Here is a 230,686-nt window from a genome sequence, read left to right as displayed (position 1 = left end):
CCACTTGCTCTGGATGTAGATGCCAACGCCGAAGATGGATCCGGCATATACCAGCGTCTGGCTCACATACCACAGCACGCTGTCGCTCACATCGAAGTTGTTCAGAAAGAAACTCAGGAAGGCCATCACCACACCGCTCAGCAGCAGCGCGATGGCCGACCCATACTGTATCCACTCTTTCGTGTTCCTTTGCATATCTATTGTGCATTAATAGTTTGCATCAATCGTGATGCCCGTTGTCGTTATCTTCACCTGGTTCACTTTTTGCCCGTCCATCTCCAGTTGCTCCCTGACCTTCGAGCGCCAATATATCGGGTCATTGTCCAGCAGCATATCGGCGATGCCGCAGCCCCCTGCAGGCCACTCCTTCAGTTCTCCTTGGCGTAGCACCAATATCATAGCCTGGTTCTGCCGCAAGGTGTCGCCCACCGTGAGTCCCTGCACTATCTTTCCGCCGGCATCCCTCACCACTTTGACCTCCGGTTCAAAGGCCGTCATCTGTATTCCTTTCATTGTCAGTGCTTGATTTTAGTATCTTCATAATCAGCCTTGTTTAGACGCTGGGCAAAGCTCGTCGGAGGCGTTGTCGGGCCGTTGGGGGCCGTGTGCGTGTGCCGGTTGAAAGTATCTATCACCGCGTTCAGCTTAGCCGTCAGTGTCTCGATGTTGACCACCCCCCCCAGCTTACCACCGTTGATGACCACCTGCTCGGCACTGTCCACGGCCAGCACCACCAGCTGGGAGAGGTCGCCCGAGAGGCTGCCCATAATCACCGCCGTGCCCACCTTCGGAACCACCAGCAACTCACCGCTGCTGGCTATCTCTGAGGCTCTCAGACGCACGTCAGGCACCGTGATGCCGCCAATCTTCACCTCACACATCGCTCCCGCCACTTTTGTTACGATGCCCTGCATGATACAGGGGCTCGTGTTCCCTCCGGTGTGTCGCAGCAACTCTGCCAGTTCTCTGTATTTGTCCATAATGATGAATTAACTAAGTCTGAAACCAAGTTCTATCTTGCGTTTGCCCCCATCCCTCGAGAACGTGGTGGTCACGCTCCTTACGAAGTATGTCCCGTCCTTCTGGGGATAGTCCGCGTCGTGCAACGTGGCCGAATCCCCGGGCATACACTCCGGGATGAGCCAAGTCGTGATGCTCCCGTCATAGCCGTCGAAGCTCCGCCGCTTCACCTCCAGCTCCCCGCGGGCCTTCATGCCCGCCTCGTCGTTCGTCGCGCTTCTCACTTCCACCTTCTCGCCACCCGTCGATCCCGTCTCTATCTCCTTCACCGTCCCGTCCGGCATCAGTGCCTTCACCACCACGCGCACCTTTTTGTCCTCGGCTTTCCGGTAGGTCAGGTCGGCCTCTTCCACGTTCAGCGCAAAGTCATACAGCCGCTCCTGTCCGGTCATCTCGCCAGGAGGATGCACGTGCAGCACCCCGTCCTTCAGATAGATGTCCGCCCCACATTCCTCCTGCACCTTCTTCAGCACGTCATAGCCCGTGGCATCGTGTACGACAAACTTCCCGTAGGTCCATTGGTATGAGCAGCTCACCCTGTAGTTGTTACCAGTGCCCTGGATCACCTTTTTCAGGAGTGCCTCCAGCGTCACTTTCTTCAGCACCTCGTTCGGCAAGTCTTTACGGAATGTAAACAGATCATCCTCGCACGTCAGTTTGATGTTGCCTCCGTCGGTCGATATCCGTTGCAGCCATCCCGAGAACTCCTCCTTCAGTCCTTCCTCCTCATAACCGATTTTGATGCTAACGGCATCGCCACGCCTGATTTTGCTTTCCACATCCAGTGCCACATTATACTCGGCAGCCGGAAGCGTTATCTCAGCCGTGTCAGCCAGCAGCTCCACGCTCTTGTGGATCTCCACGGCATCCAGCATGCCAACCTTGTAGCCGCCTATTGCAATATCGTAGCCCATTGTGTACATAGCGTAACCAAATTATGAATTATGAATTATGAATTATGAATTGAACTACCTCCGCAAGTCTTCTCGGTTCAGCAGCAACTTGTAGATATCGTCGCTGTAGGCCTTCAGTGTGTAGTTCTGGTTTGCCGCCCCGCTGGTGAACGGTATGTCCCAGCTCTCTATCACGATTCTCGATATACCGAAGAGCTCCAGCAGGGGGCACAGGGCTGTCATCTTTGCCGCCTCGCAGTGTCGACGCAGCTTTGCCACGTCTGCCGTGGGATATCTCCCATCGGTACCCATCAGTATTCCCTCAATGGTTATCGAATAGTCGTCCTGCGCCCAACGCTCCTTGATGCTTCCCCTTACCTTGCCCTTGTTCACCTGACGCCGCTTGATGATGTGCTGGCCCTGCAGACTGATCATTGGCTCGGTCGGCAGCAGCCAGTCCTCTGCACCGCTCTCTTCCAATCGCAGACGTAGGGGCAGTTGCATCGGCACGCCAAGGGCATTCGTGCGCACCACGTCCTCCAGTTCCTCGTCCGACATACCCCTGACCTCATCATAGTCTTCCGGGGTGACCTGCGCCTGGACGGAATGGCGGAACAGCCAGTAGGGAGGCACCTTGCCACCCATCACGCGCAGCGCCATGTTCTCCAGTATGAATCTTGTCGCCGTACTCATCGGTCTGCACTGGTTGCGATGGCCAAGGCCCGGTTCATGCTCTCGAGGATAACCCGCTCCAGCTCTGCCGTGTCTGTCTTGTCCGTCATGGTTACATACAGGTTCTCAAAGAACTTACCGATGCTCAGGTTGACAGAGGTGTTGCGCGTGCCGCCGGTAGCTATCTCCTCAGCGCTCTTCCTCCCTCCACCGGAACGCCCGCCGCCGGTCCTTCCACCCTTGGCACCTCCGGTTGCAGACCCAAAGATCACCTCCCGTGCGCTGCCCTTTTGCTTCGGGTGGGCAATCTTATTGTCTTTCTTTGTTGTTGATGTAGAGGATGCACGGTCCTTGGCGCTTTCCTTGGCATAGTTCCTGCTAAAGTCCGATCGCACACCCGTGACGAGGTCCCTGGTCTGACGTGCGGCATTGAGAGCACTCCCGGCACCCGACAGCTTCTTATAGCCCTCCAATGCAGATGACGCAGCTCCCTTGAAGTCCCCGTTGAAGAGCCGTTTCAGGGCTTCTCCAAGTTTACCGATGCCGGACAGCATCTCGTTGAACCGGTTGATGATGTAGGTCTTGATGATGTTGCCGAAGCCAATGATCGTGCCGCCTAATGTGGCGAAAAAGGCACGGAAACCAGCAAACTTATTCCAGCAATATATGACCACAGCGGCCAGGGCAGCCAATGCCGTGATAATGATTCCTATTGGATTTGCTGTCATGACAACATTGAGTAACTGTTGTGCAGCTGCCCATCCTTTAGTAACTACAGCCACAGCTTTCGCTCCTACGGCATACAAAGTTAAACCGATGGCATGCGCTTTGAAGGCAATCGTTGAAACAGTAATGACTGCAGCAAGATATGCAAGTTCTGTCCTGAATTTTACAAGAAAAGCTACTCCGGCAATCATCTTGTCGAACAATCCTACCACGATATCACCAACAACTGGAATGACGGCGTTAGCAATGTCTAACATACGAGAAATAGGAGCTTGGATTTTACCATAGATATCAACAGCCTTGCTGGTAATGGTATCCAGCATAGTGCTGAATTTACCGGTGACTGTCTGAGACTGTTTCTCCATCATTTTATAGAACTTACCACCCTCACCGGTCGCATGCTCCATAGCTTGAGTTATATTCTCATAGGTAATCTTCCCTTGAGACATCATCTGCTTCAGTTCACCAATACTCTTTCCCGTCATTTCTGAGAGGTCTTGTAATGGACTCCATCCGGCGTTTATGAATTGTCTTAAATCATCACCCGCCAAACGTCCTGATGCTGCAACCTGCCCAAGTACCAATGAGAGTCCATTCAAGTATTCCTTATTTCCACCAGATATATCTCCGAGTTGTTTCAATAAAGGCAACACTTTTCCTGTTTCAACTCCAAAGTTCAGCATGGTTCTGGCGTTATTAACCAGATCCATTTTTTCAAATGGTGAGTCATTGGCAAATTTGGTCATATCCGCAAGCATCGCCTTTGCCTTGCTCTCACTTCCGACCAGCGTCGTGAAAGCCACCGAGGTCTGCTCGGCTTCAGCTCCAATCTTTGTAATCGCCCCGATGGCAGCGGCCGCCATCGTGTAGGGATTCATCAGGAACTCCATGCCGGGGACGGACATCAGCGAACTCTTGAAATTAGAGAACGAGAAAGCCTCACGAAGGCGCGTACTGACGCGACGGGCCTTGTTGGAAATCTCATCCAACTGCTCTGAGGTCCTGCGGGCAACGGTGACAACGTTGTCAGCGTCAGCCTGCAGCTTGATCAGGAATTTCAGAACACTATCCATTGCTTGCTCGTTTCTCTATTTCTCGTATTTCTTTCAGGTAGGCGTATGTCCATGCCCATTTCTCATCGGGCAATGTCTCGGGGTCAACGTGGAGATAGTACCGCATCACGGTGTCCATGAAGAGGATAGCCACTTGCTCGTCTTCCCCAAAATCATCTATACCGGCACCCTCTACAATTTTTTTATCTCGGCCTCCTTCACCTTCAGCACCTCGTCCATGCGGTTGCTGACAGCCATGAACAGCTCGTCGTCGGTCTTGATCTCCTCATCGCCGGCCACCCACAGCTGGTTCAGCAGCGTCTCGGTCAGCTTGATGGGGTCTTTCACCACGCTGGCATAGCTCAGGTCCTTGCGTGTCGGCTTGTGCAGGATGCAGCTCTTGCCATCCACCGATATTTCAAACAGGTCACCATGCTGTGCCTTCCATTCTTTCAGTTGCTCTTCTGTATAGTTCATTGTTTACCTTTTTATAGTGTTTTTATTCTGCCCCAAATGATGGCCCCTCAGATAATCTGTCCCTCCAACAGGGATAGGGCCGGGGGCGCTCCGTTGACCGACATGTCATGGCGGTCTGTCAATATGCCGTCACCCTCTCTTCTTGTCCATGAAGATAAAGGGCAGGGCCTTCTCCTGGAACTTGTCGCCTTGCTTCCACTCGGTGTTGTCCTCCGTGATCTCGCAGCCGACAAGAATATCCGTCACCAGCGCGTCACCTTTCGACGGGTTACCGTAGCTCACCACCAGGTCGAACCTCGAGTCCAGCACGTCTCCGCCACTGGCTGTGCGCAGTGCCTCGTACTCGCTCTGCAGCAGTGTCACCTCGCCGCTGTAGTCCTTGTTGCCGTGCTGGATGCCGTGGGGCTTGTTGCCCTTGGCATAGAGCAGTTCCTTCTCCTGCTTACTGTTGTATTTGATGCCGCGCATGCCGGTCACCGGCCGCCCGGCAACAACAACATTCACATCGGCCCATTCATATTCTTTCGTATTGAACATAGTAATCCATTTTTACTCGTTTACTTTTTGCCTCCCCATCCCTCGCGGGGAGGGATGAGAAGTTTTTTAGCTTGTTGTCAGCTGGAACCCGAGGTTCACGTTCACGTAGCGTGCATAGCCGAAGGGCCTCACCTTCAGCGTCACTGCCACCTTCGAGGTCGACACCACGTTCTGCTTCTCGTCAATATAGCATACGCAGCCCTCACCGTCGCTCGTCGCGCTCAGCTCACCGGCAGCGGTCATATTCGTGTCGATGGCGTTCGTCACGCTCTGTTGCCAGCTCTTCACCACGCCCGCCTGCAGCGTGCCGTCGTCGTTCACCTCCAGCTCGTCCAGCAGCAGGCCCAGCATTGTGTCGTAGGCGATGCGGTAGGCCTTGTCCACCGTCCGGCGTGCCGTCAGGTGCGCATAGTCGTCCGTCGCCTTGCAGGCCATGCGGTCATCGGTGAAGTAGTAGCCGGTCCGGCCAACATGCTTGCGCGGTGTGATATAGCCCTTGTCATAGAGGTCTGCCACTGCACTGCCGGCCTCTTCCACCTTCTGTGTACCGATGTACATCACCAGTGGCGCCAGCTCGCCGTCCTTCACCCGGCCGATGTTGCGCTGCACTCCGGTGGTGGCCAGCCGTCCGGCCAGCGTGCCCACACAGGCACCCTCGCTGCCGCTTACCGTGTCGCCCACCAGCACGGCCACCCTGTTGGAAGTACCATCACCAATCTGCTTCACGGCATCCTGCTCGAAGTGTCGGCCCTCCAGCACGATGAACAAGGGTGCATAAAGCTCCGTCGTGGCCCATTCGGCCAAAGCCTGGGCTTTGGGGATAGCTGTCAGCACGTCAGGATCGAGCCCTTCGGTCACGTCCCCCGTCGTCAGACCCTCGCAGGCCACGAACAGTCCCCGCAGTGCGCCGTTCTGTCCCGTGATGAGTGCTTTCACGCTCCCCGTGTCCTTGTCCAGCATCGCCGTCATCGTGGTGGTCTTGTCCAAGCCGTAGATGATGAGCTTCGTGCCGTCTTCGGCCTCGGCATAGAAGTCAGTCACGTGTTTTGTCAGCCGTGGGTTGTTCTCTGCTGTAACACCCAATGCTGTCAGTTCCTCCACGTTGCGCAGCGTGTAGGCCTTGCCCAGCTCAAACGTGGCAGCCACGGCCGTCGCACCGCACACCAGGGCAAACAGTCCGTCGGGGCTGTCCCCGACGGTGCCAAGCTGCCCGTTCAGATATTGTATCTTGACTCTTGGAATTTCCATAATTATCAATTATAAATTATGAATTGTGAATTATGAATTATGCAGCAGTGTCCTCCACAATCAGCGCCACACCCTTCTTGTCATAGCGACGCTTCTCGCCACCGGCACGGAGCAGGAACGAGTAGATGTCGCCGTAGTAGAGCGGGTTGTCCAAAGAGTCGAACATCTTCACCTCGCCGATGGCACGGCTCACGCAGCTCTGTTGCCAAGCCAGTCCGGCGGCCAGCTCGGAGGCTGCGTCCTCGTCGGTCCACTTGACCACCACCTTGCCGGCAGTCGTGCGCAGCACCTTGGAGCGCTGCATCACCTCGAAGCCGTAGAGCATGCCAATCACACCGCGCTGAGCGTCAGCCGAAGCGAGGAACGCGCTCAGCTCCTTGTCCGTCAGGTCTTCAAGCAAGTCGGTATACATGATGGCGTCCAGCAGCAGGTAGCGACCCGTGGCAGGTACGTCGTCCATATTGAACTGGGTACCGATGGCGAGCACATCTTTTTTGGTAATCTTCTTGCGGTTGCCAATGGCGGTGGCTGAAGTGTGAGCCACACGAGCACCTCCACTTGTTGTAAATGTTTTTGCGCCCGTACCCCAGCGATAGAGCAGATTATGGCAAGCCTCATTCTGCAGCTGGTTGCGGTCGTTGTAGAGCACGCTCTGGCGCTTGTCATAGCTCAGTTCCACCATATCGATGTTCGGAATGTGGATGGGGTTCGTGGTCAACTCGTCCATGCTGTATTCCAGATCTTCGTCGTTTTGTTGGTTCACTACGGCCGGAAAGATGGAGCGGTTTGTCTCCACACCGCTCGGTGCGCCGGCATTGGGCACATGTACCTTCTTGTTGTCTACAAAGGCTGAGTCGTCAACCGACTTGGTTGCGAAAGAATTGTTCGGGAAGAAGTTCTCCTGAATGGTTGTCAGCCAGATTTCTTTGTTTAAAGCCATATCAATCTTGAATTGTGAATTGTGAAACGTAGTTCGGCGTCAGCTAATTTTGAAACATAGTTCGAGTTAGCCAATTTTGAATTTTGAATTGTGAATTTTGAATTAGTCCAAGTATTCCACCCCGAACTTCTCCTTGAACTTGTTGGCGAAGAGTGTGGGGTCATGAGCCTTCAGGTCCGCCAGTCGGCCGGCCTTGTCCAGCTCGTCCCAGCTCCTGGATGCCAGGTCGCCGGCACCCTCGCCGCCCAGGTTGATGAAGTCGGTCGCACGCTTGCGGTTGGCGGGCTTCATGCCCTCCAGCACGGCGGTTGTCGTTGCGCGGTCCTGGGCCATGAGCTTCTCAAACTGCGGGCGCTGCTCCTTGGTGATCTTGCCGTCCGTCACGGCCTTGTCGAGCAGTGCGGCCACCTCGCCCTTCTCTTTCTCTTCCAACCGGGCCTTCATCGCCTTGTTGGCGGCTTCCAGGGCATCAGCCTTCGTGGCTTTGTTCTCCAGTTCCTTGATGTGCGCCAGCATGGCGCCCTCATCCGCCTTGTCCTTGAACGAGGGGATGGTCTTGAGTTCGTCTATCAATGCCATTTCTCTTGTCTTTTGTGGCTGCAGCTGCAGCCGGTTATTGAAATATTGGTAAATCTCCTCTGTAGTGGCCGGCTGCCGTACCGGACCGTCCGGCAGTTCATAGATGCCGTCGGCCAGCTTCATGTTCACTGCATCGCTTGCGCTTATCCAGTGGTCCTGCTCATCGAAGTAGCGGGCAGCAACCTCCTCAGCGGTCATGCCACAGCGGGCTGCAATCATGCCAGCAAGGTCTGCTTCCAGCGTCTCGATCATCTGGGCCGTGCGGCGCAAGGCAGAGGCTGTGCCGTAGCTGCCGCCGCTCACGCTGTGCAGCATCAGCTTGGCGTAAGGACTCATATAAAGGGGCTTTCCGCAAAGGGCGATGATGCCGGCAATCGAGGCAGCTACGCCGTCCACGTAGATGGTAATGTCGGCCTGTGATGTCCGCAGCGCGTTATAGATGGCAATGCCCGAGAACACGTCCCCACCGTTGCTGTTGATACGCACGTCTATCTTCCTGTACTGTGCCGCCAGCGCCATGAGCTCGCTCACCACACGGCCGCTTTCCACCTTTTCACCGTCACCTACATCACCGTAGAGCAGGATGGCCACCTCGCCTTCACCGGGTATGATATTAAAGAACTTTGTTTCCATTCGGTTTACTTTTGAAGCGATGCCGAGCACTGCCGGACATTACTTTTTTGCTGCAAATATCGTATGTTTTCGCCGACCATCAAAATCGCGAATCTACCGTATACACGGCTAAGGTGACCATAACATCAGCTGCGCATATCATAGAATCATGGTTTGAATAATCCCCCGAAATATTAGATATTTGCAGTGATTTTCAAGCACAATTATGGTAAAAAACAATATCGACAAAAAGGAAATTGCCCGTTCGCTCTATCTCAACGGCAACTACACCTACGAGGAGATTGCCGACAAGATAGGCACCACACGCCAGTCTGTATCCCGCTGGGTGCGTGAGGGCAACTGGGACAGTCTCAAGGCATCCGTGATGATCACACCCGAGCAAATCATTGCGCAGATCAACCGCCAGCTGCTCGAGATCAACACGGCCATCAATTCCCGCGAGGAGGGACAGCGCTTCGCCACCGCCAAGGAGGCCGACGCACTCGCCAAGCTCGCCGGTGCGGTCAAGAAGCTCGAGACCGACATCGGCGTGCCCGACTGTGTCTCCGTGGCCATGCGTTTCCTCTCCTGGCTCCGCCCGCTCGACATTGATGCCGCCAAGCAGTTCGGCGGCTTGTTCGATGCCTTCATCAAGGACATGTCAACCCGCAAACGTTAACCCATGGTACAGAAACAGACCGCCAGACAAGCCCTCGAACGCTGGGAGGATTTCCATAAAGGGCTCATGCACGACATTTTGGTCGATGACAGCCTCACCCAGCGTGACATCGAGCGACGCCGCAAGGAGCTCGAGGCAGACCCCATTGCATGGATACAGTACTTCTTCCCGGCTTACGCCAAGTATGAGTTCGCACCGTTCCACAAACGCGCCATCCGTCGCGTCATAGCCAACGATGAATGGTATGAGGTGCTCTCATGGAGCCGCGAGCTCGCCAAGTCCACCGTGGCCATGTTCATCCTCATGTATCTGGCACTCACCGGCCGCAAGCACTTCATCGTCATCGCCAGCGCCACCGTCGATGCAGCAAAGCGTCTGCTGGCACCTTACCGCATCAACTTCGAGTCCAATCCCCGCATCGCCCAGTTCTACGGCGACCAGATGACCATAGGCCTTTGGACAGACACGGAGTTCTCCGCCCGCTGCGGGGCCAAGTTCATTGCCCTGGGCGCGGGCTCCGCACCGCGTGGCATGCGCAACGAGGCCATACGCCCCGACGTGCTATATTTCGACGACTACGACACCGATGAGGACTGCCGCAATCCCGTCACCCTCGACAAGAAGTGGGACTGGGCGGAACAGGCGCTCTATCCCACGCGCTCCATCTCAGAGCCTACGCTGGTGCTATGGTGCGGCAACATCATCGCCAGGGACTGCTGCATCGTCCGCGCAGGCAAGATGGCCAACAGCTGGGACGTGGTCAACATCCGCGACAAGCAGGGGCGCAGCACATGGCCCGAGAAGAACACCGAGGAGATGATCGACCGCACCCTCTCTAAGATTACCGAGAAAGCCAAGCAGGGAGAATACTTCAACAATCCCGTGTCTGAGGGCAAGATTTTCAAGAACCTGCCATTCGGAAAGGTGCCCGCGCTCTCCAAGTTCAAGTTCCTCATCGGCTATGGAGACCCCGCCTATTCCGACAGCCGCAAGAAGGCTTCCTCCACCAAGGCACTGTGGCTCATCGGCAGGTACCGCGGTGTATATTACGTCATCAAGGGCTTTCTCGCCCGTGAGACCAACGCCAACTTCATCGGATGGTATTTCGACCTGGAGCATTTTGTCGGCGGCAAGACCAATGTCTACTGGTATATGGAGAACAACAAGCTCCAGGACCCGTTCTTCAACCAGGTCTTCAAGCCGCTCCTGCGCGAGGAGTGCAAGAAGCGTGGCAAACAGCTGTTCATCCGAGGCGACGAGCGTCGAAAGACCGACAAGGCCACGCGCATCGAGGCACACCTGGAACCCATCGACCGCAACTGCCAGTGGATATTCAACGAGGACGAGAAAGACAACCCGATGATGCTGGAGCTCATCACGCAGTTCAAGCTCTTCGAGCTCACGCTGCCTTATCCTGCCGACGGCCCCGACGCCGTCGAGGGCGCCATCACCCTCACCGACGAGAAGACGGCCGACCTCGAGCCCACTTTCACCATGAGCTATGCGCAGCTCAACGAGGACAATCCTTACCGAATGTAACCAAGCCCGGTGCCTCCATGGGCTCCCCTCCCACTGGAGGGGCAGGGGGGGAGGCTTTAATATGGACAATTTCATTCAACTTACCGACTACGATGCCAGCATCCACCGCGAAATCCTCGATGCCCTGCTGCGTTCTGGAACCGCCGACTACGACCCGCAGATCATCGAGATATGCGAGGACAGGGCCATATCCGAGATGAAAGGTTATCTCTCCAAGACCTATGACTGTGCGGCAATATTTTCGGCCACTGGCGATGACCGCCACCCGCTCATCCTCATGTTCGCGCTCGACATCGCCATCTATCACATCTTCTGCCAGCACAATCCCTACAAGATCTCGCAGATCCGGCAGGACCGCTACGAGCGTGCCGTCAACTGGCTCAAGGGGGTGATGAAAGGCGATGTCACCATAGAGGGAGCCCCAAGGCTCGACGAGGACATCCAGCAGCAGAACAGTCCGTGGCAGGTCGTCTCAGACGATGTTCGGCCGGTATTATTATAACGTTCAAACACTATTCAAATGGCAAGAAAAAACAGGGGCAAGTCCCCCGAAACAGGCAGAATCCGGCAAGGCGGCATGCTCCAGCCAGCGGCAGCGCGCATTCCCGACGTCGTGCTCCAGATGCCGGAGATATTCTTTTTCGACATGGGGGCCTACCAGCGTGCTGTTACTGCTGCCTCCAGCATCGACTTCTCCAACCGAGTCCGCCTCTACGACATGTATGAGAGCGCACGCCTGGATCTCCACCTGTCAGGTATCATTGACAAGCGCCTCCGCGGCGTCACCAAGATTCCAATCGAGTTCCGGAAGGGCGGGAAGACCGACGAGGCTATCTCCGCACAACTACGGTCGCCGTGGTTCAAGCAACTCCGCAAGGACCTCATCATGTCCCAGTTCTGGGGCTTCTCGCTGATGCAGTTCTATACTGACGATGACGGCAATATCCGCTACGACCTCATCGACCGCAAGCATTATGACCCCATCCACCGCAAACTGCTCCGGTTCCAGGGCGACATCGACGGCATTTCCATCGACGAGTTCCCAAATACGCTCTTTGTAGGGCGTGAGCGTGATCTGGGTATCTTTGCCGAGATTCTTCCTGCCGTGCTCTACAAGCGTGGTGACATGGCCGACTGGGCACGCTACTGCAACGTCTTCGGCATGCCCATCCGTGAGTACACCTACGATGCCGGAGACGAGGAGGCACGACGCAGACTCATAGCCGAGGCGCGACGCCAGGGCACCAATGCCGTCTACATCCATCCCAAGGACTCAGAGCTCCGTCTGCTGGAGGCGTCCAACAAATCAGGCACCTCGGAGCTCTACAAGACCTTTGCCGAGTATTTCGATGCCAAGATGTCCATCCGTGTCCTGGGCAATACGCTCACCACCGAGACCAAGGACACCGGCACCCAGGCACTCGGCACAGTCCACAAGCAGGAGGAGGACTCCATGCACGATGATGACCGCGACTTCATTCTCGACATCCTGAATTACGATATGCGGCCGGTCTTCGCGTCTCTCGGCTTCAACGTCGAAGGTGGGGAGTTCGTCTATGCCCATAAGGACAAGATATCCCCCTCCCAGCAGATATACATCGTGCAGAAACTCTCCTCTATGGGGCTCCCCATCGACGACGACTATCTCTACGAGACTTTCGGCGTGGCCAAGCCCAAGGACTATGAGCAGCAGAAAGCCGAAAAGGCCGCCCAGCGCGAGGCTCTCCGCCGGCAGCTCAACCACGATGATTCTCAAGCCACCGCCAATGCTGATGGAGGCAAAGGGCCTGGTACGCCGCCAAATCATGGCGGCCCCTCCGCCCGTCTGTCCCGTTTTTTCGGCCTCGCCCCGTCACCCCACGGGGCACCATCCGAATAGTAGACGCCCTCTATTACGGCTCGTCCTGCTCATGCCACACCCACTTCCATGACATCGGAACGTCCATCAAGTTCTCAGAGGATGTTATGGCGGGGTTCCTCCGCAAGGTCTACGATGGCTTCGACACATCCGACGACATAGAGCCTACGGCATGGCGTGAGGTGCTGCGCTCCATCAACGAGGCAACGGTCACCGGCCTGTCCCGGTCTTCCTACACTTCGCATGAGGACGAGTTCCTCCATGCCATACGCCATTCCAACGAGGTCTTCTCTGCATTCAAGGTCCACGACATGGGGCAGCAGATGGCGGCACGGCTCATTGGGGCCGACGGCAAGCTCAAGCCCTTTGCACAGTGGGCGGAGGAGGTCAAGCCCATAGCCTCACACCATGTCGGGGCATGGCTTCAAACAGAGTACGACACGGCGGTCATCCGTGCCCATAATGCCGCCGACTGGAAGCGTTTCGAGCGAGACAGCGACATCTATCCCAACCTCCGGTGGATGCCCACACAATCACCCAATCCCGAGGGCTCACATCAGCGCTATTGGCAGCAGAAGCTAACCCTCCCCGTGGGACATCCGTTCTGGAATGAGCATCATCCCGGAGACCGGTGGAGCTGTAAGTGCACCCTCGAACAGACTGACGACCCTGCCACCCTGGAACTCATCGACCAGCTGCCTGATGAGCGACCACAGCGAGGACTGGAGAACAACATGGGCAAGGACGGCCACACCTTCTCGCAAAACCATCCTTACTTCCCCGACAGCTGTGCCCAATGCTCATTCTATAAGCCTGGGCTCAAGAACCGCCTTGCATCTATCTTCAGGAATCGTAAGAAGGATTGCTACAATTGTCCATACATCGACAAAAAAATGAAAGAGGCTGCTGATACTGTTAGAAAAGCAATGGATGTTGTGCCGCCTGATGTAGAGAAATATATAGAAAGCCATCATGGCATGGTATTGTGCAGTCCAAGTCATGGAGCAAATGAAATTGATGAGAACAAACGTTTGGCTGCATTTGTTGCAGATAAGTTGGGCAGTAAAGTTTATCTGTTGCCAAGACTTGATCCAAAGAACAAAAAGGAAGCTGCCTTACGTCATATATTGCTCCCATCAGGTGTATTTGAAAACAAAAATCCGGATTTCTATATAGGAGGATTGTTTTTTGACGGAAAGAGTATGATGAAGGTAAGGAAAACCAATGACAGGAAGAAACATCATAATGACATTCTAAACCGTATCAAATCTGCAAAAGAGCAGGCTGATAATATCATCATTGAAATTCCTTCTTTCATCACACGCAGAACGATAGCAAAGACTGTCAATGGGTATTTGTCCCAATCAAAGACAAAGCGTATAATTATTGTAAAGCATGGCAATAAGTGCTACGTATACCAATAAAAAACGGGGCGAAAAGCCCCGAGTGGAGGTTAGAGCCATGCCGAAGCGTTGACTCATACCGATGCAAATATAATATATTTTCCTCACACTCCAAACATTTTAACGAAAAATAATGCTCTATGGACGCAAAACAGATTGAGGCAAAGATTATCAGGGCAAAGACCGTCATCGAAGCAGAGGTACGCGACCGTCTTCCGCGCAAGGTCGGAACCGAGGCCGTGAAGTTCGTCAAACAGAACTTCCGCGACTCGGCTTTCCATGATGGAGGGTTGCATGAGTGGCCACGTGCCAGGCGTCAGGACGACCCCTACAACAAAGACCGGAAATACAAGGCGTTGCTCTCGCGCAGGATGCACCTCTCCCGTAGCACGGATTTTCGCTCCGGTGTCGCCGAGGTCACCATCTTCAATCCCGTGCCCTACGCCGCCATCCACAACGAGGGAGGAACCATTACCTCGCATCCCACCATCACGCCCAGGATGCGCAAGATGGCGTGGGCAAAGGTCTATGCCATCGCCGGTGTCAAGAAAGGTAAGGGGGAAAAGAAAGGCAAGCTGCCAAAACAGATTCCGGCAGAGGCATTGAAGTGGAAGGCACTCGCACTCACCAAAAAGACCAAGCTCACGGTCAAGGCCACCATTCCCAAACGGCAGTTCATGGGCAACTCGGCAGAACTAAGTGCAAAGGTAAGGGAACTCATTAACCAGTCCATCCAAAATGTAAGGCAACGGCTAAGCCGGTTCACATAGTACACTTTAAGCCCGTGCCTCTGTGGGCTCCCCTCGACCTGGAGGGGCAGGGGGAGGATTTATTCATGGAACAGTTACTTCTCGACATCATCAATCTCATATCACAACAGATGCCGCAAATCCGGACCATCGACGAGGACTACGGCCAGCTGGAGTTCATCGACCAGGAAGACCGCGACACCTATCCGCTTGTTTTCCCAGCTGTCCTCATCGACGCACCGACCACCGATTGGACCGACATCGGCGACCTCGCCCAGCAGGGTACCTGCCAGCTCCGCGTCCGGCTGATCATCGACTGCTACGATGACACCCATGCCCGTAGTATGACCACCGAGCGTATCAAACAGAGAAATAAAGTGAGAGCGCAGCTACACACACTGCTGCAGGGGTATCGGCCGGACGGTCAGAAGGCGCTCATCCGCACACAGTCAAGGTTCTTCACCGTCAACCACGGCATCAAGGTTTACGAGGCTACATATACCTGCGCCCTTACCGAAGCCGTCACGGAAAGAGAGACAGTTGCCCGTCCAAAGGTTTCTTTGGCCGTCGCTGGCGGGATCGGAAGCCGCTGAAGCGCGGACGGCTCAACGTGCTGCCGTCCACCTCCATGCCGTTCTGGATACACTGCCGGATAATCTGCAGCACACGGCCCTCACTAAGGAAAAACTCCTCTGTCGACAATTTGGTAATGGTGTCATCATACCGAAGCCTTTTCACCTCGGTCCAATAGTAGAAACGCTCGAACAACTTGCGGTCGCGCTCTTCTATCAGATGCTTGTCTCGTCCTTTTCCCATTATAGCTGCAAATATAGCGAAAACTTGTTATATAGCAGTCGTTTACGCTATCTTTTTCATTGTTTCACATAAAAAGTCGCCCCACTGTGTGTCCGAACACAGCGGGGCGACCCGTTCACATACCATTCAGCACTCAATTGGCCTCTGCCTTGGGCTCGACGAAGAACGTCTCGTCCTGCACCACCTGGATGCCACACTTAGACATGGCCTCGCTCATCGTGGCCGTCCGGCCGTTGCCCTGATCAAACACCGTCACCTCCTCGAGATCTCGGTCAGCGAGCAGCTTGTCCTTGGCCACCTCCTCGGTCGTGCGCACATAGCCCGACGGCAGGAACGTCTTCACCAGCTCAAGGGCACTCGCCCAGGTGAAGCCTTTCAGTGTCTTTAGCTTCGGGTTTCCAGTCCTGAACCCGATGGTGCCGTGAGCCATCTCTAGGCTCTTCTTCTTGGCAAAGAGCTCCGCCTGGTTCTCCGTGGCAAATGCCTGCAGGGTGTCGAACGCCTGCTCACGCTCCTCGGAGAGGGTGGCTATCTTCTCGGCGTACTTCTCGCGGTATTTGGCGCACTGCAGTTCAATGTCCGCATTGATTTTCTGCAACTGCGCGTCGCTCTTGGCGTAGGTTGCAAACGCTTCATCGGCGGCTTCTCTGCTCACGCCGGTGGTGATCACTTTCTTCTTTCTTGTTGCCATTGTCTTTTCTTTTTTATGGGTTTATAACTTATGCTCTATCACATCTATAACCTTGGTTTCTGATACGGAAGCAATCTGATAGTCTATCATGGTGCCGTCCATAATCGTTCGGATAGTGTCCTTGCAATTGTCGAAAGAGGAAGCCAGGACCAGATAATAAACCTGTGTATGCTTTTCCCTCTCCGTTTTCTCATCGAAGGTGATAAACTGCAGTGCGGCTTTGTAGTATCTGTCGCATGTTTCTTGCTCGTTGAAAAACACCTCATGAAATTTCATAGGGTTGATATTCACAACTTGAATTTCACCAGATACATAGCTACCCAGGAATTCCGTAGCCTTTTTTTCTGCCTCTCCGAATGAAAAGGCTTCGACCACATAACTCTCGGTTACCTTCTTTTCATATCCGTCCTCATGCACTTTGTCATAGCGTAGCTTGACTTCAAACCAGTCACTTGTTTTTGTTCTTGTTGTCATATTCAACTATTTTGATGATTACTAAAAACTAACTTTCGGCGATATTGCTCATCGGAAATACGATTGCGACTCCCTTCCCGGGGCGGATCTCTCCGCTTCTCCCCTCCCTCGGGAGGGGTCGGGGGTGGGCTTTCAATCCTCCCTTGCGCTTGATTGCCCGCAGCTTCACGGCGAGGCTTTCGAGTTCCTCTGCTCCGATTTTCCTGAAGGGCATTCCGGCAAGACGCGGGTTTCGGCAGAAGTCATCCACCCGTGCCCAGTCCGTGGTGTCTACGCCGAGCTGCTGCATCAGTTTCAGGCACTCGCTGCGCCTCCGCCTGAGTTCCTTCCGGACGGCCTCCATGCTCTCATCGTACCCAGCCACACGCTCCATGTCGTTGCACATCGTGTCATACTCCCGGAGGGTGGTTTCGTGCAGGTGCGTAGTCCGGCCGTTGGTGTACTGATATACCAGCGTTTCCTTGTCTGCGCCCGGCAGCCGCTTTAATAAAGCGTAGAAACGCGCGTAGCTCCTCTCCGTTCCCATAGTTTCTCCTCCTTCCAGTCTTTGTAGTTCTGCCGGGCGTGGGCCACCGCCTCAGACAACGTCTCGTTCAGGTCGCACACCGCAAGCAGCGGCACGCCGTTCATGCTCACATACAGCTCGCCATTGTATTCCATCACCTGCACGCGTTCGCGCGCCTCGGCGTCAAGCTGGGCCTGACGCTCTGCCTCAATCCGCTCGGCACGCTGCTCGTGCCACACCTGTAATCGCTTCTTGATTTCTTCTAAAAAATTGCTCATAATAGCTATATTTTAAAATTAGTATTTAGAAAATAAATTCAGTTGGTCGCCTTTTTGTCGCACAATCTCTATCCAAAACTCATCAGAATCTTCAATGTCGTGCAGCGTTTCAGAATCCAGTGCCCCAAATACGAACCCACATTCACCTATCATATACTTTGCCGGAGCTTCTATCAATTTTGCCCGGACATGTAAATGAGGACGGCGGGGTTCTTCCGGTTTGCCGGTAATGACCGCGGGCTTTCCGCATGTGCAGTCTTCAAGGAAACTCGTCACCTGATAAAGGCGCCCCTTATAACACTCATCGTGTCCAACCCATCGTACATTGAATTTGTCACCTATTTGTATCATTTACCTGCCCTCCATTGAATGTTTACCGCGGCGTCGAGGCTGCCACTGCCCGGCTGATCTCCATCTGTAGCCTCAGCAGCCACGTCGGCTTGTCGTTCGGTATCACCGAATAGTATTTCAACTGTCCCATATCATAGTGTCCAATTATGAATTATGAATTGTGAATTATGAATTACCAGAAGGTCTCCATTCGATGCTCACGAGGGCATCCACCGTTCCGCTGCCCTGGCACACCGGGCACGGACTCTTGTAAGCCTCCCTGAACTCATCTTCCAACCAGAAATATCCGTTCCCCTGGCAATACGGGCATCTATGACCCTTACTCTCTATTTTTTCAATCATCCGGCCCCCTGGTGTCAATATGCCGGGAGTGACCTCGATCATTTTCTTTTCCTTGCTCATACTATTATGATTATGAATTCTCATGAAACTCCTTGGCTTTCTCCGGCCAGATGTCATAATATCCCAGCCGTCCGATAAACCTCCCTTTTGTTGTGGCTCTATACCCACTCACCTCAATCTTCAGTGCCGCATCATACATCGCGCTTACGGCAGCGCCGCCCATCGGAAGGCTCCCGCTCGCATGGCTGATGAAGATGAGCAGCTTGTCCTCAAACTCCTTACTGAAATTCTTGTACTCACGGGCTGTCATGTATGTGTACTGGAAGCTGTCTATCACAACGATATTCGGACTCTTACGGCGGTGTAGACGCTCCCTAAGGCTCTCGATGTCCTCACACACAAACTGCAGCCGACGACCTACGCTCTTCATGCCGTAACGTTTCAGGTTCTGCTGCACCGTCAGGCTCGTGCCTTCCTCCAAGGAGTCCATGAGTACACGGTCCCACTGGCACAGCTCCTTAATAAGCTGCATCGCAAAACTCGTCTTGCCGTTTCCCGACTTGCCCCAGATAAACCACACGCCCTTGCGCTCCGGATGACCGATGAAGTCCTCCCACCGACCGGACATCGGGAAGGTGCGGTATTTCTTCTCCAGGATATCATTCACTGTCATTGCCCTATCCATCACAGTCCTTTCTTTTCTCGTCTCACAGACTTCTTCACTCTCCTCAGGTCGCACTCGCACTCCGACGCTTCCTTCACCACCTTGTCTATCTTCCTCCGGTCGGTCAGACCGTTGGCGGTGCAGATGGCATACACGTCCGTCGCATCCGTAGGCTCCAGCTCGAAGTATTTGCGCCCGATACGGCTGTAAAACTCCTTGTACCCGGCTTTCTCATAGCGTAGCCCATTATTGATACGGCGCTTGATGTAGTCGGTCGACAGGAATACGATGCCGCAGTGGTCCTCGAGATTATTGTACAGGCTGATGAAGTAGTGGAACACGGCCTCGGTCAGCTTGTCGGCCTCGTCGAAGATGATTACCGGGGCATCCATCTGTTGCAGGTTTGCCAATATCACGTTCCACAGTTGGCGGATATTGTACCCTGCCGAATGGATGCCGATTCTCGTGGCCACCTCTCTCACGAAGTCGCTCTTCTTCATGTCTTCCGAGCACGACACATAGAACACCTCTTTGTGCTCTCCTGCAAACAGCTTGGCGGTCGTGGTCTTGCCGCACCCGGCTTCGCCGACCACCCATGTAGTGTTGCACTCCTCCTTTGCATCCTTCAGGGCAACGTTGATTTCCACGAAAGCGGAGGTCTCCACGATCTTCCAACCGTCCGAAGGGGTGGCAAAGCTCACCTGGGCAGCGATGTTGCGCCACATCTCTTCACTGATGTTCTCGTATTTTCCGTTGAGGATGGTCGACAACGTTCCGGCACTGATACCCTTCAGGCTCGCTGCCGCCTTGTTCTGGCTTGGATAGCGCTCCACATACTGCCTCAGCGCCTCCCTGATCTCGTCTTTCTCTTTCGTTTCCATATAATTGTAATTTTGAATTATGAATTGTGAATTGTGAATTGTGAATTGTGAATTGCTACTCTCTCCGGTCCCGTACACCGCCATACCATGGCGGTCCCAATTATGAATTTTGAATTGTGAATTTTGAATTATCAAAACTTCCCGTTCGCCCGTCTGGCAATCTCCCGTTTGTCCTTTATTTCGTCCCATGTCTGCAGCGATATGGCTTTGGTGTGCTCACCGAGGGTCTGTGGCTCCACAGGGGCTGCATAGCGCCGTGTGCGACGTTCTATCTCCATCTGCTGCTCCTTGGTCAGACCCTTGGGCATCGGGCTCCGCAGCCCATGCTGCTCAGGTGCCACGCCGTGCTCATACTCTATCTCCTTGGCCTTGGCAAGCCGATCCAGACGGTCACGGTAAGCTGCCTCCTGCTCATGCCGGATGAAGGCTGCCTCGCCCTCCGTCTGGTCCTGCAATGCACGGTGTATCTTCATGTAGGGACCGGCCTCGGCCGAGAAACGCAGATCTCCGGCTTTGTCCATGCTGTAAAGCCGCACGTGCAGCATGTCGAAGGGGTCATACTCCACGATGAATTTACGCAGAGTGTTCCGTTGCCTCCACTTGTGGTCGGGCAGGCCGTCAGCGCCATATACCTCGTAGGTGTATTTTCGCTTGTCCACCGTGATGGTGATGCCGCTCGCAGTGAACACCGACGGCTTCTTCGTCCGCACCCAGAACAGGTCTATCATGTCGCGCGGGGTGATGGCCGGGGTGTCAGGGTTCTCCGTCGTGTCATACATCTCCTGGCGGCTGATGTTGGTCCCGGGTCTGATGGCGGCGTTCCACTCCTTCCGCGCCTCGGCATACATGGCGGCCATCTCCCCGTATGTAGGAAGATTTTTCGCATTGGCCTCAATAAATTCGATGTCGGGGGCAGACGTGTCCAGCTTCGCCGTCACGTTCTGGCCGGTAAACATCCATAGCTTGTGCAGGTAGTTCTTCTGGAACTGGCCGAAAAGCTGCTCGATGGTCTTCGAGGCTCCGTTGTACGGGGCGGTGGTGCGGTGTACACGGCATATCTTGTCCAGCAGACCGGTGGAGTTGGCTTTCTTGTGGCCGCCCTGGTTGTCATGAACTATCTCGTAGGGCTTGTGCCCGCTCACCTGGATGGCCATACGGTAGGCATTGTATTGTGCCACGTAGTCCTCGGTGTCACTGATATGGTAGCCGAGCATCACCTCCGTGGCGGCGTCGATCACCTCATACACAGAGGTCGTGCGCATCTTTCCCCGTTCGTCCCGATAGTATAGGTTCAGCTTCGTGCCGTCACCATACCACAGGGCGTCCCGCACCGTTGGAAGCTCCGTCACGTGACGGCGGTTGAAGAGCTCCCTTGAACGCTGCTCGCCCAGCACGGTATCCGCCCAAAGGGGGTACACCTCCGGACTGTTGAGCCAGTTCAGCAGGCTCTGTACGGTTTTAATGGGCTTCCACCCCTGAGCCAATGCGCGTTCGTTGTATGCCTTCAATATCTGGGCATTGGTGTACACGGGCACCTTGCTGCGCTTCAGGGCAATCAGCAGTCGCAGACCCTCATCGGTCACCTTCAGCGTGTTCTTGTTGCCAAGCTTGCCGCTCAGCAGACAACTGTAGCCATTGCGCTTATACTCGTTCACCTTGGCCTTCAAACGGCTCAGGCTGCCGGGCAGCGTATGGCCGAACACCTCACGCAGCTCCTCACTCTCGGCGAACACGACACCCCAGATGTTGCAGCGCCCATTGTTCAGGGCACGGGCAAGGCCCTGTTTCTTGCTGTACGACCTCACAAGCGTGTTCAGCACCTTGGCGTTTAGTATATACTCGGCTTTCTTCTTCTCCGAAAGAGGCGTTTGAACACCGTTCAAACTGTATTCGAAAGTCTCAAAATACTCCTCGGCTTTCTCGTCCTGCTCCACCTTACTCTCCAGTATTTTCTTGCGCATCATCTTCTCGGGCTCCCCATATTTTTCTACAAAACGTTGTTTATACTTCTCCGGCATCGAGGAATACACATACAGCGCAATATTGCCTTCTCCGCCACCACGGTTGGCGCATTCTATATTCTTACGCTTGACGTTCTGACGGAGTGTACCTTCCTTGATGACCGGGTCATCGCCGGAAGTGAGCTCCTCGAATGTCGCACAAAGCTGGTTCCTGTAGTATTCCATTGAATATGTTCTCTAAGTTTGTTATCTTTGCAAAAAAATGCAATGAAAACTTGTTATATCGATTTCACTTGTACTATTGAAAGAGAGGCCGACGCTACACGCGAATTTGCGCGCTCGTTCTTTCATCGAGCTCACCTGAGATGTACCACCTCACGCTCTTATCCCGAGTCACGATGGTGCACCCCCGCAATAGGAGCTCCGTACCATGTGTGGCTGAAAGTGTCCGTTCCAGCAACGCTGAAACTGACCGACAGGGAGATACTTCGTATTGTCCGAGAGTTTCGGCGGGAGTTAGAGCATGGCCGCTTTGTATCAGTCGGTAGTTTTTCCATAGACTATCAGCCGTGGAGCTGAGGTCATCCATATCCACAACCTGCAGCATGAGCAACTCGTCCTCGCACCGGCAAATCTCGGAATAGAGGTCAAGGAGGCGTTCCAAAAGGAACGACTGTCTCTTTGCCATGTTATGATTATCTGTTTTTCTCATCATCGTGTTCTTTTTCCATTTTCTTACTTGTGGTTCTGTCCATTGCGTCTTCGTTGCAACGGTCAAAGGCTCATGGCCATCAGCTCCACCTCTCTCTGCAGACGCATGAACTCCGGGATGTTCATGTCCTTCTCCTCACGCTTAACCTCGCCGTCCACCAGTACCCGTATGTAGCCGTCTAAGAGGTCAGCCACCAGCTTCACCCTGCTCCCAAAGGTCTGCGTCATTGTCCGATCGCTTTCCTCGTGGGTTGTCTCAACCTCTTCGGGCTTCCAGCTCGGCACGCCACCAAGCTGGGTCAGTGCCGTGTGCCGGATCTTCCGGGCAAGGTCCGTGTCGCTCTTGAAGTTGAGCGCCTTCCATACCATCACATGGGTGCAGTCGAACACCTGCTCCAGGTGCTTCTGCCCTTTCTTTCCTACATAAATCTTCTTTTCCATAAATTATCTATACCTATATAATTTGCTAAAGTCACCCATTTTTCGTATCTTTGGGCGCTGTTAATAACTTTAATACGCTGCAAAGATAGTGATAATTTTCAACCACTCAAACTTTTTGGGTGATAATTTTCAATTTATGTGCAAAATTCTAACAAGGATAGAGGAGATATCCAAGCACGAGGGGATAACTATCGGTGCTTTGGAGAAAAAGATTGGTGCGAGCAAAGGGGTCTTATCACGCGCTATATCGAAGGGTACAGACATTCAGGCAAAGTGGATAGAATTGTTGGTTGAAAATTATCCCAACTATTCAACAGAATGGCTCCTCACGGGAAAGGGTTCCATGCTCAAATCCCCCCGCGAGGAAGAGCGGCAGGTGGAGGTTAAGCCCATACACCAGCCGCGAAGCACAGAAAAGAAAGAGGAAACGCAAGTAGTCTATCTATACGACTTCGAGGCATCTGCAGGCCTCAAGACCCTGTTCAACAACAGCCGGCAGAACATCATCGACACCATCAAGATACCCAACCTGCCCAAATGCGATGGGGCAATCCACATCGTCGGTGACTCTATGTACCCCTTGCTCAAGTCGGGCGACATCATCCTTTACAAGCAGGTGTCTGCCGACATACAGAACATCCTCTACGGCGAGATGTACCTGCTCTCCTACGTTGTCGACGGCGAGGACTACATCGTTGTCAAGTACATCCGCAAGTCCGAGCAGGGCGAGCCTTTCGTCTCGCTTTGCTCCGAGAACCCTTTGCATTCTCCGCGCGACATCGACTTCAGTCGCGTCAGCGCACTCGCGCTCGTCAAGGCCTCTGTGCGCATTAATTGTATGATATAATATATTTCAGATATGATGGAACAAAAAAAGTGGAGCGAGATGACTCCAAAAGAAAAGGGAAAAGGATGTTGTGGCCTTATTGTTTTAGCATTTGTCGTTTTCATGGTGGTGAGTTACATATTGGTAACATGTGTAGGGTCTCCACAACCAAAAGAACAAGAACCTGAGGAGCAGCCAAAAGAAGTTGTATATAACTCAGAGTGGGATGGCTCAGTAAGGCAAGTAAAACAATTCTTGAAAGAGAATTTAAACGATCCTGATAGCTATGACCCTATAGAATGGAGTCCGGTTAGTCAAAACCCGCATACTAAGTGGTTTCTGGTTCGTCATAAGTATCGTGCTGCCAATGGCTTCGGTGCAAAAATGATTTATAACCAGCAGTTCACGCTCGATAGTTTAGGGAATGTGATTAATGTGTCTGATTGGGGAGAATAATCATAATGTTCTGAGATGTGATAGGGGAACCTAATTACAAAATAGTTGATGCTACACAAATAACATTTTGTTTATCATATTTCACTCACCTAAATTTTATGTAAATGAAACAATTCAATTATGATCTCATTAAAGAGAAAATCAGTACGAAGTACAATGACATGAAAGGTATTGCTGCCATCGACGGCCACCTGAATGACTATTTATGGAGAATGTGTGAAGATTTTGGCATAGAACTTCAAAATAGGTTCTTGGTTGGCATAGAACTTAAAGATGGGGAAACAATAGGGCAACTTCCATTAACTGTAATTGTATATCTGGTAGAGATTTCAACGGATGAAACAACGTATGAACAAGTGGCACAAAGGTTAGAGGCCCAAGAGAAAGTTGAGATTCATAAGAAATCATTCAACATTTCATATCAAGACCTCGGGAAATACATTAAGCGTTTGAATATAGGTGTTTTGGGTGAGATAGCAAACCATATTAAAGACGCAGAATTCATCGACGATTAATTTTGTTTATTGAAGACGCAATTCCGCTTCGGCCACAACGGCTTCTATTAAGCACATGTTATCATCAAGAGCATCTGCGCACTTCTCACGCGGATGCTCTTTTAGGCATTTTTCCGCATAGTCTCGCATTGCTCTTAAGCGATTTAAAGTACCTTCCTTGCCCATTGTAAATTCCCACTTGCTAATCAAAGCTGTAACGCCTGTCTGTTCCATAACTAATCTCCTATATATTATCTCAGTTTGCATATACGCAACAAATATACGCTTTATTTTCTTAACCGCCAATACGAAACGCACCTAATTTGCCGAGGGCAATAGCCCGAAACCCCGATAAACACGGAAAAGTTGGTGAAATATGGGGGTGCCAATATGCTAAAAAATGAATTATCCCCCCTCGAAAACGGCAGAAAAGACCGATTAACCTACTTTTTTATGCAAGAATGGCCATCGAAAGCACGCGAAACAACGCTATTTTGTCACGCCAAATGTAACTCCTTACAGCCTCATTTCGTTTTTTAATGTCACCCCAAATGTCACTCCAAGTGTCACCCCAAACGCTAAAAATGGGTATAATCCGCCTTAAAAACATGGTCAAAAATTGCTTATTTGAACACCCTTTTGAACACTGTTCAAACCGTTCAAGTAACCCATAACCGTCATAATATAGTGTGGCATGTATAGTACACCAACATGCCCCACTCATAGCTACCCGAAAAATCCCCAGAATGCCAATAAACACACCGTATTGCGCTGTTACCGATAAAGTTTGAACAGTCATGAAACGAAAAAAACGGCTCAAAAAGCCTAATTTTGCTTCTCAAACCGCCTTCTTTCACCCTCCGATGTAACATTCTCTTGAACATCTTCAAACGTTTGCCGTTCAAATGTTACATCAATGTTATGTAAACGTGCTTAATTATCCATTTCGTTTTTCGCCCCCGTCACCCTTCAAACCTTTTGTAACCTATTGATATTTAACATATAACCTATTCCTGCGCACTTCCTCCTCTCAATCTCATTTCGTTTTATCCCCCTAAATTCTCCCGCCCCCATGGTAAAAATGCTCTCTGGTCATCACGTTGAAATGATGCCAATAACGGTCTATCATCTCATTGGGCCTATAGTCGTTGTGGTGCCATGTCGAGAGAATGAACTTGGCCCGAGTCCTTGACAGGGCCCTGAAAAGCTCTTCTTCGTCGTGCGCCGTCCACCCATTATAATAGTCCACATACCGGCCATAGTAAGGCGGGTCACAATAAATCAAGTCGCCATCCCCGGCCCGTTCTATCGTCTCCAAGAAAGAATCCTGCCTAAATTCCCACTCGCTTCTGCGAATTACACGGGCTACATGATCCACCTGGTTGCATATTTTGGTGATGTAAGCAGCCGCAAACCGCCCGGGCTTCTTGCAGAAAGGGATGTTCCATTCACCACGCCGATTGAAGCGCATCATCCCGTTGAACCCCGCACGCGAAAGAAAGATGAAGTCGTAAGGACTGTGCTCGGCATTAAATCGGTCGCGCACCAGCCGATAGTGTGCATAGCCATTCTCATCGGCCTGCCGGAGCAGCCGCCCCTCCCGCTCAAGGTAACTGCGCATCGAGCAGGCCGTAATCTCTCCGCGTTGTACCGCCTGATAAAACCGAATGACATGGGGATTGGTGTCGCCAACAACGTGTGCTCCATGGAGGGGCGCGTTGAAACCCACGACCCCCGTACCCAGAAAGGGCTCTACCCAGCGGGCATCCGGCGGGGTGCCCGAGGCCAATATCACATCGTTAATCCAAGGCACGAGCTTGGTCTTGATACCTTGCGACTTTATCGGTGGAACAATCGTCGGCATGCTATTTCCCCCATTTGGTTAGAATCCGACGCTCTGCATCCAAATAGTTTTTATAGGTCTCGAGATTGTGATAACGGGGCTTTCCGATGCCGGCTTTCGCAGCATCGGCCGCATTGAAGAAGTTCATCCAATAATGGTCGAACACCTCTTCGCCCAGCCCGGCAAAGGGGCTCGTGCCCTCCACAAGCCTGTCTATCTCGACAACACCGCCGATATTTCTCGTGTTTTCACTGCCCGTTCTGTCGCTGGCAATCTTCCATTTGGGCTGGACAAAGAAGACAAACTGCTCGATAACCGACTTGATCCGGTCCAGTTCGTCAAGCTGATACACCGTCCTTTCACCTTGAAGGCTGGGGCTCTGCCGGTAGAGCATGCCTATCACGAGGTGGCACTGATAGTCCTTGTAAGGATAATCAGTATTCTTCTTGACCCCTCGATTTCTGAAATAGCCCCAATAGGAGCCCAGCGTCAGCCCGTTCACCCGATTGTTGTCACCATAATAACTCGACTTGAAGTCTACGGCAAAGAGGTGCCCGTCCTCGTCCTTGAAAGTAAGGTCAGGGTAGAAATTCTGTGCCGAGGGCAGCTCCAGCACAAGCCCATAACGCCCGGCAAAGGCCTCGAGCCTCGGGATAAGGATGAGTTCGAGTATCTTCGAGACCACCTTTGTATCGTTTGTCATGGTGTATATGTTCCGGCCCACGTCTATGAATCCCTTGACTATCCATTCGCTGTCCTCGGTTTCGAGCACAGCCCTATAGGTCTTCACCTCCTCCGTGAGCAGCCTCAAAAAAGTGGTTTTGTCCATATCTGTCTGATTGTTCGCATGCGCCAGACTTCGCCATCGGGCGTCTTCACGGCAAAGGTAACACTTTGTCTGCACATACAACTACGATTGAAACGATTTTTTAGGGCATTTTTTCCATGCAATTCCCGCCGTTTTTCATCTTTTCATCGTAACTTTGCAATCAGCTCACGGCTGGTTCAGCCCTGTACAAACAGACACAACAGACCCAACAAATGAAAGTATTTCAAAGCAGCATTTTCCGTGCGCTCTGCGCCATTGCCACCGGCGCACTGCTGGTCAAGTACCGCGAAGAGACCGTCACGTGGATGACGATTACCATCGGCACCGTGTTTTTCATCTCGGGTGTCATCAGTTGCGTGGCCTGGTTCTCGGCCCGGCGCAAGAGCCCCGACGTGGAAATCTACGACGCCCAGGGCCGTCCGCTCGCCGCCCCCGCGCCGTCGTTCCCCATCGTGGGCATGGGCAGCATCATCCTGGGCGGCATGCTGGCGCTGGCCCCCAACACGTTTGTCAACGGACTGGTGTACGTGCTGGCCGCCATCTTGATTCTGGGCGCGCTCAACCTCTTCTTCAATCTGGCCACGGCCACCAAGTTTGCCCACATCGGCTGCGCCTGGTGGGTGCTGCCCGCCGTGATACTGCTCGTAGGGCTTGTGGCCGTTGTCAAGCCCAGCGCCATCGCCTCCATGCCGCTCCTGGTTATCGGATGGGGCATGATGGTCTACGGTGTTGTGGAGCTGACGAACGCCATCAAGCTGCGCCAGTGCCGCAACAGCTACGAGAAAGCACACAGCGGACCTACCATCGAAGTGGAGGCCACGACGACCGATGTGGCCGACGAACAGTAGGGACCAGCCCCGTGCGCATCCGCCCGAAACAGCCCAAGGCAGAGCCACGGCCGAGGAAGCAGCGGGCCATCACGGGGAAAACGCCAAATCATTACACCGCAATGGCCGAATGATTACGGTGCAGACGCAACGCGACAACGGCGTAAAGGCATTGCCTTTACGCCGTTGTCGTTTTGCCACGAAGCCGCCATTGCGGAGCCACGGGCCGTTTACTCGTCTACGGGCACCAGTCCCTCGATGTATTTGCAGAGGATGCCGATACCCTTAACGTTCTCTCCTCCCTGCGGGATGATGAGGTCGGCATGCCGCTTGGTGGGCTCGATGAACTGCTCGTGCATGGGCTTGAGCACCTTGAGATACCGGTCGACCACCATCGAGACGGTGCGGCCGCGGTCGATGGTGTCGCGCTGAATGTTGCGGATGAGCCGCTCGTCGGGGTCGGCATCGACGAAAATCTTCAGGTCCATCATGTCGCGCAGCTTCTTGTTGAGCAGGGCCATGATGCCCTCTATGATGATGACGGGCTTGGGTTCCACGTGCACAGTCTCGGGCAAACGGTTGCACAGCAGGTAGCTGTAGGTGGGCTGCTCCACGGCACGACCCTCTCGCAGGTCGCTGATTTGCCGGATGAGCAACTTCCAGTCGAACGCGTCGGGGTGGTCGAAGTTGATGGCACGCCGCTCGTCCTCGGTCATGGCGGTGGTGTCGTTGTAGTAGGAATCCTGTGGAACCACGGCCACATAGTGGGGCGGCAGGGCCTGCACAATCTTCTTGACCACGGTGGTCTTGCCGGAACCCGTGCCGCCGGCAATGCCGATTATCGTTATCTTGTCCATATTTTAAGGAGTAAAGGAGACAGGAGTTAGAGGAGTGATGGGGTTAAAGGAGTTGTGGAGTGAAAGCAAACGCCATTGCACAGCAGACCGTCAGAGCAGCCCGATGTCCTGAAACATGCGGCGGTAGTACTCGGCTTTCTGCTCCACGCGCATGGGATAGGCGCGCGACGAGCTGGGCTCGCGGTAGAGACCGATGGCCCGGTTCTCGAACGAGAAGTCTACGTGGCCGCCCATTTTGAGGTGGCGCGCGTCGATGCCGTAGTGGGTGGTGAAGATGCTCGTGGCCAGTTGGCCGGCCGCCAGCACCGCGCGGCACCGGGGCAGGGCCCGCAGCATGCCGTCGAGGTCGGCCTGTTCCACCACCTCCAGGTCCTTGTCGGAGGCCGTGCCCGTGGTGCGGCGTATGCGCAGACAGGTGTCGAAGATGGCTATGCCGCACTCGGCCAGAAAGGCTTGCAGCTCGGCCAGCCGGTAGGTTTTGCGGGCCGAATCCACGAAATGCATCTTGTCGCCAAAGAAGCAAAGGCCGACGATGCGCCACATGTCGTTGGTGAAATTGGGATAGTACCAGTCCATGCACCAGCGTCTGGGAGCCGGCGGAAAGGTGCCGAGCATGAGCAACCGGGCCGTGGACGGAAGGAAAGGCGTGAAAGGATGCGTCTCCACCGGGGCCTCGCCGGATATGGACGAGGGCTCGGTGACGGGGAGCTCGGGCGTTGTCCGTGTCATGTGAAACCGGCCGTTACTTCTCTTTCACCAGATACACGCACACGGGCAGATGGTCGGAATAACCGTCGAGCCACTTGCCGCCGGCCGTGGTACGCTTTACCGAGCCCTTGTATTGCCCCTCGGTCTGGAAGAGATAGGGCATGCGCTGAATCTCGTTTTTCCAGTATTTCAGCGTCGAGTAGTCCTTGGAACCCTTGGCATTGAGCAGGTTGGGCGTCATCACAATCTGGTCGAAGAGGTTCCACGAGCCTTGGTACATCAGAGTTCCGGTGCCTTGCTTGGCCAGCACGTTGTACCAGGGGTTGTACATGTCGCCGGGCCCCACGAGGGCTATTTCCTCTTTGGCCGAGAGAATCTCATGCATGCTCTTGTTGGTGGGGTCGTCGTTCATGTCGCCCATGACGAACACCTTGCATCCGCTGTCGGCGCGCAGCAGCGAGTCTTTCACGGCACGGGCCTGGGCGGCACCCACCTCACGATAGTACGATCCGCTGAAACGGCTGGGCAGATGGCACACGATGAAGGCCACATGCTCGCCCGCCAGCTCGCCGCTCACGGTGAGGAAGCCGCGCGTGGCAAAGCCGCTGTCCTGCTTTTCGGTGGGCACATAGGGCACGAGCTTCACGTCGCGCAGCCGGAAGAGGGCGGGGTTGTAGAGCAGGGCACAGTCTATGCCGCGGCGGTCGGGGCCCTCGATGTGGCAGAACCGGTAGTTGCGGGCCTGCAGTTCGGGCTGGGCGCACAGGTCGGCGAGCACCTTGGCGTTCTCCACCTCGGCCAGTCCGATGACGGCGCAACCCACGCCGGGCAGCGTCGAGGTGCCCATGTCGCTCAGCGCGCGGGCCATGTTGTGCAGCTTATGGCTGTATTTCAGTCCGTCCCATCGGTAGGGGCCGGAGGGCAGGAAGTCGTAGTCGCGCTTGCCTTCGTCGTGGCAAGTGTCGAAGAGATTCTCCTGATTGTAGAAGCCCACGGCGTAGACATTGAAGCGGCGCTGGGCCGAAACCGGGAGCATGGCCAGCAAGAGCAAGGCCAGGAATGCAAAGTTGATTTTAGGGTTCATGGCTTATATTTTGTGCAAATATCGCAATTAAATTCGAGATAAAGGCCTTATCGCCTGAATTTTTCGGGAAAAAGGGGCATGGAAGTAGGATATATTTCGCTAACTTTGCAAAAATATATCACTATCAATAACAACTTCAGTCAACTATGCAGACAAAGCTTATCTTGGCCCTGACGGCCTTAGGCTATGCTTCGGTGGCGTTCGCCCAAAGCGACTCGACCAATGTAGGCGAGGCCGCCTTCACGTTCACAGAGGCACAGCTGGGCGAAGACGACAACATGGAGCAGAGCATCAGCATCGTCAACTCCAATTCGAGCGTCTACAGTTCCAGGGTGGGATTCCTCTTCTCGCCCGTCAGGTTCCGCTACCGTGCCCTCAATCAGAAGTACAACGACATCTATATCAACGGCGCTCCGGTGAACGACATGGAGACGGGACAGTTCCGCTACTCGCTCGTGGGCGGCCTGAACCAGCAGACGCGCAACATGGAATCGGCCCTGCCTTTCGAGGCCAACAACTTCGCTGCAACGGGTCTCGGCGGCTCCAACAACTACGATTTCCGCCCTGCAAGCATGGCCGCCGGCCAGCGCATCACGCTCTCGGCCGCCAACCGCAACTATACCATGCGCGGCATGTACACCTACAACAGCGGGCTGAACAGCCGTGGATGGGCCCTCTCGGCCAACGTCACCTACCGATGGGCCAACCGCGGATACGTTCCGGGCACGTTCTACAACGCCCTCTCCTACTTCCTCGGCGTGCAGAAACTGCTGGGCAACCGCCACTCGCTCTCGTTCTCCACCTGGGGCAACCCCACGGAGCGCGCCACGCAGGGAGCCTCGACCGACGAGATGTACTGGCTGGCCAACGACTACCAGTACAATCCCTACTGGGGCTATCAGAACGGCAAACGCCGCAACAGCCGCGTGGTGAACGACTTCGCCCCCTCGGCCGTCTTCACCTGGGACTGGGCCATCAACGACAACAACAAGCTCACCACGTCGCTCTTTGGCAAGTACAGCTGGTACTCAAGTACCAAGCTCAACTACAACGGGACCGACAATCCGCACCCCGACTACTGGAAGCGGCTGCCGTCGAGCTACTACGACGTGTGGGGTTCCAACGCCATGAACTCGCTCCAGGGCTACCAGGACTTCCTCACGGCACGCGACTATCTGATGGGAAGCGAGGCTGCACGGCAGATCAACTTCGACCGTCTGGTCTACGCCAACCGGCAGGCCACGGCGCAGGGAGCCGATGCCATGTACTTCATTCAGGCCAAGCACAACAACGTGCTCAACCTGACGCTGGCCTCGACGCTCACCTCACGCATGACGGCCAAGAGCGTGTGGAACAACGGTTTCTTCCTGGCCCGCAACGATGCCAGCCACTATCAGACCATGTCGGACATGCTGGGGGCCGGCAGCTACCACAACATCAACTACTATGCACTGGGCACTTATGCCGCCGGGTCGGACAAACTGCAGTATGATCTGAACCGCCCGAACGCCGGGGTGGGCAAGGGCGACAAGTTCGGCTACGACTATCACATCTTTATAAACCGCGCCCAACTGTGGACCAACTACGCCGAAACCTTCGGCAGCGTGCACTATACAGTGGCTGCTCGGCTGGGCTATCAGTCGATGCAGCGCGACGGCAAGATGCGCAATGGCCTCTTTGCCGAGAACTCGTTTGGCAAGAGCCGCACGGCCGAGTTCGTGGAGGGCGGCTTCAAGGCCGGGGCCAACTTCAACCTGGGACGCGGCAACACGCTCACCCTGGGCATGGGCTACGAGAGCCACGCCCCCTCAGCCGCCACGGCATTCACGGCTCCCGAGATGAACAACGACTTTGTGGGCAACCTGCACAACGAGCACATCTTCTCCAGTGAAGTGGGCTATCAGTATCTGGGTAGCTGGCTGCATGCCAACCTCAGCGCCTATTACAACCACATTACACACGTGACGGAGTGGACGTGCTTCTACTTCGACGACATCAACAGCTTCTCCTACAACTCGCTGTCGGGGCTGCGCAAGGAGTACTACGGACTGGAGGGCGGCCTCGATTTCAAGCTGGCTTCGTTCCTGAACCTGCGTCTCATCGGCACGCTGAGCGAGGCCAAGAACATCAGTAATGCCCATGTTCGCTACATCAACTCCACGCAGGGCGTGTACAACGACGACGTAGCCCTGGTGAAAGGCATGCGTGAAAGCAGCACGCCGCTCACGGCCACGGCTATCGTGCTGAGCTATCACAAGGGCGGATGGTTCGTCGATCTGAACGGCAACTGGTACGACCGCATCTACCTGGGCTACTCGCCCTACTACCGTTACCAGAGTGCCCTGCAGCGCATTGGCAGCACCGACGGCAACGGCAACCTGCTCGTGTCGCCCCAGGACAAGGGCCGAGGCGGCTGGATGCTGGACGGCTCCATCGGCAAGAGCATCTATCTGAAGCATGGAAGCCTGTCCATCAACCTCATGGTGAGCAACATTCTGAACAATCAACGGATAGTAACCAGCGGCTACGAACAGAGCCGTTCGGACTACACCTCGTCGGGAAACAGCCGCATGTACCGGTTCTCCAAGAATCCGAAGAAGTATTATGCCCTCGGTGCCAACGGCATGCTGAACATCGCTTACAAATTCTAAACCGCAACAAGACAATGAAGACATTCCATCATATCATGGTGCTGGCCCTGGTCTGCTGCGTGGCCACGGGCTGCATGGACGGCGACTGGGACGCACAGCAACCGACAGCCGAGCAGGCCGGCGTGGGCAACAAGGACATCGACGAAAGCAACATCATCACCATTGCCGAGCTCAAAGACCGCTACAAGACGGCCATCACCACCGACTATCGCGACGGCAAGGCCTATGCTCAAGTCGCTGAAGACACGAAGATCAAGGCCGTGGTGACGGGCAATGACATCCAGGGAAACCTCTACAATGAGCTGGCCGTGGCCGACGCTACGGGCGGCATCGTCATAGCTGTAGCCGAGGGAGGTCTCTTCGGCACACTGCCGGTGGGGGCCGAAATCATCATTGACCTCAAGGGACTTTACGTGGGCAACTACGGTTTGCAGGCCGAAATAGGCACGCCCTACACCAATGCCAGCGGAGCAACCTACGTGAGCCGCATGAGCCGCGCGCTGTGGAACCAGCACTTCCGCCTCACGGGCAAGACGCAAACTATGGAGCCTGTCGCCTTCGACAAGAACTGGAAACCGGCCAATGACGGGCTGACCTACGGCGGCCGACTGGTGAAACTCACCAACGTGTCACTGAAAGGGGCAGACGGCAAGGCCACCTACGCCACACCCGGAGGCGGTGGCGGCTCGAAAAGCGTCTACTTCAACGAGTTGGGCAACAGCGTCATGCTCTATACAAGCAACTATGCCGACTTTGCCGCCAACCCTCTGCCCACCGGCAAAATCAACGTAACGGGCATCATGAAACGGTACAACAGAACCTGGGAAATCATCATCCGCACGCTGGATGACGTGGAAGAAGTAAAATAATAAAACGAAGATACGATGAAAAAATTGATTCAGTACGCATGCGCGCTGGCCCTGGCGGTCATGACGCTGGGCAGTTGCGAGGACGTCCCCATGCCCTACAACGGCAACTACAACGGCAACGGCACAACCCCCGAAACCACAACCGACCCCATCGGCGAGGGTACACTGGCGTCGCCCTACAACGTGGCCAAGGCCCTGCAAATCATCAAGGCTGGAACCTACACCTCGGCGAAGGTGTATCTGAAAGGCATCGTCGCCAAAATGGGCGAGGTTAGCACACAATACGGAAACGCCACCTACTTCCTGGCCGACACCAAGGGCGGAACCACACAACTGGAAGTTTATCGCGGCTATGCCCTGAACGGGGCGAAATTTGCCACGGGCAACGAGATTGCCGTGGGCGACACACTGGTGGTCTATGGCGTGCTCACCATGTACAACGCCACGCCCGAGGTGACCCAGGGCAGCCAGATTGTCTCCATCAACGGCAAGGGAAACAACAGCGGCGGCGGCGGAACGGGCGGCACCGCAGCGCCCGCCGGCGAGGGTACCGAGGCCTCACCCTACAACGTGGCTAAGGCCCAACAACTCATCACCGCCGGCACTTACACCAGCGACAACGTGTATGTGGCCGGCACTGTAGTGGGTACTCCCGAGATCAGTACCGAGTATGGCAACGCCACCTACTATATATCCGACGACGGTACCGAGGCCGGAAAGCTCGAGGTTTACCGTGGCTACGCACTGGGTGGAGAGAAGTTTACGGCCACCGATCAGCTGAAAAACGGTGACAAAGTGGTGGTGCTGGGAGCACTAATCAACTATAACGGTACCCACGAGATTGCCAAACAGAACAAGATTGTGGAGCTGAACGGCAAGAAAGCATCCTCTACAGGCGATACCCCGAACCCGCCCACGGGCGGCACAGTCGTCACCATCGACGGAACGACAGTGACCGCTACGGCCCCGAATGTGACAGCCGGCAGCACCACTGTAACCATTGATCTGAACACGCTGGGGCTGGCCAATGCGGCCGATGTGGGCACCGTGACCCTCCCGGATGGCTCCACACTGACCTTCGCTGCCGGAACAAACACCGCCGCCCCGAAGTTCTACACAGCCACTAAAGGCGTGCGCGTATATGCCAACAACACCATCACGTTTGCCTGCAAGGCCAAGATTGCCAAGATTGTCTTTACCTGCGACACCTACAACGGCACCAATTATGTGGGCAATGACACGGGAACGGTGAAATTCGACGGCACGAATGCCACCTATACCAACACTTTCTCGACAGACAAGGGCGGTGTGCAGCTGCGCGTTCAGACCATCACCATCACCTACGCTCAGTAGCAGAACGCACGACTTGAAGCAACAGAACGCACGATTTGAAGCAACAAAGTGCATGCCTTAAAGTAATAGAGCAAACGCCTTGAAACAAGGCAAATACTCATAGAAATATTTGGCGGGCTGCAGAATTCTTTGTAATTTTGTGCCCGCTTATTATTATACGAGCTTCCAACGTACACATTACAAACATCAATAGAGCATTAAAATGAAAAAAGGTATTCATCCCGACAACTATCGCCCCGTCGTATTCAAAGATATGTCCAACGGTGATATGTTCCTGACGCAGTCCACATGCAAGAGCAACGAGACTGTAGAGTTTGAAGGAGAAACTTATCCTGTGGTCAAGATTGAAATCTCCAGCACCTCGCATCCGTTCTATACGGGCAAGAGTAAGCTGGTTGATACAGCCGGTCGCGTAGACCGCTTCATGAACCGTTACGGTAAGTTGAAGAAGTAATACTCGACATACATTCCACTGTATATACGAATTACAGAGTGCGGTCGGACGTAGTTGCATATACGTCCTGTCGCACTTTTTTTATCCCCTGCACGCAAGATGAAGAAGTTTTCCTTGCTCATAGCCCTGCCCGCAGGGCTTCTGCTGGCCTCGGCATGTGGCGGAGAAGGAGGAGTTGACGAGGAACCCACAACCCCCGTAACGCCAACAACTCCCACGACACCGTCGGCACAAGCCAACGCCAATGCCAATCCGGCCACGCCGTCAGAATACCGACGGCTGGAGATGCCGGCCTTGCACCGTGGCTCCGACACCGTCCTCGTTCACAAGACAGCCGACGGCATGGTGAACTACATCACGGAATGGGACTTCCAGAAGCGTGCCCAGCGGTGGAGTTGCTACATCCTTACCCAAGACCTGCTCCAACAGAACACCCAGCGTTACACGAGCGACGACAACCAATATCCGCAGGATCCGCTCATCGACACCTCCCTGCAGTGGAGCGAAGACCCTTACTACAGCAACGGGCAACGGTTCGACCACGGCCACATCTGCCCCTCAGCCGACAGGCTGAACTCCTCGGAGGCCAACTACCAAACGTTCTTCCTGACCAACATGCAGCCGCAATTCAATGCCTTCAACGCCGGTCTCTGGGCCAGGATGGAGGCCAAAGTGCGCGCCATGGCCAAGACTTGCGACACGCTCTACGTCTGCAAGGGAGGAACGATAGACGGAGGAACGTTCGGTGGATACAACAAGGTGTACCACACACTGGCCAACGGACTGCTCGTGCCACGCTATTTCTTCATGACCCTGCTGCGGGTGAACGGCGGCAATTATTCGGCCGTGGCCCTGTGGACCGACCAGATTACCAACAGCAAGGACAGCGGAAGCAGCCTGTCACGGTATGCCATTTCAATAGACGAACTGGAGGAACGAACGGGTATCGACTTCTTCTGCAACCTGCCCGACGCCACAGAAGACACGGTGGAGAAGACTTTCTACTCCACCGTTTCATGGGGACTGAACTAAGCACAGTCCCTAAAATTTCTCACGATACTTGGCTTCTTCCTTGTCCTTGAGCATGCCCAGGTAGCTCTCATAGCGCGAGAGGGCGATGTGATGGTTCTCCACAGCCTGGAGCACGGCGCAGCCAGGCTCGTGGGTATGCGTGCAATTGCTGAAACGGCACTCCTGTGAAAACTGGAATATCTCCTTGAAATAACTCGTGATTTCTTCCGGCTCCATGTCGAAAGTACCGAATCCTTTGATACCCGGCGTGTCGATAAGATAGCCGCCACCCGGCACATCGAGCATCTCGGAAAAGGTTGTAGTGTGCATGCCCGCGTCGTGGGCCTCGCTGATTTCGGCCACGCGGGCATGTGCATCGGGTATCAGGAGGTTGAGCAAAGTGGACTTGCCCACCCCAGAATTGCCGCTGAGCAGTGTCACCTTGTCGCGCAGCAGCGGGCACAATTCCCCCACCCCGCTGCCGTCGGCCGCACAAATCACGCGACATTCATAGCCTATTGCCTCGTAGAGGCCGACCATCATCGACTGGCAGCGAAGCTCTTCTTCGTTCAGCAAATCGTTCTTGTTGAATATCAATACCACCGGCACCCGATAGGCTTCGGCCGATGCCAGGAAGCGATCTACAAAGGTTGTGGAGGTCTGCGGATGGCTCACGGTGACCAGAAGAAAGGCCTGATCCACGTTGGCCGCCAGGATATGGCTCTGCTTGGAGAGGTTCTGCGACTTGCGGATAATGTAGTTCCGCCGGTCTTCTATCTCGGTGATAAAGGCCGTTCCCTCCTCGTTGGCCACTATCTTTACTCGGTCGCCCACAGCCACGGGATTGGTGCTGCGGATGCCCTTGAGCCGGAAATTGCCCTTGATCTTGCTCTCGACCATCCGCCCCCCGTCGGTCTTCACCGTGTACCAATAGCCTGTATTCTTGACAACAATCCCTTTCATCTGTCCATAGATGGCCGGGAGTTAAAGGAGTTAAGGAGTTAGGGAGTTAAGACACATGGCCCTTTGCGGTGAGCAATACTTATGTCTTAACTCCCTAACTCCTTAACTCCCTAACTCCTCCATCACACTATACGGTCATGATTTCTTTCTGCTTGTTGGCCAGTATGCCGTCAATCTCCTTGATATACTTGTCGTGCAGTTTCTGCAAGTCGGCCTCGGCATCCTTCTCCAAGTCCTCCGACAAGCCGTCCTTGACGGCTTTCTTCAGCTTGTCCTTGAAGTCGGCGCGGATGTTGCGCACCTGCACCTTGGTAGCTTCTCCCGTCTTGTTACACTGTTTCACCAGTTCCTTGCGCCGCTCCTCAGTGGGCTGCGGCAGGTGGAGAATCACCATCTCGCCATTGTTTTCCGGCGTAACACCCACCTCGCTGTCCATGATACCTTTCTCAATGTCACGAATCTGCTTGCGGTCCCAGGGCCGGATGGTGATGGTACGGGCGTCGGGCACAGCCAGGTTGGCCACCTGATTCAGAGGCACCATCTGCCCATAGGCGTTCACGCGAACGCCGTCAAGGATGGCCACATTGGCGCGGCCGGCGCGGATGCGCGCCAGCTCTTCCTCCAGATAGTCGGAAGCCTTTCTCATCTTGTCCTCGGCATCCTTCAGGGTTTTCTTTACGTCTATCATATCTTTTTCTTTTGTTAAATTTACGGTGTACAAATATAGAGATTTATTTAGAAACGTGCAAGCACTGCGTTGGCTTTTTCCTTCAGCCGGCATAAATTTCTGCAGCCATCAGCCGCATGGCCTCTTCGAGACAACGGGCGTCGGTCTCGTCGAACGCACAGGGCGTCCGACTGTCGATGTCGAGCACCCCGACGGGCTCGCCCCCCGGCCGGAACACAGGCACCACAATCTCCGAACGCGACAAGCTGCTACAGGCAATGTGGCCGGGAAACAGCTCCACGTCGGGCACCACGAGCGTGCGCCGCTCGGCAAAGGCCGTGCCGCACACCCCTCGCCCCACGGGAATGGCATAGCATGCCGGCGGCCCTTGGAACGGGCCAAGGCGCAGGGGCTGCCCCGATTCCTGCTGCATGTAGAAACCCGTCCAGAAGAAACGGTCGGACGCCTGGTGGATGGCGGCCGCCACATTGGCCAGCACACTGGTCTCGTTGGTCTCTCCTCGCACGAGTTCGGCCAGCTGCTTCAGCAGCAAGGCATAGGCACCCGCCTTGTCGGTCATGCTTCGTCTCCTTTCCGCCGGGCCTGTTCCTCGGCAATCCAGTTGGTCAGCCCCACGAACTCGGCTATGGAGAGTTGCTCCGGCCTACGCGTCATCATGTCGCGGGCAAAGAAGTCGGGGCCGGGCATCGACGCCTTGGAGAAGAGCTGACGCAGCGACACCCGCAGCATCTTGCGCCGCTGGTTGAACACGGTTTTCACCACCCGCCTGAACAGCGTCTCGTCGCATCCCAGCGACGTGACGGCGTTGCGCGTCATGCGAATGACGGCGCTCTTCACCTTGGGAGGCGGGTTGAACACGTCCTCGTCCACGGTGAACAGATACTCCACATCGTACCAAGCCTGGACGAGCACACTCAAAATGCCATACGCCTTGGTGCCCGGAGCAGAAGCCATGCGCTGTGCCACCTCCCGCTGAATCATGCCCGTGCAGCAAGGAATAAGGTCTTTGTTGTCGAGCATCTTGAAGAATATCTGCGAGGAAATGTCGTAGGGATAGTTGCCGGTGAGCACAAACGGCTGTCCGTCGAAAAGGCGGCCGAGGTCCATACGCAGGAAATCCTCACCGATAATGCGGTCTCGCAGCTGGGGGTAGGCCTCGTGCAGATACCTCACGCTCTCGCTGTCGATCTCCACCGCCCGCACTTCCCGCGGCTTCTGCACCAGGTATTGCGTGAGCACGCCCATGCCCGGCCCGATCTCAAGAACGGGAATACCGGGGCAGGCGTCCACCGTGTCGGCAATGCGCCGGGCTATGTTCAAATCGGTCAGGAAGTGCTGACCCAGATTCTTCTTCGGCTTGACTTGCTTCATTTTGTTTGGATAAGTGCCGAGGCTGCGGAGTGCAGCCGCTACGTAGGCGCAAAAATACGAAAAATAAATCACAACCCACGTTTCGCGGCTCATATTTCTACCCTGCCGCGCCAAAAGGCCCCGGCGACCGGCCCATGCGTCCATGGCCGGCCTCCGGACGCGCAGGGGCAGGGCCGCCAACCCGGGGCATGGTGGGGGCCAAAGCCGCACGGCCCGGGGATGCCGGGCTGCCCGCAGTACCATTGCGCCGCAAACGCGTGGCCTTTGCGCCGTAATCGCATCGCGTTTACGGCGCAATCGGGGGCCCATTACAGTGCAAACGCAAGGCCATCAGGGCGTTGCCGCACGGTGCTTGCGGCCGACACTCCGCTTCGGCCGCAAGCAACCAAGCCCCGAGCAGCCGCCCGACCTGCATCCGTACCCGCCCGCACACAACGCAAACAGCGGGAACCGGCGTTGGCCGATTCCCGCTGTCTATATGAAATAAACTACTTTTTTTACTTGAAAGTGACCGTTACTTGCGGCCTTCCACCATCTTGTCCATGATGAGAGCCAGTGCAGAAGCACCGATGAAAGCAACAATCGTAACTGTGATAAACGAAATCATACTCATAATCTTTTTCCTTTCCTTAATTTATTCTTCTTTGTTATCCTTAAAGGCACCGCCCGATGCGGTTGCCATCGTCTGAAAATATCTTTTTCCTTTCGACGTTGCAAAGGTACGAAGAAATACTGTGCACGCAAACAATTATGGCTTCCAACTCTGCTTTTACCCCGTTTTATTGACTAAAATCAAACGGTTTGACCCATGTCAAGCCGTTTGGCGGGAAAACAAAAGCATGTAAAAATCGGGCAATTCCTTTGCCGTTCGCCCGATTTCCACTATCTTTGTCTCTCGAATGGAGACGAAAAAGACCATCAACAACCTGCTGAAGATAGCCCTGTCCCTGCTTCTGGGCGGCGCCATCCTCTACTGGATGTACCGCGGCTTCGACTTCCGGCGCATCGAGCACGTGCTACGCCACGAGATGAACTGGGCGTGGATGCTGCTCTCTTTCCCTTTCGGCATCCTGGCCCAGGCCTTTCGGGGCTGGCGGTGGCGGCAGACGCTGGAGCCCGTGGGCGAGCATCCGCGCGCGTCGACGGCGGTCTACTCCGTCTTTCTCTCCTACGCCACAAGCCTTGTGGTGCCGCGTGTGGGCGAGTTTGCACGTTGCGGCGTGCTGCGTCGGTGGGACGGCGTGTCGTTTCCCAAGGCCCTGGGCACGGTGGTCACCGAGCGGGCCATCGACTCCCTGCTCGTGATGGCCATCATCGGGCTCACGTTTCTGTCACAGTTTGCCGTGTTCGACAAGTTCTTCCAGACCACCGGCACGCGCGTAGACCAGATTCTGGCCGGCTTCTCCTCGGCCGGATGGCTGGTCACGGGCATCTGCGGCGTGGCTGTGCTGGTGCTGGTTTATTTCCTGTTGCGCCGCATGTCTATATATAATAAGGTGAAAGACATGTTCCGTGGTCTGCTCCAAGGCGTCGTCTCGGTGAGGCACATCAGCAACGTGCCCCTCTTTGTGTTCTTCACCCTGGCCATCTGGGGCTGCTACTTCATGCACTACTATCTCACCTTCTTCTGCTTCGAGGCCACGGCTCACCTCGGCTTTGCCTGTGCCGTGGTGACTTTCATCGTGGGCTCCATTGCCGTGGTAGTGCCCACGCCCAACGGGGCGGGGCCCTGGCATTTCGCCGTCAAGACCATGCTCATGCTCTATGGCGTGGCCTCCACCGACGCCCTTTTCTTCGTGCTCATCGTGCACAGCATACAGACGCTGCTCGTCGTTCTGCTGGGTGTCTACGCCTGGCTGGCCCTGTCGTTCAGCAGGAAACGGGTGCGGCCTCTCCCATCAGCGAGAACCAACAACAGATCATCCTTTAACTTTTAAATTGAACCGAATATGAGTGCAATCAGCAATCTGAAGCCGGAAGCCATCTGGCGCAACTTCGATGCCCTGACCCAGATTCCCCGTCCGTCGGGCCACATGGAAAAGGTGCAGCAGTTTCTACTCGACTTTGCCCGGCAAGCGGGGGTGGAAGCCTTCGTCGACCCTGCCGGAAACGTCGTGATGCGCAAGCCCGCCACCCCGGGATACGAGAACCGCAAGACGGTGCTGCTGCAGGCTCACATGGACATGGTGCCGCAGAAATCGCCCGAGAGTACCCACAATTTCGAGACCGACCCCATCGAAACCTACGTCGAAGACGGGTGGGTGCACGCCAAAGGCACCACGCTCGGCTCTGACGACGGCATCGGCGTGGCCGCCATCATGGGCATCATGGAGGCCAAGGACCTGAAGCACGGGCCCGTGGAGGGACTCATCACCCGCGACGAAGAGACCGGCATGTACGGGGCCAACGAGCTGCCCGAGGGTGAGCTCAACGGCGACATCCTGATAAACCTCGACTCCGAGACCTGGGGCAAGTTTGTCATTGGCTCGGCCGGCGGACTGGACGTAACGGCCACACTGGGCTACCAAGAGGTGGACAACGACCAGGAGACTGCCGTCAAGGTGACGCTCAAGGGGCTGCGCGGCGGCCACTCGGGGCTGGAAATCAACGAGGGCCGCGCCAATGCCAACAAGGAAATGGTGCGTCTCGTGCGCAAGGCCATCGCCACACTGGGTGCGAGACTGGCCTCATGGGAGGGCGGCAACATGCGCAACGCCATCCCGTTCAAGGCCGAGGTGGTGCTGGCCCTGCCCCAAGCCAGCGTCGAGGGACTGAAGAAGCTGGTCGAAGCACAGCGGCAGGCCATCGAGGACGAGTATAAAACCATCGAGTCGGGCGTGGAATTCTTCTGCGAACCGGCCGAGAAACCCGCCACTCTGCTGCCCGCAGAGATTCAGGACAACCTTGTGGATGCCATCTATGCCTGCCACAACGGCGTGGTGCGCATGATTCCCGTCTACCCCGACGTGGTGGAAACGTCGAGCAATCTGGCCATCATCAACATCGGCGGAGGCCAGGCTGCCATCAAGATTCTGGCCCGCTCCAGCCGCGAGGACATGAAAGAGGTGGTGGCCACCCAGCTGGAAAGCTGCTTCAGCATGGCCGGCATGAAGGTGGAATTCAGCGGCAGTTATGGCGGCTGGGACCCCAACCCGGACAGCGAAATCCTGAAAATGCTCCAGAAGATCTACCGCGAGCAGACCGGCCAGGAGGCCCTCGTGCAGGTGGATCACGCCGGTCTGGAGTGCTCCATCATCCTCGACAAGTATCCCCATCTCGACGTGGTGAGCCTCGGGCCCACGCTTCGCAGTCCGCACACCACGAGCGAACGCTTTGAGATTGCCACGGCCGAGCCTTTCTGGCGGCTGCTCACCCAGGCCCTCGAAGAGGTGCCCGAGAAGTAAACCGACACGGTAATCCGCCCCCGTCGGGCGGTTTGTGTCAAAACGGCAACCGTGATTTTAAATGTAGGGACGCACCTTGTGTGCGTCCCTACATGACTTTATTTTCAGACACACAGGGCGCATATCCATACGGTTTGGCCACAAATCCGGGATTTGATGCGCCTGTTTTTCGTGTGGTTTGTCTGCGTCCGAACCCTGCGCCGACACGGCCCACGCACCTCTGTAGCGGCCCGCCAATATGCTTTTTTACGTTAAAATGCTTGCCGAAAAGGAATTTTAGCCGTATATTTGCATACTATTCAAGACTTACGGCGGCCGCCGGCCGCCTCCCAATAGGTTTTTCAGAAGATTCCAATGGCTCGGCAACCACTTATGAACGCATTATCCAACCATTCCCTGCGCCGCGGCGTCATCGTTCCATTACTTGCTTTTACGTTGCTTGGCGGCGGTGCATACGGCTACGCCGGCAGCCCGTCGGCAGACATATTCGGCCTTTTCCATTCCAAGAAAAAGAAAGCAGCCCCCCCTCCGGCCTCCCCCTACAAACAGCTTACAGGGCGCGACTCCGTGGCCATGGCGGGAGTTATGAACGTGATTCAGAAAGGAGACACCTTCTTTCTGGAGCTTCCCGTGAAGTACATGGGCCGGCCGTTCCTGGTCAGCAACAAGCTGCAGCGCGTACCCAAAGAGCTCAACGAGGCAGGGGTGAACAAGGGCATCAACTACGAGAACCAGCTGATTCGCTTCGAGTGGGACAAGGCCGGCAAGCGCATCCTGCTGCGTCAGCAACGGATTACACCCGAAGCCCCCGACGGGTCGGCCGTGCTCCAGTCGGTAAGAGACAACTATATCGACCCGCTGATTGCCTCGCTGAAAGTCGAGCAGACGGCCCCCGACTCGTCTACGGTCATCATTAAGGTCAACAATCTGTTCAACGGGCAGCGCAATTGCCTGAACGACGTGTTCAATCTCATCAACATCGGCACCTCGCCCGACAGTGAGCTCTCGCGCATTCTCTCGGTGAAAGCGTTCGACAACAGCGTGGTGGCCACGTCGGAACTCACCACCGTGGTGCACGAGGACAAGTCGAAGGTCAACGTGTCGGTCGTGGTGTCGTCGTCAATCACCCTGCTTCCCGAGCAGGAGATGGCGCGGCGGCAGGAAGACTGGCGCGTGGGCTACTTCACGACAACGCGCACCCAGTTCGACGATCGCCAGCAACAGGTGAAGAAAACCAACTACATCACCCGATGGCGGCTGGAGCCCCGCGACACCGCGGCCTACCTGCGCGGCGAGTTGGTGGAGCCTGTCAAGCCCATCGTGTTCTATATCGACCAGGCCGTGCCGGCCCACCTGCGCCCCTATATCAAGCAGGGCATCACAGATTGGAACGCCGCTTTCGAGCAGGCGGGCTTCAAAAATGCCGTGCAGGCGCGCGACTTCACCGACAGTCTCTGCCACGACGGCGACGACCTGAAGTATTCGGTGCTCACCTACGACGCCTCGGAAAAGGCCAATGCCATGGGCCCCTCGGTGCTCGATCCGCGCACGGGCGAGATACTCGAGGCCGACATCATCTGGTGGCACAACGTGCAGTCGCTCATCCGCGAGTGGATTATGGTGCAGACCGCCGCCACCGATCCCCGGGCGCGCACACTGCAACTGCCCGACGAGCTCATTGGCGACGCCGTACGCTTCGTGGCCTGCCACGAGGTGGGACACTCGCTCGGGTTGCGCCACAACATGATTGCCTCGGCGGCCTATCCCACTGATTCGCTGCGCTCGCGTAGCTTTACCGACCGCGTGGGCGGCACGTCGGCCTCCATCATGGACTATGCCCGCTTCAACTATGTGGCCCAGCCCGGCGACGGCGTGCGGGTGATGAGCCCGCACATCGGAGCCTACGACAAGATGGCCATCGAGTGGGGCTACCGCTGGTACCCTGTCGGCACCGATGAACGGGCGGCTCTTGACACCTATCTGCGCGCCCACAATGGCCGCGAATACCGATACAGCGAGGCTCAGCCGCAGCGCAGCGCCATCGACCCCCGCGCCTTGAGCGAAGACCTTGGCGACGACCCCGTGAAGTCGGCACGCTACGGCATAGCCAACCTGAAACGTGTCATGCCCCATCTGGTAGACTGGACACGCACCGGCGAGCCCGGCCAGACCTACGACGAAGCCTCGGCCTACTATGCGGCTGTGGTGTCGCAATGGCGGTTGTTTCTCTATCACGTGCTGGCCAACGTGGGCGGCATGAACCTTGAACGGCCCACCATCGACGACGGCAAGCCGGCCTATACCTTTGTAAATAAAGGCCGGCAACGCGAGGCCCTGCAGTTCCTGCTCGACGAGGTGCTGGGCTATCCGCGCTGGCTCTTCGACACGCCACTGTCACGAAAGATACTGATTCAGCGCACCACCCCCAACGGCACAGAGGAGCAGGAACCTGCCTACCTGCTGAAAAACCAGCAGAACTACATCCTCTGGGACCTGCTGGACAACGCCCGGCTGGTGAGGATGTACGAGAATGAAATGCAGAACGGCAAGGCCGCTTTCGCTCCTGTGGAGATGATGGACATGCTGCACCGCCATATTTTCCGCACCACAATGGGCGGCAAAAATCCCGACGTGATGGAGCGTAGCCTGCAAAAGAGCTTCGTAGATGCGCTCATCACCGCAGCCAACGCGGGGGAGGGCGTGAAAATCAACAAGCATCTTGACACGCCATCGCTCTCCAGCGGACAGCGCACGGTGGAGCTCACCAGCAGCCAGGTGACCCGCAACAGCGACGCCATCAGCCTCAAACGCGGCGAGCTGCTGCGCATACAGCAACTCCTGCGGGCACGCAAGGCAGGCGCGGCACTGGATGCACGCATGCACTACGACGACATCCTGCTGCGCATACAGACGGCCCTGAGCCACGAATAAACAACCCTCATTACCCACTCACATCATCAACGACAGATGAAAAAGATACTTTTCTTTCTGCTCCTGCTGATATGCTGCCAGCAGTTGGCAGCCCAGGAACGCACCGTCACCGGCAGGATTTTGGACGGAGGGCTTCAGAATGAGCCGCTCATCGGGGCCACCATTGCCATCGGCGACGGGAAACTGCAGAACGGTACCGTGACCGACTACAATGGCGATTTCACCCTCAAAGTGCCGCAAGGAACCCAGACTCTCACCGTTCGCTACCTGGGATACGAGACGGGCAAACTGACGCTCGTCAACGGTACAGACCACTATCAGCTCACGCTGAAACCCGAGGCCCACAACATTGGCGAGGTGGTGGTGACCGGTTATCAGAAGATAGACCGCCGCAAACTCACCGCAGCCGTCTCCACACTGAGCATTTCGGACGAGGCCGTGGGCGCGGTGAAGAACATCGACCAAGCCCTCGCCGGACAGATTGCGGGCCTCTCCACCCTCTCGACCACGGGGGCCCCGGGTGCCCCGGTCAAGATTCGCATCCGCGGAACAGCCTCCATCAACGGCACGCAGGAGCCGCTGTGGGTGCTCGACGGCATCCCGCTCGAGGGCACAGACATCCCCAATATCGACAACCTGAACGACGTGGACGACATCTATCAGACCTCCATCGCCGGACTCAACCCGTCGGACATCGAAAACATCACCGTGCTGAAAGATGCCGCCGCCACGGCCATCTACGGTGCACGCGCGGCCAATGGCGTCATCGTCATCACGTCCAAGAGAGGCAAGGAGAGCCGCCCCATCGTCAATTTCAACACACGCCTCACCTACAGTCCCAAGGTAAACATTGACCGATTGAACCTGCTCAACGCCACAGAAAAGGTGGACTTGGAGCTCGCCCTCCTGGCCGGCAACTACACTTACCGGCAACACAAGGGCGGTGTGGCCAACATTCTGGATCGGCTGGGCGAGTTCAACGCTTTCCAAAATGGCGGCTGGGATGCGCTGTCGGCCACGGCACAGCAGCAAATCAATAGCCTGCGCAGCATCAATACCGACTGGAACGACATTCTTTTCCGCGACGTTTTCAACCAGGAATACAACACTTCCATATCGGGTGGAAGCGACCGTGCGAGCTACTATGCCTCGGTGGGTTACTACGACGAGCAGGGCATCGTGGAAGGTGTGGAGAACAACCGCTACAACATGACGCTGAAAGGCACCTTCAAAGTGAACAAGATGCTCACCCTCGGAGCCAGTATCTTTGCCAACCAACGCAAGCAGCAGAGCTTCCTGACAGACGCCGGAGGCTTCACCAATCCGATGTACTACTCGCGCGAGGCCAACCCCTACTTCCAGCCTTATGCCGCAGACGGCAGCTACAACTACGACACCAACGTGCAAGGCCGAGAAAGCAACGCTCCCAATTTCAACATTTTCGAGGAACGCGAGAACACCAGCCGCCGTCGCCGCGACCGCTCGCTCATGGGTATTGTCGATGCCGAACTGAAAATCAATTCCGACTTCAAACTGACCTCACAACTGGGTTATCAGTTCGACAACTACAGTCTGCGACGCTACCAGGGGCAGGACAGCTACGCCATGCGCAAGGAGAAAGAATATGCCACCTACATGGCTGCCGACGGCACGCAGAAGACCATCTTCCCTGAAGGAGGGGCCAGCAAGACCACCGACTTCTATCGGCGGCAGTGGCTCTGGAAAGCCATGACCGAGTACAATCACCGTTTTGCCAAGTACCACGACGTGGAGTTGATGCTTGGTACAGAGATTCGCCACAACAGCTCGGAGTCGGTATCGTCCAACGCCTACGGCTACGATGCCCGCACGCTGACCACACAGCCCGTGGTCTTCCCGTCGGAAAGCATTGCCGAGCAATACCCCCTGCACCAGGAAACACACCAGGAAAACGCCTACGTGAGCTGGTATGCCACTGGCTCCTACACCTATCACTATCGCTATACGCTGGGAGCCAGCGTGCGCTTCGACGGCAGCGACGTGTTCGGTGTGGCCAAGAAGTACCGCTATCTGCCCCTCTACTCCGTCAGCGGATTGTGGCGGGTGTCGGAAGAAACGTGGATGAAGCCCCTTACTTGGGTCAGCGATCTGCGGCTGCGTGCGTCCTACGGCCTGCAGGGCAACATCGACAAGAGCACGTCGCCCTACCTCATCGGCATCATCGACAAGACCTCCATCCTGGGCAAGAGCGAGACTGTCATCGCCGCCGAGACGGCTCCCAACCCCGACCTGAAGTGGGAGAAGACCGACAATGTGAACCTTGGTCTGGAGGCCGCTTTCCTCAACGACCGCATCCGGTTCAGCGTGGACTATTACCATCGGCACAGTTCCGACCTCATCGGCATGCGTATGCTGCCGCTCGAGACCGGCTTCTCATCGACCACTATCAACTGGGCCAGCATGGAGAACAACGGCTGGGAACTCTCGCTCAACACCCGCAACATTGTCGCAAAGGACTTCAGTTGGACCACCAATCTGAACTTAGGCTTCAACAGCAACAAGATTATCAACGAGAGTGTAGCCCAGAATGCCACCTACCCCAGCCGCGAGGGGTATCCTGTTGGGGCCCTCTTCGCCTACAAGACGGCAGGACTCGACAGCGAGGGCTATCCGCTCTTCGTGGCTGCCGACGGTTCCAAAGTGTCGGCCACAGAGTTCCTGAAGCTCAACCGCTACGGGGCCAGCCAGCTCACTGCCGAGGAGCAACGGGCGCAATATACTTATATGGGCACCACCGATCCCAAGTGTTCCGGCGGCCTCATCAACAATCTGGAGTATAAAAACTGGCAGCTGGGCATCAACTTTATGTTCAATCTGGGCATGAAAGTGCGCGTGCAACCCAGCTACTCGCCCACCTATTTCGACCGCGGTCTCAATACCAACCGCGACATTCTGAACCGCTGGACAGCCGCCAATCCCAACGGCACGTTGGCCGCACTCATGGTGAGCTCTGCCCAGCGCGTGGCCGAATACACACGCTATGCCGAGTACAACACCTACAGCATGCTCGACATCTGGGTGCGCAACAACAGCTATTGTCGTCTGCAAAGTCTGCGGCTGGGCTACAAACTGCCCAAGGCATGGCTGGCAAAACTGGGCATCAGCAGTGCGTCGCTGAGCCTCGAGGGCCGCAACCTGCTGGTTGTAGCCAGCAACTACGACAACTATCTCGACCCGGAAACGATGGGCAACCCTTTCGCACAACCCGTGGCCAAGAGCTATATTTTCGGACTGAACATCAACTTCTGACATACAGCACATATCCAACGACATGCAAAAGATGAAACCATCCATATCTCCACACCGGCTGGCAAACCGCATCCTGCAACTGCTGGGACTGGTTCTCGCGCCGCTGTTGCTCGCTTCGTGCAATGACTTTCTTGACATCACGCCCACCGGACGCGTCATTGCCAAGACGGGTGACGAGTATCGCGCGCTGCTCACCTACGAGTACAAGTACTTCCCTTCCGACCGTGCCATCACTACAGTAAGGAGCGATGAGATGACCTTGACCCCGGGCTTCACCTCCGATCTCGACTATGCCACTTACTTCGATCTGTGGCGTTGGAACGACGACGCCCCGGCCACGACGACGACATACTTCGGTTGGCGTCGGTATTATCACGCCATCTATATTGCCAATTACATCATCGAGCACCAACAAGACATTGCCAATACCACGAAAGAGCAGGTGGAACAACTCGTAGGCGAAAGCTATATGATGCGTGCTTATTGCCACTTCCTGCTGGCCAATCTCTATGCCGCGCCCTACACGCACAGCACTCCTGAAACCACGAGAGGCGTTCCTTTGCTGCTCGAGGCCGATGTGAACGCCGTGCCCCGCAGCAGCAGTCTCAAGGCCGTCTACGACCAGGTTCTGGCCGACATCGCCGAGGCCGGGAAGCATCTCAACGTGCAAACTTGGGAAACTGGCCTCAACTATCGGTTCAATACCACGTCGGCCCAGTGCCTGCTGGCCCGCGTTTGTCTTTACATGGGCGACTGGCAGGGGGCGCTCAACGCCGCCGATTCGGTGGTCAAAGTCCATCCGGCACTCGAGGATCTCACCGGTACCGACGCTACATTGCCCAATCGTTATGACTCCAAGGAAAGCATTGTGGCTCTGGAAACAATGATGGACGGGAAGTATATCCTCATTGGCCGGCCGGCCGAGACCCTCATCAGCCTCTACCGCTCGGGCGATCAGCGTCGCACGGCTTTCTATCGTCGTGTCACCACCAGCACCTCAACGCTCCTCAAGGGCGGCAGCGAACAGTTCAATTGCACGTTCCGTTCTTCCGAGTTCTACCTCACGGCCGCCGAGGCTGCAGCCCGCATGGGGCAGCGTGAACTGGCCATCAGCTATCTCTCGCAGCTCATGCAGAAGCGTTACAACACCCGCATTTACACCACATATCTGGCCAATGCCGAAGCGATGGACAACGAAACGCTGGTCAAGGAAATCGTAGACGAACGCACCCGCGAGCTGGCTTTTGAGGGCCACAGATGGTTCGACCTGCGCCGTACTACGATGCCCGGGCTCTCGAAGACCTATCAGAACGACACCTACAAACTCGACAGCCTGGACGCACGCTATACTCTACGCTTCCCCACCGAGGCCGTCGAAGCCAACCCCGGAATAGAATTGTGGCAATAAGGCCACGGTATCTTCACCACCATATATTCATCATTATTATTTAAAAAGGTAAGAGCTATGAGAAAATTATTACTCGCTGCGGCCGTCTTCACGGCTACTGCCCTCCAGGCCCAGACCTGGAACTCCCCTGCTGCATGGACAAAAAGTCTCACGCCCGTAGACAAAGCCGATCAGCTCGGCGACACCCACACCACCGTTGGTGCCGACGGAGCTGTCTTCACCACAGGCACCTATAACCAGGATCTCACGTTTGGCAAGTCGACACTCGTCAACGATGACAAGATTACATCGGCCTATGTGGCCAAGTACAACGCCGACGGCTCTGAGGCATGGATGGCCGGACTGCTTGGCATGTCGGTCATCCGCACACTCGATACCGACAATGAGGGCAACCTTTACGTAGCCGGCAACCTGGCCGACAAGGTGACTTTCTACTCGGCCGACGGCAACAACCAGGTGGCTCAAGGCATCGAAGGCGTAACCGTTCCCTCTGCAGCGTTCGTCGCCAAATACGACAAGGATGGCAATCTGAAAGCCTTGCGCACCATCATTCCCGTGGCCGACGCCACCGTAAGTGGCTCCGGTCTGTACTCCCCGGAAGCCGGAGACCTGTACTTCACCCCCGCCAAGCTCATGGTTTCGGCTGGTAAAGTGTACATCTCTGCCAGCTACACGGGCGACCTCACCCTCGATAACCTGAAATGGGAAGGCCGTTATCTGAACGTGTTCGACTTCATGTATTCCGACATTGAAAGTGTGGGCATCCTCTCGCTGAACGCCAGCAACCTCGGCGATGCCGCCTCCGTGGCCAACCTGCAGGCTAAGGACGACCTCGTTTCGGTGCAGCAAAATCCGGAATCGGTATGCTTCACGGTAGACGGCAACACCGTCTACGCCGGTTTTGTAGGCAAGGGCACAGAGACCCTCACCACCCCGACAGGCACCACAGAGCTCGTCATGCAGCTGCCTAATGACGAGACAGGAAATGTGGAGCACGCTTTCATCTTGGCCAAAATCAATGCTGCCGCCACCAATGCCAAGGTATTCCATGTGGCCATGCACGACCGTAGCTATGGCACCGACAAGGTAAGGGCCATGGCTCTCGACGGTGGAAAGCTCTATGTGGCCGGCTCGTTCTACAACCAGCTCGGCTTCGACACCAACAAAACCTCCACAGGCTGCGCCGACCTCTTCGTGGCCAACCTGAACTCGGATGACTTCCATGTGAACTGGGCGGCCGCCGACGGCTACGACGAGGGCGATGTGTCCAAGAACGAAGAAGCCCTCCATGCCATGCTCGTGAACAACGGCAAGGTGTTCCTGGCCGGTGTGGACCGCACCAAGACAGGGCATGTTACCAACCACGCCCTGACCTACAACGTATCGGCCAACGGTGTTCTCACACCGGCCGACAACGTGGAATACATCTCGCTCGACGACAACGGGCGCGGTGCCGTAGCCGCCATCACCGACAAGGATGCCACCACAACCGTCACCGTCTACACGGCAATTACCGACGGCATCAGCACCGTCGCCACACCGACACTCGCCAACGACCGTATCTATACCCTCAGCGGCCAGTACGTGGGTACCGGCATCAAGCTGCCTCACGGCATCTATATCCAGAACGGCAAGAAGATCATCGTGAAGTAAAAAGCAGTCAACCGCACCCCTTTCATGGGCCCCATCTCAAAGATGGGGCCCTTTTTCGTTTATATACCTGGCTCATCCTTGGCAAAGCATCCGCCCATCTCCTTTCCTCAACCCCATTTTAGCAAAATAAAGAGCACGTATATTAACAAAGATTAAATTATAATTAATATTCCTCTGGAAACTTATCGAATCGAAAGAAAGGCGTTACCTTTGCATAGTTTCCAATGGAACGCAAGTTGAAATGGCCTTTGAATCAAGGCAAACACGTCTTCAAATCATTATAAATACGTCTTCAAATGAGTAACAGAAAGGATTTAAAACGACAGGGCAAATGCTTCGCGGAACACATTGCTGCGCTTGGGCGCGGCATCAGCTGGCAGTTGCCCGTCATTGTGGCAGCAGCGTTGGCAAGTCCAACGGCTACCGTTTCCCAATCGACAGCGGCAGCAACCCTGCTGGAAAAAACCGCCTCCCGGCCAGTTGACTACCTCTCCATAGATGCAGCAGTCGGCGCAGCCGTGCAAAACAGCCCGCAAGTCAAGATTGCCGACTGGGAGCACAAGATTGCATCTGCCAACTACCAGCAGACCCATGCCGTGTATCTGCCACAGGTCAGCGTGGGCTACCAAGCTGTTGCAACCAACAATCCGCTCAACGCCTTTGGCTTCTTGCTGCAACAAGGCACGGTCACCGCACAGGATTTTGCCCCTGACCACCTGAACCATCCAGGAGCGACGCAAAACTTCGGAGCATCGATCGACACCCGTGTGCCCCTCCTCAATCTCGACATGACCTATGCCCGCAAGGGCGCCCGGCTACAGCAGGACGTGCTTTTGCACCGTCTGGCCTACACCAAATCCTACCTCACATTCCAAACCCGCAAGGCCTACACGCAGCTGCAATTCGCTTATCGGCTGCGAAACATCCTACGGTCAACACTGGACGACATCAAGCAGATTCAACAATCCGTCGCCCATTTCTACGAGCAGGGGCTGGCCCAACGCTCCGATCTGCTCAACGCCCAGGTACAAGTCAGTGCCATAGAGAGCGCATTGGCCCAGGCAGATAGCAACATTGAGAATGCCTCACAAGCACTTCACCTGCTCATGGGCCACGACTCCAGCGAAACGCAACTCTACGTCGTGGACTCATTGGCACAAGTTTTCGGGGGCACTGCCCCAACGACACTGTCGTCCCTGCGTCCGGATCTCATGGCCATGGGCACAGCCGTCAAGGCTTCACGCATGATGGAGAAGTCAACTATCATGGCCCTGCTCCCGAAGATAAATGCCTTTGGAAGCTACCAACTGAACGACTCCAAGGCGTTCGGATTCCACAAAGACTCGTATCTTGCCGGCATCTCCCTCACCTGGAATCTCTTCTCGGGCTATCAGAACATGGGCAAAATTCGGGGCGCCCGTCTCACCACATCCAAGCTGCAGCAAGAGATGAAGCTGCTGACAGACGAAAGCCGGCTGCAAATAGACAAAGCCACCCGCGAGCTCAGGGATCGCCAAATCGAAATCAACAAGCACCAATCCAGCGTTGCACAAGCCGACGAAGCCCTGCGCATCCTCAACAATCGCTATCATGAGGGACTCTCAAGCACCACCGACTGCCTCTCGGCCCAGGCCCAACTTTCGCAACAACGCATGGCCCTCGCCCAGGCCGTCATGGCTTACAACATCACCAAATACCATCTGGAGCTCCTCACCTCCGACCACTAACTCATCAAAAAAGCAACATCCATATGAAATTTCACCATCTCTTCATGGCTGCAACACTCGCCGCGCTGACCTCGTGTTCCGAGCGAAACCCGCAGTCATCCACCGAAACGCCCATCCGTGTACGCACCTATTTCCCCGCCATCAGCCACGAGGGCGAGTTGCTCGTCAGTGGAACAGTGTCGGCCCGACAGACAGCTGTCATCAGTACTAAGGTAATGGGCAGCATCGAGAAAATCCATATCAGGCAGGGCGACCACGTGCGCCAAGGCCAGACCTTAGCCACCATCAACAGCGGCGACCTCAAGGCCAAGGAGGCGCAAGCCCAAGCCATGATTGCCGAGGCAAGGGCCGCGGCCCACGATGCAGAGAAAGACCACCAGCGTTACCAGACCCTCCACACCCAAAAGAGTGTCTCCGACAAGGAGTTGGAGAACGTGGCCCTGCGTGCAGCATCGGCCCGAGCCCGGCTGCAAATGGCACGCCAGGGGCTGAACGAGGTGCGGGCCATGCTCGCTTATGCCCGCATCCGCGCACCTTTTTCGGGCACCGTGACCCAGAAAATGGTAGACGAGGGAACCATTGCCAACCCCGGAATGCCCTTGCTGGCCATCGAGCAATCGGGCGAACTCAACGTTACGGCTGCCATTCCAGAGAGCTACATCACCCGGGTGAAACCAGGCGACAAGGTTCGCGTGGAGGTCAAAGCCGCGGGATTGACGGCAGACGGCACCGTGAGCGAGCTGAGTCCGTCGGCGGCAATGACCGGCGGACAGTATGCCATGAAAGTGTCGATTCCGCAAGTAGACCGACAAAAACTGCGGGCGGGCATGTATGCCGGCGTACGCCTGGCGGGCAAAAGCTCGTCTGACGGCACGGCCCAGATATGGATTAACCGGTCTTCCGTCGTCACGAAAGACCAGCTCACCGGGGTCTATGTCGTGGGCAACGACAATCGGGCCGTGCTCCACTGGGTTCGTCTGGGGCAGGCGTCGGGCGACCGTCAGGCGGTGCTCTCCGGCCTGAAGCCGGACGACCGCATCATCGAAGCCGGCCATGCACGGCTCTACAACGGACAGAAAGTCTCATTTGCCAACTAAACACGCCACTATGGAACAAGGAATTTCTGGAAGAATGGCCAAGGCATTCATCACCTCCAAGCTCAGCGTGCTCTTGGTATTTGCGTTTCTTCTGCTGGGTTTGTTCAGCATTTACTTCATCCCGCGCGAGGAGGAGCCACAGATAGAAGTGCCCATGGCCGACATCATGGTTGGCTATCCCGGTGCCTCGCCCCAGGAGGTGGAGTCGGCTCTGATACGTCCCATGGAGAAGATGCTGTCCAACATCAAGGGCGTGGAGCACGTCTACTCCACCGCCATGAACGGCCAAGGCATGCTCACGGTGCAGTTCTTGGTAGGCGAAGACACCGAACGCTCGCTCGTCAAGCTCTACAATGAGCTCATGAAAAACATGGACCGCATGCCCCAGGGAGCCACGATGCCGCTGGTTAAATCGAGAACCATCGACGACGTGCCGGCCCTCAGCTTCACCCTGTGGAGCGACTCCATGGATGGTTACGCCCTGCGACAGGTCGCCGAAGTGGTGGCCAACGAAATCAAGAAGACACCCGACGTGGCACAGGTCAAGCTGATTGGCGGCCAGAGCCGCCAAATCAGGGTGCTGCCCGACAAGGGCAAGATGGCGGGCAGCGGGGTCGACATGGGTGTCGTGGCCCAAGCCCTGGAGGGTAACAATGTCCAGATGGAGAGCGGCCGGCTGCTCCATGCCGACCAAATCTACACGGTGCAGACCGGCAACTTCCTGGCCAACAAGGACGAGATTGGCCAGCTCATCGTGGGTTCCAACCAAGGGCAGCCCGTCTATCTGCATCAGATTGCCAGCATCGAGGACGGTGCCGAGAATCCCAGACAGTACGTGTCGTTCAGCTACGGAGCGGCCGACAGTCTGCGCACAGCCCACCCTGACGACTATACGGCCGTGACCATCGCCGTGGCCAAGACCCAAGGCGCGGACGCCATGACGCTGGCCGACCAGCTGACCGGCAAGATGGAGCGGCTCAAACAGACCGTCATCACCGATGACATACAGGTGGACATCACCCGAAACTACGGCGAAACGGCCTCGCACAAGGTGTCCGAACTGCTGCTCCACCTCCTGATAGCCATCGTGGCCGTGACGCTCTTCGTGATGCTGGCCATGGGTTGGCGCGGTGGCCTGGTGGTGTTTCTCTCGGTGCCCGTCACCTTTGCGCTGACACTATTTGCCTATTATTTCCTGGGCTACACGCTGAACCGCATCACGCTGTTTGCCCTGGTCTTCGTCACGGGCATCGTCGTGGACGACTCCATCGTCATTGCCGAAAACATGCACCGGCACTTCAAGTCGCGCCGCCTGTCGCCTCTCCGGGCAGCCATTTTCGCCATCGACGAGGTGGGCAACCCCACCATTCTGGCCACGCTGACCGTCATTGCCGCCGTGCTGCCCATGGCATTCGTATCGGGCATGATGGGGCCCTACATGAGTCCGATGCCCATTGGCGCCGCCATCGCCATGACTTTCTCGCTGCTCGTCGCCCTGACACTGACACCCTACTTCGGTTACAAGTTCCTGAGATTCAAGGAGCGGGGAGAGGAGCAGCCAGAGGATGCCGATGACACACAGCCGCGCCACACCCGTATCTACGCTCTCTACGGCAAGGTCATCAGTCCTTTTCTCGAAGGCCGCCGCCGCCGATGGGCCTTCATGCTGGTGCTCACAGCCGTACTCTTGGGCTCGTTCGCGCTGTTCTTCACCAAGTCGGTGCCGGTCAAGATGCTGCCTTTCGACAACAAGAACGAGTTCCAGATTGTCGTTGACATGCCCGAGGGCACTACATTGGAGTGCACGGCCGCCGTGGCCCGCGAACTGGGGCTCTGCGTGGGCCGCCATCCCATGGTGCGCAGCTACCAGACCTATGCGGGCACCTCTGCGCCCATCAGCTTCAACGGGCTCATTCGCCACTACGATTACCGGGCCGGAGACAACGTGGCCGACATTCAGGTGAACCTCGTGGACAAGGGCCGCCGCAGCCTGCAAAGCCACGACATTGCCAAGTCCATGCGCCCTTCGCTGCAAGCCATCGGCCGCAAGCATGGAGCAAACGTCAAGGTCGTTGAGGTGCCGCCCGGCCCACCGGTCATGTCCACCCTCGTGGCCGAGATCTACGGCCCCGATCTTCAGCAGCAGATACGGGTGGCCAGCCAGGTGAAAGACCTGCTGCAAGCCACGCCCCATGTGGTCGATGTGGACTGGAGCATAGAGGCCGACCAGCCCGAATACCGCTTCGTGGTGGACAAGGACAAGGCCATGAAGCTGGGCATTGCCGAAGCCCAGGTGGTGCGGCTGCTGCGTGGAGCCCTCTCGGGCATGCCGGCAGGCATCCTGCACCAGCCCTCCAGCGTGGAGCCAGTGGGCATCGTGCTGCAGCTGCCCGAACAGGAGCGGGCCGGCCTTGAAGACCTGCTGGCCCTAAAAGTGACGGGCGCAAGGGGCATGGGCGTGCCTGTTGGCGACCTCGTGAAGGTGGTGCCCACGGTGCGCGACAAGAGCATCTCGCGCAAGGATCAGCGGCAAGTGGTCTACGTCATGGCCGACGTGGCCGGCTCACTGGAAAGTCCCATCTACGCCATGGCCGACGTTTCCGACCGCCTCGCACAGGTGAAGCTGCCCGCGGGCTATGAGCTGCAGGAGACGTACACCAAGGAATTGGGCAACGAAGACCAGTTCTCGCTCAAGTGGGACGGCGAGTGGCAAATCACGCTGGAGGTGTTTCGCGACCTGGGGCTGGCCTTCCTTCTCGTGCTCATCATCATCTACATCCTCATTGTGGCCTGGTTCCAGAGCTTCACCACGCCGCTGGTCCAGCTGTCGGCCATCCCGCTGTCGCTCATCGGCATCGTTTTGGGGCACTGGATGATGGGGGCCTACTTCAGCGCGCCCTCGATGATTGGGTTCATTGCGCTGGCCGGCATCATGGTGCGCAACTCCATTCTGCTCATCGACTTCATCGACCTGCGGCTCGCTGCGGGCGTTGGCTTGAAACAGGCCATCATCGAGGCTGGGGCCGTGCGCACCACGCCCATCCTGCTCACAGCCGGCGGCGTGGTCATCGGGGCCGTCGTCATCCTCTTCGATCCCATCTTCCAAGGGCTGGCCATCTCGCTCATCGGCGGCACGATCACCTCTACCGTGCTCACGCTGATAGTGGTTCCACTGCTCTATTACAAGCAGAAGAAGCGCCACGCATAGCCCCTCCTCCATCTGCATGTGGGCCGTGTCCCAACCACCGGGACACGGCCCTCGTCGTGCCGTTCCACCCCATCCTGCACGCCATTCCACCGCAAACGGCCAAAAAACCACCAAAAGACTTGGCTTTGCAAGTTATTTTATTTAACTTTGCAGACACAAAATCAAAATTCTATTTATGGACGATTATCCGGCGGAAGACCAAGAATGTTAGCGTGAGGATACGGCTCTGCGAGCTCATCTCCACGGAAACTCTTTGATCAAGGAGATGAACAGCAATGAGAACATACTGGAATATTGAGAAGAACCTGAAGGCCATTCCCGAATGGCAACCCAATTGCTGGATTCAGGTGACTTGCCCTACGGACGAAGACCAGCTCGAACTGGTCGAGCGATACAACATCCCCGATTACTTCTTCAGCGACATCAGCGATACCGATGAGCGTGCGCGCTACGAGTACGACGACGGCTGGATGCTCATCATCCTGCGTATTCCCTACGTCAAGGAGATACGCAGCCGCACGCCTTACTCCACCGTTCCGCTGGGCATCATCCACAAACGCGACGTCACCATCACCGTCTGTTTCTACGAAACTAACATGATGATTGATTTCGTGAGCTTCCAGCAGAAGCGCGGCGAGGGCTTCACCGACTATGTGGACATGATTTTCCGCCTCTTTCTCTCCAGCGCCGTATGGTATCTGAAGCGGCTGAAGCAAATCAACGCCCTCATCGAGAAAGCCAAGCACAACCTTGACCACGAGGTGAACAACGAGAGCCTCATCGGCCTCTCACGGCTGCAGGACTCGCTTACCTACTTCATCACCTCCATCCGCGGCAACGAAAACCTGCTCCAAAAACTGAAATTCAAGCTGCAGGTGGACGAGTTGGACGCCGACCTCATCGAGGACGTGAACATTGAAATGACGCAGGCCCGCGAGACGACCAGCATCTACTCCGACATTCTGGAGTCGACAATGGACACCTATTCCAGTATCATCAACAACAACATGAACACCGTGATGCGCACGCTCACCTCGGTGACCATCATCATGATGTCGGCCACATTCATCGCCTCACTCTACGGCATGAACCTCGTGAACGGTATGGAGACCAGTCCGTGGGGCTTCAGCGTGGCCCTCGTCATCTCGTTCCTGGTGAGCGCACTCTGCTGGATCATCCTGCGTCACAAGCGGTTGTTGTAGGCCGCCGACCGTGTGCCACAGTGAATAATCTTGCCGGAAAAACCTAAAAAAACGCCAAATCGTTAGGTCTTTACGTTTTTTTTATCTAAGTTTGCACACTATAATTGAATCAAGCGAACGCCATTTCGGCCTGTTGGAAGCCCCGCAGTACGGCCGACATGGCACAGACAATCCGAATCATCAACTTAAAACAGTGAAATGATGGACTCTCAAGAGAACGCCCTCCAGCAGGGAATGGTAGAAGACGAGCAGAAGGCGGCCGAGCCTACTGCTGAAGTACAGAACGCGCAGACAGAGCCCACGGCACCGACAGAGCCAGTAGCCGAGGAGCCCGCAGCCGAGCCCCGCAAGGTCTACGGCTCCAAGCAGGAAGTGCTCGACCGCGTCAAAGAGATTGCCGCCAGCGTGGACAATCCCGACAAAGAAGAGGTGGAGCACCTCAAGTCGCTGTTCTACAGACTTCACGTGGCCGAGCGCGACCAGCAGCAAAAGGAGTATCTGGAGGCCGGGGGCGACCCCGAACACTACCAGGTGACGCCCGACGAGGCCGAAGAAACATTCAAGGCCGAGATGCAGATCATCAAAGAGAAGCGCGCCAAAGCGTTCCAGGAGCAGGAAGCCGAAAAGGAAGCCAACCTGAAGCGCAAGCTCGAAATCATCGACCAGATCAAGGGCATGGCCACCTCGCCCGAGGAAGCCAACAAGTCGTACAACGAGTTCAAGGCCCTGCAGCAGGAGTTCAAGGAGTTGAAAGCCGTGCCCGCCGAAAAGGCCAACGAGGTGTGGCGCACTTATCAGCTCTACGTGGAGCAGTATTACGACCTGCTCAATCTGAACCGCGAAGCCCGCGAATACGACTTCAAGAAGAATCTGGAATTCAAGACGCACCTGTGCGAAGAGGCCGAGAAACTCGACCAGGAGCCTGACGTCATCAGCGCCTTCCACCGGCTGCAGGAGCTTCATGCCCGCTATCGCGAGGCCGGCCCCGTGGCCAAGGAACTGCGCGAACAGATATGGGCGCGCTTCAAGGCGGCCAGCACCGTCATCAACAAGAAACACCAGCAGCACTTCGAGGCCCTGCGGGCCCGCGAGGAAGAAAACCTGAACAAGAAGACCGCGCTGTGCGAACAGGTGGAGGCCATCGCCCAGGAAGACAACAAAGGCGCTGCCGACTGGGAGCGCCACACCAAGGCCATCATCGCCATTCAGCAGGAGTGGAAGACCATTGGCTTCGCCCCGCACAAGATGAATGTGAAGATTTTCGAGCGTTTCAGGGCCGCATGCGACGGCTTCTTCAGCCGCAAGGCCGAGTTCTTCAAGGACATGAAGAGCCGTTTCGCAGAGAATGCAGCGAAGAAACGCGACCTCGTGGAGCGGGCCAAGGCCCTGAGCGATTCGACCGACTGGAAACAAACCGGCGACAAACTGGTGGCCTTGCAAAAGGAATGGAAGACCGTCGGCACCGTTCCCAAGAAACTCGGCGACCAGCTTTGGAACGAATTTCTCGCGGCATGCAACCACTTTTTCGAGGCCCGCAACAGTGCGCATGCCGGCACACGCAGCGAGGAGCACGCCAATCTGGACAAGAAACGCGGCATCGTGGCACAGCTGAAACAGCTGGCCGAGGACGCCGTCGAGGACGCCCAGGAGAAGGTGCAACAGCTGGTAGACGAGTACAACAAGGTGGGACACGTGCCTTTCAAGGAGAAAGACAAGATCTATAAAGAGTACCACGACGTGCTCGACAAGATTTACAACGACCTGCATGTCTCCGTGGCCCGCCGCCGTCTGGACAACTTCAAGAACAACCTGAAGAACGTGGCGCGCCGCGGCGAGGAGGCCGTCGACAGCGAGCGCGCCCGTCTGATGCGCCGCTACGAGCAGCTCAAGCAGGAGATTGTCACCTACGAGAACAACCTTGGATTCTTCAATGTCTCCAGCAAAAAGGGCAACAGCCTCGTCGACGAGATGAACCGCAAGGTGCAAAGACTCAAGGACGATGCCGAGTTGGTGCGCCAGAAGATCAAGGCCATCGACAGCCAGCCTACGGCCGAAGACGACCAACCGGAAGCCTAATCCCGCCCCACGGGACGCCACCATCATACGGGGCCGCGCCAATCGCAGAGCATTGGTGCGGCCCCGTTGCCGTGATGGATGGCCGCGAACACCGTGTCTTGCCGTAGGGGCCGGCCTCTCGGCAATGCCATCATATACCATTCGGGCAACCTTCATATACCACACGCCCCACCCTGCCGGCGCGACGGCCTTTTCATCACGCCGCAAACGCCGCGCGATTGCACCGTTTTCGCAACGTCTTTGCACCGTTTTCGCAGCGCGTCCACACCGTATTCACAACGCGATTGCGCCGCCATCGCCAGACGGCGGCTTTAAACAATATTAACGGCGAACCCCTACCGGAATCGCGGGAGAATGGCTAATTTTGCCAAACAAACGACAAATCACCATGCCACATTCCGCCAAACCTCCCCTCACGCCGGCCGACATCAGGCTCGTGGCTTTCGACGCCGACGACACGCTGTGGGACAACCAGAGCCACTTTGACCAGGTGGAGCGCGAGTATGCCCACATCCTCTCGGCCTACGGAACGCCCGACGACGTGTCGGGCGCACTCTATGACGTGGAGACGGCCAACATGCCCCTGCTGGGTTATGGCTGCAAGGCTTTCACGATTTCGCTCGTGGAGAATGCCGTGCGCTTCAGCCACGGGCAGATTGCAGCCGCCGACGTGCTGAAGATTGTGGAGCTGGGCAAGTCGATTCTCGTGCAGCCCGTCCCGCCCCTGCCCGGTGTGGAAGAGACGCTGCAGGCCCTGCGCCAGCGCGGGCGGTATAAAATGGTGGTGTTCACCAAGGGCGAATTGCTCGACCAGCAGGCCAAGCTCGTGCGGTCGGGACTGGGCAATTGGTTCGACGACATTGTGGTGGTGAGCGACAAAACACGCAACGAATACACCAAGCTCTGCAACATTTTCGACACCGACATCGGCCATCTGCTCATGGTGGGCAACTCGTTTCGGTCGGACATTGAGCCGGTGTTGCAGCTCGGCGGCTATGCCGCACACATCCCTTTTGAGAAGACATGGCAGCACGAGCAGACGGAGGAATACGACCATCCGCACCTTGTGCGCCTCGGCCGCTTCGCCCAACTCGCCCGCCTGTTATAACCCAACCGACCGGACAGACGGGGCACAGACGCGACCGCCCGGCCCATCAATGAATATGGAAGAGAAAGTTTTGAAAGCCCTCGCCCGCTGCCCCCTCTTCGGAGGCATGGGCGCACTCGAGATAGAAATGAGCATGAGCGGCTGCAACTACCGGCTCGTTCGCTTCGACCACCACGACATTTATGCGCTGGCGGGCATGCCTTGCAAGACGGCCGACATCGTGGTGAGCGGCACGCTGGTGTGCCGCATGTCGTCGCTCTCGGGCAAGCAGGTGGAGGTGAGCCGGCTGCAGGCCGGCGAAATCGTGGCCCCGGCCTTCATCTTCGGCAATGACAGCGAATTGCCCGTCAGCGTGGAGACCGAGGAAGAAACGGTGGTGCTGAGAATGCAGAAGCCGGAGTTCCGCACGCTCATCGGCAGCGACGAGCGCATTCTCACCAACTTTATCCGCGTGCTTTCCAACATCGACATCTTCCTTACCCGCCGCATCAAGGTGCTCAGCCTGTTCACCGTGCGCGAGAAAGTGGCCTGGATGCTGCTCGAGCAGGCGGGCGAACAGGGCACAAACACCATTCACCTGACCCGCTCGCGCCAGGAAATCGCCGACTCGTTCGGCATTCAGAAGTTCTCGTTGCTCCGTGTGCTTTCCGACTTTCAGAAAGAGGGGGCCATCCGTGTGGCCGGTCGGGAAATCACCATCCTCAACCGCAGCAAGATGAAGTAACCGGTCGGGGCGTGCTTTCCTTACTTGGCAAGCACGTCGTGCAGCACCTGAGCCAGCACCACGGCATTGTTGTGCTGCTCGTCTCTGGCACTGAACAGGAGGGTCACCACCTCGTGGCGGCCCAGCTCGGCGGCCAGACCGGCGAGGGCGGCATTGCCCCGCAGCTCGGCCGCATAGCGGCGGGCGAACTCGGGAAAGCGGTCGGGCACGTGGGCAAACCACTTGCGCAGCTCCGTGGACGGGGCGAGCTGCTTGTCCCAAAGGTCGATGGCGGCCTCTTCTTTCTTGAGCCCCCGGGGCCACAAACGGTCCACAAGGATGCGGTATCCATCGGTCGCGGCGGCCGGAAGATACACGCGTTTCAGCTTCAACTCTTTCATCTTCCCTGATTTAATGATGACTTTTCGTCGTTGGTATGCTACATGCAAAGTTAGCGGTTTATGGCTAAACGGCAGGGCACAACCGCAGTCTCGGCACGTTAAATATCGCTAAATCTATTTTCGCGGCGGCCACGAGTTTTTCGTGTCAAGGCCCGACGATTGGAGATTTTTTTGCTAACTTTGTAGCCAGATACACCTGAACAGGGATCGCATGAAAGTCATTGATTTAATAAACGACGATAAACATGGGCAGAGTTTCTCCATCGAGGTGTTGCCGCCCCTCAAGGGCAACGGCACCGAGGCGCTGTTTCGCAACCTCGACAAGATGAAGGAACTGAACCCCATTTACATCAATATCACCACACACCACAGCGAATACGTGTACCGAGAACTGACCAATGGGCAGTTCGAGCGGCTGCGCATCCGCCGTCGTCCGGGCACCATTGCCATCGCCGCCGCCATTCAGCAACGCTACGACATCCCCGTGATACCCCACGTGATATGCAGCGGAGCCACCCGCGAGGACATTGAATACGAACTCATCGACCTGCAATTTCTGGGCATCTCCAACCTGCTCTTGCTGCGCGGCGACAAGGCCAAGGAGGACCGTATGTTCACGCCCACGCCCAACGGCCACGCCCACACCACGGAGCTGATGGAGCAGGTGAACAGGTTCAATGCGGGCTTTTTCGACGACGGCACCCCCATCAGGCACCCGGGCTCGACGTTCCACTACGGCGTGGCGGCCTATCCCGAGAAACACGAGGAGGCCCCCAACATGGAAATGGACATGGCCTATCTGAAGCAGAAACAGGACATGGGGGCCGACTATGCCGTGACGCAGCTGTTCTACGACAACCGTAAATTCTTCGAGTTTGTGGAGCGCGCACGGCAGATGGGCATCACCATACCCATCGTTCCGGGCATCAAGCCCTTTGCCAAACTCGACCAAATCAGTCAGGTTCCCAAGACCTTCCACTGCGACATGCCGCAGGAACTGGCTGCCGAGGCCGTGAAATGCCGGACCGACGCCGACGCCAAGGCACTGGGCATTGAGTGGACGACGGAGCAGTGCCGCGGACTCTTCGCAGCCGGAGTACGCCATATTCACTTCTACACGGTGTCGGCCGTCGACAGCGTAGTAGCCATAGCCCAACAGCTCATGCCATGCAGTTCAGCGAAGTAATAGGACAACAAGAGGCTGCGGACAGGCTGTTGCAGCTTGTCGAGGAGGGGCGCGTGCCCCACGCCCTGATGCTCACCGGCCCCATGGGCAGCGGCAAAATGGCACTGGCTCTGGCCTTTGCCTCCTACCTGTTGGGCGAGCGGCACGAGGGCAAGTCGCTGCTGCAAAACCCCGCGATGGTGGCCAATGCCGAGGCCATGCTGCGCAAATGGCAGCATCCCGACCTGCACTTCACTTTCCCTGTGATTCGTCCCAAGGGCACGTCGGGCGACCGCAAGATAGTGAGCGACGACTTTGCACGGGAGTGGCAGGAGCTGTTGAGCGAGGGCCCCTACTTCACGATGGACCAATGGATGCGGCGCATGAACGCCGAGAATCAGCAGGCAACCATCTACGAAGCCGAGAGCGACGCCCTGAACCACAAGCTCAACATGAAGTCGAGCCAGGGGGGATACAAGGTGAGTGTGGTGTGGCTGCCCGAGCGAATGAACCTGACCAGTGCCAACAAACTGCTGAAACTGCTGGAGGAACCGCCCCGGCAGACGGTGTTCCTGCTGGTTTCCGAGGAGCCCGAACAGCTGCTCGAGACCATCCGCAGCCGCGTGCAGCGGTTCGACATCCACCACATCGACACCGCCGACATCGCCCGCGCACTCGTCGGCCGGCGGGCCATCGGCGAGGAGGATGCCCGCCGCATCGCCCGCGCCGCCGCCGGCAACTGGCTCAAGGCACTCGAAGAACTCGATGCGGGCAACGAGAACAGGCAGTTCTTCGAGCTCTTCGTCATCCTCATGCGCAAGGCTTACATGAGGGACCTGCGCGAGCTGAAACAGTGGACGGAGACGGTCTACGGATTCGGCCGCGAGAAGCAGCGGCGCATGCTCACCTACTTCATGCGCATGGTGCGCGAGAATTTCATGTACAACTTCCGCCAGCCCGGCATCGTGTACATGACGCAGGAGGAGGAGGCGTTCGCCCGGAACTTCGCCCGGTTCATCAATGAGCGCAACGTCGTGGAGATAACCGACATGCTGCAACATGCCATCCGCGACATCATGCAAAACGCCAACGCGAAGATACAACTCTTCAACATGGCGATGAAAATGATTATATATTTAAGACGATAATATGAGAAACGGACAGATATGCACGGGCTGCGGCCGGGGGCTCAGCCATGCCGGCGTGGGCCGGCAGGACAGGCAGCTCAACACCTACGACTGGCTGGCCGACGTGCCCGGCAACGCAGACTCGACCGATCTGGTGGAGGTGCAATTCAAGAATACACGCAAGGGATACTATCACAATGTGAACAACCTCGACCTGAAAAAGGGCGACGTGGTGGCCGTGGAGTCGAATCCGGGACACGACATCGGCGTGGTGACCCTCACGGGGCGGCTGGTAAGGCTGCAAATCAAGAAAGCCAACCTGAAGTCGGCCGACGAAATTCGCCGCATCTACCGCGTGGCCAAGCCCGTGGATGTGGAGAAATACAAAGAGGCCAAAAGCCGTGAACACGGCACGATGATACAGAGCCGGCAGATCGCCAAAGACCTGGGACTGCAAATGAAAATAGGCGATGTGGAGTATCAGGGCGACGGCAACAAGGCCATCTTCTACTATATTGCCGACGAGCGGGTGGACTTTCGCCAGCTCATCAAGGTGTTGGCCGACACGTTCCACGTGCGCATCGAGATGAAGCAAATCGGCGCACGCCAGGAGGCGGGGCGCATTGGCGGCACGGGGCCCTGCGGCCGCGAGCTGTGCTGCGCCACGTGGATGAAAAACTTCTCCAGCGTTTCGACCAATGCCGCACGCATTCAGGACATCTCGCTCAACCCGCAGAAGCTGGCCGGCATGTGCGCCAAGCTGAAGTGCTGCCTGAACTATGAGGTCGACGAATACGTAGAAGCCAACCGCAAGCTGCCGCCGCGCGACATGGTGCTGCAAACGCAAGACAGCGAATACCACCTGTTCAAGACCGACATTCTCGCCGGCCTGTGCACCTACTCCACCGACAAGAACCTGGCCGCCAACCTGGAAACCATCACCGCCAAGCGCGCCAAGGAGATTATCGCCATGAATAAACAGGGCGACAAACCCCTCTCGCTGCTCGAAGACGACAAGGCTCGGCCCGTGAAAAAGTCGGTGGACCTGCTGGCCGACGCCGATGTGAGCCGCTTCGACAAGGCCAGGAAAAAGAAAAAAGGCAGCAATGCGCCCAAGCGCGGCGACCGGCGGCCGCACGACGCCCGCCCGCAAGGGCGCGAACAGCGTCGGGACAATAACCATACCGCCGGCGAGGAACGGCGTACCACCTACGGAAACCAGCGGACGGTCGGCGCAGACCATCGGCCTTACAACAGGGACCGTCGGCCTATGGACACGCCCAGACCCACCGCCGTCACCCCGCAAAAGCCGACACCCCAGGCATGAGAAAGCTGGCACTGATGGCTGGGAGCATCGTCGCGCTCTGCGCTGCCTGCACGGGCGGGAAAGTGTACGACAGCTACAACCACACGCCCATCGCCGGATGGGAGAAGACGGACACGCTCGCCTTCAATGTGCCGCGGCTGGCCGAGGGAGGGCTCTACGCCACCGATTTGGGGTTGCGCATCAACAACGCTTTCCCCTTTCTCAGCCTGACGCTCATCGTCGAACAGACCGTCTTCCCCTCCATGCAGCACCGCGCCGACACGCTCAACTGCCGTCTGATGGATGCCAAAGGCAATGCCCGCGGCCAGGGCGTGAGCTACTACCAGTATCATTTCCGCGTCTCGGAGCGTGCCCTCCAACCGGGCGACTCCCTGCACATCACCGTGCGCCACGACATGAAACGCGAAATCATGCCCGGCATCTCCGACGTGGGCATCGCCTTGACGAGGAAATAACAAGAGGGAAACCGAAAAACACCTACTTTATTTTTACATAAGCACAACAAAGAGGTGCCCGCTCCGTCATGGCTTCATCGACGAGAGACGGCCACCTCTTTTCACATTTCCCCCATGCTCCTACAAGTGCCTAAAAACGCTTACCACTTTCCCTATAACAACGACAAATATTATCAATTTAACAATATATAACCAAAAATAGTTTCGATTTATTATTTAATCGCCTATATTTACAACATTCCAAACTTAAAACATATGAAAAGAGACAGCAAGGAGAAGAAGATAGCTATAGTCGCAGGTGGTGCAGGCTTTATAGGGTCACATCTATGCGGACGACTTCTTACAGAGGGATATGCTGTCCGGGTCATCGACAACCTTTATACTGGTTCAGAAAACAATATCAGATCATACCAAGAACATCCCCGCTTCGAGTTCTTTCGTCACGACATTACCACACCATATCTATGCGATGACGCCTCAGTGATATTCAATCTTGCTTGTCCTGCTTCTCCATCAAAATATCAGCAAGACCCTATATTTACCACTCGGACATCCGTACTTGGAACACTGAACATGCTGGAATTGGCACGGCGAAACGACTGTGTCATGCTTCAAGCCTCGACCAGCGAAGTGTATGGCAATCCAAACGTGCATCCTCAAACCGAAAATTATCATGGATGTGTGAATCCTATCGGCCCCCGATCATGCTATGATGAGGGCAAGCGTTGTGCGGAAAGTCTTTGTATGGATTATTTTCGGCAATATGGAACAAAGGTCAAGATTTTCCGCATCTTCAATACATACGGCCCTAACATGGCCGTTGACGATGGAAAAGTAATGTCTAAGATGATAGTACAGGCCCTGTCCAGTCAACCACTTTCCATCCATGGCAACGGGCAACAAACCCGTTCGTTCATGTACGTCGACGACTTGATAGAAGCCATCATTCGCTTGGCCTCTACCCCCGACAGCGTCACCGGCCCTATAAACATAGGAAATCCCGATGAACGTTCCATTGAGAATTTGGCAAAAACCATCATAGCCAAGACTCATTCCACTTCAACCACAACACATCTCCCACTTCCTCCCGATGATCCTTGCCGTCGGTGTCCAGACATTTCTCTTGCCAAAGACACGCTAAACGACTGGCATCCCACAATAGGCATTGACGAAGGACTTCAACGCACCATTGACTATTTCAAAAGTCTTTTGGCGGATTGAGTTAAAAAGAATGGGGCACGCTCCAAACTACTCACCATTTATTTTCCGCGTATGAAAGAACTAACAATATGGCAAACCTATCATGAGGAAAGCCTGATAGAAAAATATCATCTACAAGAAAATGGTATCATACGGCTGTTTAATAGCAGCAACTTGCAAATAGAGGGGCAGCACATTAATCATCTGAACCCTTTCTATTCAGAACTTGTCACCATGTACTGGGTATGGAAGAATCAAGTAAAAAGTGAAAGAGTGGGCTTCTGTCACTATCGCAGGGTATTCAGCGGCATTCTTAACATTGCTCCAAGGCAATGCCAGGTCATGGCTATCAACAGAAACTTTCCGGTTGCTCAACACTACAAAAGCAGTCATAACTATCAAGACTACAACGATGCAATAGAAATACTGGACGCACAGTATGGCTTGGGCAATAAATATTCCATGTATTTATTGGAAGGTAGGATATTCATACCTTTCTGTTGCTTCATCATGCACTGGGAAGACTTCGACCAGCTGTGCAACTTTCTTTTTGCAACCCTTGGTAGCTATGACCAAATGCACCATTTGGACATGATGCCGGAGAGATATTTGGAAAAGGTAAAGAGAGACTTCAGATACGATAATGTGGACTATCAGCGCAGGGCTATCTCTTTCTTGGCCGAGAGACTGATAAGCTGTTTTATTGTGTGTGAAATGAAACCATTTTGCGTTTCTACACTGTAAATCAACAATTATGGTAATTCTACATTTATCATTAGAAACATACATTTTTATAATAATACTTTAGATTTGACATATTAAGTAAACTCCTATGAAGCAAGCGATAATAGTCTTAGCCCATAATGACATTCCTCTACTTATACATCTAATAGAATATTTTGATAGAGATTGTGACATCTTCATTCATATAGATAAAAGGATGCGTATTTCAAAGGCAGATATGGAAAAGATTAATTCTTTTCCACAAGTAGTTGTTGTGTATCAGAAATACGCTGTACATTGGGGCGGCTTCAGCATACTTAAAACTGAACTTTTTATGCTTCGAGAAGCGCACGACTTGAGCTCTGCACAAACATTTCACGTAATAAGCGGGCACGATTACCCAATAAAGCCCCTTAGCTGCTTCTTGGAATTCTTTGACAAGCATAGAGAATATAATTACATCACATTCGGAAGAGTAAAGACAGTAGGAACTGATTTTGACTCATATTATAGATATCAATATTATTTCCCATACGACTATGTGGATAATCTTCCAGCATTGAAAAATGCTTGTTTCAAGTGGATAAAACTACAAAGGAAATTACATATAAACAGAGGTTTCCCAACCCATTTTGACCGACTTTATTGTGGCTCTCAATGGTTCTCTATAACAAGAAGTGCTGTCCATCTCATTGTTAACTATACAGACAAACATAAGAGTTTCTATAGAAGGATGAGATTCACATTTGCTCCCGAAGAAACGTATTTTGTTACACTCCTATTGAACCTATGTGATTCAAACACCATAGTCAACAAAAATTTTCGCTTTATAAGGTGGCATAAAGAGAATGGTAATTCTCCTGCCAATCTGAACAAGGCGCATCTACATCTATTGGCAGAGACGAATGATTTTTTCGCAAGAAAGATTGTTTCTCCATATCATGAAGAGCTTGTTCCGCTCATTGACAAATACCTTCTAAAAAGTCCTCCAGTTTTATATAACAGAAAAGGATTTTTTGAATGTAATCTATTATCATGCTATTCATATGACCCTGGATTGACAGAGGCTATCTATAATTATTGCAATTGGCTTCCATGCTATGATGTGCTCGACGTTGGCTGTGGCCCGGGCTTTTATGTGGCTGCATTCCGTCGTCTTGGATTATTTGCATCAGGCTTTGATATCAATCCTTACACTGCAGAGTTGTCCGCATTATTACTACCGGACGGTGACTCCCCTTGCATCTGTGCTGATATTACGGAAAAAATTGATATTGATGATGATTTCGGTGTAGTCCTGTGCATAAATGTACTACAGCACATCTCTGAGTACGAGCACTACAAAAAGTCTATAGACAATCTATTATCCATAGTAAACAAGTCATTAGTAATAGCGTGGGACAAACAATTTGAGGAAAATTCAGATAGGAAATGTTTTCTTAATAACAGCCTGAAATTAAAAGGACTCATTGAAAATAGTTTTGCTACGGGATATTTCAAGCGGCTATCAAAGGCTATCGAGTATATACATGTATATGAAAAAGTAATATAACCAAAAATTATCAATTATGAAAATCAAAAACTACAGTCTGCATGATAAGGCAGCCATGCAATTTGTGAAAAGTGATGATGAAATCAGAATGAATGCCTCAGCTAACAATGATGCTAAGGGTACCGAGGAACATCCCTATGAACTGGGTGAATACATCACGCTATTCTTAAATGGAGAATGGGAAGGTGGCTACGTGTCTCCTGTCGGCTATATTAGCAAAGATCAAAGTTCCATCACTTTTCCATCTACGTCTGAATTTGATTGGGACCAATATTTTTCCAGCGTATTCGGTTTTCTCTCAAACTCTAATACTTACTCTTTCGATATATCCTCATCTTCATCTTCCACAAGCGAGACGAGCGACGAAACACAATCGTTTGATTACAACGCACAGATGGTAAATATTTCCGTTAGTATAGGTAGTGCGTGGTTTAATTTTAATATTTTAATAATGGGTAGAACTGCTATAATATCGGCCTCTGCAACAACTAGGGATAAAATAGAAAACGGAGAATTCCGATTGAAAGTTGATCATTGGACTATAGGACTATATATAGACTCTTCATCAACCATTGGTAACTATCAAAAATATAAATTTAAAAAAATCCATATTCCATATTCAGAAGATAAAGCTATATATCTTCTGGATACATATAACTCCATCAGAATACTCTGAACATAAATTTATGTCGTTATGTCGAGAACAAGTTGTTTATCCCTTGCTTTTTTTATGGCAGTGTCCGTTGGATACCAGACACACGCGGCAGACAATGATACATTGTCTGCCGTCATCAATAGTTTCTTCATGCAGTACCCACAAGAAAAGGTGTTTCTGCATTTTGACAACACGGCATACTATCTCCACGAAATTATATGGTGGAAAGCTTACCTACTACGCACGGATAACGACAGCCTCGGCAGTGCCAGTCGTGTGCTCTACGTAGAACTGATCGACCCCACGGGAGAAGTTCTCGAGACTAAGAAATGCTTGGTGGAAAATGGAGTATGCAATGGGGAGTTCATGCTCAACCGGTATACACAGTCGGGGCTCTATCAGGTGAGAGCCTACACGCGCAACATGCTTAATTGGGGCACCGACTGTTTGTTCTCAAGAGTGCTACCCATATTCAAACGACCGACAGAAGCGGGCAAATACTCCGAGAAGCCCGTCATTGACTATGCGATTTATTCGCCATCAACCAGCGACCCCAACAAAGTCTCATCCGACTTTTCACAATGCCATGTACTGTTTTATCCCGAGGGAGGACATCTTGTGGAGGGTCTGAAGAGCAAGGTTGCCTTTGAGGTGACCGGCATTGTGGGCCAAGATACGAAAGTGACTGGCTGGCTGAAAATAGGGGGAAAGCGGGAACGGCGTGTCACCATATTACGAGAAAATAGAGGCGTGTTTTCATATACGCCGTCCAAGAGCAAGGCAACCTTGGAATTCGTCTTTCCCAATGGTAAGACCCGATCGTTTGCTCTACCCAACGCAAAGTCTTCCGGATACACGCTAAGCACCGATGCGACACGAGCAGACAGGGTCACATGGGAAACAGGCATGACCTCCGGTCTCGACAATTTTTCTATCCAAACTCTGCTCATACATCATGGTAAAGCCCGAGCTGTGACCAGCCCGCTCATGCGTTCAAACATGCCAGCTGGATGCTCGCAGCTGGTGCTCATTGATGCTGCCGGCCAGGTGTTGTGCAGCCGTATGCTGTTCAACTACCCATCAAGCAGCATAGGGAGCATATCCGTAAACACTACGGACACAACCATATGGCCGGGCAAGCCGATGACACTCAACGTAGTGACGGAGCCCCATTCTTCGGTCTCGCTCTCCGTCTGCGATGCGGAGACACAATTGGCAGCCGACATGCACAACGCCGCCACGTGGTTTCTACTCTCAAGTGACCTCAAGGGATACATCCGCAATCCTGAGTATTATTTCGAGGCCAACGACAGTGCCCACCGTCAGGCGGCCGACCTACTGATGCTGACTCAAGGCTGGCGCAAGTATGAAGAGGAACATATGAGCAGTGTGAAGTCATGGAAAAAGACATACCCCGTAGAACGAGGACTACTCATAGACGGCCGATTGAAAGCCTACAACAAGCGTAGTTCCGTGAATGGAGCCAATCTCAAGATAACAATGCGCAGCCGCCTAGGCAGCGTGCTTTCAGGCGATGTCACGACAGACAGCACAGGATACTACGTTTTCACTGTACCCGACTGTTGGGGCGACTGGAACATGTTCATGAACACGACACTCAACGACAAGGCCAAACGCTACTATATCACTGTGGATCGCAACTTCTCGCCAACGGTGAACGTGCCGGCATGGAACACTCTGGGCTACGATGTTCCCATCGTTCCCGATTTCGACTTCACCTTGGACAAAGCCCACGTAGACAGCATTCCGATGGAACTTCGCACTCACTGGCTTGAACAACTCGACGTGGAGGCCAGACGGGTATGGAAGAGCCCGCGGGATTTCTGGGAGCGAGAGAGCCTGGGGGCCGCCCATGCCTCCATCAGGTACGACATGGTCAAGGCTGCCGACCTCGTTGCCGACCAAGGCGAGGAACCGCCGACTCTGGTGGAATGGCTGGAAAATAAGAATCCGCTTGTCGAGGGTTACGACAATATCACCGGCGAGTCCTGTGCAGAGAATGCCTATCAGAACATCTACGGAAACGGCCCGACCTATGGCGGCAAGGGAATCATGTGGATTGTAAACAACTGGTTTGTATGCGGAACCAGCATTGCAAATTTTGGTGCCAAGGATCCAGCCGACACGAAACGACTGGCTGTTGCCAATGTCTATATGCCATTCGACATCAGCAGCATCCGTTCCGTATACATCTCCACAGCCAAAGACGACTGGCGCAGGTTCATCTTTGCCCCACATCTCGAGGGGCGCGGCTACACAACCATCTTTGTCTATACTCACCATTTAGAAAAGATGCCCAAGGGGCTGCGTCACACCATTTTCAAAGGCTACGACATGCCCAACGACTACGCACAGATGATGCTATCAGATGACATCGGTGTCTCCAACAGCGACTACCGGCGTACGCTTTATTGGAATCCAAACGTCGAGCTTGATGAAACAGGGAAAGGAAACATCGGATTCAGAAACAACTCAACAAGCCGCCACATGACCATATCCGCCACAGGATTCACCCCAAGCGGCATGCCACTCATCTTCAAGTCTTGCCACTGAACATGACCTTTCCATAAATGTTTAATGTATTTAAGCAAACGTTCCAAGGGGGTGGGCGAGGGTGGCACACATGACAGGAATTTGAATGCCCTGCCGGACATACGGACCGGCACAGAGGCCACCCCCTACGCCAAAACCCATGCACACCATTTCATAGCGCCCGGCTTCCCGCCCCCCAGTTGGATGGTTCTCGTATCGCTGCAATGTTCTTTCCCAATTGTCTTGAGACCTTTGCAAGCCTGCAATGTTCACTTTCCGTTGTCTTGGACGAATTGACGGCCGTCGATGCTCACTTCCCGTTGTCTTGGACGAATTTCCTACGGGAAATGTTCACTTCCCATTGTCTTGAGCAAATTTCCTGCGGGAAATGTTCACTTCCCGTTGTCTTGAGCAAAATTCCGCGTTATTGCGAACAAACAGCATGGCTACCTGCTCATCAAGAAAGGAACACAATTGATAAGCAACATTTAATACGACAAAGAACATGACAACAAAAATCAAAAGGTATGCTGCTCAAAGTCAAAGTAACTCCAACGCAGCCAAGGGAACTCATCAAAACCCTTATTCAAAAAGTGAGTACGAAAGCATGTGTGATGCTGGCACATGGACTGGAGGACATGTAGAAGGGATGGGCTATGTCGGTGCCCAAGTAGAAATAATAGGTTCTTCCCATAGTTCGGGAAGCGATTCCGAAGATTCATACGACAGTTGGTCTGACCCTTTCGGAAGCTACTCTAACCCGTGGGCAAGTACATCATATGACACTCCTAAAGAGGAACAACCTCATCCGGGTCCCTCACAAGAGCCAGGTGCTCATTCCGAAACACAGATTATACAAGTAATAAATGGACACTCTCACGGCGGTGGCCCTCATGATAACACAGTCTTGCCTTCTGCTAATTTCAGAGGATACAAGGCAACAGACCCCTCTGGATGCCTCAACCGGTGTAAAGAGATGCTTTCTTCTGCCAACAGTCAACTAAGCGGAGAAGAAATCTGCATGGTGGGATTCAATAATAAAGGGCGTGTAACTGCTCCCTCTAAAAATGTCAACACAGGAATCTTGTATATCAACGAACAACTCAAATTGAAGCACCCCGTGATTGTCGCTGTTGACTACAAGCCAGGAACCTCATTAGGTTCAGGGCGTCAAGATCAGGCTGGTGACCATTTTGTAATTATAGTAGGGGGAGACGAACACAGAGGTTATCGATACTATGATCCTGCAACAGGGAATAGGATAGGGGTACTTCTCCCAACAATGTCTTTATAAGCCAAGATGGACTATTGAAAAGTACCAACACCTGTACGGGTAAAACACATTACTACACACTCTCCAGCATTAGAAAGAACAAGGAGTAGCCCACGAAAACGTCAACAGTCCGGGTTACCGAATAGGATTCAACTCTAAAGTCTTCTCGGCAATGAAAAAATATATCAGCATAATGATGATTCTTGCATGCGTGGCCATTCATGCAAAGAACAAAAATGACTTTAACGCATGGCTGTCACTTATGGAAGAAATATCCAATGACAATCTCTCAAGGTTGAATTCTGCTTCTCTTGATGAAAGGGTCGAAACAGAACGGTATGGGCAATTCCTGCCGCAAGCCGATGAAACATGTCCGTGCGACACGGAAAGCATTTGGTGGCTCAGAGGGGTATACAAGCCTGTTGGAGAAACTGTAGTGGCCATATTGCCAAGGGTATGTTTCGATTATCACGACGAAATGCGAAAATTCCAAGTGGAGAATCTTGTCATCGATTTTGTACTTCTCACCTATTCCCCAAGAGGAGAACTCTTGGGGCACAAGGTTATCGGGCATCATGGGGCAGCATATTTCTCACGTCTGCAATACCATCAAGAAGACAGCACTTTCATCTCAGAACAAGGGAGACTGATTGACGGAAGTCTCCTGAAGCAGTTCAAGCCTCTCGTTTTCTCTGTAGCCAAATATAAATACACTATAGATGGTAAAGGGAACGTCAAAGAGAAACAGATAGGGCAAACATGGAATGAGGTCGTCAGAGCCAAGGATACACGATGTGAGGAACTTACTTTTGAACAATTCCATCGACGCTTCAGGAAATGGAACGAAAAACATATCAACGACTCCATTTTCCTCCTTGATGGTAAGCAGGAGGGGATTCTGTCACCCTCCATACATTCCTTTATCCCTGACTCCACAGACTGCCGATGCTGGCCAAGAGACATAGTATGGTGGCCTGGATACTATGTAGAAACAAAGGATTCTCTTTATTACTTCCTCACCAAAGACTGCTCCACGCCCAAAGAGGGGGAACCTTTCTTAGAATACTTCATGCTTGTTTTCAGCAAAGAGGGAGCATTGCTTGAAACACGGAAGATCAACAAGACAACAGATATACCTATACCCTTTCACAACAAATAAAACTAACATGAGGGCAAAATGAAAAGAATAGCAATATGCCCTTACGCGAATTTGAAGATGACGACAACAATGCACGGATGAGAAAACTGCGCGACAGCATCATCAACAAAGCGTTCTCCTATGAGCAGAAGCTAAGGTGCAAGGAATCGAACGGGCTTACCATAGACGTTGCCGTCGATGCTCACTTTCCATTGTCTTGGACGAATTGACGGCCGTCGAAGTTCACTTCCCGTTGTCTTGGACGAATTTCCTGCGGGAAATGTTCACTTTCCATTGTCTTGGGCAAATTTCCTGCGGGAAATGTTCACTTCCCGTTGTCTTGGGCAAATTTCCTGCGGGAAATGTTCACTTCCCGTTGTCTTGGGCAAATTTCCTGCGGGAAATGTTCACTTCCTATTGTCTTGGACGAATTTCCTGTGGGAAATGTTCACTTCCCATTTTTGATGGGTTAGCAAAGACAACGAGAAACAACGGAAACAACAAATAACAACAAGAACGCTGACAAAGACAAACAGGAAACAACGGAAACAATGAATAACAACAAGAACGTTAACATAGGCAACGAGAAACAACAGGAACGTTGGCAAAGATAACGAGAAACAACGAATAACAACGACTATACCGGGACGCAGCGTTGTTTTCTGTTGTTATTGTTGTTTTCTGTTGTTATTGTTGTCTTTAGTTGTTGGCGTTGTCTTTAATCAATGGCGCAGTCTTTCAAATCATTGTGCACCGTGGTTTGGGCGGCCACACACGGGGGACTTGCATTTATAGAAATCAACTTCTCACGAGGTTGCGGCCGGCATCGATGCGCAGGAAGATGAAGAGCAGAATGGTGAAACCCCAGAGCGAGGAGCCGCCGTAGCTGAAGAATGGCAGCGGGATGCCGATGACCGGCGTGAGGCCCAGCACCATACCCACATTGATGAAGACGTGGAACAGGAAGATGCTCAACACGCAGTAGCCGTAGACGCGACCGAACTTGAACGGCTGGCGTTCGGCCAGATGGATGAGCCGCAGGATGAGCAGCAGGAAGAGCAACAGCACGCCGGCCGAACCGACAAAGCCTTCCTCCTCGCCCACCGTGCAGAAGATGAAGTCGGTGTCCTGCTCGGGCACGAACTTGAGCTTGGTCTGCGTGCCGTTGAGGAAGCCCTTGCCGCGCAGCCCGCCCGAGCCGATGGCGATTTCGCTCTGGTGCACGTTGTACCCCGCGCCGGCCAGGTCTTCGTCGAGGCCCAGCAGCACGTTGATGCGCACCCGCTGGTGGGGTTCCATCACGTCGTTGAGCACATAGTCGGCACTATAGAAGAAGGCGATGGAGCCCACGGCAAACAAGGCGATGAGCATATAGCTGTAAAGACGCGTGGAAAGGCCTTGGAACACGAGGTAGCCGATGAGTGCGGCACTGACCATCAGCTGCACCCAAACGACATCGAACGGAATGACAAACTCGGAGAACAGCAGCATCAGCAGCGTGACACCCACACTGCCGCCCGCCAGCCGCAGGGCCTTGCCCGGCTCGCGGCAGTAGGCATAGACCATGCCCGAGGTGAAGAGCTGCACCAACAGCAACACCACGAACTTGCCCACGGAGGTGGGGGTGTCCCAGAGCAGCACCTGCTCGTACTTGATGCCGATGACAAAATAGAGCACCATCGCCACGCCCGTGAACAGCACACTGCCCGGCATGCCCTCGCGATAGAACATCAGGAAGAACGACAGGTAGACCAGTGCCGAGCCCGTTTCGCGCTGCCCCACGATGAAGAGCATGGGCAACGCAACCACGCCTACGGCTGCGGCCAAGTGCTTGAACTTGAAAATGTTGAACCCATAGGTGCTCATCAGCTTGGCTACGGCCAAGGCCGTGGCAAACTTGGCGAACTCGGCCGGCTGCAGTCTGAGCGGCCCCAGCACCAGCCACGACCGCGAGCCTTTGATTTCGTGGGGGTTGAAAATGGTGACAAAGAGTAGCAGCAGAAAGAGCGCATAGACGACGTAGGCAAAGGTATCGTAGTAGCGGTCGTCCATCATGAGCAGCACAAAGCCCAGCACCAGCGACGTGCCTATCCACACAATCTGCATGCCCGACCGCGTGTCGAGCCCGAAGATGTCGGTCTCGCCATAGGTGTAGCTGGCCCCACACACGCTGATCCAGCCGAATACCAGCAGGGCCACATAGATGCCAATGGTCCACCAGTCCAGGCTGCGGAGCACACTGGGGTGCCTATCTGTTGCTCGAGCCATAAGCAATACGTCGTTTCTGCAAGGTCTCGGCCTCGTGAGCCCGGGCGGGCGAGAGCTTGCCTTTTATATACTGTTCAAAGAGCACGCCGGCGATGGGCACGGCAAAGTCGGCGCCGAAGCCGCCGTTCTCCACGTACACGGCAATGGCGATGCGCGGGTTGTCCATCGGCGCGAAGCCCATGAACACGGAGTGGTCCTGGCCGCGGTTCTGTGCCGTTCCTGTCTTGCCGCAGATGGGGAAGTCGAAAGCTCCCAAGTGCTTGCACGTGCCGCCGAGCACCGACGAGCGCATGCCGGCCACGATGTAGTCGTAGGCCCGCCGGCTGGCCCGCGTGTAATGCCGGCTATAATAAGAGGTGTCGATTTCGCCGCCGCGCACGCTGCGCACCACGTGGGGCGTGTAATAGTAGCCGCGGTTGGCAATGGTGGCACCGAGATTGGCGATTTGCAGCGGCGTGAGGTTCACCTCGCCCTGGCCGATGGAGATGCTGATGACAGTGAGCCCGTTCCACGAACCACGATAGGCCCGGTCGTAGAACGAGGCATTGGGAATGAGCCCGCGCTTCTCGCCCGGCAGGTCGATGCCCAGCTTGTAGCCGAAGCCCATGCTCACCATATAGTCGCGCCAGGTGTTCATGGCGTCCTGCACGGTTCGGTAACGCCGGCGGTTGCCCATCATGTGGAAGAGCCCCCAGCAGAAGAAACTGTTGCACGAGGTGCTGATGGCCGGGACGATGGAGAGCGGGGAGGCGTGCCCGTGGCAGCCCACGTGGAGGCCGCGGTAGGAGAATCCGTGGTGGCAGGGATACTGTGTGTGGCTGTTGATGATGCCCTCGGTGAGGAATGTGAGGCCCTGCGAAGTCTTGAACGTGGAGCCCGGCGGGTACTGTCCCATGATGGCGCGGTTGAGCAGGGGCTTCCACACGTTCCTGGACAGCACGCGATGGTACTTGCTGCGCTTGCGTCCCTCCAGGCTGCGGGGGTCGTAGCTGGGCGAAGACACGAGGGCGAGCACCTGTCCCGTCTGCGGGTCGAGGGCCACGATGGCCCCTATCTTGCCCTCCATCAAACGTTCGCCGAGAGCTTGCAGGTTGATGTCGATGCCGAGCGTCAGATCCTTGCCAGCACGCGGGCGGCGGTCGTACTTGCCGTTCTGATACTTGCCCTGGATGCGGCCGTGGGCGTCGCGCAGCAGTATCTGCACGCCTTTCTCGCCGCGCAGCTCTTTCTCATAGCTGCGCTCCACGCCCAGTTTGCCGATATAGTCGCCGGGCTGATAGTATTCGTCCTCGTCGATGTCGCCCTGCGACACCTCAGCCACATCGCCCAGCACATGGGCGGCATAGGGGTACTGGTATTGGCGGATGCTGCGCTTCTGCACGTAGAAACCGGGAAAACGGAACATCTTCTCCTGAAACACGCTGAAGTCCTTGTCGTCGATCTGGCTCATGAACAGCTGCTGCGTGAAGCGCGAATAGCCGGGATTCTTGCTGCGATCCTTGATTTCGTCCATGCGCTGCACGAAGTATTCCTTGGTGATGCCCAGCGTCTGGCAGAAGTCCATGGTGTCGAGGCGGCCTTTCTCCTCGTTCATCACCACCATGATGTCGTAGGCCGGCTGGTTGTAGACCAGCAGTTTGCCGTTGCGGTCGCGGATGACTCCGCGCGAGGGAAACTCAATTTTCTTGAGAAAAGCATTGGAGTCGGCGCTCTTGCGATAGTCGTCACTGAGCAGCTGCAGGGTGAAAAGCCTCACGATGTAGACCGTCACGATGACGACGGCCACGCCGCCGATGACGAGCTTTCGGTTTTCAAGATCAAAGTCTTTCATGCTGCCGCTTCCTCAGATTTGCAACCACAATGATGAGAATCACCGAGAGCACGGTGCTCGACGACACGGACAAGGCCCACTGCTGCCAGTTGAAGAACGAGAACGTCTCCACCGTGAAAAAGAGCAGGCAATAGGCAAACGTGAGCAGAAGCGTGTAGAACAGGTAGCGCGTAAAGCCGAAAGTGAAGATGGCGGGCTGCAGGTCGTCGTCGCTGTCGCGCTGGGTGAAGAGCTCGAGCAAATAGGGCTGCAGCAGGCCGATGGTCGTCATCGACGTGGCTGCCACGCCCGGCGTGTTGGAGAAAATGTCGACGCAAAGCCCCATCAGGAAGCTCCACACCAGCACGCCCCAGCGCGGATAGCTGCGCCTGAAGCTGGCCACGAAGTAGACATAGACCAGCGGCGTGGCACAGTCGAACAGGTGAATGTGGTTGAGCACCAGGGCCTGGGCCAGCAACAGCACCACGAAGAGCAGCAGTCGTCTCAGAAAATCTATGTTCATGGGCCTACTTGTCGTCCTTAGGTTTCAGGGAGTCCTGGGCGGCGCGCAGCACGTCCAGACGCTCCTGCATGGGTTTGTTGTCGATGACGCACACGTCGCGCAGCCGGGCAAAATCGGTGGAGAGCACCAGCTGCAGCCGATAGGACAGCCCGTCGGCCGAGTTGTAGACATGGAGAATGCGCCCCACGGCAATGCCGGGAGGGAACACCGAGGAGTAGCCGCTGGTCTCGACCCACTCGTAGAGCTTGAAGTGGGCGTGACGCGGCACGTCGTCTACAAAGGCTTTCCTGGGGTCGCCGCCGTTCCAGTGCAGGTAGCCGAAATAGTCGCGGCCGCGTATGCGGCAGCTGATGTTGGAGGCGGTGTTGAGGGCCGGAATCACCACCGCGTAGTGTGCCGACGCCAGATAGACAATGCCCACCACGCCATTGCCGCACACCACGCCCATGTCCTTGGCCACGCCGTCGGCCGTTCCCTTGTCGATGGTCAGCAGATTGTCGTGCCGGTTCACCGTGTTGCTCACCACCTTGGCCGGTATCAGGTTGTACTGCCTGAGCAGGGCCAGCTGGTCGCGGTGCACCCATCCACTGTCGTGGGTCAGCTCGGCGAGCTTGTCAGAGAGGCTCCTCACATGCTGTTCCAGATAGAGGTTGCGCTGGGTAAGCTCCTGGTTCACCTTCGACATGGAGAAGAACGACTGCACTTCGGCGTTCCATCCGAGCATCCGGCCCGCGACGGCATTGGCCGAAGTGAACCACACACTGCCCTGATAGCTGTTGTATTGGAACAACAGCACCAGGCTCAGCACCTCCAAAACGAGGAAAACGAACCAGTGATTGTACTTGGCAAGGAACTCTAACAGATTACGCATGCTACACACTTTGAACTTTGAAGATTGAACCTTGAACTTAATGAACAGGTGGAAACAGGCGATGCACGTCTGCAACCACCAAGTTCAAAGCTTAATCTTCAAAGGCCGAAGGCCTCGAAGTTCAAAGTTCAATCTTCAAAGTTGACCGTTCAAAGTTGATTGTTCAGCGCATGAGGAACGAGAACCGGTTCACGTTCTTCAGGGCGATGCCGGCACCCTTGGCCACGCTGTGGAGCGGGTCTTCGGCAATGTGGAACGGAATGTTGATCTTGTCCTGCAGGCGCTTGTCGAGGCCGCGCAGCAGCGCACCGCCACCGGTGAGGTAGATGCCGTTCTTCACAATGTCGGCATAGAGCTCGGGCGGAGTGGCCTCCAGGGCCGAGAGCACGGCGTTCTCGATCTTGGCCACCGTCTTGTCCAGGCAGTGTGCAATCTCCTGATAGCACACGGGCACCTCCATGGGCAGGGCTGTGATGCGGTTGGGGCCGTGCACGATGTAGTCTTCAGGAGCCTCGTCGCCCAGATCGGTGAGGGCCGAGCCCACGTGAATCTTGATGCGTTCGGCCATGCGTTCGGACACCTTCACGTTGTGCTGGCGGCTCATATACTCCTGAATGTCGGCCGTGAGGTCGTCGCCGGCGATGCGGATGGAGTTGTTGCTCACGATACCGCCCAGCGAGATAACGGCAATCTCCGTGGAGCCGCCGCCGATGTCTACAATCATGTTGCCCTCGGGAGCCTCCACGTCAATGCCGATGCCTATGGCGGCGGCCATGGGCTCGAAGATGAGATACACGTCGCGGCCGTCGGCATGTTCGGCCGAGTCGCGCACGGCACGCAGCTCCACCTCGGTGCTGCCCGAGGGCACGCCGATGACCATTCGCAGCGACGGCGAGAACAGGCGAGAGCCCGTGTGCACCATCTTGATGAGGCCGCGCATCATTTGTTCGCAGGCCGTGAAGTCGGCAATCACGCCGTCGCGCAGGGGGCGGATGGTGCGAATATTGTCGTGTGTCTTCTCATACATCATCTTAGCCTTCTCCCCCACGGCAATCATCTTGTCGGTTCGACGGTCGAGGGCCACCACGGAGGGCTCGTCCACCACAATCTTGTCATCGCTGATGATGATGGTGTTGGCCGTGCCAAGGTCCATGGCTATCTCTTGAATAAACGAAAAAAATCCCATTGTTCTATCTTGATTATTTGGCAAACCAGTTGTGAATGGCCGTATCGTAGTGGCTACTCACGCCGAAAGCACGCTCGGCCAGCAGCCTGCGGTCGGCCAGGTCGGTCTGTGCACCTTTCCTGTTCAGGATGTCGAGCAACACGCCATACTCGGCCTTGCTCGGCACGATGACCACGTCCTTGAAGTTCTTGGCCCCGGCGCGGATGAGCGAAATGCCGCCTATGTCGATCTTCTCGATGATGTCGGCGTCGCTGGCGCCACTGGCCACGGTCTGCTCAAAGGGGTACAGATCGACGATGACGAGGTCGATGGCGGAAATCTCGTACTCCTGCATCTGCTGCCGGTCGCCCTCATTGTCGCGACGGGCCAGTATGCCGCCGAACACCTTGGGATGGAGCGTCTTCACGCGTCCGCCGAGGATGGAGGGATAGGTGGTCAGATCTTCCACCTTCCGGCAGGCGTAGCCCAGACTCTCGATAAACTGCTGTGTGCCGCCGGTGCTCAGGAATTTCACGCCCTCCTGATGCAGTTTGGCCAAGAGTTCTTCCAGTCCGTCTTTGTGGAAGACCGAGACAAGCGCGGTCTTCATTTGTTTTGTTTCAGCCATAAAAATACGTACGTTTATGAGTTCGGTATATACCTAAGAGTGCGCAAAGTTACTAATTTTTAGGGGAACACGCGCGCAAAAGCCCGAGAATTTCGCCGCGGCGCACGTTAATTTGTCCCAAGTCAAACCGCCCCGAAGCCCTGCCCCGCCGGACGGGCCCGCACGCTCTGCCCGCGATGGCGTTTGGAAGCCGGTGCGATTGCGCCGGAATCGCGCCGCCCCGACGGCGTAAACGCGGGGCGAAAAACCCGCAGACGCAAGGCCGAAAACCCGCAGACGCGGGCCCGAAAAGGCCTTGCCGCAAACACTGCCCGCACCATCGGCCTGGCCTCCTATTATAATAAGAGGTGTGGGGAGGGCACGCATGGCCAAAGATGCGGCAAAAGAAAACAAGCCGAAAAAGGGTGATTATGATATTTTTCCATTAACTTTGCACCGGCTTTGCAAGGCCTGCACCGGCACATGGCGGGCAAGCAGACGCACGACACATGAATTTTCGGATCAAGAAACTCGACATATTTATTGTCCGCCAGTTCGGACTCTTATTCGTAGGAACGTTCTTCATCTGCCAGTTTGTGCTGATGATGCAGTTTCTGTGGAGATACATCGACGAGCTCATCGGCAAGGGACTGTCCATGGAAGTGATGGCGCAGTTCTTCTGGTACATGGCCCTGATGCTCGTTCCCCAGGCTCTTCCGCTGGCCATCCTGCTGAGCGCGCTCATCACTTTCGGCAATCTGGGCGAGAGTTCGGAGCTCACAGCCATCAAGGCGGCCGGCATCTCGCTCATGCAAACCTTTCGGTCGCTCATCGCAGTTACCGTGCTCATCAGCCTGGCCTCGTTCTATTTTCAGAACAATGTGGGGCCCGAGGCCAACATGAAAATCACCCAACTGCTCATCTCGATGAAGCAGAAGAGCCCCGAACTGGAAATTCCCGAGGGCGTATTCTACGACGGAATCCCCAACAGCAACATCTACGTGCAGAAGAAAGACGTGCACTCGGGCAAGCTGTACGGCATCATGATTTACCGCATGACCCAGAGCTACGAGGACGCCGCCATCATTCTGGCCGACTCGGGCATGATGCAATCGACGGCCGAAAAGAAGCACTTGCTGCTCACGTTGTGGAGCGGAGAGTGGTTCGAGAACATGCAGACGCAGCAGCTGGCTGGCAGCGCGGCCGTGCCCTACCGCCGGGAGACGTTTGTGACCAAGCAGATTGTGCTCGACTTCGACGGCGACTTCAGCATGACAGACGCCGCCTCGCTCTCGAACAATGCCCGCAGCAAGAGCCTGCAGCAGATAGCCCACGACGTGGATTCGCTGAACCATGTCTACGACAGCATCGGGCGCGTGTTCTACGAAGACGCGCGCCGCAGCTACTATGCCCTGCCTCTCATGACCCGCCACGACTCGCTGGCCGCAGCCCGACGGGCCGACGCCCGGAAGGTGGACTTCGACCGGCTGCTCCAGAAACTCACGCCCGACCAGAAGCGGCAGGCGCTGGCCGAGGCCCTGAGCCGCGTGCAGGGCGAGGTAAACGACCTGGAATTCAAGAGCCTGCTCACGGAAGACAACGACCTCGTCATCCGCCAGCACCACATCGAAACCATCAACAAGTTCACGCTGGCACTGCAGTGTCTCATCTTCTTCTTCATCGGCGCGCCGCTGGGCGCCATCATCCGCAAGGGCGGACTGGGCGTTCCGGTCATCATCTCGGTGTTCGTATTCATCGTGTACTACATCCTCGACAACTCGGGCTACCGCATGGCACGGCTGGGCGAGTGGTCGGTGTGGTTCGGCAAAGGACTGGCTCCGGCCGTGCTCACGCCCGTGGCCGTGTTCGTGACCTACAAGGCCTGCGGCGACTCGATGGTGTTCAATGCCGACGTGTGGCGGCGGTTCTTCATGCGCATGCTGGGCCTGCGTACCAAGCGTCACATCAGTGGCAAGGAGGTGATTATCCGTGAACCCGACTACCGGCACGACGCCGAGGAGCTGCTTCGCATCAGCCATGCCGTGACCGATTACTCGCGCGAGCACAGCCTGGTGTCGCCGCCCAACGTCGTGAAGACCTTTTTCAGGTATCGCCCCGACCACGAAATCGAGCGCATCGGCGAGCAGCTGGAGGCTGTCATCGACGACTTGTCGAACACCCGCGACAAGCAAATCGTACACCTGCTCAACGCCTACCCCGTGATGGCTGTCAGGGCCCACACGCGGCCGTTCGAGCGGCGGTGGCTCAACGTGGCCTCGGCCGTCATCGTGCCGCTGGGCCTGTTTTTCTACCTGCGCATGTGGAGTTTCAGGCTGCGGCTACTGCGCGACCTGCGCACCATCAAGCTCACCAACACCAGCATCATCAACTACACGGAGAAGCATCTCATCAAGGACTGATGCGCCCGTGACCCCATTCATAACACCCAACCCAAGTCAAAAGAAAGGAAAACAAATATGGCAGACTTCAAATTGAGTAGCATCGAGGATGCAGTCAAGGATTTCAAGGAAGGCAAATTCGTCATCGTCGTCGACGATGAAGACCGTGAGAACGAGGGCGACCTGATTGTCGCCGCCGAAAAAATTACGCCCGAGAAAGTGAACTTCATGCTGAAAAACGCACGCGGCGTGCTCTGCGCGCCCATCACAATCTCGCGTGCCGAGGAGCTGGACCTACCCCACCAGGTGCAGGACAACACGTCGGTGTTGGGCACTCCCTTTACCATTACCGTGGACAAACTGGAGGGATGCACCACCGGCGTGTCCACGCACGACCGGGCCGAGACCATCAAGGCACTGGCCGACCCTGCGTCGACGCCCCAGACTTTCGGCCGCCCAGGCCACATCAACCCGCTCTATGCCCAGGACAACGGCGTGCTGCGCCGCTCGGGCCACACCGAGGCGGCCGTGGATCTGTGCCGGCTGGCCGGCCTCTATCCCGCCGGGGCGCTGATGGAAATCATGAACGACGACGGCTCGATGGCCCGCATGCCCGAGCTGCAACAGATGGCACACGAGTGGGATCTCAAGATCATTACCATCAAAGACCTCATTGCCTACAGGCTCAAAAAGGAGTCGAGCATCGAGGTGGGCGTGGAGGTGGACATGCCAACCGCCTACGGCCACTTCCGCCTGATACCCTTCCGGCAGACCAGCAACGGCCTGGAACACATGGCCGTCATCAAGGGCGAGTGGGCCGAAGACGAGCCCGTGCTCGTGCGCGTACATTCTTCTTGCGCCACGGGCGACATCCTGGGCAGCCAGCGTTGCGACTGTGGAGAGCAGCTGCACAAGGCCATGCAGATGATTGAAAAAGAGGGCAAAGGTGTGGTGATCTACATGCAGCAGGAGGGCCGCGGCATCGGATTGATGAACAAGATTGCCGCCTACAAGCTGCAGGAACAGGGCATGGACACCGTGGAAGCCAACGTGCACCTGGGCTTCAAGCCCGACGAACGAGACTACGGCTGCGGCGCGCAGATGCTGCGGCAGCTGGGCATTCACAAGATGCGCCTCATGACCAACAACCCCACCAAACGCGTGGGACTGGAGGCTTACGGGCTAGAAATCGTCGAGAATGTTCCCATCGAGGTGAAGCCCACCCCCTACGACGTGAAGTATCTGCGCACCAAACGCGACCGCATGGGGCACATCCTGCACCTGAAATAGTCATTTCTGTTACTTTTTCGAGGCGTTTCCCAAAATAACGGAAGCAATCTTTCGTTTTAAGGAATGAAATGTTTAATTTTGCAAGGAAATAACCATTCACAGACTAGCAGTATATGGCACAACTATCAGACCGTCTGAATCGCCTGGCTCCATCGGCCACACTGGCGATGTCGCAGAAGAGCAACGAAATGAAAGCTCAGGGCATCGACGTTATCAACATGAGTGTGGGCGAGCCCGACTTCAACACGCCCGAGCACATCAAAGCCGCCGGCAAAAAAGCCATCGACGACAACTACTCGAAGTATTCGCCCGTGCCGGGCTATCCGGCACTGCGGAAAGCCATCGTGGACAAGCTCAGGCGGGAGAACCAGCTCGAATATACGGACGGGGAAATCCTCGTGGGCACGGGTGGCAAGCAGGGAGTGTGCAACACCGTGCTGGCCTTGGTGAACCCCGGAGACGAGGTGATTATCCCTGCCCCCTACTGGGTGAGCTACCCGCAGATGGTGAAGCTGGCCGGCGGAGAACCGGTCGTTGTCAGGGCCGGATTCGAGCAGGACTTCAAAATGACGCCCGAACAGTTGGAGGCTGCCATCACACCTCGCACCAAGATGCTGATTCTCTGCTCCCCCAGCAACCCCACGGGAAGTGTGTATTCACAGGAAGAACTCGACGAGCTGGCCCGGGTCATCCTGCGCCACGAAGACGTGTTCGTGCTCGCCGATGAGATTTACGAGCACATCAACTACGTCGGCAAGCATGCCAGCATAGCCAGTTATCCGGGCATGAAAGAGCGCACCATCATCTGCAATGGCGTGAGCAAGGCCTACGCCATGACCGGCTGGCGCCTTGGCTGGGTGGCTGCGCCCGAGTGGATTGTCAAGGGCATCAACAAGCTGCAAGGCCAGTACACCAGCGGCACTTGCGACGTGTCGCAGATGGCTGCACTCGCTGCCTATGAGAGCAGTCAGGCCTGTGTCGAGGACATGCGCCGGGCTTTCGAGCGCCGACGCAACCTCATCGTGAGTCTGGCCAAAGACATTCCGGGACTTGAGGTCAACGTGCCGCAGGGCGCCTTTTACCTCTTTCCCAAGTGCTCCAGCTTCTTCGGCAAGAAAAACGGCAGCCACGTCATCCACAATTCCACCGACTTTGCCATGTATTTGCTTGAGGTGGGGCGTGTGGCCACAGTAGCCGGCGACGCCTTTGGCGACCCCGATTGTTTCCGCATGAGCTACGCCACCAGCGACGACAACATTCGCGAGGCCATGCGTCGAATTAAAGAGGTGACTGCGCTTTTGAAGTAAAATTTTGTTAAAACTTGGCAAACACACTCGCAATAAACCAAAAGTTGCTATCTTTGCGAATGCTTAAATATCCGTTTTTCGGCCTATCACACGGGCCAGACACGAAAAAATATAGACCAAAAGACACTTTTAGACGCACATCACTAACAAAAAGCAAATAATTCATTATTTATAACTAAAAATTAAATTTCAACATTATGGCAACTACACAAAAAGCCGCAGCCCCCAAGGCTGCAAAGAAGTCGCAGGGCTTCACAGGTATCAGAGGCGCATTCTGGATCATCGTTGTATGCTTCATCGCTGCTGTATGTATCTTCAATCTCGTGCTCGGCAACGAAAGCAACTTCCAGGGAAACAACTCGGAGAACGGGCCTCTCAACATTCTGGGTACTATCTACAAGGGTGGTGTCGTGGTGCCTGTCATCCACACCCTGCTGCTTACCGTGCTCTGTCTTTCCGTTGAGCGTTGGCTGGCTCTGAAGACCGCTTTCGGCAAGGGCAGCCTCACCAAGTTCGTGGCCAACACCAAGGCTGCCTTGAAGGCCAACGATTTCGCCAAGGCTGAGGACCTCTGCAACAAGATGCAAGGCTCTGTAGCAAACGTGGTGGTCGCTTCCCTGCATGCCTACAAGGACATGGAGAGCGGTGCAAATGCCGGTCTGAAGAAGAGCCAGAAAGTGGCCAAGATTCAGCAGGCACACGAGGAGGCTACTCAGCTGGAGATGCCTACGCTGCAGATGAACCTCCCCATCATTGCTACTATCGTGACACTGGGTACACTTACCGGACTGCTCGGTACTGTGACGGGTATGATCAAGTCGTTCCAGGCTCTGGCTGCCGGTGGCGGTGGTGACTCTCTCGCTCTGTCAACTGGTATTTCCGAGGCCCTGATTAACACGGCTTTCGGTATCGCAACTTCTTGGTGCGCTGTTATCTCCTATAACTTCTTCACCAACAAGATCGACAAGCTGACATACGCACTCGACGAGGTAGGTTACTCAATTGCCCAGACTTACGAAGCTAACCACACAGACGAGGCTTAATTTTTGCTGACCCTTTAAAATATTATCACTATGGGTAAAGTAAAAATTAAGAAGAGCGACGTCTGGATCGACATGACTCCTATGTCCGACGTGATGGTGCTTCTGCTGACTTTCTTCATGCTGACGTCCACGTTCGTGAAGCAAGAGCCGGTGAAAGTAAACACGCCAGGATCCGTATCGGAGATAAAGGTGCCGGAGAAAGATGTCCTGAATGTGCTTGTCGGAAATGACGGCAAGATATTCATGAGCATGGATAAAACGACCGACGTTCAGAACGTGCTCAACGACGTGACCAGCCAGTTTGGTCTGCAGTTGAGTGCCGCAGAACAGAAGAAGTTCCTCGACGACCCCATGTGGGGTGTGCCTATGAGCGAACTCGAAAGTTATCTGAAGCTCGACAAAACACAGATGCCCGAAGCCATTAAAAAGTATGGTATTCCGACCGACTCTGTACCAGGCAAGACCGGTGCCGCCGCAATGAGCGAGTTCCAAATCTGGGTTAAGGCTGCGCATGCCGCCAACCCGGATGCCAAGATTGCCATCAAGGCCGATGAAAAGACCCCGTACAAGACCGTGAAGAAAATCATGAGTGAGCTGCAGGATATGAGCAAGAACCGTTATTATCTGATTACTCAATACAAGAAAGCGGAGGATTAAGAATGGCTAAGCAAGGAAAAAGCAAACAGAAGAAGATGGATGTCCGCGTGGACTTCACTCCGATGGTTGATATGATGATGCTTCTTATCACATTCTTCATGCTCTGCACATCGCTGGCCAAGCCCCAAACGATGGAATTGAGTATGCCGAGTAACGATAAGAACCTGCAGGATCAGGACAAGACTGTGACCAAGGAATCGTACACCATTACGATTTACTGCACGGCCGACAACCAGATCTACTATGTAGCCGGACAGATTAAGCCTGAAACGCCCGAGTGCCTGAAGAAGACCACGTGGGGCATCAAGGGCATCCGTTCCGTGCTTTACAATCACACCACCGAAGACGGAACAAATCCCGTTCAGGACGTGATGAAAGCAAAAGCTGCATTGGACAAGTTGAAAGCTGATCCCAACAAGAAGATGTCTCAAGAGGAGTACAACAAGCAACTCTCCCAGATCAAGGCCGGTGTGCTGGATGGCAAGAAGATTCAAACCATGACCGTCATCATCAAGGCTACCGACAACTCCACCTACAAGAACTTGGTGGATGCGCTTGACGAGATGCAAATCTGCAGCATCAACAAGTATGTAATCGACAAGATGAACGATCAGGACGTGGAGCTTCTCAAGAAGAACAACGTCAAGATGTAAGCATGTCTAAACGATTAAAGAGTTTAAGAAATGGCAAATATTGATTTAACAACCAATGGTTGGGTCGATCTTATCTTCGAGGGTAGGAACCAATCCTACGGAGCTTACAAGCTTCGCAGGAACACCCCAAAGAGAAATATCTACTCCATCATCGTTATAGCATTGCTGGCAGTTCTGTTCATCGGTATCTACGTTGCAAAGTCCGCATACGACCAGTACCAGCTGACTCATCAGAAAAACGAGCAAGTCACCGAACTCTCTGCCCTCAACAAGCCCGAGAAAAAGGCTGAAGTGAAGCGCAAAGACATTCAAATTCCTAAAGAGAAACAGGAAGTAGTGCAAGAGGTGAAATCCTCTATCAAATTCACTGCTCCCGTTATCAAAAAGGACAACGAGGTGAAGCCCGAGGACGAAATGAAGACGCAGGATCAGCTGATGCAGACCAACACCGCCATCGGTGCACTTGATGTTAAAGGTAACAGCGACAATGGCGCAGTGCTGCAAGTTGCTCAACGCGTGGCCGACGAACCTGTAAAACCAGACAAACCCGAAGTGGAGAACAAGGTGTTTGACGTGGTAGAGCAGATGCCTTCATTCCCTGGCGGAAATGCCGCCTTGATGAAGTATCTGGGTGACAACATCAAATATCCGGTTGTTGCCCAAGAGAACGGTGTGCAGGGCCGCGTCGTGGTATCCTTTGTGGTTGAGCGTGACGGTTCCATCACCGACGTGAAGGTTGTCCGTTCCGTAGACCCCTCTCTCGACCGTGAGGCTGTACGCGTGGTGAGTACCATGCCGAAGTGGATTCCCGGCAAGCAGAACGGTTCTGCTGTACGCGTGAAGTATAACGTGCCTGTAGCTTTCAGACTGCAGTAATCCTTTATTTATGAGCAAACTCACATCTTACATCATCGTAGGATTAACACTGACCACCGTCCTTTTCTCTTCTTGCCATAACAACAAGAAAGGAAAGGACGGGCGGACAGATACTTATTCATCAGGGGCGATTCACTTCGTCTCTGATGAAAGTTTTAGTCCCCTCATTGAGGAAGAACGCTTTGTCTTCCAAAACGACTACCCCAAGGCCAAAGTGACTCCCATCTATACCAACGAGTCGGAAGCCATCAACAGACTCCTCAATGGCAAGGCATGGCTGGCCTTTACGGCACGCGACTTCAAGCCATCCGAAATCAAAAGCCTGCAAGCTCAGAGCTACAGACCGGTGTCCCTCAAGCTCGCTTACGACGCATTGGCATTCATCGTGAACAAGGCGAACACTGACACCATTATCTCGGTCAAGAACATTGAACACATCATGACCGGCAAAGCCACCCGGTGGAGCGACCTCTTCAAAGGCTCCCAGCGCGGCACCATCACCGTGGTATTCGACAATGCCAAGTCGAGTACCGTCCATTACGTAGAAGATTCCATCCTCGGCGGCAAAGCCATCTCCAATCTGCATGTGGCCGCTGTCAACAAAACTGCCGAGGTGATCAAATACGTCGAGCAGAATCCGGGGGCCATCGGCATCATCGGCAACAACTGGCTCAACGACAAGCACGACTCCACCAACCTGACATTCAACAAAAACATCCGCGTGATGAGCGTGAGCCGTATCCATCCGGCCACGCCGACGAGCGGCCGAAAACCCTACCAGTATTACATCTATAACGGTGAGTATCCCCTCATCCGTACGGTCTACGCCCTTCTCAACGACCCTCGCCAAGGACTGCCATGGGGCTTTGCCCACTTCATCGAGGGGCCCAAGGGACAGCGTATTGTCATGAAAGCCGGACTGCTTCCCGTATTGGGCAACATCAATATCCGGGATGTTAATGTTAGTCAATAATTGAAACTATTCGCTTCCGGCATCGTCACAAGAGCAGACACTACGTCCAAGGGGCCGTGTAGTATACCCCATCCACATGGTGGCAACGAAAGAAATAGAATCAAAGGTCAAAGTTTTAAATACAAAGAATTATGAAAGCAATCAAATATGTATTGATGGGCACGCTGATGTTATCAGCTGTCCCGACGATGGCACAGCAGGACAACAAAGCCATCATTGAACAGGCCACCAAGATTATCAAGAGCAAAGGCGCCGATTACAACAATCAGGTGAAGCAGCTCTACAAGGACAACAAGAAGAATCCAGAGGTGCTTGTGGGTATCGGCAAGGCCATGCTTGCGGAGAAAGATACCGCCAACGCCCTGAAGTTCGCAGACTACGCTTTGGCCAAGGACGGCAAGTACGCCAAGGCTTTCCTGCTCAAGGGCGACATCGCCGTGATGAAAGACGATGCCGGCAGTGCTGCCGAGAACTATCAGCAAGCCAAGTACTTCGATCCAAAAGATCCTGACGGCTACTACAAGTATGCCATGATTCTGCGCGGGCGCAGCCCCGAGGAAGCCGTTGCCAACCTCGAAGAGCTCCGCACCCAGCGTCCCGACTACCCTGTCGATGCACTCTGCGGCCGTGTCTACTACATTGCACAGAAGTATGAGAACGCCGAGAAATACTACGACAAGGTGACCGACAGGAGCAAACTCGAGGACGAAGACATCACCTATTACGCCATGACCACCTGGCTGCTCGGCAAGCGCGAGAAGAGTGTAGACATCTGCAAGATGGGCCTCAGCCGCGACCCGCGCCGCTCGGGCTGGAACCGCATCGCATTTTACAGCTACACTGACCTGAAGAATACCAATGAAGCCCTCGACTATGCCGACCGTCTGTTCAACAAGAGCGACAGCGCACACTACATCGGCGAGGACTACGTGTACTACGGCACAGCCCTGCAACAGGCTGAACGCTGGGACGATGCCATCAAGGCATACGAGCAAGCCATTGAGCTCAGCAAGGACAACAGCAAGCAGGTGGCCATTATCGATAAGAACCTCTCCGACATATATCTGAAGAAAGGCGACTTCAACAATGCCGTAACCTACTTTGAGAAGTCGCTCGCCGGCAAGGACAAGAAGACCGCCGACGACTTCGACAACCTGGCTTCACTCTATACCGAGATTGCCACACAGAAGACCCAGGCAGACGATGCCGCCGGTGCCGCAGAGGCTTATCGGAAAGCCGACCAAGTGTACAGCGAGTACGTACAGGCCTATCCCAACTATCAGAACTGGTGCAACTACATGCGCGGCCAGGTGAATGCCAACCTCGACCCGGACAGCAAGCAGGGATTGGCCAGGCCTTACTACGAAGCTCTCGCCAACTCCTTAGAGACAAAGGCTGAGCGCAGCAACAGCGAGAACGCCATGCTGAAGCAGGCTTATCTCTACATGATTGTCTATAACTTCAACGTGAAGCAGGACAAGGAGAACGCCAAGGTCTATGCCAACAAGATGTTGGCCATCGACCCGGAGAACGAGATTGCCAAGCAGGTCGCTGCCATGTAGGTCAATACAACCCATATAACCTTTCAACACAGAGATGAATCCCCCACTCCCAACCATCAAGGGAGAACAGCAAGCAGGGGCACGCCGCAGTTGCGGCGTGCCCCCTTTCATTGCAGCCAGACAAGATTTTACGCACAAGCACGCTCCAAACCCGGTTCCTCACAGCATGTAGACACAAAAATCCTCACTCACGGCCTGTTGCCATAAGTGAGGATAAACTTCCAATTACCCTTTAACTATGCCCTCGGACAGAGGGCCTTGTGCCTTACTCGGGCAGACTGATTGCCTCCTGAGGACATACAGAAGCGCAGGTACCGCACTCCGTGCACTCATCGGCATTGATGGAATAGATGTCGCCCTCTGAGATTGCGCCAACAGGGCACTCGTCAATACATGTTCCACATGCTACACAGTCGTTACTAATTACGTAAGCCATAGTTCTTGTTTTTTATTGTTTATAATGTTTTTGTAAACGTATGTATCAGGCAGGCCCATCATGGAATACCTACTTTTGTACACCGCAAAGGTAGGAAAAAGATTTGGAATACCTACTAATGAGGAGCCGTTTTTTTGATATTTAAACTTAATCTAACCTGTTGCAGGGCATTCCCTCTACCCCGTTCCGGCAATAAAAAGCCGGCTGCGCCGTTATCTCCATATATGAGACGACTGCTTATCACGCTTTGCGCCCTGCTCCAGCTCGGCACCACGCTTGCACAGGAACGGACGGTTCAGAACCGTCCTTATACCGACCTGCGCCCTTTCCACTTCGGCATTCTGGTGGGCGGCCACCTGCAAGACCTTGAGTTCAACAACGTGGGGCCACAGCTTGTCACCCTCGACGACGGCTCACAGCAGCAATATCTCATCACCGCCGACCAGGACCGCTGGGACGACGGCTTCCAAGTGGGTGTGCTGGGCGAGCTCCGTCTGAGCAGCACTTTCCAGTTCCGCATGGCCCCCGCTCTCTATTTCGGCTCACGCCACATCTATTTTCACAACATGGACGCCCAGTCCAACGAGTCGCTCATCACCCGCGCGCAGACGCTCAAGACGGCCTATGTCAGTTGCTCCCTGGACCTGATTGTCGGTGCCCAGCGGTTCAACAACCACCGTCCATACGCCATGATAGGCCTCAGCCCCGCCATCAATCTCAGCGGACTGGCCGACGACTACCTCAGACTGAAACGCTACGACCTCTTCTTCGAGGCCGGCTTGGGCTGCGATTTCTACCTGCCTTTCTTCAAAATCCGACCTGAACTGAAATTCATGTTCGGGCTCACCCATGCACTCGACATCGACCACGCCAACCAACTCAAGGACAAGGCCATGATTCCCTACAGCCGGTCGGTGAATCAGGCCAAGTCCAAGATGATTGCACTGACATTCTATTTCGAGTAGTCCCCCACCCTTTCTACCGCCGGACTTTCGGGGCCGGCATCATCGTAAGCGTCATCTTGCCGATGAAGATGCCGTGCTTGCCGTTCTGGTCCACGGGAATCTCCTTGCCGTCCAGATTCTTCACATAGCGCAGCGTCTTAAAATAGGTGTGCGAATGGCCGCCTAACACCAGATCGATGCCACGCGTGCGGCTCACGAGCAGCGGGTCACCCATGCCCTGTTCTTCCCATCCCAGATGCGAAATGCAAACCACCAGGTCGCACTTCCGGCGGTGCAGCTCGTCGGCCATGCGCTGTGCCGTCTCCACCGGGTCCAGGTATTTCGTCTCGCCATAGTTCTTGCGATCCACCAGTCCGTCCAGCTCGGGCGAGAGGCCGAACACGCCAATCCTCAGGCCTTCACGCTTCAGGATGATGTAGGGCTTCACCAGTTTGTCCAGCCCGTACTGGCTAAACTGATAGTTGGCACACACGATGGGGAAGTTCAACGCCGCAAAAACGCGGGCCATGTTCTCCAGTCCGAAGTCGAATTCGTGGTTGCCTATCGTGCCGGCATCGTAGTGCATTTGGTTCATCAACCCCACTTCCACATCGCCTTTGAACAGTGTGTAGTAAGCCGATCCTTGGCAAAAGTCGCCGCTGTCGAAGAGCAACAACCCCGGTTCCCGCCGTCGTTCCTCCTCCAACATGGCGATGCGGCGCAGGAAACCCGCCCGGCCGGCCAGCATGGTATCGGCCAGATGCTCGCTCAGCGGCATGATGCAGCTGTGCGTATCGTTGGTGTGCAGCACCACCAGCCGCTTCTGCGCCCACACCATCGTGGCCACGAGGCACAGCCCCACGGCCACCATCATTCTCCGAATGCTCTGTATTCTATTGTTCCTCATGAGTTTTCCACCTTGATTCGTCCCTCAATCCTGCTGTCCACCACGATGCCTTTCCGGGTCTGTTCCCTGAAAAAGTCCATGATGAGAAAGCGCACATTGTTCTTCTCGCCCTTGGGCAGCACCACGTCTGTACCGCTCTTGAAGGCGGTCATCTGGTCGTTGCCGTGCGACAGATAGTCGAGCGTGACCACCCGATACGTCCGTGCCGGGTCTATGGGCTGCCCGTTGAGCCGGGCACTCACCAGCTTGCCACTGCGCGTGATGACCAGCTCCACACCGTGGCTCACACCCTCGCCGCCGCGTGCGGCCATCTGTCCAAAGAGCTCCGTCACCTTGTCTCCGGAGAGCGAGAGGAAGCAGATCTTATTCTCGAACGGGGCCACGTCGAGCACGTTGCCATAGGTCACCTTGCCCTGTGCAAAGGCAGCGCGGATGCCGCCCATGTTGTAAACGGCAAAGTCGGGCCGCTCCTGGAATCGCGGGCCGCACCACATCAGAATGTCGGGCAGCAGGTTCGACAGCTCGCTCTCCGGCTGGTGGGCAGCCATGTAGCGGGCCACCGTGCCCACCACCGGGCTCATGATGCTGTCCACTTGGTGGCGGTATGGAGCCAGAAAGGCCGCCGCCTGGCCGTCGGGATGCGTGTCATAGCGGCTGTCCACCACAATACGCGTCCGTGTAATGCCGCTCATCTCGTAGGGCGTATGGCAGCTGGCCACCATCAGAACCGCGGCAAGCAGCCCCATGGATAATCCTTTTTTCTTCATATAAGCTGTATTTAAATGCGTGCAAATATAAGTTTTTTCAGTGAAAAGAGCAAGTTTTCACCGTGCTTTTCGGCACCGCACGGCAGGAGAACTCACTTTTCGGCCCTCCTTCGCCACATTTTGCACCGACAGCACAGCCATGCCAAGCCGTTGTGCAGGGTGTTGGGAGCGAAACATGCGGCGTGCGACGCAGGGATGTACAAATGTTAAAAACCAAAGAAATCGGCGGCCCCATCCCTTTATTCAACCGAAAAGCCGTACCTTTGCACCGCTTTTCGGCCTAACCGCTGGTTGGAGGACGAGTCTCCAGGCCATGTTGGGTTGGAACGACAAACAATTTTTAATAATCAAAGAAATGGATTTAATTAAAGTTGCAGAGGAAGCATTTGCAACCGGCAAGCAGTTCCCTGCCTTCCGTGCAGGTGACACGGTCACTGTCGCTTACAAAATTGTCGAGGGTACCAAGGAGCGCATTCAGCTCTACCGCGGTGTGGTCATCAAGGTTAATGGCCATGGCGACAAGAAGCGCTTCACCGTTCGCAAGATGTCGGGCACCGTGGGCGTGGAGCGTATCTTCCCCATTGAGTCTCCGGCTATCGACAGCATCGAGGTGAACAAGCGTGGCAAGGTGCGTCGCGCCAAGCTGTACTATCTGCGCAAGCTCACCGGCAAGGCTGCCCGCATTCAGGAGAAGCGCACGCTGACTACCAACGCCTGACCCTGCCTCTACCCCTCCCTGCCGGGAGGGCGGCAAGCCAGCCAAGACATAAAAGGCCCGCCTCCATGACTGGAGGCGGGCCTTTTTGTCGGGCGGGCACAGCGCAGAGGCTGCGCGATTGCGGTGAAAACGCCATGCGATTGCACCGCAAACGGCGGGCGATCAGGCCGTAAACGCCGGGCGTTTACGGCGCAACGGCGAGGCCCCGACCCTATAGACGCGCGTCCGCCCCGCCATAACGGCGGGCCGACGGCTCAGGGCTTCGGCTCTCTGTCCTCGTAGTTGATGGAGGCATCGGCATCGCCGCGCAACGCCTCGTTCAGGTCGCGCCAGTCCTGAAAGCCGGCAAAGAGCGCCAGCCGGTCCAGTGTCTCGGCCGAAAGCCGCCGCCGCCCGGTAGTGAACTCCCACAACTTGCGCAGCGAAGCTGCACTCAAGTTCACATGGTGCCGGGCAAGGGCCGTCGACACCCGGTCCAAATCGGCCACCAACTGCCGGGGCTCCTGCCTCATCTTCTTCCCTATTTCTGCGAGAAGGAGTTTCAAATCGTGCTTCATTCTCTATGCTTGCTACCGAAACCGACACCCTCGCCCACGGCCCGACCGGCCCGGCGGGCTGCGGTTCCGTCTCCTTTTTCCGGCTGCAAAGTTACGAATAAATTCAGAGAGCCGGCGTCGAATCACGGAATTTTCACTACCTTTGCGGCAGGATTTCTAAACCACGCTATCATGAAAGAATACGCACTCAAGTACGGATGCAATCCGAACCAGAAGCCTGCCCGCATCTATATGGAGCAGGGGGAACTGCCCGTCACGGTCATCAACGGCCGCGCCGGCTACATCAACTTCCTCGATGCCCTGAACAGCTGGCAGCTGGTCAAGGAGCTCAAGGCTGCCACCGGACTGCCCGCCGCCGCCAGTTTCAAGCACGTATCGCCGGCCGGGGCGGCCGTGGGACTGCCCCTCAGCGACACGCTGAAGAAGATTTACTTCGTGGACGACGTAGACTTCGAGCTCACTCCCCTGGCCAATGCCTATGCCCGTGCCCGCGGTGCCGACCGCATGTGCTCGTATGGTGACTTCTGTGCGTTGAGCGACACCTGCGACGAGACCACGGCCCTGCTCATCAAGCGCGAGGTGAGCGACGGCGTCATTGCCCCCGGATACACCCCCGAGGCCCTGAAGATTCTCCGGGAAAAGCGCAAGGGCACCTACTGCGTCATCCAGGTGAATCCCGACTACGTGCCCGCCCCCATCGAGCGGAAGCAGGTGTTTGGCGTAATTTTCGAGCAGGGACGCAACGAGGTGGACCTGAACGACGCGGCCCTTTTCCAGAACATCCCTACGCAAAACAAGACGTTCACGCCCGAGGCCCTGCGCGACCTGAAGATTGCTCTCATCACTCTAAAATACACGCAGAGCAACTCCGTGTGCTACGTCAAGGACGGACAAGCCATCGGCATCGGGGCCGGACAGCAGAGCCGCATCCACTGCACGCGACTGGCGGGCAGCAAGGCCGACGAGTGGTGGATGCGCCAAAGCCCCAAGGTGCTGGCCTTGCCGTTCAAGGATAAGATTCGGCGCGCCGACCGCGACAACACCATCAACGTGTATCTTTCCGAAGAAGCCGACGATGTGCTGCGCGATGGGGCCTGGCAACAGTTCTTCACCGAGCAGCCCCAGCCCTTTACCCGCGAGGAGCAGAAAGCCTGGATTGCCCAGAACACGGGGGTGGCCCTCGGCTCGGATGCTTTCTTCCCCTTCGGCGACAACATTGAGCGCGCCCACAAGAGTGGCGTGGAATACATCGCGCAGGCCGGCGGCAGCATCCGCGACGACCATGTGATCGACACCTGTGACAAGTATGGCATCGCCATGGCTTTCACGGGCGTGAGGCTGTTCCACCATTGAGCAATTCAAAATTCAGAATTCAAAATTCAAAATTTGGCCCTCCGGGGCACCTTGGGCTGTAGCTCTTTTGAACCGATGTACTCTGGATTTTGAATCAAAGGAGTACTGTCAAAGCGAACACCGCACAGCCAATTTTGAATCTCGGGCTATATCTGTAGAGACAAGAAAACCAAAGGGAAGAAAAACGATGCGACCAATTTTGAATTTTGAATCCTGAATTTTGAATTGAGCTTCACGGAGTGAAGCAAACACCGCGCAGCCAATTTTGAATTATGAATTTTGAATTTTGAATTAAAAAACATGGATGATTTCGACAAGATTCTCGAGGGCGGTATCACCTTCAAGGGCGCACCCAAAGACGGGCCCAAGGATGAAAAGGTGAAAACCAAGGCCAAAAAGAAGAAATATATCACCGGGGCCCATGGCTCCGGATCGGCCATGCAGAAAGCCAAGTACCGAAAACAGCGGGCCAACCGCAAGTCGCAGAAAAAATAAAAAACAGCGACAGCAGACAGCTGCAAGCCAAGAAAGAGGAATAAAAACGCTTCCGACAGACGGCTGCAAGCCACAGAAGAGAAACAAAAAACGGCTACAGCAAACAGCTGCAAGCCAAAAAGAGGAATAAAAGTCTGCTTCGGCAGACCACCGCGGACGGGCAGCGTCAGTTCTTTTTGGAACTCACGCTGCCCTTGCTACCAAGTACCAGCATGGTGGCCTGTAGCTTCTTCTTCGCATGATCGAAGAGCACGGCGGGATTGAGCCGGCGGCCTTTGAACTTCACCTCGAAGTGCAGGTGCTCGGTGGTGGCGCGGCCGGTACGGCCGGTGAGCCCAATGACCTGCCCGGCTTTCACCTTGTCGCCCGCCTTGACCAGGTTCTTGCTCTGGTGGCTGTAGAGTGTCTCGAAACCGTAGGCATGGCGAATGGTGATGCAGTTGCCATAGCCGGCAAAGGGCCCAGAGCGCACCACCACCCCGTCGAACGCAGCCAGAACGTTGTCGTTAGGGCGTGTCTTGATGTCCACGCCCGAGTGATGGCGCGCGCCGCCGTAGGGACTGATGACATGACTGCCCGGCAGAGGGTAGGCCCAGCGGTCTTTGCCGATGGCCTCCAAGTCGAGCTTGAACGTGGCGCTCTTCAGGAACGGGTCTTCCTCCACCTCGTCGGGATCCAGACTGATGCTCTTGCACTTTTCCGCCTTCACCACCGTCACCTCCACGCGGTTACCCGCCTTGCGGCACTGCACAACGGCACGACGCAGCCGGTGGCTGCCGGGATCGAGAATGATGGACGGGTTGATCCAGCCACCGTTGACCATGAGGGCAAACAGACAGTACACTTTCTCATCGGTGCCGCCCACGATAGCCACCGTCTGGCCGGCGCGGACGCGCTGCCCCACCTTGACCAGATTCTGCGCATTATAGCCGTAGACCGTCTCCAGTCCGTTGTCGTGACGGATGACGACCACATTGCCATACTGCGGAGTCTTACGCGACATGCGCACCACGCCACCGAACATCGCTTTCACGGCATCGCCCTTGGCGGTGACGATTTCCAGTGCCTGACCGTTCACCACTGCGGCCTTGCCCACAGGCAACGGAAAGGCATACTCATTGTCCTTGAGGATATTAAAATCTATGGTAAACGCCTGGCTGCGCTCAAAAAGCCGCGGCGTGACGACACTGATTTGCTGTTGCTCGGCTGCGGTGAACGCAGCCGACTGCTGCGCCAAGGCCTCGGAGCCCATGGCAAGAAAGAGGGAGGTCAGGAGTAGGTTTCGTAAATGTATCATTGTGAAAGGGGTTTAGGTCATGGCAAATATGTCTTGGGATGTAGGCTGTACGGGGCGTTGCGCCTCAGTGCAGGACGATGCCGGTGTAGATGCGTCCCGAAGCCGTACCCAGCCGGCGGGCCGAGAAATAATCGTCCACCCGGTCGTAGGTGCAGATGCCGCTCATCGTGATGTGTTCGGCATGCAGTCCGGCCTGTTCCAGTTGCAGCCGGTTGCAGAGCGGCAGGTCGATGTGCCACTTGTCTTGTCTGCGGGCAATGCGCGCCATGTCGTGGCCGGCCTGTGCAAAAGCGTCGTAAACTTCCTGCCCCACCTCGAAGCGGGCCAGCGAAATGCCGGGGCCAATGACGGCCATGAGGTCTTGCGGCTGCGTGTGGTAGGCCTCGTTCATCCGGCCCACCGCCCGTGCCACAATGCGCTGCACGGTGCCCCGCCAGCCGGCGTGGATGGCAGCCGCCGCATGATGGGCGCGGTCATAGAGCAACACGGGGATGCAGTCGGCCGTGGAAACGCCGATGCAGGTGCCGCGGCAGTTGGTGAGTAGCGCGTCGGCCCCCTCCAAAACAGCGGTTCGCGCCTCGGCCGACAGACCGAAAAGCGACTCGTCCACAACCCTGCACACCGTGCCGTGCACCTGATGGGGAACCACCAGCCGCGACTCGGCTACACCCAGCGACTCGGCCAGCAAGCGGCGGTTGGCCGCCACATGCTCGGGCGCGTCGCCGCAGTAGGGGTTGATATTCATCCGCCCGTAGGCTCCCCGGCTGTAGCCCTCGCGCCTTGTGGTCGAGAAAGCCGTGGCCGCGGGGCTGGCCAAATCATACCTGGTCAGCACGGGACTCATCGCTCCTCCTCCGGGTCGTACACCTCGTAGGCGTCGGAATCGTCAACGTCTTCCAGCTCGTCCTCGTCCAGATATTCGATGTCTTCCTCGTCGGCCCCCTCGTCGTGCAGCTCGGTTTGGAAGCTCGACATGTCCTTGTCGCGGTGCACCAGCGTGTCCTCCGAGGTGATGTTTTGCAGTTTGTTGCTCGCGCTGTTCAGTTCGCGCCAGAGCGTATCCTTGAGTTCGTCGAGTCCGTAGCCCGATACCGCGGATATGAACACCACGGGCAGGTCGGTGGGCAAAGTCTCGCGGAGCATCTCGATAAGCTCTTCATCGAGCAGGTCGCTCTTGGTAACGGCCAGCACGCGGTGCTTGTCGGCCAGCTCAGGATTGAACTCCCGCAACTCGTTGAGCAGCACCTCGTAGTCGTGTTTGATGTCGTGCACGGCCTCATCGGTGTCGCCCGGCACCATGAAGAGCAGCAGCGAGTTGCGCTCAATGTGGCGCAAGAAGCGCAGACCCAGGCCCCGGCCGCCGCTGGCTCCCTCGATGATGCCCGGAATATCGGCCATGACAAACGACTTGCCGTCGCGATAACTCACGATGCCGAGCGAGGGTTCGAGTGTGGTGAAAGGGTAGTTGGCTATCTTGGGACGCGCACTCGACAGGGCCGAGAGCAGCGTAGACTTGCCGGCATTGGGGAAGCCCACGAGGCCGACATCGGCCAGAAGCTTCAGCTCCAGTATGACCGTCATCTCCTGCATGGGCTCTCCGGGCTGGGCAAAACGGGGTGCCTGGCGCGTGGCCGTGCGGAATTGGAAATTGCCCAAACCGCCGCGACCGCCCTTGAGCAGCACCACTTCCTGCCCGTCGTAGGTAACATCGCAGACATACTTGCCCGTCTCGGCATTGTAGACCACCGTTCCGCAGGGCACGTCGATGTAGGCGTTCTTGCCGTCGGTGCCGTGGCACTTGTCGCGGCCGCCGTTGCCACCGTGCTCCGCAAAGACGTGCTTCTGGTACTTCAGGTGGAGCAGCGTCCAGTAGTTGTGGTTGCCACGCAGGATGATGTCGCCGCCATGACCGCCGTCGCCACCGTCGGGACCGCCATTGGGCTGGTACTTCACATGGCGCAGGTGCATGGAGCCGCGCCCGCCTTTGCCCGAGCGGCACACGATCTTTACGTAGTCTACGAAGTTGCTTTCCATTCTGTTTTAACTTTGATTTTTGATTTTTGAACTTTGAACTTGATGAAGACGCGGCTGCCAAAGGGCTGCCTACTGATAATGGATGGCTGGTTTTCCGTAGATGTCACGTTGTCAATGTTCAAAGCTCAATGTTCAAATCGAAGCCTTACAGGGCTTCGATGACAGCACTGATGTCGCCAAAAATACGGTCGAGCTCGCCCAGGCCGTCGATGTGATGGTGGATGCCCTCCCGGCGGTACCACTCGATGAGCGGAGCCGTCTGGCTGTGATACACGCCCAAGCGCTTCTTGATGGTCTCCTCGTTGTCGTCGCTGCGACCGCTCTGTTGACCGCGCAACACAAGCCGTTTCATCAGTTCCTCCTCAGGAACGTCGAGCTCTATCATGGCCGACACTTGGTGGCCACGCTCGGAAAGCATCTGCTTCAAGGCTTCGGCCTGCGGAATTGTACGGGGGAAACCGTCGAAGATGACACCCTTGTGCTCCTTGCCGAAACTGTCGTAAACGCTGGCCAGAATGCTGACCATCAGCTCATCGGGAATCAGCTGGCCGTTGTCGATATAGCCTTTGGCCGTCTTGCCCAGCTCCGTGCCATTCTTCATCTCGCTGCGCAACACGTCGCCCGTGGAAATATGCTCCAATCCAAACTTAGCGATCATCTTGTCGCTCTGTGTGCCCTTGCCTGAGCCCGGGGCACCGAAAATTACAATATTCTTCATTATCCTTATATAAAACTTGTCTTTCCTCTCGGTGAAGACGGAGAATAGGAGGCTTCGCGCCCGCTACTCCACCACCGCATAGATGTCGCGCAGGTTGCGTCCCTGCTGGTCATAATCCAGTCCATAGCCCACGATGAAGTCGTTGGGAATCTCCATCGCCACGTATTCGATGTTGAGTGGAACCTGCAACTTGCCCGGCTTGAGCAGCAGCGTACAGATGTGCAACGACTCGGGACCGCGTGTGCCCAGCGTCTCGAGCATGCGCTTCATGGTGTTGCCCGTGTCGACAATGTCCTCCACGATAACCACCGTACGGTCTTTCAGGTCTTCGTTGATGCCAATCACCTCCTTGACTTTGCCCGTGGACACCGTGCCTTGATAAGAAGCCAGCTTGACGAATGAAATCTCACAGGGAATGGTGATGTACCGCATCAGGTCGGCAGCAAACATGAAAGAGCCGTTCAGCACGGCCAAGAGCAAGGGATTCTTGCCGTTCAGGTCGTGATTGATTTTCTCTGCAACCGCCTTGACGCACCGCTGAATTTCCGACTCGGGAATAAACGTCCTGAACGTCTTGTCCTTGATTTGAACTGTACTCATGGTAAAAACTTTTAATGTAAGCTATGGAAGGGTGTCGTCTGTTCGTTTTTGCAAAATTACGAAAAAGGAACGAAAACGGGCAGACGGCCTCGCATAAATTAAGTAAAATTGCAAAAAACGCTATGCGTCAAACGCTTTATCCAATCTTTTGTTTATCTTTGCAGTGTTATGAAGATACTCACAGCAGCTCAGATTCACGAGCTTGACAAATATACTATAGAGCACGAACCCATCAAGTCGATAGACCTGATGGAGCGCGCTTCCAAGGCCATTACCCATGCCATCATGGAGGAATGGTCGGATCGCACACCGGTCATCGTGTTTGCCGGACCGGGCAACAATGGCGGCGATGCACTGGCCGTGGCCCGAATGCTGGCCGAAGCCAAGTATCAAGTCGGCGTGTTCCTCTTCAACATCCACCGCAAACTGTCCGAAGACTGCGCCGCCAACAAGCAGCGACTCATCGACAGCAAGCGAGGCATTAAGTTCACAGAGATCAGCCTCAACTTCGATCCGCCCGAACTGACAGCCGACACTCTTGTGGTCGACGGGCTCTTCGGGTCGGGCCTCAACAAGCCGCTCATGGGCGGATTTGCCTCGCTGGTGAAATACATCAACCAGAGTCCGGCCCAGGTGGTAAGCATCGACATGCCCTCGGGACTGATGTGCGAGGACAACACCTACAACATACGCACCAACATTATCCGGGCCGACCTGACCCTAACCCTGCAACAAAAGAAGCTGGCCATGATGCTGCCCGACTGCCAACCCTACGTGGGGCGGCTCCGGGTGCTCGACATTCGGCTGAGTGAGAAGTATATCCGGCAGGCCGAAGTGTCGTGCCGCATTCTGGAAGAAGAGGAACTGCGTCCCCACCTGCGCCGTCGCGGCGACTTCGTGCACAAGGGTTCCATGGGCAACGCCCTGCTCATTGCCGGCAGCTACGGCATGGCCGGTGCGGCCATTCTGGCCGCCAAGGCCTGCATGCGGGCCGGCGCAGGCAAGGTGACGGTGCACACCCCGAGACGCAACTACGGCATCATGCAGGTTGCCGTGCCCGAAGCCGTGATGCAAATGGACCGCGAAGAGACCATCTTTTCGGACAGTGTGGAGAGCAATGACTTCGATGCTTTGGGCATCGGGCCCGGGATTGGGCAGAGCGAGAACACGGCCATCGCACTCATTGCACAGATTCGACGCACACAGTGCCCCATCGTGGTGGATGCCGATGCACTGAACATTCTGGCCAGCCATCAGGCCTGGATGCAGCAACTGCCCAAGGGCATCATCATGACTCCACACCCTCGCGAGTTCGACCGCATGGCCGGAAGCGCAAGCAACAGCGACTACGAACGACTCATCCGAGCCCGTCAAATGGCCGAGCATCTGCAGGGATACCTCATCCTGAAAGGGCACTATTCGGCCCTCTGCATGCCCGACGGACACATCATCTTCAACTCCACGGGCAACAGCGGCATGGCAACGGCCGGCAGCGGAGACGTGCTCACGGGCATCATCACCGGACTGCTGGCCCGCGGCTACAACCGCGGCGAGGCCTGTATGCTGGGCATGTACCTGCACGGACTGGCCGGAGACCTGGCCGTCAAGGAAGTGGGCAAGGAGAGTCTGGTGGCCGGAGACCTCATCAAGTACCTGCCGCAGGCTTTCAAGAGAGTGGAAGACTGACAAGAACCAAGTATTCACAACTCAAAGATTACGATACAGCATGGACATGACAGACAAGAAAACCACCCCCTGTTTCGGTACCCGCGTGCTGGCCGGACTGCTTATACTCTCCGCCAGCACCGTGCCTACCAGCCTCCAGGCACAGTCTGTCGAGGGCACAAGCTACTATCTGCCTAAGACAGCCCTGCGCTACACCATCCAAGTAGAAAAGACCACTTACACTGCCGGACGGCTCGCACCCTACGCCCGCCGCTACCTGAAACAGGACGTGGAGCAGAACTCGGCCACGAGTTACCGCATCATCGGCATCACGACCGACCGGCTGGCCCTGCCCGATACGAGCAAGCGCTTCCAGCTCACCACCGATAAAAAGTACAGCATACACAAGGTGTGCCGTGCCAGCAACGGACAGTTGCTGGCCATCAACGCCGAAGCTGAACCCGCGGCCACCCCGCAGCCCACTTTCACGCCGGCTCCCAAGCCTCAGCCGGTAAACCCCAATGACTTCATGTCCGAGGACATTCTCAATGCCGGCAACCCCGCCAAGATGGCCGAATTGACCGCCCGCGAGATCTACGACATACGCGAGAGCCGGAACCAGCTGAACCGCGGCGAGGCCGACTTCATGCCCAAAGACGGGGCGCAGTTGCGCATCATGCTGGCCAATCTGGACAAGCAAGAGCAGGCGTTGCGCTCGCTTTTCGAGGGCACGGTGACCAAGGACACCACATGGACTTCCATCGACTTCACGCCGACCGCCGAAGGCCGGAGCCTGTTGTTCCGCTTCTCCCAGCACTATGGACTCACCAGCACCGACGACTTGGGCGGCTCACCTTATTATATTCAGGTGGAAGACCTGCACACCGTAGCCCCTCCCACACCCATCGCACCCGGTGAGAAGAAAGAGGACAAGAACGACATCGGTCTGCGTGTATGCCAGCCCGGCAGAATCAGACTGACCGTCAGCGACAGCCAACAACAGATGCTCGCCACAGACGAAGTGCTTGCCCCGCAGTTCGGCACCACCGAATCGCTGAGCGGCGAACTCTTTGGCAAAAAACAATCCACCAGAATTGTTCTTTCGCCACTGACGGGAAGCGTGAAAGCCATCGAGTCTTTCACCCAAAACTAAATGGCAAACGACGAGACGAAATCGCCCGAAAGGATAAACGGATTCTCCCAAACTGCAATGACGCATCCCAATAACAGCCATGCAGTGTCTCCCAAAAGACAATAGAGAATCCAAACAAAGACTATGAAAATCCATAGAAATGCCGGCCCACTCCTGAGGAGTGGGCCGGCATTTCTTATTGCGAAGACACACCGTTCGGCGCAGGAATCCCCGCGCCGAACGGGTCTACCTATCAGTCGAGCTGGGCAAGCTTGTTGTCGCTGCCGAGCACATCGGTGATCTTCTCCTTGTACAGGTCGATCATGTAGTTGCGGGCCACCTTGCCATACTGGCGGGGATCGAAGTAGTCGGGGTGCAGGGCCAACGTCTCGCGCACGCCTGCCGTGTAGGCCAGACGGGAGTCGGAGTCGATGTTGATCTTGCAAACCGCACTCTTGGAAGCCTTGCGGAGCTGGTCTTCAGGGATACCAACGGCGTTGGGCAGGTTGCCGCCGTACTTGTTGATGATGTCAACATACTGCTGAGGAACCGAAGAAGAACCGTGGAGCACGATGGGGAATCCGGGGAGTTTCTTCTCAATCTCGGCCAGTACATCGAATGCAAGGGGAGGAGGAACGAGGCGACCGGTCTTCGGGTCACGGGTGCACTGCTCGGGCTTGAACTTGTAAGCGCCGTGGCTGGTACCGATGGAGATGGCCAGAGAATCGCAGCCCGTGCGGGTGGCGAAGTCGATAACCTCCTCGGGTTTGGTATAGTGAGACTCCTCGGCAACCACGTCGTCCTCCACGCCGGCCAGCACGCCGAGCTCGGCTTCAACGGTCACATCAAACTGATGAGCGTACTCCACCACCTTCTTGGTGAGGGCAATGTTCTCCTCATAAGGCAGAGAAGAGCCGTCGATCATCACAGAAGAGAAGCCCATGTCCACGCAGCTCTTGCAGAGCTCGAAGCTGTCGCCATGGTCGAGGTGCAGCACAATCTCGGGATGCTTGCAGCCCAGCTCCTTGGCGTAGGCCACGGCGCCCTCTGCGAGATAGCGCAGCAGCGTCTGGTTAGCATAGTTACGGGCACCCTTGGAAACCTGAAGGATAACCGGCGACTTCAGCTCGGAAGAAGCCGAGATGATAGCCTGAAGCTGCTCAAGATTGTTGAAATTGAATGCCGGAATGGCATAACCGCCGCTAACGGCTCTCTTAAACATCTCGCGCGTATTGACGAGACCTAATTCTTTGTAACTAACTGCCATTTTATTATAAGTTTAAAAATGAATAGCCTATACTATTATCCACCTGCAAAAATAACAATTTATTTCCTTACGTCCAAGGCTGCACACGCTTTTTTCGCGCCGTATTCGGGTTAAAAAGGTTAATTCCGTCCCACCGCCGGAAAGCGGCTTCGGGTTTGCCACGTCGGTTTTGCATTTGTCCGGCTCCGCCCTGAAGGCGGCTCAATACCGTGGCGCCTTGGCTCCCAGCGTGAACTTATAGGCCACGTGTGCCATCACATAGCGCGTCAGCGTATTGGTCCACACCTCCGCGCGGCCTTGGGAATCGAGCGTGAACGAGGTGTTGCTGAGCTGGCCGAGAATGTCGAAACCGTCTACCGAGAGCGTGAGGCGGTCTTTCAGCAGCCGCTTGGTGAGCCGCGCGTTCCACACCGTTTCGCCGGTGTTCATCCGGGCATCGTTGTAGCCCCGCCGCCTGTAGTCCGTCAAATCCGTGGACAACTGGAGCCCCCACGGCAGTTCGCACGTGCCGCCCAGCCCCACCCGGACGTTCCATGAGCTCACCCGCTGGAAGTCGCTGCGGTCACTTGTGGCCCGCTGATGGTCGGCATTGGCCGAGAGACGCAGCTGCAAACGGCTGCCGAGCTGGTATTCCAGCGTGAGCTGTTCGGAGAAAACCCAGTTGTGCACCTCGCTCCGCGAGGGCTGCGTGCCCTCCACCGTGGTGAGGTCCACACTGTTGTTGTAGTTGGCCGACAGGTTGCCATGCAGCGAGAGCCGCTTGCGACGGTCGACGGGCAGCCCGAAACCCACGTTGCCGCTCAGGCTCCAGTTGCCGTCCACATTCACCTGCTGCGTGGTGGTGACGCCCGTCTCCTTGTTGTAGAGCATGGAGGTGGCGACGGCATGCTGCACCACACTGTAGTTGACGCCCACGTTGCCATACTCCTGTGAGCGCATGCGGAAGAGCGAAGCCGAGAGCCCCACGCTGTGGGTGCGGGCCTTGTGCAGGCCGGGATTGCCCAGCCTCACCACCAATGGGTCGGCATCATCGCGGACATCGAGCAGCGAAACGAGCGAGGGCTGCGTCTGGCTGCTGTTGTAAGAGAACGAGACATTGCGCATGCCCGTGGAATCATTGAACAGGTAGTCGGCCCTGACGCTCGGACTGAAGAACGTGGCATTGCGGTCGCGGGCGTAGCTTTTCGCCCGCACATAATCTATCCGCTCGTGCCGGAACTCCACGGGCAGGCTCAGATAGACCGACCATCTCGGCATCTGCACGCCGTCGCCGTGGATATAGGTGGCCTGCAGCCCACCCGTGTGCGACCTGGTGTGCTCGCGGCTGCTGTAGCTGTTGCCGGCATCGCGCACGGAGAGCAGGGCCTCCTGCGTGGAGGGCAGCATGCCCAGCGCATAGGTCTCGTCGGTATAATCGGCCAGCCGGTCGAGCCGATAGAGGGAGTAGTCGGAGGCCTGATAGCTCTGGTTGAACCGATAGAAAGGCCTGACAAACATCGTGTTCAGCTTGTCGGAGTCGCGGTTGAAGAAGCGGCTGTAGTCCACGTTTACGCTCAACGCATAGTCCTCGGTGGGGGTGGTGCTGTATTGATGGCGGCGGTCCTGCGTGCCCGCACCGGCGGGATAGTCCACCCGGTTCAGCGCATGGCGGTAGTTCTTGCCGTGGTTGTAGCGCAGGTCGCCGGCAACGGAGAGCATGTTGTCGAAGTCACCGGTCTTGCCCAAGCGGTAATTGTCGCGCAGCGAAACGACGCTGCCCAAGCTCTGCCCGTGGTTCTGGTTGTCGTTGCGCACGCGGTTGACGGTCATGGCCAGCAGCCGCCGGCCCGCACCGGGACGAAACAGGCTGTCGAGCAGGGCCGACGACGCCGGGCGTTCGCTGAACCGCCCCGACAGGTTGCTCCCCCACCCCTCGTTGCGGGCATAGGTAAGGCCGAACGAACCACTGATGAAATGGCGGCCGGGCGTGAGTCCGAAGCTGTTGTTCGTGGTCCACGCCGCCGTCTTTGCACGCGACGCGTCGCGACTCAGCCCGTAATAGTCGCCCCCCGTGAGAAAGGTCTGCGAGGTGGTTTGGGTCAGCGTTTCGTTGTCGGTATGGGCGAAGCCGTTCTCCGACTCCACGTAGGTGTCCTCCGTCTTGCCCTCCCAGCGATAGTTCAGCCCGGCCGTCTTGCGGGCCGAGAGGCCGCCGCCGGTGTCGGGCTGCGGGCTCATGTCGTAGTCGCCGGGCACGCTCTGGCTGTTCAGATTGTTCATCGAGCCCAGCAGCGTGAGCCGCGCATGCTTGGAATAGTGCATGGCAAACAGCTGCCCCGAGTACCGATGGTTGGTGCCGCCGGCCATGTCTGCGTTGGCCAGCAGCCCGCGTTGGTATTGCTTCTTCAGCCCCACGTCGAGCACCAGCTCCTTGTCGCCCATGTCGCGCCCCATCATTCGGCTCTCGCGTCCGCGCTTATCGTAGGCCTTTACCTTGTCTACCGTGTAGGCCGGCAGGTTCTCGAGAGCCTTCTTGGCATCGCCCTTGAAGAAGTCGCGACCGTCTACAAGCAGTGCGCTCACGGTGCGCCCGTTCACCTTGATGACGCCGTTCTCCAGCGTTGTGCCGGGCAACTGGCGTATCAGCGCATCGAGCATGGAGCCCTCGCTCAAGCTGAAGGCCGACGCGTCGTAGACCACTGTGTCGCCCCGCATCACCATTTTGATCTTCGTTGCCTTGACCACCACCTCGTCCAGCAGCCGTGCTTCCTCCTCGAGCCGAACCTCGTCGACGTACTGTTCGTTCACGCGTTCGGCCATCTTCACGTCCACGCGGCGGTACAGTGTGCGGTAGCCCACCATCGAGAAGCGCAGCAGATAGGCAGTGTTGTTGTCCACGTCAATGTCGTAGCCCACGGTCTTCCAGCCAAAGACCGTGCGCTCACCCGTCACCGCCGACCGCACGAGCGTGCTGTCGGCCAGCCTCAACAGCTCCACGGTGACGCCCGGCAACTCCTCACCACTACGGTCGTCGACCACGCGCCCCGTCAGGTGGCGGCCCTGCGCAGGGAGCCACAGGCCCAGCAGGAGCAACAGCAGGGAACAGAATCGACAAGACATAGGGCAATCGGCAGGGGCACGCGGCACTCACAGCAGCAGCACCTGGCTTTTGCCCTTGCGCGTCAGCTCGGAAGCAAAAAGCAGCACCACGAAGAATCCGAGGAAAGGAATGATGAACGGCATGCTCATCATGTGGGTGGCATCGGCAATGATTCCCATGAGCAGAAAGCCGCAGCCACCGATCGGCGTCATCATGAGCAGCGACGAAGCACTCTTGGTAAGGTTGCCCAGATGGCGCAGGGCCAGCGAGAAAATGGTGGGGAACATGATGGCCTCAAAGGCATAGTTGCAGATGAGGGCCACCATTGACACGCGCCCCAGGTTGAGCATCACCACGCCGATGCACAGCACACTGCCCGCCGCGCAGAACAGCAGGGCGTGCTCGGCCCGCACTTTGCGCATGATCCAACTGCCTGTAAACCGCCCCACCATGAAGAGAGCCAGGGCCACCGTGAGCACAATGGAGGCCACGTTGTCGGTCATCCAGCCCTTGGCGGTGACGTAGTTGATGAAGTAACTGTTGATGGAGATTTCGGCAATCTCGTAGGCCAGCAGGGCAAAGAGGCCGAAGACGAAGGCGGGGTGATGGCGGAAGAGCTTGTTGATGCGCGTGCCCCGGGTACGGTCTTCCTCGGTTTCGTGGTGCCTGATTTCGGGCAGGTTCACACGAGAGAACACCACAGCGATGCCCAGCACCAGAATGCCCAGCACGGTGTAGGGAATGACGATGTTGCCGCCGCTCTCCGTACCGTTGAAAAGGAACTGGCCGACGAAGAACGTGGCCGAGAGCGAGCCCAGCCCGTTGAACGACTGCGAGAAGTTGAGCCGGCTGGTGGCGCTGGTCGGATTGCCCAGCTCAGTGACATAGGGATTGGCCGAAGTCTCCAGAAACACCAGCCCGCAGCCAATGATGAACAGCGCACCTAAGTAGGCATAGAACGTTCCGGCCTCGGCCCCGGGGATGAACAGCAGGGCGCCGATGCCGAAGAGCATCAGCCCGAAGACCACGCCTTTCCGATAGCCGTGCCGGTTGATGAACCACCCGGCCGGGATGGCCATGATGAAATAGCCCAGATAGGTGGTGACCTGTATGAGCGACGACTGCGTGATGGAGATGTCGAGAGCGTTCTGAAAATGCTTGTTCAGCACGTCGAGGATGGCCCGGGCGAAGCCCCACAGGAAGAAGAGCGACGTGACGAGGACGAACGGCAGCAGGTACTGCCGGCTGGTAAGAGCTGTGTGTGGTTCTTTCATGAAATGTGAATGCGTACTATTCTGCGGTGTCGATAAACGTTACGGATGCCGGCCGTCGCCACCGCGAACCGTTCGTGATGCCCTCTGTCTTCTTGACTTGGGCACCCGCACGGACTCCCGCGAACGCCAGTGCATACTCCTTACAACGGCGCAAATATAGGCAAAATATTCATGAACTGCAAGCCTTTGCCCCCCTTTTTTGCCGTTGCGCCCGTCTCCCCCCGCTGCAAAACCCTTGAAACGGCCCTGCCGTCACACCGTAATCGCGTCGCGTTCACGCCGCAATCGCCCGGCCGTTGCGCCGCAATCGCATCGCGATTACGGCGTGGAGGTTGGGTGAAGAAAGGGAAACGGAGGGATGATTGGGGGCGAACAACGTTGGCGCAGGGGCCGGCACGGAGGCCGACCCCTGAGTTTGGAACAAACGTTACGCCGTGCATCGGGGGTGCAACAAGCGTGGGGAATGGATGCCCAAAAAGGCATCCTGCTCCACTCTTACTTCAATTCAAACCTTGCCGATGCGCGTACATCAGTCTCGCTTGCGCAGACATAGGCCGTGAATGTGCCTGGCTCGGCCACAAAACCATGGGTGCGTTCCGACCAATATTCAAGATCTTCGCGCGTAATGTCGAAGTGCACGGTTTTGGTTTCGCCGGGCGCAAGACTCGCCTTGGCAAAGTTTTTCAGCTCTTTCTTGGGGCGATCCTCGCTGGATTTGTCGTCGCCAACAAACAGTTCAACAACTTCTTTGCCTGCCATGCGCCCCGTGTTGGTGACAGGGACCGAGAGGGTTATCTTGCCGTCCCGGTTCATGGTTTGGGCCGAGAGCACAGGCTTGCCATACTTGAACGTGGTGTAGCTCAGTCCGAAACCGAAGGGGAACTGCGGCGCTACGCCCTTGGTGTTGAACCAACGATAACCCACGTAGATGCCCTCGTCGTAATACACCTGCTTGTCCACGCCGGGATAACCGCGCTTGCCAAACTGGAAACAAGGATAGTCGGCCTCGCGTTTGGCAAAGGTCACGGGCAGCTTGCCGCTTGGGTTTTGCTTGCCCGAAACAAGTTCGGCCAGCGTTTCGCCCGACATGGAGCCCAAATACCAGCAGTGCATCAGGCCCTTGACGCTGTTGATCCATGGCGTGGCAAAGGCGTTGCCGCCAAACGTAAGCACAACGATGTTCTTCTGCACCTTGGCCAACTCGGCTATCAACTCGTTTTGGCCATACGGCAGGTCGTAGCTTTCGCGGTCGCCGTTTTCGCAATCTTGCTTGTGGTTCTTGTTCAGCCCACCCACAAAGACAATGAGGTCGGCCTCCTTCGCGGCCTGCAAGGCCTCGGCTTTCAAGCGATTGAGCGAATCGGACAGCAAGGGGTCCACCTCGTCATAGAGCGGTCTGCCCGCATAATAGCCCCGTGCGAAAGAGATTCTGTCACCATAGACAGCCCGCAATCCGTCGAGAGGCGATATGTCGAACTTGGTTTTCAGTTCCGAACTTCCACCGCCTTCGCTCATATTGCGCACCGCATTGTCGCCCACCACCAATATATGCTTGTAGCGACCGGGGGCAATGGGCAATATGTTGTTCTGGTTTTTAAGCAGCACCGCGCCCTCTGCGCCGATGCTCTTGCATACGGCGTAATGTTCGGCCGAGCACTGGTTGCCCACGACCTTGCGCGGGTTCATGGCCGTGCGGAAGATGGTTCGCAGCACGCGCTCGGCCTTGTCGTCGAGCACCGACATGGGAATGCGGCCCTCCACGATGAGCTTTTCAAGCGGATTGGCCATGCGGTAGCTGTCGAAGCCCTGCGAACGGTCTTCGGTCTTGCCGTCGGTGTCGGTGCCCATCTCGATGTCCAGGCCGTTCATGGCCGCCTGCCACGTGTCGTGACAACCGCCCCAGTCGCTTATGACCACACCGTCAAACCCCCATTCTTTCTTCAATATCTTGTTGAGCAGCGAGTCGTTGTGGCACATGTGTTCGCCATTCCATATCGGATACGAACCCATGATGCTCCAAACCCCCGCCTGCTGCACACATTTCTTGAACGCCGGCAGGTAGATTTCGCGCAAAGCACGCTCGCCCACGTTCACATTGAGCGTAAAACGGTCTATCTCCTGATTGTTCAAAGCAAAGTGTTTGAGGCAGCAAGCCACACCGTTGGCCTGTGCCCGCTTGATGTAAGGCACGGCCATCTCGCCCGCCAGACAGGGGTCTTCGCCCATGTATTCAAAGCTGCGCCCGTTAAGCGGCACGCGGCAGATGGTGGTTCCCGGCCCCAAGAGCACGTCTTTGCCGCGAAATGCGAACTCTTCGCTCACGGCATGGCCATATTCGCCGGACAAATCGCGGTTCCATGTAGCGGCCAAGCAGGTCAGAGAGGGGAAGGCACAGATGGAGTCGTTGGTCCATTGGGCCGTGTTCCATGAGCCCCAACTCACTTCGGCACGCACGCCATGCGGCCCGTCGCTCATGTTGAGCTGCCTGATGCCCAGCCTATGCACGCCCGCCGAAGTGAACATGCTCTGCGCATGAATGAGCTTTATCTTCTCGTGAACGGTAAGCCGTTTCAGCGCATCCTGCACGCGAGCCTCGACGGGAGCGTCTGGATTGAGGTAAACGGGGCGTGAAATTTGGGCCGGTGCCGCAAGGGCGAAAGCCATCGACAGGGCAGTCACAGATAATTTACGTTTCATATACTCAATGTTTTTATCATTTGGTTTCTATTGTAAGCTGGGCTTTTTGCAAGTCAACACCCTTGGCCGTGAGGCTTACGGTGCCCGCTTCTTTCCCCATGCGCAGCACCACCAGGCACTTTCCGTAGAAAGCACGGCGGTTTCCGGCTTGAAACCGCTCCGTCGAAGCGGGGTCGCCATTGTCCACGCCCGCGATGTGGGCGTCGCCTTCGATGGAGAAAAACAGGTCGTTGGCGGCATTGGGACAGACGTTGCCGTCCTTGTCGACCACTTCTGCCACTACGAAAGCCAGGCTCTTGCCGTTGGCTTCGGGCTTGATGCCGCGTGCCAAGGGCGTGTGCGGGTCTATGGACAGGCGTATGCCATGGGGTGCGCCCGCTGTGCGGATGGTGCGCGTGGCCACCACCTCGCCGTCTTTTCTCGCCACGGCCACCAGCTCTCCCGGGACGAACTTCACGCGCCACATGACGTGGTATTGGTGCGAAGAGGCCTTGCGGCGCACGCCCAGGCTTCTGCCGTTAAGGAAAAGTTCCACTTCGTCGGCCCCGTTGTAATAACACCACAAGTCTACGTCTTGCCCCTCAATCCAGTTCCAATGCGGAAAGAGATGGAGCACACGCCGGTCTGTCCATTCGCTCTGGTACATGTAATACGAGTCTTTGGGGAATCCCGCCAGGTCTACCACGCCAAAATAACTGCTGCGCGCGGGAAAGCCATAGGGCGTGGGCTCGCCGATGTAATCGAATCCTGTCCACAAGAACTGCCCGCTGCACCATGGCGCATGCTTCACCACGTCCCAGGTCTGCTCGTGGGTAGAGCCCCAGGGCACGTGGCAATTGTCGTAGGCCGAGCATTGGAAAGTGGGATTGGTATAGGGTGTGTACCAGTTCTCTGGGCAAAGCAACACCGAGTCGCTGGGCATCCGATAATAACCGCGCGTCTGCAAAGCCGACACGCTCTCCGTAAGGATGAAGGGGCGGTTGGGGAAGTTGCGTGGCACGTCTTTCACCCATTGGTGATGGTAGTTGAACCCGATGATGTCGAGTGCACCGCTCTTAAACAGATGGTTGTCGGGGTTGGGCTCGTTGCATCCCGCCGTCACGGGCCGCGTGCTGTCCAGAGCCTTGACCACGCCTACAAGCCGCCTTGTCAACAGCGAGTTGGCACTCATCGTTGCATCGTTCGGGGCGAGCGACGTGGATTTCCGACCGAAGTTCAGCACCAGGTTCGTCTCTTCCAACGAAAGCGTATCGGCATTGGCGTCGCTCCATTGCTCCAACACCTCGTTGCCAATGCTCCACATCAGCAGGGAGGGATGGTTGCGGTCGCGGCGCACCATGTCGGCAAGGTCGCGTTCGGCCCATTGGTCGAAGAAGCGTGCATAGTCGTTCTTGCTCTTTCGCTTGCGCCACATGTCGAAAGATTCGTCCATCACGATGAAGCCCATCGTGTCGCACATGTTGAGCAATTCGGGAGCGGGCGGGTTGTGCGAGCACCGTATGGCATTCGTTCCCATGGCTTTCAGGATGGTCAACTGCCTGTGCAGGGCGTCTTCGGAGAGGGCCGCGCCCAGACATCCAAGGTCGTGGTGCATGCACACGCCGTTTATCTTCATCGCCTTTCCGTTGAGCGAGAAGCCAGTTTGGGCATCGAAACGAAAGTGACGCACGCCCGTGGGGGTTTCGTAGGCATCGGTCACGCGGCCGTTGACAAGCACCTCGGTCAACACCTTATATATATAGGGCCGCTCAACGCTCCACAGTTCAGCGTTCCGCAAGACGAGCCGCTGTGTGTTCTCGGTCTTGCCGGCCATGCCGAACGTGGCTTGCGAGGCGCCCACCTTGCGCCCTTGGGCATCAAGAAGCGTGTGCCGAACGGTGGGGCGAAGGCCTTTGCCCGTGGTGTTCTCAAGGCTTGTGGTTAGGCTGAACACGGCATCGCGCCCCTTTCGCACCGTTGCCGTTACGTAAGTTCCCCAATGTGCCACGCTCACGGCAGACGTCCGCGTGAGCCACACGTGGCGATAGATGCCGCAGCCGCTGTACCATCGGCTGTTGGGCTGGTCGCTGTTGTCCACCCTTACCGCCAGAAGATTGTCGCCCGAGGGGTGAAGGTAGGGCGTGAGCTCGTATCTAACGCTGCTGTATCCGTATGGGCGCGTGCCCAAGGCGTGGCCGTTCAGGTAGACGGTGGCACTCATATACACGCCATCGAAGTCGATGAAATAGCGTTCGCCAGCCTCAACGCCTAACTTGAAACGCTTGCGGTACCAAGCCGTTCCACCCGGCAACGCCCCCCCGCTGGCCCCCGAAGGGTTGGCCGCGGAGAAGTCGCCGGCTATCGCCCAGTCGTGGGGAAGGTCCAACGTGCGCCAGGTGGTGTCGTCGTAATCGGCCGATTGCCACGCCAGCGAGTCGCCCATGGCGAACTTCCACGCCGCATCGAAGTTGTCGCGCTGGCGTGCAGCGGCTGTGAGGGCCACAAGCAAGAGGGCGAAAAGAGTCGTCTTGAACTTCATTGCCTTTACAATTTTACTTTCATTTCCGTGCCATCATAGCTTACCATTGTGCCCGCCGGCGAGTCCAGATTCAGCTCCTGCTGCTTTTGGGGCGACACCACAACGATGTTGAAGCGGCGTTGCTTGAGCATGCCGTCGAATTCGCCCTCGCGCCGGCCAAGGGTCAGCGTCCGCGTCTTGTCGTCATAGCGTATGTCGATGGTGGCGCAACGGCCGCGCTCGTAGTTGTAATTGGTGTTCTCGTCTTCGTAAAGCAGGAAGTCGGCATCCCCTCCCGTATATACGTAGAGGTTGATGAGTTCGGCAGGTTTCTCGTCGCTCCACTGCTGTTCAGGGCCGAAAGGCACGATGCTGCCCTCGCGAACGAAGACGGGAATGCGCTCGTAAGGCGCATCGGCCACGATGGTTTGTCCGCCGTCGAAGTGCTTGCCCGTGTACAAGTCGTACCAACCACACTGCCTGGGCAGGTAAACCTTGCGCTGGCGCATCTTGTAATAACCCACCGGACAGGCCATGAAAGCAGGGCCGAACATCCATTGGTCGGCTATGTTGAGCACTTGGGGGTCGTCTTGGAAATCCATTGGCAATCCGCGCATGAGGGTGTAGTCTTTCAGATTGGCCCAAGCCGCCATGCTGTAAAGATAAGGCATCAACCGATAGCGCAGCTTGTGATAGGCCACGATAGACTGGTAGCAGGGGTGGTGGTCGGGTGCGATGTTCCAAACCTCGCGCAACGGCCATTGGCCGTGGGCACGATAGAGGGGCACGAAGCAGCCAAACTGATTCCAACGAGCCTGCAGCTCACGCCACTCTTTCAGGTCTTCGTTCTCCACCCCCGTCTTGTCGTATTCGGCTTGGGCCGAAGCATATCGGCTTTCAACGCAAAAGCCACCCTGGTCCATTCCCCAGAAAGGAACGCCCGACATGCAATAGTTTAGCCCGGCGGACATTTGGGCGCGCATGTCTTCCCAACGCGTGCCTATATCGCCGCTCCACGATGCCGTGCTGTAACGCTGCAAGCCTGCAAACCCACTGCGGGTGAGCAAGAAGACGCGTTTGTTGTTGCCCGTTTGGCGTTGTCCGTTGTATATGGCATCGGCATTCTCTATGCCGTAGGCGTTAAAATACTCGGTACTTGAGCCCAAGGCCGTTGGGCCACAGAGGGCTTTGCGATAGCCAATGGGCGTGCAATCGCGCACGTTGGGCTCGGAAGCGTCCATCCACCAAGCGTCAATGCCATCGTTGAACTTGCGGTACAGGTTGTCGTTCATCTGCTGCCAGAACATTTTTCGCGCCCCATCGGAGTACGCATCGTAGAAGCCGGCCACGTAACCAGGCCCTACCCAGTCGCGAAGGGAGTCTTTCACTGCCTGCGTGTACATCCAGCCTCGGGCGGCCAACTGCTTATAGTTGTCGGTGTTGCAATAAAACTTGGGCCAAACAGAAATCATGAAGCGGCCGTTCATGCGGTGAATGCTGTCGAGCATCAGCTGCGGGTTGGGGAAACGGGCGGCGTCAAAGCGATGGCTTCCCCATTGGTCGTCTTTCCAATAGTTCCAGTCCTGCACGATATTGTCGATGGGAATGCGGCGACGGCGAAACTCTGCGAGCGTTTGCAGCACCTCGTCTTGGGTGCGATAGCGTTCGCGGCTCTGCCAAAAGCCCAACGCCCACTTGGGCATGATGGGGGCTTTGCCCGTCAGACGGCGATAACCGGCAATGATGCGATCCATGTTGCCGCCTGCAATAACGTAGTAATCCATGTCGCGGTTCATTTCGCTCCACACAGAAAGTCGGTTTTGTTGTTCGTCGCTTCGCGGCGTAGCCACGCGCAACCCGCAATAGCTGACGTCGCCATCGGGGCGCCATTCGATGCGCAGAGGCACTCGCCTACCCTTCTCCAAATGCAAGGCGAACTTGTAGGCGTTGGGATTCCAAGCCGTGCGCCAACGCTCTGCAACCACCTCGCGATTGTCTACGAACACACGGGTATAGCCTGCATAATAAAGAATGAAATGGAAAGTGGCCGACGAATGCGGCTCTATCTCACCCTCGTACGCCACTGACGAACCGTTGAACTTAAACCCACGAGGAAAGTTTTTCACTTCATCGCTGTTTTCAAAATAGATGGAATCTTCGTTGCGTGTCATGCGTTTGCCGTCTTTTTCGACGTATGTTCCCGTCAACGAACCCTTTTTGCCCTCCTTGTTATAGATGTCGAACACCTGTCCCAGCTGCCGATAGGCATCTGGATTGCCCCAACGGCAAAGCGAATAGCTGTCCCACAGCAGCCCGTAACCCTTGTTAGACATCACAAAAGGAATGGAAATCTTGGTATTGTATTGAAACAGCTCCTCGTTCTTTCCCTTGTAATTGAACTCTTCGGACTGGTGTTGGCCCAGTCCGTAGAAGGCTTCGTCGGCTGGACTGTCAAACTCCGTGCGCCATGTCCACCCGTGTTTCTTGGCATCGGGCAAGGCGCCGTCGCCTATTTCGTTTGCCGGAACGGTGAAAGGCGTGAAGCTTTTGCCCATTTTCGACTCGCTAAGCAACAGCTTGCCTTGGGAATCGTAGAAGGCAATGTGGCCGTTTCGCTCGTTCACTACGGCACGAATGTTCTTGGCATTCACCCGTACCTCGTCTTTTCCAAAGGTGGTTTGACAGGTTGCCAAGCCATCTTGCGGCACCACAACAAGGCTCGTCTTGTCGACGAATGCGTTCTCTTTGGTAGCCCGAACACGCAGAATGTTGTCGGCCACCGCTTCGATACGCACAAGCCGCGCACCCTCGGCGGTGGGCCTTTTCACCTTGATGGTAACGCCCTTGTCCGATACGGGCGTAACGGCAGCAACGGCAACAGACGCTTTCAACATGAGAAGCGCAAGCAGGAAGATGTTGTTTCGTTTCATTTCGATATGATTGTTGGGGCATGTGCTTAGGCGGGCTCGTTGATGACGCACTCTGTTTTCGTGCCTGTCAAGCATTCATGCCAGATTTATGATTCAATTTATATTGTGACGGCATGACGCCGTAATGTTCCTTAAAGTATTTGGAAAAAAGCCTCGGCAGGTTGAATCCCACCTTATAGGCTATCTCGCTGACGGAGAGTTGGCTCTCGCGCAGCAGCTGTTCGGCATGGCGTATGCGTATGAGCCGAATAAATTCGGAGGGCGTATTGCCCGTGATGGAGAGCAGACGCTTGTAAAGGTGCACGCGCGACATGCCCATTTCCTCGCTCATCATCTCCACACTCAGCTCGGCGTTGCCCAAATTTGCCTCAACGAAAGCCGTGGCCTTGTCCATCAACTGCTGGTCGAGCGAGGTTATTTGCTCGCGAGTGATGGTAGGAGAAAGCTTTTCGGCCCCATGTTCGGGCGTTTGCAGCACATCGCCTTGCCTGTTGGCATAGGCCCGAATAAGGTTGTCGATGCGCAGATGCAGCAAGTCGAGGTTGAAAGGCTTGGTGATATATTCGTCTGCACCAGAGGTAAATCCCTCTATCTGATGCTCCGTTGAGAGGCGGGCCGTAAGCATGATGAATGGGATATGCGCCGTTTCTGGATTGCCTTTTATCGCTCGGCAGAGTTCATTGCCGTCCATCACGGGCATCATCACGTCACTCAATATCAAGTGAGGTTTGGCCTTGGCCACCTCTTTGAGGGCTTCATGCCCGTCTACAGCCGTGCGAACGATATACTGTTCGGACAAAATCTCGGTCATAAAAGTGAGGAAATCGTCGCTGTCGTCTACCACCAGCACCTCTTTCTTGACCTGAGGCGTGGGTGTTGGCACATGGGTTATGGGACTCTCTTGCACCATTGCTTCGCTGCAATCGGCATTGTTGGCCGAGACAGAGGCGCCAATGCTGCCGAGGGCTTGGTTCAGCGGTAAGGATATGGTAAACACCGTGCCTTTGCCCTCGCCTGCATGGTTATCGGCCACAGAAATGTCGCCGCCGTGCATGGTGACGTACATCTTGGCAATGCTAAGCCCCAGTCCGCTGTCGCCAAACACCGAAGCATTGCGATGCCCCGCTTGGTAGAAGCGGTCGAAAATGCGTGTCTTGTCAACGGCGGCAATGCCGCAGCCTGTATCGGCTACAGAGACAAGCAGATTATGTTTCGGCCTATCCAGTGGTTGGCCGTCGGCCGTTTCAAGGCTTATCGTTACGTCGATGGCACCACCTTCGGGCGTGAACTTAAACGCATTGGAGAGTAGATTGTTCATCACCTTGGCCATTTTGTCGGCATCGAAAGCCATGCGTACGGCTTGCAGATCACTGTGAAACGACAGACGCACATCTTTTTGCGAGAGGCGGGCGAACGTTTCCACGATGTCTTTCACGAAAGCCACCATGTCTGCCTCGCGAAGATCCACGCTTACTGCGTTGGTTTCTATCTTGCGAAGGTCTAATGTTTGGTTTACCAGATTGAGCAAGCGGTTGGCGTTACGCAGAATAAGTTCTAATCGCAAACGTTTCTGCACGTCGTCTTCCTTGGAAATCATGGCCTTTACGGGTGAGATGACCAGCGAGAGAGGCGTGCGCAACTCGTGGCTGATGTCCGTAAGGAACGAAAGCTTCATCTCATCGAGCTTGCGGTTGCGTTCGGCTTCCTTTCGCACGGATTCAAGGCGCATCTTTTCCAATTGTCTATGCACCGTGAGTCGCCATATCACCCAAAGGACAGCCAAGGTCAAAACCACATATAGCACGTATGCCCAAGGGGAAAGCCAGAATGGGGGTGCTATGAAGATGGTTATCGAGGCCGTCTTTCCCTCGGCGGTGCCATCCCGCCCCACTGCCTTTACCTCCAAGGTGTAGGTTCTTGGGGCCAAACCCGCATAGCTTACACTGGGTTGCGACTCGACTGTCATCAGCCATTTCTCATCACCGAAGCCTTTCAGACGATAGAGGAAATGGCTCTTTTGGGGAACCGACACTTGGTTTGTGGCCAACAATACAGTAAAGGCGTTCTCATCGTAGTCCAGATGCAGCTCACGCGAAGCATTTACGGCATGGGTGAGTATCACGCGATTGTTGTATTGTTCGCCCACGGACAGCGGATGATCGAAGAGCACAATACCCGAGAAAAGCACGTCGGGTGTGGTTTGCTGCGTCTGCAATCCCCTCGTGGGAATAACGTTTACACCGTCTTGTCCGCCCACAAGTATCTGTCCCTTGCCATCAAAACAGATGCTACGGTAGTTGAAACGGCGATGTTGCAGACCGTCCAACTCGTCGTAGCTGTTAGTAAAGAAGCTCCATTGTCCCTCTTTCAGGCTGGGTTTAACACGCACCACGCTGTTGGCCAAGGTTGCCCAAATGTTGCCGTCGGCATCTTCTTGTACGGCGCATCCCAACTGCGGATGGGAGAAAAGCCGATGAATGCGGCACGAATGTGGGTCGTACACGTCGAGTCCCGACATGTTGGCGTTCCATATAAGTCCACGACTGTCTACAAAAACATCATTCACCGACATTGACGAGAACTCTTCGCCACGCCGAAGGGGCAGACTTCGCTGCACTTTGCCTGTGCGAACGTCTACAGTAGAAACGCCGTTGGAATGGCCAACGTAAATCAAACCGTTTCCACCTACCCGCACCGACGACACATAATCGCTGGGAAGCGGGCTGTTATCGGTGTTGTAGGTCTTGAATTGCATGGTCTTGGGATTGAGCGTTTGCAAGCCGCCGCCCAGTGTTCCAAGCATAATGTTACCCTGCGCATCTTCTGCCAAGCTCCATACGCTGTTGTTGGCCAACTGCGAGTTGCCCGTATTAAAGGCGCGAAAGCTACCGTTGGCATAGTGCGTAAGTCCGCCATTGAACGAGCCGAACCACAATGTGCCGTCCGAAGCGAGAAGCGCGCACACCACGACATCGGTTCCAAGCCCTGTCTGCGGCAAACGATAACGTCGATAAGTGCCATGCCCCGGCGTATGGAGGAGCAGTCCGCTGTCGTTTGTTCCGTACCAATAGTTGCCCTGTTGGTCTACGGCAATACAGCAAATGTCGCCCAAGGGCACGGTGGGGAAATGCGCCAACGAGGGCGAATAATAGGCCACACCATTCTTATATGTACCAATCCATACGCCACCGGACTTGTCAACATAAAGGCTTTGCAAGGTATTATCAGGCAAAGTGTTGGGATTGGCGGCGTTATAGATGGCGTTGGTGAGCTGGCGACGCTGCAAATCGGCCACGTACAGCCCTTGATGCTCGGTGGCTAACCACAGACGGCCTTGTGCATCTTCGGCAATAGCCTTCACAAACACGTCTTGCTGACCGAGGTTAAGCCCCTGGCTACGCATGAATTCGTTGGGCGACGCATACCATTTTCGCTCACGCGAACTGTAAACCATGGTTTTGGCCAAGGCGTGATTGCTCACCCAATAGTTATAATGACTGTCTATAACTGTGTTATAATGGTGGTTTTTGTTACCCCTCGTTTGTTGTGCAAGGTAGCTGTTGACCCAAACCAAGCGGCGATTGGGGCCGTCGAGCCGAACGAGCGTACCGTCATTGTAGCTTAATACCAACGATGTGCCACGCTCGCTGATACAGGTAACGATTCCGCGAGGGAGCTGCTCTGGCGCATTGCCCGAAGAAAAGAGATGCAGTGCAACGGTCTTGGGGTTGTAATAATAGCAACCCAAGCCCTTGACTGTTATCCAAAAACACCGCTTTGCATCCACAAACACGAGGTCGGGCGTACCGCGCATGCCCCTTTGCCTCATCCATTCTTCAACGTTATTGTTGAAACGCTCGGTCGAAGGGTCATATATGGAATAGCCTTCATTGGTTTGCACCCAAAGTTTTCCATCGCCATCCTCCACTATTCCTTCTACCTGATTGCTGCGAATAGCACCTTTGTCGGCCGTATTGGCATAGAAGTTCTTAAACCTGAACCCGTCGTAACGGCTCAAGCCTGCGGCCGTGCCTATCCAAAGAAAGCCCTTCCGGTCTTTCAATATGGCACTCACATGCGAGTCGGCAAGTCCGTTGTTGGTTTCAAGACATCTGAATTCAAGTTCACCTGCGACAACAGCCACAGCATAGTTCATGGCCAGCAAGAGCATGGGCACGACTATTCGTAAGCGTTGCAACCTTCTTTTGTTCGTCATATCGTCAATATGCGGGTTTAGGGTAATGGTAGGTTTGGTGTCGCAAATATAACTTTTTCTGCCCGTCTTTCAACAAAGGCATGCCTTAAATTCATCCGTAAGAGACAAAAAATGCAGCTTCGGTGAGTATATTGGCAAGTCGACAAGCTGCCGACTTGCCAATAAAACGTCAAGCTCTACCAGCCAGCGTTTTGCTTGTAAACGCCATTAGAGAGGTTTATCTCACCTGTGGGTATCTGCCAAAAACCGCGTTTTTCCCGCACGTTCTGCTCTTTGAATGCGCTGGCCAGCGTCACTTTGCGCGTGTTGGCATATACCTCTACGGGCGTTCCCGTCGGCGTTCCGTCGGCAGTAGCTTGCCCAAGGATGGCCTTTACGAAAGTGTCCAGACCCTGTCTGCGCAAGTCGAAATAGCGTTGCCCCTCGCCCATGAACTCCTTTCGGCGTTCTTGCCATATCTCGTCACGCGTGGGTGAAGCTGTAAGGTTGTGACTATTGTCGCCGTAAGCACGCGCCCTTACCTGATTAACATAGGTCATGGCGTTGGCACTGCCCAGTTCGGCAGCCATCAGCAACACGTCAGCGTAGCGCACAAGCACCCAGTTTTGATCTTGTGAGGTCATGAAGTTCGACCCCGTAACATCACTTTCGGCCGTAGGCATCGATGTCCCGTCGGCGTAACACATTGGTGCATACTTCTTAATGGTGTAGCCGGTAAAGTCACCTACATCGGTCGTGATCTGCTTTTCGTATGCTGTTCCGCCGTCGTCTAAAGGCAGGGTGCGGGTGTCGATGATAGTGGCCGTGCCGCGTTGGTCGTCTGCAGAGAACAAGGATTGGGCATAAGGTGTAATGGCACAAGCACCCCAGCCAAAGGCATAAGGGGCCGAATTCACCGAGGGCATGCCAATGTTGATGACAAAACGGTTGCCATTTGCATTGCCATTGGTCCAGTTTTGGTCATTGTTGAACTTCACCACCCAGAGTATTTCGTCGCTCGCCTCCTTGTAAGTAGTTTTCCTTCCCTCGGCAACTGTGCTTTTCTGCGTACAGGCTGCGGGCCAAAGGTCGGCAAAACGGGTTTCCAGCTGATAAACATTGGCGGCAATAATGTCTTCGCAATACTTCAAGGCATCTGCCTTGGTTAGTGCCCCCGGCATCTCTCCCCCGTTGTTGTCGTTATACACACCATCGTAAAACAGATAGACTCGTGCCAGCATCGCCGCGGCGGCATAGCGAGAAATGTGGCCCAACGAGGCACTGTTGTTTACGAACATGGTGGCGGGAATATTGTCGGCAGCATATTTCAGGTCGCCCACAATCAACTTATACACCTCCTTTGGATCGGCTTGAGCCACGATGTCGTTCGTAGGCTGGGTAAGCAAAGGCACGTTTTCAAACATCCTTACAAGGTCGAAATAGGCCAATCCGCGAATGGCACGCGCCTGTCCCTCAATGGCGGCACGGTCGGCAGCGGATGCGAAAGCAATGCCGTCTAACGAATTGATGAGCATGTTGCAGTTGTACACGCACCTGTAGTAATCGCTCCAAATACCGCCAAAAATATTGTTTTCGTCGGTCTTGATGCTTTGATCCATACGGTCGAGCAGCTTATTGGTAAGGTCGCCCGAGCCTCCGCCCCCAAAACAGTCGTCGCTCATCATCTCTGCCGCTTGGAACAAAGTGGGGTATTGGCCGTTGCTCACGGTGCGCTGGTACTGGTCATAGCAGCCCACGAGTGCCGATTCGGCCTGCGAAGGGGTTTTATAATATGTGGTGGTATTGAGGCTTGTTTTCGACGCGGTGTCCAGAAAGCTATCGGTACAGGCGGTAAGGGATAAGCTTACAAACGCCAATTGCAAGATATATTGTCTTTTCATTTTTTTACAAATGCTTAGGTATTGCTAATTTAAAACTTCACGTTCACACCCACAATGAAAGTTCGCGCGTGGGGGTAAGAGCCGGTATCGATACCCGACATCCAAGCGTGTTCGCCAAAACCCACTTCGGGATCCATGCCGTTGTAACCCGTAAAGGTGTATAAGTTTTGCACTTGGAAGTAGAGACGAGCCTGCGAAACCAGCTTGAAACGAATGAGCTTCGAGAAATCGTAGCCCACGATCAGGTTGGCAATACGAAGATAAGAGCCATCCTGCAGGTAGAGGTCTGAGAAGTTTGTCCAGTTGCGATCGTCGTTGGTGAGGCGCGGCAGCGTATTGCTTGTGCCTTCTCCGTGCCAACGGCCAAGATACTCGGTGGTGTAGTTGCCCTTTACACTGTTGCCCCAGTTGCGATAACCGCCATTGGCCACCTTGAAGTCTGCCGCACCTGAAAGCGTTGCAGCAAAGTCGAACTGCTTGTAAGTGAGGCCGAGGTTAAGGCCGAAGTTGAATTTGGGAATGCCATTACCCAGGTCTACCTTGTCGCCGTCATCTATCGTTCCGTCTTCATCCACGTCTACAAAGCGCACGTCGCCGGGTTCGGTATTGGGCAAAACGCCTTTTCCGGCAGCTTTCCATGCGTCTATTTCTTGTTGGTTTTGGAATATCCCAGCCGTTCGATAGCCCCAGAAGAAGCCCATGGCATGCCCATTTTGGCAACGGAAAAACTCGGGTTGGTTGTTGAACATTACGTTGGCGTTAGTCGATCCGTTGGCATAACCATGGATGATACCGCCCGTCGTAGGTATCTCGTTCACCTCGTTGCGGTTGTAAGCAAAGTTCACGCCTACGTTATAACGCAGACTCCTGCCCATGTTGTCGTCCCAAGTAAGCCCCATCTCCACACCTTGGTTTGTAACGTTTCCTCCATTGATGAACGGTGAATCAGCGCCTGCCGTCGCCAAGATGGGAGCTTGTACTATCCAGTCCTTGGTGGTTTTATAATACCAATCGAAGTTGAAACCCAGCCTCGAGCGCAAGAAGCGCGCATCAATACCCAAGTCAGTTTGTTCGGATGTTTCCCATTTCAGATGGTCATTCCCGAGACGATTGGACAGGGCTCCGTTGGTATTGAGCACACTGCCTTTACCCGTCCCGAAGTTATAGCCCGCACCATCGAGGGTTACAGTGGCCGCATAAAGGAACGCGCCAATGTTGTTGTTGCCCACTTGTCCCCAACTTGCGCGAATTTTCAGGAAGTCGAGCCACGATGATGTCTGCTCCATGAAAGACTCGCGAGTGATTACCCAACCTGCCGACACCGAGGGGAACCAGCCCCAACGGTGACCTTTGGCAAAGCGCGAACTGCCGTCTGCGCGAAGGGTTAGGTTGGCCATGTACTTGTCATCGTAGTTCCATCCCACACGTCCGAAGTAAGATATGCGGCGATAGTCCTCTGTGGGATAGCCGTAGATGGAACCCGTGTGGCCATTGCGGTCGTTGCTTAGGTAGGCCGTTGCCCAGCCATCATAAACTGGAAGCAAGGTGTTTCCTCCGCTCACGCTCTCACCTTGGGTGCGTTCAACCTCCATACCCAGCATGGTGTTAAACTGGTTCAGCCCCATTTTCCAATCGTACATGGCAGTATTGGTCCATGTTAGGGTCCATCCCTTAAACATGCTCTGGCTCACAGTGGAGCCGTTGGTGTTCTGATCGTTTACGGTAGATACGTACATGGGATTGTAAGCACGATACGAAGAGGAGTTGTTGTTGAAGCCCAGAAGTGTTTTTATGCGCAGGTTTTTTAAGGGTTGAAGCTCCGCATAAACCGTAGCCACCCAGTTCTGGGCATCGCTGGCACTGCGGTTACGATAAAGGTTGGCCACAGGGTTGCCGTCGTATTGGTTCCAATCAGTGGCAATGGAGTAAGAGTAACCATTGTTCAGGTCTTCGCGTCCATCGGGTTGCAGGTACACGGGCTGCAAGGGCGAGGTGGAATAAGCCCCACGCAACTTGTTGTTATACATGTTGCCCGTGATGCCCGAGGTGCTTTTTACATACGAGAAAGAGAGATTTTCGCCAATGGTCAGCACATCGTTAAAGAGTTTTTGTTCGAGATTTGACCGAAGGTTGTAGCGTTCATAGTTGCTGGCTTGCTTGCCACCCACGATGCCTTCCTGACTGTAATAGCCCAAAGAGACCGCGTATGTGCTGCCTTTGCTGCCTCCATTCACGCCCAACGTATAGTTTTGCACGGGAGCCGAGCTCTGAAACATCTCGTCCATCCAATTGGTGTCGTAGATGCCGCCCTGCGTATTGTGTATGGACGCGGTGTTGCCCCAGTCGTAAGCTGTGCCGCCCGAGTTCTTGTTTTGCTCGTCCATCAGCATCATATACTCGCTGGCATTAAGCATCTTCGTCTTCTTGGGCACCGTTTGCCAGCCACGATAGCCGTCGAAAGTGACCTGGGCACGGCCTTCCTTGCCCCCGCGCGTGGTCACAATAACCACGCCATTGGCAGCCTGAGCGCCATAAATGGCAGCCGAAGCGGCGTCTTTCAGCACATCGATGCTCTCGATGTCCGAGGGATTTACAGCTGTAATGTCCAATCCGGGTATGCCGTCGATAACGTACAATGGTCCCGCACCTGTGTTAGAACCCTGTCCTCGCACAATCACCTTCATGCCCGCACCCGGCTGTCCGCTCTCGGCGATGATGTTCACGCCTGGCGTTTGCCCCTGCATGGCTTGCAAGGCGTTGCCCGTGTTGCGCTTGGCCAAGTCTTCGCCCTTGACTTGCACGGTGGCGCCGGTAACCAGTTTCTTCTTCTGCACCCCGTATCCTATCACCACCACGTCGTTGAGCGAGTGCGATTCTTCTTGCAGGGTGATGGTGATGGTCTGCCCTTTAACGCGCACTTTCTGCTGAACAAAGCCGATGTACGACACCAAAAGGGTTTCGCCCTCGCGCGCATCGATGGAGAAACGGCCATCAAGGTCGGTCACGGCGTTCGCGTTTCGTCCCTGCACTCCAATCGTTGCACCGATAAGGGGCTCATTGTCGGCAGCCGAAACCACCGTACCAGTAAATGTTTGCGCATGGAGCGTGCTCCACGGCAGCACACCGATAGCTGCAAACAGCAACAGCACCGTTAGCGTTAGCCTGCACCAAAAGGTGCCTGTGCTTTTGTTTGTCAATAAGGTTTGCTTCATAATCGTTCGTTTTTTATTTTTGTTGGTTTATGAGTTTATGATTGACGTTGCAAGTTCGTAAGTCCATCAGTTTCGGCACACCCGTTGACTTCCCAAGTTCGGAAGTTTTTGAGTTTATGGGGCAAAGAAACATGCCATCATCATATAGGCTGTTGACTCTACCCCCTTGGCTTCTTAAATTTCAAACTACTTGACTTCTCAAAAGGTCTTCATCGCCCACTTGATGGGTTGGTTTTTAATTCCGGTGTAAAGTTACGAAGTTTAGACATACACCTTGGTTTTCCGCCCGCTTTTAAGCTACACCAAATGTTGCCGTTATATGCAACAGATGTTATTTACATACATAACACACTGTTAACCAATATTTTACAAGAAAACAAAAGGCGTTTGAAAAAGAAGCTCTTAGGTGATGAAAAGACAAATTAACCTGTCCTACGGGGAAAGCTGAAAGATAAAACTGCAGCCATTTACGTAGGACAAACGTCGGGTCAAGAAGAAAACACCCAAGAACTCCCTGATGAAAAAGAAAAGGCGAAACCCAAACTTTATGTATGGAAGCACCTTGCCACAGGCATCCCACCATACTATGCTCCCGCCTCCGCCCCACCCAATATCTGGCGAAGCAGGAACGTGGCATTCTGATTGCGGGCCACGCCGGGCGTTATCTTATAAGAATAGGTGACGCGTGTGCCCAGGTCGATCTCGAAACAATAGTTGTGAAAGCACGCGCTTTCCAGTTTGGAGAGTTCCAGGTCGTGGGTGGCGACGATGCCGCTCACGGGCTGACGCGACACATAGTCGAGGAACATGCGCGAGCCGTTGAGCTTGTCGAGCGAGTTGGTGCCCTTGAGTATCTCGTCGAGGATGAGCAAAGTGGGCTCGCCCCGCAGGCAGTCCTTGAGCTGTTGCAGCCGCAACAGCTCGGCATTGAAGTAGGAAATGCCATGGGCCAGGTCGTCGCTGGTGCGCATGCTGCTGAACAATCTGAAACGCGACACGCGCAATCGGCGGGCAAACACTGGCATGCCCACCCGACCCAACACATAGTTCACGCCCACTGCCCGCAGGAAAGTGGACTTGCCGGCCATGTTGGCGCCAGTGATGATATAGAAGTGACGGTCGTCGATGCGGAAGTCGTTGCGCACGGCCCGCTCGCCCAAGAAGGGGTGGTACAGGCCTTCAGCCTCCATGCGCACGCCCGGCTCGCCCGTCACCTCGGGCCAGCACGTAGCCGGATGGTTGTACAGAAAGGTGGCCACGGTCACGTCCTGGTCCATCTGTACGACGCGCGCCATCCATGCTTCCATCTCCCAGCGGTCGGTCTCCACCCATCGCAGGAACCTGCGCAGCAGGAGGAGGTCGTAGAGTCCGAGCACATCGACCAGCACCAATCCCATGATGTTGCCCCGCTTGTCCAGGCCGTCGAGCAGTGCGCTGAGCCGTGCGAAGACGTCGGCCCGCCCCTCGTCCATCAGCCTCGCCACGTCCACCAGCTGCCGCAACTGCCCGTGCAGCCGGTTGACGGCCTTGCCCACCTCGCGCAACGGACGCATGCAGAGCAGGTAAACGACAAAAAATTGCAGCATGCCCCACCACAGGGGCACAAGCCCGTTGGCGCGTCCCAGGACGGCCAGCACGATGCAGACGTAGAACGCCGTCAGGTCGGCCGCCATCAGCATTTGCAGCCATCGGCTGCCAAGGGCGCGTGGCACACGCACCGTAGCGGCCGTTTCCAAGGCCCGGCCGATGGCGTCGGTGTTGATACGACCGCGCACGCCGTGGGCCATGAACGCCGCGCGGAATGGCTCGTCGGCGGCCAACGCGCCGATACGGGCCTGATAGCCGGCCCCGTAGGCTTCGTCCAAGGGTTTGGCAGAGGCAGGCATGCTGGCTGTCACGGCCGTCTGCCCGTCCAGACTGCCCAGTCGGGCGGCTAGCGCGTCGCTGCCTCCCGTGGTCACAGTGCGGCACAGCCGCTGATAGAGACTGTCGGGGCCGAAGATGTCCAGGTCGTAAGTGTAGGCATGATGCGGGTCTGCATAGCGCCGTCCGTCGTCGAAGCACGTATAGTCGCCACGCTGTGCGCACAGCTCGTTGTCGTACACCTGCTTTAGGTTTTCCAGCCTGCCGATACGCGCATCGTTGCGGGTATCGGCCCAGCGAATGGCCACATAGGCCACAAGGCACACCGCAGCCACACCGGCTCCGAGCAGCCGCACGGCGGTGTCGGCCGTCATCGTCACACAGGCCAAGGCCACCACGGCTCCCGTAAACGTGGCTATCTCGCCCAGTACAAAACTGTGGCCGCGCTGCCGCAGGTGCTTGATCTGTCGGGCCAGCCCTGCCGACCGCACTCCATAAAAGTCCTGAAAATCCATCTTTTTGCTCTTTTGCTGTATTTGTTCTTTGCTGTTCATCTTTCTATCACGCCCTCCTGCTTCTTGCCGTCCATCATGATCTTGAGCGGACGGTCGAAGCGCACGTGGCGCACATAGGGCGTTTCTTCCACGGCGGGCAGGGCGTCGAGCACGTCCTTGCGCAGCAAACCGCCCTCGCCGGGCCGGTTGGTGTCGATGGTGAAGTAGCCCACGCCGAACGAGGTGAGGTTCTGGAAGAAGTGGGTGCCCTGACTTGGATCCACCCTGTAGTTGCGGAGGGCCACCTCCACAATGACGCGCGCAGCCGAAATGTGGGGCCACTTCACCGGCACGCCCAGCCAAGGGTCGCTCGATCCCCACCTGCCCGGGCCTACAAGCACGTAGTTGCGCCCGGAGTCGAGGAACTTGCGGTTGATGCGTTCGATGTCGTCGGCCACGTAGTGGTTGTTGGCTGCCGAGAAGTTGTCGTCGTATTTCACGTAGACCACGTCGACCACGTCTTCCGAAATGCCGTGTCCCAGCGAGTTGTGGCTGCGCAGCAGACAGGCCTCGTCGGGCACGGCGGCCACGTCTTCGTCAAGCATCTGCTTGGAGTCGACGATGGGACGTATCTGCAACAGGTAGAAGTCGCCCGTCTTGTCGGGCCGCAGGTTGCAGGCAAACTCTATCTCCACGGGCCGCCTCATGGCCTCGGCCCCGTACTTCATGGCCATCTGCAATATCTCGGGCAGGGGGAACACACCCTGCTGCAGCACGCCCGAGAACGAGACAATCTTGCGCCCACCCTCGTAGAGACCGTCGCGAATCACCTGGTCGCTGGGATCGTAGGTGGAGGCAATGTAGTGCAGCGAGCCGTCGCGGTCGGCCTCCTTCACCTTAAGGTGCAGCAGGTTGAAGCCGTCGTCCACGCAGAAGTCGTTGCCCACGCGGGTTGTGTCGAGCGCGTAGAAACGCGTCTGCGTGTCGCGCAGGGCCGTCTCCAGTTCCGACATCTGCATCACCTGGTCGGGATGGTAGGGCGACACGCGCAGCGTCTGCCCGCCGTCCACGATGTACTTGCCCAGACCGAGGGCCAGCGAGGCGATGCCATCCTCGGCCCGCTCGTCGCCGATGGGGTAATAGTTGATGGAGCGCAGCACACCCGATATGTTGGGATAGAAGCGGTCGCCATAGGCCGTGCCCACCACCTCCTGCAGGATGACGGCCATCTTTTCCTGGTCTATCACGTTGGACGTGGCCGTCATGTAGGCCTTGGAGTCACGGTAGAACACCGAGGCATAGACCCCCTTGATGGCCGCGGCCAGCATCTGGAGCATGGCCGTCTTGTCGGTCAGACAGGGTATCATGTAGGTGCTGTAGATACCCGCGAACGGCTGATAGTGGCTGTCTTCGAGCAGCGAACTGGAGCGGATGGCCACCGGACTGTGGGTAGCTTCAAAGAAAGTAAAGAAGTCGGCAATGTAGCTGTCGGGCAGCTGTGCCTGGAGAAAACGCTGCAGAATCTCCTCGTCGGGGGCGTCGCTCAGGGCAATGTCGTAGAGGTTGTTCTGCTCCATGAACTGGTCGAAGACGTCTGTGCACAGCACCACCGTCTTGGGTATCTGCACCGTGGCCCCGGCAAACTTGTTGAAGTCGGGGTGGGTCTTGACGACGTGGTCCAGAAAGGCCAGGCCCCGTCCCTTGCCGCCCAGCGACCCTTCGCCTATGCGTGCAAAGTGTGCATAGCGGTCGAACTTGCCACGGTCGAACACGGCCACCACGCCGATGTTCTTCATATGGCGGTACTGCACGATGGCGTCGAAGATGATTTTCCGATGGGCGTCCACGTCTTGCAGCTTGTGCCAGGTCACGTGCTTCAGAAAGTTGCTCACGGGGAAGATGGCGCGGGCGCAGAGCCAGCGGCTCATGTGGTTGCGCGACACGTGGTAGAGCATGGAGTCGCGCGGTATCTTGAAGATGTTGTCCTGCAGTTCTTTCAGCGTGTGGATGCGCATCACCTCCTGCCCCGTGGCGGGGTCGCGGAAGATAAAGTCGCCAAAACCCATGTGCTCCTCCATGAGATGGCGCAGGTCCACACTGAGCATCTTCGAGTTCTTGTCCACGAAACGGAATCTCTCGGCCTCGGCCCGGCTGCGGTTGGTGGCCTCGGAGCTCTCCATGATGAGGGGCACGTATTCGTCTTCGCGGCGGATGGCCTCCAGCAGTTTGAAGCCGGCCTCGGGGTCTTTAGTGTCTCCACCGGCCCCTTTCTGGTTGGGCAGCGGCGTGGAGCGGCCGGAGGGCAGCCCGCTTTTCATCGGGAACCGCACGTCGCTGATGACGCCCAGGCAGTTGTCTTTGTAGCGGCTGTACACCTGCATGGCCTCCTCATAGGTGCGGGCCAGCACCACCTTGGGCCGCCCGCGCATGCGCAGCGTGGCGGCATGGCGGTTCAGGGCCTCGGTGGCGAAGTTCTGGCTCTGCTGCAAAATGTAGCTGTACAGGTTGGGAAGAATGCTGCTGTAGAAGCGGATGGAGTCTTCCACGAGCAGAATCATCTGCACGCCGGCCTCGCGAATGTCGTTCTCAAGGTTCATCTTGTCCTCTATCAGCTTGATGATAGAGAGTATCAGGTTGGTGTTGCCCAGCCAGCAAAATACGTAGTCGAAGATGCTGAGGTCTTCGTCCTGCATGCGGCGCGTGATGCCGTGAGAGAACGGAGTAAGCACCACGCAGTGCATTTCGGGGTGCTTTTCCTTGATGGCACGGGCCACCGTAAAGGCGTCGTTGTCGGCATTGCCCGGCATGCAGATGACGAGATCTATCTTCATTGTGGCCAGCACGCGCTCGGCTTCGTCGGTTGTGGACACCTGCGTGAACGTGGGCGGATAGCGAAGGCCGAGCTGCATGTACTCGTTGTAGATCTTCTCTTCCACGCGCCCGTCGTCCTCGAGCATGAAGGCATCGTAGGGGTTGGCCACGATGAGCACGTTGTAGATGCGGCGCAGCATCAGGTTGACGAACGTCACATCTTTTAATATAAACTTATTCCATTCCTGGGGTATCTGGTTGTCCATAAATAGGTGGTATGGGTTATGACAATGTGGGGAGGGGGCGCAAGCACTCCTCTGACAGCCTGAACTCGCTGGGACTCATCCCTGTCTTGCGCTTAAAGAAGCGGCTGAGCGTGCTGATGGAGTTGAAGTTGAACTCGCCAACCAACTCTTTCAGCGACTTGTCGCTATTCTTAAGTTCCATCTGCAACAGGGTAATCAGCGAGCGGTCTATCCATTCCTTGGCCGTCTCGCCCGTCTCGGCCTTGACGACATCGCCCAGATAGTGGGGCGAAATGCAGAGCTCCCGGGCATAGAACAGCACGCTGTGCTCGCGCTTGACATGCTTGATGAGAGCCCCGTTAAACGCGCGTAGCAGCGATTTACCCCCTCCTATGGCACCTCCTTCTTGCTCCAGATACAGGGTTGCCACAAAGTCAAGCAGCGAGACGAAGAGGGCGTTCACGGGCTCCACGACAGGAGTAGGAAGCCGCACGAGCGAGAGCAGGGAGTCGATGTAGTCGCTGAATACGGCGCGTTCCCGCTTGGTCAGTCGCAGCTTGAAAGCCTGGGCGGGCTGCAAGAACAAGTCGGGCAGCCGTCCGCCATAAATCACACGCATGTACTCTTCGGTCAGGCTCACGCCGTCATAGCACAGTGCAGAGACCTCGCTGCCCCTGCCAATGATGCCTCCCCAGCTGGCGCAAAACAAGTCGCCCTCGTCCACCCGCAGCTTCCTGAAATTGACAACCGGCTCGCTCCAGCCCTTGGTCAACACGGCCAGTTGCAGAAAACTCAGTCGTAGGGGCGGTTTGCGTTCCAGCAACTGCCCCATGGAAAACGCACGTCCACGGGCTACCGAGAAATACGGGCACGCAAAATGATTGTCGTTTTCGACGGGTTGAATAGGGCTCACATCGTTTTTAACCTCTTTATAGAAACTCACAGATACAGGGTCGTCTACATGTTTTTCTTCCATATCCTGCATGGCTTGATTCTACCGCAAATTTAAGTAAAAAAAAGAAAAACAGTTCCAAATCAACCATTTATTTTGTCCAAATGGCCGCTTTTTGCGGCTTCAGGGGGTGCTGCTGGGCCTTTTAAGGGACTTTTCAATTGCCAAATTCGTGCCAATTCTCCCTTAAACCACCTTTTGGCAAACTTTGTCCGCGCTTTTGTCAACCGCTTTCCAGCCCTTTCTACCTACCTTTGCACCCAAAATAAGAGAATATAAATACATTTCATTTTCATCAAACCTCAAAGTCAGTATGAAGAAGAATTACAAAGAGGGGCCGTGCGCCGAAATTATCTACATCTGTTCCGACGAGATCATGCAGATAGCAGGGGCCTCCGAGTTCGACAACGACGGTGACGGAATAACCGACCAGTTTCCTGTGGAGAAAGGCGATCCTGATGGCGGCATCGGTGCCAAGCGGTTCAACGCTTGGGAAGACACACCATCATCCAGCCCCTGGAGCGACTAAACCATCCCCGCAAACGATGAATCCTGAACTCAAAAAAAGACAACAATCATGACAAGACATTCCTTTTTCTCCACACTGCTGATCGCCCTTACAGGACTCTTCAACGGACAGACCGCACGCGCCCAGGGCCAAGACTCCCAGCACCGGTGGAACGGTAATCCCGTGAGCAGCGTAGCCGACAATACCAACGAAGACAACGGCACCGTCTACCTCTACAACGTGGGCACTGGCGAATACCTCAACACCGGCAGCTACTGGGGCACTGTGGTCATTGGCTTCAATGTGGGTATGCCAATCCATATCCAGAAGACGAGCTCATCCGGCGTGTACCGCATGACGGGCCCGCTGGTGACCACAGAGGGCAAGAACATTGCCTTTGGCCGCAAGCAGGACACGCCAGGACCGGACAGCATCATCAACTACAACCGCGTCTACGTAGATCGCGGTGTCGCTTGGCCAGGCAGCAACACCGGCGTCAATGGCATTCTCAACTGGACATTCAGCGAGACATATCTCAATTCCAAGACCTATTACATCCACTGCTACAATGATGAGAACACGGCCGGCATGGAGGGAGAAATCTATCTCACCATGAACACCACCCCCATCGGAAAGACTTACGACATCAGCTATCCCCACTATTTCGCCGGCAAGTATAGTCAGTGGAAGTTGGTAACCAAGGCCGACCTCAAGGCGGCGTTCAAGGAGCAGTACGCCTCAGACGAGGATCCGGCCGACGCAACTTTCCTGGTCTACGACCAGCAGTTCGAGCGCGGCAACACTTACGTGGATCATTGGGTGCCCACCGGCGTCGTCGGCACACACAACGCGCAGTATCTCTACAACCCCTCCAACACGGGCGAAACCTATTACGTTGGCAATGGCTCCATCAAGAGCGACTACTATATGGCACACTACGCAGGCTACACCACGGCCAACGTGCGCAACATCGGCTATGACTCCAAAGCCAACGGCTCGGTGCTCCAGACTGTCACCACGCTGAAAGCCGGCTGGTACAAAGTGAGCTGCAACGGCTTCTACCATCCCGCCGCCGGCAGCGGCCTCAAGTCCAAGCTCGTGGCCAAGGTGCAGAACACCACGAATTCCTTATCGAACGTGGAGACTACGCTTCAGCGACTCGCCGCGGCAGACCAGTTTTCCTACACCAAGGCCGACATGACCCACGTCTACGGAAAAGATGATCTGGAGCCGCTCAAGGAGAGCCCCTACGTCAAGGCCGGCAAGTTGTTCACCCAAGAAAAGTATGTCAACACGCTGATGGTCTACGTACCCAACAACGGCGACAAGCTCGACATCGGCATACGCATCAGTGGTTCCACCGAAGATCTCGACTGGACGTCGTGGGACAACTTCCAGTTGCAATACTGCGGCAACCGCGACCTGGTGCTCGACGAGGCGCAGACCTCGCTCGGCTACATGGCGCAGCAGGTGGATCCGGCGACAGCCAATACGCTGATTCTGAAGCGCACGCTGAACATCGACAAGTGGAACTCCATCATACTGCCCGTGGAACTCACGGCCGAGCAGGTGAAGACAGCTTTCGGCGAGCAGTGCAAGCTCTCGCAGCTGCCCCATCAGTCGACCACAAACCTCAAACGCATAGACTTCACCAAGGTGGATCTCTCCAACGACAACGCCGTGGCCATCAAGCCCAACACGCTCTACATCATCAGGCCCACCAAGGAACCCACCGGCACCCAAGGCAGTTCCTACCAGAAATTGCTCAAGGATGGTACCACCATCACCGTGCTCACACCGTTCTATATCATCAACAACGTGACGCTGGCCACCGACCCGACGACCGACCATCCCAACGGCATCGTCAAGGAAGCATCCACACAATCGAGCACCACCGACGGCCACCTCAAGTTCTGCGGCTCGCTCATCAAGCAGACTTCGCCCGTGGTTCCGGCCTACTCCTACGCCCTGGGGGCCAAGGACGGCCTGTGGCACTACACGCATAGCGACCTCACCACCCTGGGTTTCCGCTGCTGGATTGCCACGGGAACGGAGGCTTTGGCCCGCAGCCTAAAGTTCTACATCGACGGCCAGGAGGAGGGCAACGTCACCGGAATTGTGAGTCCCGCCATGCCGGGCACGGCCTCTCCCGCCACCCTGCTGCCTGCCGACGTCTACACGCTCAGCGGCCAGCTCGTCAGGAGCCATGCCGACACGCTCGACGGTCTGCCCCGTGGCGTCTACATTGTCAACCGCCAGAAAATTATCATCCGATAAAATTCTACAGGCCGCAACAAGCCACACGGAGCCACCGCCTCCGGCGCATCACGGGTGTTCTGCACCTCTCGATGCCGCCGGAGGCGGTGGCTCCGGCGTTTACAGACGGGGACAACTCGGGAAACAACCTTGCCGACAATTGCCGTTTGCCGGGCCAACGCAAGAAATATACACCGTAAACGCGCAAGATTATCCGAAAAATATTTGGAACGTATGGAATAAACGCCTATATTTGCAACGACAATATTGAAACAATACCGATTGGAGACAGCTCCAATCACACTAACCTTTAAGGCATAAAAAAGTATTACTGCTATGGAAGTTGAACAAGTGATGAAAGGCCTGATGTGGAAACATGCAGGCGAGCCTGAATTCTTGCAGGCTGTGAAAGAAGTGCTCACCTCGATTCAGGATGTCTACAACCAGCATCCGGAGTTTGAGAAAGCGAAACTCATCGAGCGGCTCATCGAGCCCGAACGCGTCTATATGTTCCGCGTGCCCTGGACCGACGACAAGGGCGACGTGCACGTGAACACGGGCTACCGCGTGCAATTCAACAGTGCCATCGGCCCCTACAAGGGCGGACTGCGCTTCCACCCCTCGGTAACGCTAAGCATCATGAAGTTCCTGGGCTTTGAACAGACGTTCAAGAACGCCCTCACCACCCTGCCCATGGGCGGCGGCAAGGGTGGCGCCGACTTCTCCATCCGCGGGCGTTCGGATGCCGAGGTGATGCGTTTCTGCCAGGCTTTCATGCAGGAACTCTACCGACACATCGGCCCCGACGAGGATGTGCCGGCTGGAGACATCGGTGTGGGCGGCCGCGAGATAGGCTATCTCTTCGGCGAATACAAGAAACTCACCCACCAGTTCCAGGGTGTACTCACCGGCAAGGGCATGGAATGGGGCGGCTCCATCCTGCGCCCCGAGGCCACGGGCTACGGCGCGCTCTACTTCGTGAACCAGATGTTGCAGACCCGAGACATCGACATCAAGGGCAAGACGGTGGTCATTTCGGGATTCGGCAACGTGGCTTGGGGAGCGGCCAAAAAGGCTACCCAGCTGGGGGCCAAGGTCATCACCATCAGCGGGCCCGACGGCTACATCTACGACCCCGACGGCATTTGCGGCGAGAAGATAGACTTCATGCTCGAGCTGCGCGGCAGCGGCGAGGACATCTGCCAGCCTTATGCCGAGCAGTTTGCCGGGGCGCAGTTCTTCGAGGGACGCAAGCCCTGGGAGCAGAAAGCCGACATCTACCTGACCTGCGCCACGCAGAACGAGCTCAACGGCCAGGATGCCGACCGCATCATTGCGCATGCTCCCTGCTGCGTGGCCGAGGTGAGCAACATGGGATGCACGGCCGAAGCCGTGGAAAAATTCGTGCGCGCCGAGACGCTCTTTGCGCCGGGAAAGGCCGTGAACGCGGGCGGCGTGGCCACTTCGGGACTGGAAATGACGCAAAATTCCATGCGACTGCACTGGAGCGCCGACGAGGTGGACGACAAACTGCACTATATCATGCACTCCATACACGGGCAGTGCGTGAAGTACGGCACACAAGCCGACGGCTACATCGACTACGTCAAGGGAGCCAACGTGGCCGGATTCATGAAGGTGGCCAACGCCATGATGGCGCAGGGCATCGTATAAAAACAACCCAAATACGTGAACTATAGAAGACAACTGATTATAACCCTCATCTGGACATCAGGCTTTACCTCTATGACGGCTCAAACGTATAGAGGCAAAGCTTCTTATTATTCCAAGCGGGCCACCGGGGCACGGGCGGCCAGCGGGGAGCGGCTGCACCATGACAGCCTGACCTGCGCCCACCGCACCTACCCTTTCGGCACCACGCTGAGAGTGAAAAACCTGTCGAACGGCAAGGAAATTCTGGTGCGCGTGACCGACCGCGGGCCCTATGGCCGCGGCCGCATCATCGACCTGAGCTATGGTGCGGCGCGCGAATTGGGCATGCTAGCCCAAGGTGTCGCCATGGTAGAGGTGGAGCGTGTGGACGGCGTGAAGCCTCCTTACCGCATCAGTGAACGGGAGACGGGACTGCCCGATTTCGAGTTCGACGTCACCAAGGCGGGCTACAGCTTCATTGATGAGTGGACGAGAGAGCGGAGCGTGAACAAAGAGGTGGTGCAGGATGCCAGCCGAAGCATCGCCAATACGAAAAAGACGGAGGAGTCGGCGCAGAGACCCAAACCGGCGGGCAAGCATGCCGAAACGGTTCCCAAAACGGCCGAGGCAGGGTTGAAGAAGCCGGAAAACATGCCGAAGAAACCCGAAATGCCCCTTAAAAAGACAGAAAACCCGGTGAAGAAAACGGCAGACCCGATGGGCAAGATGCCCGAAACGCCTGGAAAGAAAGCGGTGGAACCGGCGGGAAAGAAGTCCGAGCCGGCGGCAAAAAAGCCGGAACCAACGGCCAAGAAGCCGGAAACGACGGGAAAGAAGCCGGAGAATCCGGGTAAAAAGCCCGAGCCACAACCCAAGAAAGCCGAACCGCAGAAGAAAACTGAAGACCCCTCCGTATGGGGCAACGTGTTCGACAAGGTGAAAAACTGGTTTGAAAAATAGGTTTCATGCCGTGCCATCGCTTTGAACGGGCACTATGAAACCTCGATTATTTTTCTTCCTCCTATACCTGCTCCCTCTATTGTCACAGCGCAAACGCGTTGTGATAGCGGTGTGGACGGGTCGTGATTACGGCGTGAACGCATTGCGATAGCGGTGCAGACGCGGTGCGATTACGGCGCAACGGGAACGCGATCGCCCGGGCGTTGCGATGTGACAAGGCTCTTCAAAAAGTGTCCGTTACTGACAAACACCGATTTTCTACTGGGAATTGCCGTAAGGACCGGCCCTTGCATCAATGCCATTTCACACCACGTGCCCACGCGCCAACCCGACTCCCGAGGCACTCCTACTTGCGCGTGGGGATGTTGAACTCGCTCACCTTGGAGATGGACTGTGTGCCCTGCAACACACTCACACAGAACTTGGCACTGCCGGCTTTCAGTCGATTGTTAGCCTTGACCAGAGCCGTGTAGCGAATGCCCTTGCCCGGCATAATCTTTTCGATGTGCATGCTGGGCGAGATGAAGAGGTGGCGGTTGCCTGTGGCCTCGATCACCGTGGGCTGCACATCGTAGAGCGGCTGGTCGCCGCGGTTCATTACCTCGAAGATAATCTTGCAGAGCTCGCCGCGTTGGATTTGTCCATCCTGGTTGTCGTCCACGAAACGGGCATTGCGAATCTCGATGGTCGGGGCATATTTCAGCCCCTCGGCCAGACCCTCCATGCTCGACTGCATGGGCAAAGTGGTCTGAGGCTGCTGGGCGCTGTAGTCGCCCGTGTAGTCGCTGGAGCTGAAATCGTAGATGCGGTCGTCGCCGCTGTTGGACGAGTCGAAGCCGCTGTCGTAGGCGGGAGAATCCTGCACGGGCGATTGTGAACCGTAGGGAGCAGACTGCCGACGCTCTGCACGGTCGGCCGCACGCTCGGCGCGGTCGGCAGCGCGCTCCGCCCGCTCCCGCTCATAAGCACCTGCCTCCTGCTGGCATTGCTCGTCCTGGGCCGCACCAATCATGCCGCCGATGATGGCTCCGCCGGCCATGCCCACAATGGTGCCGATGTCCGACCCGCGCGGACCATCGGAAAGACCTCCGACGGCCGAGCCCAAAATGGCGCCCAGCGAGCCGCCCATATAAGCACCCGAACCGGCGTAAGTGCCACAACCCGTAAGCAAAAGCGAAGCCGTGACAGCAAGGATCCAAATCTTTTTCATTTTCAACGTCTTTTAAACTATAGACAAAGATAAGCCAAAAATGGCTGGCAACGAAGTCCTTTTTCCCTACACGAGGATAGGGAAAACCCTAATAAACACCCCGGCAGAGAGCAAGCCGATGGCATAAAAAAGGTCTGCACCCGCTCGCGGATGCAGACCTCATAAGTGGATTCTATGAATAAAAGAAATTATTCAGCCTTGGGAGCTTCCTCGGCAGGAGCCTCGGCTGCGGGTGCCTCTGCGGCAGTTGCCTCTACAGCCTCTGCTGTTTCGGCAACCTCGGCAGCCTTGTTGCTACGACGGCTGCGGCGCGTCTTCTTCTCTGCCTTGGGAGCCTTGGCCATGTTCTCATCGAAATCGACAAGCTCGATGAAAGCGATGGAAGCGGCGTCACCCTGACGGGTGCCGAGCTTAATCACACGGGTGTAGCCACCGGGACGGTCGGCCACCTTGGCAGCCACCTCTCCGAAGAGCTCCTTCACTGCATACTTGTCCTGCAGATAACGGAAAACTACACGACGGCTGGTCGTTGTGTCGCTCTTGGAGCGTGTGATGAGGGGCTCCACATACGTCTTCAGAGCCTTGGCCTTGGCGAGGGTCGTAGTGATTCTTTTGTGCATAATCAGGCTAGATGCCATGTTTGCAAGCATGCTAGCACGATGAGATGCAGTACGACCCAGATGGTTGAATTTCTTATTGTGTCTCATTTTCTTTTCTTGTTGCGGATTTACTCCTTATCCAATTTATACTTTGAAATGTCGGTTCCAAACGAAAGATTCAGACTCTCGAGCAAATCATCAAGCTCTGAGAGCGATTTCTTACCGAAGTTGCGGAACTTCAACAGATCCGTCTTGTTGTACTGTACGAGATCGCCGAGGGTCTCCACGTCGGCAGCTTTCAGGCAGTTGAGCGCACGAACACTGAGGTTCAGGTCGAGCAGCTTGGTCTTAAGCAGCTGGCGCATGTGCAGCACCTCCTCATCAAACTCCTGATTGCCGTCCTGGTCGGGGCTCTCAAGCGTGATCTTCTCATCGGAGAAGAGCATGAAGTGATAGATGAGAATCTTGGCGGCCTCTTTGAGCGCGTCTTTCGGGTGAATGGAACCATCCGTCGTGACTTCAAGGGTGAGCTTGTCGTAGTCGGTCTTCTGCTCGACACGAGTGGGCTCCACACTGTAGCGCACGTTGCGGATCGGGGTGTAGATGGAATCGATGGGAAGCACATTGACATCCGTGCAGAACTCGCGGTTCTCCTCGGCGGGCACATAGCCGCGACCTTTGTTGACCGTAAGATCAATCTGCATAGAAGCATGGGCATCTAAATTGCAAATCACCAAATCAGGGTTTAACACTTCAAATCCAGTCAGATACTTACCGATATCACCTGCTTTGAATTCGGTGGAATTCTCTACGGTGATACTAACTTTCTCGTTCTCGAATTCTTCTACTACTTGTTTGAATCGAACTTGCTTGAGATTCAAAATGATGTTGGTAACATCTTCCTTTACACCGGGGACCGAAGAGAACTCATGCTCAACACCGCCAATACGGACGGTGTTGATGGCATAGCCCTCCAGCGATGAAAGGAGGATGCGGCGCAGGGCATTACCAATGGTAACACCGAAGCCAGGCTCAAGAGGGGAAAACTCGAATTTTCCGTTGGTCTCCGAAGCCTCCAGCATCACAACTTTATCAGGTTTTTGAAATGCTAATATCGCCATTAATTTAATGATTTATTGTTTAGAGTACAACTCAACGATTAACTGCTCCTTGATATTCTCGGGGATGTCGGCACGCTCCGGCCTATGGAGGAACTTGCCACTCTTACTGTTCTGATCCCACTCCAACCAAGGATACTTGCTGTGATTGAATCCTGCAAGAGCAGTTTCCACCACCTCGAGCGACTTGGATTTCTCACGAACACCAATCACCTGACCGGCCTTCACAGAGAACGAAGCGATATTGACCACCTGGCCATCGACGGTGATGTGTCTGTGGCTCACCAGCTGGCGGGCTGCCGCACGCGTGGGGGCAATGCCAAGACGGAACACCACATTGTCAAGGCGGCACTCAAGAAGTTGAAGCAGCACCTCACCGGTGATACCATCGCTCTTGGCAGCCTTGTCGAACAGATTGCGGAACTGACGCTCCAGCACACCATAGGTGTACTTGGCTTTCTGCTTCTCTGCCAGCTGGGAGCCGTACTCCGACTGTTTGCGGCGACGATCATTGCCGTGCTGCCCTGGAGGGAAATTACGCTTTGCCAGTACCTTGTCTGCACCGAAAATGGGCTCTCCAAAACGGCGTGCAATTCTTGATTTAGGACCTATATATCTTGCCATAATTTATTAAATGCTTTTAATCAATTGTATCTGTTTAATACTCACTTTATACACGACGGCGCTTGGGAGGACGGCAGCCGTTGTGCGGCAGCGGAGTAACGTCTACAATCTCGGTCACCTCAATACCGGCACCGTGGATGGCACGAATAGCGCTCTCACGACCGTTACCCGGACCCTTGACATAAGCCTTTACCTTACGCAGGCCAAGACCATAAGCCACCTTGGCACAGTCCTCTGCTGCCATCTGGGCAGCATAAGGCGTGTTCTTCTTGGAACCACGGAAACCCATCTTACCGGCCGAAGACCAAGAAATCACCTGGCCCTCGCCGTTAGCGAGCGATACAATGATATTGTTGAAAGAGCTATGAACATGGAGCTGTCCGATAGCATCAACTCTTACATTTCTCTTCTTGGATGTTGCTTTTGTTTTTGCCATAATTAATTTCCTCCTCTAAATTACTTAGTAGCTTTCTTCTTGTTAGCAACAGTCTTCTTCTTTCCCTTACGGGTACGAGCATTATTCTTAGTACTCTGACCGCGAACCGGAAGACCATTACGATGACGTACACCACGATAGCAACCAATATCCATCAGGCGCTTGATATTCATCTGGATCTCTGAACGAAGATCACCTTCTACTTTGAATTCAGCACCGATAATTTCGCGGATCTTAGCTGCCTGGTCGTCAGACCACTCGCTGACCTTCAGGTCACGGCTCACGCCGGCTTTATCCAATATCTTTGCTGAACTACTTCGACCTATGCCATAAACATAAGTCAATGCGATTTCGCCACGCTTATTCTGGGGCAAATCTACTCCAACAATTCTTATTGCCATTTGTTGATTGAATAAATGAATTTAATGATTAAATGCGTTAAATGTGCTAAAAAGCATGCAAAGATACAAATTAAAACGGGCAATTTGAATCAATTGCTGTTTTTTAACATTAACCCTGGCGCAATTTAAATTTGGGGTTCTTCTTGTTGATGACGAACAGACGACCCTTACGACGAACGATCTGGCAGTCGGCTGTACGCTTCTTTAATGATGCTCTTGTCTTCATATCTGAAAGATATCTAATTGATTGGTTATTTGTATCTGAATTCAATTCTGCCCTTTGTGAGATCGTAGGGGCTCATGGCCACTTTTACCTTGTCGCCAGGAAGAATCTTGATGTAATGCAAACGCATCTTTCCAGAAATGTTTGCAATAATCTGTACTCCATTCTCGAGTTCAACGCGGAACATGGCATTAGAGAGACTCTCGATAACCGTTCCGTCTTGTTCAATTGCAGACTGCTTTGACATATTTAATAAATAACTCTTTCTTGATGTTCTATTTCTTCAAACGTTGATAAAATCTCTGCCCCACCCTTTCGTATGGCGATGGTGTGCTCGAAATGCGCAGCCGGCTTGCCGTCGCGGGTGACGATGCTCCATTTGTCTGGCAACATCCATATACGCCGGTCGCCCATGGTTATCATAGGCTCGATAGCAATGCACATTCCAGACTTGAGCATAGTCCCCTGCCCGCGGGAGCCATAGTTGGGAACAGGGGGATCCTCGTGCATTTCTCGGCCTATTCCATGGCCGGTCAACTCGCGGACAACCCCATACCCCTGGGCTTCGCAAAAGTCCTGCACCGCTGCACTTATATCGCCAATGTGCTTTCCCGGCAGTGCCTGTTCAATGGCTCTATACAGACTTTCCTTGGTTGTCTTGAGAAGATGCCTCACCTCCTCACTGACCTTGCCCACACAGAAAGTGTAGCAACTGTCACCATTGAAACCATCCAGAAGTGCACCACAATCCACAGATATGATGTCGCCTTCCTTCAGAACGGCATCTGCACTCGGTATGCCATGTACGACGACATGGTTGACCGAGGTACAGATAGAGCCGGGAAAAGGTCCTCCGTAAGGATTGGGGAAGTTCTTGAACGTTGGTGTGGCACCGTGGTCGCGAATGAACTCCTCCGCAATCTGATCCAACTGGAGGGTCGTTACACCTGGTTTGATATGTCTGCCCACCTCTGCAAGGGTTGCACCAACAAGTTGGTTGGCCTTGCGCATGAGCTCGATTTCATCCTCTGTCTTCAGAAATATCTTCATTTCCAAAAGACCAAATTAGTAAGCGCTTACAGTTCCGCTATTGCGAGTATGACCAGAGTTCAGCAAGCCATCATAGTGACGCATGAGCAAGTAGCTTTCTATCTGCTGGAGCGTGTCAATGACCACACCTACAGTAATCAGCAGCGAGGTGCCGCCAAAGAACTGCGAGAAAGCAGTCTGGACATCGAGCAGTCCGGCAAAAGCTGGCATCACGGCGATGAAGGCAATAAAGAGCGAACCAGGCAACGTGATGCGGGACATCACGGTGTCGATGTACTCGGCGGTATCATGACCAGGCTTGACACCAGGGATGAAACCATTATTACGCTTCATGTCTTCAGCCATCTGCTGAGGATTCAGTGTAATAGCCGTATAGAAGTACGTAAATGCTATGATGAGAATGACATAAACAACGTTGTAGAGCAAGCTACGGTTGTCCATCATGTCATGAACCCACCAAGACGCGCCATCACTTTGGAACTGAACGATAAGCAGGGGAATGAACATCAGTGCTTGAGCAAAGATGATAGGCATGACGTTGGCTGCAAAAAGCTTGAGGGGGATGTACTGGCGTGCACCTCCGTACTGCTTGTTGCCGACCAGCCGCTTGGCATACTGCACAGGTACCTTGCGCGTTCCTTGCACCAAGAGAATTGATGCACAAACAACTGCATAGAGAATGAGAATCTCAGCGATAAACATCACAAGTCCACCACCAGAAATGGCGGTGAACCTGGAACTTACCTCCTGCACGAATGCCTGAGGCAAGCGGGCAATAATACCCAACATGATGATTAATGAGATACCATTCCCTACTCCCTTGTCCGTGATACGCTCACCCAGCCAAAGAATGAACATACTGCCTGCTGCAAGGATGATTGTGGCCGGAATCATGAACACACTCCAAGAGATGCCGCTGGCCAGTGCAGAAGTGGCCTGCATCTTCAGATTGATCAGGTAACTCGGAGCCTGAAACAGCAGAATGGCTACTGTCAGGACTCGAGTGTACCATTGGATTCGTTTATGACCACTTTCGCCTTCACGCTGCATCTTCTGAAAATAAGGTACAGCAACGGCAAGCAGCTGCATAACAATGGAAGCTGAGATGTAAGGCATAATTCCAAGCGCAAAGATTGACGCATTGGAAAAAGCTCCACCAGAGAACATGTCCAACAGTGACATCAAGCCACCGGCGGTCTGCGACTGAAGCTGATCAAGCTTGGCCGGATCTATACCTGGCAAAACCACGAACGACCCAAAGCGATAGATAGCCGTAAACAGAAGAGTGACGAGGAGACGCTGACGCAAGTCCTCGACCTTCCAACAGTTCTTTAGTGTCTCAATAAACTTTTTCATTGTTAGATTATTGTTGCGTTACCACCAACAGCTTTAATTGCCTCTTCTGCTGTCTTGGAGAAAGCATGAGCTTCCACTTCGACCTTAGCTTTAAGCTCGCCGTTACCAAGAATCTTCACCAACTCCTTGCCATTGGTCAGGCCAGCAGCAACGAGTTCGGCAATTCCAATCTTGGTAAAGTTCTTTTCCTCAGCCAGCTTCTGCAGCGTAGACAGATTGACAGCGAAATACTCCTTATGGTTAATATTCTTGAAACCAGCCTTCGGAACACGACGCTGCAGTGGCATCTGACCACCCTCGAAGCCAATCTTGCGCTTATAACCAGAGCGAGCCTTGGCACCCTTGTGACCGCGAGTAGAAGTGCCGCCCAGACCTGAACCCGGACCACGACCAATGCGACGACGAGAATGTGTAGAACCCTTTGCTGGCTTCAAATTATTTAATTTCATGATTACGTCTGAATTTAAAAAGAATTATTACTTAACTACCTCAACCAGGTGGTGAACCTTGCGAATCATGCCCTGGATGCTCGGAGTGTCTTCAACCTCAACAACCTGGGAGATCTTGCGGAGGCCCAGAGAAAGAAGTGTTCTCTTCTGGTCTACGGGAGCACCGATACGGCTCTTAATCTGCTTAACTTTAATTGTTGCCATGTTGTGTATCTCCTAATTAACCGTTAAATACTTTATCCATAGAAATACCGCGCTCACCAGCAATCTGATAAGCATCACGCATCTCAGACAAGGCGGCGATAGTGGCCTTTACCAAGTTGTGGGCATTGGAAGAGCCCTTGGACTTGGCAATCACGTCAGAAACACCGGCACTCTCCAGCACGGCACGCATGGCACCACCAGCTTTCAGGCCTGTACCTGCTGCTGCCGGCTTCAGCAAAACCCGAGCTCCACCGAATTTTACTTCTACTTCGTGGGGAATAGTACCCTTGAGCACAGGAACCTTCACCAGATTCTTCTTGGCAGCCTCCGTACCCTTGGCAATGGCTGCTGTAACCTCGCCGGCCTTTCCCAGGCCATAACCGATTACGCCCTTGCCGTCACCAACAACAATGATGGCAGCGAATGTGAATGTGCGACCACCCTTGGTAACCTTAGTTACGCGGTTGATGGCAACCAAGCGATCCTTTAATTCAGCGTCACTATTTACTTTTACTTTATTCATTGCCATAAATGTTTAAAATTTGAGACCACCTTTACGAGCCGCATCAGCCAAAGCCTGAACGCGGCCATGATAGAGGTAACCGTTGCGGTCGAACACTACAGACTCCACACCAGCAGCCTTGGCTTTCTCTGCAACGAGCTCGCCAACTTTCTCTGCCTGCTGAATCTTAGGCATCTTCTCAAGACCAAGTGAGGAAGCTGCGGCAAGTGTCCGGCCTTCTTTATCGTTGATAATCTGAGCGTAAATCTGCTTGTTAGAGCGGAATACACTGAGACGGGGACGCTCAGCCGTTCCATTCACACTCTTGCGAATGCGGAACTTTATCTTAATTCGTCTTTCTACTTTCTTTGTTGTCATAATCGTAAATCCTAATTAAAATTACTTCGCTGCAGCGGTCTTACCAGACTTTCTGCGAATAACCTCGCCCTTAAACAGGATACCCTTACCCTTGTAAGGCTCAGGCTTACGGAAAGAACGAATCTTAGCACAAATGAGACCCAGCAACTGCTTGTCTGCACTCTCCAGTGTAATGATAGGGTTCTGGTTTCTCTCAGACTTGGTCTCCACTTTTACCTCGCTCGGAAGCTCAAGGAAGATCGGATGTGTATAACCCAGCGAAAGCTCAAGGAGATTGCCTTGGTTGGAAACACGATAACCGACACCGACAAGCTCAAGCGTCTTGGTATAGCCTTCGCTCACGCCAACAACCATGTTATTGACCAACGAACGATAAAGGCCATGGAAAGCCTGCTTCTGCTTGGTTTCAACAGGACTGTTCTCATCTATTTCGAGAATGAGTTCAGCATCCTGGCGATTCAACTTGATAGAAGGATTGATATACTGTGAAAGTTCACCCTTAGGGCCCTTTACTGTAACAACATTGGTCTTCTCGTCAAAGTTTACAGTAACACCTGACGGAATACTAATTGGCAATTTTCCTATTCTTGACATGCTCAAATCCTCCAATTAATAAATGTAGCAAAGAACTTCGCCGCCGATCTTCAAGTCAGCAGCCTCCTTGTTGGTCATCACACCCTGGGACGTGGATAAGATGGCGATACCCAGTCCATTAATAACTCTCGGCATGTCCTTGTAACCAGTGTAACGGCGGAGACCTGGTGTAGACACACGCTTCAAATTCTTGATAGCGTTTTGCTTGGTTTCGGGATCATACTTCAAGGCAACCTTGATTGTTCCCTGAGGACCATCCTCAATGAACTTGTAGTTCAGAATGTAACCTTTCTCAAAGAGAATCTTTGTAATCGACTTCTTCAAGTTAGACGCAGGAACCTCTACCACACGGTGATGAGCCATGATTGCGTTTCTGAGTCTTGTCAGATAATCTGCTATTGGATCTGTCATAAAATATAAAAGTTTAATTAATCGGGACTACCCCGACAATATTAAAAAATCGTTGGACGGTGATAGGAGATAGTGAAAAGTGCTCGACGAAACGGTATATGGCCCTTGCAGCCAAGTTAACTGTCACCAGCCACTATTCACTATAACCACGTTCACACTTCCTATTACCAGCTGGCTTTCTTCACGCCCGGAATAAGACCTTGAGAGGCCATCTCACGGAACTGGATACGGGAAATACCGAACTGACGGATGTAACCCTTAGGACGACCCGTTATCTTGCAGCGGTTGTGCAGACGAATAGGGTTGGCGTTCTTGGGGATAACCTGCAACTTGCGGGCAGCCTCGTAAGCCTCGGCAGGATCCTGTGCAGTAGCGATAATCTTCTTCAGAGCTGCGCGCTTCTCAGCGTAACGAGCAACAAGTTTCGCACGTTTTACCTCGCGAGCTTTCATTGATTCTTTTGCCATATCTCTTAATCGTTTTTAGCGTTCTTGAAAGGAAGTCCGAAAGCCTTGAGAAGAGCATAGCCTTCTTCGTCAGTCTTTGCAGAGGTCACGAAAGTGATGTTCATACCCTGAATGCGATCCACTTGGTCGATGTTAATTTCAGGGAAAATAATCTGCTCCGTCACACCGAGCGTATAGTTGCCACGGCCGTCAAACTTGCTGTTGATGCCCTTGAAATCGCGGATACGGGGCAAAGCCACACGCACGAGTTTTTCGAGGAACTCATACATGCGCTCACGGCGCAGTGTAACCATCACGCCAATCGGCATCTTCTTACGAAGCTTGAAGTTGGCAATATCCTTTTTGGAGAATGTAGCTACGGCTTTCTGTCCGGTAATGGCAGAAATCTCGTTCACGGCTACATCAACAATCTTCTTGTCCTGAGTAGCATCGCCAAGACCCTGATTGATCACGATCTTCTGCAAAACAGGAACCTGCATTGACGAAGTATAGTTGAACTGCTCTTTCAAAGCAGGGGCAATCTGCTCGTTATATTGTTTCTTTAACTGTGCTGTATCCATTATTTAATCTCCTCCCCTGACTTTTTAGCAATACGAATAATCTTCTTACCCTCGCGCTTGATGGCAATACGAGTTGCCTTGCCGCTCTTGGGGTCGATCAGACTCAAATTCGAGATGTGAATAGGAGCCTCCATCTTCACAATACCTCCCTGAGGATGCTTGGCAGAAGGCTTTGCGCTCTTTGAAACCACATTGACTCCTTCGACGATAGCGCGGTTCTCAGCAACCAGCACCTTGAGCACTTTACCGCTTTTGCCCTTGTCTGCACCGGCAAGCACAATTACGGTATCGTCTTTCTTTATATGTAACTTACTCATTACTTTAAATGTTTAATGATTAAAGGACCTCAGGTGCCAAGGAAACGACTTTCATGTTCACAGCACGCAACTCGCGAGCCACAGGACCAAAAATACGGCTACCACGGAGCTCACCGGCATTGTTAAGCAACACACAGGCGTTGTCGTCGAAACGGATGTAGGAACCGTCCTGACGGCGGATCTCTTTCTTGGTGCGTACAACCAGAGCCTTAGATACTGCACCTTTCTTCAAATCACTGGATGGAATGACATTTCTGACTGCAACAACAATCACGTCACCAACACTAGCATAACGGCGGCCGGTACCACCAAGTACCCGGATGCACATAGCCTCACGTGCTCCGCTGTTATCACAAACTGTAAGTTTAGATAATGCCTGTATCATAATTACTTAGCCTTTTCTACGATTTGTACTAATCTCCATCTCTTCGTCTTGGACAGAGGACGAGTCTCCATAATCTGAACGGTATCACCTACGTGAGCCTCATTCTTCTCGTCATGAGCATGGTACTTCTTTGTCTTCTGGACAAACTTACCATAAATAGGGTGCATCTCCTTGAACTTGCTTGCAATAACAATGGTTTTATCCATCTTGTCACTGACAACAACACCCTGTCTTACCTTTCTTAAATTTCTTGTTTCCATCTGGACCATTATTATTTTCCAAGTTCTCTCTGACGAAGTTCTGTCTTCATGCGCGCGATATCACGACGGGTAGCCCTAATCTGCATAGGATTCTCAAGCGGAGTGACCTGGTGGTTGAGCTTCATATTGTTCAGAGCTTCCACTGTCTGCTCCAGCTTCTCGCGCAAGTCCTTGTCGGCGAGTTCTTTCAATTCTTTACTCTTCATAATTAAGCATTTTTATCGTAATCACGTCTTACCACAAACTTGGTCTTCACTGGGAGCTTCTGCGCAGCGAGGCGAAGGGCCTCCTTGGCAATATCAAAGCTCACACCCTCTACTTCAAAGAGGATACGTCCCGGAGTAACCGGTGCAACCCATCCAGCGGGATCACCCTTACCCTTACCCATTCGGACATCGGCAGGCTTGCGGGTGATGGGCTTGTCCGGGAAGATGCGAATCCAGACCTGACCTTCACGGTTCATATAACGGTTGACAGCGACACGTGCTGCCTCAATCTGACGGCTGTCGATCCATTTGGCTTCAAGGGTCTTGATACCGAATGATCCGAAAGCCAGCTGTGTACCCCTATGGGCGTTGCCCTTATTGCCACGTCCGTCTTGAGGTCTTCTATATTTTACTCTTTTTGGCTGTAACATTGTAGCTTCTTACTTTTAACGGTTATTACTTCTTCTACGACCACCGCGGCCCTGGCGACCATTGCTACGACTGCCGCCCTGCTTCTCCTGCGAGAAGTTAGGAGCGAGGTCACGCTTGCCGTAAACCTCACCTCGGCAAATCCATACCTTGATGCCCAGAAGTCCCACCTTGGTCAGAGCCTCTGTTTGGCAGAAGTCGACGTCTGCACGGAATGTATGCAACGGAGTACGACCCTCCTTGTACATTTCCTTACGGGCAATTTCCGCACCGTTCAGACGGCCGGAGATCTGAATCTTAATACCCTCAGCACCAGCACGCATAGTGTTCTGGACAGCCATTTTGATTGCACGGCGATAAGCCATCATGTGCTCAATCTGACTGGCAACGTTCTTGCCAACGATCGTAGCATCAAGTTCAGGCTTCTTCACCTCGAAGATATTAATCTGAATATCTTTCTTGTAGAGTTTCTTCAGCTCCTCTTTCAGTTTGTCTACATCCTGACCACCTTTACCAATGACGATCCCCGGACGGGCTGTGCAAATAGTGATGGTGACGAGTTTCAGAGTACGCTCGATGACAATGCGCGAAACGCTGGCTTTCTCCAGACGCTTGTTCAGATACTTGCGGATTTCACGATCCTCCACGAGGTTCTCTCCGAAGCTCTTGCCACCGAACCAATTTGAATCCCAACCACGGATAATACCAAGACGGTTGCTTATTGGATTTACTTTCTGTCCCATTCTATTTCTTATTTTTCATCGTTAGTTTTGGCATCAACAAACAAAGTCACGTGGTTTGAACGCTTGCGGATTCTGTAACCACGGCCCTGAGGAGCCGGTCTCATACGTTTCATTGTGACGCCTTCGTCAACGAAGACTTTGCTTATAAAGAGTTCTCCATCCTCTGCCTTGCGGTCATTCTTAACCTCCCAGTTGGCAATGGCCGAGCGCAGCAGCTTCTCCACGTCGGCAGCTGCCTTTTTCTTGGAGAACTTCAGTACTGCGAGGGCACGGTTCACCTCAAGGCCACGAATCAAGTCTACGACATAGCGCATCTTACGTGGGGAAGAGGGGACACCCTTCAGTTTGGCGAAGTACAGATTCTTGCGGGCTTCTTTCATCTTTTCAGCCGCATTATGTTTTCTTGCTCCCATTATTATTCTAATTTAAAATGGTTTTGTCCCCTTACTTCTTGTTATTGCCGGAGTGGCCGCCGAAACGACGGGTCGGAGAGAACTCTCCGAGCTTGTGACCCACCATGTTCTCGGTAATGTATACAGGGATAAATTTGTTTCCGTTATGAACTGCAACAGTATGACCCACGAAATCCGGGGAAATCATTGATGCTCTGGCCCAAGTCTTCACAACACTCTTCTTTCCACTCTCGTTCATGGCGAGAATCTTCTTTTCGAGTGATACGTTGATATAAGGACCCTTTTTAAGTGAACGACTCATAATCTTCTACTCTAATTAACTTGGTTACTTCTTGTTAGCTCTTTCAATGATATACTTGTTAGAGAGCTTCTTAGGTGCACGTGTCTTGAGACCCTTTGCATACAAGCCCTTGCGCGAACGCGGGTGACCACCTGACTGACGGCCTTCACCACCACCCATGGGGTGATCGACAGGGTTCATAACGACACCGCGGTTGTGAGGACGACGGCCCAGCCAACGGGAACGTCCAGCCTTACCAGACTGTTCCAGAGCGTGGTCAGAGTTGCCGACACTACCAACGGTAGCCTTGCAGGCAGAGAGAATCTGGCGAGTCTCTCCTGAAGGGAGCTTAATCACACAATAAGCACCATCACGTGAAGTTAACTGAGCAAAGTTACCAGCCGAACGAACGAGCAGAGCACCCTGTCCGGGACGCAATTCAATGTTGTGAATCACGGTACCCACGGGGATGTTGGCCAACGGGAGAGCATTACCGACCTCGGGTGCTGCCTCAGCACCCGACATCAGTGTTGCGCCCACCTTCAGTCCGTTAGGAGCAATAATGTAACGTTTCTCACCATCTGCATAGAATAAGAGGGCAATACGAGCAGACCGATTAGGGTCATACTCGATTGTCTTTACTACAGCAGGAACACCATCTTTCTCTCGTTTGAAGTCGATCAGGCGAAACTTCCTCTTATGACCACCGCCGATGTAGCGGACAGTCATCTTACCGGTGTTGTTTCGACCACCGGTAGAACGTTTACCGTAAACGAGAGACTTTTCTGGCACGGATGCAGTAATCTCCTCGAACGTGCCAATAACCTTGTGTCTTTGTCCCGGGGTGACCGGGCTGAATTTACGTACTGCCATTTTTAATCTATATTGCTGTAAAAATCAATTGTCTCACCATCTTTCAAGGTGACGATAGCTTTCTTGAACGCGTTCTTCTGGCCTTTCACAAGACCTGCCTTGGTATAGCGGCTGGAGCGCTTGCCGGCATAGCGAAGCGTGTTCACATCAACGACTGTAACATGATACAGACCCTCGACCTCTTTCTTAATCTGGAGCTTGTTAGCTTCTGGGCGGACAACAAAGCCGTAACGGTTCGGTTGTTTGTCTGTAATCTTGGTCATCTTCTCAGTGACCAGGGGTTTGATGATAAATGCCATAATTCTAATTCTACTCTAATTACTTGTTTAAGATGCTGTCGATTGTCTTCAAAGAACTCTCGGCTACAACCAGCACGTCAGCGTTCAAAACTTTGTACGTATTCAGCGCGCTGGCCGTCATCACCTCAGCCTTCTGGATGTTACGAGCGGACAAATATACATTTTTATTTATACCCGGCAAAACAACGAGTGTCTTCTTACCCTCGACTTTAAGATTTTTAGTGATATTTACAAAATCTTTAGTCTTCGGAGCCTGGAGATCAAAGTCCTCCACCACAATGATGGCGTTGTCCTGAGCCTTGTAAGACAGTGCGGATTTGCGAGCAAGAATCTTTACTTTCTTGTTCAATTTGAAACGATAGTCGCGGGGCTTGGGGCCAAATGCGCGACCACCACCCACGAGCACCGGCGACTTGATGTCACCACGACGTGCACCGCCACCGCCTTTCTGGCGGCCAAGCTTCCGGGTAGAACCGCTGTGCTCACTTCTTTCCTTTGCCTTGGCAGTGCCCTGACGCTGGTCGGCAAGATACTGCTTTACATCCAGATAAAGAACGTGATCGTTAGGCTCAATCCCAAAGATAGCATCATTCAGAGTTACCTTTCTTCCGGTCTCCTGACCGTTGATATTTAAAACGCTAACTTCCATTACTTCTCAATTAAAACAGTTGAACCATTGCAACCGGCGAAAGAACCTTTCACAATCAGGAGGTTCTGCTCCGGAATTACCTTTAATACCTTGAGGTTCTGTGTGGTTACACGGTCGCCTCCCATCTGGCCACCCATGCGCATGCCCTTGAAGACCTTTGCAGGGTAAGAGCAGGCACCGATTGCACCCGGCTTACGTGCGCGGTCGTCCTGACCGTGGGTGCTCTGGCCTACACCGCCGAAACCATGACGCTTGACAACGCCCTGGAAACCTTTACCCTTGGAGGTGCCGACAACGTCCACATACTCTGTGCCGTTGAACAGCTCCACCGTGATGGTGTCACCGAGGTTATATTCCTCATCAAACTTGAACTCGGCCAAGTGCTTTTTTGGTGTTGTACCTGCCTTCTTGAAGATTCCGGCCATAGGCTTGTTGGTTCTATTCTCCTTAGCCTCGCCGTAAGCCAACTGTACAGCTTTGTAGCCGTCTTTCTCAACGGTCTTTACCTGAGTAACAACACAAGGACCAGCTTCGATAACAGTGCACGGTGTATTCTTACCGTCGGCACTGAAAACGGATGTCATTCCGATTTTTCTTCCAATTAATCCTGGCATTTCAATAAATGTTTAATATATATAATTCTTTATTATCTTTGAACTTTCAGATGTCGTGGCAGAGTGTTACACCTTGATCTCAACCTCAACGCCAGAGGGCAACTCGAGCTTCATCAGTGCGTCCACGGTCTTGCCCGTAGCACTGTAGATGTCGATAAGGCGCTTGTAGTCCGAGAGCTGGAACTGCTCGCGCGACTTCTTGTTGACGAATGTAGAACGGTTGACGGTGTAGATGCGCTTGTGGGTGGGCAAGGGGATGGGGCCGCTCACGATAGCGTCCGTAGCCTTCACTGCCTTCACAATCTGCTCTGCCGACTTGTCCACCAGCTGGTGGTCATAGCTTTTCAGCTTGATACGAATTTTCTGACTCATGTTTTTTCTTATGTTTGATCGTTGTCGTATATATAATAAGAAAGGTATGCTGCTTAAGAGTCGTTCGCTAAGCAGTACCTTTCCTATCTTTCTGTTTACTTCTTCAACTCCTCAAGAACGGCATCGGCCAGATTCTGGGACAGCGGGGCGTGATGGTCATACTCCATCGAGCTGGTGGCACGGCCGGAAGTTATGGTACGCAGAGCCGTCACGTAACCGAACATCTCTGCCAAGGGAACCATAGCTTTCACGATGCGTGCACCGCTACGAGCCTCGTCCATGCCCTGTACCATACCGCGACGCTTGTTCAGGTCGCCAATTACGTCACCCATATTCTCCTCGGGTGTCACCACCTCTACCTTCATGATAGGCTCCATGAGCACAGGAGCAGCTTTCGGACAAACGTTCTTGAAAGCAGCGTGGGCTGCGAGCTCGAACGAGAGCTGGTCTGAGTCCACGGGGTGGAAGCTGCCGTCCACGAGGGTCACTTTCATACCTGTCATGGGGAAGCCACCGAGCACACCGTTCTTCAGGCAGTCGGTGAAGCCTTTCTGAACAGCAGGGATGAACTCCTTGGGCACGTTTCCACCTTTCACCTCGTTGACGAACTGCAGGTCGCCCTCAGTGTAGTCCTCGTCCTTCGGACCCACATTGACAATGATATCAGCAAACTTACCACGGCCACCCGACTGCTTCTTGTAAACCTCACGCCAGCCTTCAACCGTCTTGGTGATGGCTTCCTTATAGTTCACCTGGGGTTTGCCCTGGTTGCATTCCACCTTGAACTCACGCTTCAGACGGTCGATAATGATGTCAAGGTGAAGTTCACCCATACCCGAGATAATGGTCTGGCCACTCTGCTCGTCGGTATGCACGGTGAAAGTCGGATCCTCTTCGGCCAGTTTGGCCAGACCGTTGTCCAGCTTGGCCACGTCGGCCTGGCTCTTCGGCTCCACGGCAATAGAAATCACAGTGTCGGGGAAAGTCATGGACTCCAGCACGATGGGATGGTTCTCATCGCAGAGGGTATCGCCGGTGCGGATGTCCTTGAAGCCTACGCCTGCGCCGATGTCGCCGGCATCAATGCTCTCCATGGGAATCTCCTGATGAGAGTTCATCTGGAACAGGCGGCTGATGCGCTCGCGCTTGCTCGTGCGGGGATTGTAGACATAAGAGCCGGCAACCACCTTGCCGGAATAGACGCGGAAGTAAACCAGACGGCCCATGAACGGGTCGGTGGCAATCTTGAACGCAAGAGCGGCCGTGGGCTCAGCCTCGTCCGGCTTGCGATCTTCCTCCTCGTCGGTCGAGGGGTTGGTACCCACGATGTTCGGCGTGTCCAAGGGAGAGGGCAGGAAAGCGCAGATATAGTCGAGCAGGGGCTGCACGCCCTTGTTCTTATAGGAAGAACCGAGCAGCACAGGGCAGCACTCCATGGCCACGCAACCCTTGCGGATGGCGGCAATCAGCTCCTCCTCGGTGATGGCCTCGGGGGCTTCCAGATACTTCTCCATCAGGTCGTCGTCGAAGTTGGCAGCACCGTCGAGCAACTTCTCACGCCACTCCTCGGCCTCGTCGGCCAAGTCGGCGGGAATATCTTCCACGCTGTATTCGGCACCCATGGTCTCGTCGTGCCACAGGATGGCTTTCATTTTAATCAGGTCAACAACACCCTTGAAGTTCTCCTCCGCACCGATAGGAATCTGGACGGCGATAGGATTGGCACCCAGAATTTCCTTCATCTGGCGAACGGTCTCGAAGAAGTCGGCGCCCGAACGGTCCATCTTGTTCACGTAGCCGATACGCGGCACGTTGTACTTGTCGGCCTGGCGCCACACCGTCTCACTCTGGGGCTGCACGCCGTCAGCAGCAGAATAGGTGGCCACGGCACCGTCGAGCACACGCAGCGAACGCTCCACCTCGGCCGTGAAGTCCACGTGTCCCGGAGTGTCGATCAGGTTAATCTTATATGAGTGGCCGTTCCAGTTCCAGTTGCAGGTTGTTGCAGCAGACGTGATTGTGATGCCACGCTCCTGCTCTTGGGCCATCCAGTCCATTGTGGCTGCACCATCGTGTACCTCGCCAATCTTGTGCGTCTTGCCCGTATAGAACAGGATACGCTCAGAAGTCGTTGTCTTACCGGCATCAATATGAGCCATAATACCGATGTTGCGAGTCAAATGTAAATCGCGATTTGCCATTTTCTTATTATCCTTTGTGTGTTGTTAGTTAGAACCTGAAGTGAGCGAATGCGCGGTTAGCCTCTGCCATGCGGTGCATGTCCTCCTTACGCTTGAAAGCACCGCCCTGGTTGTTGTAGGCATCCACAATCTCGGCCGCCAGTTTGTCGGCCATGCTCTTGCCACCCCGCTTGCGGGCGAAAGCGATCATATTCTTCATCGACACGCTCTCCTTGCGGTCGGGACGAATCTCGGTCGGCACCTGGAACGTGGCGCCACCGATACGGCGACTCTTCACCTCCACCTGCGGAGTGATGTTGTCAAGGGCCTGCTTCCATACCTCCAGCGGAGCCTTCTCTTCCTTGGCAGTCTTGTCCTTCACAATGTCAAGGGCCTTGTAGAAGATTTCGTACGAAACATTCTTCTTGCCATCATACATCAGATGATTAACGAACTTGGAGACCTTCCGGTCATTGAACACGGGATCCGGAAGGACCACACGCTTCTTGGGTTTTGCTTTTCTCATGATTATAATAAATATATTCTGCTTGGGGCTGTCATTTCTGTTCTTCAACGTCCACACCTGGGCATTTACTCAACCTGGTCTAACTTCTCCAGCAAAACAAAAATAAATCGGATTTCCTAAAAATAGGCCTTGAGCCCTTGGCCTCGAGCATTGCTCTCGGCCCTCGGCTCTCGGCGTTGATTCTTACTTCTTGGCTTTCGGCCGCTTGGCCCCGTACTTTGAACGGCGCTGTGTGCGGTTGGCCACACCGGCAGTATCCAGCGTGCCACGCACGATGTGATAGCGCACACCGGGAAGGTCTTTCACGCGACCGCCACGCACCAGCACGATGGAGTGCTCCTGCAGGTTGTGTCCCTCTCCGGGAATGTAGGAGTTCACTTCCTTCTGATTGGTCAAACGAACACGGGCAACCTTACGCATTGCCGAGTTAGGCTTCTTCGGGGTGGTGGTGTAAACACGGACACAAACGCCACGGCGCTGGGGACATCCGTCCAAAGCCGGCGACTTGCTCTTGTCTTCAAGCACCCTTCTGCCCTTACGTACTAATTGTTGAATAGTAGGCATAATTTTACTTTTTTAAATTATATATTTATTTTATTCGTAATCAACGTCTTACGGATGGGGCTCCGACAACCCCCTGTACCACGCGGGTACAATAAACCGTTTCGGGGTGCAAAGGTACAAAGATTATCGCAAAATGCCTACTTAACAAGAGAACAAAAAGTGTCCACGGGATGTGAATTTTGGATTTTTAACTATCGTTCTAACTTATTACAGATTATGCAGCCCCGAAATTTTACTTCAGTTCACCAAGCAAATCTCCCAAAAACTGATGTGGCTCAACACATGGACTCTCCGAAAAAACAAAATCTTTGGTATTTCGGCTGACTATTACATCAGCTTTACAACGTTTGGCCGACACATATTGCATACCATCTTCAAAGTCGCTGAATGATGATGCTAAGGCTTCTCCTATCGTGCGTTCATCAATCACAACAGCACGACACCAGCCCATAAACTTTAGTATAACGCGCTTGACAATGGAAAAATCATTATTATAATGCTTCTCAAGAATGTAGCTTGCTGCGGCAAAAGACATGGAGGCGACATACAACCTTATCTTTTTATGCTTTGCCAAACTTACGATAATGGCAGCCTCTTCAAAGAATGGCTCACGATGTGCCAAGTAGTCTATCAGCACATTCGTATCCAGAAACACCCTTTTCATTGGTATTTCTCCACTATATAACGTCTGTATGCTTCCTGTTCATTCAGGTCGGGCCCGCCCTTCACACCAGTCACAGCCGACATAACTTCAGGATCAACTACGAGATCTTTACGAGATATGCCACTCCTGCCAAGCATCCCCATGCTGCGATTCACGTAAGCACTGATTTTCCGAATCAGCTCTGCGTCGTCTATTTCACTGATGGTCTGCAAAAGCGAACTCTTCATTTCCAAAGCCGTCATGTCTTTCCTCCTATTATTATATAAGCTGTTTGCAAATATAGTTCTTTTTATTCATTCCTGCAAGTTTAGGACAGGAGAATAAGAAAATGCCGCAACAAATGTTGCGGCATTTCGTTATATTTTGTTTTTCTGTCCCTATCAAGCGTTCCCCGTGCCGAAAGGCGCGATGGTATCGCCCTGGGGCATCTGGGGGGCCTGGGGGAGTTTGATTTCGCCGAACTCCTTTTCGTAGCGGCCAATGTTCTCCTGCAGGGCGAAGAGCAGACGCTTGGTGTGCTCGGGTGCCATGATGACACGGCTGAAAATCTGGGGAGGAGCGATGGGAAGCATGTGGGCAAAGTCGATCACGAACTCGCTGGACGAGTGGTTAATCATGGCCAGGTTGCTGTATTCGCCCTGGGCCACCTCGGGTTTCAACTCTATTTTTACCTGCTGGTTGATGTTTTCTTCTGCCATAATTCAATAAGTTTGTTATAAAGGTTTAATAATATTGTTGTATCTGCAAAGGTAGGGAAAAGATTCGTCCCGGCCAAATTTTGCCCTCGCTTTTTGCGTGCGAACACCGCCATGACAGCTTGGCGCCCCTGCGACAACGGCGCAACGGCATGGCCGTTACGCCGTAAACGCCGCGCGATTACACCGTCATCGCACCGCGAAAAAGCCGCAAACGCAGGGCGGTAAACCTACAATCGCCAGCCCACATTCAGATAGAACGCCGTGGGGCGGGGCCACGAGCGGTCGCCATCGGCCGTCAGAATGGGTACAAAGCCCGACTCCGCGCCCAGCGTGGCCTGGAAACGGCGGTACTCATAGGTCGCCTCCAATCCCACCCCCACGTCGCAACGGCGAAAGCAATAGTCGGAACCGAACGACCGGTACGACCGCCCCTCGTGGGTCACCTCGCCGCCCACACCCACGCCCACATAGGGCCCCATGGCCAGCTTGAGGGCATGACGCTCGTTGAAAGGCAGGTGCATGTACACGTTCAGCGGCACTTCCACATAGTTCATCCGGGCTGTGGTGTTGTTGGGGTCGCCGTCGTCCCATGGCACCTTGCCGCCTTTCATGACATAACGCAGGGCGGGCTGCAAGCCGAAGAGGCGGCGGCGGAAAGGAATTTCCAGGCCCACCTCGGCCATGGCGCCGGCAAGGGAGCCCGACTCCGTGCGTTCCTTGCCCATCAGACTGGCCACGGCGAGGCCGCCGCGAACATAGACGTGCACGCCGGGCTCCAGATAGTCGAGGGCCTCCTCACGCCAGGAATAACCCGAAGGACGCTCCGCCCTGTCGAACACGCGCTGGGCGTCAGCGCAGAGCACAGCCAGCAACAGACTGGCTGTCAACAGTATTTTCCTCATGTTTCTCGATGGTTTTCAGTTGGTTCAACGGGAGCCGCCAGAGCCCCGTGCCGGAGAGCACGTAGAGCGTCTGGCCTTGCAGGTACATCGACTGCACGGGCACGTCCACGTGGGCAATGGCCCGGCCGTCGGCATGGACGAGCCAGAAGTCGCTGTTGCCCCTGTCGTCCTCCGCCGACACCACCACCACGTCGTCCACGCGGCACCGCTGCCGGTAGACGTTGCGGGCCAGATAGTCGTCGGTTATCTGCAGCTGCCGGTCCACCACGAGCAGTTTGCCTTTGGCCGTCACCACGATGCAGCGGTTGTCGTCGTAGTGGAGCGGCGTGAGCCGTTCGTCGTTCCGGCGGAAAGTGTAGAGGGTGTCGTTGGGCATGTCCACCAGTTCTCCATAGGCCTCCACGTTCCAAGGCCGGATGTGCACCACGGAGTCGGCGGGCTGCTGAAAGGCCAGTCCGTCGTTGAACATCAGGAAAGCCCCGTCGCGGGTGAGGGCCGATCCCACCACCATGTCCTTGTCCATCGACAGCCAGGTGATGCCCAGCGGCTCGCCCGTATCGGCCCGGAACGAGGCCATGAACGGCCGTCCGCACGACTTCATCAGGGTGCCGCCGGCCAGGGCAAACCCGTAGTTGACCATCATGATGGTGTCGCCGCGGCCCGTAATCTCGGCCGCACCCACCGTCTTGGGCGGGAACTCATAGCTCCACAGCTCGCGGGCGGAGGCGTCGAGACAGCGCAGGCGGCGGCGGTCGGACACATAATAGCGCTGCCCCCGCCGGTACACGTTGGAACAGGTGTGCGACATCACGTCTGCATTGACATAGGGCACGTAGCCACAATAGGCCCCGCCCGTCAGACCGCACACCACTCCACCGGCCAGTCCGGCCACCAAACCCTTGAGCAACATGTTGCCCGTGCGGATGTATCCGGTGCGTGCCTCGCACACGCGCACGCTGCCCGTGAGCGGATTGATGAAGTTTACGTCGTCGGCCACGACGAGCATCATCGTGTCGTTCACCGTCTGGCAGTCGTCCCATCCCCAGTTGGTGGCGTGGGGCACCTTGCGTTCCCAGAGCTGTTCGCCCGTGCTCAGCCGCACGGCCCGCAGCTTGGACGACGAGCCCGAGGCGTAGCCAAGCATGAGGTCGAGCGAGTCGACCACGGCCACGGGAAAGATTCTCGCCGTCCAGCGCACGGTCTGTCCGTCGCCGCTGTCGAGCATGGTGTACTTCCGGCCGTCGGTCATGAGCACGCCATGACTTGTAAGGCGGGAGTCGCCGGCCGAGGAGACGAGCCTGCGCTCATAGCCCTGCGCCCCCACGGGCACCGAGCGCAGCCGGTAGTCGAAGCCGCGGCTCCACAGCATGCTGCAGCTGTCGAAGTCGTAGAGGCCCATCTCGCCCGTGGGCTGCCACTGCCCGTTGCTCAACGGGTAGCGGAAGAAGAGCAACGCCCTCCGGCCGTCGGCCGAGGGCGAAACCATGTAGCAAGGCTTGCGAAAATCGGTGTAGGGAGCCTCCACGGCAGTGCCGTCGGGGCGTGTGGCCAGGCTGCGCAGCGTGTCGGCGGCCGTGGCGCGGGCCGCCGCCGCAAAGGCTGTCAGGACGGCCAGCAGGGTCAAGGCTGTTGTTCTTGGGTGCATGATGCTTGTCAATAGGGTTGCCGGTGCCGCGCGCTGTCCGCACATGGCAGACCCGCCGCAGCGTCTCCGGCAGAACGGTTGGCTGCAAAAGTATAAACTTTTTCGGCTCCGTCCAAGCGTTTGGCGGATATTTTCCGTAACTTTGCGGCATCAACTTATTGCTCATTCAACAATCAAGACAAGTATGAATTTAACCAAATGGCTATCGGCCGCCTCTTTGTCGGCCCTCCTGCTGTTCTGTCCCGCCACAGTCCAGGCGGCTGCACGCCCGGGCGACTTCACAACTGGCAAGGGCACATTCCTGCTCAACGGCAAACCTTTCGTGGTCAAAGCCGCCGAGGTGCACTACCCCCGCATTCCCCGCCCCTACTGGGAACAGCGCATCAAGATGTGCAAGGCCCTGGGCATGAACACCCTGTGCCTCTACGTGTTCTGGAACATCCACGAGCAGCGGGAGGGGCAGTTCGACTTCACGGGGCAGAACGACGTGGCCGCTTTCTGCCGGCTGGCCCAGCAAAACGGCATGTATGTCATTGTGCGACCCGGCCCCTATGTGTGTGCCGAGTGGGAAATGGGCGGACTGCCCTGGTGGCTTCTGAAGAAGAAGGACATCCGGCTGCGCGAGCAAGATCCCTACTTCATGGAGCACGTGGAGCTGTTCGAGCAGAAAGTGGCCGAGCAACTGGCCCCGCTCACCATCCAGCGCGGCGGCCCCATCATCATGGTACAGGTGGAAAACGAATACGGATCGTATGGTGAGGACAAGGCCTACGTGTCGCAGATAAGGGATGTGCTGCGCCGCTATTGGTCTCTCTCCCCTACCGGTGAGGGCCGGGGAGAGGCTGCTTCTCCCCTCATGTTCCAGTGCGACTGGTCGAGCAACTTCACGCGCAACGGCCTCGACGACCTGGTGTGGACCATGAACTTCGGCACGGGCGCCAACATCGACGACCAGTTCCGACGCCTCGGCGAGCTGCGTCCCGACGCTCCGAAGATGTGCTCCGAGTTCTGGAGCGGCTGGTTCGACAAGTGGGGCGCACGCCACGAGACGCGTCCGGCCCGCGACATGGTGGCCGGCATCGACGAGATGCTGTCCAAGGGCATCTCCTTTTCACTCTATATGACCCACGGCGGAACCTCGTTCGGGCACTGGGCCGGCGCCAATTCGCCGGGCTTCGCCCCCGACGTGACCTCCTACGATTACGACGCGCCCATCAACGAGTACGGCCAGGCCACGCCGAAATTCTGGGAGTTGCGCAAGACAATGGAGAAATACAACGACGGCCGCAAGCTGCCCGCCGTACCCAAGGCCGCCGCGCCCTTGGTGAGCTTCCCCAAGGTGACGCTCCAGCCAGCCCTGACGCTGCGCCACTTTGCCACGCGCACGGTGAAGAGCCGCGACGTGAAGAGCTTCGAGGAGATGGGCATGGGCTGGGGCTCGGCTTTCTATTCCACCACCCTGCCCGAGGTTCCGCAGCCCAGCCTGCTCACGCTGAACGATGCGCACGACTTTGCCCAAGTATTCATCAACCGCGAGTACATCGGCAAGATAGACCGCGTAAAGAATGAGAAGACACTCATGCTGCCCACCGTGAAAGCCGGCGACAAGCTCACCATTCTCGTGGAGGCCATGGGGCGCATCAACTTCGGGCGCGCCATCAAGGACTACAAAGGCATCACCCAGAATGTCACCATCAGCACCGAGGCCGACGGGCACGAGCTCAGCTACGACCTGAAGAACTGGACCATCGACCTGGTGCCCGACGATCCCGACACTATCGCAGCCCGCTCCATCCTACCCTATAATGACATGGGCTTCTTCACCGACGTGAAGCATGGCACGAGCTACCCCGGCGTACACATCGGCACTTTCAACCTCCGGAAAGTAGGCGACACCTTTATTAATATGGAAAACTTCGGCAAGGGACAGGTCTATGTCAACGGCCACGCCCTCGGCCGCTTCTGGCGCATCGGCCCGCAACAGACGCTCTACTGCCCCGGTTGCTGGCTGCGCAAGGGCCGGAACGAGATTATTGTGCTCGACGTGGTGGGCACCGACAACCCCACACTCTGGGGACAGGACCATCCCGAACTGGACAAGCTGCAGCTGGAAAAGAGCAACAAGCACAACAATCCCGGCGACCGGCCCGACTTGAACTCCCGGACTCCGGCCTTTGCCGGCAGCACCAAGGGCGGCAACGGCTGGCAGACCGTCACGTTTGACAAGCCTGCCACGGGCCGCTGGCTGGCCATCGAGATTGCGGGCAACCACGACGGCAAGGACGCCACGGCCATTGCCGAGCTCTATCTGCAGGATGCGGCCGGCAAGCGCATCAGCCGCGAGCCCTGGACCGTGAAGTATGCCGACAGCGAGAACGAGGTGGGCAACCACACGGGCGACAAGGTCTTCGACCTACAGGAGTCCACCTACTGGCAGACCACGGTCGGTACAGGCTTCCCCCACCTGCTCGTCATCGACCTGGGCAGCCGGCAGACCATTTCCGCCCTCGACTATCTGCCCCGCGCCGAACAGGGTGCCCCGGGCAGCGCCAAGGACATCAAGGTGTTTGTGTATTGAGCCGTATCAAGCCTACCGCCTTGTAGGGGGCAACTACAAAAACAACAAGGGCTGCATGGCTGCGCTTGGCGCGCAGGGTGCAGCCCTTGTCATGTTCTATAAGTAACTCCTAATCCTCCCAAGGATTATAGTTGGCTGGGAGGAAGAAGCCACCGTCATCCCAACGATCGAATGAGCCACGCTTGGCGTTGAAGTCGTCGTCGCTAATCTCGTCGTCCGTCACGGGAGTGCTCACCCAATCCATCACGCCCTCTTCATAATCCACGCAGATTATCTCGGCCAGAGGCTGTATATATTGCTTTTTCATGTCTGTACTTGTTTACTTGATAACTATTTTCCTGCCGTTGCGAATGTAGATGCCACGCTGCGGCTGCTCCACATGCGCACCGTTCAGGTTGTAATAAGCTGCGTCGCCGTCGGCTGCTTCGGCCGTCGTTGGCCCGTCGATGCCCGTGGGCAAACACTCGCCCTCCATCAGGAAAACGATGCTCTTGGCACCAGCCGGGATAGCCGAATTGGCTATCTTCAGATAGGCCTTGAACCACGTCACATGGTTGCCGGCAGTAGCAACCTTTTTGAACACGCCCGACTTGGACAATCCGAACAGCGTGTAGCCGCCCTCATTCTTCAGCTCCGTATCTTCTACGGTACCCAGCATGTAATCGGTGTAACCCGTCTTGTCGATGGCTGGATGGTCTTGCACCTCTTTCATCTGGCACCAAGAGGTCACACTGGTGGTGCCCTTGCTCACCAACAGCACCGGCTGATAGGCGGGCACTGTAAAGTCGTCCACGCTGCGCGACCACACATAGGCCGTGCCGTCGTGCAGGTGACTCTGCGTCAGATTTTCGTCCAGCTTCAACGTCAGGTAGGGCTTCAGATCGGCAACCGTGTTGTACACTACGTCAAACGGATAGCAGGCCGAGGCCCGCTTGCCCAGTGTCTTGGCCGGAATCTGCCAGCCCAAGCTCAGCGTGTGGCCGCTCACGTTCCATGCTGTTTTATAGTCTTGGAGCTTCGACTGCTTGACATACACTTTCAGGTCGACGTTGTTGTTGAACGGATAATTGGCCGGGAGGTTATAAATGGTGGAGCTCAGCGGGGCGGGCACGTCTCCCACGAAGTAGAGTTCTTTCAGCGTGGGGGCTTTAAAAGCATCCAGACCGAGGTTGTTGATGTCGGCCAGCACGGTAATCATCTTCACATTAGGGGTCGAAGCCTCGAAAGCATGGTCGAGTACGGCGGCCACCTCGTAGGTCTTCGTTGGCCATTGTACGCCAAATTTATCTTTATAAGCCGTCTCTGTAGCGCGGGTGCCGATGATGGCCGAGGTACGCGGCGTATAGAAGCTCACTACACCCACGGCCCCGTCCGACGTGGGGAAGAATTCCACGCCGCGGTCATAGCCCTTGGCACTGACAAACGAGGGATGCACCTCCTTGAAGGTGTTACGGTAATTGCGCACCGTAGCTTCGTTGGGCGAAGCCTCATACCACTTCTTGCGCACGTAGATGGTCACTTTCTTGGGGTCGGGTGAACTGAATAGAATACCTGCCGTGAGCGTGGGCACATTATCGGTACCCATGAAGCTGAGCGACGTCAGGTTGTCGCACAGGGCAAAGGCACGGGTCTTGATCTCGGTCACACTGCGCGGAATGGTCACGTTGGTGATTTTCTTGCTGCTGTAGAAAGCATACGGTCCGATAGCCTTGAAATAAGGCAGCGAAGTGTATCTGGAGTCGGCCTTGCCGGCAGGGAAGGTCACGAGCGTGTCCTTGTTATTGGAACAGAGTATGCCGTCCACGGCAGAATACTTGGTGTTGGCGGCATCCACCTCGAACTTTTTCATCTTCTCTGTGAAGTTGAAGGCACCCGTTTCAATCTTGGTCACATTCTTGGGAATAGTGATTGTCTGCAGCTCCTTGCAGTTGTCGAAAGCCTGTTTCTTGATGGTGGTCACACTGGCGGGCAGCGTGATGGCCGTGATGCCGCTGTTGCCGAATGCGCCCTCGCCGATAACCTTGATGCTGGCAGGCTGTTTAAAGGTAACGGTCTTCAGGGCGGGCGTGTTCACGAAAGCTCCTTTGTAAATGTCTGTCACGCCAGATGGAATCTCAAAACTCTCCAACTTGGGATCGTCGGCAAAGGCATTCTCGCCGATACTCTTCACGCTGTTGGTGCCTTGGAAGACAAAAGTCTTCAGTTCGGGCATCCCATCGAAGCCCAGCTGTTCGATCTTCTCCAGCTTGGAGCTGCTGGCAATGCGAATGTGGGCTATTTTCGTGTCGTAGAACACACGGCCTTGCATATCCTTTACACTGGCAGGAATGGTGATGGTGCCCGCGAGTTTTGACCCCGAGAAAGCCGAATTCATGATGGTTTCAAGCCCAGGGTTTGTGCCGAAATCAATGGCAGCAATCTGACTGAAGCGGAAACTTTCTCTGCCCACCGACTTTAAGGAAGATGGAAAGGTTATCTTCGTGAGTTTTGATCCATAGAAAGCCTTATTTTCTACAGAGACTGTTCCATTATGAATGGTATATTCTCCTCTCTTGCCCGTAGGACAGACTACAAGCTTCGTTTTGTTCTTGGAATAGATCATGTCGTCCTGCGCGCTGTAGGTGCCATTGTTACCAGACACTGTAAACTTCACCAGCTTGCTGCAGTACAGGAACGCACCGGGCACTATATTATTGACTTGGCGGCCGATATGCACCGATTCCAAGCCATTGGTCCAGTTGAAAGCTTCTTCCTTGATGGTCTTGGCATTCATCAGATCCACTGTCTTGAGATAATCCTCGGTCTGGCAGAAAGCCTGACTTCCCACTTGCTCGACGGCAGTTGGCAGGGTGTACTTGCCGTTCGAGAGCTTATTCTTGTCATAGCGGGGCGGGAAAGCGATGAGCCTTTTCCCGTCTCTTGAGCAGAGCACGCCATTAACAGCCTTAAAAGCCTGGTTGCCGGAATGCACCTCGAAGCTACTTCCCACGGCATAGAACGAGGCATTCATCGATTCGTCTATCGTGGTGAGTGATTTAGGGAGCTTCACCTTGTTCACCTTGCGGCACACCTTGAAAGCAGTCGTGGCAAGTGTGGTGATGCCCTCGTCGATGTCCACGTCGCCCGCAATACCCGAGGGGAACGACACCAGCGTCTTCTGGTTCTTGCTAAGAAGCCAGCCCTTGGAGTTGTGGGTAAAGTCGTTGTTGCCGCTCTTCACCTCATATCTCGTAAATGCCGGGCAGTTTTCAAAGCAGCTGTGTCCTATCTCCTTGAAGCTTTTCGGGAGGATCACTTTGGTCACGCCGTCGGCAAAGCGGTAGCAGCCGTTGCCCATCTTCTCGTAGCCCTCCGAAAAGGTCAGGCTGGTAATGGTCTTGCTACAGTCGGTCCAGCCCACCGACTCAGTAACCTTATAGGTTTCGTCGCTCTGCGGATGCTTGACCGTTGAGGGAACTGTCACGGCACCCGAACCGCCAATATAGCTGACGGCCACCCGGTTGTCCGTGTGGTGTACCAAGTCGTTGTTGGTAATGGTGTACACGATTTCGTTCACTGTGAAACCGGAACCCACGGCCTGAGCGAAAGCGCATGTCGCTGTCGCCATGAAAACCAACAGCAAGAGAAAGTGTTTGGTGTGTTTCATCTCTTTTTGTACTTACATTATTATTACTTGTTTCTATGATTGATTGCTCCTACATTTTCATCAAACGACACACAACGATTCCCTTCCTGAACACTGGTGGGTGCTCAGAATACCGCAACGAAAGCCCTAAGAAGTGCAACGAAAGCCCGCGCCTCAGAAAGACTAGTTGAGAGAGAGTTGTGTGTGTGTGTGTGTGTGTGTGTGTTAAGAAAATATCCGAACCCGCCAAACATTCACCGTTAAAAGGTGTAAAATCTTTCAAAGATTTTTGCACAACAGGGAAAAGGGCCCGATGTCTCATATTAACTAACACTGACTACAGATTTGAATAATTGATAATTTGGGTGCAAAAGTAGGAAAAAAGTCGCATACGGCAAAGCAGGGACATCGCTTTAACTATGCTTAACCCTATTTAATGAAAAAAATCTTGCAGTCACAGAGATAACGATGACGCGTCGAAAGTCACTACAATGGGACTTTCGACGCGTCATCGTTTGAGTATAAGGCCCGGCGGGACTATTCGTCCTCCTCGGACTCATCGCCCCAAATGCTGGAAGGCTTGGCGCCGACACCACCGGGAGTGGAGATAGGGGTGGAGCTGACATTCACCTGCGAAGACGGCTGGCCGGGGTCGAACGAGGCGGCGAGCATGGACTGCTCGGCGGCCATCTCTTTCACGCTGATACGGGGACTGATATATGACTTTTTCATTGCTCTGTATGGTTTAATGATGAATAAATGTTCGGTTTGCAACGGGCTTACTTCACGATGAACTTCTTGCCGCCCTTGATGACGATGCCCTTGTAGGCGGAATCCACCTGTTGGCCGGAGAGGTTGTAGACAGACTCTTCGCCGGCATGCGCCTTGGCCTGTACCTTGTCGAGGCCCGTGGTCTGGCCAAAGTCAACGGTCAGCTTGGCACCGGCCGCAGCAGCGATGTAGGCCTTGTTGGCGGGAATCTCCACATCGGCGGCCACCTTGGCAAAGCTCTGCTCACCCTTGACGAGGGCGTACTCGGCACCCGAAGCCTTGACGGCAACGGCAGCCGTGGCCTTGAGTTGGTTGGCCGAGAAATCGGCCACGGCCTCGCCACCAAAGGCCAGCGTCTTCTCGCCAGCCTCGGCACTGTATAGAATCACACCCGTGTTGGCCGGAACCACCTTGCCCTCGACCTTGACCAGCGTCACGCTGTTCTCGCCGATGGCCGTGGCGATGTAAATGGTCACGTCCTCAGGAACGGTCACTGCCTGGGCATTGCTGTAGGAAGCGAGCTTGGAAGCGGCAGGAATGGCGACCGTGGGAGCGGGCGTCTTGGCCAGGACCACATAGTCCATATAGACATTGGAGTTGTACTCCGTCGTGTTGTTCAGCACCAAGGAGCAGCCGGCAGGAATGACGATGCCCTCGGCGGTCATCACGCCGCTGCTGCGCGCAGCCCCCACGAGGCTCAGACCCGTTTCGGAAAGGTTGCCCTCGGCATCACGCGTGCAAATCTGGATGGTGCCGTCCGTGGAGTTCTGGTTCATGTAGGGCACGGCCAGGCTGTACACGCCCGCCGACTCAAATGCCGGTGTGCAGCAATAGGAATGGGCTCCCAGACGGGCGGCAGAGCCCGCAGAATACTTGGCGTCGTTCAGGGTGGCCACGGGAGCTCCGGCCGACCATGTCAGGGCAGAGCTCTCCACAAAGCATGCGATGTCTGCCTTTTCCGAATAAGCCACGGTCTTGTCCACCTCGCCCGAAACCGCCATGCTGTAGCTCGTTTCGTCGCATGCGTACCACTCGCCGTCGTGCTGCACATACTTGCTCCAGGCCACGGTGACGGCATCGTCGCCCTCGGTATAGCTGCCCGATGCTATGATGTCGCCAAAGCTGTTCTTGACAACGTAGGGAGAAACTTTGGGCAGACGGAGCTCCACGTTCAGCACGTTCTCGCCCTCGGCCAGCACCAAAGAGGTAGCGGCATCGTCGACGGCATAATATTTCTGCTCGCCTATCACCACGGGATTCTCGGCCGTCACCGTTGCTCCAACGGCGGCAGTGCCGTCCACATGGTTCAGCGTGGCGCCATTGTAGTTGTAGTTGATGGTATAGTTCACGGTCGTGACGCTCTGCGTCCGCTCGCTCACCAAGATGCTACGCAGCGAATTGCTGCTCGTAACCGTGCGGCCGCCACGCGTAAAGCCGATGCCCACCACGGTATAGCTGCCGTCGGGCTTGCTGAGCGTGCCGGCATCCGACTTGCCCGACGTGGACGCAATGGCATAGTCGATGGCTCCCGTGGCTTGATTGACGGTGACGTTCACTTTCCACCAGTAGTTGGAGCGGGTCTCCGCAGACAGGTGGGGCAGCTTGGTGAGGTTGGCCGCAACGCCGTCATCGCCAAGAGCAATGTACGCGGCCTTATCCTGGCCGCGCGACTCAATCTTGACGTCGCCCAGCTGCAGGAAGTTCCTGTTGCCCGAGCGGCCTGTCGAAGCTCCAGGAGCCCACACGGCCTCGAACGTCAGGATGGAATTGGCCGTAGGCGCAATGGTCACGGTGGAAGAGCCACTGCCGTTTTTGGGAGAGGTGTACTTGATGGCCTTGCCCTCCTCGGCCCAGGTCTCCAAACCGTCCGAGCTGCTGATGGCCCCAACCTCTTCGGCCGTGAGCGTGCTGCCCTCGCTGGTTGTCCATGCCTCGGTCTCAAGTGCAGTGCCCGTGGGTGTGCCATAATCCAGAAGCACCGTTTGGGCAAACGACGAAGCGCTTAGCATCAGGCCCGCAGCCACGAGCAGACTTTTCATGTAAATCTTTCTCATTTTGTTTAAGTTTTAGTTATGATTAGGGTTAATTCTCCATTCTGGTTTGCAAAGCAACGGAATGCTTTCATTTTGTTGTCTTTTTCATATATTCCGTAAATGTTTTGTAGATTGTGGTTTGTCCGCAAAGATAAGTAAAAGGAGGCAAACACAAAAGCGCATGCCTCCATTTTGGCAAAAAACGAATGGGAATACCAAAAAACAAAGTACAATCCATCTCTTAAGAGTGGACAAACGAACGCGATTACATTTACTGTCCCCCTACCAATTTCTCACACCTGATGGCGCGCCCATCGAGAGTGATGCCCTCGGCATATACCCGTATTTCCCTGCAAGTTGAGTTGTTATAGAACTCCACAGTTGCATTGCCCTCTGCATCTGTAGTCACTTGGGGATTCCAATAAAGTGTTCTGCGATTATCTTCCAAAGGATGATTCTCGGAATAGTTCGGAACAACAAAAGAGCGAGGATAGTCATAGCCATGTATTTTGGTATAACGAACGTCGGGGCTTTTATTGACGAAAGGAATTTTATTTTCCTCGTAGGGTATGACACACCAAATCATGGAGGGCACACGTTCACCTTGTTTGAACATGCCATGGTATGTCGCCCACTGAGTTCCATCCATATTATTATTGCGACCTTGCGTCTCGGCTGGCCTGTTGGCATAACTGAACGAATTGCAGATTTCCTTATCCGTGCGTATGACCAGCTCTTTATACTTCCCTATGAATTTAAAGAGAGGATGATCCTGCAGGGAATATTTCTTGGGAAGAGACGAGTCGCCCCCATACGGCTCATGCAGAAAGAGTAGACGAAAGGCCGTAAAAGGCAAGTGATAATGCTCAAGCACCCCCGTCACCAGACTAAAATACTCCTTCCCCGTCACGTAACTGGTTGCTGCTTCTTCGAGGTTGTCTATCTGCCACTCCATCTCTTCCAACAGGTCAATGTGCCGCAAGCTCCGATAAAGCGGCTTCCAACCGTAGTTGCGTTTTTTTTCTTTTACGACTACCTTGTCCATAAAATGTGTACTGTCATCCCATGACATTTCAGAAGTTCCGGCATCAGGATGGCTGTGCAAAAGAAGATCATAGTCTTCTTGCCCGTACTCCTTGGGCTTGGGACTGAACCATTTGTCTATGCGCATGGCCCGAGGCTCGTTGCGATTGTACTGACAGCGAAGCCGGGCTACCCCGTCTCCGTACACCTCTCCGAAATTATATGCAAAGCCTCCCTGCTCACTGGTGAAGCAGACATTCTGAGCTGTAACACTGTCATTGACGAAATCCATGAGTACATTTTCGTTGGCAACAGGTATGACCTTATTTTCAAGACAGGGCTCGTATGATTCCGCTTTCATCAGAGTCCCACGCAGGGAAATTCCGTATTCGGGCAGCAGCATCTTGTCGGGACGTTTCTGTTCGCTGATTCGTTCCGACAAAATCCATTGCGTGTTTTGAATAAAGTCCTTGGCAATGTCCGCATGCCGATTCGTCATCACCCGCCCTGCACCATCACTTACCGACAAAGAGAATGTCTGATGGGGTTCTCCATGAAAATGCAATCTCACCCTATCGAATGGATTTACACGCGAAGGCGCACTGTCGAGAGCCATCATGACAGGTGCATTTGCTTTGGCCTCTTTCAGCAAGACTTCTCTATCCTCCTTGGTCTCTATCTCTGCCTGCGCTTTTTTGGCCTCTCTCTGCTTGCGCACTTTCTTTTTGATGTCCCATGCCGGTCTTGTCCGCTTGTTGATGACCCGGTTTTCATAGTTTCCGCCAACCACTTGGTCAAAGATGGGTATCACCCGCGAATAGCAGTTCTCCTCCCAGTTGCACATGAATCTGGTGTAAGCCCTGACCTCAAACAGCCCGGACAGCATGGCAGGATCCAACGCCATGCACCCCGAAGCTCTTCCGTCCTCAATCTTGCATACCACTGTCTTGAGCACACTTCCCTCCGGCTCGAGCAATTCCACATACAGCACCTTGCTGAGCTTAGAGGGCCGATTGGTTCTTGCATCACTGACGTAAGCTGCAAACCACATCGTCTCTCCCAAGAAGTAGGCATCCTGGTCTATATGAAGATACACTTTCTCGTTGGCCATGCCTGGAACCACGCCAAGCATGGCCAGCAAAGCCAGAAACACCGTTTTTCTCCAGCATTCGCGCAACACGCTTTGTGGCAAATGTTTTAAAACAGATATTTTACTATTATGTTTCATTGACTGGCCATTCCCATTCAGGTTTGCAAAGTAACAGGAATCTTTCATTTTGCTAACTTTTTCGTATATTCAGTAAATGTCTTGTAGATTATAGTTTGTTTCTTAAAATGTGACATCGCACATCCAACATGGAAACAAATCATTGGCTATTATATGTATGGATGCTTGCGCCCTGCGCAGAAGGCAGATAATTGATGCCCCACCAGCACATTTGCAGCAAACAAAAAGAGAGGATGAGGATGCAAAGGGACAGGCGACGGCTATGATGGGGAATGAAACGATGGTGCATATAGAGCAGATAGGCAAACCATGTGATGGCAGCCCAAGTTTCTTTGGGATCCCATGCCCAGTAATGTCCCCACGCATCTTTGGCCCACAAAGCACCAAAAATCATGCCACACGAGAGGAATGCCCAACCTACAACCACCAAACCATCGATGGTTTTAAACGCCTCAGTGCAATTAATCCGCCCTGCCCAGCCCTGCTTTTTGGCACGATGGCCACGCCAAAGCAGCACGATGGCCATGAGCGTGGCCGCGCCAAACAGCGCATAGGCAAACATATAGACAATGACATGGGGGGCAAACCAGGCACTCTGCAACGCAGGCATCATGGCTTTCGTGTGGATTTCGGGTTTCAACAAATTGATGACAACAAACACTGTACTCATAATCGTGGAGAGCCCTACCATCCAACGATAGCGTGTGCGGGCATAAACGATGATGCCCGACAGTGCCAAGAAGAACGAATACCACAGGCGTGTTTCTCCCATGGTGCGCATGGGCGGGCGTGACAAGGTAATCCACATGAACACAATATACGTGAAAAACACGCACAAGCCAACAGCGGTCATCACCAAGGTGGGCACATATCGCTGTTTCCATGCCAAGAAAGCGCCACACACCCAACAGAAAATGGCCGACAAAGCAAAATAAGCAAACCAATCCCAAATCATAGCCAGTCCTCCCCTTTTTGACGATTCCCCAGTTGCTTTTCAAAGCGAAACAACATCAGGACAGCCCCCACGAGCAACACACCGATACCCACATAAACCACAGGCAGCCACGGTTCTTTCACCAACTGAAAAATACTCACATGGTAATTGTTGCCCATGCTGCCGTCATAACTATATTGATAAATCTTCCATCCCGCAATCGTGGCGGGCTTGTTCACTTCGATTGTGGTCTGCAGGGATTCGCCTTCTTGGGTATAAATGTCCACCTTGCTGGCATAACGCTTCGGTGTCGGCATCTTCATGAGTTCCGTCTTGCCGCTATCAACCCTTACTTTTTGCAGTTCGGCTGGATATTCTTCGAGAATAAACTGGTTGAGCTGAATGGCTATGGGCAGTTCTACCACATGGCCTTGCGCATCGACTGCGCGCCACTCGGGCGTGTCTTTCACACAATACATCTTCAGTTCCTGCACATCGGCCGCCCCCAATGTGCCGCAGAGCAGCACTACAAAGAGCCCCAAATGGCAAAGCAAGCTCGGCAGCTTACCACCTTTGAACGTAGCGACTTGCTGCAAGGCAGCGAGTCCAACGATGGTGGTGAGCCACAAATAAGCCAACACAAAAGGCCACGACGAGAGCATTTGCGTGAGGCCCAAGGAATCGACATGAGGAACATCGCCCGTGGTTTGACGCGTGACACCCATTAAAATCGTCAGCACAACCACATAGAAAAAGGCACTGGCAGCGGCTTTTGCGGTGAGGAGAAAGCGAATGGGATAGCTCTTTTGACGAAGCAGAAAGAGCAAAACAAGGAAACAGAGATAAACAATCAATGCGACAGCATTAACAGGAAAGGCAAACAGCACCCACCGAACTCCTCCCGTGGCAAGCTGAAGGAGCAGGCCGGTAACGACAAGACCAAGGCCGATGAACAGCCCTTCACGAAAGGTCCATGGTTGAGTCCACGTTGGCGTTTTGTTCATAGGGTATCGCTCTCCAAACAAAAATATGAATTGCGGCAGAAAGTAGTGCGTCTTTGTATCAACACGTACCATTTATATAGGAATATGGCACAACTCGCTGATCCACTTCTACAGCAACGGTCAAGATTGTTTTGTTATAGTAAACTCCGCTGCTAAAGTTTGTAGAGCTAACATAACCCTGCGTGCTTCAGTCAGCGGAATTAATTTAAACCTATTAATATAAAGAGAAATATTATATAGGCTGGGTGATAAATCGCTTGTTTTCTTTGGCCTTTTTTACCCATTGGGGCACGACGGTGTCAAGGAAGCGCTCTTTCTTATCATGTAAAGCCTTCGGGTCAAGACCAATATAGCGCTGTGCTTTCTCCTTGGTAGATACGTCTGGGATAGGAATTTGCCCGGTAAATCCATGTTTGGCTACCACACGTGTTATCTCTACCTGTGCATCTTTGGCATAGTTCATGGCATTGGCCAATAGCCGCATTACCTCTTGGGGTGCATGGAATGCTGCACCGTGGCTGGCCAACGAGTAGTCCCAACGCCACTGTGCCTTGCGAATATCACTAAGGGCCTTAGCCATCTCCTTCTCTGCGGCACCATGCTTCCAAGCAAACTCGGCCTGCAAATGGCTCAGTGCCAGCTCGCGGTTCACTTTCACTGCGAAGTCGTAAACTTTCTTCTGGCGGTCGTAAACATTCTGCCGAAGCGTCTCGGCATCCTGGCGATGGCAGGTCTGGCATGTGCGATCAATCTTGGCCAATGGACTCTGCACATGGTGATCGGTGAATTTGATGCCACCCTGCTGCATGTAAGGCATGTGGCAGTCGGCGCAACTCAATCCGCGCTGCCCATGAATGCCTTGCTTGAAAAGTTCGTAACCGGGATGCTGTGCCTTAAGGATTTTAGCCTTTGACAGCGGGTGGATGTAGTCATAGAAGCCGATGCTGTCATAATAAGCCTCGGCAGCCTCACAGGTGAGTCCTTTGTCTTGCGGAAACTTGAGATACTGATGGTTGTCTTTTTCAAAATAATACTCGGTGTGGCATTGCGCGCAAACCAACGACCGCATCTCTTGATGGCTGGCCTTGGTTACATCTTTCCCTGCACGTTTCCAAGCCTCATAGAGTGCCGGACGTGCAGGCTTCAAATCCATTGTGCGTGCATCGTGGCAGTCTGAGCAACCCACGGTATTCATCACTTCGGGTCCCCAGTCGCTCCATTTTGCACCATAGAAAGCAGCCAATCCTTTCTCACGCATGAGCCTTGGCACATCAGGGCCCTTGCAAGTCCAGCAGGTTCCAGGCTGAATGTCGCCCTCGCCATCAATGCCGGGGTTGCCTGTACGCAAGATTCTGCGTAAATCTTCGATGGCATGTCGGTGGCCTCGTGGCGTGTTATAGCCTCTTGAGAAAGCATACCCCGCCCAAATAATCACGATGTCGGGATAGGCTTCAAGAATATCCCGTTCCTGCGAGCTGTTATACATGCTCCTGAAAGTCGTGTCTTCGGTTTGCGCCCAAGTCTCATATTCATGCGGGAAGTCGTCTTTAAACTTCTCGTTTTGGGCGACTATCGAGTCGGTCATCGGCGTGCGTCGGTTGTTAAATACACTGGCAACCTCTGCCCTGCGCTCCAAAAGCGAGAAGCACACAAGGCCCAACACAAACACAATCACCATGGAACCGCCAAAGAGCATCCATCCTTTCCATTTGCCTAATTGCTTTGCCATATTCTTTGGATTTAAAATTTTGCAATATTGTTGTTGAATTGAATCCTAATGCCCCAAGGCCTTTTGCAACCACTCCGGCACAGGGTTTGGTGGGAGCGGCACTTGGCTTTCGGCATTTGGAGTCTTGGCCAATCCGTTCATTCCACCATGAGGTACATTGCGATGACAGTCCCAACAAGCCAAGCCTTCGCCACGTTTAGCCTGCATATAAGTGATGCGCCCGGTCTTGACAAACTCCTGATTGAGCTGCGCATGACACCGGATGCAGTTGTCCATGATGACATTGGCCGATCCGCTTTCAGCCATAATGGCCTGACTTTCGGAATTGGTCACAAAATAAGCCACATGCTTCATCCCATCCATCCCCTTGAAGAAATACTTCTTGAAGATGTTCTGATGGGGCACGTGGCAATCATTACAGGTGGCATCTCGTCCATGTGACGAATGTGCCCATGTGGCATAATAGGGCGACATGATATGGCAATTCACACAAGCTCCCGGATCGTCACCCGCAACATAGGTGTGTAAACGCAACATATAGGCAAACAACAAACCCAAGCCCATTATCGTTCCGCCCACGACAACTCCTGTAACCTTCTGCCGATAGGTTAGCGTTATTTTCCAATGCAACAGCTTACGTAAATTCATATGTTTGATGAATAGATGTGTTGCAAAATTAACCATTTTCAAGAAACAACATGTCACGAAATTAGAAAAGCTCCTCATTTGTGAGGAGCTTTATACTTTTTCTACTTCACGCCGCCCGGCTTGCCGGCCCCGGCCACGTAGTCGACCTTGGCCAGCCGGTCGCCGTCGATCTTCACCCAGACGAACTTGTCGGGGTTGCCGTCCACGTAGAGCAGGTAGAGCTTCGTGCCGTCGAGCAGCTTGGCCGTGTGGCCGGCATACGAGAGCGTGCCGGCGGCGAGGCCCTGCGCCGTCTCGAACGCGGGGATGAGGCGGGCGAGCTGCCCCTTGGCCGACGAGGGGCCGGGAGCCGGCTTCTTGCCGGAGGCCAGCACTTCCTGCTTGTAGCGGGTGATGAGCTCGTTCATGAAGTCGATGAACGCGTCGTAGTCGGGCGTGGCGCTGAGCAGGGCCAGTGCGTTCACCGTCTTGACCACCATGCGGTAGGTCTCGTCCGTGGCCATGCGGGCCTTTCGCAGGGCGCCGAGCACCTGCTCGGCCTTGTGCTCGGTGCGCTCCACCAGCAGGCTCTCCACCTTGGCATTGGCCGCTTTCAGGGCGGTGATGTAGGGCGTCAGCCCGAGCTTCGTCACCTGCGCCGCGTATTTTTTCTCACAGTCCTGCACCAGGTTGGTGATGAGGCCCGTCTCGCGCTCCAGCTGCATGTCGGGGTCTATCCTGTAGTCTTTCAGGTCTTGTAACAGCTCCTTGGCGGCCTTGGCCATGTCGGGCACGGGCATGTTCAGGAATCCTTTCACCGCCGCGCGGTAGCCCGAGAAGAGCGTGTCGCGCTCGCGGTCGGCAGTGGCGATGTCGTCGGTGAGTAGGCTCTTCTGCGAGAGGGCCAGGCAGCGGTCCTCCTCCTTGATGGCAGCCAGAAAGGCTTCGACCGCTTTCTTGGCCAGGTTGTTGTTAACAATGACATCCTCTTGCTCCACACGCGTGCCCACGGTCTTGACGAACTGGAAATGCGCGCCGTTGTTCATTCTCGACAGGTCAATGTTTGCAATTTCTTTCATTTTTTCAGTAGTTTAAGTTATACATTCACCGGCGTTTGCCGATGTTTTCTTCCATTTGTCTGCCATGCCCTTGTTGCTTCCCGCAAGTTTCAAATCCTTTCCTTTCATGCTTGCGGGGCTTCCGCAAGCCCTCCGGCGTTACTTTTCTTCCTTGCGGGACTTCCCAAAGGCCTCAAAGGCTTTCCCTTGACGCTTGCGGGAACCCCGCAAGCCCTCCGGCGTTGTTTTTCTTCCTTGCGGAACTTCCCAAAGGCCTCAAAGGCTTTCCCTTGACGCTTGCGGGAACCCCGCAAGCCCTCCGGCATTGTTTTTCTTCCTTGCGGGACTTCCCGAAAGCCTCAAAGGCTTTCCCTTGACGCTTGCGGGAACCCCGCAAACCCTCCGGCGTTGTTTTTCTTCCTTGCGGAACTTCCCAAAGGCCTCAAAGGCTTTCCCTTGACGCTTGCGGGAACCCCGCAAGCCCTCCAGCGTTGTTTTTCTTCCTTGCGGAACTTCCCAAAGGCCTCCCGGCATCTTCCTACACGGTGTTGCGGAACCGCACGCACGCAAGCGGCATCGACACGGCAAATATAGCAAAAAATGTTTGCATTTTCCCGTATGCTGAAAGAAAAATCGGGTTTTCGGGCCGTTTTCTTATGAACCGCGGTCGTGTCCCATGGCCCATGCCTGTCCCAACGCCATGATGGGCAACATCGAGGAGGCGGGCAACAATGCCACCAAGGGCAACATTGGGGGGAGGCGGGCAAGAACGGGGTGCCGCCACGAAAAAACGAGAGGCCGCAGCCCTCTGCAGGGTTGCGGCCTCTCGCATTGAAATGTATGTCGGATCAATTTACTCGGCTGCCACCGGGTCGGCATAGTCGAGCACGTTCTTCTTGTTGGCCTCCATGCGCTCGTATTCCTCCTTGGAACCGACGATGAGCCGATCCCACTGGCGCATGCCCGTGCCGGCGGGGACGAGGTGGCCGCAAATCACGTTCTCCTTCATGCCCTCCAGATGGTCTATCTTGCCACGGATGGCAGCCTCGTTGAGCACCTTGGTGGTCTCCTGGAAGGAGGCGGCGCTCATGAAGCTCTTGGTGCCGAGGGCGGCACGCGTGATGCCCTGGAGAATCTGGGTGGACGTGGCGGGCACGGCCTCGCGCACCTGAACGGGCTTGAGGTCGCGGCGCTTCAGGCAGGAGTTCTCGTCGCGCAGCTTGCGGGCCGTCACAATCTGGCCTTTCTGGAGCGTGTCGGAATCGCCGGCGTCGATGACCACCTTCTTGCCCCAGATGCGGTCGTTCTCTTCGCCGAAGTCGAGCTTGTCGACGAGCTGCTGCTCCAGGAAGATGGTGTCGCCCGGGTCATCGATGCGCACCTTGCGCATCATCTGGCGCACGATGATCTCGAAGTGCTTGTCGTTGATCTTCACACCCTGCAGTCGGTACACGTTCTGCACCTCGTTGACGATGTACTCCTGCACGGCCGTGGGGCCCTGGATGGCCAGGATGTCGCTCGGCGTGACCTCACCGTCGGAGAGTGCGGTGCCGGCCCGCACGGCGTCGTGCTCCTGCACCAGAATCTGGCGCGACAGGGGCACGAGATACTTGCGCTGCTCGGCCGTCTTGGAGGTGACGACAATCTCGCGGTTGCCACGCTTGAGCTTGCCCATGGACACCTCGCCGTCGATCTCGGAAACCACGGCGGGGTTGGACGGGTTGCGGGCCTCGAAGAGCTCGGTGACACGGGGCAGACCACCGGTGATGCCACCGGCGCTGAACACCGAACGGGAGATGCGCACCAGCGTGGTGCCGGTGGCGATGGTCTGGCCGTCCTCGATGTTGGCGATATGGCCGCCCACGGGGAAGTTGTAGGTGCCGAGCACCTCACCCTTGGCGTCGAGCACGTCGACCATGGGCACGGCGTTGTGGTCGCGCGACTCGATGATGATGCGCTCGGTCATGCCCGAGGTCTCGTCGGTCTCGGCCTTGTAGGTGGAGCCCTCGACCACGTTGCGGAAACGGAGCGTACCGGCATATTCACTGACAATCACGGCATTGAACGGGTCCCACTTGCACACCACGTCGCCCTTCTTCACCACGTCGTTGTTGCCGAAGAACAGGGAGCTGCCGTAGGGCACGTTGTGGGTGGCCATGGCGATGCCCGTGTTGGGGTCGATGAACTGGACCTCGGCCAGACGGCTCACCACCATCTGACAGTCCACCTCGGTCTCGCCCGACTTGTCCACATAGGGAACGGTGCGCAGACCGTCGAACTTCAGGCGGGCGTCGTACTTGGAACGGATGCTGGCATTGGCCGCGGCATTCTCGGCCACACCGCCGGAGTGGAAAGTGCGGAGCGTGAGCTGCGTGCCCGGCTCGCCGATGGCCTGGGCGGCAATGACGCCGACGGCCTCGCCCATCTGCACCATCTTCGAGGTGGCCAAGTTGCGGCCGTAGCACTTGCGGCAGACGCCTTTCTTGCTCTCGCAGGTGAGCACCGAGCGAATCTCGACCATCTCGATCTGTGCGTCTTCGATGGCCTGGGCCTTGGGCTCGGTAATCTCTTCGCCGGCCTGCACAATCACCTCGTTGGTGTGGGGATTGATCACGTCGTGGACGGAGACACGGCCGAGGATGCGCTCGGACAGCATGGAGATGACCTCGTCGCCATCCTTCAGGGCACGGCACTCCAGGCCACGCAGCGTGCCGCAGTCTTCCTCGTTGATGATGACGTCGTGCGACACGTCGACCAGACGGCGGGTGAGATATCCGGCGTCGGCCGTCTTCATGGCGGTGTCGGCCAGACCCTTGCGGGCGCCATGAGAGGCGATGAAGTACTCCTGCACGGACATGCCCTCCTTGAGGTTGTTCAGAATGGGGTTCTCAATGATGGAGTTGCCCTCGGCACCGGCTTTCTGCGGCTTGGCCATCAGGCCGCGCATGCCGGCAAGCTGGGCAATCTGGTCGGCAGAGCCTCGGGCACCGGAGTCGAGCATCATGTACACGGCATTGAAGCCCTGGTCGGCCTCGGTCATGTGCTTCATGACGGCCTTCTTCAGCCTATCGTTGACGTGGGTCCAGGCGTCGATGACCTGGTTGTAACGCTCCTTGTCGGTGATGAGACCCATGTCGAAGTTGGAGGTCACCTCGTCGACCTCGTCCTGACCTTTCTGCACAATCTCCGTCTTTTCTTCAGGCACGATGATGTCGTCGAGGTTGAACGAAAGGCCGGCCACATAAGACATGCGGTAACCCAGGTTCTTGATGCCGTCGAGGAACGAGCAGGCGCGGGCCATGCCCACGGAAGTGATCACACTGGCAATCAGGCCGCGGAGCGACTTCTTGGAGATAACCCCGTTGAAGAAGCCTATCTCGGAGGGGATGATGCCGTTGACAATGATGCGGCCCACGGAGGTCTCGACCATGTGGCGGACGGGCTTGCCGTCGATCACGTCGTCGACCATGCACTTCACCTGGGCGTGCTCGTCGCAGCGTCCCTCGTTGTGGGCGATGATGGCTTCTTCGGGGCCGTAGAACGTGAGTCCCTCGCCCTTGGCGCCCGGACGAATCTTGGTGATGTAGTACAGACCGAGCACCATGTCCTGCGAAGGAACGGTGACGGGTGCGCCGTTGGCCGGGTTGAGGATGTTGTGGCTCTGGAGCATCAGCACCTGGGCCTCGAGCACAGCCTCGTTGCTCAGGGGCAGATGGACGGCCATCTGGTCGCCGTCGAAGTCGGCGTTGAACGGCGTGCAGGCCAGCGGATGAAGCTGGATGGCCTTGCCCTCGATGAGCTTGGGCTGGAACGCCATCACCGACAGACGGTGCAGCGTGGGGGCACGGTTGAGAAGCACGGGATGGCCTTTCATCACATTCTCCAGAATGTCCCAGATGACCGGTTCGCGACGGTCCACGATCTTCTTGGCGCTCTTCACGGTCTTCACAATGCCGCGCTCGATGAGCTTGCGGATGATGAACGGCTTGTAGAGCTCGGCTGCCATCAGCTTGGGCAGACCGCACTCGCCCATCTTCAGCTCGGGACCCACGACGATGACCGAACGGGCGGAATAGTCCACACGCTTGCCAAGCAGGTTCTGACGGAAACGTCCCTGCTTGCCCTTGAGAGAATCGGAGAGCGACTTGAGCGGACGGTTGGACTCGCTCTTCACGGCACTGGCCTTGCGGCTGTTGTCGAAGAGGGAATCAACGGCCTCCTGAAGCATGCGCTTCTCGTTGCGGAGAATGACCTCGGGGGCCTTGATCTCCATGAGGCGCTTCAGACGGTTGTTGCGGATGATGACGCGGCGATAGAGGTCGTTCAGGTCGGACGTGGCGAAACGGCCGCCGTCCAGCGGAACGAGCGGACGCAGTTCGGGCGGGATGACCGGAATAATCTTCATAATCATCCACTCGGGCTTGTTCACGGCCGTGGAGCTGCGGAATGCCTCGACCACTTGCAGACGCTTCAAGGCCTCGGTCTTGCGCATCTGGCTGGAGTCGTTGTTGGCGCGGTCGCGAAGCTCATAGCTCAGCGAGTCGAGGTCGAGGTCGCCCAGCAGGTCGAGCACCGCCTCGGCACCCATCTTGGCCACAAACTTGTTGGGGTCGGAATCCTCCAGCAAATCGTTGTTGGGGTCGAGCTTGTTGTCTATGATGTCGATGTACTCGTCCTCGGACAGCAGGTCGAACTTGTGGGAACCGTTCAGGTCCTCCACGCCGTCTATATCCTTGGCACCAGCCAGCACACCCGGCCGGATGACGATGTACTTCTCATAATAGATGACGGAATCGAGCTTCTTGGTGGGCAAGCCCAGCAGATAGCCTATCTTGTTGGGCAAAGAACGGAAATACCAGATGTGGGCCACGGGCACGACCAGCTCGATATGTCCGCTGCGCTCGCGACGCACCTTTTTCTCTGTCACCTCCACACCGCAACGGTCGCAGACGATACCCTTGTAACGGATGCGCTTGTACTTGCCACAGGCGCACTCATAGTCCTTGGTGGGACCGAAAATCTTCTCGCAGAAGAGACCGTCGCGCTCGGGCTTGTAGGTACGGTAGTTAATCGTCTCAGGCTTGGTGACCTCACCAAACGAATTTTCCTTAATCTCTTCCGGAGAGGCAAGAGTAATGGTAATCTTGGTGAAATTAGTCTTTACCTTTGTATCTTTTTTGAAAGCCATATTTCTAACTGTTCAATATTCTTATTAATCCAACTTCACGCTCAGTCCAAGGCCGCGGAGCTCATGGAGAAGCACATTGAGAGATTCGGGGATGCCAGGAGTGGGCATGGGGTCGCCCTTCACGATGGACTCGTAGGCCTTGGAACGGCCGGTCACGTCATCACTCTTGAGGGTGAGCATCTCCTGCAGCACATGGCTGGCACCGAAGCCTTCAAGGGCCCAGACCTCCATCTCTCCGAAACGCTGGCCGCCGAACTGCGCCTTACCGCCGAGCGGCTGCTGCGTGATGAGCGAGTACGGGCCGATGGAACGCGCGTGCATCTTGTCCTCCACCATGTGGCCGAGCTTCAGGAAGTAGGTGACACCCACCGTGGCCGGCTGGTCGAAACGCTCGCCCGTCTCACCATCGTAGATATAGGTGGAACAGAGATTGGGCAGGCCTGCCTTGGTGGTCCATTCTTTCAGGTCGTCGAGCTTGGCACCATCGAAAATCGGAGTGGCAAACTTCTTGCCGAGCCTACGGCCGGCGGCGCCAAGAATAGCCTCGAAGATCTGCCCGAGATTCATACGCGAAGGCACGCCCATGGGGTTAAGCACCAAGTCTACGGGACGGCCATCCTCCAGGAACGGCATGTCCTCCGCACGTACAATCTTGGACACAATGCCCTTGTTGCCATGGCGACCGGCGAGCTTGTCGCCCACCTGAATCTTGCGCTTCTTGGCAATGTACACCTTGGCCATCTTGAGCACGCCGGAGGGCAGCTCGTCGCCGATGGTGATTGCAAACTTGCGACGGTTCAGCTCGGCAGCCTGCTGCTTGGCCTTGTGGATATAGTTCATGATGAGCTTCTGTATCATGCCGTTGGTGTGGTCGTCGTCGGTCCATCCGTTGCTTTGGATGCCGTCGTACTCCAAGTTCTTGAGTGCTGCCACCGTGAATTTGCTGCCCTTGGTGATAATCTCGGCATCGGTGTAGTCCTTGACGCCCTGGCAGGTCTTGTCTTCGGTCAGGGTGAGCAGCTTGTCCACAAGCATGTTCTTCAGCTCGTCGCCCTTGGCCTCATACTCCTCGTCGATCTTCTGAAGCAACACCTTGTCCTGACGCTTCGACTCGCGGGTCTTCTCGGCACGTGCAAAGAGTTTCTTGTCGATAACGACACCGCTCAGTGACGGGTTGGCCTTGAGTGAAGAATCCTTCACGTCGCCGGCCTTGTCGCCGAAGATGGCGCGGAGCAACTTCTCCTCGGGCGAGGGGTCGCTCTCGCCCTTGGGCGAAATCTTGCCAATCATGATGTCGCCCGGTTCGACACGGGCTCCCACACGGATGATACCGTTGTCGTCAAGGTCCTTGGTGGCTTCCTCGCTCACATTGGGAATGTCGCTGGTGAACACTTCCACGCCGCGCTTGGTCTCGCGCACGTCGAGCGAATACTCGTCCACATGCACGGAGGTAAGCACGTCCTCACGTACCATGCGCTCTGAGATAACCACGGCATCCTCATAGTTGTAGCCCTTCCATGGCATGTAGGCCACGAGCAGGTTGCGGCCCAAGGCAAGCTCGCCGTTCTCGGTGGCATAGCCCTCGGTGAGAATGTCGCCCTTCTTCACACGCTGGCCTTTGCTGCAAATCGGACGCAGGTCAATGGTCATGTTCTGGTTGGTGCGACGGAATTTCGGTATGCGGTATTCTTTCAAGGCCGGCTCGAAGCTGACGAATTCATCTTCCTCGGTACGGTCGTACAAGATACGGATGGTTGTGGCGTCCACGTATTCGATGACACCTTCGCCCTCGGCCGTAATCATTGTGCGGCTGTCTTCGCAGACTTGTTTCTCCAGTCCGGTACCCACAATGGGGGCGTCATTGTGCAACAAAGGCACAGCCTGACGCATCATGTTGCATCCCATCAAGGCTCGGTGACCGTCGTCATGCTCCAAGAACGGAATCAAGCTGGCACTGACAGAAGCAATCTGCTGGGGAGACACGTCCATGAGATTCACCTCATCCGGATTCACCACAGGGAAGTCGGCTGCAAAACGGCAATGCACGAAACTACGGATGAAACTACCGTCGGAATTCAGCGGTGCATTGCCCTGTGCAATCAACTTGCCCTCCTCTTCCTCGGCCGTGAGATAGACCACGTCGTCATTGTTCAAATCAACCGTGGAATCGGCGACTTTGCGGTATGGGGTCTCGATGAAGCCAAGTTCGTTGATGGTGGCATACACACAGAGCGAGGAAATCAAGCCGATGTTCGGGCCTTCGGGCGACTCGATGGGACACAGACGGCCGTAATGGGTGTAGTGCACATCGCGCACCTCGAAGCCGGCACGCTCACGAGAAAGACCGCCCGGGCCCAGGGCGGAAAGACGACGCTTGTGTGTCACCTCTGCCAGCGGGTTGGTCTGATCCATGAACTGACTCAGCGGGTTGGTTCCGAAGAATGAGTTGATAACACTGGAGATGGTCTTGGCATTGATGAGGTCGGTCGGGGTGAACACCTCATTGTCGCGCACGTTCATACGCTCGCGAATGGTGCGGCTCATTCGGGCAAGTCCGATTGAGAACTGGTTGGCCAACTGCTCGCCCACCGTGCGGACACGGCGGTTAGACAGGTGGTCAATATCATCAACCGTTGCATTGGAGTTGATGAGCTTGATGAGATACTTGATAATCTCAATAATATCCTCCTTGGTCAGCACGCGCGTGTCCATGTCGATGTTCTCGCCCAACTTCCTGTTGATGCGATAACGTCCAACCTCACCGAGGTCGTAGCGCTTGTCCGAGAAAAACAGGTTCTGGAACACCTCGCGTGCGCTGGCATCATCTGCCGGGTCGGCATTGCGCAGTTGGCGATAGATGTAGTTCACTGCCTCACGCTCGGAGTTACTGGTATCTTTCTTCAGAGTCTCGAAGATAATATCGAATTTGCTGGCAGCCTCGGCATCCTTGTGCACAAGCACGGTAGAGGTTCCACTCCCAAGGATTTCCTCGAAATTCTCCTCATTGATTTCCGTCTCACGCTCAAGAATCACCTCATTGCGCTCAACAGTCACCACCTCACCCGTGTCCTCGTCTACGAAATCTTCATTCCAGCTTTTCAGCACGCGTGCAGCAAGTTTGCGGCCGACAAGTTCCTTACGGTTTTTCTTGTTGACCTTAATTTCCTCTGCAAGATCGAAAATCTGAAGAATTTCCTTGTCGCTCTCATAACCGATGGCACGAAGAAGTGTTGTAACCGGCAACTTCTTCTTGCGATCGATGTAAGCATACATCACATTATTAATATCAGTGGCAAACTCTATCCAGGAACCCTTGAACGGAATAATGCGCGCACTGTAGAGCACGGTACCGTTGGCATGAACGCCTTGGCCGAAGAAAACACCCGGCGAGCGATGGAGCTGGGCCACAACAACACGCTCGGCACCATTGATGATAAAGGTGCCGTTGTCCGTCATGTAGGGAATCGTTCCCAAGAAAACATCCTGAATGAACGTGCCGAAATCCTCATGCTCAGGATCCGTGCAGTAAAGTTTCATCTTGGCCTTCAAGGGTACGCTGTACGTCAGTCCGCGCTCCAAACACTCGTCGATAGTGTAGCGCGGCGGATCAATATAGTAATCCAAGAACTCAAGAACAAAATTATTACGCGTGTCGGTGATAGGGAAGTTCTCTGCGAACACCTTATACAGACCGTCATTCTTGCGTTCCTCAGGCGGAGTATCTAACTGCAGGAAATCTTTGAACGACTTCAGCTGAACATCCAAAAAATCCGGGTAGGGATACGGATTCTGAACGCTGGCAAAGTTTTCTCTGTTATTAATAATGTTTGACATAAATGATAATTATTGGTATAATACCTACTGCCCCTATCGGGCATAAAAGAGAAAAAACTATAAAGACACAAAAAAGTTAGGACTTACCGACTGGGCAAATCCTAACTGTTTATGTGTATGAATCAGTACAGAGACTGAATTACTTAAGCTCTACCTTGGCACCAGCCTCTTCAATAGCCTTCTTCAGGCTCTCGGCCTCGTCCTTGGAAACGCCTTCCTTGATGGTAGCGGGAGCACCTTCAACGAGAGCCTTGGCCTCTTTCAGACCGAGACCACAAGCCTCCTTCACGGCTTTAACCACCTGAAGCTTTGTAGCACCGATGTCAGTGAGGACAACATCGAAAGATGTCTTCTCCTCGGCTGCGGCAGCAGCACCACCAGCAGCCGGACCGGCAGCCACAGCAACAGCTGCAGCGGCGGGCTCGATACCATACTCGTCCTTCAGGACTGTTGCCAACTCATTCACTTCCTTAACAGTAAGATTTACTAACTCTTCTGCAATAGCTTTTACGTCTGCCATTTTATTCTAAAATTTTATTATTTGCGTTAAAAACAATTTCGACTTTATAAGGATTTACTCAGGACGCTCGCCTAAAGTCTTCAGCACACCATGAATAGTGTTTGCGCCTGACTGGAGTGCAGAAACCACATTCTTTGTGGGAGACTGCAAGAGGGCAACGATGTCTGCAATGACCTCGTTCTTGCTCTTGATAGAAGCCAGCTCGTCAAGCTTGTCAGCACCCACATAGATGCCTTCTTCTGCATAAGCTGCCTTCAGAGAGGGAACACCAGCCTTTTCAACATCCTTATCTTTCAGCAGCTTGGCAGGCAGATTGGCAGTCTCTGCAAAGAGAACAGCTGTATTGCCCTTAAGCACACCATAAAGATCGGAGAAATCAACATCAGAAGCTTCAAATGCCTTGTGGAGAAGTTTGTTCTTCACAACAACCATCTTGATCTCCTGCTTGAAACACTTGCGGCGAAGTGAACTCGTAGCCTTTGCATTCATTCCAGTAACGTCTACCAGATAAAAATGAGGATACTTCTTCAGCTTCTCACCAAGGTCAACAATAATAGTATCTTTTACTTCTTTCTTCATTTTACCAAACTTTTGGAGTTATTCAACTGATTTAGGATCAATCTTAATACCCTTACTCATCGTACTTGAAATAAAGATACTCTTCAGGTATGTACCCTTGGCTGCGGCCGGCTTCAGGCGAATGATTGTATTGATAAACTCCTTGGCATTGCCATAAATCTGTTCAGTAGTCATAGAGACCTTACCGATAGAAGAATGGATAATACCAGCCTTGTCTACCTTGAAATCAATCTTACCCTGCTTTACCTCCTTGACGGCTTTGGCTACATCCATGGTCACCGTACCGCTCTTGGGGTTAGGCATCAAACCGCGAGGACCGAGGAAACGGCCCAACGGGCCCACTTTGCCCATGCAAGATGGCATCGTAATGATCACGTCAATGTCAAGCCAGCCACCCTTAATCTTGTCGATATATTCATCAAGACCCACGTAATCAGCACCAGCTTCCTTAGCAGCGGCCTCCTGATCAGGGGTACAGAGCGCGAGCACACGTACGGTCTTACCAGTTCCATTGGGCAGAGAAACCACACCACGAACCATCTGGTTAGCCTTGCGCGGATCCACTCCCAAGCGCACATCAATATCAAGAGAAGCATCAAACTTGGTGGTGGTAATTTCCTTCACCAACTCTGCAGCCTCTTTCAACGTATATGTCTTCCCTGCTTCAACCTTCTCAGCTACTGATTTCTGATTTTTTGTCAGTTTACTCATTTTACTTACTTAAATTGAAGTTTAATATTATTCAGGGAAGTCCCCTTTAACCGTGATACCCATACTACGAGCAGTACCAGCAACAAGTTTCATGGCACTCTCTACAGTAAAGCAGTTCAAATCTGTCATCTTATCCTCGGCTATTGCCTTAACCTGTTCCCAGGTCACAGAGGCAACTTTCTTACGGTTGGGCTGACCAGAACCAGACTTTACCTTAGCGGCTTCTTTCAACTGAATAGCTGCAGGAGGAGTCTTGATTACGAAGCTGAATGACTTGTCTGTGTAGTAAGTGATAACAACTGGCAATACCTTGCCGGCCTTATCCTGGGTACGGGCGTTGAACTCTTTGCAAAATCCCATAATGTTGATACCCTTAGAACCCAATGCAGGGCCTACGGGTGGCGAGGGATTTGCAGCGCCTCCTTTAATCTGTAATTTGATTAATCCAGCAACTTCTTTAGCCATTTCTTTCTAAATATAAATAAATGTAACGTATAAAAAGTACAGAAAGCCCGTAACAACTACTCTGCAACTTTTTCGACTTGCATAAAACCAAGCTCCAACGGAGTCTTACGTCCGAAGATCTTGACCATGACTTTCAGTTTACGCTTCTCCGGATTGACTTCTTCAATCACACCTTCAAAGCCTGAGAACGGACCGTCCATCACCTTCACTGTCTCATCAAGAACGTAAGGAATTGACACTTCGTTATCAATCTCACTTTCTTCCGCAGCACCAATCATACGATTAATCTGCGACTGAGGCACTGGGTTCGGGTTATCCAAGCCACCAAGAAATCCTAAGCAGTTAGGCATAAAACGCAACGTTGCAGCCACGTCACCCACAAGCTCTGCCTGAACAAAAATATAGCCGGGAAGAGAAATCTTCTCTTTCTCAACTCTCTTTCCGTTACGGACAGCAGCATGCTTCTCCATGGGTATCAACACCTGGAAAACATGATCAGCAAGTAACGTGTTATGCTTCAATTCAGCCTCGATGTATTCTTTCAACTTAGCTTCCTTTCCGCTAACTGCACGCATTACGTACCAGTTCTTTCCTGTTTCAGCCATTTTCTTGATGAATTAACCTGGGTAAACGATTCCCATCAGGTTCTTGAACACGAAATCCATTGCGAACACAACCAATGCGATGACAAGGGAAGCAGATAATACAATCATCGCACTATGAGTAAGTTCGACACGAGTCGGCCAAGTAGTATTATGCGCAAGTTCGTCGTAACTATTCTTGCAATAATTTACTATTTTCTTAAGCATATTATCTTTTTTTGGCACGGGTTGAAAGACTCGAACTCTCGACACCTGGTTTTGGAGACCAGTGCTCTACCAACTGAGCTAAACCCGTAAGAAAGTCTCCGTAACCGCAGTTGCGGAGACCCTTATATTTGAGCTTTACTTTGCTCTCATATTAGCTTGTTAAGCCTCTTTCACATCATCGAGGATTGCCGTAATCTGGCCAGAGCCTACCGTACGACCACCCTCACGGATTGCAAAACGAAGACCCTCATTCAAGGCGACACGATAAATCAGAGTAACTTCAATCTCAACGTTGTCACCAGGCATTACCATGTCTACGCCAGCAGGAAGAGTAATTTCACCTGTGCAGTCCATGGTGCGAAGATAGAACTGAGGACGATACTTGTTGCCGAACGGAGTGTGGCGACCGCCTTCTTCTTTCTTCAGAACGTAGATAGAAGCCTTGAAGTGATCGTGAGGAGTGATAGCACCCGGATGCACGACAACCATACCACGCTTTACCTCCTCCTTGTCGATACCGCGGAGAAGAAGACCTACGTTGTCACCAGCCTCACCCTCGGGAAGAGTCTTACGGAACATCTCAACACCTGTGATAACCGATTTCTTGTCTTCACCAAGACCAAGTAGCTGAACCTCATCGCCAATGTGACACTTACCTGTCTCAATACGACCTGTAGCAACCGTACCACGACCTGTGATAGAGAACACATCCTCAACAGGCATCAAGAAAGGCTTGTCAACCTCACGCACCGGCTCCTGGATCCAATTGTCAACAGTATCCATCAGCTCCATCACGCTATCCTGCCACTTTTGCACACCGTTCAGTGCACCAAGTGCAGAACCTACGATGATAGGAGTATCTTCCTCGTAACCATAAGAGGTAAGCAGGTCGGTAACATCCATCTTCACGAGGTCGATCATTTCCTCATCAACTTCAGGGTCATCACACTTGTTCAAGAAGACAACCAGACGGGGAACGTTTACCTGACGGGCGAGCAACACGTGCTCACGAGTCTGAGGCATAGGACCATCAGTAGCAGCTACCACAAGAATAGCACCGTCCATCTGGGCAGCACCAGTTACCATGTTCTTCACATAGTCGGCGTGACCCGGACAGTCCACGTGCGCATAGTGACGCTTTGCCGTCTCATACTCAATATGGGCCGTATTAATGGTAATACCACGCTCTTTTTCCTCCGGAGCGTTGTCAATCTGATCGAAAGACTTCACATCCTCACCAGTGCCCAGACGCTCGTGCAGCGTCAGAGAGATGGCAGCAGTCAGAGTAGTCTTACCATGGTCCACATGACCAATTGTACCAATGTTAACATGCGGTTTGGTGCGCACGTACGTCTCTTTAGCCATAGCTTTACTTTTTTATTATAATAAATTAAATAATCAATGAATGATACCAGTTTTTCTTCCGTGCTATTTTATTATAGGACAAGAAGCAAAGAGCTGTAACTGAGAGTTGAACTCAGGACCTCTTCCTTACCAAGAAAGTGCTCTACCACTGAGCTATTACAGCAAAACATTTTGAGCGGAAAACGGGGCTCAAACCCGCGACCCCCAGCTTGGAAGGCTAGTGCTCTATCAACTGAGCTATTTCCGCAATTTCCATCTTCCATAGAAAGAAGTGGGTGGTGATGGATTCGAACCACCGAAGGCAAGAGCCAGCAGATTTACAGTCTGCCCCATTTGGCCACTCTGGTAACCACCCTTTTTTCTCAACAATGTCTCCCATACAGAGGAGCCTCTTGTCGGATTCGAACCAACGACCCCGAGATTACAAATCACGTGCTCTGGCCAACTGAGCTAAAGAGGCGTATCCTGCAGCCACTTGCGACTTGTCTTAGGACTCGTTGTAAAACGGCTGCAAAGATACTACTTATTTTTTTATCCCCAAAACTTTTCGAGGAAAATTTCAATGGCTTCTCAATTTTTCCTTGAATTTCTCAAGTTGCACACGCATCGCGTCGACACACTGGTCGACCCCCTCCTCAAACGTATCACATGTCTTCGCTACAAAGAGCGGGTTCCCGCCTGGTACGGTAACCGACATGCTGGTTTCTTTATTTAATGCAGTGGCAGGCTTGACAACTTTTAATTGCACCTCTACTTTCCGAATGTCTTCAAATGATTTTTCCAACTTGGCGGTCTTCTTCTCGATGAACGCCTGCAATTTCTCAGTAGTGTCGAAGTGAATCGACTGGATCTTAATTTCCATAGTTACCTCCGTTGTTTTAAAGGTTAGACTCACGCCCTCGGATGGGCATCTTGATATACTCGCTTCAACTGCTCAAAGGTGGTATGAGTATATATCTCCGTCGTAGAGACACTCTCATGTCCCAGCAGCCGCTTGACGCTTTCTATAGTTGCACCGTGATTGAGCATTGCCGTGGCAAAAGTATGACGCAACACATGGGGCGACAATTTTTTTAATGTACAAGCCCCCGCAAGCCGTCGTTTAACTTCAGAACGCACCTGGGACTGCGACATTCTCCGGCCTCGACTCGTCAAGAAGAGCGCATCGTCCAATGACTCCACTTCGCTATCTCGCACTTGGATAAGATGAGACAATGCCTCACTCAATTCTTCTCCAAAAGGTATGATGCGCTGCTTGTTCCCCTTGCCAGTTACCTTTAACTGACGACCAGTCCAGTCAATGTCTCCATCGGTCAAACCTATCAGCTCTGACAACCGAACACCTGTCTCGTAAAACGTCATAATAATAGTACGATCGCGCACATCTACATAATCCGTTCCCCAAGCAGTCTCGTCCAGCAATCTGTCCATGTCGTTCTCTTTCAAGAACAGTGGCAAAGGCTTCTCCCTTTTGGGAGCCTCAATACCATGGGCAGGGTCTTTGTCTATCAAATGGCGAACCAGCGCAAAATGATACAGAGAACGCAAAGCTGACAGGCGCCGATTGACACTTGCAGCCCGGTTTCCCCGATCCATCATGCTCTCCATCCAGTCCCGAATGACATCGCCATCCACAGACTCCCAAGAGATCTGTCCGTTCAAATTCTTGAAGAATCTCTCAAAAGCCCGCAGATCATCCGCGTAGTTTTTCACTGTCAACGGAGAACGACGAAGCTCATACCGCAGATAGTCCAAGAATCCTTCAATCATCATCTGGCGTTGCATCCATCTCGTTTACACGATGTTTCTGGCAACGAAAATACAGAAATTAATTTAAACTACCAAATTTTCCGGGGAAAAATTACTCTTCCTCGCGACGCAGTTTCTGTACGTAGATAGCGTGTTCCATCTTCAAGCGCTTCAAGACAGAAGGCTTGTCGAACTGCTGACGTGCACGGAGTTCTTTCACGACACCAGTCTTTTCAAACTTTCTTTTGAACTTCTTGAGTGCTCTTTCGATGTTCTCACCATCCTTAACGGGTACAATAATCATTTTGTCTTGGTTTTAAAATTTTATGATGTAACTTGGCGAAAGGGTATAACGCCACTATTCGCGACTGCAAAATTACGGCTTATTTTTCTAACAACCAAATATTTAGCGGCTTTTATCATACATCGCGTAACAAGCAGCAGCCGGACACAAGCCACAACATTTGCTTCCAACAAAGACCTACACCTTATTATATATAAGTAAACGACCCTACTCTGTATGACTACATCCCAGATTCACTTCTGCAGATTTTCCGTGTTGCCCCTTTCAGCCATGCCTGTTCCTCAACATCAAGGTGTGGGGCTAGTTCTGCATACACCCGGTCATGGTACCAATTGATCCAATCGATCTCCTCTGGCAACAGTTCGTTCAAATTGATTGGTGCAATATCAATAGGGCAAAGTGTAAGCGGTTCAAACTGCAGGAACGAGCCGAATTCCGTCTCTTTAAAGAACGTAACAAGCAGCATGTTCTCCGTGCGCACGCCAAATCGTCCAGCCAAATAGAGCCCCGGTTCATCGGTCACAGTCATGCCGGGCTGCAAAGGCGTTGGTTTGTATTCCATACGAATCTGGTGAGGACCTTCATGCACATTCAGGTAGGAGCCTACACCATGACCCGTACCATGCAGATAATTCAGCCCCTCGTGCCACATGGCCGCACGTGCCAGCGCGTCCAACTGTGTGCCACAAGCCCCGGCTGGAAACTTGCAGAGTTGCAATTGAATGTGCCCTTTCAGCACCAACGTATAGACATGGCGCTCCTCTGCCGTGAGTGGCCCCAATGCTATGGTGCGGGTAATATCCGTCGTTCCATCTTGGTATTGCGCGCCACTGTCGAGCAGCAGTAGTCCACGAGGGGCCAAAGGCATATCCGTTTCGGGAGTTGCCTCATAATGCACGATAGCGCCATGAGGGCCATACCCTGCAATGGTATCGAAGCTGACACCGCGGAAAAGAGGCTGTTCTGCGCGCAGAGATGTGAGCTTCCGATCTATCGACCGTTCTGTCTGCCCTCCAGCCTCCACAGCCGGCTTGAGCCATTTCAGGAATTTCACCATCGCCACTCCGTCACGCAGCATAGCCCGACGAAATCCCTGAATTTCCACCTCGTTCTTCACAGCTTTCATCTCCGGGATGGGTGATGTCCCACGCACCACTTTCGCCCGCCCGCTCACCTGAGAAAGCGTATAGTTGGTTTCTTCTGGATCGAGCAGAATATTATATGCAAAGTAATTTTTCAATCCCTGAACCACCTCCTCATAAGCAGCCGTCTGCACACCCTCTACTGCCAAATAAGCCTCCACTTTGGGTGTCAGTTTGCTTAACGGACAGTACAAGACGGTTTCTTCTGGGCTGATGAGCAAATAGCTCACCACCACAGGGTTACAATGCACATCGTCACCGCGCACGTTCAGCGTCCAGGCAATATCATCCAGTGCCGACACCAGCATACCGTCAATATGTCGTTTGCGCAAAGCCTGGCGAATGCGTGCAAGTTTCGATCGGGCCGATTCCCCAGCATATTCCATGGGTTGTATCTCTATCTTGCCTTTCGGAATCTGAGGACGGTCTTTCCAGATAAAGAACAACGGATCAAAGTTGGTGCGCACTGTGATGCCACCCTGTTGACGCAATTCTTCGGCCAAACTCTCTACGCGCTCTGCCGAATTCACCATACCGTCCATACCTACCACAGCCCCATTATACTCTTTCAACTGCTGGCCGAGCCAATCAGTAATGGTGGGAGTACCCGGTACTTTCTGTTTCATCAATTGAAACTCTGTTCCCTGGAGCTGTTCGGCAGCAGCAAGAAAATAACGGCTGTCGGTCCACAAAGCTGCAGAACACATGGTCACAACCGCCGTACCAGCCGACCCATTGAACCCACTGATCCACTCGCGTCCTTTCCACCGGTCTGGAACGTACTCACTGTTGTGCGGGTCGGTACTCGGAAACACAAAGGCATCTATTCCTTCACGCCGCATCACCTCCCTCAAATCAGATAATCTTTGCTCTATATTCATTAGACTTTTATTTTGTAAGACAGACATGACAAAGGTAGCGATTTTAAGAATAAACAACAAATTAAACAGGAAATAAATCTCGCTTTTGCTCGATTTTATTGTAACTTTGCATACGTAGCAGATGTGTATAACAACACGTCCACAGCACATTGTCCAGACAATAGCAAAACATCTTTAAAACATTTAAATATACTAAGTAGTTATGAAGTTCTTAACAAACGAGAAGCTCGTCATCGTCGGTGCCGGCGGTATGATTGGTTCCAACATGGTTCAGACTGTCCTCACACTCGGTCTGACTCCCAATGTTTGTCTGTACGACATCTATGAACCGGGGGTTCATGGCGTGTTCGACGAAATGGAGCAGTGTGCCTTTCCAGGTGCCAACTTGTCCTACACCGTTGATGCCGCCGAAGCTTTCACAGGTGCCAAATACATCATTTCTTCCGGTGGTGCTCCCCGTAAGGAGGGTATGACTCGCGAAGATCTGTTGAAAGGCAATTGTAAGATTGCTGCCGACTTCGGTGAGAACATCAAGAAATACTGCCCCGATGTGAAGCACGTGGTAGTGATCTTCAACCCTGCCGACGTGACGGCCCTCACTGCACTGATTCACTCCGGACTGAAGCCCAACCAGCTCACCTCTCTTGCTGCCCTCGACTCTACCCGTCTGCAGCAGGCTCTGGCACACGAGTTCGGCGTACAGCAAGACAAAGTGACCGGTGCCCATACCTTTGGTGGCCATGGCGAGCAGATGGCCGTATTCGCTTCTCAGGTAAAGATCGACGGCAAGCCCCTGTCGGAGATGAATCTGTCGGAGGAGCGTTGGGCGGAGATCAAGCACAACACCGTTCAGGGCGGCTCGAACATCATCAAGCTCCGCGGCCGTAGTTCTTTCCAAAGTCCTGCTTACAATGCTGTGAAGATGATCGAAGCAGCCATGGGTGGTGAAAAGTTCACTCTGCCGGCAGGCTGCTATGTGAACGACGACAAGCTCGGCTTCCACAATGTGATGATGGCCATGCCTACTACCATTGATGCCACAGGCGTACACTATACAGAGCCAACAGGCACAGCCGAGGAAATGGCAGAGCTCAAGGCTTCTTACGAACACCTCTGCAAGATGCGCGACGAGATTGTCAGCCTTGACATTGTTCCCACCGTTGCTGACTGGAAGAAAGACAACGCCAATCTCTAAGCTCGGTTCTGCAGGTTCCACAACTCTAACATTCAGCTGCCGCGTGTTTCCTCATAGGAACACGCGGCAGCTCGTTTCTTTTCTATTCTTATCAAAAATTCCACACGACCATCCACTCACATCAGAAACGGAATGTCACTGTACCAAAGGGAACACAATGGTTTCTGATTTTAACTGAGAAATAGAAGAACATATCTTCTTCCGAGGGATTGCCCACGATATTGTAGAGTCCTGCGCGTAGCAGCAGTTTGGACCGGCGGAACTCCTTGCGCCAGGAATAGCTGGCATCAAGACGATACCGCAGAGGGTCACGCAGAGAACGGGAACCGGACAACTGGAAGCCGTCCTCATCCCAACTTTCGCCCAAAATGCGTCCAGAATGCAAGTTGCCGCCTACTGTAACAAGCGATCCCCGTCCCACATTGTAAGACACGGCTCCGTTGAGCACATGTGGAACATCGTAGGCTGCCGGCATGCGTCCCCGTTCACGCAATTCGTCGAACCACTCGCGGCTTTGCGAGAGCATATAGGAGAGCTGCCAGCCCAGCCGCCGCCAATGATCGTAATAATAGAAACTCGTCCCATAGCTCTCGCCCGTGCCAGCCATGACGTAGTTAGCCCAGTTGCTGTCCTCAATATAGGCATTGGGGCGCAAGGCCAACACATGGGCACGCCGCTTGTAATAGGCCGAGAGCTCCAGGATGCCCCTGGCCGTGTAGTGTTTCCAGCCCAGTTCCACATGAGTGCCCGTAGTGGGACCGAAAGTTCCGATACTGGGCATCACAAAATCAAACGGTGTGACAATCTCGCTCACACGGATGTGATGGAAAAACTGTTCCATACGCGATACGCAGCCGTAAACCAAATCGGCATCGCCCAGCGACGCTTTCAGTGAGAAACGTGGCTGCACACTGTTGTAGCTTCGGTTGTGACGTGGCATGTAACGCACGTAATTGAGCCCCACCTGTGCATAGAGCCATGGGGCAACACGTACACGGTTGTCATAGAAAAGGGCAAGTTGCATCGTGGGTTGCCAGCGGCTGGTATCAACCCGTCCAAAAGACGTGAGCTCATAGCGCTGAAGGTCGCCTTTGAGTCCCCAGCGCATGGTATAGAATGTTCCAGGCATATAGGTAAACTCCGTATTCACATAAATACTTTGGATACGGTTGCGAATATTGCCCCCCGAGGTGGGGTTTTCGTCTTCATCGAAGTAGTCGTTGGTGTTGGCCCGAGTGGTATGGCGCGAATAGGCCACCGAAGCCGTAGTACTCACCTTGCGCATCAGTAGCGTGTTGAAGCGCAGTGCATAGAGCTGATTGTTCCAGTGGAGCATGGAGTTGCGCTGACGCTCACCAGGGGCCCGATAGTCGTCCACCGAGTTGTAAGCCGAAAGGCTGAGCGTGGTCACAGAGTCGAGGTCGCACGAAAGCTTCACATTTTCATCGTGGAAACTGTGGTTCATACGGTCTTCGGAAGATACAGCCTCATCAAAAAAATCGAGCCAACTGTGCCGCCCTGCCACAAGATAGGACAGCCGGTTCTTCAGGATCGGCCCCTCAAGCACGGCCGAGGCCGACGGCATGTCGAGCGAGAGTGTATTGGAAAAGGTCTGCTTGTTGCCATCCCGCAGGTGCACATCGGTCACCGAGGAGAGACGGCCTTCATACTGGGTAGGAATGAAGCCGTTGTAAAACGACACACTTTTCACTGCGTCGCCATTGAAGAGCGTCAGCATGGAATTAATATGACCAGGATTGTAGACCGGAAATCCGTCAAGCAAGAAGAGGTTCTCGTCAGTGGACCCACCAGCCACACTGAAGTCCATATTGGCCGAAGAGGCCGACACGCCGGGCAGAATGCGTATCTGGGAGAAAAGGTCGGCATTGCTGAACGAAACCATGTTCGACGGTGCCACCTCGTCCATTTCCTCCATGCTCTTACGTCGTTTCACATGCACCGCCTTCACCTCGAAAGGAACTGGCTTCAATGCCAAGGAAAGCATACGGTTTCCGTCCACTGTCAACACACGTTCCTCAGGCGCATAGCCCACATAGCTCACCGCCACACGTACTGTGCCGCGTGCCACCCCCACGTTGAAAGTTCCATCGTGATCAGTAACAGCATAGGTTCGACGCCCCCCTGCATCAGTCACCGTCACCGTGGCTCCCATTAGGTGCTCCTGCGTGCCTTGTTCACGCACGGTACCAGTCAGATCGTAGAGGCGAGGGCCGAGCACTTGGATGAGCAGCTTGCGGCCGGGCATGGGCAGCAGCTTGTAATCATAATCGGCCAGCACCATGGACAGCAAACGACCCACGGTGACCATTCCCGTTACCGTACAGCTCATACGTCGATCCATGTCAAGCAATCCGGAGTTGTAGGCCAGCACCATCTTCCCCTCCCGCTCCACACGAGCCAGCCAAGAACGCAACGTAGCCGAGGAGGCCTCCACATGGAGGGTCTCCTCGGCTATGCTGTGCTGGGCCGAGACAGATAGCGGGACAAGCAACAGAAAGAGGAAGAGAATATACTTCCTCAAAGGTCTGTCTGTGTGCGGTCTAAACTCCGTCATTACGAAAAATCATCTATCCGTATCAATGCAGACGGTATCTGAGCGGCGACACTGAGTCGCAACGACATCCGCAAAGCAGGGCAAACTCGCGCAAGGCCTGCATGGGTGTCGTCACCTGCATGTGGGTCGTCACCCGATTGACAGCCGACACACTTGGCTCTACCGTGATTTGCACATCGAGTGCACGCGCCACCTCCTCGACAGCATCGCGGATAGGCGTATTGTCAAAGTCGAACACATGGGGGGTATCTTTCCGAGATTCGGCCTGTTGCTTGTGCCTCATGCGACCCTGCTCCATCTGCACCTGCTCACCCCGTGTGAGCACCAATGTCTGCCTGTGGGCTGTCACCTGTACACGGCCTGTTGTCACACTCACATGTGCCCGGTCGACATCGGTGGCATCCACCGTAAACGATGTACCCAGCACTTCCACTCTCAGCTCACCGGCTTTCACACGGAAGGTCCGCCCACTGTGAATCACATCGAAGAAGGCTCTGCCCCGCAATTTCACTTGTCGGCCGTAGGATTCGGATGTCTCGGCGTATTCGGCCGAAGACGACGGGGCCAGCCTCATCAACGACCCGTCGGGCAGGGTCACCGTGGTGTCGCGCGAGTTTTCATTGACATAGCACAGCCCCTTGTCTGCCGCAATGCTGCGGTAGGCCCAGAAACCCATGCCCACAAACAGCAGCAACGAGGCTGCCACTGCCAGCAACGGATAGAGCCTATGCAACCCGGCACGATGTTCTGCCTCGCCCAGTCGCGACTCCACCTGCTGCCAGGCCCGGTCGGTGTCTACCTGAAGTGCAGGGGCATCGTCGGGCAGGGCCGAGAGCAGGGTGTCTATTTTGTGAAACTCGTCCCCGTTGTCAGCCTTGTAGGCTTCGAGTTCGGCACGCTCATCATTCGTAAGGGCTTCGCCCGAGAAATGGCGGCCCAGAATGGCATCTATGTTCTGTAAAGTATTCATAGGGCAGTAGAGATAAAGAGTAAGGGAAGATTGCTATAAAATAAGGTGGCAAGAAGCATAGCCACGGCATGGGTGGCTGCATAGGCCCGGATGATTTTGAAAGCCTTGCCCATGTGATTCTCAACGGTCTTTTCCGACACGTTAAGAGTCATGGCTATCTCCCGGTACTTCATCTTTTGCAGTTTACTCATCATGAAGACATCACGACATTTGGGCGGCAGGGCTGCCAGCACCTCATCAAGCAGCAACGCATAATCGGTAGTTTCCGTCTCCATAGGCGACTGTTCAACGGTTTGCTCGGCCATACAGACTGCCCGTTCTTCCATCGATACCGTTTCCATACGCTGGCGGTGGCGTAGCAGCGTAATACAGTTGTTGCGTACGGCTTTGATAAAATAGGCCGCCAGTTCGTCGTCAGGCAGATTGTCTTTTCCGCGGTTCCACACACTGACGAAAAGTTCCTGCACCACATCTTCGCAGTCGGCTGCATCGGCGAGATACCCGTGTGCCGTGCTACACAGCACCGGGTAATATCGCTGAAACAGTTGCTTGAAACGTTCTTTCCGTGGAGTCTCCATGAGCTTGTTTTGTGTTCTACGGCTTAAAACTTCAGACTGACACCGGCCGTCAGGAAGCCTTTGTAGCCCAGTCCGGCCTCGACAAAGCCACCAATGCGATCGTTGCCCAAGCGCACGGCAATCGGGTTCACCTGGAAAGCAAAGTCCGCCGAGGTCTTGGCCTTTGTATTAGCATGGGCCTTTCCTGCTTCAGTAAGCCCTTTCTCCTTGGTACTGGTAAAGTCCACGCCGACGGCTGCCGAGCCATAGAGTTCTACGATACCTTTTTTAAAGTACACCATCTCGGCCACAGGCATCACCATGAAGTTGAGCTGCGTCTCCTTGATGTCCTTCTTCTTGCTGCCTGAATAGTCGTACTTGCTGGACACCGATGCAAAACCAAGGTCAAGACCCAAGCGGAACCGACTGAGCTGATAACGGTAACCTAAACCGATAACACCGCTCGACACCTCGTCGGTACGCGTGGTTCCCGTAAGGGCATCGCCCAGTCCGATTCCCCAGAAACTGGCAGTACCAAGGGTAAGTCCGTCGCTGTAACCGATGCGGAACTCGTGACGGTTGTCTGTCGTATACTTGCCGATCGACTGTGCGCGAACCTGACCCAGCCCTGCTACCAAGCACAAAGATAGTGCAAAAACTTTGATTTTCATGTGATTTACGTTTTATTTCTTGTTGATTATTCTTTAGACACACCCATTCTTAGGGGCATTTCTATCCTAATAACCTCCAATTGGTAAAAACCCCTACGAGGCAACATGCCTATCTGAAAGTTTTTCCAACTTTTTATTCAGCTCACAACGTTTTGGCATCATCTTTGCGCTGTGGTTTGATGAAATGGAGATTATCAATACAAATCATCAAAGAGCCTTCTGTATGGCAGGGGCAAAGCATCAACAAGCAATGGAAATTATCAAAGACAAGAAGTATGGAGGCGAGCGACCTCTGTTTGGCGCCAGGCAGGTGCGTCTGGAGAATATAGAGATTACAGACGGCGAGTCAGGCATCAAGTGCTGCGAAGACTTGGAGTGCGACAACTCCCGTTTCTACGGCAAATATCCCTGGTGGCACGTAGACCGCAGCCTCATCACCAACTGTTACTTTGCCGAGAGTAGCCGTTCGGCCATCTGGTACAGCAATGATATGGTGATGAAAGACTCCGTCATCGACGGCCCGAAGTTCTTCCGTGAGATGAAGAACCTCTCGCTGGAGCGGGTCAAAATCAATGATGCTGACGAAACTTTCTGGCGTGTAGACGGACTGAAGCTCAAGGATGTGGAACTTCACGAAGGCACCTATCCTTTCATGTTCTCCAAGAACATCTATGTGGACGGACTGGTGAGCGATGCCAAATATGTATTCCAGTACTGCAAGAACGTAGAGGTTCACCATGCCAAGATTACGACCAAGGACTCGTTCTGGGAGTGCGACAATGTGGCAGTCTACGACTCTGAGCTCAATGGCGAGTATTTGGCTTGGCACAGCAAGAATGTGAAACTCGTGCGCTGTCACATCGGTGGCGAGCAACCGCTCTGCTATATGGATCATGTCGTGCTCGAAGACTGTACTTTCGATACCGAGTGCGACCGTGCCTTTGAGGACAGCACAAACATCCAAGCCGACATCCGCGGGGCCATCACCAACATCAAGAACCCTGTCTCGGGCACCATTGTGGCCGACGAGATCGGTTCTGTCACCTACGACGAGTATGCCAAAGGGCACGACTGTCACATCCAAACCCGCTGATACCATGGCCACACAACCTTTCGATCAGATCATCAACCGCCGTCACACAGGCTCCTACAAATGGGATTCCATACCCGAGGATGCCCTGCCGCTCTGGGTGGCGGACATGGACTTCCAGGCTGCTCCACCCATTCGCCGGGCTCTGGCCGAGCGTGTGGCCCATGGCGTTTTCGGTTACACCCAGATAGACGAGAGCTACTACGAGGCCATCATCTCGTGGTTCCATCGCCGACACCAGTGGGACATCCGGCGTGACTGGATACTTTATACCAGCGGCGTGGTGCCCGCCATCAGTTGCTGCATCAAGGCACTTACTCTCCCGGGCGAGCGCGTGCTGGTACAGACTCCGGTCTACAATTGCTTTTTCTCCTGCATTCGCAACCAAGGATGCGAACTGGCAGAAAACGAGTTGCACCGCGAAGGCGACTCCTATACCATCGACTGGGACGACTTCGAGAGCAAGTGTTCCGATGAGAAGACCACCATGTTTCTGCTCTGCAACCCGCACAATCCCGCCGGACGCGTATGGACGCGCGAAGAATTGGAGCGCATGGGGACAATATGCGCACGCCACCACGTGCACGTCATCAGCGATGAGATTCACTGCGAACTCATCATGCCGGGGCACACGTTCACGCCCTTTGCCGCCGTGAATAGCCGGAACCGCGACATCTGTATCACCCTCAACTCACCCTCCAAGAGTTTCAATACGGCCGGGCTGCAGATAGCCAACATCGTCTGCAGCGACAGCGAGACACGCCGGCGCATCGACCGTGTCATCAACATTTACGAGGTGTGCGACGTGAACCCATTCGGCCCCGTGGCTCTCAAGGCGGCCTACAACGAGAGCGAAGACTGGCTCGACGCTCTCAACGCCTATATCCATGTCAACTACGAGACGCTCAAACACTTCCTGGCCAACCGTCTGCCGCAACTACGGCCGGTTCGCCTCGAAGGCACCTATCTGGCTTGGGTGGACATTTCGACTCTCGGACTGACAAGCGACGAGGCTGCCAAACGACTGCTCCACGAGGGCAAGGTGCTTGTGAGCAGCGGCACGCTCTACGGGCAAAAGGCCGGCGAGGGCTATCTGCGCATCAACCTGGCCTGCCCCCGCGAACTGCTCCACCAAGGTTTGGAGCACATGGCAGAGGTCTTCGCCACAAAATAATCCCGGACATCCGTTCCTACACACGAGCCCCCTTGGACTGAAAGTTCCAAGGGGGCTCGTGTGTAGGGGCGGGCTCTGCACCCACAACCGACTGTATGCCTCAGCGCAATGCAGCAATGTGCGAGAGCACTCCAGACGTAGCACCGGCCCTGCTCTTGACAAACTCACCGGCCGCCTCGCCGCTACGCTGCAGACTACCGGCATCGGCGTCAAACCGATTCATCAACCTAACAAAGTCGTCCCCACCCTGTATCTCAAAGCCTCCACCCGTCCGAATCAGGTCCTGGGCCTCCTGGAAATGTTTGTTGTTGGGCCCGAAAATCACGGGAATACCCCATACGGCGGCCTCCAACACATTGTGAATACCCACGCCGAAACCGCCACCCACATACGACACGCTGCCATAATGATAGATGCTCGACAACAGGCCGAAGCAGTCGATAATCAGGCAGTCGGCCTCATGCACATCCACTTCCGTGGCTTCCGAGTAGCGCACGGCCTTGCCGTTGAACCGCGCCAGAATCTGCCGAAGGTGGTCTTCGCCTATCACATGGGGAGCAATGATGAGCTTCCAGTCTCGGTGAGCATTGAAGTAATCTATGAATATCTCCTCGTCGGGCGGCCACGACGACCCCGCCACAAACACCATGGGGGTGTCCTTGCCTACGAAAGCCTCGACCATCGGCAGCCGCTTGCTGGCCTCCTTGATTTGCAGGACACGGTCGAAGCGCGTGTCCCCGACCACCGTAACCTCGTCAATGCCTATCTTGTGGAGCAGCACGCGGCTCTCCTCATTCTGCACGAAGAAATGGGTAAAGCAGTGAAGCACCCGGCCATAACGGCGGCCATACCAGCGAAAGAATATCTGGTCGGGCCGGAATATGCTCGACACGCTATAGACGGGCACGCCACGATGACGCAGGATGTGCAGATAGTTGTACCAAAACTCGTACTTGATAAAGAAAGCCATCTCCGGGCGCACCAGCCGCAGGAAGCGGCGGGCATTGGCTACGGTGTCGAGCGGCAGGTAGCAACAGATGTCGGCCGCCTCGTAATTCTTGCGCACTTCGTAGCCCGATGGCGAGAAGAAAGTGAGCAACACCTTGTACTCCGGATGCTCCCGACGAATTTGCTCGATGAGCGGACGGCCCTGCTCGAACTCGCCGAGCGAGGCAGCATGGAACCATACATATCGCGCCTGCGGGTCAACACGCTGCTGCAAGATACGGAAAGCCTCGTGTTCGCCCCTCCACATCTTTCGCACTTTTCGGCTGAACAGGCTGGCCACCCATACGCCAAACGTATAGAGACAGATGAAAACCTGATACATATTACTCGCCTTTGGGCAAAGCCTCGATGGCACGCTTCAACCGACAGATGGTCTCCTCCTTTCCGAGGAAAGCAGAAATGTCGAACATGCCGGGGCCTTTGCCGACACCCACAAGGGCCAGCCGGAAAGCATTCATCACATCGCCGAGCTTATAGCCTTTGTCCTCGACCCATTTCATCACCACGGGCTCCTGCCCTTCAATGGAGAAGTCGTCGATGCCCTGCAGCACGTCGGCCAGTTCGGCCATCTGCTGTCCGGAGAAGGCTTTCCAGCGTTTCTTCACGGTCTTCTCGTCGTAGGCGGTGGGGGCTATGAAGAAGAACGAACACAGGGGCCACAGTTCCTTGACAAAGCTCACACGGTCTTTCATCAGATGCACCACGAGCTTTACGCGCTCGAACGTCTCGTCCACACCATTGTTGGCCACGATGGCGGCAAACTCACGAGCTATCTCGTCGTCCGACTTGCGCAACATATATTCATGGTTGAACCATATCCCTTTCTGATAATCAAACTTGGCACCGCTCTTGGAGCACTTGGTGATGTCGAAAGTCTCGACCAGTTCGTCCAGACTGAACAACTCCTGCTCGGTGCCGGGATTCCAGCCCAGCAGGGCCAGGAAGTTGACCACAGCCTCGGGAAAATAGCCGCTCTCGCGATAGCCCGAGCTCACCTCGCCTGTCTTGGGGTCGTGCCATTCCAGCGGAAACACCGGGAAACCCAGCCGGTCGCCGTCGCGTTTGGAGAGCTTGCCCTTGCCCTCCGGCTTCAGCAGCAAGGGCAGATGGGCAAACCGCGGCATCGTGTCGTCCCAGTCGAAAGCCTGGTAGAGCAGTACGTGGAGCGGTGCGCTGGGCAACCATTCCTCACCACGAATCACGTGGGTAATCTCCATCAGATGGTCGTCCACGATGTTGGCCAGGTGGTAGGTGGGCAGTTCGTCGGCACTTTTGTAGAGCACTTTGTCGTCCAGAATGTCGCTCTTCACACGCACGTCGCCGCGAATCATGTCGTTCACGTGGATTTCCTGCCCGGGCTCCACCTTGAAGCGCACGGTGAACTGCGCACCGTCGGCAATCAGAGCCTCCCATTCGCTGCGCTCCATGGTGAGCGAATTGCGCATCTGCTGGCGGGTCGAGGCATCATATTGGAAGTTCTGCACCTCGGTGCGCTTCTGTTCCAGCTCCTCGGGTGTGTCGAAAGCGTAGTAGGCCTTGCCGGCATCCAGCAGCAGCTTCACATATTCCTTATAGATGTCCCGGCGCTCGCTCTGGCGGTAAGGACCGTGGCTGCCGCCGAAGCTGACACCCTCGTCGAACTGGATGCCCAGCCAGCGGAACGACTCCAGAATATATTCTTCGGCCCCGGGCACAAAGCGATGAGAGTCGGTGTCTTCAATGCGGAACACCAGTTCACCGCCATGCTGACGGGCAAAAAGATAATTGTAAAGCGCAGTACGCACGCCGCCAATGTGCAAAGCACCAGTCGGGCTGGGTGCAAAACGCACCCTGACTTTTCTTTCTGACATGCTTATAAAAACTTATTTTGTGCAAAATTAATACATTTTTTCGGCTTTGCCGTATTTTTTTAGTATTTTCGCAAGGTAAACCAGAAGATAAGACGGAAATGAGATTTATCGAACAGTTCAGCCACAGCAGGGAGCACTATTGGCGCAATTTCTTCACGCGCGGCACCCTCGTACTGGTCACCACGCTGCTCATTGTGTGGTTCCTGCCCCGCAGCGAGGGCCGTCAGTTCACCTACGAAGTGGGCGAACCTTGGCACTACAACACCATCATTGCCAAATACGACTTCCCCATCTACAAGACCGAGGAGGCTCTGGCCAAGGAGAAAGACTCGTTGCTGCGTCAGTTCCAGCCTTACTACAACTACGACAATCAGGTGGAGACGAACGAAATCAACAAGTTCCGCCATGACTTCGCAGACGGCATCCCCAACGTGCCGGCCGGCCTTGCCGCCATCATCATAGACCGACTGCACCGCCTCTACCAAGCCGGCATCATGGAGACGCCCAATTACAACAGCATCATCCGCAACGACACGACGAGCCTGGTACGTGTCATCTTCGGCAAAAATGCCGAGAGCATCCAAATCAACTGCATCTACTCCACCATGTCGGCTTATGAGCAACTGCTCTCTGATCCCGACTTGGCCTCCGAGCGCACGGCCCTGCAGCGAATCAATCTGAACAATTACATCGAGCCCAACCTGATTTACGACAAGCCCATCTCCGAGACAGCCAAGAACGATTTGCTCAGCGGCATATCGCCTGCAAGCGGCATGGTGATGAGCGGACAGAAGATTATCGGCATGGGCGAGATGGTAACCGACTACAATTACCGCGTGCTCAACTCCTTTGAAAAGGAGATGCAGCGGCGCAGCGCCTCCCAGGCGCAGCTCACCAACAACTTCATCGGCAACACCATCTACGTGTTGCTCTTCGTACTGCTCTTCACCATTTATCTGGCTCTTTTCCGCAAAGACTACTTCGACAAGCCGCGCAGCATCACCATGGTCTACACGCTCATCACCGTGTTCCCCATTCTGGTGTCGCTCATGATGCAGCACAGCTACTTCAACTTTAGCGTCTACATTCTGCCCTTTGCCTTTGTCCCTGTGTTCGTGCGCGTGTTCCTCGACTCGCGCACCTCGTTCATCACTCACATGACCACCGTGCTCATCAGTGCGGCGGCCGTGCGCTTCCAGTTTGAGTTCATCGTCATGCAGACCGTGGCAGGGCTCGTGGCCATCTACTCGCTGCGCGAAATGTCGTCGCGCGCACAGGTGTTCCGCACCGCCCTCATGGTGTTTTTGGCCATGAGTCTCACCTATTTCACGCTGAAACTCATGCAGAGCGTCGAAGAATTTACACTCGACACCAGCATGTACTACCACTTCCTCATCAACGGCGTACTGCTGTTGCTGGCCTATCCGCTGATGTTTCTCATCGAAAAAGCCTTTGGCTTCGTGTCGGCCATCACGCTCATCGAACTATCCAACACCAACAAGGGGCTGCTGCGCAACCTCAGCGAGGTGGCCCCCGGCACCTTTCAGCACTCCATCACCGTGGGCAACCTGGCCTCAGAAATTGCCAACAAGATTGGGGCCAACAGCACCCTTGTGCGCACGGGCGCCCTGTACCACGACATCGGCAAGATGGTCAACCCGGCCTTTTTCACCGAGAACCAGCAGGGCGGCGTCAACCCGCACGACAACCTCACCGACAAGGAGAGTGCGCGTATCATCATCAGTCATGTGGCCAACGGCGTGAAACTGGCCGAGGAGGCCAACCTGCCGGTCATCATCCGCGACTTCATTCTCACCCATCACGGGCACGGACTGGCCAAGTATTTCTACATCAAGTATCAGAACGAGCACCCCGACGAAATTGTCGACAAGGAGCTGTTCACCTATCCCGGCCCCAACCCCTACACGCGTGAACAGGCCATTCTCATGATGGCCGACACGTGCGAGGCCGCGTCGCACTCGCTCAAGGAGTACACCGAGGAGAACATCAGCTCCCTCGTGAACAAGCTCATCGACCAGCAAGTGGCCGACGGCAACTTCAAGGAATGCAAGATCACGTTCTACGACATTGCCGTGGCCAAGCAGGTGCTCATCGACCGTCTTAAAGCCATCTACCACACCCGCATCCAATATCCGGCCAGCCGCAAGGCGTAAGCTGCCGGCGGGCAAATCACAATGAAACAACAAAAATATATGAATAAATCTATCAACATTGTAGATAAAGAATATCAACTATGGATAAGGAGACTGTGCAAGCGTTACCGTCAGAGCCAAATCAAGGCTGCTATCAAAGTTAACGAAGAGATGCTTCGTTTCTATTGGGAACTGGGCAGAGACATTGTGGCCTTACGCATAGAGAAACGCTGGGGTGAGAAAGTAATAAGTCGCTTGGCCGTCGACTTGAAAGATTCCATGCCTGATATGAGCGGACTGACACAGCGCAATATCTACTATTGCAAGCAGTTCTTCCTGCTCTATCATCCGATAATGACAAGTTTGCCCCAAGCTGGGGCAAAAACAACCAAGGGCAATATGCCCCAAGCTGGGGCAAAACTTCAAGAAGGCATTTTCTGCGTGCCTTGGGGGCATCACAAAATACTGATAGACAAGTGTTCTGAAAATCCTGAAAAGGCCGTTTTCTATGTATTGCAAACAGTAGAAAAGGGTTGGAGTCGTTCTCTGTTACTCAACGCCATATCGTCCAATCTCTACGAGCGACAGGGCAAAGCATTGACCAATTTCAAGAATACACTGCCCTCTACCGACAGCAATTTGGCACAGGAACTCACCAAAGACCCTTACAACTTTGCATTTACAGGAGTTGCCAAGCCTTACAACGAGCGAATACTCAAAGATGCTTTGCTGAACAATATCACTCGGTTTCTCACAGAGTTGGGTACAGGATTCGCCTATGTGGGCAAGGAATATCAGTTGGAAATAGGCAACACAGAGAATTTCGTTGACTTACTTTTCTACAATCTTAAACTGTCTTGCTATGTAGTTATAGAGGTCAAAATCGGCAAGTTCTCTTTCCCTGACATCGGACAGTTGGGAGGATATGTCGTTGCATGCAATCACATTCTACGCAGGGAGGGGCGCGACAATCCAACCATAGGTTTGCTCATCTGCAAGGAAAAAGACAAAATACAAGCACAATTCGCCTTGGAATCAAGCAGCCAACCGATAGCCATATCCGAGTACGACCTTGAGAAATTCTATCCTGAGACATTAGAGGGAACAATGCCTACCATCGAAGAAATTGAGGCAAAATTGATTGAAAGAACAAAAAATGAAGATTGCGTTAATACATTATAGATATACCACCATACTATTATCAGCCTTTCACAAAGGCGTACTTGAGCATGCCATACAGGGGCACGTTCTCCATCCAACTCTGGTCAACGTATCCTTTCATCGAGAGACGGAGGCCCTTCAAACGGGCATCGGGATGATTGTCAATATAAGTTTTCATGGAGCGTGCACGGACGTTCTCTTCGGCCTTAACCTCAATCGGGATAACTCTTTCCGCGGTTTGGACAACAAAATCTATTTCCGCAGGGCTTGTATCATTGCTCCAATAATAAGCGGTCAACCCCATTGAGGCTAGCTGCTGCAAGACAAACTGCTCGGAAAAAGAGCCTTTGAACTCTCTAAAGACGTTGCTTCCTATCAGCATTTCTCTGGCAGGAGCATCCGCCATACAGCCAAACAGGCCGCAATCGAGCAGAAAAACCTTGAAAGCACTCGGATCTTCATAGAACTTCACAGGCGACAGAATCTCTTTCACGCGGCTTACTTTGTGAATGATCCCTGCATCAATGAGCCATTGTATGGCCAGCTCATAGTCTTTCGCGCGTGCTCCCTGCCTGACAACTCCATAGACAAACTTCTTGTTTTCCTTGGCCAACTGCGAGGGAAGGCTGGCCAGCACTTGCCCGATACGGACATTCTCCGTTTTGGAACTATGCTTGGATATATCGTTGCGATAGGCTTCCAGAATGTTTTGCTGAAGTCGTCGCACCTCTGCCAAATCATGATGCTCGACGAAGCGTGAGACAACCTCGGGCATTCCACCCACAAAATAATAGTAGCGAAGCTGCTCTATGAACTTGGATGCAAACATATCCATCATTTTCCAGTCGCCTTGACGAAGAATCTGCAACAATGCTTCTTCGCCGTTTGCCTCCAAAAACTCCTCAAAGTCCATGGGATGGACGGACATCATATCCACCTTGCCGACAGGAAACGAGTCGCCCTGGTGAAGCGTAATGCCCAGCAGGGAACCTGCGGCCATTACATGATATTCGGGCGCATTCTCCTGAAAATACTTCAAGCTGTGCAGTCCACGTAGCACCTCCTGTATCTCATCGAAGACCAACAGCGTTTTGCCCGGCTCCGGTTTGACTCCCGATATAGCCTGTACGGCAAACAGAATGCGCTCAATGCTATAATCGTCGGTGAACAAACCCTTGGCCAAAGGCTCTGCATCGCAGTTGATATAGGCAACCGATTCGTAGCACTCCATGCCAAACTCCCTCATGAGTCACGTCTTTCCTACCTGGCGTGCACCAAGGAGAAAGAGCGGTTTCCGCTCCGCACTTGCTTTCCATGCTTGTAGTCGTTCCAATGCTTTCCGCTTCATATTCAGCTGATTTTAAAGCAAAATTACATTTTTTCGAGGATAAAAACAAGGAAAAACCACACTTTTTAGAGGATACAAATGCTATTTTTCTACATTTTTTCGAGGATAGCAAAGAACGTAAGGACCGCCGGTGCTTCCCCGAAAAGGAGAAAAACGGGGAGCGTGCAGCCCTCGCCAACCGTTCATGCCCCAACGATAACAAGGTGCATGGACGCTCGTTTGAAGGCCTACACATCGTGTTAACGTATTATAAATATAGCCACAAACTATCCGACATTTAGAACAATCGGTGTACCTTTGCAACCAATATATTTAAATGTTTTTAAGATGACAAGATTAAAATTAGCTGTTATGGCCGTTGCCTTAACGGCTTCACAGGCTGCTGTGGCCGGCGGTCTGCTCACCAACACCAACCAAAACGTGGCTTTCAACCGCCATTTTTCGCGTGACGCAGCCATCGGCATCGACGGCGTCTACTCCAACCCCGCCGGCGTCGCCTTTATGAATCCCGGAGCCCATCTCTCCATCAACTGGCAGCTGGTGTTCCAGACCCGTACCATCCAAAACGAATATCCCCTCTTTGCCAACAACACAGCCAACGCCTCCACCCGCCGCAAGTTCCAAGGCAAGGCCTTTGCACCCGTGCTTCCCTCGTTCCAGTTTGCCTACAACTGGAAGAAATTCTCGTTCCAGAGCAACTTTGCCGTGGGCGGCGGCGGCGGCAAGTGCACCTTCGACGACGGCCTGGGCTCGTTCGAGAAGATTGTAGGCGAGACTGCCGTGGGGGCCTGCGCCCTGGCCGGAGCCATCGACCAGACCATGGGGGCCCGCCTGTTCACGGACGACGCCCACTTCGGCAGCAAGGGCAGCTACAGCTTCGACAGCTACATGCGCGGCCGCCAGTACTACTACGGCCTCTCGCTCGGCGCAGCCTACCGCTTCAATCCCTCGCTGAGCGTCTTTGCAGGCGTGCGCGGCGTGTATGCGATGAGCAACTACTACGGCTACGTGAGAAACATCAAGGTGGGCCGGGTGCCCCTCTACCGCATGCTCGATCCCACGAAAACCAACTCGGCCGACATCGAACTCAACAGCGACCAGACGGGCGTGGGCTTCACCCCCATCCTAAGCGTGGACTACAAACTGGGCCGTTGGAACTTCGCCGCCAAGTATGAATTCAAGACGCGCATGCGCCTGAAGACGGAGTCGGTGAACCAGGCTCCGAGCATCGGCAACCTGCCGGCCAACCTGATGGCCGCCTTCAAGGAGGCCGGTGTGTCCGAGGCTGCGGCCGCGGCCGTGCTGAACGCGCCCGCCGTGGCCAACACCATGATGGCCCTGAAAACGCAGTTCGACACCAAGCTGGGCGAGTCGATCGGCGAGTATGAGGACGGCAAGAAGATTGCAGCAGACATTCCCGCCCTGCTCACGGCCGGCGTGGGCTACAGCCCCATCGACCCCCTGCGCCTCAATGTAGGCTTCCATTACTTCTGGGACAAGCAGGCCACGGCCTACGGCCACCGGGAGGACAAGCTCTCTCGAGGCACCATGGAGTGGAACGCCGGGGCAGAATTCGACGCCAGCAAGACGGTGACGGTGAGCGCAGGATGGCAGAACACCAGCTACGGACTCACGCCGGAGTACATGGCCGACAGGTCGTTTGTGACCAGCTCCAACTCCATCGGCGGCGGCGTCCGGCTGCACATCTCCAAGAAAATGAGTGTCAACGCAGCCTATTTCTGCACGCTCTACGGACACGAGAAGACCAGCGAGACCACAGTCGTAGGCAACTACACGGCCGACTATACCCGCACGAACCACGTGTTTGGCGTGGGCCTGGACATCGACTTCTAAGGCCATGACACGTGGCCCGCGGGCCACAACACAACAAACTCCAACCTTGTTACCCTCCCATTGCGACAGGCGGCAACAGACCATGCGCCTCTGTCGCAATCTTTTTTTGAGCTTCTCCCTGCGGATTCAAAAGGAGAGAGAAGCCCCGCAAGGGCCGGGCCGACGGCCGGCAAGGTCGGCACCCCCCGACAAAAACCCCGTAAACGCCATGCGAAAAAGCCGTGGACGCATCGCGAAAACACCGTAAACGCCACGCGAAAAAGCCGCCACCGCACGACGAAAAAGCCGTGGAGGCGCGGCGGCCAAACAGCCAAGGGCTGACCGACAAAAAGCGGGGGAAGGGATTAAAGCGGGTCGACGTCGTAATAAATGGTGAGCGACTTGTAACCGGGCTGCTGCATCATCTGCTGCTGCACCTGCCGCAGAGCGGCGCGCGCCTGGGTCTGGCTGACGCCGTTTTCCAGCTTGATGACTATCTTGCGGATGCTCATGGCCTTCACCCGGGCCACGGCCGGCTTGTCGGGCCCCAGCACCCGCTCGCCGAAGTGGCGGCGCAACAGGGCGCCCATCTCCTGTGCCGCCGCCTCGACCAGCCCCTCCTGCTTGTGCTTCAGGTAGACATAGACCAGATGGCAGAACGGCGGATAGCGGAAGAGCTCGCGCTCGGCCAGCAGGTCGCGGTAGAGGGCGGCATAGTCGTTGTGCACCACTTGCTGCACCACAGGCAGCTGCGGGCTCCGCGTCTGCAAGATGACGAGGCCGCGACTGTCCTTGCGGCCGGCGCGGCCACTCACCTGACTCATCATCATGAACGCATGCTCGTAGGCCCGGAAGTCGGGATAGTTGAGCATGGAGTCGGCATCGAGAATGCCCACCACGGCCACCCGGTCGAAGTCGAGGCCCTTGGTCACCATCTGCGTGCCGATGAGCACGTTGGTCTTGCCCCGACCAAAGTCGGCGATGATGCGCTCGTAGGCCCCGCGCGTGTGGGTGGTGTCGAGGTCCATGCGCCCCACACGGGCCTCGGGAAACAGGGCCTCCACCTGGTCTTCTATCTTTTCCGTGCCGTAGCCCCGCCCCGTAAGGTCTGGGTTGCCGCAGTTGGGGCACACCGTAGGCACGGCATAGGTGAAGCCGCAATAGTGGCAGGTGAGCAGGTTGAGCCGTTTGTGGAAGGTGAGCGACACGTCGCAGTTCTTGCACTTCGGCACCCAGCCGCACACCTTGCACTCTATCATCGGGGCAAAGCCACGTCGGTTTTGGAAGAGGATGACCTGCCGGCCGGCGGCCAGGGCCTCGCGCATAGCGCGGAGCAGCGCGGGCGAAAAGGGGCCGCTCATCATGCGGCGGCGGCGCAGGTCCTTGATGTCGACCACCCGTACCTCGGGCAGGGCAAGGCCCTGATAACGCGTGGCGAGGGTCACAAGACCGTATTTTCCCGTCTGTGCATTGTAGTAGCTCTCCATCGACGGCGTGGCCGTACCCAGCAGTGTTTTGGCCCCATACATGGCGGCCAGCACGATGGCGGCGCTGCGTGCATGGTATCGGGGCGCGGGGTCCTGCTGCTTGAAGCTGGTCTCGTGCTCCTCGTCGATGATGACAAGGCCCAGCCGCTGAAAGGGCAGGAACACGGCCGAGCGGGCCCCGAGAACCACGTCGTAGGGCTGGGCCGAGAGCTGCTTGTTCCAAATTTCCACACGCTCGGCGTCACTGTACCGGGAATGGTAGATGCCCAGACGGCGGCCGAACACGTGCTGCAGCCGCTGCATGATTTGCACCGTGAGGGCTATCTCGGGCAGCAGATAGAGCACTTGTTTGCCCTCGGCAAGGGTGCGGCTGATGAGATGGATGTAGATTTCGGTCTTGCCGCTGGAGGTGACGCCGTGGAGCAACACCACGTCTTTCTGCCGCCACTGGTCGAGCAACCGGCCATAGGCCTCGCCCTGGGCGGCGCTCAGCGGCTTCACATACTCGAGATGGGGGTCGCCGGCATCGTTGAGGCGCCCCACCTCCTGGTCGTAGAGCCGGAGCAAGCCGTGGTCTACAAGCTGCCGAACGATGGCCGAAGTGCAGTGCGTAACGTTCATCAGCTCCTCGCGCGTACAGGGTTTCACGGATGCGGGCGCATCGGCAAACGCCGTGTCCCAGTGCGACAACTGCAAGTAGGCCATGAACACTTCCTGCTGGCGGCGGGCCCTGCGCAGCATGCCGAGGGCGGCATGCAGGGCGGGCTCGGTGCGAAACTTGGGGCCAAGGGTGACGCAGGTCTCGGTCTTGGGCCGGTAGCCGGTATCGGCCTTGAGGCCCGAAGGCAGGGCGGCCTTGAAGATGTCGCCCAACGGGGCCATGTAATAAGCGGAGAGCCACTGCCACAGGCGCAGCTGTCGGGGCAGCAAGATGGGGGCGTCGTCGAGCACGGCCAGCACCGATTTCAGCTTGTCGGCAGCCATCTGGGGGGCTTCGGAGTGTACGCGGACAATCAGTGCAGCGTAAGTCTTGCTCTTGCCAAAGGGCACAAGCACGCGCACACCCACGGCGCAACGACCCGCCAGAGCGTCGCTGACGGCATAGGTGAACGTGCCTTCCAAAGGCAGGGGCAAAATAATGTCTGCGTAATTCATAATTCAAAATTCATAATTCAAAATTACCATCCGGGACGATTTCTGCGTGTTCGACTTACGAGACAAGACCTATTATCCAAGTTTCTACATTTCCATCTTAAGAAATTCCTGCACGATGCTTTCACGAGACAAGGCCCAACAGCCAAGTTTCAACATTGCCTTCTGAGACGAATCACCGCTCACGGCACTGCAATACAAGGCTCAATATCAAAAATTGCCGCCCGGAATCACGGCTGAACAGCGAGTCCGGACGGCAATTTTGAATTTTAAATTCTGAATTTTGAATTGCTAAAAGTAATATGCCACCGCCACCTGCCACGAGTTGGTATGGCCTTTATAGACCGACGTAACGGTGTTTGTAACGGTGTTGAGCACCTTGGCCTCACCCGTCTTGCTGCAGGCAATGTTGTAGTTGGCCGAGAACTGGAGGTGGCTGCGCAGCGTGACACCCAAGCCGACGTTGACACTTAGGTTCGACTTCTGGAACTGGAAAGTGTTCTTGTAGCTACCCATGCTGGTCCAAGAAAACACCTCATCGCCCACATTGAACCCGAACTGCGGGCCGGCAAAGAGGAAGATGTTGGCCAGAGAGCCCAGTCCCACGCCATAGCGCAGGTTGACGGGAATGTTGATTTCCTGCTGTTTCACCGTGGTCTCACCTCCGGCAGCATCCGTGTTCTGCACCTTGGACGAACGCTGGTCGTAGAGGGCCGAAGCGTCGAAGCTAAGGCCAACGATAGGCAATGTGAACTTAACCGTGGGACCAACAAACCAGCCGGCACGGTTGTTGCCGTCGAACACGTCCTGACTGAAGCTCATCTTGGACACGTTGAGACCGCCCTTGAGACCGAACTTGACTTGGGCGTCGGCCGACCGGGACACCATCAGCGCCACGGCCAGAAAGAGGAGGGATAGATACTTTTTCATGATTGTAGTTATGGGTATTGGTGAAAAAATAATGGTTAATGCCGCTGCCGACGTACGGTGACGCGGGCATTGCTGCTACCCGACGGCGTGCCGCCCCGACGGGTACGGGGCTTGACGGTCTTGGCGGTTGAGGTGCGGCGGCCTTTCTTCATGGCCTTGAGGTCGCGGGGCGTGAGCCGTGCGATGGAGTCGAGCGAGTCCTTGCGGGCCTGGTCACCCCAGATGCCTTTCTCGAAAGCCGCAATCTCGCGCTCGATGCGCTGCTGCTCACGCGAGAGCTTCACGCTGTCGCTACCGGCCACCTGGGCCAGCGTCTGGCCGAGCATGTTGGTGGTCTTGTAGATTTTGCCCTTGTAGGCATTCATGGTGAAGTAGTCGTCGATGCTCATCGTGGCGGCATTGTTGAGGTTGCTCGTCATGATGGTCTGCTTGGAAAGGAAAGGAGCCAGGTCGGCATAGCGCACCCAAAACAAGGGATACTTGGTGACGCCGTCGCCAAAGTCGTCTTCACGATACATCACGGGGCAGAGCGCCTGCACCTTGGTATGGAAAGTGGCTGTGGCCTGGTCGTAGTAAGTGCTCTCCTTGATGAAGTAGCCCTTGACTTGCGCCGAGGGAATGTCGCTGTCGTCGATGTGCACGCCGCGGTCGGTGCGCTCGTAATAGACGTGATAGTCGTCGAGGAACTTCAGCGGACTCACGCGCAGCGACTCATCGAACCGCTCGTTGCCCGTGTTCACGTCGTAGCTGTAGGCCGCAATGCCACCGTGGCGCGGCCCGGCCATGATGAGCTTGAACATATAGGTGAACAGGTTCATCTGCGTGCCCAGCGGCTCCACGGGATAGTAAAGGCCGGCATTGGCATCGTCGTTGAGGCTGAGTTCGCGGTAGACGTCGCGCCTCCACACCACGTCTTCGCTCATCCGGGCCTCGGTGGGGAACGAAATCTGGGCGCGCAGGGTCATGTTGTCCCTGTTCGACTTCTGGGCGGTTGCCTGCTGCTGCTCGCGCCGGGCCTTGGGCTGCGCCGTGGCAGCCAGCGCAAGGCCGACGGCAAGAAGCATCAAAAATATTCTCTTCATGTTGTTTCTAAATTCTTCTATCATGGTTTGACTCCGTGGCCCTCTTCCCGTCTGCCGGGGAGCGGGCACTCCCTACTTCACTTTCACCTCCATCGCACCAGGCAGTGTACGGCTGATGCCGTCGGGGCCCACGGCCTTCACCTCGGTGATGTAGAACCGGCGGCCATGGGAGAGCCGACGGAACTGCTCCCGCATGCGGTCGGTGAAACCAGCGCCCGACGAGGCCATTTGCACGGCATTGCCCATGTTGTCGTAGAACACGGCGGAGAAGCTACTGACCTGGAACTGTATGTCGAGGATGCCGTCGTCGATGGCCGCGCTGAGCGTCGAGGCACCCATGAGACTGGCCTTGGCGAGACTGCCGCCCTTGAAACGGTCGGTGCCCAACGCTATGTAGGGCGTGGGATCGGGCAGCCGGCGCACCTTGAACGTGAACGGCGGGAACGACCGCAGCTTGCCGCCGTCGCGGGCAGAAACGTGGAATGTGACGTCGTGGCCCACGGCCGAGGGCACCGCCACGTAGCGGCCGGCACCGGCTGCAGAGAGGCTTCCGCCCGACATTGATACCGAAACGGCATTCTGGGGCACGCCCGGCACACTGACGCTGATGGGATTGCGGTATCCCGCATAGAGCACATTCATGAGGTCGGCAGCCACGGTGGCGCCACCGGGTACGGGAATGACACTGTATTTCTGCAGGAAGTCGCGGCGCAGCACGTCGCCGTTGGCATTGCGCATGAGGATGTAACCGCCGAACTGATGGTCGCCCACGCCGCCGGCTGTGAAGCTGTACTGCCCTGCTGCGGTGTTCACCCGCGAGCCGTTGACATAGATTTCGGGCTGCTTGGTGGTGTCGATGGCTGCCATGACAATGTTGGCTGTAAAGCGCTCGCCAGGATAAAGGGTAGTCTTCTCGGGCACAACAAAGGCCGAAAGTTTGTTCACACGAATGTCTTTGAGGTCGATGTTGGAGACGAGTGTATGGAGCACGTCGCCCTCGGCATGGCGCACATCATTCTGCAATTTGGACAGCAAGGTGACGGCGGCAGCCACCGGCATATTCTCGAACATGTACTCCTGCCAGTTCTTGCCCAGCGTGTTGGCCTTACGGGGAACTGCGGTAGAGAGGTTGCTGCTGATGATACGACGCTGCTCGGGGTCGGTGATGTATTGCAGAATGCGCTCACGATAGCTGTTGATGGCCCGGTAGAGCCTGCCACCCCGCCCAGTGACGGGAGCCAGCATCACCGTGCCGGCGGCATCGACATTGTCGATGTTTTCAATGTTGTGTACGTCGGCGTCGGCACCATCGGCCTCCCTGACGATAGCCACCTTCAGTTCCTGGGCGAAATTGAAGAGCGAATCGCTCATGGCCTTCACGGCGGTGGCCTTCTCAAACCAAGCCCGCACCTTGGCAGGGTTGGCGGCCATTTGGTCCTTGAAGTCGCCGTAGAGCGCTTCGTTCTCCGACGAGGCATTATTCGTTGTGCGGTTCAGACTCTCCTCGACCACGGCAAAGCCGTTGAGCACCTCGGTGGAGATGTTCAGTGCAAGCATGGCCAGTAAGACGATGTACATCAGGTTGATCATCTTCTGGCGAGGGCTGACCGGTCTTTTCTTGATTGCCATGTCGTCTGTCGTTTATTCGTCCGTGTGGGCGGCACCGGGAGCCGCCACGTGCATGTTCACCGTCATGGCCTCTATCATGCGGGCATAGATCTGGTTGAGTTGCTCTATCTGCTGGGCCATCTTGCGGGTCTGGTCGTTAATCTGGTCGATGGTTCCTATCTGCTGGCTGGCTCCTTTAAGCTGCATCTCGTAGACCTTGCTGATGCCGGTAAGCGTGCGGTTAAGGTTCTCCATCTCCTCGCTGTCGCGCGTGAGTCGGGCACTCTGCTCATTGACTTTCTTCAGCGTTTCCACCAATTCCTTGAGCTCGTCGACGTAGTTGCCCTGGGCCTCGTTGAGGGCGGTAGCCTCTTCGGCCGACATCTGGGGCACGTAGTTGGGCTGGGCGGCAGCCTCTTCGGCCGACATCTGGGGCACGTAGTTGGGCTGGACGGCAGCCTCCTCGGCCGACATCCGGGGCACGTAGTTGGGCTGGGCGGCAGCTCCGGACGAGGCAGGTGCAGCCGTCTGTACGGAACCGACAGGCTGGGCAACCTGCACGGCCACTGCGGCAGGGGCGGGCTGTTCGTCGGGAGCAGCGGGCGTTTCGCCCTTGCCATAAGAGACGATGCCACTGGCCAGGAACTCCTCCGTGACGCGAGTGGGCATCTCGCGCCCGTCGGCCGTCTTGTCGAAAGGACGGTCGAAAGCAGAGATGAAGAACACCAACACCTCTGTGCCCATGCCAAGGAAGAGCATGATATTGGCCCCGGCCAGATGCGTGAGCTTGAACAATGCACCCAGAATCACGACCGAAGCACCCCAGCTATAGGCATAGTTGAGGAAAGTTTGGCCGGCAACGGTGTCCATCCACTTCTGCAGACGGTACACCAGATTGTACTTGCTATAATTTGACATGATGGTTATCTCTTTTTCTGTTTACTGGTGATGGAGTTGGCCAGCGAGCGCACACAGCGGAATCCGATGTAAGAACGGGGCTGGTTCTGATACTCCCACGTGCGCCAAGCCGAGCGGATGTAGCTCTCGGGGTCTTTCCAAGAGCCTCCGCGAACGCTCTTCTTCTTGAGCTTGTAGGGGTCTTCGCGGGCTGCTTTGTAGTCCAACTGGGGGTTGAGATCGTTCATGGCATCGACGCCCGCCTCGGTATAGATGGTACTCGTCCACTCGGCCACGTTGCCGGCCATGTCGTAGAGGCCGTTGGTGTTGGGCGAATAGCTGGCCACCTTACTGGAAATGAGGTTGCCGTCCTTGGTGTAATTGCCGCGGTCTGGCTTGAAGTTGGCATAGAAGCAACCATTGCCATTGGCCACGTCGGCATTCTCCCACGGGAACTCCGTCTGGTCTTTGCCACGGGCGGCATACTCCCACTCTGCCTCGGTGGGCAGTCGGTAACGCTGAATGTAACGGGCTTCGGCTCCCAGTCCTTTCAGCAGATAATCGGTGCGCCAGGCACAGAACGCGTTGGCCTGTTCCCAAGTAACGCCCACGACAGGATAGTCGTTGTAGGCTGGATTGGTGAAGTAGTTGCGAAGATAGGTCTCGTTTTCCGAGTTTTGGAAATCGTTAACCCAACATGTGGTGTCGGGATAGATGTTGACAATGTACGTATTGAGAAAGTCCCACGGGCCGGACAGGGGGCGGTTGATGGTCTCGCTGACAATGCGTCCGTTATCGTCGATATAGGCGGTGTCCTTGCTAATCATGACTGTCTCATCGGGATCGGCTGCCATATCGGTATTGAGATTGCGCTCCTCGGGGTTGAGACGGTTGCGGCGCAGTGCAGCCGTCACGTAGTCGTACACCTCGTATCGGTAGTTCATCTGGCTGTAGTCAAGGAGTTTTTCGCCTGTCACGGGATTAGTGACATAGAGGCTTTCGATGGCGCGCTGCTCGTCCTCGGTGGGCTTGCGGGGCAAACGCTTGTTCCAGTTGAGGTGAGGCTTCACAGGATCGCCATGCTTGTCTTCGGTAATCATGTACGACTCGTCGCCGCCGTAAGAGGGATCGGCCAGCCGGGTACGCAGGATACTGTCGCGCACCCACATCACAAACTGCTTGTATTGTGAATTGGTCACTTCGGTTTCATCCATCCAGAAACCGTCCACGGAGATGTCTTTCACGGGAGTCTTCTTGCCCCAAAGGCTGTCCTGTCCTTGCAGACCCATCTTCAGATAGCCGCGATTGATGCGGGTCATGCCGTAAGGTGTGGGTTCGGTAAAGGTTTTGCCACTCACGCCCACCACTTCGCCGCCTCGACCGGAGGCAGAGGCCGACTTGGCACTGAAACAGCCTGTCAGCGTCGTTGCGACGGCGGCCAGGCAGAGGGCCACAATAGTTTTCTTTCCCATATAGCTTGAAAGGTTCGTCATTTCAATTTTCTGTCTTTGCTTCGCTCCCGCATTCTTCTGCACAAAAGCCTATAAGATGCGGACGCTCTTGTGCAGGTTGCGGCCTTTCTTCGTTAAATTGATGTCGTGTTGGTAGCCCACGAAAAGCTCGTGACTGCCGTTGCCCGGATTGATGCCCGAGGTATAGGCCTCGTAACTGTAGCCCAGCATGATACCGTGGAAACTGCCACCCACCATCACGGTGACGGAATTGGTGGGGCTGTAACCCACACCACCATACATCACCCTGTCTCCATTGGTGTAGATCAGCCGGGCGTTGACATTCGCACGATAGACCACAAGGTCCGTTTGCACCAGAAACGAAGGCTTTATTGTTAGAAACGGGTTGCGCAACTTTATATTGTATCCCCCTGTTAAATAATAAGTACGGTCGATCTGCAACTGGTTGGTCTCGCCAAGATGCACGAGAGGGGCGTTGGCATGCAACACGGAGACACCGGCATACCAGGCCTTGTGTGTGTAATACAATCCGGCACTCAAATCAAGCGAGTTGCCCGATGCCGTGGAGAAAGCGGGGTCACTGGAGTCTTCTACATCGAGTTTGTTCGCATCAAAACTCTCATTGAGCATGCCGGCCTGTAGCCCCACGCTCATCTGTCCACCCATCAACTTGAACTTCAACGCATACTGTAAGGCAAGTTTTTGATGGGTGAAGAGACCCAGCTTGTCATTCATGAACTGTAGTCCCACGCCGTGATACGTCTTCAAGGCATAAAGGGGCATGTCGGCTGAAGCATAAGCTGTTTGCGGATTATGCTCAAAACCGGCCAGATCGAGAGCGTAAGCAAAGGTGGCGTTGAGCTTCGGCTGCTTGCCAGCCGCTGCGGGATTATAAGAAGTCTCCATGTCAAAATAATGACTGAAAGACGGGTCATACTGCGCCCACATCCTCTGTGAGGATGCTGCTACCAAGAGTATTATAATCCAAAAGCGTTTAAACACGATTCAATAACGGCCTTACGGTGACTTTATTGCATGAAAAAGGCTGTACGCCGGTATCTTCATCCAAGTCGGAACATTCCGACTACAGCATGAAAAGACCGACGTACAGCCTGTGTATCTCAACCACAAGACCTTAATATTCGTCTTCGTTCCAAAGAAAATCGTCCTTGGTGGGATAATCGGGCCAGATGTCCTCAATGCTCTCATAGACATCGCCCTCGTCTTCTATCTCCTGTAAGTTCTCCAAAACTTCAGCCGGGGCACCAGAACGTACTGCGTAATCTATCAACTCTTCTTTAGTTGCAGGCCAAGGAGCATCCTCGAGCTTCGAAGCCAAATCCAATGTCCAATACATAGTTTTCTCGTTTTACATATTACTGAATAGTTGCGCAAAAATAAATAAATTATTTGTATTTGCAAATAATTTGTGTTTTTTTTTAGCCGCTTCTACAGACAAAGCATCATTTTCCAGCCGTTTCTGCAAACATGTGCAAGCACTCCTCCAACAACCCCAGTAGCTGCATCCTCAGAAATTGACTATATAATCCTGCTTGATCAAACGATGGTCAAAGAATATCAAACCGCAATAATATAAGTCGAAAGTGATGCCGCTTCGCTTATCATCCCTCATATTCCGCCAACGTCGTAGTGCTTGCTTATTGTCATGGATGTCGAGAACGATAAGCAGAGAACCCTCGTGGGCACGACTTGCATAACGATCATACACTGTTTTTCCCGCTTCATCCGCGTCGATCACCACCACATTTCCGTGAAAATCTTTTTCCAACTCACCAATATACGGAGTCCATTGCTCATCTATCACTGTAACATCAGCATGACTGCATGCAGTTCGCACATAGTCCTCCCAACATGCCGGAACCTCGCCATAGAAATACCAATGACGTGCCTGTCTGTCATTGGCAATACGAAAAAGCAGTTCAGCCATCTTCCGACTCAGCACATCTATCCTGAACCACCGTAACCTCAAATCTTCATAAGAATAATATGGATAGTGCTCATTAATCACATAACGAATAAAACGATAGGCCCATGGTGACTGCACACCAAATCCCCTCGTGTGCTTCCAACGCCTGATCCAAACGATACTTCTTCTCAATCTACCCATATATCAGGAACGCCAATTTCCCCATTTTAATATATCCTTATCTAAAAACACATCCATATCGCCCCCTATAAGTTCCTATCGCCCCCTATCATAGCTTATCACCTCTATAATTACCTATCACTTCCTATAATTACCTATCATCTCCTATCATAACCTATAATTGCCTATTACCTCCTATCATTACCTATCCCCGCCTATAATTGCCTATCACCTCCTCCCCCACCAAAAAAGTCCCCCGCCCACACTTCCTGTGGACGGGGAACCAAAAAGCAGGCAGCTCCCTACTCTCCCGCATTGCATTGCAGTACCATCGGCGCAGACGGGCTTAACTTCTCTGTTCGGAATGGGAAGAGGTGGGACACCGCCGCAACAGCCACCAAAAATAACGAATGACCATCGGCACAAGGCA

At 54.7% G+C, this 230,686-nt stretch carries 203 protein-coding genes, 5 tRNA genes, 1 rRNA gene and 1 pseudogene (1 of these 210 cut by a window edge); 67 read left to right on the top strand and 143 right to left on the bottom strand.

Features of this window, described 5'->3' with window-relative positions; translation table 11 throughout:
• From L888_RS0101070 to L888_RS13290, 11 genes are all read right to left on the bottom strand, one after another.
• Positions 1-195: the 5' portion of a YrzE family protein gene (locus L888_RS0101070; RefSeq protein ID WP_027951522.1), read on the bottom strand. The gene continues 69 nt to the left of window position 1, outside the view; only the first 195 of its 264 coding nucleotides appear in the window; it begins with the start codon at positions 193-195; the stop codon falls past the left edge of the window.
• 12 nt (positions 196-207) lie between these two features.
• Positions 208-513 carry a hypothetical protein gene (locus L888_RS0101065; protein WP_027951521.1) on the bottom strand — a complete coding sequence of 102 codons (306 nt, stop codon included), beginning with the start codon at positions 511-513 and terminating at the stop codon, positions 208-210.
• 2 nt (positions 514-515) lie between these two features.
• Positions 516-980, bottom strand: a complete 465-nt coding sequence (locus L888_RS0101060) for a hypothetical protein (RefSeq protein ID WP_156924967.1) — start codon at positions 978-980, stop codon at positions 516-518.
• 9 nt (positions 981-989) lie between these two features.
• Positions 990-1,934 (bottom strand): hypothetical protein, encoded by a 945-nt coding sequence (locus L888_RS0101055; RefSeq protein WP_245594790.1) that lies wholly within the window; start codon positions 1,932-1,934, stop codon positions 990-992.
• Between the two features lie 54 nt (positions 1,935-1,988).
• Entirely contained in the window at positions 1,989-2,606 is a 618-nt protein-coding gene (locus L888_RS0101050; protein ID WP_027951518.1) for a DUF6046 domain-containing protein, read from the bottom strand.
• The gene (locus tag L888_RS0101045) at positions 2,603-4,384 is read right to left on the bottom strand and encodes a tape measure protein (RefSeq protein WP_027951517.1); all 1,782 of its coding nucleotides are present in this window, start codon (positions 4,382-4,384) and stop codon (positions 2,603-2,605) included. The genes L888_RS0101050 and L888_RS0101045 overlap by 4 nt, the downstream gene beginning before the upstream one ends.
• A gap of 171 nt (positions 4,385-4,555) precedes the next feature.
• Positions 4,556-4,840 carry a hypothetical protein gene (locus L888_RS0101040; protein WP_027951516.1) on the bottom strand — a complete coding sequence of 95 codons (285 nt, stop codon included), beginning with the start codon at positions 4,838-4,840 and terminating at the stop codon, positions 4,556-4,558.
• A gap of 129 nt (positions 4,841-4,969) precedes the next feature.
• Positions 4,970-5,377 carry a hypothetical protein gene (locus tag L888_RS0101035; RefSeq protein WP_027951515.1) on the bottom strand — a complete coding sequence of 136 codons (408 nt, stop codon included), beginning with the start codon at positions 5,375-5,377 and terminating at the stop codon, positions 4,970-4,972.
• A gap of 66 nt (positions 5,378-5,443) precedes the next feature.
• Complete coding sequence (locus tag L888_RS0101030) at positions 5,444-6,625, bottom strand: DUF2586 family protein (RefSeq protein WP_044248319.1); 1,182 nt, start codon at positions 6,623-6,625, stop codon at positions 5,444-5,446.
• Positions 6,626-6,662: 37 nt separating this feature from the next.
• Positions 6,663-7,565 carry a hypothetical protein gene (locus L888_RS0101025; RefSeq protein ID WP_027951513.1) on the bottom strand — a complete coding sequence of 301 codons (903 nt, stop codon included), beginning with the start codon at positions 7,563-7,565 and terminating at the stop codon, positions 6,663-6,665.
• A 102-nt stretch (positions 7,566-7,667) separates the two neighbouring features.
• Complete coding sequence (locus tag L888_RS13290) at positions 7,668-8,777, bottom strand: head maturation protease, ClpP-related (RefSeq protein WP_156924966.1); 1,110 nt, start codon at positions 8,775-8,777, stop codon at positions 7,668-7,670.
• Positions 8,778-8,982: 205 nt separating this feature from the next.
• On the opposite strand from L888_RS13290, the gene L888_RS0101015 reads away from it, so the two are divergent.
• The 7 genes from L888_RS0101015 to L888_RS0100985 all read left to right on the top strand — a co-directional run bounded on the left by L888_RS0101015 (position 8,983) and on the right by L888_RS0100985 (position 15,577).
• On the top strand, positions 8,983-9,435 hold the full coding sequence (locus tag L888_RS0101015; RefSeq protein WP_027951512.1) for a DUF1804 family protein: 453 nt from the start codon (positions 8,983-8,985) through the stop codon (positions 9,433-9,435).
• Between the two features lie 3 nt (positions 9,436-9,438).
• Entirely contained in the window at positions 9,439-10,974 is a 1,536-nt protein-coding gene (locus tag L888_RS0101010; RefSeq protein ID WP_027951511.1) for a hypothetical protein, read from the top strand.
• Between the two features lie 61 nt (positions 10,975-11,035).
• Positions 11,036-11,476: a phage protein Gp36 family protein gene (locus tag L888_RS0101005; protein ID WP_027951510.1), complete on the top strand. Its 441-nt coding sequence runs from the start codon at positions 11,036-11,038 to the stop codon at positions 11,474-11,476.
• Between the two features lie 18 nt (positions 11,477-11,494).
• Positions 11,495-12,853 (top strand): phage portal protein family protein, encoded by a 1,359-nt coding sequence (locus L888_RS13285; RefSeq protein ID WP_044248316.1) that lies wholly within the window; start codon positions 11,495-11,497, stop codon positions 12,851-12,853.
• Between the two features lie 86 nt (positions 12,854-12,939).
• Complete coding sequence (locus L888_RS13825) at positions 12,940-14,256, top strand: CdiA C-terminal domain-containing protein (protein ID WP_052323266.1); 1,317 nt, start codon at positions 12,940-12,942, stop codon at positions 14,254-14,256.
• Positions 14,257-14,375: 119 nt separating this feature from the next.
• The gene (locus L888_RS0100990; RefSeq protein WP_027951509.1) at positions 14,376-15,005 is read left to right on the top strand and encodes a phage virion morphogenesis protein; all 630 of its coding nucleotides are present in this window, start codon (positions 14,376-14,378) and stop codon (positions 15,003-15,005) included.
• A gap of 65 nt (positions 15,006-15,070) precedes the next feature.
• Positions 15,071-15,577, top strand: a complete 507-nt coding sequence (locus tag L888_RS0100985) for a hypothetical protein (RefSeq protein WP_027951508.1) — start codon at positions 15,071-15,073, stop codon at positions 15,575-15,577.
• Here the strand turns inward: L888_RS0100985 and L888_RS13895 are convergent.
• From L888_RS13895 to L888_RS0100930, 10 genes are all read right to left on the bottom strand, one after another.
• Entirely contained in the window at positions 15,507-15,800 is a 294-nt protein-coding gene (locus L888_RS13895; protein WP_075261825.1) for a hypothetical protein, read from the bottom strand. The two genes, L888_RS0100985 and L888_RS13895, sit on opposite strands and share 71 nt — an antisense overlap.
• 133 nt (positions 15,801-15,933) lie before the next feature.
• On the bottom strand, positions 15,934-16,491 hold the full coding sequence (locus L888_RS0100980) for a host-nuclease inhibitor Gam family protein (RefSeq protein WP_027951507.1): 558 nt from the start codon (positions 16,489-16,491) through the stop codon (positions 15,934-15,936).
• A 21-nt stretch (positions 16,492-16,512) separates the two neighbouring features.
• Positions 16,513-16,965 (bottom strand): DUF4494 domain-containing protein, encoded by a 453-nt coding sequence (locus L888_RS13275; RefSeq protein ID WP_044248313.1) that lies wholly within the window; start codon positions 16,963-16,965, stop codon positions 16,513-16,515.
• A gap of 28 nt (positions 16,966-16,993) precedes the next feature.
• A complete protein-coding gene (locus tag L888_RS0100970; RefSeq protein WP_027951506.1) occupies positions 16,994-17,491 on the bottom strand; it encodes a hypothetical protein in 498 nt (165 codons plus the stop codon).
• The gene (locus tag L888_RS0100965; RefSeq protein WP_027951505.1) at positions 17,449-17,748 is read right to left on the bottom strand and encodes a hypothetical protein; all 300 of its coding nucleotides are present in this window, start codon (positions 17,746-17,748) and stop codon (positions 17,449-17,451) included. The genes L888_RS0100970 and L888_RS0100965 overlap by 43 nt, the downstream gene beginning before the upstream one ends.
• An 18-nt stretch (positions 17,749-17,766) precedes the next feature.
• On the bottom strand, positions 17,767-18,099 hold the full coding sequence (locus L888_RS0100960; RefSeq protein WP_027951504.1) for a hypothetical protein: 333 nt from the start codon (positions 18,097-18,099) through the stop codon (positions 17,767-17,769).
• Between the two features lie 412 nt (positions 18,100-18,511).
• Positions 18,512-19,126, bottom strand: coding sequence for a hypothetical protein (locus L888_RS0100950; protein ID WP_027951502.1), 615 nt, complete (start codon positions 19,124-19,126; stop codon positions 18,512-18,514).
• Positions 19,126-19,986: an AAA family ATPase gene (locus tag L888_RS0100945; RefSeq protein ID WP_027951501.1), complete on the bottom strand. Its 861-nt coding sequence runs from the start codon at positions 19,984-19,986 to the stop codon at positions 19,126-19,128. The genes L888_RS0100950 and L888_RS0100945 overlap by 1 nt, the downstream gene beginning before the upstream one ends.
• 131 nt (positions 19,987-20,117) lie before the next feature.
• Positions 20,118-22,172 (bottom strand): kinase, encoded by a 2,055-nt coding sequence (locus tag L888_RS0100940; protein ID WP_027951500.1) that lies wholly within the window; start codon positions 22,170-22,172, stop codon positions 20,118-20,120.
• Positions 22,173-22,721: 549 nt separating this feature from the next.
• A complete protein-coding gene (locus L888_RS0100930; protein ID WP_027951498.1) occupies positions 22,722-23,099 on the bottom strand; it encodes a hypothetical protein in 378 nt (125 codons plus the stop codon).
• A 136-nt stretch (positions 23,100-23,235) separates the two neighbouring features.
• Here L888_RS0100930 and L888_RS0100925 point away from each other — a divergent pair, with 136 nt between their 5' ends.
• The 3 genes from L888_RS0100925 (at position 23,236) to L888_RS0100915 (ending at position 24,896) form a co-directional block, all read left to right on the top strand.
• Entirely contained in the window at positions 23,236-23,946 is a 711-nt protein-coding gene (locus L888_RS0100925) for a S24 family peptidase (RefSeq protein WP_044248310.1), read from the top strand.
• Positions 23,947-23,958: 12 nt separating this feature from the next.
• On the top strand, positions 23,959-24,381 hold the full coding sequence (locus L888_RS0100920; protein ID WP_027951496.1) for a hypothetical protein: 423 nt from the start codon (positions 23,959-23,961) through the stop codon (positions 24,379-24,381).
• A gap of 104 nt (positions 24,382-24,485) precedes the next feature.
• On the top strand, positions 24,486-24,896 hold the full coding sequence (locus L888_RS0100915) for a hypothetical protein (RefSeq protein ID WP_027951495.1): 411 nt from the start codon (positions 24,486-24,488) through the stop codon (positions 24,894-24,896).
• 6 nt (positions 24,897-24,902) lie between these two features.
• Here L888_RS0100915 and L888_RS13270 read toward each other — a convergent pair whose 3' ends face one another.
• The 3 genes from L888_RS13270 to L888_RS13260 all read right to left on the bottom strand — a co-directional run bounded on the left by L888_RS13270 (position 24,903) and on the right by L888_RS13260 (position 27,547).
• Positions 24,903-25,109, bottom strand: a complete 207-nt coding sequence (locus L888_RS13270) for a hypothetical protein (protein WP_044248307.1) — start codon at positions 25,107-25,109, stop codon at positions 24,903-24,905.
• A gap of 820 nt (positions 25,110-25,929) precedes the next feature.
• Positions 25,930-26,739, bottom strand: coding sequence for a DNA adenine methylase (locus L888_RS13265; RefSeq protein WP_044248304.1), 810 nt, complete (start codon positions 26,737-26,739; stop codon positions 25,930-25,932).
• 1 nt (position 26,740) lies between these two features.
• A complete protein-coding gene (locus L888_RS13260; protein ID WP_044248301.1) occupies positions 26,741-27,547 on the bottom strand; it encodes a type II restriction endonuclease in 807 nt (268 codons plus the stop codon).
• Positions 27,548-27,759: 212 nt separating this feature from the next.
• Here L888_RS13260 and L888_RS0100890 point away from each other — a divergent pair, with 212 nt between their 5' ends.
• Complete coding sequence (locus tag L888_RS0100890) at positions 27,760-28,395, top strand: DUF308 domain-containing protein (RefSeq protein ID WP_005843937.1); 636 nt, start codon at positions 27,760-27,762, stop codon at positions 28,393-28,395.
• 209 nt (positions 28,396-28,604) lie between these two features.
• On the opposite strand, the gene udk is transcribed toward L888_RS0100890, so the two are convergent.
• The 3 genes from udk to L888_RS0100875 form a co-directional block, all read right to left on the bottom strand.
• Positions 28,605-29,231 carry a uridine kinase gene (gene udk / locus L888_RS0100885; RefSeq protein ID WP_005843939.1) on the bottom strand — a complete coding sequence of 209 codons (627 nt, stop codon included), beginning with the start codon at positions 29,229-29,231 and terminating at the stop codon, positions 28,605-28,607.
• A gap of 90 nt (positions 29,232-29,321) precedes the next feature.
• Positions 29,322-29,846, bottom strand: coding sequence for a uracil-DNA glycosylase family protein (locus L888_RS0100880; protein ID WP_044126883.1), 525 nt, complete (start codon positions 29,844-29,846; stop codon positions 29,322-29,324).
• Positions 29,847-29,973: 127 nt separating this feature from the next.
• Positions 29,974-31,023: an endonuclease/exonuclease/phosphatase family protein gene (locus L888_RS0100875; RefSeq protein ID WP_027951492.1), complete on the bottom strand. Its 1,050-nt coding sequence runs from the start codon at positions 31,021-31,023 to the stop codon at positions 29,974-29,976.
• Positions 31,024-31,169: 146 nt separating this feature from the next.
• Between L888_RS0100875 and L888_RS0100870 the strand changes: the two genes are divergently transcribed.
• From L888_RS0100870 to L888_RS0100850, 5 genes are all read left to right on the top strand, one after another.
• Positions 31,170-33,674 (top strand): TonB-dependent receptor, encoded by a 2,505-nt coding sequence (locus tag L888_RS0100870; protein ID WP_027951491.1) that lies wholly within the window; start codon positions 31,170-31,172, stop codon positions 33,672-33,674.
• Positions 33,675-33,688: 14 nt separating this feature from the next.
• On the top strand, positions 33,689-34,543 hold the full coding sequence (locus tag L888_RS0100865) for a DUF5689 domain-containing protein (RefSeq protein ID WP_027951490.1): 855 nt from the start codon (positions 33,689-33,691) through the stop codon (positions 34,541-34,543).
• A 15-nt stretch (positions 34,544-34,558) separates the two neighbouring features.
• Positions 34,559-35,896, top strand: coding sequence for a hypothetical protein (locus tag L888_RS0100860; RefSeq protein ID WP_027951489.1), 1,338 nt, complete (start codon positions 34,559-34,561; stop codon positions 35,894-35,896).
• A gap of 202 nt (positions 35,897-36,098) precedes the next feature.
• Positions 36,099-36,350: a type B 50S ribosomal protein L31 gene (locus L888_RS0100855; RefSeq protein ID WP_005843953.1), complete on the top strand. Its 252-nt coding sequence runs from the start codon at positions 36,099-36,101 to the stop codon at positions 36,348-36,350.
• Between the two features lie 99 nt (positions 36,351-36,449).
• Entirely contained in the window at positions 36,450-37,382 is a 933-nt protein-coding gene (locus tag L888_RS0100850) for a DNA/RNA non-specific endonuclease (protein WP_027951488.1), read from the top strand.
• A gap of 9 nt (positions 37,383-37,391) precedes the next feature.
• Here L888_RS0100850 and rsgA read toward each other — a convergent pair whose 3' ends face one another.
• The 4 genes from rsgA to rsmA all read right to left on the bottom strand — a co-directional run bounded on the left by rsgA (position 37,392) and on the right by rsmA (position 40,383).
• Positions 37,392-38,324 carry a ribosome small subunit-dependent GTPase A gene (gene rsgA / locus L888_RS0100845; RefSeq protein WP_027951487.1) on the bottom strand — a complete coding sequence of 311 codons (933 nt, stop codon included), beginning with the start codon at positions 38,322-38,324 and terminating at the stop codon, positions 37,392-37,394.
• Between the two features lie 127 nt (positions 38,325-38,451).
• Positions 38,452-39,012, bottom strand: a complete 561-nt coding sequence (gene frr / locus L888_RS0100840; protein WP_015298372.1) for a ribosome recycling factor — start codon at positions 39,010-39,012, stop codon at positions 38,452-38,454.
• 82 nt (positions 39,013-39,094) lie between these two features.
• Complete coding sequence (locus L888_RS0100835) at positions 39,095-39,571, bottom strand: GAF domain-containing protein (protein WP_027951486.1); 477 nt, start codon at positions 39,569-39,571, stop codon at positions 39,095-39,097.
• Complete coding sequence (gene rsmA / locus L888_RS0100830; protein ID WP_044248370.1) at positions 39,568-40,383, bottom strand: 16S rRNA (adenine(1518)-N(6)/adenine(1519)-N(6))-dimethyltransferase RsmA; 816 nt, start codon at positions 40,381-40,383, stop codon at positions 39,568-39,570. Before rsmA ends, L888_RS0100835 begins: the two co-directional genes overlap by 4 nt.
• A gap of 899 nt (positions 40,384-41,282) precedes the next feature.
• Between rsmA and L888_RS0100820 the strand changes: the two genes are divergently transcribed.
• The 13 genes from L888_RS0100820 (at position 41,283) to L888_RS0100760 (ending at position 64,209) form a co-directional block, all read left to right on the top strand.
• A complete protein-coding gene (locus L888_RS0100820; protein WP_027951484.1) occupies positions 41,283-42,320 on the top strand; it encodes a lysylphosphatidylglycerol synthase transmembrane domain-containing protein in 1,038 nt (345 codons plus the stop codon).
• A 12-nt stretch (positions 42,321-42,332) separates the two neighbouring features.
• Positions 42,333-43,787 carry an aminoacyl-histidine dipeptidase gene (locus tag L888_RS0100815; RefSeq protein WP_005843966.1) on the top strand — a complete coding sequence of 485 codons (1,455 nt, stop codon included), beginning with the start codon at positions 42,333-42,335 and terminating at the stop codon, positions 43,785-43,787.
• 372 nt (positions 43,788-44,159) lie between these two features.
• The gene (locus tag L888_RS0100810) at positions 44,160-46,718 is read left to right on the top strand and encodes a zinc-dependent metalloprotease (RefSeq protein ID WP_027951483.1); all 2,559 of its coding nucleotides are present in this window, start codon (positions 44,160-44,162) and stop codon (positions 46,716-46,718) included.
• Positions 46,719-46,754: 36 nt separating this feature from the next.
• Positions 46,755-50,006 (top strand): SusC/RagA family TonB-linked outer membrane protein, encoded by a 3,252-nt coding sequence (locus L888_RS0100805; protein WP_027951482.1) that lies wholly within the window; start codon positions 46,755-46,757, stop codon positions 50,004-50,006.
• A gap of 22 nt (positions 50,007-50,028) precedes the next feature.
• Positions 50,029-51,414: a RagB/SusD family nutrient uptake outer membrane protein gene (locus L888_RS0100800; protein WP_044248297.1), complete on the top strand. Its 1,386-nt coding sequence runs from the start codon at positions 50,029-50,031 to the stop codon at positions 51,412-51,414.
• Positions 51,415-51,471: 57 nt separating this feature from the next.
• Positions 51,472-53,067 (top strand): cadherin, encoded by a 1,596-nt coding sequence (locus tag L888_RS0100795; RefSeq protein ID WP_027951480.1) that lies wholly within the window; start codon positions 51,472-51,474, stop codon positions 53,065-53,067.
• A 296-nt stretch (positions 53,068-53,363) separates the two neighbouring features.
• Positions 53,364-54,794 (top strand): TolC family protein, encoded by a 1,431-nt coding sequence (locus L888_RS0100790; RefSeq protein WP_027951479.1) that lies wholly within the window; start codon positions 53,364-53,366, stop codon positions 54,792-54,794.
• Positions 54,795-54,817: 23 nt separating this feature from the next.
• Positions 54,818-55,891, top strand: a complete 1,074-nt coding sequence (locus tag L888_RS0100785) for an efflux RND transporter periplasmic adaptor subunit (RefSeq protein ID WP_005843978.1) — start codon at positions 54,818-54,820, stop codon at positions 55,889-55,891.
• Between the two features lie 10 nt (positions 55,892-55,901).
• Complete coding sequence (locus L888_RS0100780; RefSeq protein WP_027951478.1) at positions 55,902-59,099, top strand: efflux RND transporter permease subunit; 3,198 nt, start codon at positions 55,902-55,904, stop codon at positions 59,097-59,099.
• Between the two features lie 275 nt (positions 59,100-59,374).
• Positions 59,375-60,301, top strand: coding sequence for a magnesium transporter CorA family protein (locus tag L888_RS0100775; protein ID WP_005843982.1), 927 nt, complete (start codon positions 59,375-59,377; stop codon positions 60,299-60,301).
• Positions 60,302-60,499: 198 nt separating this feature from the next.
• A complete protein-coding gene (locus tag L888_RS0100770) occupies positions 60,500-62,377 on the top strand; it encodes a DUF349 domain-containing protein (protein WP_027951477.1) in 1,878 nt (625 codons plus the stop codon).
• Positions 62,378-62,765: 388 nt separating this feature from the next.
• Positions 62,766-63,485 carry an HAD family hydrolase gene (locus L888_RS0100765; RefSeq protein ID WP_044248294.1) on the top strand — a complete coding sequence of 240 codons (720 nt, stop codon included), beginning with the start codon at positions 62,766-62,768 and terminating at the stop codon, positions 63,483-63,485.
• Between the two features lie 49 nt (positions 63,486-63,534).
• On the top strand, positions 63,535-64,209 hold the full coding sequence (locus L888_RS0100760; protein WP_044248293.1) for a Crp/Fnr family transcriptional regulator: 675 nt from the start codon (positions 63,535-63,537) through the stop codon (positions 64,207-64,209).
• A 20-nt stretch (positions 64,210-64,229) separates the two neighbouring features.
• Here L888_RS0100760 and L888_RS0100755 read toward each other — a convergent pair whose 3' ends face one another.
• Positions 64,230-64,589, bottom strand: a complete 360-nt coding sequence (locus L888_RS0100755; protein ID WP_005843989.1) for a DUF488 domain-containing protein — start codon at positions 64,587-64,589, stop codon at positions 64,230-64,232.
• Positions 64,590-64,800: 211 nt separating this feature from the next.
• On the opposite strand from L888_RS0100755, the gene L888_RS0100750 reads away from it, so the two are divergent.
• The 12 genes from L888_RS0100750 (at position 64,801) to L888_RS14355 (ending at position 77,987) form a co-directional block, all read left to right on the top strand.
• Positions 64,801-65,775 (top strand): methylenetetrahydrofolate reductase, encoded by a 975-nt coding sequence (locus L888_RS0100750; protein ID WP_027951473.1) that lies wholly within the window; start codon positions 64,801-64,803, stop codon positions 65,773-65,775.
• Positions 65,757-66,902, top strand: a complete 1,146-nt coding sequence (locus L888_RS0100745; RefSeq protein ID WP_027951472.1) for a DNA polymerase III subunit — start codon at positions 65,757-65,759, stop codon at positions 66,900-66,902. The genes L888_RS0100750 and L888_RS0100745 overlap by 19 nt, the downstream gene beginning before the upstream one ends.
• Position 66,903: 1 nt before the next feature.
• Positions 66,904-68,208: a PSP1 domain-containing protein gene (locus L888_RS0100740; RefSeq protein WP_027951471.1), complete on the top strand. Its 1,305-nt coding sequence runs from the start codon at positions 66,904-66,906 to the stop codon at positions 68,206-68,208.
• Entirely contained in the window at positions 68,205-68,663 is a 459-nt protein-coding gene (locus L888_RS0100735; RefSeq protein ID WP_005843996.1) for a gliding motility lipoprotein GldH, read from the top strand. Before L888_RS0100740 ends, L888_RS0100735 begins: the two co-directional genes overlap by 4 nt.
• Positions 68,664-68,918: 255 nt before the next feature.
• The gene (locus L888_RS0100730) at positions 68,919-69,884 is read left to right on the top strand and encodes an NAD-dependent epimerase/dehydratase family protein (RefSeq protein WP_044248292.1); all 966 of its coding nucleotides are present in this window, start codon (positions 68,919-68,921) and stop codon (positions 69,882-69,884) included.
• Positions 69,885-69,935: 51 nt separating this feature from the next.
• Positions 69,936-70,607: a DUF4422 domain-containing protein gene (locus L888_RS0100725; RefSeq protein ID WP_027951469.1), complete on the top strand. Its 672-nt coding sequence runs from the start codon at positions 69,936-69,938 to the stop codon at positions 70,605-70,607.
• Positions 70,608-70,695: 88 nt separating this feature from the next.
• The gene (locus tag L888_RS13820; protein WP_052323265.1) at positions 70,696-72,138 is read left to right on the top strand and encodes a beta-1,6-N-acetylglucosaminyltransferase; all 1,443 of its coding nucleotides are present in this window, start codon (positions 70,696-70,698) and stop codon (positions 72,136-72,138) included.
• Between the two features lie 16 nt (positions 72,139-72,154).
• On the top strand, positions 72,155-72,814 hold the full coding sequence (locus tag L888_RS0100715; RefSeq protein ID WP_027951468.1) for a hypothetical protein: 660 nt from the start codon (positions 72,155-72,157) through the stop codon (positions 72,812-72,814).
• 54 nt (positions 72,815-72,868) lie between these two features.
• Positions 72,869-75,367, top strand: coding sequence for a hypothetical protein (locus L888_RS0100710; protein ID WP_156924965.1), 2,499 nt, complete (start codon positions 72,869-72,871; stop codon positions 75,365-75,367).
• A gap of 484 nt (positions 75,368-75,851) precedes the next feature.
• Positions 75,852-76,640: a cysteine peptidase family C39 domain-containing protein gene (locus tag L888_RS14360; protein ID WP_156924964.1), complete on the top strand. Its 789-nt coding sequence runs from the start codon at positions 75,852-75,854 to the stop codon at positions 76,638-76,640.
• A gap of 151 nt (positions 76,641-76,791) precedes the next feature.
• Positions 76,792-77,778, top strand: coding sequence for a hypothetical protein (locus L888_RS0100695; protein WP_245594787.1), 987 nt, complete (start codon positions 76,792-76,794; stop codon positions 77,776-77,778).
• A gap of 35 nt (positions 77,779-77,813) precedes the next feature.
• Positions 77,814-77,987: a hypothetical protein gene (locus L888_RS14355; RefSeq protein WP_156924963.1), complete on the top strand. Its 174-nt coding sequence runs from the start codon at positions 77,814-77,816 to the stop codon at positions 77,985-77,987.
• Positions 77,988-78,555: 568 nt separating this feature from the next.
• On the opposite strand, the gene rodA is transcribed toward L888_RS14355, so the two are convergent.
• The 6 genes from rodA to L888_RS0100660 form a co-directional block, all read right to left on the bottom strand.
• Complete coding sequence (gene rodA / locus L888_RS0100685) at positions 78,556-80,025, bottom strand: rod shape-determining protein RodA (RefSeq protein WP_005844003.1); 1,470 nt, start codon at positions 80,023-80,025, stop codon at positions 78,556-78,558.
• Positions 80,006-81,856 (bottom strand): penicillin-binding transpeptidase domain-containing protein, encoded by a 1,851-nt coding sequence (locus L888_RS0100680; protein WP_005844006.1) that lies wholly within the window; start codon positions 81,854-81,856, stop codon positions 80,006-80,008. The genes rodA and L888_RS0100680 overlap by 20 nt, the downstream gene beginning before the upstream one ends.
• Complete coding sequence (gene mreD / locus L888_RS0100675; protein ID WP_027951466.1) at positions 81,843-82,358, bottom strand: rod shape-determining protein MreD; 516 nt, start codon at positions 82,356-82,358, stop codon at positions 81,843-81,845. Before mreD ends, L888_RS0100680 begins: the two co-directional genes overlap by 14 nt.
• Positions 82,359-82,362: 4 nt before the next feature.
• A complete protein-coding gene (mreC, locus tag L888_RS0100670) occupies positions 82,363-83,229 on the bottom strand; it encodes a rod shape-determining protein MreC (RefSeq protein WP_015298368.1) in 867 nt (288 codons plus the stop codon).
• A gap of 163 nt (positions 83,230-83,392) precedes the next feature.
• A complete protein-coding gene (locus L888_RS0100665) occupies positions 83,393-84,415 on the bottom strand; it encodes a rod shape-determining protein (protein WP_005844012.1) in 1,023 nt (340 codons plus the stop codon).
• A 13-nt stretch (positions 84,416-84,428) separates the two neighbouring features.
• Positions 84,429-85,022, bottom strand: a complete 594-nt coding sequence (locus L888_RS0100660) for an IMP cyclohydrolase (RefSeq protein ID WP_027951465.1) — start codon at positions 85,020-85,022, stop codon at positions 84,429-84,431.
• A 488-nt stretch (positions 85,023-85,510) separates the two neighbouring features.
• On the opposite strand from L888_RS0100660, the gene L888_RS0100655 reads away from it, so the two are divergent.
• The 9 genes from L888_RS0100655 (at position 85,511) to L888_RS0100615 (ending at position 95,761) form a co-directional block, all read left to right on the top strand.
• The gene (locus L888_RS0100655; RefSeq protein ID WP_027951464.1) at positions 85,511-87,421 is read left to right on the top strand and encodes an LptF/LptG family permease; all 1,911 of its coding nucleotides are present in this window, start codon (positions 85,511-85,513) and stop codon (positions 87,419-87,421) included.
• 57 nt (positions 87,422-87,478) lie between these two features.
• A complete protein-coding gene (locus L888_RS0100650; RefSeq protein WP_027951463.1) occupies positions 87,479-88,690 on the top strand; it encodes a bifunctional 3,4-dihydroxy-2-butanone-4-phosphate synthase/GTP cyclohydrolase II in 1,212 nt (403 codons plus the stop codon).
• 113 nt (positions 88,691-88,803) lie between these two features.
• Positions 88,804-89,997: a pyridoxal phosphate-dependent aminotransferase gene (locus tag L888_RS0100645; RefSeq protein WP_027951462.1), complete on the top strand. Its 1,194-nt coding sequence runs from the start codon at positions 88,804-88,806 to the stop codon at positions 89,995-89,997.
• Between the two features lie 197 nt (positions 89,998-90,194).
• Positions 90,195-91,040 (top strand): MotA/TolQ/ExbB proton channel family protein, encoded by an 846-nt coding sequence (locus L888_RS0100640; protein WP_005844024.1) that lies wholly within the window; start codon positions 90,195-90,197, stop codon positions 91,038-91,040.
• Positions 91,041-91,070: 30 nt separating this feature from the next.
• Positions 91,071-91,697 (top strand): ExbD/TolR family protein, encoded by a 627-nt coding sequence (locus L888_RS0100635; RefSeq protein ID WP_027951461.1) that lies wholly within the window; start codon positions 91,071-91,073, stop codon positions 91,695-91,697.
• 2 nt (positions 91,698-91,699) lie between these two features.
• Positions 91,700-92,350: an ExbD/TolR family protein gene (locus tag L888_RS0100630; protein ID WP_027951460.1), complete on the top strand. Its 651-nt coding sequence runs from the start codon at positions 91,700-91,702 to the stop codon at positions 92,348-92,350.
• A 30-nt stretch (positions 92,351-92,380) separates the two neighbouring features.
• Complete coding sequence (locus L888_RS0100625) at positions 92,381-93,226, top strand: energy transducer TonB (RefSeq protein WP_027951459.1); 846 nt, start codon at positions 92,381-92,383, stop codon at positions 93,224-93,226.
• Positions 93,227-93,236: 10 nt separating this feature from the next.
• Positions 93,237-94,199: a PstS family phosphate ABC transporter substrate-binding protein gene (locus L888_RS0100620; protein WP_027951458.1), complete on the top strand. Its 963-nt coding sequence runs from the start codon at positions 93,237-93,239 to the stop codon at positions 94,197-94,199.
• A 131-nt stretch (positions 94,200-94,330) separates the two neighbouring features.
• Entirely contained in the window at positions 94,331-95,761 is a 1,431-nt protein-coding gene (locus tag L888_RS0100615; protein ID WP_005844034.1) for a tetratricopeptide repeat protein, read from the top strand.
• 265 nt (positions 95,762-96,026) lie between these two features.
• Here L888_RS0100615 and L888_RS13890 read toward each other — a convergent pair whose 3' ends face one another.
• Positions 96,027-96,197, bottom strand: coding sequence for a DUF362 domain-containing protein (locus tag L888_RS13890; protein ID WP_005844036.1), 171 nt, complete (start codon positions 96,195-96,197; stop codon positions 96,027-96,029).
• A 224-nt stretch (positions 96,198-96,421) separates the two neighbouring features.
• On the opposite strand from L888_RS13890, the gene porT reads away from it, so the two are divergent.
• On the top strand, positions 96,422-97,162 hold the full coding sequence (gene porT / locus L888_RS0100610) for a type IX secretion/gliding motility protein PorT/SprT (protein WP_027951457.1): 741 nt from the start codon (positions 96,422-96,424) through the stop codon (positions 97,160-97,162).
• 13 nt (positions 97,163-97,175) lie between these two features.
• On the opposite strand, the gene L888_RS0100605 is transcribed toward porT, so the two are convergent.
• Both L888_RS0100605 and L888_RS0100600 read right to left on the bottom strand, forming a co-directional pair.
• Positions 97,176-98,048, bottom strand: a complete 873-nt coding sequence (locus L888_RS0100605) for a bifunctional metallophosphatase/5'-nucleotidase (protein ID WP_005844040.1) — start codon at positions 98,046-98,048, stop codon at positions 97,176-97,178.
• The gene (locus tag L888_RS0100600; protein ID WP_005844042.1) at positions 98,045-98,815 is read right to left on the bottom strand and encodes a 5'-nucleotidase C-terminal domain-containing protein; all 771 of its coding nucleotides are present in this window, start codon (positions 98,813-98,815) and stop codon (positions 98,045-98,047) included. The genes L888_RS0100605 and L888_RS0100600 overlap by 4 nt, the downstream gene beginning before the upstream one ends.
• 313 nt (positions 98,816-99,128) lie before the next feature.
• Between L888_RS0100600 and rplS the strand changes: the two genes are divergently transcribed.
• Entirely contained in the window at positions 99,129-99,533 is a 405-nt protein-coding gene (rplS, locus tag L888_RS0100595) for a 50S ribosomal protein L19 (protein WP_005844044.1), read from the top strand.
• 254 nt (positions 99,534-99,787) lie between these two features.
• Here rplS and L888_RS0100590 read toward each other — a convergent pair whose 3' ends face one another.
• Positions 99,788-100,090, bottom strand: coding sequence for a hypothetical protein (locus L888_RS0100590; protein WP_005844046.1), 303 nt, complete (start codon positions 100,088-100,090; stop codon positions 99,788-99,790).
• Here L888_RS0100590 and L888_RS0100585 point away from each other — a divergent pair.
• Together L888_RS0100585 and L888_RS0100580 are read left to right on the top strand one after the other, a co-directional pair.
• Positions 99,977-101,443, top strand: coding sequence for a phosphoribosylaminoimidazolecarboxamide formyltransferase (locus L888_RS0100585; protein ID WP_262489278.1), 1,467 nt, complete (start codon positions 99,977-99,979; stop codon positions 101,441-101,443). The genes L888_RS0100590 and L888_RS0100585 overlap by 114 nt on opposite strands.
• Before the next feature lie 300 nt (positions 101,444-101,743).
• Positions 101,744-101,938 (top strand): hypothetical protein, encoded by a 195-nt coding sequence (locus L888_RS0100580; protein WP_015298365.1) that lies wholly within the window; start codon positions 101,744-101,746, stop codon positions 101,936-101,938.
• Positions 101,939-102,104: 166 nt separating this feature from the next.
• Here L888_RS0100580 and L888_RS0100575 read toward each other — a convergent pair whose 3' ends face one another.
• The 5 genes from L888_RS0100575 to hpt all read right to left on the bottom strand — a co-directional run bounded on the left by L888_RS0100575 (position 102,105) and on the right by hpt (position 106,587).
• Positions 102,105-103,235, bottom strand: coding sequence for a M23 family metallopeptidase (locus L888_RS0100575; RefSeq protein WP_027951456.1), 1,131 nt, complete (start codon positions 103,233-103,235; stop codon positions 102,105-102,107).
• A 64-nt stretch (positions 103,236-103,299) separates the two neighbouring features.
• Complete coding sequence (gene pgeF / locus L888_RS0100570; RefSeq protein WP_027951455.1) at positions 103,300-104,079, bottom strand: peptidoglycan editing factor PgeF; 780 nt, start codon at positions 104,077-104,079, stop codon at positions 103,300-103,302.
• Positions 104,076-105,269 carry a GTPase ObgE gene (gene obgE, locus L888_RS0100565; RefSeq protein WP_027951454.1) on the bottom strand — a complete coding sequence of 398 codons (1,194 nt, stop codon included), beginning with the start codon at positions 105,267-105,269 and terminating at the stop codon, positions 104,076-104,078. The genes pgeF and obgE overlap by 4 nt, the downstream gene beginning before the upstream one ends.
• Positions 105,270-105,414: 145 nt before the next feature.
• Positions 105,415-105,987 (bottom strand): adenylate kinase, encoded by a 573-nt coding sequence (locus tag L888_RS0100560; RefSeq protein ID WP_027951453.1) that lies wholly within the window; start codon positions 105,985-105,987, stop codon positions 105,415-105,417.
• Positions 105,988-106,050: 63 nt separating this feature from the next.
• Positions 106,051-106,587 (bottom strand): hypoxanthine phosphoribosyltransferase, encoded by a 537-nt coding sequence (gene hpt, locus L888_RS0100555; protein WP_027951452.1) that lies wholly within the window; start codon positions 106,585-106,587, stop codon positions 106,051-106,053.
• Positions 106,588-106,755: 168 nt separating this feature from the next.
• Between hpt and L888_RS0100550 the strand changes: the two genes are divergently transcribed.
• Positions 106,756-108,273, top strand: a complete 1,518-nt coding sequence (locus L888_RS0100550) for a bifunctional ADP-dependent NAD(P)H-hydrate dehydratase/NAD(P)H-hydrate epimerase (RefSeq protein WP_027951451.1) — start codon at positions 106,756-106,758, stop codon at positions 108,271-108,273.
• A 40-nt stretch (positions 108,274-108,313) separates the two neighbouring features.
• Positions 108,314-109,405, top strand: a complete 1,092-nt coding sequence (locus tag L888_RS0100545) for a DUF4831 family protein (RefSeq protein WP_005844067.1) — start codon at positions 108,314-108,316, stop codon at positions 109,403-109,405.
• A 232-nt stretch (positions 109,406-109,637) separates the two neighbouring features.
• On the opposite strand, the gene L888_RS0100540 is transcribed toward L888_RS0100545, so the two are convergent.
• From L888_RS0100540 to L888_RS0100485, 12 genes are all read right to left on the bottom strand, one after another.
• Positions 109,638-110,651: a class II fructose-bisphosphate aldolase gene (locus L888_RS0100540; RefSeq protein WP_005844069.1), complete on the bottom strand. Its 1,014-nt coding sequence runs from the start codon at positions 110,649-110,651 to the stop codon at positions 109,638-109,640.
• A 201-nt stretch (positions 110,652-110,852) separates the two neighbouring features.
• Positions 110,853-113,750 carry an outer membrane beta-barrel protein gene (locus tag L888_RS0100535; protein WP_027951449.1) on the bottom strand — a complete coding sequence of 966 codons (2,898 nt, stop codon included), beginning with the start codon at positions 113,748-113,750 and terminating at the stop codon, positions 110,853-110,855.
• A 27-nt stretch (positions 113,751-113,777) separates the two neighbouring features.
• Positions 113,778-115,004, bottom strand: a complete 1,227-nt coding sequence (locus tag L888_RS0100530; RefSeq protein ID WP_027951448.1) for a sugar MFS transporter — start codon at positions 115,002-115,004, stop codon at positions 113,778-113,780.
• Between the two features lie 495 nt (positions 115,005-115,499).
• Positions 115,500-117,701, bottom strand: coding sequence for a glycoside hydrolase family 3 C-terminal domain-containing protein (locus L888_RS0100525; protein ID WP_027951447.1), 2,202 nt, complete (start codon positions 117,699-117,701; stop codon positions 115,500-115,502).
• Positions 117,702-117,717: 16 nt separating this feature from the next.
• Positions 117,718-120,219, bottom strand: a complete 2,502-nt coding sequence (locus tag L888_RS0100520; RefSeq protein WP_027951446.1) for a glycoside hydrolase family 2 TIM barrel-domain containing protein — start codon at positions 120,217-120,219, stop codon at positions 117,718-117,720.
• 5 nt (positions 120,220-120,224) lie between these two features.
• The gene (locus L888_RS0100515) at positions 120,225-123,128 is read right to left on the bottom strand and encodes a TIM-barrel domain-containing protein (RefSeq protein ID WP_027951445.1); all 2,904 of its coding nucleotides are present in this window, start codon (positions 123,126-123,128) and stop codon (positions 120,225-120,227) included.
• Positions 123,129-123,195: 67 nt separating this feature from the next.
• Positions 123,196-127,344 (bottom strand): hybrid sensor histidine kinase/response regulator transcription factor, encoded by a 4,149-nt coding sequence (locus L888_RS0100510; protein ID WP_084567325.1) that lies wholly within the window; start codon positions 127,342-127,344, stop codon positions 123,196-123,198.
• Positions 127,345-127,520: 176 nt separating this feature from the next.
• Positions 127,521-129,224: a RagB/SusD family nutrient uptake outer membrane protein gene (locus L888_RS0100505; protein ID WP_027951443.1), complete on the bottom strand. Its 1,704-nt coding sequence runs from the start codon at positions 129,222-129,224 to the stop codon at positions 127,521-127,523.
• Positions 129,225-129,253: 29 nt separating this feature from the next.
• A complete protein-coding gene (locus L888_RS0100500) occupies positions 129,254-132,436 on the bottom strand; it encodes a SusC/RagA family TonB-linked outer membrane protein (protein WP_027951442.1) in 3,183 nt (1,060 codons plus the stop codon).
• A 584-nt stretch (positions 132,437-133,020) separates the two neighbouring features.
• A complete protein-coding gene (locus L888_RS0100495) occupies positions 133,021-134,853 on the bottom strand; it encodes a MutS-related protein (protein WP_052323263.1) in 1,833 nt (610 codons plus the stop codon).
• Entirely contained in the window at positions 134,850-137,870 is a 3,021-nt protein-coding gene (locus tag L888_RS0100490; RefSeq protein WP_027951440.1) for a PEP/pyruvate-binding domain-containing protein, read from the bottom strand. Before L888_RS0100490 ends, L888_RS0100495 begins: the two co-directional genes overlap by 4 nt.
• Before the next feature lie 16 nt (positions 137,871-137,886).
• A complete protein-coding gene (locus tag L888_RS0100485; protein ID WP_169732662.1) occupies positions 137,887-138,825 on the bottom strand; it encodes a helix-turn-helix domain-containing protein in 939 nt (312 codons plus the stop codon).
• Positions 138,826-139,114: 289 nt separating this feature from the next.
• Here L888_RS0100485 and L888_RS0100480 point away from each other — a divergent pair, with 289 nt between their 5' ends.
• The 4 genes from L888_RS0100480 (at position 139,115) to L888_RS0100465 (ending at position 144,178) form a co-directional block, all read left to right on the top strand.
• Entirely contained in the window at positions 139,115-139,330 is a 216-nt protein-coding gene (locus L888_RS0100480; protein WP_005844083.1) for a hypothetical protein, read from the top strand.
• 48 nt (positions 139,331-139,378) lie between these two features.
• Entirely contained in the window at positions 139,379-141,586 is a 2,208-nt protein-coding gene (locus L888_RS0100475) for a hypothetical protein (protein ID WP_027951438.1), read from the top strand.
• A 315-nt stretch (positions 141,587-141,901) separates the two neighbouring features.
• Positions 141,902-143,239, top strand: a complete 1,338-nt coding sequence (gdhA, locus tag L888_RS0100470) for an NADP-specific glutamate dehydrogenase (RefSeq protein ID WP_027951437.1) — start codon at positions 141,902-141,904, stop codon at positions 143,237-143,239.
• Positions 143,240-143,254: 15 nt separating this feature from the next.
• Positions 143,255-144,178: a septal ring lytic transglycosylase RlpA family protein gene (locus tag L888_RS0100465; protein ID WP_027951436.1), complete on the top strand. Its 924-nt coding sequence runs from the start codon at positions 143,255-143,257 to the stop codon at positions 144,176-144,178.
• A gap of 346 nt (positions 144,179-144,524) precedes the next feature.
• Here L888_RS0100465 and L888_RS0100460 read toward each other — a convergent pair whose 3' ends face one another.
• The 39 genes from L888_RS0100460 to L888_RS0100275 all read right to left on the bottom strand — a co-directional run bounded on the left by L888_RS0100460 (position 144,525) and on the right by L888_RS0100275 (position 167,779).
• Positions 144,525-145,388: a hypothetical protein gene (locus L888_RS0100460; protein WP_027951435.1), complete on the bottom strand. Its 864-nt coding sequence runs from the start codon at positions 145,386-145,388 to the stop codon at positions 144,525-144,527.
• 188 nt (positions 145,389-145,576) lie between these two features.
• Entirely contained in the window at positions 145,577-146,095 is a 519-nt protein-coding gene (gene rplQ, locus L888_RS0100455) for a 50S ribosomal protein L17 (RefSeq protein WP_015298362.1), read from the bottom strand.
• A gap of 20 nt (positions 146,096-146,115) precedes the next feature.
• Positions 146,116-147,108 (bottom strand): DNA-directed RNA polymerase subunit alpha, encoded by a 993-nt coding sequence (locus L888_RS0100450; protein WP_005844095.1) that lies wholly within the window; start codon positions 147,106-147,108, stop codon positions 146,116-146,118.
• Between the two features lie 12 nt (positions 147,109-147,120).
• Positions 147,121-147,729 (bottom strand): 30S ribosomal protein S4, encoded by a 609-nt coding sequence (gene rpsD, locus L888_RS0100445; RefSeq protein WP_005844097.1) that lies wholly within the window; start codon positions 147,727-147,729, stop codon positions 147,121-147,123.
• A 46-nt stretch (positions 147,730-147,775) separates the two neighbouring features.
• On the bottom strand, positions 147,776-148,165 hold the full coding sequence (gene rpsK, locus L888_RS0100440; RefSeq protein ID WP_005844098.1) for a 30S ribosomal protein S11: 390 nt from the start codon (positions 148,163-148,165) through the stop codon (positions 147,776-147,778).
• Between the two features lie 20 nt (positions 148,166-148,185).
• Positions 148,186-148,566, bottom strand: coding sequence for a 30S ribosomal protein S13 (gene rpsM / locus L888_RS0100435; protein ID WP_005844100.1), 381 nt, complete (start codon positions 148,564-148,566; stop codon positions 148,186-148,188).
• Between the two features lie 109 nt (positions 148,567-148,675).
• Entirely contained in the window at positions 148,676-148,792 is a 117-nt protein-coding gene (gene ykgO, locus L888_RS13885) for a type B 50S ribosomal protein L36 (RefSeq protein WP_015298361.1), read from the bottom strand.
• A 25-nt stretch (positions 148,793-148,817) separates the two neighbouring features.
• Entirely contained in the window at positions 148,818-149,036 is a 219-nt protein-coding gene (infA, locus tag L888_RS0100430) for a translation initiation factor IF-1 (protein WP_005844106.1), read from the bottom strand.
• 2 nt (positions 149,037-149,038) lie between these two features.
• Entirely contained in the window at positions 149,039-149,839 is an 801-nt protein-coding gene (gene map / locus L888_RS0100425; protein WP_027951434.1) for a type I methionyl aminopeptidase, read from the bottom strand.
• Between the two features lie 15 nt (positions 149,840-149,854).
• Positions 149,855-151,195 (bottom strand): preprotein translocase subunit SecY, encoded by a 1,341-nt coding sequence (gene secY, locus L888_RS0100420; RefSeq protein ID WP_005844110.1) that lies wholly within the window; start codon positions 151,193-151,195, stop codon positions 149,855-149,857.
• Positions 151,196-151,197: 2 nt separating this feature from the next.
• Complete coding sequence (gene rplO / locus L888_RS0100415) at positions 151,198-151,644, bottom strand: 50S ribosomal protein L15 (protein ID WP_015298359.1); 447 nt, start codon at positions 151,642-151,644, stop codon at positions 151,198-151,200.
• A gap of 27 nt (positions 151,645-151,671) precedes the next feature.
• The gene (gene rpmD, locus L888_RS0100410; protein ID WP_005844114.1) at positions 151,672-151,848 is read right to left on the bottom strand and encodes a 50S ribosomal protein L30; all 177 of its coding nucleotides are present in this window, start codon (positions 151,846-151,848) and stop codon (positions 151,672-151,674) included.
• 16 nt (positions 151,849-151,864) lie between these two features.
• Positions 151,865-152,377, bottom strand: coding sequence for a 30S ribosomal protein S5 (rpsE, locus tag L888_RS0100405; protein ID WP_005844115.1), 513 nt, complete (start codon positions 152,375-152,377; stop codon positions 151,865-151,867).
• A gap of 6 nt (positions 152,378-152,383) precedes the next feature.
• Complete coding sequence (rplR, locus tag L888_RS0100400) at positions 152,384-152,728, bottom strand: 50S ribosomal protein L18 (protein WP_005844117.1); 345 nt, start codon at positions 152,726-152,728, stop codon at positions 152,384-152,386.
• Between the two features lie 21 nt (positions 152,729-152,749).
• Positions 152,750-153,322, bottom strand: coding sequence for a 50S ribosomal protein L6 (gene rplF, locus L888_RS0100395; protein WP_015298357.1), 573 nt, complete (start codon positions 153,320-153,322; stop codon positions 152,750-152,752).
• A gap of 15 nt (positions 153,323-153,337) precedes the next feature.
• Positions 153,338-153,733: a 30S ribosomal protein S8 gene (gene rpsH / locus L888_RS0100390; protein WP_005844121.1), complete on the bottom strand. Its 396-nt coding sequence runs from the start codon at positions 153,731-153,733 to the stop codon at positions 153,338-153,340.
• A gap of 164 nt (positions 153,734-153,897) precedes the next feature.
• Entirely contained in the window at positions 153,898-154,200 is a 303-nt protein-coding gene (gene rpsN / locus L888_RS0100385; RefSeq protein ID WP_005844123.1) for a 30S ribosomal protein S14, read from the bottom strand.
• Positions 154,201-154,205: 5 nt separating this feature from the next.
• On the bottom strand, positions 154,206-154,760 hold the full coding sequence (gene rplE, locus L888_RS0100380) for a 50S ribosomal protein L5 (protein ID WP_005844125.1): 555 nt from the start codon (positions 154,758-154,760) through the stop codon (positions 154,206-154,208).
• A complete protein-coding gene (rplX, locus tag L888_RS0100375; protein ID WP_005844127.1) occupies positions 154,760-155,077 on the bottom strand; it encodes a 50S ribosomal protein L24 in 318 nt (105 codons plus the stop codon). The genes rplE and rplX overlap by 1 nt, the downstream gene beginning before the upstream one ends.
• A gap of 19 nt (positions 155,078-155,096) precedes the next feature.
• On the bottom strand, positions 155,097-155,462 hold the full coding sequence (gene rplN, locus L888_RS0100370) for a 50S ribosomal protein L14 (protein ID WP_015298356.1): 366 nt from the start codon (positions 155,460-155,462) through the stop codon (positions 155,097-155,099).
• A gap of 2 nt (positions 155,463-155,464) precedes the next feature.
• Positions 155,465-155,722 carry a 30S ribosomal protein S17 gene (gene rpsQ / locus L888_RS0100365; RefSeq protein WP_015298355.1) on the bottom strand — a complete coding sequence of 86 codons (258 nt, stop codon included), beginning with the start codon at positions 155,720-155,722 and terminating at the stop codon, positions 155,465-155,467.
• Between the two features lie 11 nt (positions 155,723-155,733).
• Positions 155,734-155,928, bottom strand: a complete 195-nt coding sequence (gene rpmC, locus L888_RS0100360) for a 50S ribosomal protein L29 (RefSeq protein ID WP_005844133.1) — start codon at positions 155,926-155,928, stop codon at positions 155,734-155,736.
• Between the two features lie 2 nt (positions 155,929-155,930).
• A complete protein-coding gene (rplP, locus tag L888_RS0100355) occupies positions 155,931-156,359 on the bottom strand; it encodes a 50S ribosomal protein L16 (RefSeq protein ID WP_005844135.1) in 429 nt (142 codons plus the stop codon).
• A 15-nt stretch (positions 156,360-156,374) separates the two neighbouring features.
• Positions 156,375-157,100 carry a 30S ribosomal protein S3 gene (gene rpsC, locus L888_RS0100350; RefSeq protein ID WP_005844137.1) on the bottom strand — a complete coding sequence of 242 codons (726 nt, stop codon included), beginning with the start codon at positions 157,098-157,100 and terminating at the stop codon, positions 156,375-156,377.
• 8 nt (positions 157,101-157,108) lie between these two features.
• Positions 157,109-157,513 (bottom strand): 50S ribosomal protein L22, encoded by a 405-nt coding sequence (gene rplV / locus L888_RS0100345; protein WP_005844138.1) that lies wholly within the window; start codon positions 157,511-157,513, stop codon positions 157,109-157,111.
• Positions 157,514-157,544: 31 nt separating this feature from the next.
• Positions 157,545-157,814: a 30S ribosomal protein S19 gene (gene rpsS, locus L888_RS0100340; protein ID WP_005844140.1), complete on the bottom strand. Its 270-nt coding sequence runs from the start codon at positions 157,812-157,814 to the stop codon at positions 157,545-157,547.
• Positions 157,815-157,838: 24 nt separating this feature from the next.
• A complete protein-coding gene (gene rplB / locus L888_RS0100335) occupies positions 157,839-158,666 on the bottom strand; it encodes a 50S ribosomal protein L2 (protein WP_005844142.1) in 828 nt (275 codons plus the stop codon).
• 2 nt (positions 158,667-158,668) lie between these two features.
• Positions 158,669-158,965: a 50S ribosomal protein L23 gene (gene rplW, locus L888_RS0100330; RefSeq protein ID WP_005844144.1), complete on the bottom strand. Its 297-nt coding sequence runs from the start codon at positions 158,963-158,965 to the stop codon at positions 158,669-158,671.
• 19 nt (positions 158,966-158,984) lie between these two features.
• Positions 158,985-159,614: a 50S ribosomal protein L4 gene (gene rplD, locus L888_RS0100325; RefSeq protein WP_005844146.1), complete on the bottom strand. Its 630-nt coding sequence runs from the start codon at positions 159,612-159,614 to the stop codon at positions 158,985-158,987.
• Positions 159,614-160,228: a 50S ribosomal protein L3 gene (rplC, locus tag L888_RS0100320; RefSeq protein ID WP_005844148.1), complete on the bottom strand. Its 615-nt coding sequence runs from the start codon at positions 160,226-160,228 to the stop codon at positions 159,614-159,616. The genes rplD and rplC overlap by 1 nt, the downstream gene beginning before the upstream one ends.
• A 66-nt stretch (positions 160,229-160,294) precedes the next feature.
• On the bottom strand, positions 160,295-160,600 hold the full coding sequence (rpsJ, locus tag L888_RS0100315) for a 30S ribosomal protein S10 (RefSeq protein ID WP_005844150.1): 306 nt from the start codon (positions 160,598-160,600) through the stop codon (positions 160,295-160,297).
• Positions 160,601-160,695: 95 nt separating this feature from the next.
• Positions 160,696-162,801: an elongation factor G gene (gene fusA / locus L888_RS0100310; RefSeq protein WP_027951433.1), complete on the bottom strand. Its 2,106-nt coding sequence runs from the start codon at positions 162,799-162,801 to the stop codon at positions 160,696-160,698.
• Between the two features lie 28 nt (positions 162,802-162,829).
• Positions 162,830-163,306 carry a 30S ribosomal protein S7 gene (rpsG, locus tag L888_RS0100305; RefSeq protein ID WP_015298354.1) on the bottom strand — a complete coding sequence of 159 codons (477 nt, stop codon included), beginning with the start codon at positions 163,304-163,306 and terminating at the stop codon, positions 162,830-162,832.
• Positions 163,307-163,489: 183 nt separating this feature from the next.
• Positions 163,490-163,870: a 30S ribosomal protein S12 gene (gene rpsL, locus L888_RS0100300; protein WP_005844156.1), complete on the bottom strand. Its 381-nt coding sequence runs from the start codon at positions 163,868-163,870 to the stop codon at positions 163,490-163,492.
• A gap of 232 nt (positions 163,871-164,102) precedes the next feature.
• On the bottom strand, positions 164,103-164,534 hold the full coding sequence (locus L888_RS0100295) for a type II toxin-antitoxin system VapC family toxin (RefSeq protein WP_027951432.1): 432 nt from the start codon (positions 164,532-164,534) through the stop codon (positions 164,103-164,105).
• On the bottom strand, positions 164,531-164,776 hold the full coding sequence (locus L888_RS0100290) for a hypothetical protein (RefSeq protein WP_027951431.1): 246 nt from the start codon (positions 164,774-164,776) through the stop codon (positions 164,531-164,533). Before L888_RS0100290 ends, L888_RS0100295 begins: the two co-directional genes overlap by 4 nt.
• Positions 164,777-164,914: 138 nt before the next feature.
• Positions 164,915-165,232, bottom strand: a complete 318-nt coding sequence (locus tag L888_RS0100285) for a DUF3467 domain-containing protein (RefSeq protein WP_005844164.1) — start codon at positions 165,230-165,232, stop codon at positions 164,915-164,917.
• 227 nt (positions 165,233-165,459) lie between these two features.
• Positions 165,460-166,134 carry a porin family protein gene (locus tag L888_RS0100280; protein WP_027951430.1) on the bottom strand — a complete coding sequence of 225 codons (675 nt, stop codon included), beginning with the start codon at positions 166,132-166,134 and terminating at the stop codon, positions 165,460-165,462.
• Positions 166,082-167,779: an outer membrane protein assembly factor BamB family protein gene (locus tag L888_RS0100275; protein ID WP_027951429.1), complete on the bottom strand. Its 1,698-nt coding sequence runs from the start codon at positions 167,777-167,779 to the stop codon at positions 166,082-166,084. Before L888_RS0100275 ends, L888_RS0100280 begins: the two co-directional genes overlap by 53 nt.
• Positions 167,780-167,963: 184 nt before the next feature.
• Between L888_RS0100275 and L888_RS0100270 the strand changes: the two genes are divergently transcribed.
• Positions 167,964-170,357: a beta-galactosidase gene (locus L888_RS0100270; RefSeq protein WP_027951428.1), complete on the top strand. Its 2,394-nt coding sequence runs from the start codon at positions 167,964-167,966 to the stop codon at positions 170,355-170,357.
• 109 nt (positions 170,358-170,466) lie between these two features.
• On the opposite strand, the gene L888_RS0100265 is transcribed toward L888_RS0100270, so the two are convergent.
• The 28 genes from L888_RS0100265 to L888_RS0100125 all read right to left on the bottom strand — a co-directional run bounded on the left by L888_RS0100265 (position 170,467) and on the right by L888_RS0100125 (position 201,936).
• Positions 170,467-170,664, bottom strand: coding sequence for a hypothetical protein (locus tag L888_RS0100265; protein WP_005844175.1), 198 nt, complete (start codon positions 170,662-170,664; stop codon positions 170,467-170,469).
• A gap of 12 nt (positions 170,665-170,676) precedes the next feature.
• Entirely contained in the window at positions 170,677-174,003 is a 3,327-nt protein-coding gene (locus L888_RS0100260) for a leucine-rich repeat domain-containing protein (RefSeq protein WP_027951427.1), read from the bottom strand.
• Positions 174,004-174,519: 516 nt separating this feature from the next.
• Positions 174,520-174,714 (bottom strand): hypothetical protein, encoded by a 195-nt coding sequence (locus L888_RS0100255; protein ID WP_027951426.1) that lies wholly within the window; start codon positions 174,712-174,714, stop codon positions 174,520-174,522.
• Positions 174,715-174,761: 47 nt separating this feature from the next.
• Positions 174,762-176,807, bottom strand: a complete 2,046-nt coding sequence (locus L888_RS0100250; RefSeq protein ID WP_027951425.1) for a hypothetical protein — start codon at positions 176,805-176,807, stop codon at positions 174,762-174,764.
• A gap of 250 nt (positions 176,808-177,057) precedes the next feature.
• Complete coding sequence (locus L888_RS0100245) at positions 177,058-179,085, bottom strand: hypothetical protein (protein WP_027951424.1); 2,028 nt, start codon at positions 179,083-179,085, stop codon at positions 177,058-177,060.
• Between the two features lie 91 nt (positions 179,086-179,176).
• On the bottom strand, positions 179,177-179,992 hold the full coding sequence (gene ccsA, locus L888_RS0100240; protein ID WP_005844187.1) for a cytochrome c biogenesis protein CcsA: 816 nt from the start codon (positions 179,990-179,992) through the stop codon (positions 179,177-179,179).
• Positions 179,989-180,975, bottom strand: a complete 987-nt coding sequence (locus tag L888_RS0100235; RefSeq protein ID WP_027951423.1) for a cytochrome c biogenesis protein ResB — start codon at positions 180,973-180,975, stop codon at positions 179,989-179,991. The genes ccsA and L888_RS0100235 overlap by 4 nt, the downstream gene beginning before the upstream one ends.
• Positions 180,976-181,207: 232 nt before the next feature.
• Entirely contained in the window at positions 181,208-182,704 is a 1,497-nt protein-coding gene (gene nrfA, locus L888_RS0100230; RefSeq protein WP_005844191.1) for an ammonia-forming cytochrome c nitrite reductase, read from the bottom strand.
• Positions 182,705-182,749: 45 nt separating this feature from the next.
• The gene (gene nrfH / locus L888_RS0100225) at positions 182,750-183,352 is read right to left on the bottom strand and encodes a cytochrome c nitrite reductase small subunit (protein ID WP_027951422.1); all 603 of its coding nucleotides are present in this window, start codon (positions 183,350-183,352) and stop codon (positions 182,750-182,752) included.
• Positions 183,353-183,453: 101 nt separating this feature from the next.
• Positions 183,454-184,410: a DUF6261 family protein gene (locus tag L888_RS0100220; RefSeq protein WP_027951421.1), complete on the bottom strand. Its 957-nt coding sequence runs from the start codon at positions 184,408-184,410 to the stop codon at positions 183,454-183,456.
• Positions 184,411-185,242: 832 nt separating this feature from the next.
• Positions 185,243-189,577, bottom strand: a complete 4,335-nt coding sequence (rpoC, locus tag L888_RS0100210) for a DNA-directed RNA polymerase subunit beta' (protein ID WP_027951420.1) — start codon at positions 189,575-189,577, stop codon at positions 185,243-185,245.
• A 24-nt stretch (positions 189,578-189,601) separates the two neighbouring features.
• Positions 189,602-193,411 (bottom strand): DNA-directed RNA polymerase subunit beta, encoded by a 3,810-nt coding sequence (rpoB, locus tag L888_RS0100205; protein ID WP_027951419.1) that lies wholly within the window; start codon positions 193,409-193,411, stop codon positions 189,602-189,604.
• A gap of 139 nt (positions 193,412-193,550) precedes the next feature.
• Positions 193,551-193,931: a 50S ribosomal protein L7/L12 gene (gene rplL, locus L888_RS0100200; protein WP_005844198.1), complete on the bottom strand. Its 381-nt coding sequence runs from the start codon at positions 193,929-193,931 to the stop codon at positions 193,551-193,553.
• A gap of 54 nt (positions 193,932-193,985) precedes the next feature.
• Complete coding sequence (rplJ, locus tag L888_RS0100195; RefSeq protein ID WP_027951418.1) at positions 193,986-194,510, bottom strand: 50S ribosomal protein L10; 525 nt, start codon at positions 194,508-194,510, stop codon at positions 193,986-193,988.
• A gap of 18 nt (positions 194,511-194,528) precedes the next feature.
• On the bottom strand, positions 194,529-195,221 hold the full coding sequence (gene rplA / locus L888_RS0100190) for a 50S ribosomal protein L1 (RefSeq protein WP_005844200.1): 693 nt from the start codon (positions 195,219-195,221) through the stop codon (positions 194,529-194,531).
• 27 nt (positions 195,222-195,248) lie between these two features.
• Positions 195,249-195,686 carry a 50S ribosomal protein L11 gene (gene rplK / locus L888_RS0100185; protein WP_005844201.1) on the bottom strand — a complete coding sequence of 146 codons (438 nt, stop codon included), beginning with the start codon at positions 195,684-195,686 and terminating at the stop codon, positions 195,249-195,251.
• Between the two features lie 56 nt (positions 195,687-195,742).
• Positions 195,743-196,291: a transcription termination/antitermination protein NusG gene (gene nusG / locus L888_RS0100180; protein ID WP_005844202.1), complete on the bottom strand. Its 549-nt coding sequence runs from the start codon at positions 196,289-196,291 to the stop codon at positions 195,743-195,745.
• 12 nt (positions 196,292-196,303) lie between these two features.
• Complete coding sequence (gene secE / locus L888_RS0100175; RefSeq protein ID WP_027951417.1) at positions 196,304-196,495, bottom strand: preprotein translocase subunit SecE; 192 nt, start codon at positions 196,493-196,495, stop codon at positions 196,304-196,306.
• Positions 196,496-196,507: 12 nt separating this feature from the next.
• Positions 196,508-196,583 (bottom strand) — tRNA-Trp (locus tag L888_RS0100170).
• 71 nt (positions 196,584-196,654) lie between these two features.
• Positions 196,655-197,860, bottom strand: coding sequence for an elongation factor Tu (gene tuf, locus L888_RS0100165; RefSeq protein ID WP_005844206.1), 1,206 nt, complete (start codon positions 197,858-197,860; stop codon positions 196,655-196,657).
• 91 nt (positions 197,861-197,951) lie between these two features.
• Positions 197,952-198,023 (bottom strand) — tRNA-Thr (locus L888_RS0100160).
• Between the two features lie 11 nt (positions 198,024-198,034).
• Positions 198,035-198,107: transfer RNA gene (locus L888_RS0100155), tRNA-Gly, on the bottom strand.
• Between the two features lie 25 nt (positions 198,108-198,132).
• A tRNA-Tyr gene (locus tag L888_RS0100150) sits at positions 198,133-198,215 on the bottom strand.
• Between the two features lie 31 nt (positions 198,216-198,246).
• Positions 198,247-198,320: transfer RNA gene (locus L888_RS0100145), tRNA-Thr, on the bottom strand.
• Positions 198,321-198,419: 99 nt separating this feature from the next.
• Positions 198,420-198,722, bottom strand: a complete 303-nt coding sequence (gene hpf, locus L888_RS0100140) for a ribosome hibernation-promoting factor, HPF/YfiA family (RefSeq protein ID WP_005844208.1) — start codon at positions 198,720-198,722, stop codon at positions 198,420-198,422.
• A 29-nt stretch (positions 198,723-198,751) separates the two neighbouring features.
• Entirely contained in the window at positions 198,752-199,633 is an 882-nt protein-coding gene (locus tag L888_RS0100135) for a tyrosine recombinase XerC (protein WP_027951416.1), read from the bottom strand.
• An 88-nt stretch (positions 199,634-199,721) separates the two neighbouring features.
• Positions 199,722-199,913: a 30S ribosomal protein S21 gene (gene rpsU / locus L888_RS0100130; protein ID WP_005844212.1), complete on the bottom strand. Its 192-nt coding sequence runs from the start codon at positions 199,911-199,913 to the stop codon at positions 199,722-199,724.
• 220 nt (positions 199,914-200,133) lie between these two features.
• Positions 200,134-201,936: an aminopeptidase P family protein gene (locus tag L888_RS0100125; RefSeq protein ID WP_027951415.1), complete on the bottom strand. Its 1,803-nt coding sequence runs from the start codon at positions 201,934-201,936 to the stop codon at positions 200,134-200,136.
• A 202-nt stretch (positions 201,937-202,138) separates the two neighbouring features.
• Here L888_RS0100125 and L888_RS0100120 point away from each other — a divergent pair, with 202 nt between their 5' ends.
• Positions 202,139-203,131, top strand: a complete 993-nt coding sequence (locus L888_RS0100120; protein ID WP_027951414.1) for a malate dehydrogenase — start codon at positions 202,139-202,141, stop codon at positions 203,129-203,131.
• A gap of 121 nt (positions 203,132-203,252) precedes the next feature.
• Here L888_RS0100120 and L888_RS0100115 read toward each other — a convergent pair whose 3' ends face one another.
• From L888_RS0100115 to L888_RS0100100, 4 genes are read right to left on the bottom strand one after another with little or no spacing between them, the layout of a single operon-like run.
• A complete protein-coding gene (locus L888_RS0100115; RefSeq protein WP_027951413.1) occupies positions 203,253-205,673 on the bottom strand; it encodes a TonB-dependent receptor in 2,421 nt (806 codons plus the stop codon).
• Positions 205,674-205,728: 55 nt separating this feature from the next.
• Positions 205,729-206,676 carry a FecR family protein gene (locus tag L888_RS0100110; protein WP_027951412.1) on the bottom strand — a complete coding sequence of 316 codons (948 nt, stop codon included), beginning with the start codon at positions 206,674-206,676 and terminating at the stop codon, positions 205,729-205,731.
• Positions 206,673-207,254, bottom strand: coding sequence for an RNA polymerase sigma-70 factor (locus tag L888_RS0100105; RefSeq protein WP_027951411.1), 582 nt, complete (start codon positions 207,252-207,254; stop codon positions 206,673-206,675). The genes L888_RS0100110 and L888_RS0100105 overlap by 4 nt, the downstream gene beginning before the upstream one ends.
• A gap of 23 nt (positions 207,255-207,277) precedes the next feature.
• On the bottom strand, positions 207,278-207,904 hold the full coding sequence (locus L888_RS0100100) for a hypothetical protein (RefSeq protein WP_027951410.1): 627 nt from the start codon (positions 207,902-207,904) through the stop codon (positions 207,278-207,280).
• 250 nt (positions 207,905-208,154) lie between these two features.
• Between L888_RS0100100 and L888_RS0100095 the strand changes: the two genes are divergently transcribed.
• Positions 208,155-208,997 (top strand): DUF3737 family protein, encoded by an 843-nt coding sequence (locus L888_RS0100095; RefSeq protein ID WP_027951409.1) that lies wholly within the window; start codon positions 208,155-208,157, stop codon positions 208,995-208,997.
• Between the two features lie 4 nt (positions 208,998-209,001).
• A complete protein-coding gene (locus L888_RS0100090; protein WP_027951408.1) occupies positions 209,002-210,168 on the top strand; it encodes a MalY/PatB family protein in 1,167 nt (388 codons plus the stop codon).
• Between the two features lie 100 nt (positions 210,169-210,268).
• On the opposite strand, the gene L888_RS0100085 is transcribed toward L888_RS0100090, so the two are convergent.
• Both L888_RS0100085 and gltX read right to left on the bottom strand, forming a co-directional pair.
• A complete protein-coding gene (locus L888_RS0100085; protein ID WP_027951407.1) occupies positions 210,269-211,498 on the bottom strand; it encodes a 3-deoxy-D-manno-octulosonic acid transferase in 1,230 nt (409 codons plus the stop codon).
• A gap of 1 nt (position 211,499) precedes the next feature.
• Positions 211,500-213,026: a glutamate--tRNA ligase gene (gene gltX, locus L888_RS0100080; RefSeq protein ID WP_027951406.1), complete on the bottom strand. Its 1,527-nt coding sequence runs from the start codon at positions 213,024-213,026 to the stop codon at positions 211,500-211,502.
• A 98-nt stretch (positions 213,027-213,124) separates the two neighbouring features.
• On the opposite strand from gltX, the gene L888_RS0100075 reads away from it, so the two are divergent.
• A complete protein-coding gene (locus L888_RS0100075) occupies positions 213,125-215,200 on the top strand; it encodes an HD family phosphohydrolase (RefSeq protein ID WP_027951405.1) in 2,076 nt (691 codons plus the stop codon).
• A gap of 39 nt (positions 215,201-215,239) precedes the next feature.
• Complete coding sequence (locus L888_RS0100070) at positions 215,240-216,361, top strand: PDDEXK nuclease domain-containing protein (RefSeq protein WP_027951404.1); 1,122 nt, start codon at positions 215,240-215,242, stop codon at positions 216,359-216,361.
• A 19-nt stretch (positions 216,362-216,380) separates the two neighbouring features.
• Here the strand turns inward: L888_RS0100070 and L888_RS0100065 are convergent.
• A pseudogene (locus tag L888_RS0100065) lies at positions 216,381-217,688 on the bottom strand (ATP-binding protein).
• Positions 217,689-218,015: 327 nt separating this feature from the next.
• Between L888_RS0100065 and L888_RS0100055 the strand changes: the two are divergent.
• The gene (locus tag L888_RS0100055; RefSeq protein ID WP_027951401.1) at positions 218,016-219,542 is read left to right on the top strand and encodes an OmpP1/FadL family transporter; all 1,527 of its coding nucleotides are present in this window, start codon (positions 218,016-218,018) and stop codon (positions 219,540-219,542) included.
• Between the two features lie 344 nt (positions 219,543-219,886).
• Here L888_RS0100055 and priA read toward each other — a convergent pair whose 3' ends face one another.
• The 10 genes from priA to rrf form a co-directional block, all read right to left on the bottom strand.
• Positions 219,887-222,163 (bottom strand): replication restart helicase PriA, encoded by a 2,277-nt coding sequence (gene priA / locus L888_RS0100050; RefSeq protein WP_027951400.1) that lies wholly within the window; start codon positions 222,161-222,163, stop codon positions 219,887-219,889.
• Between the two features lie 288 nt (positions 222,164-222,451).
• The gene (locus L888_RS0100045) at positions 222,452-223,090 is read right to left on the bottom strand and encodes a porin family protein (RefSeq protein WP_027951399.1); all 639 of its coding nucleotides are present in this window, start codon (positions 223,088-223,090) and stop codon (positions 222,452-222,454) included.
• Positions 223,091-223,125: 35 nt separating this feature from the next.
• Positions 223,126-224,172 (bottom strand): type IX secretion system ring subunit PorN/GldN, encoded by a 1,047-nt coding sequence (porN, locus tag L888_RS0100040; protein WP_027951398.1) that lies wholly within the window; start codon positions 224,170-224,172, stop codon positions 223,126-223,128.
• Positions 224,173-224,244: 72 nt separating this feature from the next.
• Complete coding sequence (gene porM, locus L888_RS0100035) at positions 224,245-225,801, bottom strand: type IX secretion system motor protein PorM/GldM (protein WP_027951397.1); 1,557 nt, start codon at positions 225,799-225,801, stop codon at positions 224,245-224,247.
• A 12-nt stretch (positions 225,802-225,813) separates the two neighbouring features.
• On the bottom strand, positions 225,814-226,698 hold the full coding sequence (gene porL, locus L888_RS0100030) for a type IX secretion system motor protein PorL/GldL (RefSeq protein ID WP_027951396.1): 885 nt from the start codon (positions 226,696-226,698) through the stop codon (positions 225,814-225,816).
• Positions 226,699-226,703: 5 nt separating this feature from the next.
• Positions 226,704-228,149: a T9SS ring complex lipoprotein PorK/GldK gene (gene porK, locus L888_RS0100025; protein WP_027951395.1), complete on the bottom strand. Its 1,446-nt coding sequence runs from the start codon at positions 228,147-228,149 to the stop codon at positions 226,704-226,706.
• 69 nt (positions 228,150-228,218) lie between these two features.
• Positions 228,219-229,151, bottom strand: coding sequence for a PorP/SprF family type IX secretion system membrane protein (locus L888_RS0100020; protein WP_027951394.1), 933 nt, complete (start codon positions 229,149-229,151; stop codon positions 228,219-228,221).
• A gap of 133 nt (positions 229,152-229,284) precedes the next feature.
• Entirely contained in the window at positions 229,285-229,506 is a 222-nt protein-coding gene (locus L888_RS0100015) for a DUF2795 domain-containing protein (protein WP_005844250.1), read from the bottom strand.
• 171 nt (positions 229,507-229,677) lie between these two features.
• Complete coding sequence (locus tag L888_RS0100010; protein ID WP_156924962.1) at positions 229,678-230,097, bottom strand: hypothetical protein; 420 nt, start codon at positions 230,095-230,097, stop codon at positions 229,678-229,680.
• A gap of 448 nt (positions 230,098-230,545) precedes the next feature.
• Positions 230,546-230,658 (bottom strand): 5S ribosomal RNA (rrf, locus tag L888_RS0100005).
• Positions 230,659-230,686: the final 28 nt, after the last annotated feature.

It is taken from the genome of Hallella seregens ATCC 51272 (assembly GCF_000518545.1).
In the GTDB taxonomy this organism is placed as follows: domain Bacteria; phylum Bacteroidota; class Bacteroidia; order Bacteroidales; family Bacteroidaceae; genus Prevotella; species Prevotella seregens.
Note: the sequence above shows the minus strand (reverse complement) of the source record. Positions and strands in the feature narration are given on the sequence as shown.

Excerpts from the sequence above, each read along its gene's own strand:
- L888_RS0101065 (WP_027951521.1), bottom strand. The coding sequence starts at position 513 with ATGAAAGGAATACAGATGACGGCCTTTGAACCGGAGGTCAAAGTGGTG.
- L888_RS0101060 (WP_156924967.1), bottom strand. The coding sequence starts at position 980 with ATGGACAAATACAGAGAACTGGCAGAGTTGCTGCGACACACCGGAGGG.
- L888_RS0101055 (WP_245594790.1), bottom strand. The coding sequence starts at position 1,934 with ATGGGCTACGATATTGCAATAGGCGGCTACAAGGTTGGCATGCTGGAT.
- L888_RS0101050 (WP_027951518.1), bottom strand. The coding sequence starts at position 2,606 with ATGAGTACGGCGACAAGATTCATACTGGAGAACATGGCGCTGCGCGTG.
- L888_RS0101045 (WP_027951517.1), bottom strand. The coding sequence starts at position 4,384 with ATGGATAGTGTTCTGAAATTCCTGATCAAGCTGCAGGCTGACGCTGAC.
- L888_RS0101040 (WP_027951516.1), bottom strand. The coding sequence starts at position 4,840 with ATGAACTATACAGAAGAGCAACTGAAAGAATGGAAGGCACAGCATGGT.
- L888_RS0101035 (WP_027951515.1), bottom strand. The coding sequence starts at position 5,377 with ATGTTCAATACGAAAGAATATGAATGGGCCGATGTGAATGTTGTTGTT.
- L888_RS0101030 (WP_044248319.1), bottom strand. The coding sequence starts at position 6,625 with ATGGAAATTCCAAGAGTCAAGATACAATATCTGAACGGGCAGCTTGGC.
- L888_RS0101025 (WP_027951513.1), bottom strand. The coding sequence starts at position 7,565 with ATGGCTTTAAACAAAGAAATCTGGCTGACAACCATTCAGGAGAACTTC.
- L888_RS13290 (WP_156924966.1), bottom strand. The coding sequence starts at position 8,777 with ATGGAAACAAAGTTCTTTAATATCATACCCGGTGAAGGCGAGGTGGCC.
- L888_RS0101015 (WP_027951512.1), top strand. The coding sequence starts at position 8,983 with ATGGTAAAAAACAATATCGACAAAAAGGAAATTGCCCGTTCGCTCTAT.
- L888_RS0101010 (WP_027951511.1), top strand. The coding sequence starts at position 9,439 with ATGGTACAGAAACAGACCGCCAGACAAGCCCTCGAACGCTGGGAGGAT.
- L888_RS0101005 (WP_027951510.1), top strand. The coding sequence starts at position 11,036 with ATGGACAATTTCATTCAACTTACCGACTACGATGCCAGCATCCACCGC.
- L888_RS13285 (WP_044248316.1), top strand. The coding sequence starts at position 11,495 with ATGGCAAGAAAAAACAGGGGCAAGTCCCCCGAAACAGGCAGAATCCGG.
- L888_RS13825 (WP_052323266.1), top strand. The coding sequence starts at position 12,940 with ATGGCGGGGTTCCTCCGCAAGGTCTACGATGGCTTCGACACATCCGAC.
- L888_RS0100990 (WP_027951509.1), top strand. The coding sequence starts at position 14,376 with ATGGACGCAAAACAGATTGAGGCAAAGATTATCAGGGCAAAGACCGTC.
- L888_RS0100985 (WP_027951508.1), top strand. The coding sequence starts at position 15,071 with ATGGAACAGTTACTTCTCGACATCATCAATCTCATATCACAACAGATG.
- L888_RS13895 (WP_075261825.1), bottom strand. The coding sequence starts at position 15,800 with ATGGGAAAAGGACGAGACAAGCATCTGATAGAAGAGCGCGACCGCAAG.
- L888_RS0100980 (WP_027951507.1), bottom strand. The coding sequence starts at position 16,491 with ATGGCAACAAGAAAGAAGAAAGTGATCACCACCGGCGTGAGCAGAGAA.
- L888_RS13275 (WP_044248313.1), bottom strand. The coding sequence starts at position 16,965 with ATGACAACAAGAACAAAAACAAGTGACTGGTTTGAAGTCAAGCTACGC.
- L888_RS0100970 (WP_027951506.1), bottom strand. The coding sequence starts at position 17,491 with ATGGGAACGGAGAGGAGCTACGCGCGTTTCTACGCTTTATTAAAGCGG.
- L888_RS0100965 (WP_027951505.1), bottom strand. The coding sequence starts at position 17,748 with ATGAGCAATTTTTTAGAAGAAATCAAGAAGCGATTACAGGTGTGGCAC.
- L888_RS0100960 (WP_027951504.1), bottom strand. The coding sequence starts at position 18,099 with ATGATACAAATAGGTGACAAATTCAATGTACGATGGGTTGGACACGAT.
- L888_RS0100950 (WP_027951502.1), bottom strand. The coding sequence starts at position 19,126 with ATGGATAGGGCAATGACAGTGAATGATATCCTGGAGAAGAAATACCGC.
- L888_RS0100945 (WP_027951501.1), bottom strand. The coding sequence starts at position 19,986 with ATGGAAACGAAAGAGAAAGACGAGATCAGGGAGGCGCTGAGGCAGTAT.
- L888_RS0100940 (WP_027951500.1), bottom strand. The coding sequence starts at position 22,172 with ATGGAATACTACAGGAACCAGCTTTGTGCGACATTCGAGGAGCTCACT.
- L888_RS0100930 (WP_027951498.1), bottom strand. The coding sequence starts at position 23,099 with ATGGAAAAGAAGATTTATGTAGGAAAGAAAGGGCAGAAGCACCTGGAG.
- L888_RS0100925 (WP_044248310.1), top strand. The coding sequence starts at position 23,236 with ATGTGCAAAATTCTAACAAGGATAGAGGAGATATCCAAGCACGAGGGG.
- L888_RS0100920 (WP_027951496.1), top strand. The coding sequence starts at position 23,959 with ATGATGGAACAAAAAAAGTGGAGCGAGATGACTCCAAAAGAAAAGGGA.
- L888_RS0100915 (WP_027951495.1), top strand. The coding sequence starts at position 24,486 with ATGAAACAATTCAATTATGATCTCATTAAAGAGAAAATCAGTACGAAG.
- L888_RS13270 (WP_044248307.1), bottom strand. The coding sequence starts at position 25,109 with ATGGAACAGACAGGCGTTACAGCTTTGATTAGCAAGTGGGAATTTACA.
- L888_RS13265 (WP_044248304.1), bottom strand. The coding sequence starts at position 26,739 with ATGCCGACGATTGTTCCACCGATAAAGTCGCAAGGTATCAAGACCAAG.
- L888_RS13260 (WP_044248301.1), bottom strand. The coding sequence starts at position 27,547 with ATGGACAAAACCACTTTTTTGAGGCTGCTCACGGAGGAGGTGAAGACC.
- L888_RS0100890 (WP_005843937.1), top strand. The coding sequence starts at position 27,760 with ATGAAAGTATTTCAAAGCAGCATTTTCCGTGCGCTCTGCGCCATTGCC.
- udk (WP_005843939.1), bottom strand. The coding sequence starts at position 29,231 with ATGGACAAGATAACGATAATCGGCATTGCCGGCGGCACGGGTTCCGGC.
- L888_RS0100880 (WP_044126883.1), bottom strand. The coding sequence starts at position 29,846 with ATGCTCGGCACCTTTCCGCCGGCTCCCAGACGCTGGTGCATGGACTGG.
- L888_RS0100875 (WP_027951492.1), bottom strand. The coding sequence starts at position 31,023 with ATGAACCCTAAAATCAACTTTGCATTCCTGGCCTTGCTCTTGCTGGCC.
- L888_RS0100870 (WP_027951491.1), top strand. The coding sequence starts at position 31,170 with ATGCAGACAAAGCTTATCTTGGCCCTGACGGCCTTAGGCTATGCTTCG.
- L888_RS0100865 (WP_027951490.1), top strand. The coding sequence starts at position 33,689 with ATGAAGACATTCCATCATATCATGGTGCTGGCCCTGGTCTGCTGCGTG.
- L888_RS0100860 (WP_027951489.1), top strand. The coding sequence starts at position 34,559 with ATGAAAAAATTGATTCAGTACGCATGCGCGCTGGCCCTGGCGGTCATG.
- L888_RS0100855 (WP_005843953.1), top strand. The coding sequence starts at position 36,099 with ATGAAAAAAGGTATTCATCCCGACAACTATCGCCCCGTCGTATTCAAA.
- L888_RS0100850 (WP_027951488.1), top strand. The coding sequence starts at position 36,450 with ATGAAGAAGTTTTCCTTGCTCATAGCCCTGCCCGCAGGGCTTCTGCTG.
- rsgA (WP_027951487.1), bottom strand. The coding sequence starts at position 38,324 with ATGAAAGGGATTGTTGTCAAGAATACAGGCTATTGGTACACGGTGAAG.
- frr (WP_015298372.1), bottom strand. The coding sequence starts at position 39,012 with ATGATAGACGTAAAGAAAACCCTGAAGGATGCCGAGGACAAGATGAGA.
- L888_RS0100835 (WP_027951486.1), bottom strand. The coding sequence starts at position 39,571 with ATGACCGACAAGGCGGGTGCCTATGCCTTGCTGCTGAAGCAGCTGGCC.
- rsmA (WP_044248370.1), bottom strand. The coding sequence starts at position 40,383 with ATGAAGCAAGTCAAGCCGAAGAAGAATCTGGGTCAGCACTTCCTGACC.
- L888_RS0100820 (WP_027951484.1), top strand. The coding sequence starts at position 41,283 with ATGGAGACGAAAAAGACCATCAACAACCTGCTGAAGATAGCCCTGTCC.
- L888_RS0100815 (WP_005843966.1), top strand. The coding sequence starts at position 42,333 with ATGAGTGCAATCAGCAATCTGAAGCCGGAAGCCATCTGGCGCAACTTC.
- L888_RS0100810 (WP_027951483.1), top strand. The coding sequence starts at position 44,160 with ATGAACGCATTATCCAACCATTCCCTGCGCCGCGGCGTCATCGTTCCA.
- L888_RS0100805 (WP_027951482.1), top strand. The coding sequence starts at position 46,755 with ATGAAAAAGATACTTTTCTTTCTGCTCCTGCTGATATGCTGCCAGCAG.
- L888_RS0100800 (WP_044248297.1), top strand. The coding sequence starts at position 50,029 with ATGCAAAAGATGAAACCATCCATATCTCCACACCGGCTGGCAAACCGC.
- L888_RS0100795 (WP_027951480.1), top strand. The coding sequence starts at position 51,472 with ATGAGAAAATTATTACTCGCTGCGGCCGTCTTCACGGCTACTGCCCTC.
- L888_RS0100790 (WP_027951479.1), top strand. The coding sequence starts at position 53,364 with ATGAGTAACAGAAAGGATTTAAAACGACAGGGCAAATGCTTCGCGGAA.
- L888_RS0100785 (WP_005843978.1), top strand. The coding sequence starts at position 54,818 with ATGAAATTTCACCATCTCTTCATGGCTGCAACACTCGCCGCGCTGACC.
- L888_RS0100780 (WP_027951478.1), top strand. The coding sequence starts at position 55,902 with ATGGAACAAGGAATTTCTGGAAGAATGGCCAAGGCATTCATCACCTCC.
- L888_RS0100775 (WP_005843982.1), top strand. The coding sequence starts at position 59,375 with ATGAGAACATACTGGAATATTGAGAAGAACCTGAAGGCCATTCCCGAA.
- L888_RS0100770 (WP_027951477.1), top strand. The coding sequence starts at position 60,500 with ATGATGGACTCTCAAGAGAACGCCCTCCAGCAGGGAATGGTAGAAGAC.
- L888_RS0100765 (WP_044248294.1), top strand. The coding sequence starts at position 62,766 with ATGCCACATTCCGCCAAACCTCCCCTCACGCCGGCCGACATCAGGCTC.
- L888_RS0100760 (WP_044248293.1), top strand. The coding sequence starts at position 63,535 with ATGAATATGGAAGAGAAAGTTTTGAAAGCCCTCGCCCGCTGCCCCCTC.
- L888_RS0100755 (WP_005843989.1), bottom strand. The coding sequence starts at position 64,589 with ATGAAAGAGTTGAAGCTGAAACGCGTGTATCTTCCGGCCGCCGCGACC.
- L888_RS0100750 (WP_027951473.1), top strand. The coding sequence starts at position 64,801 with ATGAAAGTCATTGATTTAATAAACGACGATAAACATGGGCAGAGTTTC.
- L888_RS0100745 (WP_027951472.1), top strand. The coding sequence starts at position 65,757 with ATGCAGTTCAGCGAAGTAATAGGACAACAAGAGGCTGCGGACAGGCTG.
- L888_RS0100740 (WP_027951471.1), top strand. The coding sequence starts at position 66,904 with ATGAGAAACGGACAGATATGCACGGGCTGCGGCCGGGGGCTCAGCCAT.
- L888_RS0100735 (WP_005843996.1), top strand. The coding sequence starts at position 68,205 with ATGAGAAAGCTGGCACTGATGGCTGGGAGCATCGTCGCGCTCTGCGCT.
- L888_RS0100730 (WP_044248292.1), top strand. The coding sequence starts at position 68,919 with ATGAAAAGAGACAGCAAGGAGAAGAAGATAGCTATAGTCGCAGGTGGT.
- L888_RS0100725 (WP_027951469.1), top strand. The coding sequence starts at position 69,936 with ATGAAAGAACTAACAATATGGCAAACCTATCATGAGGAAAGCCTGATA.
- L888_RS13820 (WP_052323265.1), top strand. The coding sequence starts at position 70,696 with ATGAAGCAAGCGATAATAGTCTTAGCCCATAATGACATTCCTCTACTT.
- L888_RS0100715 (WP_027951468.1), top strand. The coding sequence starts at position 72,155 with ATGAAAATCAAAAACTACAGTCTGCATGATAAGGCAGCCATGCAATTT.
- L888_RS0100710 (WP_156924965.1), top strand. The coding sequence starts at position 72,869 with ATGGCAGTGTCCGTTGGATACCAGACACACGCGGCAGACAATGATACA.
- L888_RS14360 (WP_156924964.1), top strand. The coding sequence starts at position 75,852 with ATGACAACAAAAATCAAAAGGTATGCTGCTCAAAGTCAAAGTAACTCC.
- L888_RS0100695 (WP_245594787.1), top strand. The coding sequence starts at position 76,792 with ATGAAAAAATATATCAGCATAATGATGATTCTTGCATGCGTGGCCATT.
- L888_RS14355 (WP_156924963.1), top strand. The coding sequence starts at position 77,814 with ATGCCCTTACGCGAATTTGAAGATGACGACAACAATGCACGGATGAGA.
- rodA (WP_005844003.1), bottom strand. The coding sequence starts at position 80,025 with ATGGCTCGAGCAACAGATAGGCACCCCAGTGTGCTCCGCAGCCTGGAC.
- L888_RS0100680 (WP_005844006.1), bottom strand. The coding sequence starts at position 81,856 with ATGAAAGACTTTGATCTTGAAAACCGAAAGCTCGTCATCGGCGGCGTG.
- mreD (WP_027951466.1), bottom strand. The coding sequence starts at position 82,358 with ATGAACATAGATTTTCTGAGACGACTGCTGCTCTTCGTGGTGCTGTTG.
- mreC (WP_015298368.1), bottom strand. The coding sequence starts at position 83,229 with ATGCGTAATCTGTTAGAGTTCCTTGCCAAGTACAATCACTGGTTCGTT.
- L888_RS0100665 (WP_005844012.1), bottom strand. The coding sequence starts at position 84,415 with ATGGGATTTTTTTCGTTTATTCAAGAGATAGCCATGGACCTTGGCACG.
- L888_RS0100660 (WP_027951465.1), bottom strand. The coding sequence starts at position 85,022 with ATGGCTGAAACAAAACAAATGAAGACCGCGCTTGTCTCGGTCTTCCAC.
- L888_RS0100655 (WP_027951464.1), top strand. The coding sequence starts at position 85,511 with ATGAATTTTCGGATCAAGAAACTCGACATATTTATTGTCCGCCAGTTC.
- L888_RS0100650 (WP_027951463.1), top strand. The coding sequence starts at position 87,479 with ATGGCAGACTTCAAATTGAGTAGCATCGAGGATGCAGTCAAGGATTTC.
- L888_RS0100645 (WP_027951462.1), top strand. The coding sequence starts at position 88,804 with ATGGCACAACTATCAGACCGTCTGAATCGCCTGGCTCCATCGGCCACA.
- L888_RS0100640 (WP_005844024.1), top strand. The coding sequence starts at position 90,195 with ATGGCAACTACACAAAAAGCCGCAGCCCCCAAGGCTGCAAAGAAGTCG.
- L888_RS0100635 (WP_027951461.1), top strand. The coding sequence starts at position 91,071 with ATGGGTAAAGTAAAAATTAAGAAGAGCGACGTCTGGATCGACATGACT.
- L888_RS0100630 (WP_027951460.1), top strand. The coding sequence starts at position 91,700 with ATGGCTAAGCAAGGAAAAAGCAAACAGAAGAAGATGGATGTCCGCGTG.
- L888_RS0100625 (WP_027951459.1), top strand. The coding sequence starts at position 92,381 with ATGGCAAATATTGATTTAACAACCAATGGTTGGGTCGATCTTATCTTC.
- L888_RS0100620 (WP_027951458.1), top strand. The coding sequence starts at position 93,237 with ATGAGCAAACTCACATCTTACATCATCGTAGGATTAACACTGACCACC.
- L888_RS0100615 (WP_005844034.1), top strand. The coding sequence starts at position 94,331 with ATGAAAGCAATCAAATATGTATTGATGGGCACGCTGATGTTATCAGCT.
- L888_RS13890 (WP_005844036.1), bottom strand. The coding sequence starts at position 96,197 with ATGGCTTACGTAATTAGTAACGACTGTGTAGCATGTGGAACATGTATT.
- porT (WP_027951457.1), top strand. The coding sequence starts at position 96,422 with ATGAGACGACTGCTTATCACGCTTTGCGCCCTGCTCCAGCTCGGCACC.
- L888_RS0100605 (WP_005844040.1), bottom strand. The coding sequence starts at position 98,048 with ATGAGGAACAATAGAATACAGAGCATTCGGAGAATGATGGTGGCCGTG.
- L888_RS0100600 (WP_005844042.1), bottom strand. The coding sequence starts at position 98,815 with ATGAAGAAAAAAGGATTATCCATGGGGCTGCTTGCCGCGGTTCTGATG.
- rplS (WP_005844044.1), top strand. The coding sequence starts at position 99,129 with ATGTTGGGTTGGAACGACAAACAATTTTTAATAATCAAAGAAATGGAT.
- L888_RS0100585 (WP_262489278.1), top strand. The coding sequence starts at position 99,977 with ATGGTGCCGGGCAAGGGCCGTCGACACCCGGTCCAAATCGGCCACCAA.
- L888_RS0100590 (WP_005844046.1), bottom strand. The coding sequence starts at position 100,090 with ATGAAGCACGATTTGAAACTCCTTCTCGCAGAAATAGGGAAGAAGATG.
- L888_RS0100580 (WP_015298365.1), top strand. The coding sequence starts at position 101,744 with ATGGATGATTTCGACAAGATTCTCGAGGGCGGTATCACCTTCAAGGGC.
- L888_RS0100575 (WP_027951456.1), bottom strand. The coding sequence starts at position 103,235 with ATGATACATTTACGAAACCTACTCCTGACCTCCCTCTTTCTTGCCATG.
- pgeF (WP_027951455.1), bottom strand. The coding sequence starts at position 104,079 with ATGAGTCCCGTGCTGACCAGGTATGATTTGGCCAGCCCCGCGGCCACG.
- obgE (WP_027951454.1), bottom strand. The coding sequence starts at position 105,269 with ATGGAAAGCAACTTCGTAGACTACGTAAAGATCGTGTGCCGCTCGGGC.
- L888_RS0100560 (WP_027951453.1), bottom strand. The coding sequence starts at position 105,987 with ATGAAGAATATTGTAATTTTCGGTGCCCCGGGCTCAGGCAAGGGCACA.
- hpt (WP_027951452.1), bottom strand. The coding sequence starts at position 106,587 with ATGAGTACAGTTCAAATCAAGGACAAGACGTTCAGGACGTTTATTCCC.
- L888_RS0100550 (WP_027951451.1), top strand. The coding sequence starts at position 106,756 with ATGAAGATACTCACAGCAGCTCAGATTCACGAGCTTGACAAATATACT.
- L888_RS0100545 (WP_005844067.1), top strand. The coding sequence starts at position 108,314 with ATGGACATGACAGACAAGAAAACCACCCCCTGTTTCGGTACCCGCGTG.
- L888_RS0100540 (WP_005844069.1), bottom strand. The coding sequence starts at position 110,651 with ATGGCAGTTAGTTACAAAGAATTAGGTCTCGTCAATACGCGCGAGATG.
- L888_RS0100535 (WP_027951449.1), bottom strand. The coding sequence starts at position 113,750 with ATGTCTTGTCGATTCTGTTCCCTGCTGTTGCTCCTGCTGGGCCTGTGG.
- L888_RS0100530 (WP_027951448.1), bottom strand. The coding sequence starts at position 115,004 with ATGAAAGAACCACACACAGCTCTTACCAGCCGGCAGTACCTGCTGCCG.
- L888_RS0100525 (WP_027951447.1), bottom strand. The coding sequence starts at position 117,701 with ATGAAACGTAAATTATCTGTGACTGCCCTGTCGATGGCTTTCGCCCTT.
- L888_RS0100520 (WP_027951446.1), bottom strand. The coding sequence starts at position 120,219 with ATGAAGTTCAAGACGACTCTTTTCGCCCTCTTGCTTGTGGCCCTCACA.
- L888_RS0100515 (WP_027951445.1), bottom strand. The coding sequence starts at position 123,128 with ATGAAACGAAACAACATCTTCCTGCTTGCGCTTCTCATGTTGAAAGCG.
- L888_RS0100510 (WP_084567325.1), bottom strand. The coding sequence starts at position 127,344 with ATGACGAACAAAAGAAGGTTGCAACGCTTACGAATAGTCGTGCCCATG.
- L888_RS0100505 (WP_027951443.1), bottom strand. The coding sequence starts at position 129,224 with ATGAAAAGACAATATATCTTGCAATTGGCGTTTGTAAGCTTATCCCTT.
- L888_RS0100500 (WP_027951442.1), bottom strand. The coding sequence starts at position 132,436 with ATGAAGCAAACCTTATTGACAAACAAAAGCACAGGCACCTTTTGGTGC.
- L888_RS0100495 (WP_052323263.1), bottom strand. The coding sequence starts at position 134,853 with ATGAACAGCAAAGAACAAATACAGCAAAAGAGCAAAAAGATGGATTTT.
- L888_RS0100490 (WP_027951440.1), bottom strand. The coding sequence starts at position 137,870 with ATGGACAACCAGATACCCCAGGAATGGAATAAGTTTATATTAAAAGAT.
- L888_RS0100485 (WP_169732662.1), bottom strand. The coding sequence starts at position 138,825 with ATGGAAGAAAAACATGTAGACGACCCTGTATCTGTGAGTTTCTATAAA.
- L888_RS0100480 (WP_005844083.1), top strand. The coding sequence starts at position 139,115 with ATGAAGAAGAATTACAAAGAGGGGCCGTGCGCCGAAATTATCTACATC.
- L888_RS0100475 (WP_027951438.1), top strand. The coding sequence starts at position 139,379 with ATGACAAGACATTCCTTTTTCTCCACACTGCTGATCGCCCTTACAGGA.
- gdhA (WP_027951437.1), top strand. The coding sequence starts at position 141,902 with ATGGAAGTTGAACAAGTGATGAAAGGCCTGATGTGGAAACATGCAGGC.
- L888_RS0100460 (WP_027951435.1), bottom strand. The coding sequence starts at position 145,388 with ATGAAAAAGATTTGGATCCTTGCTGTCACGGCTTCGCTTTTGCTTACG.
- rplQ (WP_015298362.1), bottom strand. The coding sequence starts at position 146,095 with ATGAGACACAATAAGAAATTCAACCATCTGGGTCGTACTGCATCTCAT.
- L888_RS0100450 (WP_005844095.1), bottom strand. The coding sequence starts at position 147,108 with ATGGCGATATTAGCATTTCAAAAACCTGATAAAGTTGTGATGCTGGAG.
- rpsD (WP_005844097.1), bottom strand. The coding sequence starts at position 147,729 with ATGGCAAGATATATAGGTCCTAAATCAAGAATTGCACGCCGTTTTGGA.
- rpsK (WP_005844098.1), bottom strand. The coding sequence starts at position 148,165 with ATGGCAAAAACAAAAGCAACATCCAAGAAGAGAAATGTAAGAGTTGAT.
- rpsM (WP_005844100.1), bottom strand. The coding sequence starts at position 148,566 with ATGGCAATAAGAATTGTTGGAGTAGATTTGCCCCAGAATAAGCGTGGC.
- ykgO (WP_015298361.1), bottom strand. The coding sequence starts at position 148,792 with ATGAAGACAAGAGCATCATTAAAGAAGCGTACAGCCGACTGCCAGATC.
- infA (WP_005844106.1), bottom strand. The coding sequence starts at position 149,036 with ATGTCAAAGCAGTCTGCAATTGAACAAGACGGAACGGTTATCGAGAGT.
- map (WP_027951434.1), bottom strand. The coding sequence starts at position 149,839 with ATGAAGATATTTCTGAAGACAGAGGATGAAATCGAGCTCATGCGCAAG.
- secY (WP_005844110.1), bottom strand. The coding sequence starts at position 151,195 with ATGAAAAAGTTTATTGAGACACTAAAGAACTGTTGGAAGGTCGAGGAC.
- rplO (WP_015298359.1), bottom strand. The coding sequence starts at position 151,644 with ATGAAATTAAATAATTTGAAGCCAGCAAAGGGTTCTACACATTCTCGT.
- rpmD (WP_005844114.1), bottom strand. The coding sequence starts at position 151,848 with ATGGCAACAATTAAAGTTAAGCAGATTAAGAGCCGTATCGGTGCTCCC.
- rpsE (WP_005844115.1), bottom strand. The coding sequence starts at position 152,377 with ATGGCAATGAATAAAGTAAAAGTAAATAGTGACGCTGAATTAAAGGAT.
- rplR (WP_005844117.1), bottom strand. The coding sequence starts at position 152,728 with ATGACAACAAAGAAAGTAGAAAGACGAATTAAGATAAAGTTCCGCATT.
- rplF (WP_015298357.1), bottom strand. The coding sequence starts at position 153,322 with ATGTCAAGAATAGGAAAATTGCCAATTAGTATTCCGTCAGGTGTTACT.
- rpsH (WP_005844121.1), bottom strand. The coding sequence starts at position 153,733 with ATGACAGATCCAATAGCAGATTATCTGACAAGACTCAGAAACGCAATC.
- rpsN (WP_005844123.1), bottom strand. The coding sequence starts at position 154,200 with ATGGCAAAAGAATCAATGAAAGCTCGCGAGGTAAAACGTGCGAAACTT.
- rplE (WP_005844125.1), bottom strand. The coding sequence starts at position 154,760 with ATGGATACAGCACAGTTAAAGAAACAATATAACGAGCAGATTGCCCCT.
- rplX (WP_005844127.1), bottom strand. The coding sequence starts at position 155,077 with ATGAGTAAGTTACATATAAAGAAAGACGATACCGTAATTGTGCTTGCC.
- rplN (WP_015298356.1), bottom strand. The coding sequence starts at position 155,462 with ATGATACAGGCATTATCTAAACTTACAGTTTGTGATAACAGCGGAGCA.
- rpsQ (WP_015298355.1), bottom strand. The coding sequence starts at position 155,722 with ATGGAAACAAGAAATTTAAGAAAGGTAAGACAGGGTGTTGTTGTCAGT.
- rpmC (WP_005844133.1), bottom strand. The coding sequence starts at position 155,928 with ATGAAGAGTAAAGAATTGAAAGAACTCGCCGACAAGGACTTGCGCGAG.
- rplP (WP_005844135.1), bottom strand. The coding sequence starts at position 156,359 with ATGTTACAGCCAAAAAGAGTAAAATATAGAAGACCTCAAGACGGACGT.
- rpsC (WP_005844137.1), bottom strand. The coding sequence starts at position 157,100 with ATGGGACAGAAAGTAAATCCAATAAGCAACCGTCTTGGTATTATCCGT.
- rplV (WP_005844138.1), bottom strand. The coding sequence starts at position 157,513 with ATGGGAGCAAGAAAACATAATGCGGCTGAAAAGATGAAAGAAGCCCGC.
- rpsS (WP_005844140.1), bottom strand. The coding sequence starts at position 157,814 with ATGAGTCGTTCACTTAAAAAGGGTCCTTATATCAACGTATCACTCGAA.
- rplB (WP_005844142.1), bottom strand. The coding sequence starts at position 158,666 with ATGGCAGTACGTAAATTCAGCCCGGTCACCCCGGGACAAAGACACAAG.
- rplW (WP_005844144.1), bottom strand. The coding sequence starts at position 158,965 with ATGGCATTTATCATCAAACCCCTGGTCACTGAGAAGATGACCAAGATT.
- rplD (WP_005844146.1), bottom strand. The coding sequence starts at position 159,614 with ATGGAAGTTAGCGTTTTAAATATCAACGGTCAGGAGACCGGAAGAAAG.
- rplC (WP_005844148.1), bottom strand. The coding sequence starts at position 160,228 with ATGCCAGGATTAATTGGAAGAAAAATCGGAATGACATCCGTTTTCAGT.
- rpsJ (WP_005844150.1), bottom strand. The coding sequence starts at position 160,600 with ATGAGTCAGAAAATTCGTATCAAGCTGAAAAGCTATGACCACCAGCTG.
- fusA (WP_027951433.1), bottom strand. The coding sequence starts at position 162,801 with ATGGCAAATCGCGATTTACATTTGACTCGCAACATCGGTATTATGGCT.
- rpsG (WP_015298354.1), bottom strand. The coding sequence starts at position 163,306 with ATGAGAAAAGCAAAACCCAAGAAGCGTGTGGTCCTTCCGGATCCCGTG.
- rpsL (WP_005844156.1), bottom strand. The coding sequence starts at position 163,870 with ATGCCTACTATTCAACAATTAGTACGTAAGGGCAGAAGGGTGCTTGAA.
- L888_RS0100295 (WP_027951432.1), bottom strand. The coding sequence starts at position 164,534 with ATGAAAAGGGTGTTTCTGGATACGAATGTGCTGATAGACTACTTGGCA.
- L888_RS0100290 (WP_027951431.1), bottom strand. The coding sequence starts at position 164,776 with ATGACGGCTTTGGAAATGAAGAGTTCGCTTTTGCAGACCATCAGTGAA.
- L888_RS0100285 (WP_005844164.1), bottom strand. The coding sequence starts at position 165,232 with ATGGCAGAAGAAAACATCAACCAGCAGGTAAAAATAGAGTTGAAACCC.
- L888_RS0100280 (WP_027951430.1), bottom strand. The coding sequence starts at position 166,134 with ATGAGGAAAATACTGTTGACAGCCAGTCTGTTGCTGGCTGTGCTCTGC.
- L888_RS0100275 (WP_027951429.1), bottom strand. The coding sequence starts at position 167,779 with ATGCACCCAAGAACAACAGCCTTGACCCTGCTGGCCGTCCTGACAGCC.
- L888_RS0100270 (WP_027951428.1), top strand. The coding sequence starts at position 167,964 with ATGAATTTAACCAAATGGCTATCGGCCGCCTCTTTGTCGGCCCTCCTG.
- L888_RS0100265 (WP_005844175.1), bottom strand. The coding sequence starts at position 170,664 with ATGAAAAAGCAATATATACAGCCTCTGGCCGAGATAATCTGCGTGGAT.
- L888_RS0100260 (WP_027951427.1), bottom strand. The coding sequence starts at position 174,003 with ATGAAACACACCAAACACTTTCTCTTGCTGTTGGTTTTCATGGCGACA.
- L888_RS0100255 (WP_027951426.1), bottom strand. The coding sequence starts at position 174,714 with ATGAAAAAGTCATATATCAGTCCCCGTATCAGCGTGAAAGAGATGGCC.
- L888_RS0100250 (WP_027951425.1), bottom strand. The coding sequence starts at position 176,807 with ATGAGAAAGATTTACATGAAAAGTCTGCTCGTGGCTGCGGGCCTGATG.
- L888_RS0100245 (WP_027951424.1), bottom strand. The coding sequence starts at position 179,085 with ATGAAAGATTCCTGTTACTTTGCAAACCTGAATGGGAATGGCCAGTCA.
- ccsA (WP_005844187.1), bottom strand. The coding sequence starts at position 179,992 with ATGATTTGGGATTGGTTTGCTTATTTTGCTTTGTCGGCCATTTTCTGT.
- L888_RS0100235 (WP_027951423.1), bottom strand. The coding sequence starts at position 180,975 with ATGAACAAAACGCCAACGTGGACTCAACCATGGACCTTTCGTGAAGGG.
- nrfA (WP_005844191.1), bottom strand. The coding sequence starts at position 182,704 with ATGGCAAAGCAATTAGGCAAATGGAAAGGATGGATGCTCTTTGGCGGT.
- nrfH (WP_027951422.1), bottom strand. The coding sequence starts at position 183,352 with ATGAATTTACGTAAGCTGTTGCATTGGAAAATAACGCTAACCTATCGG.
- L888_RS0100220 (WP_027951421.1), bottom strand. The coding sequence starts at position 184,410 with ATGAAAGAAATTGCAAACATTGACCTGTCGAGAATGAACAACGGCGCG.
- rpoC (WP_027951420.1), bottom strand. The coding sequence starts at position 189,577 with ATGGCTTTCAAAAAAGATACAAAGGTAAAGACTAATTTCACCAAGATT.
- rpoB (WP_027951419.1), bottom strand. The coding sequence starts at position 193,411 with ATGTCAAACATTATTAATAACAGAGAAAACTTTGCCAGCGTTCAGAAT.
- rplL (WP_005844198.1), bottom strand. The coding sequence starts at position 193,931 with ATGGCAGACGTAAAAGCTATTGCAGAAGAGTTAGTAAATCTTACTGTT.
- rplJ (WP_027951418.1), bottom strand. The coding sequence starts at position 194,510 with ATGAAGAAAGAAGTAAAAGATACTATTATTGTTGACCTTGGTGAGAAG.
- rplA (WP_005844200.1), bottom strand. The coding sequence starts at position 195,221 with ATGAGTAAACTGACAAAAAATCAGAAATCAGTAGCTGAGAAGGTTGAA.
- rplK (WP_005844201.1), bottom strand. The coding sequence starts at position 195,686 with ATGGCTAAAGAAGTTGCTGGATTAATCAAATTACAGATTAAAGGAGGC.
- nusG (WP_005844202.1), bottom strand. The coding sequence starts at position 196,291 with ATGGCTGAAACAGGAAAGAACTGGTACGTAATGCGTGCAGTTAGCGGA.
- secE (WP_027951417.1), bottom strand. The coding sequence starts at position 196,495 with ATGCTTAAGAAAATAGTAAATTATTGCAAGAATAGTTACGACGAACTT.
- tuf (WP_005844206.1), bottom strand. The coding sequence starts at position 197,860 with ATGGCTAAAGAGACGTACGTGCGCACCAAACCGCATGTTAACATTGGT.
- hpf (WP_005844208.1), bottom strand. The coding sequence starts at position 198,722 with ATGGAAATTAAGATCCAGTCGATTCACTTCGACACTACTGAGAAATTG.
- L888_RS0100135 (WP_027951416.1), bottom strand. The coding sequence starts at position 199,633 with ATGATGATTGAAGGATTCTTGGACTATCTGCGGTATGAGCTTCGTCGT.
- rpsU (WP_005844212.1), bottom strand. The coding sequence starts at position 199,913 with ATGATTATTGTACCCGTTAAGGATGGTGAGAACATCGAAAGAGCACTC.
- L888_RS0100125 (WP_027951415.1), bottom strand. The coding sequence starts at position 201,936 with ATGAATATAGAGCAAAGATTATCTGATTTGAGGGAGGTGATGCGGCGT.
- L888_RS0100120 (WP_027951414.1), top strand. The coding sequence starts at position 202,139 with ATGAAGTTCTTAACAAACGAGAAGCTCGTCATCGTCGGTGCCGGCGGT.
- L888_RS0100110 (WP_027951412.1), bottom strand. The coding sequence starts at position 206,676 with ATGAATACTTTACAGAACATAGATGCCATTCTGGGCCGCCATTTCTCG.
- L888_RS0100105 (WP_027951411.1), bottom strand. The coding sequence starts at position 207,254 with ATGGAGACTCCACGGAAAGAACGTTTCAAGCAACTGTTTCAGCGATAT.
- L888_RS0100100 (WP_027951410.1), bottom strand. The coding sequence starts at position 207,904 with ATGAAAATCAAAGTTTTTGCACTATCTTTGTGCTTGGTAGCAGGGCTG.
- L888_RS0100095 (WP_027951409.1), top strand. The coding sequence starts at position 208,155 with ATGGAAATTATCAAAGACAAGAAGTATGGAGGCGAGCGACCTCTGTTT.
- L888_RS0100090 (WP_027951408.1), top strand. The coding sequence starts at position 209,002 with ATGGCCACACAACCTTTCGATCAGATCATCAACCGCCGTCACACAGGC.
- L888_RS0100085 (WP_027951407.1), bottom strand. The coding sequence starts at position 211,498 with ATGTATCAGGTTTTCATCTGTCTCTATACGTTTGGCGTATGGGTGGCC.
- gltX (WP_027951406.1), bottom strand. The coding sequence starts at position 213,026 with ATGTCAGAAAGAAAAGTCAGGGTGCGTTTTGCACCCAGCCCGACTGGT.
- L888_RS0100075 (WP_027951405.1), top strand. The coding sequence starts at position 213,125 with ATGAGATTTATCGAACAGTTCAGCCACAGCAGGGAGCACTATTGGCGC.
- L888_RS0100070 (WP_027951404.1), top strand. The coding sequence starts at position 215,240 with ATGAATAAATCTATCAACATTGTAGATAAAGAATATCAACTATGGATA.
- L888_RS0100055 (WP_027951401.1), top strand. The coding sequence starts at position 218,016 with ATGACAAGATTAAAATTAGCTGTTATGGCCGTTGCCTTAACGGCTTCA.
- priA (WP_027951400.1), bottom strand. The coding sequence starts at position 222,163 with ATGAATTACGCAGACATTATTTTGCCCCTGCCTTTGGAAGGCACGTTC.
- L888_RS0100045 (WP_027951399.1), bottom strand. The coding sequence starts at position 223,090 with ATGAAAAAGTATCTATCCCTCCTCTTTCTGGCCGTGGCGCTGATGGTG.
- porN (WP_027951398.1), bottom strand. The coding sequence starts at position 224,172 with ATGAAGAGAATATTTTTGATGCTTCTTGCCGTCGGCCTTGCGCTGGCT.
- porM (WP_027951397.1), bottom strand. The coding sequence starts at position 225,801 with ATGGCAATCAAGAAAAGACCGGTCAGCCCTCGCCAGAAGATGATCAAC.
- porL (WP_027951396.1), bottom strand. The coding sequence starts at position 226,698 with ATGTCAAATTATAGCAAGTACAATCTGGTGTACCGTCTGCAGAAGTGG.
- porK (WP_027951395.1), bottom strand. The coding sequence starts at position 228,149 with ATGGGAAAGAAAACTATTGTGGCCCTCTGCCTGGCCGCCGTCGCAACG.
- L888_RS0100015 (WP_005844250.1), bottom strand. The coding sequence starts at position 229,506 with ATGTATTGGACATTGGATTTGGCTTCGAAGCTCGAGGATGCTCCTTGG.
- L888_RS0100010 (WP_156924962.1), bottom strand. The coding sequence starts at position 230,097 with ATGGCTGAACTGCTTTTTCGTATTGCCAATGACAGACAGGCACGTCAT.